Source organism: Sphingobacterium sp. SG20118, from assembly GCF_044740685.1.
GTDB lineage: Bacteria > Bacteroidota > Bacteroidia > Sphingobacteriales > Sphingobacteriaceae > Sphingobacterium.
This window is the reverse complement of record NZ_CP172826.1, coordinates 3,575,630-3,806,315: the sequence shown is the minus strand read 5'-3', so window position 1 is coordinate 3,806,315 and position 230,686 is coordinate 3,575,630. Positions and strand designations below refer to the sequence as shown.

At 36.7% G+C, this 230,686-nt stretch carries 201 protein-coding genes, 3 tRNA genes and 9 pseudogenes (2 of these 213 cut by a window edge); 109 read left to right on the top strand and 104 right to left on the bottom strand.

Features of this window, described 5'->3' with window-relative positions; translation table 11 throughout:
* The 3 genes in view from rpsB to rplM are tightly spaced (at most 18 nt apart) and all read right to left on the bottom strand, a layout consistent with a single transcriptional unit that may run on beyond the window.
* Nucleotides 1-612, bottom strand: the 5' portion of a protein-coding gene (gene rpsB / locus ACFX5U_RS17525) for a 30S ribosomal protein S2 (protein ID WP_038700582.1). It extends 186 nt beyond the left edge of the window; only the first 612 of its 798 coding nucleotides appear in the window; its start codon is at nucleotides 610-612; its stop codon lies off the left edge, out of view.
* 18 nt (nucleotides 613-630) lie between these two features.
* Nucleotides 631-1,017, bottom strand: coding sequence for a 30S ribosomal protein S9 (rpsI, locus tag ACFX5U_RS17520; protein WP_038700580.1), 387 nt, complete (start codon nucleotides 1,015-1,017; stop codon nucleotides 631-633).
* 11 nt (nucleotides 1,018-1,028) lie between these two features.
* Nucleotides 1,029-1,472, bottom strand: coding sequence for a 50S ribosomal protein L13 (gene rplM / locus ACFX5U_RS17515; RefSeq protein ID WP_038700578.1), 444 nt, complete (start codon nucleotides 1,470-1,472; stop codon nucleotides 1,029-1,031).
* A 281-nt stretch (nucleotides 1,473-1,753) separates the two neighbouring features.
* Between rplM and ACFX5U_RS17510 the strand changes: the two genes are divergently transcribed.
* From ACFX5U_RS17510 to ACFX5U_RS17480, 7 genes are all read left to right on the top strand, one after another.
* Entirely contained in the window at nucleotides 1,754-2,677 is a 924-nt protein-coding gene (locus ACFX5U_RS17510; RefSeq protein WP_400261601.1) for a tetratricopeptide repeat protein, read from the top strand.
* Nucleotides 2,649-3,464, top strand: a complete 816-nt coding sequence (locus ACFX5U_RS17505) for a tetratricopeptide repeat protein (protein WP_400261600.1) — start codon at nucleotides 2,649-2,651, stop codon at nucleotides 3,462-3,464. The genes ACFX5U_RS17510 and ACFX5U_RS17505 overlap by 29 nt, the downstream gene beginning before the upstream one ends.
* On the top strand, nucleotides 3,454-4,245 hold the full coding sequence (locus ACFX5U_RS17500) for a DUF4292 domain-containing protein (RefSeq protein WP_400261599.1): 792 nt from the start codon (nucleotides 3,454-3,456) through the stop codon (nucleotides 4,243-4,245). The genes ACFX5U_RS17505 and ACFX5U_RS17500 overlap by 11 nt, the downstream gene beginning before the upstream one ends.
* Before the next feature lie 104 nt (nucleotides 4,246-4,349).
* Entirely contained in the window at nucleotides 4,350-5,645 is a 1,296-nt protein-coding gene (locus ACFX5U_RS17495; protein WP_038700573.1) for a murein hydrolase activator EnvC, read from the top strand.
* 94 nt (nucleotides 5,646-5,739) lie between these two features.
* Nucleotides 5,740-5,940 (top strand): twin-arginine translocase TatA/TatE family subunit, encoded by a 201-nt coding sequence (locus ACFX5U_RS17490; protein ID WP_038700571.1) that lies wholly within the window; start codon nucleotides 5,740-5,742, stop codon nucleotides 5,938-5,940.
* Nucleotides 5,941-6,093: 153 nt separating this feature from the next.
* Nucleotides 6,094-7,368, top strand: a complete 1,275-nt coding sequence (locus ACFX5U_RS17485; protein WP_400261598.1) for a transglycosylase SLT domain-containing protein — start codon at nucleotides 6,094-6,096, stop codon at nucleotides 7,366-7,368.
* A gap of 1 nt (nucleotide 7,369) precedes the next feature.
* Complete coding sequence (locus ACFX5U_RS17480) at nucleotides 7,370-7,558, top strand: LysM peptidoglycan-binding domain-containing protein (protein ID WP_400261597.1); 189 nt, start codon at nucleotides 7,370-7,372, stop codon at nucleotides 7,556-7,558.
* An 84-nt stretch (nucleotides 7,559-7,642) separates the two neighbouring features.
* Here ACFX5U_RS17480 and ACFX5U_RS17475 read toward each other — a convergent pair whose 3' ends face one another.
* Nucleotides 7,643-8,155, bottom strand: a complete 513-nt coding sequence (locus ACFX5U_RS17475) for a phosphoribosyltransferase family protein (protein ID WP_038700567.1) — start codon at nucleotides 8,153-8,155, stop codon at nucleotides 7,643-7,645.
* Nucleotides 8,156-8,259: 104 nt separating this feature from the next.
* Nucleotides 8,260-8,844, bottom strand: a complete 585-nt coding sequence (locus ACFX5U_RS17470) for a C40 family peptidase (protein ID WP_400261596.1) — start codon at nucleotides 8,842-8,844, stop codon at nucleotides 8,260-8,262.
* A 524-nt stretch (nucleotides 8,845-9,368) separates the two neighbouring features.
* Between ACFX5U_RS17470 and thrA the strand changes: the two are divergent.
* The 5 genes and pseudogenes from thrA (at nucleotide 9,369) to ACFX5U_RS17445 (ending at nucleotide 16,744) form a co-directional block, all read left to right on the top strand.
* Nucleotides 9,369-11,817: pseudogene (thrA, locus tag ACFX5U_RS17465) on the top strand (bifunctional aspartate kinase/homoserine dehydrogenase I).
* A gap of 52 nt (nucleotides 11,818-11,869) precedes the next feature.
* Nucleotides 11,870-12,850: a homoserine kinase gene (locus ACFX5U_RS17460; protein WP_051960030.1), complete on the top strand. Its 981-nt coding sequence runs from the start codon at nucleotides 11,870-11,872 to the stop codon at nucleotides 12,848-12,850.
* A gap of 7 nt (nucleotides 12,851-12,857) precedes the next feature.
* Nucleotides 12,858-14,166, top strand: a pseudogene (gene thrC / locus ACFX5U_RS17455) (threonine synthase).
* Between the two features lie 140 nt (nucleotides 14,167-14,306).
* On the top strand, nucleotides 14,307-15,494 hold the full coding sequence (locus ACFX5U_RS17450; protein ID WP_280565681.1) for a class I SAM-dependent rRNA methyltransferase: 1,188 nt from the start codon (nucleotides 14,307-14,309) through the stop codon (nucleotides 15,492-15,494).
* Between the two features lie 47 nt (nucleotides 15,495-15,541).
* Nucleotides 15,542-16,744, top strand: a complete 1,203-nt coding sequence (locus ACFX5U_RS17445; protein ID WP_316929677.1) for an MFS transporter — start codon at nucleotides 15,542-15,544, stop codon at nucleotides 16,742-16,744.
* Nucleotides 16,745-16,792: 48 nt separating this feature from the next.
* On the opposite strand, the gene ACFX5U_RS17440 is transcribed toward ACFX5U_RS17445, so the two are convergent.
* The 11 genes and pseudogenes from ACFX5U_RS17440 to ACFX5U_RS17390 all read right to left on the bottom strand — a co-directional run bounded on the left by ACFX5U_RS17440 (nucleotide 16,793) and on the right by ACFX5U_RS17390 (nucleotide 25,657).
* Nucleotides 16,793-17,554: an SGNH/GDSL hydrolase family protein gene (locus ACFX5U_RS17440; RefSeq protein ID WP_280565683.1), complete on the bottom strand. Its 762-nt coding sequence runs from the start codon at nucleotides 17,552-17,554 to the stop codon at nucleotides 16,793-16,795.
* 37 nt (nucleotides 17,555-17,591) lie between these two features.
* Nucleotides 17,592-18,779 (bottom strand): aspartate aminotransferase family protein, encoded by a 1,188-nt coding sequence (locus ACFX5U_RS17435; RefSeq protein ID WP_038700551.1) that lies wholly within the window; start codon nucleotides 18,777-18,779, stop codon nucleotides 17,592-17,594.
* A gap of 63 nt (nucleotides 18,780-18,842) precedes the next feature.
* Nucleotides 18,843-19,265, bottom strand: coding sequence for a hypothetical protein (locus tag ACFX5U_RS17430; protein ID WP_280565685.1), 423 nt, complete (start codon nucleotides 19,263-19,265; stop codon nucleotides 18,843-18,845).
* A complete protein-coding gene (locus tag ACFX5U_RS17425) occupies nucleotides 19,265-20,107 on the bottom strand; it encodes a hypothetical protein (protein ID WP_400261595.1) in 843 nt (280 codons plus the stop codon). Before ACFX5U_RS17425 ends, ACFX5U_RS17430 begins: the two co-directional genes overlap by 1 nt.
* A gap of 33 nt (nucleotides 20,108-20,140) precedes the next feature.
* On the bottom strand, nucleotides 20,141-20,686 hold the full coding sequence (locus ACFX5U_RS17420; RefSeq protein ID WP_038700546.1) for an RNA polymerase sigma factor: 546 nt from the start codon (nucleotides 20,684-20,686) through the stop codon (nucleotides 20,141-20,143).
* 23 nt (nucleotides 20,687-20,709) lie between these two features.
* Nucleotides 20,710-21,663 (bottom strand): transketolase family protein, encoded by a 954-nt coding sequence (locus tag ACFX5U_RS17415; protein ID WP_038700543.1) that lies wholly within the window; start codon nucleotides 21,661-21,663, stop codon nucleotides 20,710-20,712.
* Nucleotides 21,664-21,751: 88 nt separating this feature from the next.
* Nucleotides 21,752-22,600 (bottom strand): transketolase, encoded by an 849-nt coding sequence (locus tag ACFX5U_RS17410; protein ID WP_038700541.1) that lies wholly within the window; start codon nucleotides 22,598-22,600, stop codon nucleotides 21,752-21,754.
* 389 nt (nucleotides 22,601-22,989) lie between these two features.
* Nucleotides 22,990-23,545 (bottom strand): annotated as a pseudogene (locus ACFX5U_RS17405) (NifU N-terminal domain-containing protein).
* Between the two features lie 74 nt (nucleotides 23,546-23,619).
* Complete coding sequence (gene purB, locus ACFX5U_RS17400; protein WP_038700535.1) at nucleotides 23,620-24,969, bottom strand: adenylosuccinate lyase; 1,350 nt, start codon at nucleotides 24,967-24,969, stop codon at nucleotides 23,620-23,622.
* Between the two features lie 125 nt (nucleotides 24,970-25,094).
* The gene (locus tag ACFX5U_RS17395; protein ID WP_038700533.1) at nucleotides 25,095-25,310 is read right to left on the bottom strand and encodes a hypothetical protein; all 216 of its coding nucleotides are present in this window, start codon (nucleotides 25,308-25,310) and stop codon (nucleotides 25,095-25,097) included.
* Between the two features lie 146 nt (nucleotides 25,311-25,456).
* Nucleotides 25,457-25,657 carry a hypothetical protein gene (locus ACFX5U_RS17390; RefSeq protein WP_038700531.1) on the bottom strand — a complete coding sequence of 67 codons (201 nt, stop codon included), beginning with the start codon at nucleotides 25,655-25,657 and terminating at the stop codon, nucleotides 25,457-25,459.
* Between the two features lie 244 nt (nucleotides 25,658-25,901).
* Here ACFX5U_RS17390 and ACFX5U_RS17385 point away from each other — a divergent pair, with 244 nt between their 5' ends.
* The 7 genes from ACFX5U_RS17385 (at nucleotide 25,902) to ACFX5U_RS17355 (ending at nucleotide 31,843) form a co-directional block, all read left to right on the top strand.
* Nucleotides 25,902-27,251: an acyl-CoA dehydrogenase family protein gene (locus ACFX5U_RS17385; protein WP_280565693.1), complete on the top strand. Its 1,350-nt coding sequence runs from the start codon at nucleotides 25,902-25,904 to the stop codon at nucleotides 27,249-27,251.
* 148 nt (nucleotides 27,252-27,399) lie between these two features.
* Nucleotides 27,400-28,017, top strand: coding sequence for a Gfo/Idh/MocA family protein (locus tag ACFX5U_RS17380; protein ID WP_400261594.1), 618 nt, complete (start codon nucleotides 27,400-27,402; stop codon nucleotides 28,015-28,017).
* Nucleotides 27,983-28,384: a hypothetical protein gene (locus ACFX5U_RS17375; RefSeq protein WP_400261593.1), complete on the top strand. Its 402-nt coding sequence runs from the start codon at nucleotides 27,983-27,985 to the stop codon at nucleotides 28,382-28,384. Before ACFX5U_RS17380 ends, ACFX5U_RS17375 begins: the two co-directional genes overlap by 35 nt.
* A gap of 537 nt (nucleotides 28,385-28,921) precedes the next feature.
* Nucleotides 28,922-30,163, top strand: a complete 1,242-nt coding sequence (locus tag ACFX5U_RS17370) for a glycine betaine/L-proline ABC transporter ATP-binding protein (protein ID WP_280565696.1) — start codon at nucleotides 28,922-28,924, stop codon at nucleotides 30,161-30,163.
* 1 nt (nucleotide 30,164) lies between these two features.
* The gene (locus tag ACFX5U_RS17365) at nucleotides 30,165-30,515 is read left to right on the top strand and encodes a hypothetical protein (RefSeq protein ID WP_400261592.1); all 351 of its coding nucleotides are present in this window, start codon (nucleotides 30,165-30,167) and stop codon (nucleotides 30,513-30,515) included.
* 25 nt (nucleotides 30,516-30,540) lie between these two features.
* Complete coding sequence (locus tag ACFX5U_RS17360) at nucleotides 30,541-30,993, top strand: ABC transporter permease (protein WP_400261591.1); 453 nt, start codon at nucleotides 30,541-30,543, stop codon at nucleotides 30,991-30,993.
* A 94-nt stretch (nucleotides 30,994-31,087) separates the two neighbouring features.
* Nucleotides 31,088-31,843: a glycine betaine ABC transporter substrate-binding protein gene (locus ACFX5U_RS17355; RefSeq protein ID WP_280565698.1), complete on the top strand. Its 756-nt coding sequence runs from the start codon at nucleotides 31,088-31,090 to the stop codon at nucleotides 31,841-31,843.
* A gap of 224 nt (nucleotides 31,844-32,067) precedes the next feature.
* Here ACFX5U_RS17355 and ACFX5U_RS17350 read toward each other — a convergent pair whose 3' ends face one another.
* Nucleotides 32,068-32,343 carry a DUF4298 domain-containing protein gene (locus ACFX5U_RS17350; RefSeq protein WP_280565700.1) on the bottom strand — a complete coding sequence of 92 codons (276 nt, stop codon included), beginning with the start codon at nucleotides 32,341-32,343 and terminating at the stop codon, nucleotides 32,068-32,070.
* Between the two features lie 341 nt (nucleotides 32,344-32,684).
* On the opposite strand from ACFX5U_RS17350, the gene ACFX5U_RS17345 reads away from it, so the two are divergent.
* The 6 genes from ACFX5U_RS17345 to ACFX5U_RS17320 all read left to right on the top strand — a co-directional run bounded on the left by ACFX5U_RS17345 (nucleotide 32,685) and on the right by ACFX5U_RS17320 (nucleotide 39,756).
* Nucleotides 32,685-33,035 carry an ArsC/Spx/MgsR family protein gene (locus ACFX5U_RS17345; protein WP_400261590.1) on the top strand — a complete coding sequence of 117 codons (351 nt, stop codon included), beginning with the start codon at nucleotides 32,685-32,687 and terminating at the stop codon, nucleotides 33,033-33,035.
* 383 nt (nucleotides 33,036-33,418) lie between these two features.
* Nucleotides 33,419-34,084 carry a DUF4964 domain-containing protein gene (locus ACFX5U_RS17340; RefSeq protein ID WP_400261589.1) on the top strand — a complete coding sequence of 222 codons (666 nt, stop codon included), beginning with the start codon at nucleotides 33,419-33,421 and terminating at the stop codon, nucleotides 34,082-34,084.
* A 52-nt stretch (nucleotides 34,085-34,136) separates the two neighbouring features.
* A complete protein-coding gene (locus ACFX5U_RS17335) occupies nucleotides 34,137-35,891 on the top strand; it encodes a glutaminase domain-containing protein (protein ID WP_400261588.1) in 1,755 nt (584 codons plus the stop codon).
* A 350-nt stretch (nucleotides 35,892-36,241) separates the two neighbouring features.
* The gene (locus ACFX5U_RS17330) at nucleotides 36,242-37,288 is read left to right on the top strand and encodes a fatty acid desaturase (RefSeq protein WP_400261587.1); all 1,047 of its coding nucleotides are present in this window, start codon (nucleotides 36,242-36,244) and stop codon (nucleotides 37,286-37,288) included.
* A gap of 442 nt (nucleotides 37,289-37,730) precedes the next feature.
* Nucleotides 37,731-39,074, top strand: coding sequence for an amidohydrolase (locus ACFX5U_RS17325; protein WP_400261586.1), 1,344 nt, complete (start codon nucleotides 37,731-37,733; stop codon nucleotides 39,072-39,074).
* A 10-nt stretch (nucleotides 39,075-39,084) separates the two neighbouring features.
* A complete protein-coding gene (locus tag ACFX5U_RS17320) occupies nucleotides 39,085-39,756 on the top strand; it encodes an ankyrin repeat domain-containing protein (RefSeq protein WP_400261585.1) in 672 nt (223 codons plus the stop codon).
* A gap of 77 nt (nucleotides 39,757-39,833) precedes the next feature.
* Here the strand turns inward: ACFX5U_RS17320 and ACFX5U_RS17315 are convergent, their stop codons facing one another.
* The 6 genes from ACFX5U_RS17315 to ACFX5U_RS17290 all read right to left on the bottom strand — a co-directional run bounded on the left by ACFX5U_RS17315 (nucleotide 39,834) and on the right by ACFX5U_RS17290 (nucleotide 44,286).
* On the bottom strand, nucleotides 39,834-40,661 hold the full coding sequence (locus ACFX5U_RS17315; protein WP_400261584.1) for an aminotransferase class IV: 828 nt from the start codon (nucleotides 40,659-40,661) through the stop codon (nucleotides 39,834-39,836).
* A 167-nt stretch (nucleotides 40,662-40,828) separates the two neighbouring features.
* Nucleotides 40,829-41,422: an HD domain-containing protein gene (locus ACFX5U_RS17310; protein WP_280565710.1), complete on the bottom strand. Its 594-nt coding sequence runs from the start codon at nucleotides 41,420-41,422 to the stop codon at nucleotides 40,829-40,831.
* Between the two features lie 171 nt (nucleotides 41,423-41,593).
* Nucleotides 41,594-41,869 (bottom strand): hypothetical protein, encoded by a 276-nt coding sequence (locus ACFX5U_RS17305; protein ID WP_038700505.1) that lies wholly within the window; start codon nucleotides 41,867-41,869, stop codon nucleotides 41,594-41,596.
* Entirely contained in the window at nucleotides 41,863-42,636 is a 774-nt protein-coding gene (locus tag ACFX5U_RS17300) for a hypothetical protein (RefSeq protein ID WP_400261583.1), read from the bottom strand. The genes ACFX5U_RS17305 and ACFX5U_RS17300 overlap by 7 nt, the downstream gene beginning before the upstream one ends.
* Before the next feature lie 635 nt (nucleotides 42,637-43,271).
* Entirely contained in the window at nucleotides 43,272-43,907 is a 636-nt protein-coding gene (locus ACFX5U_RS17295; RefSeq protein ID WP_400261582.1) for an SMP-30/gluconolactonase/LRE family protein, read from the bottom strand.
* Complete coding sequence (locus ACFX5U_RS17290) at nucleotides 43,897-44,286, bottom strand: hypothetical protein (RefSeq protein ID WP_400261581.1); 390 nt, start codon at nucleotides 44,284-44,286, stop codon at nucleotides 43,897-43,899. The genes ACFX5U_RS17295 and ACFX5U_RS17290 overlap by 11 nt, the downstream gene beginning before the upstream one ends.
* Before the next feature lie 479 nt (nucleotides 44,287-44,765).
* On the opposite strand from ACFX5U_RS17290, the gene ACFX5U_RS17285 reads away from it, so the two are divergent.
* The 10 genes from ACFX5U_RS17285 (at nucleotide 44,766) to ACFX5U_RS17240 (ending at nucleotide 56,882) form a co-directional block, all read left to right on the top strand.
* Entirely contained in the window at nucleotides 44,766-45,611 is an 846-nt protein-coding gene (locus ACFX5U_RS17285) for a helix-turn-helix domain-containing protein (RefSeq protein WP_400261580.1), read from the top strand.
* A 62-nt stretch (nucleotides 45,612-45,673) separates the two neighbouring features.
* Nucleotides 45,674-46,867 (top strand): multidrug effflux MFS transporter, encoded by a 1,194-nt coding sequence (locus tag ACFX5U_RS17280; protein ID WP_400261579.1) that lies wholly within the window; start codon nucleotides 45,674-45,676, stop codon nucleotides 46,865-46,867.
* Nucleotides 46,868-47,635: 768 nt separating this feature from the next.
* The gene (locus ACFX5U_RS17275) at nucleotides 47,636-48,217 is read left to right on the top strand and encodes an RNA polymerase sigma factor (RefSeq protein ID WP_400261578.1); all 582 of its coding nucleotides are present in this window, start codon (nucleotides 47,636-47,638) and stop codon (nucleotides 48,215-48,217) included.
* Between the two features lie 69 nt (nucleotides 48,218-48,286).
* Entirely contained in the window at nucleotides 48,287-49,183 is an 897-nt protein-coding gene (locus tag ACFX5U_RS17270) for a FecR family protein (protein WP_400261577.1), read from the top strand.
* Nucleotides 49,167-49,508 carry a FecR domain-containing protein gene (locus tag ACFX5U_RS17265; protein ID WP_400261576.1) on the top strand — a complete coding sequence of 114 codons (342 nt, stop codon included), beginning with the start codon at nucleotides 49,167-49,169 and terminating at the stop codon, nucleotides 49,506-49,508. Before ACFX5U_RS17270 ends, ACFX5U_RS17265 begins: the two co-directional genes overlap by 17 nt.
* Nucleotides 49,509-49,690: 182 nt before the next feature.
* Nucleotides 49,691-52,282: a SusC/RagA family TonB-linked outer membrane protein gene (locus ACFX5U_RS17260; protein ID WP_400261575.1), complete on the top strand. Its 2,592-nt coding sequence runs from the start codon at nucleotides 49,691-49,693 to the stop codon at nucleotides 52,280-52,282.
* A 7-nt stretch (nucleotides 52,283-52,289) separates the two neighbouring features.
* Nucleotides 52,290-53,183, top strand: coding sequence for a hypothetical protein (locus ACFX5U_RS17255; RefSeq protein ID WP_400261574.1), 894 nt, complete (start codon nucleotides 52,290-52,292; stop codon nucleotides 53,181-53,183).
* A 12-nt stretch (nucleotides 53,184-53,195) separates the two neighbouring features.
* Nucleotides 53,196-54,584 carry a RagB/SusD family nutrient uptake outer membrane protein gene (locus tag ACFX5U_RS17250; RefSeq protein ID WP_400261573.1) on the top strand — a complete coding sequence of 463 codons (1,389 nt, stop codon included), beginning with the start codon at nucleotides 53,196-53,198 and terminating at the stop codon, nucleotides 54,582-54,584.
* A complete protein-coding gene (locus ACFX5U_RS17245) occupies nucleotides 54,490-55,185 on the top strand; it encodes a RagB/SusD family nutrient uptake outer membrane protein (RefSeq protein WP_400263611.1) in 696 nt (231 codons plus the stop codon). Before ACFX5U_RS17250 ends, ACFX5U_RS17245 begins: the two co-directional genes overlap by 95 nt.
* A 245-nt stretch (nucleotides 55,186-55,430) precedes the next feature.
* Nucleotides 55,431-56,882 (top strand): FAD-dependent oxidoreductase, encoded by a 1,452-nt coding sequence (locus ACFX5U_RS17240; protein ID WP_400261572.1) that lies wholly within the window; start codon nucleotides 55,431-55,433, stop codon nucleotides 56,880-56,882.
* Between the two features lie 30 nt (nucleotides 56,883-56,912).
* On the opposite strand, the gene ACFX5U_RS17235 is transcribed toward ACFX5U_RS17240, so the two are convergent.
* Nucleotides 56,913-57,569 carry an HAD family hydrolase gene (locus ACFX5U_RS17235; RefSeq protein WP_280565722.1) on the bottom strand — a complete coding sequence of 219 codons (657 nt, stop codon included), beginning with the start codon at nucleotides 57,567-57,569 and terminating at the stop codon, nucleotides 56,913-56,915.
* 122 nt (nucleotides 57,570-57,691) lie between these two features.
* Nucleotides 57,692-57,764: transfer RNA gene (locus tag ACFX5U_RS17230), tRNA-Lys, on the bottom strand.
* A 612-nt stretch (nucleotides 57,765-58,376) separates the two neighbouring features.
* On the opposite strand from ACFX5U_RS17230, the gene ACFX5U_RS17225 reads away from it, so the two are divergent.
* The 5 genes from ACFX5U_RS17225 to ACFX5U_RS17205 all read left to right on the top strand — a co-directional run bounded on the left by ACFX5U_RS17225 (nucleotide 58,377) and on the right by ACFX5U_RS17205 (nucleotide 65,101).
* Nucleotides 58,377-59,585 (top strand): TonB-dependent receptor plug domain-containing protein, encoded by a 1,209-nt coding sequence (locus tag ACFX5U_RS17225; RefSeq protein WP_400261571.1) that lies wholly within the window; start codon nucleotides 58,377-58,379, stop codon nucleotides 59,583-59,585.
* A complete protein-coding gene (locus tag ACFX5U_RS17220) occupies nucleotides 59,500-61,464 on the top strand; it encodes a SusC/RagA family TonB-linked outer membrane protein (protein ID WP_400261570.1) in 1,965 nt (654 codons plus the stop codon). The genes ACFX5U_RS17225 and ACFX5U_RS17220 overlap by 86 nt, the downstream gene beginning before the upstream one ends.
* 193 nt (nucleotides 61,465-61,657) lie before the next feature.
* Complete coding sequence (locus ACFX5U_RS17215) at nucleotides 61,658-63,214, top strand: RagB/SusD family nutrient uptake outer membrane protein (protein WP_400261569.1); 1,557 nt, start codon at nucleotides 61,658-61,660, stop codon at nucleotides 63,212-63,214.
* Complete coding sequence (locus ACFX5U_RS17210; protein ID WP_400261568.1) at nucleotides 63,208-64,335, top strand: hypothetical protein; 1,128 nt, start codon at nucleotides 63,208-63,210, stop codon at nucleotides 64,333-64,335. Before ACFX5U_RS17215 ends, ACFX5U_RS17210 begins: the two co-directional genes overlap by 7 nt.
* Complete coding sequence (locus ACFX5U_RS17205) at nucleotides 64,274-65,101, top strand: alkaline phosphatase (RefSeq protein ID WP_400261567.1); 828 nt, start codon at nucleotides 64,274-64,276, stop codon at nucleotides 65,099-65,101. The genes ACFX5U_RS17210 and ACFX5U_RS17205 overlap by 62 nt, the downstream gene beginning before the upstream one ends.
* A 102-nt stretch (nucleotides 65,102-65,203) precedes the next feature.
* On the opposite strand, the gene ACFX5U_RS17200 is transcribed toward ACFX5U_RS17205, so the two are convergent.
* Together ACFX5U_RS17200 and ACFX5U_RS17195 are read right to left on the bottom strand one after the other, a co-directional pair.
* Complete coding sequence (locus tag ACFX5U_RS17200; protein ID WP_038700480.1) at nucleotides 65,204-65,500, bottom strand: helix-turn-helix domain-containing protein; 297 nt, start codon at nucleotides 65,498-65,500, stop codon at nucleotides 65,204-65,206.
* Between the two features lie 426 nt (nucleotides 65,501-65,926).
* Nucleotides 65,927-66,583 (bottom strand): rhomboid family intramembrane serine protease, encoded by a 657-nt coding sequence (locus ACFX5U_RS17195; protein ID WP_400261566.1) that lies wholly within the window; start codon nucleotides 66,581-66,583, stop codon nucleotides 65,927-65,929.
* 111 nt (nucleotides 66,584-66,694) lie between these two features.
* On the opposite strand from ACFX5U_RS17195, the gene ACFX5U_RS17190 reads away from it, so the two are divergent.
* The 5 genes from ACFX5U_RS17190 to ACFX5U_RS17170 all read left to right on the top strand — a co-directional run bounded on the left by ACFX5U_RS17190 (nucleotide 66,695) and on the right by ACFX5U_RS17170 (nucleotide 71,978).
* The gene (locus ACFX5U_RS17190; protein ID WP_400261565.1) at nucleotides 66,695-67,792 is read left to right on the top strand and encodes an HlyD family secretion protein; all 1,098 of its coding nucleotides are present in this window, start codon (nucleotides 66,695-66,697) and stop codon (nucleotides 67,790-67,792) included.
* A gap of 39 nt (nucleotides 67,793-67,831) precedes the next feature.
* A complete protein-coding gene (locus ACFX5U_RS17185) occupies nucleotides 67,832-69,994 on the top strand; it encodes a peptidase domain-containing ABC transporter (protein WP_400261564.1) in 2,163 nt (720 codons plus the stop codon).
* Nucleotides 69,994-71,328: a TolC family protein gene (locus ACFX5U_RS17180; RefSeq protein WP_400261563.1), complete on the top strand. Its 1,335-nt coding sequence runs from the start codon at nucleotides 69,994-69,996 to the stop codon at nucleotides 71,326-71,328. Before ACFX5U_RS17185 ends, ACFX5U_RS17180 begins: the two co-directional genes overlap by 1 nt.
* 20 nt (nucleotides 71,329-71,348) lie before the next feature.
* Nucleotides 71,349-71,666, top strand: a complete 318-nt coding sequence (locus ACFX5U_RS17175; RefSeq protein ID WP_400261562.1) for a hypothetical protein — start codon at nucleotides 71,349-71,351, stop codon at nucleotides 71,664-71,666.
* A gap of 90 nt (nucleotides 71,667-71,756) precedes the next feature.
* The gene (locus ACFX5U_RS17170; RefSeq protein ID WP_038700469.1) at nucleotides 71,757-71,978 is read left to right on the top strand and encodes a hypothetical protein; all 222 of its coding nucleotides are present in this window, start codon (nucleotides 71,757-71,759) and stop codon (nucleotides 71,976-71,978) included.
* 384 nt (nucleotides 71,979-72,362) lie between these two features.
* On the opposite strand, the gene ACFX5U_RS17165 is transcribed toward ACFX5U_RS17170, so the two are convergent.
* Complete coding sequence (locus ACFX5U_RS17165) at nucleotides 72,363-72,638, bottom strand: hypothetical protein (protein WP_400261561.1); 276 nt, start codon at nucleotides 72,636-72,638, stop codon at nucleotides 72,363-72,365.
* Nucleotides 72,607-72,927: a hypothetical protein gene (locus ACFX5U_RS17160; protein ID WP_400261560.1), complete on the bottom strand. Its 321-nt coding sequence runs from the start codon at nucleotides 72,925-72,927 to the stop codon at nucleotides 72,607-72,609. The genes ACFX5U_RS17165 and ACFX5U_RS17160 overlap by 32 nt, the downstream gene beginning before the upstream one ends.
* A 495-nt stretch (nucleotides 72,928-73,422) precedes the next feature.
* Between ACFX5U_RS17160 and ACFX5U_RS17155 the strand changes: the two genes are divergently transcribed.
* Nucleotides 73,423-74,238: a GLPGLI family protein gene (locus ACFX5U_RS17155; protein WP_400261559.1), complete on the top strand. Its 816-nt coding sequence runs from the start codon at nucleotides 73,423-73,425 to the stop codon at nucleotides 74,236-74,238.
* Nucleotides 74,239-74,259: 21 nt separating this feature from the next.
* A complete protein-coding gene (locus ACFX5U_RS17150; protein ID WP_400261558.1) occupies nucleotides 74,260-76,908 on the top strand; it encodes a hypothetical protein in 2,649 nt (882 codons plus the stop codon).
* Between the two features lie 189 nt (nucleotides 76,909-77,097).
* Here ACFX5U_RS17150 and ACFX5U_RS17145 read toward each other — a convergent pair whose 3' ends face one another.
* Nucleotides 77,098-77,901, bottom strand: a complete 804-nt coding sequence (locus tag ACFX5U_RS17145; RefSeq protein WP_400261557.1) for a tetratricopeptide repeat protein — start codon at nucleotides 77,899-77,901, stop codon at nucleotides 77,098-77,100.
* A gap of 2,025 nt (nucleotides 77,902-79,926) precedes the next feature.
* Here ACFX5U_RS17145 and ACFX5U_RS17140 point away from each other — a divergent pair.
* A complete protein-coding gene (locus ACFX5U_RS17140) occupies nucleotides 79,927-80,205 on the top strand; it encodes a hypothetical protein (protein WP_400261556.1) in 279 nt (92 codons plus the stop codon).
* Nucleotides 80,206-80,312: 107 nt separating this feature from the next.
* Here ACFX5U_RS17140 and ACFX5U_RS17135 read toward each other — a convergent pair whose 3' ends face one another.
* Complete coding sequence (locus ACFX5U_RS17135; protein ID WP_280565739.1) at nucleotides 80,313-81,170, bottom strand: universal stress protein; 858 nt, start codon at nucleotides 81,168-81,170, stop codon at nucleotides 80,313-80,315.
* 13 nt (nucleotides 81,171-81,183) lie between these two features.
* Complete coding sequence (locus ACFX5U_RS17130) at nucleotides 81,184-82,878, bottom strand: BCCT family transporter (protein ID WP_081918421.1); 1,695 nt, start codon at nucleotides 82,876-82,878, stop codon at nucleotides 81,184-81,186.
* Nucleotides 82,879-83,202: 324 nt separating this feature from the next.
* On the opposite strand from ACFX5U_RS17130, the gene ACFX5U_RS17125 reads away from it, so the two are divergent.
* A complete protein-coding gene (locus tag ACFX5U_RS17125; protein WP_038700458.1) occupies nucleotides 83,203-83,676 on the top strand; it encodes a hypothetical protein in 474 nt (157 codons plus the stop codon).
* Nucleotides 83,677-83,788: 112 nt separating this feature from the next.
* Here ACFX5U_RS17125 and ACFX5U_RS17120 read toward each other — a convergent pair whose 3' ends face one another.
* Nucleotides 83,789-84,607, bottom strand: coding sequence for a ZIP family metal transporter (locus ACFX5U_RS17120; RefSeq protein WP_038700456.1), 819 nt, complete (start codon nucleotides 84,605-84,607; stop codon nucleotides 83,789-83,791).
* A 185-nt stretch (nucleotides 84,608-84,792) separates the two neighbouring features.
* On the opposite strand from ACFX5U_RS17120, the gene ACFX5U_RS17115 reads away from it, so the two are divergent.
* A complete protein-coding gene (locus tag ACFX5U_RS17115; RefSeq protein WP_038700454.1) occupies nucleotides 84,793-85,452 on the top strand; it encodes a metal-dependent transcriptional regulator in 660 nt (219 codons plus the stop codon).
* A gap of 159 nt (nucleotides 85,453-85,611) precedes the next feature.
* On the opposite strand, the gene ACFX5U_RS17110 is transcribed toward ACFX5U_RS17115, so the two are convergent.
* A complete protein-coding gene (locus tag ACFX5U_RS17110; protein ID WP_038700453.1) occupies nucleotides 85,612-86,805 on the bottom strand; it encodes a dicarboxylate/amino acid:cation symporter in 1,194 nt (397 codons plus the stop codon).
* A 683-nt stretch (nucleotides 86,806-87,488) separates the two neighbouring features.
* Here ACFX5U_RS17110 and ACFX5U_RS17105 point away from each other — a divergent pair.
* Complete coding sequence (locus tag ACFX5U_RS17105; RefSeq protein ID WP_280565744.1) at nucleotides 87,489-88,493, top strand: hypothetical protein; 1,005 nt, start codon at nucleotides 87,489-87,491, stop codon at nucleotides 88,491-88,493.
* A gap of 93 nt (nucleotides 88,494-88,586) precedes the next feature.
* Here ACFX5U_RS17105 and ybaK read toward each other — a convergent pair whose 3' ends face one another.
* A complete protein-coding gene (gene ybaK / locus ACFX5U_RS17100; protein WP_400261555.1) occupies nucleotides 88,587-89,060 on the bottom strand; it encodes a Cys-tRNA(Pro) deacylase in 474 nt (157 codons plus the stop codon).
* A 176-nt stretch (nucleotides 89,061-89,236) separates the two neighbouring features.
* Entirely contained in the window at nucleotides 89,237-90,277 is a 1,041-nt protein-coding gene (locus tag ACFX5U_RS17095) for an outer membrane beta-barrel protein (RefSeq protein WP_280565748.1), read from the bottom strand.
* Nucleotides 90,278-90,603: 326 nt separating this feature from the next.
* Here ACFX5U_RS17095 and ACFX5U_RS17090 point away from each other — a divergent pair.
* The 23 genes and pseudogenes from ACFX5U_RS17090 (at nucleotide 90,604) to ACFX5U_RS16980 (ending at nucleotide 109,201) form a co-directional block, all read left to right on the top strand.
* Nucleotides 90,604-91,909 (top strand): annotated as a pseudogene (locus tag ACFX5U_RS17090) (ammonium transporter).
* A gap of 344 nt (nucleotides 91,910-92,253) precedes the next feature.
* Nucleotides 92,254-93,348 (top strand): hypothetical protein, encoded by a 1,095-nt coding sequence (locus tag ACFX5U_RS17085; protein ID WP_400261554.1) that lies wholly within the window; start codon nucleotides 92,254-92,256, stop codon nucleotides 93,346-93,348.
* 135 nt (nucleotides 93,349-93,483) lie between these two features.
* On the top strand, nucleotides 93,484-93,873 hold the full coding sequence (locus ACFX5U_RS17080) for a hypothetical protein (RefSeq protein WP_400261553.1): 390 nt from the start codon (nucleotides 93,484-93,486) through the stop codon (nucleotides 93,871-93,873).
* Nucleotides 93,874-93,972: 99 nt separating this feature from the next.
* Complete coding sequence (locus tag ACFX5U_RS17075; RefSeq protein WP_280565756.1) at nucleotides 93,973-94,320, top strand: hydrogenase maturation nickel metallochaperone HypA; 348 nt, start codon at nucleotides 93,973-93,975, stop codon at nucleotides 94,318-94,320.
* A 1-nt stretch (nucleotide 94,321) separates the two neighbouring features.
* Entirely contained in the window at nucleotides 94,322-94,582 is a 261-nt protein-coding gene (locus tag ACFX5U_RS17070; protein ID WP_400261552.1) for a hypothetical protein, read from the top strand.
* Nucleotides 94,583-94,592: 10 nt separating this feature from the next.
* Nucleotides 94,593-95,051 (top strand): hydrogenase nickel incorporation protein HypB, encoded by a 459-nt coding sequence (hypB, locus tag ACFX5U_RS17065; RefSeq protein WP_400261551.1) that lies wholly within the window; start codon nucleotides 94,593-94,595, stop codon nucleotides 95,049-95,051.
* Between the two features lie 5 nt (nucleotides 95,052-95,056).
* Nucleotides 95,057-95,539 carry a hypothetical protein gene (locus ACFX5U_RS17060; protein ID WP_400261550.1) on the top strand — a complete coding sequence of 161 codons (483 nt, stop codon included), beginning with the start codon at nucleotides 95,057-95,059 and terminating at the stop codon, nucleotides 95,537-95,539.
* Complete coding sequence (locus ACFX5U_RS17055; RefSeq protein ID WP_280565760.1) at nucleotides 95,523-96,524, top strand: ABC transporter substrate-binding protein; 1,002 nt, start codon at nucleotides 95,523-95,525, stop codon at nucleotides 96,522-96,524. Before ACFX5U_RS17060 ends, ACFX5U_RS17055 begins: the two co-directional genes overlap by 17 nt.
* Nucleotides 96,525-96,526: 2 nt before the next feature.
* The gene (locus tag ACFX5U_RS17050; protein ID WP_400261549.1) at nucleotides 96,527-97,534 is read left to right on the top strand and encodes a FecCD family ABC transporter permease; all 1,008 of its coding nucleotides are present in this window, start codon (nucleotides 96,527-96,529) and stop codon (nucleotides 97,532-97,534) included.
* A gap of 99 nt (nucleotides 97,535-97,633) precedes the next feature.
* Nucleotides 97,634-98,413, top strand: coding sequence for an ABC transporter ATP-binding protein (locus tag ACFX5U_RS17045; protein WP_038700432.1), 780 nt, complete (start codon nucleotides 97,634-97,636; stop codon nucleotides 98,411-98,413).
* Nucleotides 98,413-98,979, top strand: coding sequence for a GNAT family N-acetyltransferase (locus tag ACFX5U_RS17040; RefSeq protein WP_400261548.1), 567 nt, complete (start codon nucleotides 98,413-98,415; stop codon nucleotides 98,977-98,979). Before ACFX5U_RS17045 ends, ACFX5U_RS17040 begins: the two co-directional genes overlap by 1 nt.
* A gap of 128 nt (nucleotides 98,980-99,107) precedes the next feature.
* Nucleotides 99,108-99,872, top strand: a complete 765-nt coding sequence (locus tag ACFX5U_RS17035) for a TonB-dependent receptor plug domain-containing protein (protein ID WP_400261547.1) — start codon at nucleotides 99,108-99,110, stop codon at nucleotides 99,870-99,872.
* Nucleotides 99,841-101,547: a TonB-dependent siderophore receptor gene (locus tag ACFX5U_RS17030; protein ID WP_400261546.1), complete on the top strand. Its 1,707-nt coding sequence runs from the start codon at nucleotides 99,841-99,843 to the stop codon at nucleotides 101,545-101,547. Before ACFX5U_RS17035 ends, ACFX5U_RS17030 begins: the two co-directional genes overlap by 32 nt.
* A 115-nt stretch (nucleotides 101,548-101,662) precedes the next feature.
* The gene (locus ACFX5U_RS17025; protein WP_400261545.1) at nucleotides 101,663-102,058 is read left to right on the top strand and encodes a hypothetical protein; all 396 of its coding nucleotides are present in this window, start codon (nucleotides 101,663-101,665) and stop codon (nucleotides 102,056-102,058) included.
* A gap of 177 nt (nucleotides 102,059-102,235) precedes the next feature.
* Nucleotides 102,236-102,539 (top strand): annotated as a pseudogene (ureA, locus tag ACFX5U_RS17020) (urease subunit gamma).
* A gap of 18 nt (nucleotides 102,540-102,557) precedes the next feature.
* Nucleotides 102,558-102,863, top strand: a pseudogene (locus tag ACFX5U_RS17015) (urease subunit beta); the annotation flags it as partial.
* A gap of 65 nt (nucleotides 102,864-102,928) precedes the next feature.
* Complete coding sequence (gene ureC, locus ACFX5U_RS17010) at nucleotides 102,929-104,650, top strand: urease subunit alpha (RefSeq protein ID WP_400261544.1); 1,722 nt, start codon at nucleotides 102,929-102,931, stop codon at nucleotides 104,648-104,650.
* Between the two features lie 185 nt (nucleotides 104,651-104,835).
* Nucleotides 104,836-105,288, top strand: coding sequence for a hypothetical protein (locus ACFX5U_RS17005; protein WP_400261543.1), 453 nt, complete (start codon nucleotides 104,836-104,838; stop codon nucleotides 105,286-105,288).
* A 5-nt stretch (nucleotides 105,289-105,293) separates the two neighbouring features.
* Nucleotides 105,294-105,983, top strand: a complete 690-nt coding sequence (locus ACFX5U_RS17000; RefSeq protein WP_400261542.1) for an urease accessory protein UreF — start codon at nucleotides 105,294-105,296, stop codon at nucleotides 105,981-105,983.
* Between the two features lie 12 nt (nucleotides 105,984-105,995).
* Nucleotides 105,996-106,634, top strand: a complete 639-nt coding sequence (gene ureG / locus ACFX5U_RS16995) for an urease accessory protein UreG (RefSeq protein WP_038700418.1) — start codon at nucleotides 105,996-105,998, stop codon at nucleotides 106,632-106,634.
* A 1-nt stretch (nucleotide 106,635) separates the two neighbouring features.
* A complete protein-coding gene (locus ACFX5U_RS16990) occupies nucleotides 106,636-107,427 on the top strand; it encodes an urease accessory protein UreD (RefSeq protein ID WP_038700416.1) in 792 nt (263 codons plus the stop codon).
* Nucleotides 107,428-107,478: 51 nt separating this feature from the next.
* Nucleotides 107,479-108,375 carry an urea transporter gene (locus ACFX5U_RS16985; RefSeq protein ID WP_038700414.1) on the top strand — a complete coding sequence of 299 codons (897 nt, stop codon included), beginning with the start codon at nucleotides 107,479-107,481 and terminating at the stop codon, nucleotides 108,373-108,375.
* 13 nt (nucleotides 108,376-108,388) lie between these two features.
* On the top strand, nucleotides 108,389-109,201 hold the full coding sequence (locus ACFX5U_RS16980; protein WP_400261541.1) for a DUF2490 domain-containing protein: 813 nt from the start codon (nucleotides 108,389-108,391) through the stop codon (nucleotides 109,199-109,201).
* Here ACFX5U_RS16980 and ACFX5U_RS16975 read toward each other — a convergent pair.
* From ACFX5U_RS16975 to rplS, 7 genes are all read right to left on the bottom strand, one after another.
* Nucleotides 109,198-110,085, bottom strand: a complete 888-nt coding sequence (locus ACFX5U_RS16975; protein WP_038700412.1) for an AraC family transcriptional regulator — start codon at nucleotides 110,083-110,085, stop codon at nucleotides 109,198-109,200. The genes ACFX5U_RS16980 and ACFX5U_RS16975 overlap by 4 nt on opposite strands.
* Nucleotides 110,086-110,367: 282 nt before the next feature.
* Nucleotides 110,368-111,159 (bottom strand): META domain-containing protein, encoded by a 792-nt coding sequence (locus ACFX5U_RS16970; protein WP_400261540.1) that lies wholly within the window; start codon nucleotides 111,157-111,159, stop codon nucleotides 110,368-110,370.
* 127 nt (nucleotides 111,160-111,286) lie between these two features.
* Nucleotides 111,287-113,089, bottom strand: coding sequence for a membrane protein insertase YidC (yidC, locus tag ACFX5U_RS16965; protein ID WP_038700408.1), 1,803 nt, complete (start codon nucleotides 113,087-113,089; stop codon nucleotides 111,287-111,289).
* A gap of 15 nt (nucleotides 113,090-113,104) precedes the next feature.
* Nucleotides 113,105-114,739 (bottom strand): CTP synthase, encoded by a 1,635-nt coding sequence (locus ACFX5U_RS16960; RefSeq protein ID WP_038700405.1) that lies wholly within the window; start codon nucleotides 114,737-114,739, stop codon nucleotides 113,105-113,107.
* Nucleotides 114,740-114,899: 160 nt separating this feature from the next.
* On the bottom strand, nucleotides 114,900-116,027 hold the full coding sequence (locus ACFX5U_RS16955; protein WP_400261539.1) for an acyltransferase family protein: 1,128 nt from the start codon (nucleotides 116,025-116,027) through the stop codon (nucleotides 114,900-114,902).
* Nucleotides 116,028-116,717: 690 nt separating this feature from the next.
* Entirely contained in the window at nucleotides 116,718-117,557 is an 840-nt protein-coding gene (locus ACFX5U_RS16950) for a carbohydrate-binding family 9-like protein (RefSeq protein WP_400261538.1), read from the bottom strand.
* A 158-nt stretch (nucleotides 117,558-117,715) separates the two neighbouring features.
* Entirely contained in the window at nucleotides 117,716-118,063 is a 348-nt protein-coding gene (gene rplS / locus ACFX5U_RS16945; RefSeq protein ID WP_038700401.1) for a 50S ribosomal protein L19, read from the bottom strand.
* A 341-nt stretch (nucleotides 118,064-118,404) separates the two neighbouring features.
* Between rplS and ACFX5U_RS16940 the strand changes: the two genes are divergently transcribed.
* The 9 genes from ACFX5U_RS16940 to ACFX5U_RS16900 all read left to right on the top strand — a co-directional run bounded on the left by ACFX5U_RS16940 (nucleotide 118,405) and on the right by ACFX5U_RS16900 (nucleotide 132,204).
* Nucleotides 118,405-118,478, top strand: a tRNA-Pro gene (locus tag ACFX5U_RS16940).
* Nucleotides 118,479-119,332: 854 nt separating this feature from the next.
* Nucleotides 119,333-122,617, top strand: coding sequence for a SusC/RagA family TonB-linked outer membrane protein (locus tag ACFX5U_RS16935; protein ID WP_400261537.1), 3,285 nt, complete (start codon nucleotides 119,333-119,335; stop codon nucleotides 122,615-122,617).
* A gap of 16 nt (nucleotides 122,618-122,633) precedes the next feature.
* The gene (locus ACFX5U_RS16930; protein ID WP_400261536.1) at nucleotides 122,634-124,109 is read left to right on the top strand and encodes a RagB/SusD family nutrient uptake outer membrane protein; all 1,476 of its coding nucleotides are present in this window, start codon (nucleotides 122,634-122,636) and stop codon (nucleotides 124,107-124,109) included.
* 45 nt (nucleotides 124,110-124,154) lie between these two features.
* The gene (locus ACFX5U_RS16925) at nucleotides 124,155-126,836 is read left to right on the top strand and encodes a c-type cytochrome (protein ID WP_400261535.1); all 2,682 of its coding nucleotides are present in this window, start codon (nucleotides 124,155-124,157) and stop codon (nucleotides 126,834-126,836) included.
* A 6-nt stretch (nucleotides 126,837-126,842) separates the two neighbouring features.
* Nucleotides 126,843-127,916, top strand: a complete 1,074-nt coding sequence (locus tag ACFX5U_RS16920; protein WP_400261534.1) for an aldose 1-epimerase family protein — start codon at nucleotides 126,843-126,845, stop codon at nucleotides 127,914-127,916.
* A 16-nt stretch (nucleotides 127,917-127,932) separates the two neighbouring features.
* Nucleotides 127,933-129,144, top strand: coding sequence for a hypothetical protein (locus ACFX5U_RS16915; RefSeq protein ID WP_280565802.1), 1,212 nt, complete (start codon nucleotides 127,933-127,935; stop codon nucleotides 129,142-129,144).
* A gap of 24 nt (nucleotides 129,145-129,168) precedes the next feature.
* On the top strand, nucleotides 129,169-130,206 hold the full coding sequence (locus ACFX5U_RS16910; RefSeq protein ID WP_038700262.1) for a sugar phosphate isomerase/epimerase: 1,038 nt from the start codon (nucleotides 129,169-129,171) through the stop codon (nucleotides 130,204-130,206).
* A 19-nt stretch (nucleotides 130,207-130,225) separates the two neighbouring features.
* A complete protein-coding gene (locus tag ACFX5U_RS16905; protein WP_038700259.1) occupies nucleotides 130,226-131,383 on the top strand; it encodes a Gfo/Idh/MocA family protein in 1,158 nt (385 codons plus the stop codon).
* 26 nt (nucleotides 131,384-131,409) lie between these two features.
* Nucleotides 131,410-132,204, top strand: coding sequence for a DUF1080 domain-containing protein (locus tag ACFX5U_RS16900; RefSeq protein ID WP_081918414.1), 795 nt, complete (start codon nucleotides 131,410-131,412; stop codon nucleotides 132,202-132,204).
* A 173-nt stretch (nucleotides 132,205-132,377) separates the two neighbouring features.
* Here ACFX5U_RS16900 and ACFX5U_RS16895 read toward each other — a convergent pair whose 3' ends face one another.
* From ACFX5U_RS16895 to ACFX5U_RS16835, 13 genes are all read right to left on the bottom strand, one after another.
* Complete coding sequence (locus ACFX5U_RS16895; protein ID WP_400261533.1) at nucleotides 132,378-132,929, bottom strand: hypothetical protein; 552 nt, start codon at nucleotides 132,927-132,929, stop codon at nucleotides 132,378-132,380.
* Nucleotides 132,926-134,173, bottom strand: coding sequence for a condensation domain-containing protein (locus ACFX5U_RS16890; protein WP_400261532.1), 1,248 nt, complete (start codon nucleotides 134,171-134,173; stop codon nucleotides 132,926-132,928). Before ACFX5U_RS16890 ends, ACFX5U_RS16895 begins: the two co-directional genes overlap by 4 nt.
* Nucleotides 134,167-135,054 (bottom strand): hypothetical protein, encoded by an 888-nt coding sequence (locus ACFX5U_RS16885; RefSeq protein ID WP_400261531.1) that lies wholly within the window; start codon nucleotides 135,052-135,054, stop codon nucleotides 134,167-134,169. The genes ACFX5U_RS16890 and ACFX5U_RS16885 overlap by 7 nt, the downstream gene beginning before the upstream one ends.
* Entirely contained in the window at nucleotides 135,002-135,442 is a 441-nt protein-coding gene (locus ACFX5U_RS16880; protein ID WP_400261530.1) for a condensation domain-containing protein, read from the bottom strand. Before ACFX5U_RS16880 ends, ACFX5U_RS16885 begins: the two co-directional genes overlap by 53 nt.
* Before the next feature lie 3 nt (nucleotides 135,443-135,445).
* Nucleotides 135,446-137,851, bottom strand: coding sequence for a glycosyltransferase (locus ACFX5U_RS16875; RefSeq protein WP_400261529.1), 2,406 nt, complete (start codon nucleotides 137,849-137,851; stop codon nucleotides 135,446-135,448).
* Nucleotides 137,818-138,627, bottom strand: coding sequence for an alpha/beta fold hydrolase (locus tag ACFX5U_RS16870; protein WP_400261528.1), 810 nt, complete (start codon nucleotides 138,625-138,627; stop codon nucleotides 137,818-137,820). The genes ACFX5U_RS16875 and ACFX5U_RS16870 overlap by 34 nt, the downstream gene beginning before the upstream one ends.
* On the bottom strand, nucleotides 138,618-138,917 hold the full coding sequence (locus ACFX5U_RS16865) for an acyl carrier protein (RefSeq protein ID WP_038700250.1): 300 nt from the start codon (nucleotides 138,915-138,917) through the stop codon (nucleotides 138,618-138,620). The genes ACFX5U_RS16870 and ACFX5U_RS16865 overlap by 10 nt, the downstream gene beginning before the upstream one ends.
* The gene (locus ACFX5U_RS16860; protein WP_400261527.1) at nucleotides 138,905-143,185 is read right to left on the bottom strand and encodes a beta-ketoacyl synthase N-terminal-like domain-containing protein; all 4,281 of its coding nucleotides are present in this window, start codon (nucleotides 143,183-143,185) and stop codon (nucleotides 138,905-138,907) included. Before ACFX5U_RS16860 ends, ACFX5U_RS16865 begins: the two co-directional genes overlap by 13 nt.
* Before the next feature lie 19 nt (nucleotides 143,186-143,204).
* Nucleotides 143,205-149,567, bottom strand: coding sequence for an SDR family NAD(P)-dependent oxidoreductase (locus ACFX5U_RS16855; protein ID WP_400261526.1), 6,363 nt, complete (start codon nucleotides 149,565-149,567; stop codon nucleotides 143,205-143,207).
* Between the two features lie 22 nt (nucleotides 149,568-149,589).
* Nucleotides 149,590-150,186: a nitronate monooxygenase gene (locus tag ACFX5U_RS16850; RefSeq protein ID WP_400261525.1), complete on the bottom strand. Its 597-nt coding sequence runs from the start codon at nucleotides 150,184-150,186 to the stop codon at nucleotides 149,590-149,592.
* Between the two features lie 648 nt (nucleotides 150,187-150,834).
* Nucleotides 150,835-151,371 (bottom strand): STM3941 family protein, encoded by a 537-nt coding sequence (locus ACFX5U_RS16845; protein ID WP_400261524.1) that lies wholly within the window; start codon nucleotides 151,369-151,371, stop codon nucleotides 150,835-150,837.
* Between the two features lie 706 nt (nucleotides 151,372-152,077).
* The gene (locus ACFX5U_RS16840) at nucleotides 152,078-152,452 is read right to left on the bottom strand and encodes a DoxX family protein (protein WP_400261523.1); all 375 of its coding nucleotides are present in this window, start codon (nucleotides 152,450-152,452) and stop codon (nucleotides 152,078-152,080) included.
* A gap of 168 nt (nucleotides 152,453-152,620) precedes the next feature.
* Nucleotides 152,621-153,922 (bottom strand): DUF389 domain-containing protein, encoded by a 1,302-nt coding sequence (locus tag ACFX5U_RS16835; protein ID WP_400261522.1) that lies wholly within the window; start codon nucleotides 153,920-153,922, stop codon nucleotides 152,621-152,623.
* 163 nt (nucleotides 153,923-154,085) lie between these two features.
* Here ACFX5U_RS16835 and ACFX5U_RS16830 point away from each other — a divergent pair, with 163 nt between their 5' ends.
* A complete protein-coding gene (locus ACFX5U_RS16830; protein WP_400261521.1) occupies nucleotides 154,086-154,541 on the top strand; it encodes a VOC family protein in 456 nt (151 codons plus the stop codon).
* On the opposite strand, the gene ACFX5U_RS16825 is transcribed toward ACFX5U_RS16830, so the two are convergent.
* A complete protein-coding gene (locus ACFX5U_RS16825; RefSeq protein WP_038700237.1) occupies nucleotides 154,538-154,864 on the bottom strand; it encodes a helix-turn-helix domain-containing protein in 327 nt (108 codons plus the stop codon). The genes ACFX5U_RS16830 and ACFX5U_RS16825 overlap by 4 nt on opposite strands.
* 140 nt (nucleotides 154,865-155,004) lie before the next feature.
* Between ACFX5U_RS16825 and ACFX5U_RS16820 the strand changes: the two genes are divergently transcribed.
* Together ACFX5U_RS16820 and ACFX5U_RS16815 are read left to right on the top strand one after the other, a co-directional pair.
* Nucleotides 155,005-155,427, top strand: a complete 423-nt coding sequence (locus tag ACFX5U_RS16820) for an NUDIX domain-containing protein (protein WP_280565819.1) — start codon at nucleotides 155,005-155,007, stop codon at nucleotides 155,425-155,427.
* Nucleotides 155,428-155,597: 170 nt separating this feature from the next.
* Nucleotides 155,598-155,735, top strand: coding sequence for a hypothetical protein (locus tag ACFX5U_RS16815; protein WP_158500309.1), 138 nt, complete (start codon nucleotides 155,598-155,600; stop codon nucleotides 155,733-155,735).
* Nucleotides 155,736-155,788: 53 nt separating this feature from the next.
* On the opposite strand, the gene ACFX5U_RS16810 is transcribed toward ACFX5U_RS16815, so the two are convergent.
* On the bottom strand, nucleotides 155,789-156,226 hold the full coding sequence (locus ACFX5U_RS16810; protein ID WP_038700233.1) for an Rrf2 family transcriptional regulator: 438 nt from the start codon (nucleotides 156,224-156,226) through the stop codon (nucleotides 155,789-155,791).
* Between the two features lie 517 nt (nucleotides 156,227-156,743).
* On the opposite strand from ACFX5U_RS16810, the gene ACFX5U_RS16805 reads away from it, so the two are divergent.
* From ACFX5U_RS16805 to ACFX5U_RS16785, 5 genes and pseudogenes are all read left to right on the top strand, one after another.
* Entirely contained in the window at nucleotides 156,744-157,136 is a 393-nt protein-coding gene (locus tag ACFX5U_RS16805) for a group III truncated hemoglobin (protein WP_038702902.1), read from the top strand.
* Between the two features lie 581 nt (nucleotides 157,137-157,717).
* Nucleotides 157,718-158,143, top strand: a complete 426-nt coding sequence (locus tag ACFX5U_RS16800) for a Fur family transcriptional regulator (RefSeq protein ID WP_038700231.1) — start codon at nucleotides 157,718-157,720, stop codon at nucleotides 158,141-158,143.
* A gap of 72 nt (nucleotides 158,144-158,215) precedes the next feature.
* Nucleotides 158,216-160,259: pseudogene (locus ACFX5U_RS16795) on the top strand (heavy metal translocating P-type ATPase).
* 965 nt (nucleotides 160,260-161,224) lie between these two features.
* Nucleotides 161,225-162,175: a metallophosphoesterase family protein gene (locus ACFX5U_RS16790; RefSeq protein ID WP_400261520.1), complete on the top strand. Its 951-nt coding sequence runs from the start codon at nucleotides 161,225-161,227 to the stop codon at nucleotides 162,173-162,175.
* Entirely contained in the window at nucleotides 162,156-162,761 is a 606-nt protein-coding gene (locus ACFX5U_RS16785) for a hypothetical protein (protein WP_400261519.1), read from the top strand. Before ACFX5U_RS16790 ends, ACFX5U_RS16785 begins: the two co-directional genes overlap by 20 nt.
* A gap of 167 nt (nucleotides 162,762-162,928) precedes the next feature.
* Here ACFX5U_RS16785 and ACFX5U_RS16780 read toward each other — a convergent pair whose 3' ends face one another.
* The 4 genes from ACFX5U_RS16780 to ACFX5U_RS16765 form a co-directional block, all read right to left on the bottom strand.
* A complete protein-coding gene (locus ACFX5U_RS16780; RefSeq protein WP_400261518.1) occupies nucleotides 162,929-163,852 on the bottom strand; it encodes a glycerophosphodiester phosphodiesterase family protein in 924 nt (307 codons plus the stop codon).
* Nucleotides 163,853-164,003: 151 nt separating this feature from the next.
* Nucleotides 164,004-164,177, bottom strand: a complete 174-nt coding sequence (locus ACFX5U_RS16775) for a RagB/SusD family nutrient uptake outer membrane protein (protein WP_400261517.1) — start codon at nucleotides 164,175-164,177, stop codon at nucleotides 164,004-164,006.
* Nucleotides 164,178-164,196: 19 nt separating this feature from the next.
* Entirely contained in the window at nucleotides 164,197-165,525 is a 1,329-nt protein-coding gene (locus ACFX5U_RS16770; protein WP_400261516.1) for a RagB/SusD family nutrient uptake outer membrane protein, read from the bottom strand.
* 10 nt (nucleotides 165,526-165,535) lie between these two features.
* Nucleotides 165,536-168,781 carry a SusC/RagA family TonB-linked outer membrane protein gene (locus tag ACFX5U_RS16765; protein ID WP_400261515.1) on the bottom strand — a complete coding sequence of 1,082 codons (3,246 nt, stop codon included), beginning with the start codon at nucleotides 168,779-168,781 and terminating at the stop codon, nucleotides 165,536-165,538.
* Nucleotides 168,782-169,300: 519 nt separating this feature from the next.
* Here ACFX5U_RS16765 and ACFX5U_RS16760 point away from each other — a divergent pair.
* From ACFX5U_RS16760 to ACFX5U_RS16750, 3 genes are all read left to right on the top strand, one after another.
* The gene (locus ACFX5U_RS16760) at nucleotides 169,301-169,852 is read left to right on the top strand and encodes a chromate transporter (protein WP_038700224.1); all 552 of its coding nucleotides are present in this window, start codon (nucleotides 169,301-169,303) and stop codon (nucleotides 169,850-169,852) included.
* The gene (locus tag ACFX5U_RS16755) at nucleotides 169,849-170,397 is read left to right on the top strand and encodes a chromate transporter (RefSeq protein WP_038700222.1); all 549 of its coding nucleotides are present in this window, start codon (nucleotides 169,849-169,851) and stop codon (nucleotides 170,395-170,397) included. Before ACFX5U_RS16760 ends, ACFX5U_RS16755 begins: the two co-directional genes overlap by 4 nt.
* A gap of 191 nt (nucleotides 170,398-170,588) precedes the next feature.
* Nucleotides 170,589-170,852, top strand: coding sequence for a hypothetical protein (locus tag ACFX5U_RS16750; protein ID WP_038700220.1), 264 nt, complete (start codon nucleotides 170,589-170,591; stop codon nucleotides 170,850-170,852).
* Nucleotides 170,853-171,654: 802 nt separating this feature from the next.
* On the opposite strand, the gene ACFX5U_RS16745 is transcribed toward ACFX5U_RS16750, so the two are convergent.
* The 4 genes from ACFX5U_RS16745 to ACFX5U_RS16730 all read right to left on the bottom strand — a co-directional run bounded on the left by ACFX5U_RS16745 (nucleotide 171,655) and on the right by ACFX5U_RS16730 (nucleotide 176,912).
* Entirely contained in the window at nucleotides 171,655-173,061 is a 1,407-nt protein-coding gene (locus ACFX5U_RS16745) for an alanine racemase (RefSeq protein ID WP_400261514.1), read from the bottom strand.
* Nucleotides 173,048-174,796 (bottom strand): FAD/NAD(P)-binding protein, encoded by a 1,749-nt coding sequence (locus tag ACFX5U_RS16740; protein WP_400263610.1) that lies wholly within the window; start codon nucleotides 174,794-174,796, stop codon nucleotides 173,048-173,050. The genes ACFX5U_RS16745 and ACFX5U_RS16740 overlap by 14 nt, the downstream gene beginning before the upstream one ends.
* On the bottom strand, nucleotides 174,765-175,757 hold the full coding sequence (gene sbnA, locus ACFX5U_RS16735) for a 2,3-diaminopropionate biosynthesis protein SbnA (protein WP_400261513.1): 993 nt from the start codon (nucleotides 175,755-175,757) through the stop codon (nucleotides 174,765-174,767). The genes ACFX5U_RS16740 and sbnA overlap by 32 nt, the downstream gene beginning before the upstream one ends.
* Nucleotides 175,758-175,934: 177 nt before the next feature.
* On the bottom strand, nucleotides 175,935-176,912 hold the full coding sequence (locus ACFX5U_RS16730; RefSeq protein ID WP_400263609.1) for a GlxA family transcriptional regulator: 978 nt from the start codon (nucleotides 176,910-176,912) through the stop codon (nucleotides 175,935-175,937).
* Between the two features lie 137 nt (nucleotides 176,913-177,049).
* Here ACFX5U_RS16730 and ACFX5U_RS16725 point away from each other — a divergent pair, with 137 nt between their 5' ends.
* On the top strand, nucleotides 177,050-177,202 hold the full coding sequence (locus tag ACFX5U_RS16725; protein WP_400261512.1) for a hypothetical protein: 153 nt from the start codon (nucleotides 177,050-177,052) through the stop codon (nucleotides 177,200-177,202).
* Nucleotides 177,203-177,481: 279 nt separating this feature from the next.
* Nucleotides 177,482-177,889, top strand: a complete 408-nt coding sequence (locus tag ACFX5U_RS16720) for an SRPBCC domain-containing protein (protein ID WP_400261511.1) — start codon at nucleotides 177,482-177,484, stop codon at nucleotides 177,887-177,889.
* A 435-nt stretch (nucleotides 177,890-178,324) separates the two neighbouring features.
* On the opposite strand, the gene ACFX5U_RS16715 is transcribed toward ACFX5U_RS16720, so the two are convergent.
* On the bottom strand, nucleotides 178,325-178,927 hold the full coding sequence (locus ACFX5U_RS16715) for a hypothetical protein (RefSeq protein ID WP_400261510.1): 603 nt from the start codon (nucleotides 178,925-178,927) through the stop codon (nucleotides 178,325-178,327).
* 280 nt (nucleotides 178,928-179,207) lie between these two features.
* On the opposite strand from ACFX5U_RS16715, the gene ACFX5U_RS16710 reads away from it, so the two are divergent.
* The 4 genes from ACFX5U_RS16710 to ACFX5U_RS16695 all read left to right on the top strand — a co-directional run bounded on the left by ACFX5U_RS16710 (nucleotide 179,208) and on the right by ACFX5U_RS16695 (nucleotide 183,168).
* Nucleotides 179,208-180,116, top strand: a complete 909-nt coding sequence (locus ACFX5U_RS16710; RefSeq protein WP_400261509.1) for an NAD(P)/FAD-dependent oxidoreductase — start codon at nucleotides 179,208-179,210, stop codon at nucleotides 180,114-180,116.
* 169 nt (nucleotides 180,117-180,285) lie between these two features.
* On the top strand, nucleotides 180,286-180,606 hold the full coding sequence (locus ACFX5U_RS16705) for a hypothetical protein (protein WP_400261508.1): 321 nt from the start codon (nucleotides 180,286-180,288) through the stop codon (nucleotides 180,604-180,606).
* Between the two features lie 410 nt (nucleotides 180,607-181,016).
* Nucleotides 181,017-181,601, top strand: coding sequence for a DUF3267 domain-containing protein (locus tag ACFX5U_RS16700; RefSeq protein ID WP_038700203.1), 585 nt, complete (start codon nucleotides 181,017-181,019; stop codon nucleotides 181,599-181,601).
* Between the two features lie 634 nt (nucleotides 181,602-182,235).
* Nucleotides 182,236-183,168 (top strand): hypothetical protein, encoded by a 933-nt coding sequence (locus ACFX5U_RS16695; protein WP_400261507.1) that lies wholly within the window; start codon nucleotides 182,236-182,238, stop codon nucleotides 183,166-183,168.
* 213 nt (nucleotides 183,169-183,381) lie between these two features.
* Here the strand turns inward: ACFX5U_RS16695 and ACFX5U_RS16690 are convergent, their stop codons facing one another.
* On the bottom strand, nucleotides 183,382-184,485 hold the full coding sequence (locus tag ACFX5U_RS16690; RefSeq protein ID WP_400261506.1) for a fatty acid desaturase: 1,104 nt from the start codon (nucleotides 184,483-184,485) through the stop codon (nucleotides 183,382-183,384).
* A gap of 328 nt (nucleotides 184,486-184,813) precedes the next feature.
* Nucleotides 184,814-185,008 carry a cold-shock protein gene (locus ACFX5U_RS16685; RefSeq protein WP_038700199.1) on the bottom strand — a complete coding sequence of 65 codons (195 nt, stop codon included), beginning with the start codon at nucleotides 185,006-185,008 and terminating at the stop codon, nucleotides 184,814-184,816.
* A 589-nt stretch (nucleotides 185,009-185,597) separates the two neighbouring features.
* Between ACFX5U_RS16685 and ACFX5U_RS16680 the strand changes: the two genes are divergently transcribed.
* The 3 genes from ACFX5U_RS16680 to ACFX5U_RS16670 all read left to right on the top strand — a co-directional run bounded on the left by ACFX5U_RS16680 (nucleotide 185,598) and on the right by ACFX5U_RS16670 (nucleotide 189,675).
* Complete coding sequence (locus tag ACFX5U_RS16680; protein ID WP_400261505.1) at nucleotides 185,598-187,580, top strand: sialate O-acetylesterase; 1,983 nt, start codon at nucleotides 185,598-185,600, stop codon at nucleotides 187,578-187,580.
* Between the two features lie 349 nt (nucleotides 187,581-187,929).
* Complete coding sequence (locus ACFX5U_RS16675; protein ID WP_400261504.1) at nucleotides 187,930-188,769, top strand: universal stress protein; 840 nt, start codon at nucleotides 187,930-187,932, stop codon at nucleotides 188,767-188,769.
* Nucleotides 188,770-189,081: 312 nt separating this feature from the next.
* A complete protein-coding gene (locus tag ACFX5U_RS16670; RefSeq protein ID WP_280565853.1) occupies nucleotides 189,082-189,675 on the top strand; it encodes a TIGR00730 family Rossman fold protein in 594 nt (197 codons plus the stop codon).
* A gap of 278 nt (nucleotides 189,676-189,953) precedes the next feature.
* Here ACFX5U_RS16670 and ACFX5U_RS16665 read toward each other — a convergent pair whose 3' ends face one another.
* Nucleotides 189,954-190,343 carry a hypothetical protein gene (locus ACFX5U_RS16665; RefSeq protein WP_400261503.1) on the bottom strand — a complete coding sequence of 130 codons (390 nt, stop codon included), beginning with the start codon at nucleotides 190,341-190,343 and terminating at the stop codon, nucleotides 189,954-189,956.
* A 933-nt stretch (nucleotides 190,344-191,276) separates the two neighbouring features.
* Here ACFX5U_RS16665 and ACFX5U_RS16660 point away from each other — a divergent pair.
* Nucleotides 191,277-191,999 (top strand): ferritin-like domain-containing protein, encoded by a 723-nt coding sequence (locus ACFX5U_RS16660; RefSeq protein ID WP_038700106.1) that lies wholly within the window; start codon nucleotides 191,277-191,279, stop codon nucleotides 191,997-191,999.
* Between the two features lie 18 nt (nucleotides 192,000-192,017).
* Nucleotides 192,018-192,851, top strand: a complete 834-nt coding sequence (locus ACFX5U_RS16655) for a ferritin-like domain-containing protein (protein WP_400261502.1) — start codon at nucleotides 192,018-192,020, stop codon at nucleotides 192,849-192,851.
* A gap of 66 nt (nucleotides 192,852-192,917) precedes the next feature.
* Here ACFX5U_RS16655 and ACFX5U_RS16650 read toward each other — a convergent pair whose 3' ends face one another.
* The 22 genes and pseudogenes from ACFX5U_RS16650 to ACFX5U_RS16545 all read right to left on the bottom strand — a co-directional run bounded on the left by ACFX5U_RS16650 (nucleotide 192,918) and on the right by ACFX5U_RS16545 (nucleotide 218,432).
* On the bottom strand, nucleotides 192,918-193,727 hold the full coding sequence (locus ACFX5U_RS16650; RefSeq protein ID WP_400261501.1) for an anti-sigma factor domain-containing protein: 810 nt from the start codon (nucleotides 193,725-193,727) through the stop codon (nucleotides 192,918-192,920).
* A 2-nt stretch (nucleotides 193,728-193,729) separates the two neighbouring features.
* Nucleotides 193,730-194,296, bottom strand: a complete 567-nt coding sequence (locus ACFX5U_RS16645; protein WP_400261500.1) for an RNA polymerase sigma factor — start codon at nucleotides 194,294-194,296, stop codon at nucleotides 193,730-193,732.
* 71 nt (nucleotides 194,297-194,367) lie between these two features.
* Entirely contained in the window at nucleotides 194,368-194,895 is a 528-nt protein-coding gene (gene idi / locus ACFX5U_RS16640) for an isopentenyl-diphosphate Delta-isomerase (protein WP_400261499.1), read from the bottom strand.
* A 29-nt stretch (nucleotides 194,896-194,924) separates the two neighbouring features.
* On the bottom strand, nucleotides 194,925-196,220 hold the full coding sequence (locus ACFX5U_RS16635; RefSeq protein WP_400261498.1) for a cryptochrome/photolyase family protein: 1,296 nt from the start codon (nucleotides 196,218-196,220) through the stop codon (nucleotides 194,925-194,927).
* The gene (locus ACFX5U_RS16630) at nucleotides 196,210-196,776 is read right to left on the bottom strand and encodes a lipocalin family protein (RefSeq protein WP_400261497.1); all 567 of its coding nucleotides are present in this window, start codon (nucleotides 196,774-196,776) and stop codon (nucleotides 196,210-196,212) included. The genes ACFX5U_RS16635 and ACFX5U_RS16630 overlap by 11 nt, the downstream gene beginning before the upstream one ends.
* Nucleotides 196,760-197,461 carry a lycopene cyclase domain-containing protein gene (locus ACFX5U_RS16625; protein WP_400261496.1) on the bottom strand — a complete coding sequence of 234 codons (702 nt, stop codon included), beginning with the start codon at nucleotides 197,459-197,461 and terminating at the stop codon, nucleotides 196,760-196,762. The genes ACFX5U_RS16630 and ACFX5U_RS16625 overlap by 17 nt, the downstream gene beginning before the upstream one ends.
* Nucleotides 197,461-197,916 (bottom strand): sterol desaturase family protein, encoded by a 456-nt coding sequence (locus ACFX5U_RS16620; RefSeq protein ID WP_038700092.1) that lies wholly within the window; start codon nucleotides 197,914-197,916, stop codon nucleotides 197,461-197,463. The genes ACFX5U_RS16625 and ACFX5U_RS16620 overlap by 1 nt, the downstream gene beginning before the upstream one ends.
* 467 nt (nucleotides 197,917-198,383) lie before the next feature.
* The gene (locus ACFX5U_RS16615; protein WP_400261495.1) at nucleotides 198,384-198,851 is read right to left on the bottom strand and encodes a hypothetical protein; all 468 of its coding nucleotides are present in this window, start codon (nucleotides 198,849-198,851) and stop codon (nucleotides 198,384-198,386) included.
* Complete coding sequence (locus ACFX5U_RS16610) at nucleotides 198,848-199,684, bottom strand: phytoene/squalene synthase family protein (RefSeq protein WP_280565877.1); 837 nt, start codon at nucleotides 199,682-199,684, stop codon at nucleotides 198,848-198,850. The genes ACFX5U_RS16615 and ACFX5U_RS16610 overlap by 4 nt, the downstream gene beginning before the upstream one ends.
* Nucleotides 199,668-201,167 carry an NAD(P)/FAD-dependent oxidoreductase gene (locus ACFX5U_RS16605; RefSeq protein WP_038700084.1) on the bottom strand — a complete coding sequence of 500 codons (1,500 nt, stop codon included), beginning with the start codon at nucleotides 201,165-201,167 and terminating at the stop codon, nucleotides 199,668-199,670. Before ACFX5U_RS16605 ends, ACFX5U_RS16610 begins: the two co-directional genes overlap by 17 nt.
* Before the next feature lie 77 nt (nucleotides 201,168-201,244).
* Nucleotides 201,245-201,907, bottom strand: coding sequence for a helix-turn-helix domain-containing protein (locus ACFX5U_RS16600; protein ID WP_280565880.1), 663 nt, complete (start codon nucleotides 201,905-201,907; stop codon nucleotides 201,245-201,247).
* 294 nt (nucleotides 201,908-202,201) lie between these two features.
* Nucleotides 202,202-202,981 (bottom strand): alpha/beta fold hydrolase, encoded by a 780-nt coding sequence (locus ACFX5U_RS16595; RefSeq protein ID WP_400261494.1) that lies wholly within the window; start codon nucleotides 202,979-202,981, stop codon nucleotides 202,202-202,204.
* 329 nt (nucleotides 202,982-203,310) lie between these two features.
* Nucleotides 203,311-204,735: a TolC family protein gene (locus ACFX5U_RS16590; protein WP_400261493.1), complete on the bottom strand. Its 1,425-nt coding sequence runs from the start codon at nucleotides 204,733-204,735 to the stop codon at nucleotides 203,311-203,313.
* A 25-nt stretch (nucleotides 204,736-204,760) separates the two neighbouring features.
* Nucleotides 204,761-207,950: pseudogene (locus ACFX5U_RS16585) on the bottom strand (efflux RND transporter permease subunit).
* An 18-nt stretch (nucleotides 207,951-207,968) separates the two neighbouring features.
* A complete protein-coding gene (locus ACFX5U_RS16580; RefSeq protein ID WP_400261492.1) occupies nucleotides 207,969-209,165 on the bottom strand; it encodes an efflux RND transporter periplasmic adaptor subunit in 1,197 nt (398 codons plus the stop codon).
* Between the two features lie 78 nt (nucleotides 209,166-209,243).
* Complete coding sequence (locus ACFX5U_RS16575; protein ID WP_038700074.1) at nucleotides 209,244-209,843, bottom strand: TetR/AcrR family transcriptional regulator; 600 nt, start codon at nucleotides 209,841-209,843, stop codon at nucleotides 209,244-209,246.
* A 498-nt stretch (nucleotides 209,844-210,341) separates the two neighbouring features.
* On the bottom strand, nucleotides 210,342-211,550 hold the full coding sequence (locus ACFX5U_RS16570) for a SusD/RagB family nutrient-binding outer membrane lipoprotein (protein ID WP_400261491.1): 1,209 nt from the start codon (nucleotides 211,548-211,550) through the stop codon (nucleotides 210,342-210,344).
* Complete coding sequence (locus ACFX5U_RS16565; RefSeq protein ID WP_400261490.1) at nucleotides 211,444-211,890, bottom strand: SusD/RagB family nutrient-binding outer membrane lipoprotein; 447 nt, start codon at nucleotides 211,888-211,890, stop codon at nucleotides 211,444-211,446. Before ACFX5U_RS16565 ends, ACFX5U_RS16570 begins: the two co-directional genes overlap by 107 nt.
* Nucleotides 211,891-211,894: 4 nt before the next feature.
* Nucleotides 211,895-214,600 (bottom strand): SusC/RagA family TonB-linked outer membrane protein, encoded by a 2,706-nt coding sequence (locus ACFX5U_RS16560; RefSeq protein ID WP_400261489.1) that lies wholly within the window; start codon nucleotides 214,598-214,600, stop codon nucleotides 211,895-211,897.
* On the bottom strand, nucleotides 214,548-215,078 hold the full coding sequence (locus tag ACFX5U_RS16555) for a carboxypeptidase-like regulatory domain-containing protein (protein ID WP_400261488.1): 531 nt from the start codon (nucleotides 215,076-215,078) through the stop codon (nucleotides 214,548-214,550). The genes ACFX5U_RS16560 and ACFX5U_RS16555 overlap by 53 nt, the downstream gene beginning before the upstream one ends.
* 600 nt (nucleotides 215,079-215,678) lie before the next feature.
* Nucleotides 215,679-217,073 carry an aminopeptidase P family protein gene (locus tag ACFX5U_RS16550; RefSeq protein WP_400261487.1) on the bottom strand — a complete coding sequence of 465 codons (1,395 nt, stop codon included), beginning with the start codon at nucleotides 217,071-217,073 and terminating at the stop codon, nucleotides 215,679-215,681.
* A 210-nt stretch (nucleotides 217,074-217,283) separates the two neighbouring features.
* The gene (locus ACFX5U_RS16545; protein ID WP_400261486.1) at nucleotides 217,284-218,432 is read right to left on the bottom strand and encodes a calcium:proton antiporter; all 1,149 of its coding nucleotides are present in this window, start codon (nucleotides 218,430-218,432) and stop codon (nucleotides 217,284-217,286) included.
* Between the two features lie 296 nt (nucleotides 218,433-218,728).
* Here ACFX5U_RS16545 and ACFX5U_RS16540 point away from each other — a divergent pair, with 296 nt between their 5' ends.
* Nucleotides 218,729-219,730, top strand: a complete 1,002-nt coding sequence (locus ACFX5U_RS16540; RefSeq protein ID WP_400261485.1) for a DUF1080 domain-containing protein — start codon at nucleotides 218,729-218,731, stop codon at nucleotides 219,728-219,730.
* Nucleotides 219,731-219,783: 53 nt separating this feature from the next.
* Here ACFX5U_RS16540 and ACFX5U_RS16535 read toward each other — a convergent pair whose 3' ends face one another.
* The 6 genes from ACFX5U_RS16535 to ACFX5U_RS16510 all read right to left on the bottom strand — a co-directional run bounded on the left by ACFX5U_RS16535 (nucleotide 219,784) and on the right by ACFX5U_RS16510 (nucleotide 223,530).
* Nucleotides 219,784-220,242: a PepSY-like domain-containing protein gene (locus ACFX5U_RS16535; RefSeq protein ID WP_158500308.1), complete on the bottom strand. Its 459-nt coding sequence runs from the start codon at nucleotides 220,240-220,242 to the stop codon at nucleotides 219,784-219,786.
* Nucleotides 220,243-220,258: 16 nt separating this feature from the next.
* Nucleotides 220,259-220,699 carry a PepSY-like domain-containing protein gene (locus ACFX5U_RS16530; protein WP_038700065.1) on the bottom strand — a complete coding sequence of 147 codons (441 nt, stop codon included), beginning with the start codon at nucleotides 220,697-220,699 and terminating at the stop codon, nucleotides 220,259-220,261.
* Between the two features lie 62 nt (nucleotides 220,700-220,761).
* Complete coding sequence (locus ACFX5U_RS16525) at nucleotides 220,762-222,045, bottom strand: sensor histidine kinase (protein ID WP_400261484.1); 1,284 nt, start codon at nucleotides 222,043-222,045, stop codon at nucleotides 220,762-220,764.
* Entirely contained in the window at nucleotides 222,045-222,716 is a 672-nt protein-coding gene (locus tag ACFX5U_RS16520; RefSeq protein WP_400261483.1) for a response regulator transcription factor, read from the bottom strand. Before ACFX5U_RS16520 ends, ACFX5U_RS16525 begins: the two co-directional genes overlap by 1 nt.
* Nucleotides 222,717-222,767: 51 nt before the next feature.
* Complete coding sequence (locus ACFX5U_RS16515; RefSeq protein ID WP_038700059.1) at nucleotides 222,768-223,061, bottom strand: Smr/MutS family protein; 294 nt, start codon at nucleotides 223,059-223,061, stop codon at nucleotides 222,768-222,770.
* 64 nt (nucleotides 223,062-223,125) lie between these two features.
* Nucleotides 223,126-223,530: a hypothetical protein gene (locus tag ACFX5U_RS16510; protein ID WP_038700057.1), complete on the bottom strand. Its 405-nt coding sequence runs from the start codon at nucleotides 223,528-223,530 to the stop codon at nucleotides 223,126-223,128.
* A 339-nt stretch (nucleotides 223,531-223,869) separates the two neighbouring features.
* Between ACFX5U_RS16510 and ACFX5U_RS16505 the strand changes: the two genes are divergently transcribed.
* Complete coding sequence (locus ACFX5U_RS16505; RefSeq protein ID WP_400261482.1) at nucleotides 223,870-224,619, top strand: copper homeostasis protein CutC; 750 nt, start codon at nucleotides 223,870-223,872, stop codon at nucleotides 224,617-224,619.
* Nucleotides 224,620-224,661: 42 nt separating this feature from the next.
* Here ACFX5U_RS16505 and ACFX5U_RS16500 read toward each other — a convergent pair whose 3' ends face one another.
* Entirely contained in the window at nucleotides 224,662-224,841 is a 180-nt protein-coding gene (locus ACFX5U_RS16500) for a hypothetical protein (RefSeq protein ID WP_038700053.1), read from the bottom strand.
* Between the two features lie 32 nt (nucleotides 224,842-224,873).
* Nucleotides 224,874-224,944, bottom strand: a tRNA-Cys gene (locus ACFX5U_RS16495).
* A gap of 288 nt (nucleotides 224,945-225,232) precedes the next feature.
* Between ACFX5U_RS16495 and ACFX5U_RS16490 the strand changes: the two genes are divergently transcribed.
* Together ACFX5U_RS16490 and ACFX5U_RS16485 are read left to right on the top strand one after the other, a co-directional pair.
* The gene (locus ACFX5U_RS16490; protein ID WP_400261481.1) at nucleotides 225,233-225,883 is read left to right on the top strand and encodes a porin family protein; all 651 of its coding nucleotides are present in this window, start codon (nucleotides 225,233-225,235) and stop codon (nucleotides 225,881-225,883) included.
* A 124-nt stretch (nucleotides 225,884-226,007) separates the two neighbouring features.
* Entirely contained in the window at nucleotides 226,008-227,117 is a 1,110-nt protein-coding gene (locus ACFX5U_RS16485; protein WP_038700049.1) for an AI-2E family transporter, read from the top strand.
* 250 nt (nucleotides 227,118-227,367) lie between these two features.
* On the opposite strand, the gene rpsJ is transcribed toward ACFX5U_RS16485, so the two are convergent.
* From rpsJ to rpsL, 4 genes and pseudogenes are all read right to left on the bottom strand, one after another.
* A complete protein-coding gene (gene rpsJ / locus ACFX5U_RS16480) occupies nucleotides 227,368-227,673 on the bottom strand; it encodes a 30S ribosomal protein S10 (RefSeq protein WP_013667229.1) in 306 nt (101 codons plus the stop codon).
* A gap of 77 nt (nucleotides 227,674-227,750) precedes the next feature.
* Nucleotides 227,751-229,869: pseudogene (fusA, locus tag ACFX5U_RS16475) on the bottom strand (elongation factor G).
* A gap of 129 nt (nucleotides 229,870-229,998) precedes the next feature.
* Nucleotides 229,999-230,466, bottom strand: a complete 468-nt coding sequence (gene rpsG, locus ACFX5U_RS16470) for a 30S ribosomal protein S7 (protein ID WP_021188484.1) — start codon at nucleotides 230,464-230,466, stop codon at nucleotides 229,999-230,001.
* A 19-nt stretch (nucleotides 230,467-230,485) separates the two neighbouring features.
* On the bottom strand, nucleotides 230,486-230,686 hold the end of the coding sequence (gene rpsL / locus ACFX5U_RS16465; RefSeq protein ID WP_002993550.1) for a 30S ribosomal protein S12. It continues 213 nt past the right edge of the window; 201 of the gene's 414 nt are visible here — the last part of the coding sequence; its start codon lies off the right edge, out of view; it ends in the stop codon at nucleotides 230,486-230,488.

Sequence of the window (230,686 nt, the reverse complement as noted above, 5' to 3'; positions counted from 1 at the left end):
ATCATTTGCAGGGATTGGGAAATCAATGTTTGAAGGGTCAGAGTTTGTATCAACCATTGCAAAAGTAGGGATGCTCAATTTGATTGCTTCAGTAACAGCGATGTGTTCTTTTTTCACATCGATGATGAATAAAGCAGCCGGTAAACGGTTCAAATCAGCGATACCACCCAAAAGTGATTCTAATTTGATACGCTCACGTTGAATCATCAACTTCTCTTTTTTAGATAATACATCGTATGTACCATCTTTTTGCATTTTGTCAATTGTAGACATTTTTTTGATGGACTTACGCACTGTTGTGAAGTTTGTAAGCATACCACCTAACCATCTCTCAGTAACGAAAGGCATGTTAACTGCTTTCGCTTGTTGAGCTATGATTTCTTTTGCTTGTTTTTTCGTTGCTACGAATAAAACTTTACGACCTGATTTTACGATTTGTTTGATAGCTGATGAAGCTTCTTCTAATTTCGTAAGAGTTTTGTTCAAATCGATAATATGGATCCCGTTGCGCTCCATGAAAATGTATTTAGACATTTTCGGATCCCATTTACGAGTAAGGTGACCAAAGTGCACACCTGCATCCAATAAATCTTGATAAGTTGTTCTTGCCATTTTTTGATCCTCCTTTGATTAACGTTTACTGAATTGGAATCTCTTACGAGCTTTCTTGCGTCCTGGTTTTTTACGCTCAACCATACGGTCATCACGTGTTACTAAACCTTTAGCACGTAAAGCTGGCTTAACTTCTGGGTCTAATTCAACCAATGCTTTCGCAATAGCTAAACGGACAGCTTGCGCTTGACCAGTAACTCCACCTCCATTAACGTTTATTTTCGCATCAAAATTCCCTGCTTGACCTGCTACTTCTAAAGATTGAGTAACAATGTATTGCAAAGGCAATGTTGGGAAATATTCTTTGTAGTCTTTACCATTAATAGTAAGGACTCCGCTACCAGCAGTTAAGTAAATGCGGGCAACAGCAGTTTTTCTTCTTCCTGAAGTATTAGTTGTTGTCATGTCGATTCTCCTTAAAATTTAACTGGTTTTGGATTTTGCGCCTCTTGTTTGTGCTCAGTTCCAGCATAAACGTAAAGGTTTTTAAACAATTGACGACCTAAACGGTTTTTAGGAAGCATACCACGAACAGCTTTCTCAATGATGCGTTCAGGGTGTTTAGCCAATAATTCTTTAGGAGTGATGAAACGTTGACCACCCGGGTATCCCGTGTAGCGAACGTAAGTCTTGTCGCCCAATTTATTACCTGTCAATCTAATTTTTTCTGCATTGATAACAATAACGTTATCTCCGCAATCTACGTGAGGGGTAAACGATGGCTTGTGCTTTCCACGAATCACTTTCGCGATTTCGCTTGCCAAGCGCCCCAAAATCTCGCCTTCAGCATCAACAACAATCCATTCTTTGTTGACGGTGTTCTTGTTGGCAGAGACAGTTTTGTAACTTAACGTATTCACTTGCTTTTAATTAAATAATTAATAAAATGTTATTACTTCTTTCCCTATGTCTCAAGGGACTGCAAAGGTACTTTTAATTTTTTAATTCCGAAAATCTATTTTCCTTTATTTTAGGGACTTTCATTCTGAATACGGCTATTATTACCTTAATTAAACTTTCTATGAAAAATATAATTATCAAAAAGAACCAATTGAAATGCAATAGCGCTATTTACAGTTGTCCTTTATTAGTATATTGCAACATAATTAACACATGAATTGCAGAACGAGAAGGACTACATATGTTTAAGAAATATTTAAAATACGCTTTATTAGTTACAATGTTAACTGCTGCTGGACAGTCAGTCTCTGCGCAAAGCAGCATACAAGAAAAGCCTTATTCCTCACAATTGAAAAATATTGAAGTTTTTCTAAGGAGTGGCGATTTTAAGCAAGCTTTAGATTCTTTAGACGCGATTACATTAGCTTACCCTAAGGCCGATGATGTCTATTTCGCAAAAGCTGTTTTGTTTGGGCAAATGCGGAACGTTGATCGCGCTTTGGAAGAAGTAAATAAGGCTATAGCAATCGATTCTAAAAATGAATATCTAAGTTTCAATATTGATATCAATAAAGGGAAAGGTGATCTTACTAGTGCGATTCAGTCGTTGGATATTTTAATGCAAAAGGATCAAGTGAATAAAGCAGCTCTGACACGGGAAAAGATTATGCTATTGTTCAATAGCGAGAAGAAGGATGAAGCGCTGGCATTATATCAGGATACTCGAAAAGCATCGACACCTACTGATACTTTAGATATTATTGGTGCGACCCTGCTACTAGCTAAGGATGACTTTTCATCTGTCATTACGCTGCTCGAGCCTTGGGTGGTCCAAAAGTCTCCATTAGCACAGGTATATAGCCAATTGGCGCAAGCATACCGCGGTAATAAAGAACCTAAAAAATCGATAGGTATATTGAATACAGGGATTCTAAATACTAAGGATGATTATCTTTTTTTAGATCTAGCCGATGAGTATCGTTTATCGGGGAAAAGTAAGCTCTCTTTTGAATATCTTAAACAAGCGTTTTTATCAAAGAATATTGATTTTGGAGAAAAGAATAGAATTATTCTAACCTTATTGACACCCAATAGTGGCTTTTCATTGATTCAGACCCAGGAAACTAGCGAATGCATTGGTAGATGTTCATCCTCGCGTTGCTGAAAGTCATGTTGCTAAAGGACAGGTGAATTGGATGCGCAATGATTTGGTTGGTGCGCAGTCTTCATTTTCTATTGCAGTAGGTATTAATCCTTATCAAATTGATGCTTGGCGTATGTTAATTAGTGTTGATCTAGCTTTGGAACAATATGATCAAGCAATACAACATGGTGGCGAAGCCTTGCACAATATACCTAATAATCCTGTTCTGTTATATTTCAGCTCAATTGCATATACTTTAAAGGGAAATTACGAACTAGCACGTAACTTGATGGAAGCAGCATTAAATAATGGGCAGAATGAGAATGAAATTTTTCAATCTAATATTTATAGTGGTTTAGGGGATATTTATCATAAACTTGATATGCAGTCTGCTTCGGATGTGGCGTATAGGGAGGCGATTAATCTCGATAGTACAAATGTAGGTGCTATGAACAATTTAGCTTATTATTTGTCGTTAAGAAATCAGGATTTAGAAGATGCAGCCAAGTTCGCCTTGACAGCGAATGAATTAAGACCTAATGATGCAACGTTAGAGGATACATATGCTTGGGTTTTATTTAAACAAGAAAAATATGCTGATGCATTGTTATGGATTGAAAAGGCTATGAAAAATTCGGATTCTGTGTCTGCAGTGTTGTTGGAGCATTATGGTGATATTTTGATTAAAAATAAAAAGACAGCAGAAGCAATGAAGCAATGGAAACTTGCGTTAGATAGAGGAGGCGATTCTGAAACCAACATAGAGAAGTTGAAGGAAAAGATAAATAAGAAAGCTTATGTGGAATAGATCTGTCGCTATTATTTTATTGCTCGTGATATGTGCATCCTGTAGTACGAGGAAAAAAACAATAAAAAAAGAAAATAATATAGGACAGGCTGAGATGCTGGAGAAAACTGATTCAAAGCATGCAGTTGTTGAAAAATTTTTGTTGTCAAATCTTAAGTTTACAACTTTCTCTGGAAAAGCTAAGAGCAAAGTAACTTTAGGTAAGTCTTCGTATGATGTGACGGCTAATATTAGAATTGAGAAAGATAAGCGAATTTGGATATCTATTACAGCTTTATTGGGGATTGAAATCGGTCGAGTTTTGATTACACCAGATAGTATTCAGATCCTGAATAAATTTCAGGGTGAGTACATTGCTAAACCATTCAGTTATTTGTACCAATATGCTAGTAACGATTTGACTTTTGCTAATGTTCAAGATTTGTTTTTGGCCAATTTTTCAAGCAATTTATTAAGTACGACCAACTTTGTACTTGATCAAGTAAGTTTGCCAATTAAGTTAAGTGGTAAAAAGAATGAGCTATCTTATCTATACTTGGTCAATCAACAAAATAGGTTGGATTCATTTCGTTTGGAACAAACGAGTAAAGGACAAAAATTGGAAGCTAGTTATGCTGATTATGCTAATCATGCAGGTATGTTGTTTCCAATGGGGCTTGAGTTATTAATTTTGGGAGGTGATATGCGTATTATGGCGAATTTTAATTACAGTAGGGTTTCGTTTAATGAAGCGGTTGATATGCCATTTGCCATATCTAACAAATACAAAGTAATTAAGTAATATTTGTACGATAATCCTTAAGATTTATTACTTTCGCATTTGAGACTATTTTTAATCGAATCATATTAAATTCAGAATCAACTGCTAGTAAAAGATTACTATAGATGAATTTTAAAAGAACAACACTAAGTATAATTGCGTTTTTTTTGATGCTGGGGGTCGGTTTTTCGCAAACTAGAGCTGAGCTTGAGAAAAAACGGGAGAAAATAAATCGTGAAATCGCGGAGTTGCAAAAAACGCTAAAAGAAACGACAACTGAGAAATTATTGACTCAAAAGCAGGTAAGTGCGTTGAGTAGTCAAATTAATTTGAGGCAAGAGAAAATATCAACGATTAGCACGGAACTAAGTTTAATTAATCGCCAGATTAATGCCAACACAAATGCTGTTGATAAATTAAAAGCTGAATTGGAGAAAATGCGTAACGATTATGAAAAGATGGTCATGTTTGCCTTCCGTAATCGTAATGCTTATAATAAGCTCATGTTTATTTTTGCTTCAAAAGATTTTAATCAAGGATTCCGTCGAGTGAAATATTTACAACAATTCAATGATTCTCGGAAATTAAAGGCAAGTGAAATAGAGGGGACTAAAAAACAAATAGAACAAAAAATAGCACAATTACAAGCTGACCGTAATAAACATAAGCAATTATTAAATGAACAAGAACAAGAGAAAAAAACGATTGCAGAGCAACGTGCAGTTTTCTCTAAAGAACTCAGTTCTTTAATAACGACCGAAAAAGGTGTGAAAAGTGATATTACGCAAAAACAAAAAGAAGAACGTAAGTTGAGGTCGGCTATTCAAGCGATTATTAAGCGAGAGATTGAGGCTGAACGAAGAAGGCAAGAAGCGGCACGTAGAGCAGCGGAAGCTGCTGCAGCACGAAGTGCTAAGAAAAATGATACGAAAGAGGCGCCTAAGGAAGCAACTAAGTCTACTGCAAGAAAATCAGATTCTGAAGTATTGCGTGCTACACCAGAAGCTGCACGTCTTTCTGCAGACTTTAGATCAAATCGTGGACGATTACCATGGCCAGTATCGAATGCGAAAATATTACAAAGTTTTGGTACCGATAAAACGGGGCGGAATGTTTCTGTGAGTCACGAATCATTAAAATTGCAGACAAGTAGTGGAGCTGGTGTGAAAGCCGTGTTTTCAGGAACTGTTACCAGTACATTGACGCTTAACGGTCTTAAAGTAATTATTATTTCTCACGGTGAATTCTTCTCGGTTTATAGTAATTTAGCTAGTTTTAATGTATCTAAAGGACAGAAAGTTTCGGCAGGACAAGCAATCGGAACCGTTGCAAATGATCCAGATTTGGATGCACCGGTGTTGGATTTTCAGATTTGGCAAGGACAAATTCCGATGAATCCGCAATCATGGTTAGCGAATTAAAAAAATATAGAAATAAAAATTATTATGTACATTTGTTATTAAGGTATAAGTGTATATACTTAAATGAATATTGAAAAACAGTAAATTATAAGTTATGTTGACATCAGGGTTATTAATAATGGGTATTGGAGGTCAGGAATTAATTATAATCGTTGTAATATTATTATTATTATTTGGCGGTAAAAAAATTCCTGAATTGATGCGTGGATTAGGTAAAGGTGTAAAAGAATTCAAAGACGGGCAGAAAGAGGATTCTACAGAGGATACTAAAGAAAAAACAACGGAGAATAAATAGTCTCAATTGTTATTTTAGAAATAAGATTTTACGAGCAGTAAAATCTTATTTCATTTTCTACAATTCCCAATATTGTAAAAAGTTATGTTCTTGTAACATACATAATCTAGACCTATATTTTTTAGGTCTATTTGTCAACCATAATTAAAAAAGATGATTGAAAGAAAGAAGACTCTATTAGCAATAAGTTTTGCACTCAGTACTTTTTGTTTGTTTGCACAAGAAAGCTCTATTGATGAGATGAGGAATTCTACACAAGCGATTATTTTAGCGAGTCTTGATCGTGAGAAGGCGGCTATTTTACAACAGCTTGATAGTATTAAATTCGTGAACGCTGGTGAACAGGATGTCGAGGGAGTAGTCTTTGATATCGATGATGTCCATGTTGTTAGAAAATTGAATGCTTTAGCACGCGAAGTACCGTTAGACTATAACCAGTATGTTCGTAAATATATAGACCTTTACAGTTCTAAAAATTATGCGGGGCACATGTCTCGTATGTTAGGTTTGGCGCAGTATTATTTTCCGCTTTATGAACGTATTCTATCCGAGGTAGGTGTACCTAAAGAGATAAAATATCTTTCAATCATTGAATCGGCTTTAAATCCGCATGATGTGTCAAGGGTAGGGGCTACAGGACCATGGCAGTTCATGTATGGAACAGCAAAGATGTATGACTTAACGATGGATAATTACGTTGATGAGCGTAAAGATCCTATAGCTTCTAGTTATGCTGCTGCTAAATATATGAAGGAAGCTTACGCTGAATTTGGAGATTGGTTATTAGCGATTGCCTCCTATAATTGTGGAAAAGGTGGGGTTAAGCGTGCCATTTTAAGATCTGGGAAAATTCAACCTTCATTTTGGGAAGTTGCACCTTTTTTACCTAAAGAAACTAGAAATTATATTCCAGCTTATATCGCAATGACTTATACATTAGGATATGCACAAGATAATGGAATAGAAGCAAAAGAGAGTGATCTGGCATTAAATACGCAAGTTTTAGAAATTGATAAGTTTGTTTCAATATCAGAAGTGGCTAAAGCAATTGATGTTTCAGAAGAAAGTTTGAAATTATTAAATCCTGCCTATAAAAAAGGTATCGTCAATGGTTCAGATGAATCTCACCGGCGCTTAATTATTCCAGAATTAATCGAAGATATCAACAGGGAGCAGCTTTATCTCGCTTTAAATACAGCCGTAGAAAAACCTATTCAAATCGTTGAAACAGCTAATGATGATATTCGCGTTAGTGGCCAACTTAGCGCCGCTAAAAAACATCAAGTGAGAAAGGGTGAGAATCTAGCTTTTATTGCAAAAAAATATAATGTTAGTGTTCAAAACCTTAAAGCTTGGAATAATCTAAAAAATTCAAATGTTAGAGTAGGTTTCTTCATTGCTCGTCAAAAGCGGTGGTGTAAACAATAGGTTGGCTCAAAAAACAAATGCTTCTTCAGCAAAGAAATCAAATTTTTCGGTATATACAGTGAAAAAGGGGGATACGCTTTCTGGTATTGCAAGTAATAAGGGAATTTCATTATTAAAATTGAAAGCTGATAATAATTTGTCGCATTCGAGATTGAAACCTGGTATGAAATTGAAGATTAATAAAGGTTAACTATAAAAGACTCTATAAAAGGCAAGCGTCCAGCTATTATTTATATAGCTGGACGCTTGCCTTTTATATATGATAGCATAGTCACTAAACTAACCAGGCAGCATCATCCTCTGCTTCGAATCCTTCAAGGTTAACCTCTACATGCTCTTTTAGTATAGTAGATAGCTTTAACCCATAATAATCGCTTACGATTGGAAATTTCGGGTGGCTTCTATCAATAAGTACAGCTGTTCTCATTTTTTTAATAGGGACGTTTAAAAATACTCCTAGACCATAGGCTAGTGTTCTTCCGCTATTTAATACGTCGTCCACTAATATTAACGTTTTATTTTTTACAGTTTCAATAGGATAGTCTGTCTCCGCCTTTAAGGAGCGACTGGTTTTGTTCATCGTTACTTTTAAAAGCTCAATATTTTTATCTGATATTTCTGCCAATATCTTCTGTAAGCGTTGTGCAAAAACATATCCTCTATCAGCTATGCCAACCAATACTAATGTATCTTCTTCAAAATTATCTTCTAAAATCTGATAGGCTATGCGTATTGATTTTTGCTTTATTTGTTCTTTATCTAATATGAGCGTTTTCTTTGACGACATAATGGTAATAAATTTATTTACGGTAAAAGTACTAAAATCTTTGCAAAAAAAATGTCCGAATGCATGAACATTCGGACATTATCTTATCTTGATAAAATTCAATTTTAATTGAATTTCCCTGAATTTTCAGCATTTAATATATCGGCTGTAAGTGATTTGTTATCATCAGGAAGTCTACCTCCGTCATAATAATAACGTCTCCAATAGGCTTCTCCTAAATTGCTGATCATAACGCCTTTACTTGAAGAAGCATGAGCGAATTTGTTATCTCCGATATAAACTCCAACATGTGTAATACTTTTACTTCTAATCTTGAAAAACACCAAATCACCTGCTTTTAATTCATCTTTTTTAACAGTCTTAATTTGTGAATATTGATTACGACTATTATAACCCAACGTCGTATTAAATACTTTGTCGTATAATTCTAAAGAGAATTTCGAACAATCAATACCTCTTTTTGAGTCACCACCTAAGCGATAAGGAGTTCCTAACCATTCGTAAACAAATTGATATAATTTTGTATTTGTAGTTGCTGATACTGCAACTCCCATGATTTGTGAGAAGTATTCTTTGGCGAGATTGTCCGGGTCAGATTCCGGTTTAGATTGGGTTTTCGTTGATTGTGCCTGCGACACTAGACATAAGCCTATAAATAGCATTGAAGCTAATATTTTCTTTGTTTTCATTAAATCGCTTTTATGTACAACTTTAACTTATTCTTTACTTTTATTGATGGGATGTCAACTATTTTGGACATCACTGTTGCGAATATAATACAACTCATCTTACTTTGCAAAAAAGGTAACAAGTATTTAACGAACTTTTAACGTTTTTAACACTTTATTTATTGAAATGCAATTTATTGATTAAAAATATGCTGTCAATTTTAAGTTACAAAAATATTTTAAGTTTAGGAACTTGAAAATGTGTAATTGATACCCAAAAGGCACTTTTATTAATAAATGTCAAATAAAACATTATTTTGTTTTGATACTTGTTAAATATTGTATTATATTTACGGAAGTAAAGCAAAGAATAATGAAAAATACTACAATTATTACATCGATTATTATTACCACCGGGATAAAACTTAGGAGGAGGTAGTTTCGTTGTATAGAAATGTAGACAAGATATTTCGAAAACGCCTTCCTCTCTGAGTGAAGGCGTTTTTTTTATGCATAAAAACAAAAACTAAACAGTAATTATAATTATGAAAATTTTAAAATTTGGAGGAACGTCGGTAGGGTCTGCGGAAAGTATCAAAGCAGTACTTGATATCGTTAAGAAATCGTACGATTCAGGAGAGCAGCCATTGGTTGTTCTATCTGCTATGTCTGGTGTGACCAACTTACTTACAAAAATGGCTGTGGATGCCTCCGAAGGAAAGTCATTTCATGAAGAACTCTCATTAATTGAGGTCAAGCATTTCGACGTGATTAAAGCATTAATCACGGTTAAATATCAGAATCCGGTGTTCACAAAGTTGAAGCTATTCTTTAATGAAATAGAAGAATTGTTACAAGGAATCTTTGCATTGAGAGAATTGAGTGAACAAAGCAAGGATTTAATCGTGAGTTATGGTGAACGTTGCTCTGCTTTTATGATTTCAAAAATTTCGGAGCAACATATACAGACCTCTATGTTCGTAGATGCTTCACATTATATTAAAACAGATTCACAGTTTGGACATGCTCATGTCAATGATGTTCTGACAGAGCAACTTATTAATTCTTTGTATTTAACAAATAGTGATCAGCTGTTATTCGTTACTGGATTTATTGCGTCAAATGAAAAAGGTCGTATTACCACCTTAGGTAGAGGAGGCTCGGATTATACAGCAGCTATTTTTGGGTCTGTCCTGAATGCCTCTGCTATCGAAATATGGACTGATGTAAACGGTATGTTGACAGCGGATCCTCGTATTGTTAAAAAAGCGTTCTCATTGCCGGTTTCTTTCCTATACGGAGGCTATGGAATTGTCCTACTTCGGTGCAAAGGTAATTTATCCGCCAACGATGATACCTGCATTTTTGAAAAAAATACCAATTGTTATTCGTAATACTTTTGAACCCGACTTTGCCGGAACTTTTATTCAATTTGAGAGTGGTAAGACATCGTTGCCGATTAAGGGTATTTCTTCGATAGCGGAAATAGCAATTATTAATTTGAGTGGCTCAGGTATGATCGGCAAATCGGGGTTTAGTGGTCGTTTATTTACGCTGTTGGCAAGAGAGCAGATTAACGTTGTTTTAATTACTCAATCTTCTTCTGAGCATAGTATTACTTTTGCTGTAAACCCGGAAGATGCTTTACGTGCTAAAACTTTGATTGAAAATGAATTTGAATTGGAGCTACAGGCGAATAAATTAATCCAACCTGAAATAGAGAATAACTTATCTGTCCTTGCTATTGTTGGCGAGAATATGAAAAAGACACCGGGGATGTCAGGAAGATTATTTTCTTCGTTAGGGCGTAATGGTATCAATGTGCGAGCAATAGCACAAGGGTCTTCAGAATATAATATTTCTGTTATTATTAATAAAAATGATTTGTCAAAGGCGCTGAATGCAGTACATGATGCATTTTTTGCAGAGCTTAAGAAAACATTACATGTTTTTAATTTGGGTACTGGTAATATCGGCTCTACGTTATTTAAACAATTGGATAATCAATATGATTTCTTATTGAAGAATAATGATCTCGATATTAAAGTTGTTGGTATTTCAAACAGTAAAAAAATGTTATTCAAATTGGATGGCGTTGATTTGGCAAATTGGGATACAGAACTATTAGAGCAAGGTGAAGATGCTGATCTGTCTGTATTCATAGAGCGTATGAAAGGATTTAATCTTCCTAATTGTGTCTTTATTGACAATACAGCTAGTCGACTTCCAGCTACTTATTATGAAGGAATTTTTAAAGCTAATATCTCTATCGTCACCTGCAATAAAATTGCCAATTCAGGGCGATACGAACAATATAAGGTCTTACGTGAAACGGCTCACAAGCATGGTGTAGATTTTTTTTATGAAACAAATGTGGGTGCTGGACTTCCAATTGTCCGTGTTTTAAAAGATCTGATGTTAAGCGGAGATCGAATAGTGAAAATTGAGGCTATTCTTTCTGGTACAATTTCTTACATCTTTAATAATTTTAAAGATGAGGCTTCTTTTTATGATGTAGTCAAGGAGGCTCAGGGTTTGGGGTATACAGAACCTGATCCAAGGGATGATTTAGGGGGTGTTGATTTTATGCGTAAGATGCTGATTTTAGCACGAGATGCAGGGTATGCTATCGAATCTGAAGATGTAAATTTAGGAGCTATTTTACCTGAATCTTGTTTGAATGCAAATTCTGTTGAGAATTTTTATGAGGAATTGAGAAATGAGAATGATTATTTTGAATCGCTAAAAGAAAGAGCTCGTGTTGAGAATAAAGTCATTCGTTATATCGGAAAATTGGAGGATGGTGTGGTATCTATTTCGGTTCAATTGGTCGATAGTCAACATCCTTTCTATGCCCTGTCTGGAAGTGATAATATTATTTCGTTCACGACACAACGTTATAAAGAAAGACCATTGGTTGTCAAAGGTCCTGGCGCAGGAGCAGAAGTAACGGCTGCGGGGGTTTTTGCTGATTTAGTAAATGTTGGCGCGTAATTAAAGTTTCACCACAGCTGTTGTTATAAACAACAGTTTCAAAATATTGATTATGAATACTTCATACTTGAAGAAAAAAATAAACGTTGATACTATGCTGGCTGAAGTTCGAGTCTTTGCTCCTGCGACAGTCGCGAATATGATTTGTGGCTTTGATATCTTAGGGTTTGCTCTAGAAGAACCAGGTGATGAGGTCGTCATGCGTAAAACAAATAAGCCAGGTGTTGTTATTACTAAAATAACTGGCGACGATGGACGACTTCCCCTAGATACCAATCAAAATACAGTATCCGCTTGTGTTCAATTTTTATTACAACATTTGGACCTGCAAGATCAGGTGGGAGTCGAGATTGAATTGCATAAACATATGCCGATTGGATCGGGGTTAGGTTCCAGTGCAGCCAGTACGGTTGCAGGATTATATGCCATCAATAAAATGTTGGGAGATCCGTTATCCAAAGATGAATTACTTCCCTTTTGTGTAGAAGGGGAACGTCTTGCTTGTGGACATGGTCATGCAGACAATGTAGCTCCTTCGTTATTTGGAGGCATCACCTTAATAAGAGGGAACGATCCTTTGGATTTGATTCCGCTGCCCGTTCCTCAGGAACTAATTGCAGCTGTTGTATTTCCACAGGTAGATGTACCTACGCGAGATGCAAGGCAATTAATCAAAGAGAAAATATTGTTAAAAGATGCAGTTATACAATGGGGAAATATTGCAGGATTAGTGGCCGGTTTATTTAAAGAAGATTATGACTTGATTGCTAGAAGTATGAAAGACGTGCTCATAGAACCTACTCGTGCGATTTTAATACCTCAGTTTTATGAGATGAAACAAATCGCTTTGGAAAATGGGGCATTAAGTTTTGGTATTTCTGGATCTGGACCTTCGGTGGTGGCTTTTACGAGAGATCGCGATAAGGCTAAACAAATTGTGGACAAGATTCAAGCTCATCTTGGTTTGGCTGACATAGAGAGTTTTGGTTACGTATCTGGTGTAAATATTCAAGGACCTAAAGTATTAAATTAGAATTATTATGAAATTTTATAGTACCAATAATAAAGCACTACGTGTATCATTTAAAGAAGCGGTTTTCAACTCCTTACCTGCAGATAAAGGTCTTTATATGCCAGAAGTGATACCTCAATTGGATCCTTATTTTATAAAAAATATTCAACAATATTCAATTCAGGAAATAGCATTTAGAATTGCTCAAACTTTTATTGAGGATGATATACCTTCTGATGCATTAAAAAATATAATTGAAGATGCGATTAGCTTTAATGCTCCGGTTAAATTCTTAAGTGCAGATACAGGCGTTTTAGAATTATTTCATGGGCCTTCTTATGCCTTCAAGGATTTTGGAGCACGATTTATGAGTCGGGTAATGGCTTATTTTTCTACTTCTGATGATGCTTTACTAGATGTTTTAGTCGCAACTTCGGGCGATACGGGGGGGGCGGTAGCTTCTGGATTTTTAGGTGTTGAGGGTACTCGCGTAACGATCTTATATCCTAAGGGTAAAGTTTCTGAGATTCAGGAATTACAATTAACAACAAATGGTCGAAATATAAGAGCAATTGAGGTTGACGGTACTTTCGATGATTGTCAGGCTTTAGTTAAGCGTGCTTTTAATGACCAGGAGCTCAATGGATGTCTTAGACTTACATCTGCTAATTCTATTAATATTGCCCGATTGATTCCACAGACATTCTATTATTTCTACGCATACGCACAACTAAAAGCACAGGGAATCGATCGTGTTGTTTTTACCGTTCCCAGTGGTAATTTTGGTAATATTGGAGCAGGATTACTGGCATATAAAATGGGACTTCCTGTAGAACAATTTGTTGCAGCTACTAATGCAAATGATACTGTTCCTCGTTTTCTTAGGAATGGATTATATGAACCCAAACCATCTATACAAACACTAGCAAATGCAATGGATGTTGGAGACCCAAGTAATTGGGTTCGAATTCGGGATCTATTTGAGAATAATTTAGAAAACCTGAATAGGATGATTACCTCTTACAGCTATACTGATAAGCAAACAAAGGCTGCTATGGAGCAGTTACATCATACTTATCACTATATTGCTTGCCCACATACGGCAATTGCATGGTTGGGTTTCTCAGGCGTATAGAGGTGAACATCCTGGGTCTTATGGTTCGATTTTCTTATCCACTGCCCATCCTTGTAAATTCCCGGATGCAATTTTAGAAGAGGTTTTCAAAAAAATCAAGTTGCCTGAAGGTGTAGAACAACTTCAACATAAAACGAAGGATGTTGTGGTATTACCTGCTGAATTTGATGCATTCAAAAACTATTTGATTGCTAATAAATAATACAATCGGTTCATTAAAATGAACCGATTGTATTATTTGATCTCAATTAATACCTACAAAAGTTAACCTCGAAAGTACACGGATAAATTAAGCATACAAGAAGTTATTCAAATCATCGAAAAACCTGTACTTTTGTGTCGATGAAAAAAATTATTCTGAATAAAGGAAAAGATAAAGCAGCTTGGCAGCTTCATCCTTGGATTTTTTCTGGTGCAATAAAGCGTATAGACGGTGCACCTGAAAATGGGGATGTCGTTACTGTTTTTAATGCAGAAAATGAGTTTATAGCCTTTGGCCTTTTTCACGATTCATCTCGTGTTGCTGTTCGTTTATTAGAGTGGCATCCGGATCAGCAAATTGATGACCAATGGTGGAGGACAAGGATTCAAAAAGCTGTTGAAGCTCGCCGTCATTTGTTGGTTGCAGGAGAGAATGATACAGCTAGATTGATTTTTGCTGAGGCTGATTTTGTACCGGGCTTAATCGTTGATAAATATGCCGATTATATCTCTATACAAGTGCACGCAGCAGGGGTGGAGAAGATTAAGAATGTTGTAATAGACGAACTTAATAAATTATTAAGCCCTAAAGGCATCTATGAGAGGTCTGACCTTAAGTCTCGTGAATATGAAGGCTTACCGGATACTAACGGTGTTATTTTTGGTGAAACTCCTCCCGAATTTGTTGAGATTGTTGAAAATGGTATTCGATATCAAGTAAATATTGTAGATGGTCAAAAATCAGGGTTCTATTGTGATCAACGTGAAAACAGGGCTTTAACGGCTCATTATGTAAAAGGTAAAAAGGTTTTGGATTGCTTTTGTTATTCAGGTGGTTTCACTTTAAACGCGTTCCGAGGAGGTGCTGCAAGTGTAACATCTGTGGATAGTTCGGCATTGGCCATCGAAACACTCAATCGTAACATGATTTTGAATGGCTATGATACAACAAACTATACCGCAATCCAGTCAGATGTCAATAAGCAACTGAAAATTTTTGCTGAAGGCAATGAAAAATTCGATGTAATAATTTTAGATCCACCGAAATATGCACCTTCCAGATCATCTTTAGAACGTGCTTCTCGTGCCTATAAGGATTTAAATAGGAGAGGTCTTATGCTCTTGGAATCAGGGGGTCTGTTAGCAACATTTTCCTGTTCTGGAGCAATGGATATCGATACCTTTAAGCAGGTTCTGGCATGGGCTGCGCTGGATGCTGGTAAAGAAATACAGTTTATCAAACAGTTTCATCAACCCGATGATCACCCAGTAAGGGCATCTTTTCCGGAAGGAGAGTACTTAAAAGGATTATTAGTAAGAGTTATTTAAAATAAATAGAAGAGGTTGCTGCGTACAGTAACCTCTTCTTTATGCTTATGGAAGAACAAAAAAATAAAATCAGGCCAGAATTTTCAATTTTACTTGCAGTTAGTTTTGCACATTTATTAAACGATTTAATCCAAGGGGTTATTCCATCAGTTTATCCCCTATTGAAAGAAGAACATCAGCTGAGCTTTTCTCAAATTGGTATTATTACACTTGTTTATCAAATAGCTGCATCAATCTTTCAACCTGTGGTGGGCGCATACACTGATCGGAAACCAGTTCCATACTCGCAGATTATTGGTATGAGCTTCTCTATAGCTGGCATGGCTTTATTTTCCTATGCACCAAGTTATGCGATGATTTTGTGCGCTGTATTTCTAGTTGGTATCGGTTCGTCTATATTTCATCCAGAATCCTCTAGAGTAGCTTATTTGGCTTCAGGTGGTAAACGTAGTATGGCTCAGTCAATCTTTCAAATCGGCGGTAATGCAGGAACTGCTTTAGCACCTATTCTTGTTGCTTATTTGGTGTTGCCAAGGGGGCAGTCTTCTATTGTTTGGTTTTGTGCAATTGGTATAGTTGGACAAATTGTTTCGTATTATATAGGGAATTGGTACAGTGAAAAACTTAAAAATAGAAGCCAAAATTCAAAGTCCACAGTTAGAATACCTGATTTATCTGACACCCGCGTGTATATGACCGTTTTTATATTGATGTTGTTAATTATATCGAAGTATTTTTATATCGCAAGTATTACGAATTACTTTCAATTTTATACAATGGAAAAATTCGGTATAACAGAAATTCAAGCACAAGTATATTTATTTTACTTTTTGATTGCGGTAGCTGCAGGAACATTATTGGGAGGTATTTTTGGCGACCGCTTTGGAAGAAAGTATGTCATTTGGTTTTCAGTATTGGGTGTAGCACCCTTTGCTTTATTTTTACCTTATGCCGATTATACGATGACTGGAGTTTTGGTGGTTATTATCGGTTTAATTTTATCATCAGCATTCCCCGCAATTATCGTTTATGCGCAAGAATTATTACCTAAAAAATTAGGAATGGTTTCTGGATTATTCTATGGTTTTGCATTTGGAATGGGAGGCTTAGGTTCAGCATTGTTAGGTTGGCAGGCTGACCATACCTCAATTGAATTTATCTATCATATTTGTTCATATCTACCATTAATAGGTGTAGTTGCCTATTTTTTACCCAATTTGCAAAGGATACCTTATAAAGAGGTAATATAAAAATAGTATGGTATCATAAAATAGAAAAGGCGCTTAAAGGCGCCTTTTCTATTTTATGATATCTAACCAACCCTTTGCCATTAGGCTCGCTCCAGCCAAGGTCGTATGTACCCCATCTGTTGTCCAGTAGGATCCAGGAGCATCACGCTCAGCTTGATCAAAAATAGATTGGTATGGAATTAAAGCTGTGTCAAATTCTTTTGATATATCTACACAGGCTGCTTGATATCCTGCGAATTCAGGAAACCAATCGTCCTTTACATGGTTAACATTTTTCACCCCAAATGGTTCACCAATAATCAGTTTCACATTTGGTAATTTCTCTAATGTTTGTTGTATTAATGTCTGATATTGTTTTTTGAATTGTTCAGGTGTATTAATTGCATTACTATCTTTAGTACGCCAAAAATCATTTACGCCAATCAGAATGCTCAAAATTGTAGGTTTGAGGTCAATAGTATCTTCCTGCCATCTGTTTTGGAGATCAGGTATTCGATTTCCACTGATGCCTCGATTGTATATCTTGATATTTTTACTGGCAAACTTCTCTAATAAACTGGCGGCAGCTAGATTGGCATAACCATAGCCAAGGGCGCCGTTATCATTGACATTTTTATTATTTCTATCTCGACCATTGTCGGTGATGGAATCACCTTGAAATAAGATGACGTCATTTGGTGTTATGTTTATTTTCTTCGATTTTTTTAAACCGGCTAGCGTTTCTGCCTGAGCAGTAAGCAAATTGGCGTTAGTTAGTAAACTAGCGCCAATAATAGTTTTTGTAATAAATGATCTGCGATTTGTTTTCATATTTAGCTCTTCGTTAGGAAACTAAATATAAAAAAAACTAAGCATATTTTTCTATACCTGCTAGGATAATTTTGCAAGCCTTCTCAATTTCTTCATTTGATATGGTCAAAGGAGGTGCTACTCGCAATGCTGTTTCGCAGTGGAGATACCAATCAATCATGATCCCTTGTTGTGCACAATAATTACTTACATTATATACTTGATCAAAATTTTCAAGTTGGAGACACATCATGAGTCCTTTTCCTCTAATTTCTTTGATTTTAGAGTGTTTTAATAGACTTTTAAATAGTTGTTCTTTTTCAGCTACTTGTTCTACTAATTTATTTTCTAATATGACCTCCAGTGATGCTTTTGCAGCAGCACAACTGACGGGATGCCCTCCAAATGTAGTGATATGGCCTAGCATGGGATTGTCTTTAATTACATCCATAACTTCTTTAGAAGCTACAAATGCACCCAAAGGCATACCACCTCCAATACCTTTGGCAAGCATCAAGATGTCTGGTACCATACCATAATGTTCGAAAGCGAATAACTTTCCTGTTCTTCCAAAACCGGTTTGAATCTCATCGAAGATTAATAATGTTCCTGTTTCATCGCAGCGTTTTCGTAATGCTTGCATATAGTCAACATCAGGTACACGTACACCAGCTTCACCTTGAATAGCCTCAATAATTACTGCCGCAGTTTTTTCTGTTATTAGCTTTAGATCTGAAACATCATTAAATGTTATAAATTCTATTTCTGGTAGTAGTGGGGCATATGCACTATGATATTGTTCATTACCAATAAGACTTAGCGCTCCCTGTGTACTGCCGTGATAAGCTTTTTTAGCAGCTATAATTTGTCTTCTACCTGTAAAGCGCTTAGCAACTTTCATACTTCCCTCCACAGCTTCGGCTCCAGAGTTCGTAAAATAGACAGATTGAAAGTGTTTGGGAAGTATCGCTAATAAATCAGTAGCAAACTCTACCTGCGGTGCTTGTACAAACTCTCCGTATACAGTAACATGTAAATATTTTTCAAGTTGTTTTTGGATTGCTTGAATAACTTTTGGATTTCTATGCCCTATATTACTTACATTGAATCCAGATACTAAATCCATATATTCTTCGCCATTTGGCCCATATAAATAAACTCCCTCCGCTTTTGCAATTTCAATCATTCTAGGAGAATTGGAAGTTTGAGCCGTATTTAGCAAAAAAAGTTCGCGGTTACTTAACATCTTATCGTTGTTTTAAAAAAAAGAAGAAGTCTTTTGGACTTCTTTCTATGTACGTATTAATAATTATTTTTTCCGTTTATTTAGCGATTTGATCAAATATTCTCGGAATTCTTGTTCTACTTGAAAGAATTGAGAAGATCGTGCGGCTCCTATTACTTTTGAGAATTTTCCCCGATAATTTTTCTTTATATCTAATTCTTTAGCATCATAAGCAATGACATCACGAGAGCTACCTCGTAAGCTGTTCTTTTTAGGGGTATTACCTGTTTTGGCTTTTTTTACAGTCCACATTTCCCTAGAATATTCATTGTAAATGGGGAAAAAGTCTTGTGCTTCTTTTCGAGTTAGATTCAATTCGCGCGTAATAAAAGCTACTTTTTCATTTTCAATCATTTGAAATCGAGCATTGTCTTGTGCATAAGTTGATGAAAAACCTATAATACAAAAGCACAATACAATAAGTATATTCTTAATTTTTGACATCATTATAACGTATATTTAAGGTAATCCTCTATATCTTCGTTCTTTATTACACCATTCGTGCCTAGCATGTCGATATCTGCATCATCTATGTATTTAGCAACATAAAGTAAATCATCGCTATTCCCAGTTTGTGCTAGATAATTAATGATTTCCTGATCGGAGACATGAGTTAGATTGTTTTGATCTTGTAATGAATTCTTATTTTGGATTCCAAAATAACTTCCAATTCCTAATGTAGCAACTAAAGATGCTGCTACGGCATATTTATTCCAAGAAGTTTTATTTTTTATAGAACGAATAGTCGCTTCTTTAGGAAGATTTAAAGTAGAATCAACATGAATTGACTTCGTGATTTTAGCTGTTAAATTATCAAAATAAGTCTTAGGAACCTCAAAACCATCTCGTTCAACTATCTGTTTTAAATTGTCCTCTATTATGTTAGCGGCGATTTGTGTATTAAAATCGTTGAAGTACGAAGGTGGAATATCAAATCCATCATGTGTCACTTTAGATTTTAAATTATCTTCTGATATTTTAGATGAAATATCATTTTGCAAATGAAAAAAATAATTATGTGGGTGGCTGAAGCCATCACTTTGAACTTTTTCCTTTAAATTTTCGGAAGATATTTTAGAGGTGATATTTTCTTGAAGTTTATCAAAATAACCAGCAGGAATATCAAAAGCTTCTTTTTCCTTACATGGTAGCTCCAATTTGACTTGAGACATTAAAGACGTATTTAAATCCTTAAAATAGTTCTCAGGCGTGTCAAAGGGATTTACACGTAATGAATTGGGAAGATTAGGTGCATCCATTCCTTCATGATATGTGTTATTTTCCTTCATAGTAATCTTTAGAGTACCTAAATCCCAAAAGGTTTAATCGTTGTTATGAAAAAAAGCTTCTATTTTTTTTACGGCTAAATGATACGATGCTTTTAAAGCCCCAACACTAGTTCCCAATACTTCAGATATTTCATCATATTTCATATCATCGAAGTACTTCATGTTGAAGACAAGTTTTTGTTTTTCTGGTAAGGTTAATAAAGCTTGTTGTAATTTCATTTGTGCTTTATCACCACTGAAATAGCTACCGCTAGATAAAGAGTCTGCTAAATAAGCAGAACTATCGTCATCTAACGATATGTTCTGCTTAAGTTTTTTCTTATTTAAGAATGTAATACACTCATTGGTCGCGATGCGATAAAGCCACGTATACAATTGAGAGTCTTCACGGAAATTTGCCAAATTGCGCCAGACTTTGATAAAAATGTCTTGAACAACGTCATCCGCGTCATCATGATCAATGACCATTCTTCTCACATGCCAATAGATTTTTTGCTGGTATTTCGTAAGCAGATGATTAAATGCTTCTTCGCGAGTAGCTTCGTTCGCAAATTTTGAAATAATTAAAGCATCTTCCATATATTGACTCTGTGATTTTTGATTTATTTTCTGTTAATAACGCGTTGAACAGCAGCAACAATTGCAGCAGCATTCAAGCCATATTTTTCCATTAATTGAGCAGGAGTACCTGATTCACCAAAGCTATCATCTACAGCTACAAATTCTTGCGGGCTTGGTAAGTTTTTAGCTAATACTTGCGCAACACTATCACCCAATCCACCTAAACGATTGTGCTCCTCAGCAGTAACAACACATTTCGTTTTAGCTACTGACTTTAGGATTGCTTCTTCATCCAATGGTTTAATCGTATGGATATTGATGATTTCAGCATCAATTCCTAATGCTGCTAATTGCTCACCAGCTTGGATAGCTTCCCATACTAAATGTCCTGTTGCAATAATTGTTACATCAGTACCTTCATTCAATGTAATTGCTTTTCCAATTACAAATTCTTGATCAGCAGGCGTGAAATTTGGAACTACCGGACGACCAAAACGTAAATATACAGGTCCCTCATGTTTTGCAACAGCAATAGTTGCAGCTTTAGTTTGATTGTAATCGCATGGATTAATCACTGTCATTCCAGGTAACATTTTCATCAAACCAATATCTTCTAGGATTTGGTGAGTAGCGCCATCTTCTCCTAAAGTTAAACCAGCGTGTGAAGCTGCTATTTTAACATTTTTATTAGAGTAGGCGATTGATTGACGAATTTGATCGTATACACGACCTGTTGAAAAGTTAGCGAAAGTACCAGTAAATGGAACTTTACCACCAATTGTCAAACCAGCAGCAATTCCCATCATGTTAGCCTCAGCAATGCCAATTTGGAAAAAACGATCTGGAAATTCGTTTATAAAATCGTTCATTTTTAATGACCCGATTAAGTCAGCACATAAAGCAACAACATTTTCGTTTTGTTTACCTGCTTCTAATAATCCAGCTCCAAATCCTGAACGGGTATCTTTTGATTCTGTGAAAGTATATTTTTTCATTGTTTACTAGTATTTAGATATTAGGAGATAGTATTTAGATCTTATCAAAATTTCTAAAATCTAATGGCTAATATCTATTATCTAAAAATTAATAATCGCCTAAAGTTTCTGTTAATTGACCTAAAGCAGAAGCTAATTGGTCATTGTTAGGAGCTACTCCATGCCATTTGTGAGATCCCATCATGAAGTCAACACCGTTCCCCATTTCAGTATGCAATAATATAATTACGGGTTTTCCCTTTCCTGTATGAGCTTTAGCTTCTTCAAGACCAGCAACTACAGAAGCCATATCATTACCTTTTTCTACTTCTAATACATCCCAACCGAAAGCTTCCCATTTAGCACGAAGATCTCCTAAAGAAAGTACTTGATCTGTAGAACCATCTATTTGAGCACGGTTGTAATCAACTGTTGCAATTAGATTGTCAATTTTATTATGAGGAGCATACATTGCTGCTTCCCAAACCTGACCTTCTTGCAATTCGCCATCTCCCATTAAAACATAAACAAGGTTTGAATCTTTGTTTAATTTTTTTGCTTGAGCAGCACCAATTCCAGCAGAAAGTCCCTGACCTAATGAACCAGATGCAATACGAATACCAGGAAGGTTATCGTGAGTTGTCGGGTGCCCTTGAAGACGAGTGTTGATTTTTCTAAAAGTTGCCAACTCACTTACTTCAAAGTATCCTGCACGAGCAAGGGTACTGTAAAAAACTGGTGAAATGTGACCATTTGATAAGAAAAATAAATCTTCTCCGATGCCATCCATATTGAAAGATGGATTATGTTTCATCGTATTGAAATAAAGGGCTACAAAGTAATCCGTACAACCTAATGAACCACCTGGGTGGCCAGATTGACAAGCATGTACCATACGTACGATGTCACGTCTTACTTGTGATGCAATTTGTTCTAGTTTATTGATATCTGCACTCATTTTATTATATTGATTTCACAATTAGCCGTAAAGTTAGTCATTTTTAACAGAGTGGGGGTATAAAATGTAAATTTTAAAGTCAAAATAACTATTCAAAATAGACTTTGATAGGGTCTCATTTAGAATACAATTGTTTTCTCTTATATTATTTTTGTAAAATAATATAAGAGTACTTATTATCTACGGTTTGTATGGGATAAAACAGGATATCAGCTTATGATATATTATCAGTTTAAGATCATTATTATCTATAGAATTTGCAATTGAGCAATTGAAACTAAAGGCAAGTCTACTCTTATAGAAAGTTATTTGGTGTCTGTTAAATTTGTTTATAAAAAATAAAGGCCATCCAACATGGACGGCCTTTATTTTTTATAAAATATCTTGACTTACATCGCTTCCGCTACAACTTCTACAACTTCTGGAACCATGCGTTTCATTAAACCTTCAATACCAGATTTTAAAGTAATACTGGAAGAAGGACAGCCACTGCATGAAACCACGTAGTTCTACAGTCACGGTACCATCATTAAAAGATTTGTAAGCAATTGCTCCACCATCTTGCTCTACAGCAGGGCGTACATAGTCATGTAAAACTTGTTGAATTTTAATTTCAACCTCTGTACCTTCAAAAGCCACTTCTTCCGTATGTTCAATAGGTTTTACAGCAAGCTCAGATTCGATAGCACCCTTAATAAAGTCTTTTAAAAGCGCTTCGATATCGCTCCATTCAGCATCCTCACTTTTTGTGATTGTCACAAAGTTACTTGCGAAAAATACACCATTTACAAAATTGAATTTAAATAATTCTTTTGCAAAGGCAGATTCTTGTGCTTTATCCTTATCTGCATAATCCAAACTACCGTTGATCAATAACTTATTGACCAAAAATTTCATCGTAGATGGATTTGGAGTGGATTCTGTATATACGTTAATTGTTGCCATATTAATCTGTGTCTATTTCAAATAACAAATATAAGCTAAATATCAGTTGATATTAGTCATTAAAGCGTAAAAGCTTAAAGTGTTACACCCGTATAGTTAGACGGAGTGATTGATTTTAATTCCGCTTTTATTTTATCAGTAACATTTAAATTGTTGACAAATTCAGCAATCGTTTCTTCCGTTACATGCGTATTTGTACGTGTTAAATCTTTCAGAGCCTCATAAGGTTTAGGATACCCCTCTCTTCTCAGCACTGTTTGAATCGCTTCCGCAACAACAGCCCAATTGTTATTTAAATCTGCTTTTAGGGCATTTTCATTCAAAATCAATTTATTTAGACCTCTTAACGTTGATTTGATGGCAATAAGTGTATGTGCAAAGGGAACGCCTATATTTCGGAGTACAGTTGAATCTGTTAAATCACGTTGTAAACGTGAGATAGGTAGTTTTGCAGCTAAATGTTCAAATAGTGCATTTGCGATTCCTAAATTTCCTTCCGCATTTTCAAAATCAATTGGATTGACCTTATGTGGCATTGCAGAAGAACCAATTTGTCCAGCAGTTATTTTTTGCTTAAAGTACTCCATTGAAACGTATGTCCAGATGTCGCGACATAAATCGATTAAAATCGTATTAATGCGTTTGAATGCATCGCAACTAGCAGCAAAATTATCGTAATGCTCAATTTGAGTAGTTGTTTGTGAACGGTTTAATCCTAGAGATTCATTAACAAATTTATTTCCAAAATCGACCCAATCCGTCTGAGGATATGCTACATGATGTGCATTGAAGTTACCTGTGGCACCGCCAAATTTTGCAGAATATGGTATCGCATTCAATTGTTCAAATTGGCGTTGTAAACGTTCTACAAAAACCTTGATTTCTTTACCTAATCGAGTTGGAGAGGCGGGTTGCCCATGCGTACGTGCCAACATCGATACATGAGACCACTCTGAAGATAATGTCGTTAATCTGTTTATCAACTCTTCAATCGCAGGGGTATAGACATCTGCAACAGCAGCTTTCCAAGAATATGGTATTGCTGTATTGTTGATATCTTGAGAGGTTAAACCAAAATGAATAAATTCTAAGGAATCATGTAGGCCAAGTTTTTCGAATTGATCTTTCAAAAAATATTCAACTGCTTTTACATCATGGTTGGTAACCTTTTCAGTATTTTTAATCCAAATAGCATCCTCTTCTGTAAAATTTCTATAAATATCGCGTAGTTTTTCATTAAGAGATCCATCAAAATGACCTAACTGTTCAATTCCTGATTGTGAAAGGGCAATGAAATATTCAACTTCTACTAAAACTCTGTGTTTGATTAACGCAAATTCTGAAAAATAAGCCGCTAATTCTTGAGTTGCGTTATAATAACGACCGTCTACTGGAGATACGGCGGTGAGCGATGATAAGGCCATAATACGTTTTTGTTTATGCAAAGGTAGAAAATTGCACGCAGCTTATCAATTTAATCAGACGTATATAACAAAAAAAAGCCCCAAAACTTGGGGCTTTTATATTTTTTAAAATCAGTTTCCTGAAATTAGTTAGCTTTTGCTGAATCAATAGCAACGTTAGCTGAATCAACTACAGTTTTAGCTGAATCGATAGCTACATTAGCTGAATCGATAACTGCGTTAGCTGAATCGATAGCTGTTGAATCAGAAGAAGTTTCTGATTTGTTTGCAGTACCATTACAAGAAGCGAAAGCTACAGTTAAAGCTAATCCTAAGAAAGCGAATTTGAATGAATTTTTCATTTTGATTTTATTAAATTTTATTAAATTTCTTTATTCATAGGTTTATACCTTAAATATGAAAAGGTAACCCATTTATTTTATTTTTTTTTTGAATTAAATAACACATTGTGAAAATGTAAGTATTTAGTTCATTATCAGTACTAAAATTATTTAGTAACAGTTGTGTCAACATTTATTGCAGCCGAATCAACTGTAGTTAAAGTTGAATCAATTGCTGTTTCTGTAGAGTCAACTAGATTAGCAGTCGAATCATCAGTAGTATTCGTTTTAGTTTCAGCACCACCACATGAAGCGAAAGCTACTGTTAAAGCTAATCCTAAGAAAGCGAATTTGAATGTGTTTTTCATTTTGATTTTTCTAAATTAATGGAAACAAAATTGTTATTATACTTATTAATACTTGAAATGTTAAAAGGTAACCTTAAGAAATAAAATATTATCAAGTTTTATTTTTTCAATTTGGTAGCCAGTGATTTATGGTTTGTTTTTCTTTTATTGTTCTAATTGATAGTTGCTGATTTTAGCACTTTACCCAATAAAAAATGTATCTTGAAGAGGAAAATTGTAAATAATTAAACTAAAGAATGAAACTATGTTTGATAAAATTAGAAGCATATTGAAATTACTGAAAACAGTTGATTTAGAAAAATTGCAACAGGTTTCTCAAAAAGTTGATTTAGGTCAGGTCCTACATGCGGTATCCAAAATGGATGATAACCAACTGAAGGGAGCTATGAAATTACTCACTGCAACGGGTAAGCAAAAAGAATTACCTCCTATAAACGGGGATTTTTATCATGTGGAATCGAAATTATCACCAGAAGACCGGTTGACACAATTGAAAGTTCGCGAATTTATGGAGAAAGAAATCAGCCCAATTGTTAATAATTATTGGCTGAGAGATGAATTTCCTTTTGAAATTATTGAAAAATTTGCAGCATTAAATATCTGTGGATATACATATGAAGGATATGGGTGTGCAGGAGGAAGTTCTTTGATGGAGGGTGTAATTGCTGCGGAAATCGCGCGTGTGGATGCCTCAATTGCTACTTTTTTCGGTGTCCAAAGTGGCTTAGCTATGGGGTCAATATATTTATGTGGATCCGCTGAACAAAAAGAAGAATGGTTGCCTCGTATGCAGCAGATGAAAGTAATTGGTGCTTTCGGGTTGACGGAACCTGAGGTAGGATCTGGAGCTGCGGGAGGGTTGACCTGTACGTGTAAAAAGACAGCGAGAGGTTGGGTGTTAAATGGACAGAAAAAGTGGATCGGCAATGCTACATTTTCAGATATAACTATTATATGGGCACGAGATCTTGATGATGGACAAGTTAAAGGATTCATCGTACGAAAAGAAAATACTGGTTTTGCTGTTGAAAAGATTAAGGGCAAAATGGCATTACGTATCGTTCAAAATGGATTAATCACCCTCACTGATTGTTTAGTTACAGAATCTGATCGATTACAAAATGCAAATAGCTTTAAAGATACTGCAAAAGTCTTGCAGATGACTCGGGCAGGAGTAGCATGGATGGCGGTCGGTTGTGCCAGAGGGGCATATGAGAATGCTTTAGATTATACAAGAAAAAGGAAACAGTTTGGCAAACCAATTGCTTCGTTTCAATTGATTCAAAATCACTTGGTTGAGATGTTGTCAAATTTGACAGCAATGCAAACTTTGGTTTATCGCTTATCCGAATTACAAGATAATGGCGAGTTGAAAGATGAGCATGCTTCATTAGCTAAAGTTTTTTGCTCCTTACGAACTAGAGATATTGTATCAAAGGCTAGAGAAGTGATGGGTGGAAATGGAATTTTATTGGAATATAACGTTGCACGTTTTTTAGCTGATGCCGAAGCCATTTATTCTTACGAAGGTACTAAAGAGATTAACTCGTTAATAGTGGGCAGAAGTATTACTGGTTTTAGCGCATTTGTTTAATATTCAAGTAAATTAAAAGTACGGAGATGCTATTAATATTTCATTTAATAGTTTGAACAAAAATGAATGGACGTTAAGAAGAACTGTTATGAAATTAAATAATAGCAGATCTTGGGTAATCTTACGCTTTAAATTCTGATAATTATATATGAACGATAAAAAAATATTTTGGGGAATTATTGGTTGTGGAGACGTTACTGAACAGAAGAGTGGTCCAGCATTTAATAAAATAAAGGATAGTAAGCTTTTGGCCGTAATGCGTAGAAATGCTGACAAGGCAGCTGATTATGCCCACCGCCATCAAGTGGAATTTTGGTATTCAGATGCGGATAGTTTGTTAAGTAACCCATTAGTCAATGCGATTTATATTGCGACTCCACCTTCTTCACATCTTGAATATGCAATACGTGCTCTAAAACTAGGTAAAGCTGTTTATGTCGAAAAACCTGTTACTATCAATGCCAGAGAAGCTACGTTATTAGGAAAAGCTGTTCATCAATATAATGGTAAACTTGTAGTGGCACATTACAGAAGGAAACTTCCTATGTTTTTGAAAATCAAAAAAATGATTGATGAAGGCGTGATAGGTACCATCCGTATAGTTACGTTGCGACTATGGCAGAATAGGACCCATACCTTGACTACAAAGGAAGAAGTCGGTTGGAGGACTAATGCTGAAATATCGGGTGGGGGATATTTCTTAGACCTTTCCCCCCCATCAATTGGATTTGATGCTTTATTTCTTTGGCCCTCCTTTATCTTATAGTGGTTTTAGTCAGATACAGGTTTCTAACCAGCAGGTTGCAGACCAAACTACGGGTACTATTTTATTCGACAACAAAATCTTATTTAATGGTAGTTGGTGTTTTAATGTTGCTAAACAAGACGAAATCGACTGCTGTGAAATTATAGGAGATTCGGGGAGCTTGAGGTTTTCCATATTTGGAAATAAGCTGATTATAAAAAATGAGAACGGAGAACAGGAATTTTCCTTTACTCATCCTGAAAATATTGAATACCCTATGATAAGGAGTGCAGTGAATTATTTTTTGGATAGCGAGTCAAATCCTTCTTCAATAGAGGAAGCTATCATTTTAATGAAAATCATAGATAATTTTGCTAAGGTTATTTGATGTTCACTTTTAATGCTTTTATTGACCAAGGTAATCGTTGATTTTCGATTATGAAAGGCAGTCCTATTGTATGTAATTCAATGTGATGAAGTGTTACTTTTTGTATTAACTCGTTGGTTATTAGTGTTTTTTTAGCGACTCTGTCTCACAGTGTCTTAGCTCATCTTTAAGGGCTTAAATTTATTTTTACTACCTTTGTCCTGTCGTTAGACACGGAGGCATGAGTTTGTTCCGTTATTGTTAAGCTCTTTTTTGGAGCATTATCTAAGTTCTTCGCTATATACTTGTCAAAGTATACTGGAGATGTTTTTTAATATCTCATCTTATAAAAGATTTTTTCTTTTTCATGATTTTTCTTCCTCGTACTGGGAATAAATTGAGTTAAATTATTAAGTGGATTGAACAAAAGTTAGATTTTCGGTCGAACTATTTCAACATTATGGGATATTTTATGTTATGCAATAACATGGGTGTCTTATCTGTTGATTATGCCATATGTGAAATGACGATTCATTTAAGTTTAAATAAATTTTAAAGATGGATAATAGTAGAAAAGTTAAGATAAAAGTCGAAGACTTAACCATTGTTTTCGGTAAGCAGAAAAAGCAAGCACTTAAATTACTGGATGAAGGTTATTCAAAGAAAACTATTCTAGAAAAAACGGGATGTACAATAGGTATCAATAAAGCTAATTTTGAAATCTATGAGGGCGAATTTTTTGTTATCATGGGACTGTCCGGTAGTGGTAAGTCTACTTTGTTACGCTGTTTGAACCGCTTGAACGAACCGACCATGGGTAAAGTTTTTATCAATGACGATGATATTACGAGTAAGAATAATAAGGAGCTTTTGCAAGTAAGAAGAACTGAAATGAGCATGGTTTTTCAAAAGTTTGGTTTGCTTCCCCATCATACAGTCTTGAATAATGCAGCTTTTGGTTTAGAAATCAGGGGGGAGGATAAAGAAACAAGAGAAGCTAAGGCTCAAAGTGCTCTTGAAATTGTAGGATTAAGCGGGTTTGAACAACAATTTCCATCCCAGCTTTCAGGCGGTATGCAGCAACGCGTAGGATTGGCCCGAGCTTTAGCAAATGACCCCGAGGTCTTACTCATGGATGAAGCTTTTTCGGCATTAGATCCTTTGATTAAATCCGAAATGCAAGATCAGTTACTTGACCTACAAGATACTTTGCAGAAAACAATTGTTTTCATAACCCACGATTTGGATGAAGCAATCAAGTTAGGTGATCGTATCGTAATTATGAAAGACGGTGTTATTGAGCAAATAGGTAGAGCAGAGGATATCTTGACAAACCCGGCAAGTGATTATGTGAAAGCTTTTGTAGATAAAGTAGATCGTAAATCTATCATCACAGCGGGTTCACTGATGTTTGAAAAATTAACAGTCGTACGTTTTAAAAAGGATGGACCTGAAGGTGCACTTCGTAAAATGCGATCCACAGGGATGGATATTCTACCCGTTGTAGATGTACATGATACATTTTTGGGCTTTGTAAATATTAATGAGGTTATTCAATCGGCGAAACGCAAAGAGCCAACAGTAGCCTCTATTATTCATTCGAATGTACCCTCAGTTTTTAAAGATGTAACAGTTGAGGAAATGTTGCCTTTGATTTCAGAAACTAAATCTCCGATTGCAGTCGTCAATGATCAGAACAGACTGTTGGGAATAGTGACGCAAACATCGCTCATTATCGAAGCAACTAGATTTAATGAAGAGGAAATTAACGAATTAAAAGAAAAAGCAAATAATCAATAAAATGAGTAAAGTAATAGATATAGGTCAGTATATAGAGGTACTTGTCAATTGGTTGACAGATAACTTGAAACCGTTGTTCGATGTTATTAAGAACACGGGGAATTCTTCCATTCTGGGGATTGAATGGGTACTCTTAGCCATTCCATTTTTCATAGTAATAGCTCTTTTTACCAGCCTAGCGTGGTGGAAATCAGGTAAAGGTGTGGCAGTAACCACATTGGTGGGGTTGACATTGATTTACTTGATGGGATTTTGGCGGGAAACTATGGAGACTCTAGCCCTTGTCTTGGTAGCAACCTTGACAGCTTTGGTTGCTTCAGTTTCCACTAGGGATATGGGCTGCGAAGAATAAACTTGCTGCTAAAATTATCCGCCCAATGCTAGATTTAATGCAAACAATGCCCGCTTTTGTATATTTGATACCAGCGGTATTATTTTTTAGTATCGGAAAAGTACCTGGGGCATTTGCAACGATTATTTTCGCGATGCCACCAGCAGTTCGCTTGACTACTTTGGGAATAGAAGCTGTGCCGAAAGACATAGTAGAGGCCGCCCGTGCTTTTGGTGCCACCAATAGGCAAATTTTATTTAAAGTTGAATTACCATTGGCGACCAAAACTATTTTAGCAGGAATAAACCAGACCATATTATTATCGCTATCGATGGTCGTTATAGCTGGAATGATTGCTGCAGGAGGTTTAGGTGAGAAGGTTCTTGAAGGAATTAACAACTTAGATATAGGTCTTGGTTTTGAAAGTGGTTTATCTGTTGTGATTTTAGCAATTATTCTGGATCGGATAACTCAGGGTTTTGTTAAGAATAAAAAATAACATGAGAAAATTAAAAATAGTATTGATATGGAGCGTAATTTTTCTGCTAAGTGCATGTAGTCCTGTCAAGGATAGAAAATACATTAACGTTGGAATGGTTGACGGGTGGGCAGAAGGTGTCGCTATGACTTATGTGGCCAAAGCGGTTCTCGAAGAGTTGGACTACCATGTCGTGATTCAGAGGGCGACTCCAGATATGATATTAGCTTCCATGAATAATGGGGATACAGATCTTTATATGGATGTCTGGCTTCCATTAACTCATGGTGATAAAATTGCTAAATTCCCAAATCTTGTAGAATTGGGAACTAGTTATGATCACGCGAAGAATGGACTTGTAGTACCAGATTATGTTACGATTGATGCAATTGAAGAATTAAAAGAACATGAGGTCCAATTTAAAAAGCAGATTATTGGAATCGAAAAGGGTGCGGGTATTACTGCAGCAGTGGATCGGACGATAGAAGAGTATGGTTTGAATTACAGGCAGGTGAATTCATCTACTGTGGCTATGATTACTGAATTGCAAAATGCAATTAAGGAGCGTCGTTGGATTGTAGTTGCTGGTTGGCAGCCACATTGGATGTTTGGTAAGATGAAATTGAAGTTTTTGGAAGATTCAAAAAAATCTTTAGGAACGACAGAGCAAATTAAAATTTACTCAAGGAAAGAGTTTCCTCTTGATCAGCCTGAACTCACACATTTCTTTTCGCATGTTCATTTTGAACTTGAAACAATGTCCGATTTGTTAACGAAAATGGAAGCCAGCAAGGATAAAGAGGCGACGGCTAAAATTTGGGTTGATGAAAATAGATCTTTAGTCAACGAATGGCTGAAGGGCGAATCTTAAAGTAGAAGTAAAATATATAAAGTTCAAATCATAAAAATAGTTTGGACTTTATATATTTTATGACCTTCAAGCGCGCCTGGCATTCAGTAAGTTTTCCTTCCTCAATCCAATGGAAAGTTCCTTTTTCAATTTAAATATTGTGCAGCTAATGAAATGCTTTAGTAATTCTATTAGTTTTTGTCAGTGAGTTTATTGCGAATCTATAATTTGACAAGGCAGAATTATCAATTATCTAAAATATTTGCTGCAGTTTTTATGAGCTGTATAGCTAAACTATGTTGTTCTACCATCAGATTATAAATAGCATCTTCGCTTAATACACCACAGCGCACATCAGAAGGTATGGTGCCTTGGTCATATGCTTCGACATCATCTCTCCATACGCTACTATTGTAATAAGAGATCAATTCTTGGAAATCAATTTGTGCACCTGCCCATTTTTCACGCATTTTTTCGACTTCTGTAACAAGTTCTTGTAGTTTATTTAAATGGTCTTCCATTTTTATAATATTATCTATTCTTTCTTTCATGATAAGGATGGGTTGCGATAATGTCAATTGAATAATTTTATGAATGCTAAGTTGATGTGGTGAATATAAGGAAGACTTTTATCAAAAGCCCCACGCGTGATAGCTTGTAATTTCAAAGTTTCATTTCTCATTTTTTATGTTTTGTTCATTTTTATATTATTGTTGTTAATAGAATAGAACATATAAAAGAATTGTTTAGAAAAAGTAGTCGATTAGTTTTTAAATTAGCATATCACAGCTTCATAACTGTTAATATGTAGCATTGCTTGTAATTGCTACGATTTAATTTTTAAGATTATTAAATAGGAATCATGATAAAGATCTATCATAACAAAATGTGCAGTAAAAGTTGTGCTGTACTGGATTTACTGCAAGAACATCAGTTGGACCTGCAGATACAGGAATACATCCATGATGTTCCTACAAAAGATGAATTGCTTGAATTGTTGACTTTACTCAAGCTAAAACCACTGGAGTTGATCCGTCATCATGAGCCTCTATTTCAGGAAAAGTACACGGATATGCCATTAACTGATGAAGAGTGGGTGGATATTATGTTAGAAAACCCTATACTTATTGAGCGTCCTATTGTCGTAAAGGGAGGGAAAGCAGTTATTGGGCGACCAATAGAAAAAGTAATTAATTTATTAAAGGGAGAGTAATGGATATTAAGAACCCTCCTTATACGTTTTTATAGTGATTTCTTTCTTCAGAAATTATAGGGTTCGCTTAATTTTAATCGCATCCAAAGTTCAATAAATTTGTGTGATTAAGCAATTCTTATTTGATGAGTCATTACCTATAACTTCAGGCTGATTGTCGTCAACCTCTAAATGAAAGTAATTGTTTCGCATTTATAACTTGATAAGAATTGAGCATAAAATGATACGGAGTGTCTGTTGATTCTAAAATATTAGAACTTAATTTGGTGTTTAGAAACAAACTTAAATTGTATAAACTTAAAAATTAATGCAGATGCTCGTATTGGTAAGATTATCGTCCATCTTGATATTATGTTGAAACCTTTCAAAACCCGATTAATGCTATGAACAAACGTAAAAAAATGAACGCATGGGGTTTACTATGCTGTTTAATGACGACTGTCTTTCAACTCCAGGCGCAGGATAGAAAAGCACCCGCATACCCGCTAATTACTCATAATCCCAATTTTAGTATCTGGTCGACTACCGATCAATTGAATGCATCCACCACCCAACATTGGACAGGTGCGGATCATTCCTTATTGGGATTGATTAATATCGATGGAAACATTTACCGCTTCCTAGGCAAAGAAGAACCTAATTATAAAACGATTCTCAGCACATCTGAAGACAAACCTTATTCTGTTCAATATACTGAAACTAAGCCGAACAGTGAGTGGTCCTCTCTTGGTTATAAAGCAAATGATTGGAAATCTGGCACATCACCTATAGGTGATGATGAAAAAAATGTAAAAACTCTATGGAAGTCAGATGATATCTGGGTAAGGCGTACATTCAATATTGCCAATCCAGCCAATATCAATGAACTTTTTTTAAAAATGAACCATGACGACAATATCGTGGTGTTTCTGAATGGAAAAAAGGTATATGAGAAAACTGGTTGGACGAATAGTTTTCAATATTTACCGATTAATAAAGCTGATTTGAAAGTAGGAGAAAATGTGATTGCTATAAAATTAGCGAATACTGCTGGAGGGCGGTTTCCTTGATTTTGGCTTAGTTGATAGGTTGAAAGAAACTGGCCCCAAAATACAAGCGGCTGTGCAGAAAAATGTAGAAGTTACTGCCACTCAAACGATATATAACTTTGAAGCTGGTAAAGTCAATTTGAAACTTACCTTCACTTCACCATTGCTTATGGATGATTTAAATTTATTGTCGAGACCAGTTTCTTACATTACTTATAGTGTAAAGGCTAATGACGGAAAAAAACATGCCGTAAAAGTATTGCTAGGTGCATCATCAAATATTGCAGTATATAATCCTGCTCAAGAAGTAACGGCGGAGAAATATACAACCGATAAATTATCCATATTAAAAACAGGTACCACTGAACAGCCAGTTTTACAAAAAGGTGCGGATGATATGCGTATCGACTGGGGATACTTTTATGTAGCTGCACCAAAAGTATTTGGCGCCGAACAATTTATAACTCCGCTAGCATCTGCTATTGATCATTTTAGAAAAGGATCTAGCCTTTCTACAGCATCTAAAGGTTATTCATTATCATTGAATACGGTTATTCCTTTTGGTACAGTTGGCAATCTCGAAGTGGAGCGTTTCATTGAGTTAGGATATGATGAAATATACGCTGTTCAATATTTTAAAAGTAATCTAAGACCTTGGTGGAATAACTCAGGAAAAGAGACCATGGAAAATCAACTCGCTATAGCAGCTCGCGAATATCAATCTGTTATGAACAAATGCAGTGCATTTGATAAAGAGGTCTATAGCGATGCAGTTAAATCGGGGGGGCATGAATATGCGCACCTGACGGCATTGGCTTATCGTCAGAGTATTGCTGCTCATACATTAGTACAGAGTTCAAAACACGAATTATTATGGTTATCAAAGGAGAATAATAGTGGTGGTTTTATTAACACGGTAGACGTCACATATCCCTCAGCTCCATTATATCTTATCTACAACCCTGAATTATTAAAGGGAATGTTGAATGGTATATTCTACTTCAGCGAAAGTGGTCAATACCCGCACCCGTGGGCAGCACATGATTTGGGTACCTATCCTTTGGCAAATGGTCAAACATATGGCGAACCTATGCCAGTTGAGGAATCGGGTAATATGATTATTTTGACAGCAGCCATTACGAAAGTGCAACATGATGCCAGCTATGCTAAGAAACACTGGAAAACACTTACCACTTGGGTTAACTATCTTGTCCAGGAGGGATTTGACCCCAAAACCCAATTGTGTACTGATGACTTTGCAGGTCATTTGGCACGTAATGCCAACCTTTCAGTAAAAGCGATTGTAGCCATTGCCAGTTATGCGCAAATGGCTGAGGAGCTAGGTGAAACTGAAACAGCTAAGGAATACCGAGCAATTGCCGAAGGAATGGTTCCGAAATGGATTGAATTGACCGATGCAGGTGATCACTATGCGCTTACATTCGATGATAAAAATACGTGGAGTCAAAAATATAACTTAATTTGGGATAAGGTATTAGGATTGAATTTATTTCCACAGAAAGTCTATGATACCGAAATCAAATATTATCTAACAAAGCAAAATAAATTTGGTATACCGTTGGATAGTAGAAAGGCATATACAAAAAATGATTGGATTTTGTGGACAGCAACCCTTGCCCCAACAAGTCAAGAGTTTGAAGCCTTGGTGAAACCCGTTTACAGACATGCAGTTGAGACCGAATCACGAGTGCCACTTAATGATTTTTACGATTCAAATACAGGAATTCGTGAAAACTTTAAGGCTCGTAGTGTGGTAGGTGGTTTCTATATGAAACTCTTATCTGATAAGCTTCAGATGAATAATTAAATGGCAACATCATTATCAAAAAGTAATTAAATCGTTCGATTAAAAAATAGCGCTTAACAAGAAACGGGACCTTTGGTCCCGTTTCTTGTTAATTCAAAAAAACTAACTTATCCAAATGGGTTGATAGATCGTCTATGCAAGGTATAAGATATTAATACCTATTCCTTTACTGCTAACTTCACAATAATTCATCTAGAACAAGATATATGATCAATATAGTTACTCTTGAGCAGTTAAAATCACGTGGAGTAGAGAATCGACTTATGTCAGTTCTTTGTTTGCTTTTGAGTTAGAATCATATTATTTATCTAATAATGGGTACATTGCAGTGAATTTCAATTTAGACAAGCGTGACGCATCAAGAAAGAACAAGTAAAATCAGAAAAGAGATTGTAGAATCTTATAAAGTATTAAAATCGAAGTATCCGATGTTAAAATATCAGAACGCAATTGGGCTTACGATTTTCCTGTTCTCCATAAGCATTAGCTTATTAATGGGGTACTTGTGGTATATCGATATGGTGCCAACCTGGAGTCTAATTGTTGTGAATGCATTTTTATTTGGAGTGTTGCACGAATTAGAACATGATCTAATACATTATATCTATTTTAAAAGTAATAAGTTTGTTCATAATTTGATGTTATTTTTTATTTGGATATTGAGACCATTGACATTAAACCCATGGTTTAGAAGAACACTACATTTGCATCATCATCGTTTTTCAGGAACCCTGCATGACGTTGAAGAAAGAGGGGTTACTAATGGTGAAAAGTGGAGCCTAAAACGACTTTTATTTACACCAGATTTGGTAATAGGAAATTTACTGCGGGTCAGGGGATTGTTCTCTGATATAAAGCGTGAAGTGGATAATGGAAATTTGAAGTTCGAAACTGCTCATAAAATAAAATTGTGTGGCGTCTTTGGCTTGATCCCACTAACAATCGCTTCTCATATTATATTGTATTTTTTTGGAGCTGATTTGCTACTGGACTTTTTGAATAGAAAATTTGATATTGGTTTTGTTATTCCAGAAATGATTAAATCAATATTAAATTGGTGTAACCCTATTATTTTTATTATCCTACTTCCAAATCTATTACGACAGTTTTGTCTCCATTTTATCACTTCAAATTTACATTATTTTGGAGATGTTGAGCATGGAAATGTGATTGAACAAACACAAATTTTAACAGTTTGGTGGACTTATCCATTTCAGATATTCTGTTTCTTTTTTGGTTGGACGCATGGCATTCATCATTTTGTCGTCAATGAATCTTTCTATGTTAGACACATCGCTAGAAAACAGGCGCACAAGATTATGAAGAAATATGGCGTACGCTTCAATGACCTCGGGACATTTAGAAGGGCAAATCGTTTTAATGAAATAAGCGAGTAGATTCTCTTTTGGGTACTTTTGTACTCATCCTTTATCAACCATGTTCCTTTATTAATGGAGCATATGTGACATTGATTGTTAAAGCCTAAAATCAATATTATCTATGGATTCGACTATTACTAGATTCTCATATAACAATTATTATTAAAATTTTGTGGTTAATACTCCTTATGGGGACCGCTATGTTATAGGAGTAGAAGTTAATAGCATTGAATTGTTTCAGTTTTCTTTAATTTGCTTTTACGCGATAGCCTCATAACTGCTGTTTATTCCGCACATCATTTTTGTCGAACTAAGGAGGTAGGGTAAAGCATTTGGACAAAAAGATGATTTTTCAAGTAATATTAGAGATTTTGAAAGTGCTTCATTAGATTGAATATGTAACTTTGTGAACGACATCTACTTTTAAAACAGAAATGTCATCATATCGAGTATAATAATTATGGAAAAATTAGGTATATCACGCAAAAACTTTCTTAAAAATTCAGCATTAAGTCTAGCAGGACTGACCATAGTACCTGGAATATTGCATGCAGAGACAAGTCAGAACGAAATGAAATATCATAGCGAAGTTCTAAAGTCGACCAAGGTTTATACGTTAAAAAACGTTCTTCTGGAAACTGGTTTTGAGTATGCTGACGACGAAGTTATCGCTACCAAAACCGCGCTTTTTTCTGTCGAAATAGCAGATGGAAAAATAAGCAAGATCAGCAGTAACCAACCAGGGGTTGCAGCAATAGATGCGAAAGGAATGTTAATGCTACCTTCATTTAAGGATATGCACATCCATTTGGATAAAACTTTTTATGGCGATAAATGGCAAGCCATTAAACGAGGTTCAGGTGGTGTAAAGGGGATGATTGCGTTAGAGCAGCAGATATTGCCTGATATGTTGAAAAATGCTACCCATAAGGCAGAAAAGATGATTGAACTGCTACAGTCAAAGGGAACTTCATTTGCTAGGAGTCATGTCAATATCGAACCGACATCTAAGCTAGATTCATTAAAAAATCTTCAAGTAGCGTTAGAAAATAAAAAGAAAGTTTTTGGAGCTGAGCTAGTTGCATTTCCACAACACGGTGTGTTTTATACGGATTCGGCATCTTACTTAAAAGAGGCTGCAAAAATGGATATTGATTTTATAGGTGGTGTAGATCCTTTCACTATTGACGGTGCGATTGAAAGAACAATAGATTTTACCGTGCAATTGGCATTAGATAATGGTAAAGGTATTGATATACATCTACATGAGTCAGGAGATTCAGGATTAGATACGATGGAATATCTAATCAATAAAGTAAACGAAAATCCAAGTCTAAAAGGGAAAACGTATCTCAGCCATTGTTTTGTACTAGCAAGGCTGGATAAAGCAAAGCAGGAAGAAATATCTGAAAAATTAGCAAATGCTCAAATAGGTATTGTTTCAACTATACCGTTTGGTGGGCTCATCATGCCAATTCCTACACTGATGAAATATGGCGTTGAAGTAATGACCGGAAATGATAGTATTGTTGACCATTGGAACACATTCGGTACGGGGAGCGTGTTACAGAAAGCTAATCTTGCGGCACAATTGTATGGTTATTCTTCAGAATTTGGTTTATCTAGAATGTTAAAACTAGCTACGGCAGGTATCTTACCTTTGGATGATAAAGGGGTGCAACAATGGCCAAAGGTAGGAGATGATGCAGATTTGGTTTTTATAGAGGCAAGTTGTTCTGCCGAGGCTGTTTCTCGGATATCTCAGGTTAAGTCTTTGGTATATAAGGGTAATGTTGTGTTTTAAATACTATTGTATGAAAATTATCTTTTTTTTATTGACGTTTATGGTGTCTATTACCTCCTGTCGTGCTGCACCATCAAACTCCCTTAAATCTGGAGAAATGACTGATATGGATATTCTAAAATTAGTACAAGAAGATGCTATTCAAAGCGTTGCAGCAGCTTTAGAAGATAAGGCTAATGTGAATGCCGTTGACGATACGAATCGTTCTTTATTATTGATTTCGACTGTTAATAAACAAACTGAAATGGCCAAGTTGTTGGTGAAATTTGGAGCTGATGTAAATCAGCAATCTGACAATTATGATAGTCCTTTTTTGTATGCTGGAGCAAGTGGACAAACTGAATTGGTACAATTATATTTGGATAATGGTGCACGCTTCGATATTTTCAATCGTTATAATGGGTCGGCATTGATTCCAGCCTGCGAACGAGGGCATGTAGAAACGGTCAGGCTATTGGTAAATACCAAAGGCTATCCAATCGATCATGTTAACCGTTTAGGGTGGACCGGCTTGATGGAAGCAATAGTATTAGGAGATGGCAGTGAAAAATACCAACAAATTGTTCAGATCTTAAAAGATGCAGGTGCCAAAATGGATATCCCAGATCATGACGGGGTAACGCCCTTACAGCATGCGCAATCAAGGGGCTATGGAAAAATTATCAGCATCATAAAATCATAGAATTCTGTTACAAAAATATGCAATTTGTGTACAATATATTCAGTAAGTGCTATCATATTTTCCTAATCATTTACGTGCTATTTATTGTAAATTAAATTTTGCAAGAGATGTTGCAATTGTTTTGTAATCGGACCCGCCTGTAATCCAAAATCCTTAAAACCAACTAATGATATGACTGGAGTAATATTTTTAGTAGTAGAGCTTATGAAAGCTTCGGCGGCATCCGCTACATCCCTTAGGCTGATGTCCCGGACTTCGATATCCAATATTTTGTTCGCCGTTTCAAGAATTTTCTTACGTGTAATACCAGGTAATACATCGTCCGCTGCGGTTAGTAACTTCCCCTCCGAGCTTATCAAAAAGAAGTTGGCACGTGGACATTCTGAAATTAAACCATTCTGTACATACAATATATCGTCAGCACCGTGTCTCTTGGCCTCTTTCAATGCTTGAATTCCCATGACATAATCAATGGATTTAACTTGGCTGAATGGACGATGGTACTCGAAAGGGAGCAGCTTTAAGCCCCGTTCTTCCAAAGTGATATTGCGTTTCAGCGGTTGTTGGCTAATGATTAAATTAGGTTCAGCAATGCTATAGCCATCAGTACTGTAACCACCTGTTAACAATAATTTAATGCCAGAGTCTGGTATTCTGTTAGCTTGCATCAAATTGTTGATGAATTGTTTAATTTCCTCTCTTGAATAGTTGACGGGGAGATCCATTAAATATGCCGATTGATAAAAGCGATCTAGGTTATCTTCTAAAAAGATCGGAAGACCTTGGACAGTTTTGAAAAAATCAAATATACCATATCCACGAACGATAGCGAGATCATTGATGGACAGTCGGGCTTCGTGTTCAGGAATCAGTTTTCCGTTGAAAATTACATAGAAAATTTGCATCGTCTTTTTGTGTTGATGGTATAGAGGGGACAAATCTATACAATGCGCTATAAAAAAACAACTTTATGCAGTTGACTCGTTTCGATACGTATTCTAATAGGGTCGCTATCGAAACTTACTTTGATAAAAATATGAAATAGTTCATGCAGTAAACCTAATTTTGCGATTCAATCTTTCTTCAAAATACCCTGATCTACACTCTCATTGATTAGTTTTTCAGCATACTTCCATATTGATCTAGATCCCGCATCAATGACTTTCTTTTTTTCGTATACTTTGCTATAGCTGACACCAAATTCATTCCATGTCCCACCGCTATTTGACGTGTTTTGTAAGAGCGGTTCTAGGCGATCCATTGCTTTTGCAAACTTAGCTTCTGGCGTTAATCCAGCCTCAAATTCTTCCCAGATGTCAATGAATTCCTGCGATTGTTTCTTCGGTAATAAACCAAAAATACGATTAGCGGCTAATCTCTCTTCGTCAGTATTAGCGTGGTTTTTTTTGGTGTCGTAAATAAATGTATCTCCGGCATCGATCTCGACAATATCATGTATGAGAACCATTTTTATCACTTTTAAAATATCTATAGATTCATTTGAGTGCTCCGCTAAAACCATCGCCATGAGTGCCAAATGCCAACTGTGTTCAGCATCGTTTTCTTTTCGATCGCTATTGAACAACTTGGTTTTCCTTTGGATATACTTGACTTTGTCAATTTCTTTTATGAAATCAATTTGTTTGAGTAAATTTTTGAAATCCATTTGTAATCAATTATAAAATGTTTTACAAAGATAAACTTCGACATACCAATTTCCTCATTGTTCTCGTATTTCCCTTAATTTAGGGTGGTGGAGCAGTTTTAATGCTATAAATGAAAACCTCTCCATCAGCAATGGAGAGGTTTTCTAATTGTGTATTGACAGCTCTTATTACTAGTGATTTAATGTTTCATAAAGATTATTGATCAATGACCGAATCTGAGAAATATTCTGATCGGAGAAGGAAAACTCGTCAGAGAACCTATTTGCTCCTTTTAAAAATTCCTTTAATTCCTCTTTATGTTGTAGATTACTTTGGTCTATGAACTTGTTTTTGTATTTGTTCAAATAGTTCAGGTATCTCGAAATAGATGTATCTATTAAAGATTCTTTTTCAATCAACCGCAACAGTTGTAAGTAATCATTTTTAATTTTCTCAGAATTTACCATAGTAATGCTGTTTGTATCACTAATTTTTTAAACGCTTCGTCCCTAACAACTGGTGGGAGAAACAGTTGCACATCTCCCCCAGGTAAGTGAGGGTTGATTACCCCCATCGCGATAGGTTGTCTTGCTGTTATACCTTGCCACACTTTCAACGTTAGTTCTTTTGGAACCTCATATTCGTAGCACTTGCTAAAATCATTCCAAGCCGGCTGAACAGCAGTTCCGCCGATTACAGCTCCAATAGAGCTAGGTTTTTCTCTTGTCCAATATCCGCCCGCTGGATTACCACCAGTGACACGATAAATCTTTGTTCCGGCAGGTAATACCGTTGCAGCAGCATCAACAAAGTTTGCCGCTTCTATAGCAGGTAAATCTAAATCTGGATTATTCCAATCAGGATTTGTTATGCCCGATGATAAACCATTTGATTTGTAATCAAATTTAGCAATTCCAGGAATATTATCCCAATCTTCAATGAATACCCGTTGGTGATAAATGCTGATAGCAGATTCTAGATTAGTCATTAAGCCCGACTTATCGTTTGATTTGGAAAAAGCATCTTTGAGTTTGGTTGAATTTAAACCCTTGTCTATCCAATTATTCAATTTGGCTTTTGTACCTGTACCAAGTGATGACTCTAAATCATCCATCCAAATGGTCGAATTTTCAATTACTTCATTAATTGAATCATCATCTGAGGAACAGTTAACGACAAGTTGACTGGAAAAAATCAACAGGATTAACATCATCTTTTGTGTAAATCTAGTCATGGGAGGTTATTGTTTTTAGGTATATGATAAAATATAATTGATAAAATGTTCTCGATTATAATATAAATCGTTTATTTTGAAAACAAGTTTTATTCTATTAATGAACTTGATTTGTATAAATGGTTTAAAATAGTCTTACTATTATCTAAAACAAATCTATATAATTATTAATTATATTTCAAATTAAATATTGTCTTTGCCTGCTCAAGTCGTCCATTCAATGATTTTTTTTCTTTCCTCAACCAAAGAGGTACTTTTAGCTACAATATTTTTGATGAATAGGAGTAGGGTTTTTAGGCGTGTGTTGTTAATTGTATTGTCACTTGAGCGGATTTAAAGATGGTTATGCTGTATATAATTCATTTTATAAGGGCATATAATCCATATTTATGATTCGGTAAAGACGAGCTGCAGCTATTGTGGATTTGAAAAATATAGCTGTTCTCGAATCGGTAAGAATGACTATTCTTACCAAGAGCAATTGCTGTGTAGATTCAGGTAGGTATATGGTAGTTAGATGATATTCTTATATTACATGCAGATAAGCTCCCTCTTAAATGGTAGGCAACTATTAAGAGGGAGCTTGTCGATGACTGGTATGATGTAAATATAGGAAAAGGCCTATTTTTTTCGGCTTATATTTTTTGAAGTGGAACACGTAATAGTTTATCTGAAGCAGTTATATATAAATATCCATCTCCTCCAAAGCTGCAGTTTGCAGTAGCAATACCAAGTTTAATTCTACCCAGTAATTCCCCATCACTATTTAAGATGATAATTCCGTTTCCAGCGGCAGCAAATATATATCCATCTGAATGCACTTTAATACCATCCGCAGCCATCGGTTCAGAAGGAAATTTTAATCTAAAATCTACAAAAACCCGACCCTTTCCAATATCCAGTTTATTATTTAAAGGATACTCCATAATAAAAGGGTATTTATGATCACTAATGGCGACATACAACCTATCTTGTTTTGTCGACAGTGCAATACCATTTGGTCTCGTTAAGTCTGTAATGATTTGTGTGGTTTTTCCTGAACGATCCAGTCTGTAAACGCCATTAGCAGTAATTTCTCTATTCAAAGTATCACGTTCTCTATTTGGGAGTCCATATGGAGGATCAGTGAAAAAATAATCCCCACGTTGATGTTGACAAATATCATTAGGTGAACTAAACCGCAATTGATTCCAGTGAGTACTTAAGGGGGTGAATTTTTTAGTATTGAGATCAATTTCGACAATTTGTCTGTTACCATGATCACATGCCACTATATTTCCTTTTTGATTGATCAATAATCCATTTGTGCCTGGTTTCTTCACTGTAGATATCAGCACCTTGATATCCTGCGGGTTCTAAAAACTTCTCTAGACCATTCTTTGAAGACCATTTATATATGGTATTGAGTCTCGTGTCGCTAAACAATAAATAGTCTCCTTGATGGTTCCAAACCGGCCCTTCTGTCCATTCGAGACCAGCGGCCAGCAATTCGATTTTTGTGGATGGGTCTATTATTTTCTTGAGGTCGGGGTGAAATATTTCGATTTTAGCTCCATCAAAGGGTTTCGAACTGGCTTGCCCTAGCACAATTGATGGGAATAGGATAATCAACAGGAGTATCACAACTTGTATATTTTTATATATTTTCATTATTTTAAGTTTTGAAATTTAATTTTTAGATATGCTTTTGAATAATTAATGATTATGATGAAATTTTTAATTTCATTATCAAGATACATCACAATGAATATTCGCGTAATTGACAGATTTTTAGGTATATGTAAAGATATGAATATTTATGATTTACCATAATTTTTTACACGTCTTTGTGATTTTTATAAAGGTAATTATAGCGTATGGTAAATCGGAAAGGAATCAATTAGAGCAAGATGATATTCCAAAAATTGTATGAATATCATTGAAGTTTATTTTAAATAGAACAGGATATAGGTAATCTGGATTGTCAAGAATAAAACAAGTTATAATGATATATGGACAAACATTTGGGTCAATACTGTAAAAGTACATGAGCTGGTGAGCAGTAAAATTATAGGATACTATTGTTGATATTTAGTATTTTTGCAATTAAAATTTACTTGTTTTAAATAGCTTACTAAGGTCCAGTATTTATGAAATCGAGAAAGCAAGTCATCCAGATACAACAACAGGATAAAGATATTCCAATCGAATTTTTTAGAATTGAAAATAGTTTAGAATTGTTTGATTTTAAACAGCACTATCAATACAATTTTTATCAAATCTATTGGTTTACCGGTGCTTCTGGAGAAGAACATCAAATTGATTTCGCGACCTATCAAATAGAGCCCAATCAGATTTGGATTATTTATCCAGGACAAGTACATTATTTTGATCCCATTGCTGTTTCTGGGTATTATTTAGCGATAGACATGGATTACTTTCATCGCGTTTTGTTTAATGAAGCCAAGCAAAAAGCGTTTACAGGACATAATCACCTGAAATTTGATGTAACTCTTCCAATGCAGAAGCTCTTCGAACATTTACATCTCTTGATTGAAATGGAGTTTCACTCACTAAAACGGGCAGCCGTATTAGAAAAATATTTACAATTGTATATTCTTCATCTACAAGATTTACCTGTAGTGCAGCAAAGTCATGTTACTATTGACGCGCGTATTCATAAACTTTTAGAGTTGATTGAACGACACTACATCACGCAGCGGAAAAATGAGTTTTACGCGGATAAAGTGGCACTCTCTACTAAGCGGATGAACGAAATACTCCTCCTTTCTATCGGAAAAAGTTTAAAGCAACAACTGCAAGATCGATTACTGCTTGAAGCTAAAAGGCTCGTAGGCCATAGCACCGAAAATATTCAGGATATAGCGCATAAACTGTGTTTCTCTGAGGTCTCCTATTTCAATCGTTTTTTTAAGAAATTAACCCTACAGACCCCACTAAATTTTAGAGAACAGGTGAAGAAAGTCCAAGGATAAGTCGCATTAGCATAAGTTTTGAACTAAATTCACAATTACCTTTGTAATCACAAAAAAGAAACATGGGTAACTTAAAAAAAAATCAACTCGTAGTCGTGCTCATTTTAGCACTTTTGTCTGCTTTAGAGCCCTTTAGTATCGACTTGTATTTGCCAGGATTTTTAAAAATTGCACAGTATTATCAAACAGATTTGAAAGCCGTTCAATTTTCTATATCTACGTTTTTAGCTGGTTTTGCTGCTGGTCAACTATTTTGGGGAATTATGTCAGATCGTTATGGAAGGAAATGGCCGACGATTATATCCTTACTTCTATTTATTGTAGCAACTATTGCGTGTATATACTCCGTTACTATCGAACAGTTCTGGATTGCTAGGTTTTTCCAGGCGTTTGCCGGCTGTGCAGGAGTTGTGATCGCAAGAGCCATTGTAAACGAATATTTTGACAAGGCAGAGACTATGCATATCTTTTCCCTATTAGCTATTATAGCAGGTGTAGCCCCTATTATTGGACCGGTTGCCGGAAATTTTTTGGTCTCACATTTCGATTGGCAATCAACTTTTATTACGCTATTGGTTTTAGGCGTATTTAGCTTGTTTTCTGTTATCCTATTCCTACCTGAAACTAGAGTTAAAACGATTGGAAAACAAGGAAACTTATTGCAGGAGTTTAAGAGCGTACTTAAAGTCAGAACGTTTGTGAAATACACCTTAATTGGTAGCTTGACTTATAGTATATTGATGATTTATTTAGCGAATGCACCATATTTGATTATGGAATATGGAAACCTCACTTCACAATATTTCAGTTATATATTTGCTTTTAATGCCATAGGGTTAGTAATCGGAGCCTGGTTATCTAATTCGGTATTATCACGCTGGTTATCTGTACGCCAAATCATTAAAAGTACAATACTAATAGGATTGATACTTAGCGTGGTTTTTCTGGGACTATGTATTGCTAAACAACCAATTATAGTGCTATTGATTCCATTATTCTTTTTGATTCTGACTTTGGGGATTTTATTCCCAACAACGACTAAATTAGCCTTAGAACCGTTTCATGAGAACAGTGGTTCTGCATCCGCTTTATTAGGCTCTTTACAGTTGGTCGTTACCTTTTGTATCTCCGCTATCACCAACATCATCCCTACCGATTTATTACTATTGACGGGGCTAGCACTGTTTGTTTGCCATGTGCTTTATGTATGTTGTTATTTGATTTTAGAATCCAAAATTATTAAGCATGACCAATAGACTATTTTAAACGACTATCCGTATTGAGAAGCATCCCTTTAAAATAAAACATTATTTTAAAGGGATGCTTCTCAATACGTTTTAAGCTAGAAACGTATATTTTTTGTTACAAATATGATTTAATTACATTCGATATAATCGTTTTTTTTATCAGATTTTCACTAAAATTCTTTGCGTTACGGGTAATTTATTTAGTGAAATCATCAGCGAAATTTACATCGAAAATACTGCGAAACCAAAAATTTTTTTATTGATTGTGTCTTTTATAATTTGATTGTAATAGAAAATATGAAAAAATAGAAATGAAATATTGTGTTTGTTGACAGTAGAACACCTGTTCAATTTATAGTTCAGATATTCACCAATATTAGATGGTTAAACACCCATTTAGACTGTTTGGAAATAAGGAAATATCCATTTAGCAAAACCTTCAAATCTATAGCAAAATTTGAAACGAAATATTATTTTAAACTATTCTTCTCCAAATGCTTAGTTGCATATGGAACAAGTGTGTAGCTAGAAAATCATGTCTAGTGTGACTTATTAAGACCTTCCATGAATTTACCTTCTATTTAAAAGTGGTAATGTTTATCAGATTTGGAAACTGATTGATTTTCTAATAGTTTAAAACAGCGATCCTTAAGTATGACATAATGATATGTTTTTGTATTATCTTAGAAAACAATACCAATTTAATCCACCTACATAAACAGGGTTAACTGGAGTCAGGATGTTGGTTTGAAAAATGTTTTTAAAGATTGAGTCAGAATGGAAATTGATGCATTATGGTACATTGAACTTAAAAATGGAAATGAGAACGGTTTAAATAGATTCATGAAGTTGTACCTAAAGCCATTATCATTTTTCGCTTATAATATTGTACAATCAAAAGAATTAACAGAAGAACTGGTGGTTGATGCTTTTTTGAAGGTTTGGAATTATCGGGAAAAATTTCAATCTGATCAACATGCCGTTCGCTTTCTATACCAGGTGACAAAAAATGCTTGTTTAAATGCAGTGGAGAAAAATAAACACGTTCCACCGTTTGATTATGAATTGGATAATCTGTTGATTTACGATGATACGGATATACAACAGCAAATCATATACGACGAGTTTTTACAACAGGTAGAGAAAGAGCTTGCTAAGTTGTCAGAGCAACAAAGGAATATTTTTAGAATGAGTTGTATGCAGGGATATTCTACTCAAGAAATCTGTCTCTTACTGGAGACCACTCCTCAGGTTGTATTTAATGCCAAATCTAAGTCTATTAAGCATCTACGTAATGTATTAGATAAACCAAATAATTGGTTTGGAGTTATTTTATTCTCCTGTTATTTAGGTAATTAGGTTTAAAGGTGAAATTTTTGATTAGGTTTTACCTCCCTAACTGTATATACTGTTAATAGCCGTGTAATTATGAACAACCTAAATTATATTTCAAAATTAATTAAGAAATATTTTCAAGAAAGATTGAACGAGGATGAAGCGCTCGATTTAAATGTTTGGTTAGACGAAGATGTTAGAAATCAACATTTTTTAAATGCTTTAGGGCAGTCGAAAATATTGATGGATGATTTAGACCGTTTCCAAAATTTAGAAAAAGATTGGATGAATGGGGAAAAGGAGCAAGAGCTGATGACACGAGTAGCGGATGGCATTCAATCTAGAAGTAGTCGAAGAACATATAAAAAAACGATTTTATATTGGGCGGCGAGCATCATACTTACAATATCTGTGACTGCTATGATTTTTTATTTACAATACAACCATGTTCAATATAGTACTGTTACGTTTAGCGAGATGACGGATGTTGCAGCTGGAACAACCAAGGCACAAATCATTTTGCCTGATGGTCGTATTATTGTTTTAAATGATAATTCTGAGGGTATACATTTAGGAGACAGTGCGCTATACGGAATGGCCCTCGAGCTCGGAGAGGACTATCTTGATGAATCGACAAAAATGGTACTCGAAGTGCCTTTAAAAAGCAGTTATCAAGTTGTGCTTTCTGATGGTACAAAAGTCTTTTTAAATTCAGGGTCCAGATTAACCTATCCCATCGGTTTTGATTCAGATAGACGTATCGTTGAACTTGAAGGGGAGGCATTTTTTGAAGTTGTGGGAGCTGAAATTTCGAATAGTAAACATAAAAATGGCATGCAAAGACTACCATTCATCGTCAAGTCTGCAAATCAAACCATCGAAGTTTTGGGCACTAAGTTTAATGTTTCCGCTTATGCTGATCAAAAGTATACTAAAACAGCTCTGTTAGAAGGAAAAGTTGCTGTCAGTATGAATGGTTTCCAGACTTGAAAAGCAATTTTTATTACCAGGGCAGCAAAGTACCAGTGATGGTGTTCAGATGAAGATACAAACTGTGGATTTAGAACAGATCTCAGCATGGAAAAGAGGTCAGTTTTATTTTGATGGCACCGATTCCAAAGATGTATTAGAACAATTGAGACGTTGGTATGGCATTGAAATCGAATATCCCGATCATTATTCACCAATACCATTTTATGGCATCATAGATCGAACTAAAAGTTTAAAATCTGTCTTGTACATGCTGGAGAAAAGTGGGCTGAAATTTAGCATTCTCAGCAATGGAAATCATATAAAATTGCTAATTGAAGAATAGTGAAGATAATAGGTTCTGATCAAGAAAGGAGGTTCTATAAAAGCAAGATATACTTATTGATATTAATAAAAACTGATTGGTGGTGGGACATCAATCATCCTAAATGATGAATATAAATTACCGATAAGGAGGTGGAAATCCTTCATGAAACAAATTAAATAACCAATTTAACATTTTAAAATATGTTTTTTAAACCAATTGTAAGGTGGCTAGATAGTCGCTTTGCTTTCCGATTATTCATTACGATGAAGCTAATAGCACTTTTACTGATTACTTCTATTTTTCAGGTTATTGCAAGCGTGAAAGCCCAAACCATTCAACTTAACGTGAAAGGGGAATCTCTGAAAAACGTGATGAGAACAATACAAAAACAAAAAGGAGTATCTTTCTTGTTTAAAGGAGATGCTATAGCCAATATGCCCATTACGGCGACCATACATGATTCTTCTCTACCTGAAACGATGAATACAATTCTTCAGGGTAAAAATTTAGTTTGGGAATTGATGGACAATACAGTTGTCATTCATGTTGCCCCCACTAAAGAACAAACAATATTACGGGAGAATTTAAGCAATCAGAAAACAACGACGGGTCAGGTAAAAGATGAAGATGGAAAACCTTTACCAGGAGCTACGATTATTATAAAAGGAACCACCAATTCTACTTCTACCGATGGATCAGGTAATTTTCAATTATCAAATGTATCCACCGATGCGACCTTAATTATTTCATCGGTAGGTTATGTAACCAAAGAAATTCAAGTTTCTGGCAAAACCAACCTCTTGGTTCAATTAGCATCTTCCAATTATGGTATGGATGAAGTTATTGTCGTAGGATATGGTAAACAAAAGAAAGCAAATTTAACAGGCGCTGTTTCTACAGTATCATCAAAAGAATTAGAATCTAGACCGGTGCAAAATGTAGGACAGGCGCTCCAAGGTTTGGTACCGGGTCTGAATTTGCAGACATCTGGATTAGGCGGAGAATTGAATCAAAACTTAAGTGTCAATATTCGCGGTGGTGGAACAATCGGCGTAGGCTCTTCCGCTTCTACTTTAGTGCTCATTGACGGGATGGAAGGAGATCTCAATGCCATTAATCCCAATGATATCGAGAGTATTTCTGTTTTAAAAGACGCAGCTTCCTCAGCCATCTATGGATCGCGCGCACCTTTCGGTGTGATTTTGATCACAACCAAATCTGGTAAATCGGGCAAGGCGGTCGTTAATTATAACAATAATATACGACTAAGCAAACCTATGGGACTCCCGACCATGTTGGATTCAAAAACATTTGCTTACTATTATAATGAGGCTGCAGCCAATGATGGTGAAGGAGCTAAGTTTTCGCAAGACGTACTTGATCGCATCGATGCCTATCAAAAAGGAACCATTAATACGGTCAGTGTACCTAATGCAAGTGGTGATTGGGGATATTATACAGGATCCAACGCCAATACCAATTGGTTTGATGAGTTTTATCGTAAGTTCTCTACTTCACATGAGCATAGCCTTAGTATCAATGGAGGGAGTGAAAAGATAAAATATTTCACCTCTGGTAACTATATGGATCAAAGTGGTTTGAATCGTTATTCAGATGATAAATTCAAACGTTATACTTTTGCAAATAAATTGAACTTTATAGTCAATGACCATGTCGAGTTAACGACCAATACCCGATTTGTTAGAGAAGATTATGGTAAAGCGGCACATATGAACGATCTCTACTACCATAATATTGCAAGACGATGGCCTACTGTACCGGTAAAAGATGACAATGGCTATTATTCGGAACCTTCAGAGATCAGTCAATTATTAAATGGTGGACGGTCTAATGAGGTGAAAGATCTCCTTTATCAACAAGTGCAATTGCTCATAAAACCAACAAAAGATTGGAATATTAATGCGAATGTAAATTACCGCATTCGTAACACAAACTCCCATAGTGAATTATTGAAGGCCTATGCCTATAAAGCGGATGGTGAGCCATTTCCGCTAGCAGTAGGTTATAATTCCGCAGGTAATACTGCAGTCACTGAGGTAGGTGTAAAAGAAGAATACTTTAGCACGAATATCTTTACAGATTATAGTTTAACGATAGCAGATGACCATCAATTTAAATTCTTGGTAGGTTTCAACTCCGAGCTGGAAAAAAACCGTTCATTAAGAGGTAGTATGACCGATTTAATATCTGATGATATCCCAACGCTCAATACCGCTACTAAAAACCCACTGACATCAGGAGCATACCAACATTGGGCCACTGCTGGTTTTTTTGGTCGTATCAATTATAGTTATCGTGATCGATATTTAGTTGAGGTCAATGGACGTTATGACGGATCTTCACGTTTTCCTACCGAATTGAGGTGGAATCTGTTTCCTTCCGTATCGATGGGATGGAACGTCGCAAATGAAAGTTTTTGGAAATGGAAAGATCAAATATCAGCCTTTAAATTAAGGGGGTCTTACGGCGAACTTGGGAATCAATATACCAATAATTGGTATCCATTTTATGAGCTTATGCCGGTATCAACCAATAATGGAAGCTGGTTATTAAATGGACAAAAAACCAATACTGCTAATTCTCCTGGTTTGATTTCCTCAAACCTTACTTGGGAACGCGTCTCCAGTTGGAATGTGGGACTAGATGTGCAGGCATTAAGGAATAGATTGGGTATCACTTTAGAGGTTTTCAAAAGGAACACTTTTAACATGATAGGCCCTGCACCCACTTTACCGGCTATTTTAGGTACGGCAGTTTCCAAGAGTAAATAACTCTGAAATGTATTCAAAGGGTTTTGAAATCGAGCTATCTTGGAAAGACCGTATCGGAGAATTTGACTATAGCGTACGTGGGGTTTTATCAGATGATCATCAAGTGGTCACTAAATATCCAAATGAATACGGTGATTTGGCGCAATGGTACAGCGGAAGGGCAAGTAATCAAATCTGGGGTTATACAACTTTAGGTATAGCACAAAGTCAGGGAGAAATGGATGCGCATTTAGCCCATACCAAACAAACATTTGCCTCACAGTGGCAAGCAGGTGATATTATGTATGCCGATCTGAACGGTGATGGTAAAGTGGATAATGGAGCAAATACACTTCAAGATCATGGGGATTTAAGCATAATAGGTAATAGTTCTCCACGTTACCGCTTTAGCTTAGACTTAAGCATGGCATATAAAGGTTTTGACGCTCGTGTTTTCTTACAAGGTATAGGAAAAAGAGATTATATGCCCAATGGTGCATATTTTTGGGGTGCTACCGGTGGTATGTGGCAGTCAGCAGGTTTTGAGGAGAATATGGATTTCTACAGAGATGAAAACTCTACGATGGTTCAAAATGGTATCTTGGATTTAAATAAAGGGGCCTATTTACCTAGACCTTATTTCAATACCACTAAAAACCAAAATATACAAACACGCTATATTCAAAATGCGGCATATATGCGTTTAAAAAATGCACAGATCGGTTATACTTTTAGTCAGGAAGCATTGAAGAAAATAGGTGTATCCAAACTCAGGGTTTACTTGTCAGGAGAAAATTTATTGACTTTTTCAAAGATGTCAAAAGTGTTTGATCCAGAAACTGTAGGCTTAGGGGGTTGGAACGATGGAAAGACATACCCATTCTCCACGGTTTATTCTTTCGGCTTAAATGTCAATTTCTAAGAACATCAATTTATGAAACATATAAAATATACAATAGGATTAGTAGGGTTATCCATAGGAAGTATCTTTTTGGGAGCTTGTAATAAATATTTAGATCGCGCTCCATTAGCCGATGTCACACCCAAGGAGTACCTAAATACTGAAGCAGATCTGGCCACCTATACCGTGACACGGTATAATTTCCCTTCACATGCAGGTTGGGGTATGGGAACATTCGTGCTAGATAATCACACTGACAATCAGGTAGCAAGTGGTTACAGCACCATATGGGTACCAGGAGAGTTTAAAGTTTCTGCAACAGGCGGAGATTACGATTTTACACGTATCCGCCATATTAATTACTTTTTAGAAATGGTACTTCCAAAATGGAAATCCAATAAGTTAACCGGTAACCTTCCTAATATTGAACACTATATTGGTGAAGCCTATTTTTTGAGAGCATTTGAATATTTCAGTAAGCTACAGAATCTAGGTGATTTCCCGATTGTCAAAAATACATTGATTGACAATATGGGCCAATTGACAGCGGCATCGGTGAGAAATCCTCGAAATGAAGTAGCCCGATTTATTTTAGCGGATTTGGATTCTGCCATTAATTTGCTCAATGTCTCTCCACCCAATGGTAAAAATCGTATCTCTAAAGATGTAGCGCTTTTGTTTAAATCGAGAGTTGGACTATATGAGGGAAGCTGGTTGAAGTACCATGGCAATACTGCACGAGTACCCGGAGGCCCAGGATGGCCAGGAGCACAATCGCACCCCAATTTCAGTATCAATCTGGCCGAAGAAATCAACTTTTTCTTATCCGAATCTATGGCTGCGGCAGAACAAGTTGCAGATAAAGTTGAATTAGTTGCCAATATCAAGGATGATGGCCAAAATTCGTCTAACAATCCATATTACAACATGTTTTCGGATGTCGATATGTCTAACTATTCAGAGGTATTGATGTGGAGATCCTACTCGTTTTCATTGGGCGTTACACATAATGTGAATCATTATATGAACCAAAACGGTGGAAACTCGGGTTATACCAAAGGCTTAGTGGAATCCTTTACCATGGCCAATGGACTTCCTATATATGCTAATGGATCAGGTTATCTAGGTGATGACGATTTTAAAAACATCAAAGCAGGCCGAGATAATAGATTGCAGATTTTTATGAAAGCACCTGGAGAATTACGCGTAAAAGATAAAATGAATACCGATGGCACACCAATTTTGGAGTCAAATCCAGCTATTTTGGATATTGCAGAAACCAGATATGTTACAGGTTATGCACTTAAAAAAGGTATGAGTTACTTAGCTGCACAACTTCCGGGATCAGCGGGCTCTACAGGTTTCCATTACATTTCGAGCTACAGAAGCTTATTTAAATTATTTAGAAGCAAGTTATCTTAAAAATAATTTTATCGATGCTAAAGCTTCAGCATATTGGCAAAAAATCCGCAATCGAGCAGGTGTCAATCAAGACTTTATGCATACGGTTAATAATACTGATATGAATGAAGAAGCCAAAGATGATTTTGGAGCTTATAGTTCAGGTACTTTACTTTCCGATAAGATTCTGTTCAATATTCGTCGAGAACGCAGATTAGAATTGGTTGCCGAAGGTTTCCGCTACCAAGATCTAAAGAGATGGCGCGCACTTGATCAGTTAAAATCGTCGCCTTACATCGTCGAAGGTTTCAAACTATGGAGCGATATGGAACATTGGTATGTCAATACTTCAGGTGTTTCCACGCTAGTCGAACCCAATACGCCAGGGAAAACGGCCAATGTATCAGCTAAATCAGAAAGCTTATACCTACGCCCCTATCGTATCAATAACTCGGCGAATAACTTAGTATTGAATGGTTACAAGTGGGCCAATGCACACTACTTAAATCCCATTGCAGTCCAACATTTTACGATTACATCGACAGATGGTTCAGCTTCAAGCTCAACCCTTTACCAAAATCCAGGTTGGCCTATAACGGCCAACGAAGGAGCAATAGATTAATAACAATTACAAGGGCAATGTTAACATTGCCCTTGTTTTTTTACAGACAATTTTTAGTGGTAAACCAAGAGTCCTCCCCATTATTTATCTTATTTTTGCTTCAATATCACAAGCTACAGTATGCTGAAAAGTATAAACTTATATGCATTAAATAGTAATCGTTAACTTCGTGGTCAGTATTATCTTATTGCGGATCATATGGTTAAGTATTTCTTAAAATAGAGACGAAAAGTTAAAAAATAGGAGTGGAAAAAAAAGAAGGAGCAAGGTGGTGTATCTGCCAGGAATGTCAAGGGCGCGGTAAGAAAAGTCGGAAAATTAGCAAGAAAGTACGGCTAAGCTATCAAGAAGCATGTAATCAATATGAAAAAACAAATGGCGAAGGAATAGCTCCAGTTCGCCCAAAGGGACACCTATATACATGCCTCAACTGCAGCGGAACTGGTTTGATACAATCTGCAAGCCACCCGATTGCAGACAACGAAAATTTTCCACACGTGGCTATTATTGGAGGCGGTATTGGAGGAGTAGCTTTAGCAGTGGCCTGTTTACATCGCGGTATCCCGTTTACCCTCTATGAGCGCGACAGCGATTTCAATGCCAGGTCGCAGGGTTACGGGCTGACTTTACAGCAAGCAAGTAAAGCGATTGCGGGATTGGGCATTTTTTCGTTAGAAGAAGGGGTGATATCAACAAAGCATGTTGTTCATACGACAGAAGGAAAAGTGATTGGTGAATGGGGAATGCGAAAGTGGATACCCTCGGATGTAGAAACGTCTGCTAAACGCTCCAATATCCATATTTCTCGACAATCTCTGCGCTTAGCGCTTCTAAAGCAGCTCGGTGATCATCATGTGGTACAATGGGGACATCAGTTAGTAGATTTTAAGGATTCTGAAGACGAGGGGGTTGGGCTAAGTTTTCAAGTGGATGGGGAGATAAAGAATGTTAGAGCAGACCTTGTGGTTGGAGCAGATGGTATTCGAAGTTCAGTGCGAAGGTTGCTGATTGGTGAGGATATTACACCCTTACGTTATCTAGGCTGTATGGTGATATTAGGTATTTGTCCTTTGGCAGCGCTTGGAGATCTTAAAAGTTCTTTGCTTGACTCAGCTACGGTATTTCAAACTGCAAACGGCAACGAACGAATCTATATCATGCCATATACATCAGATTCGGTGATGTGGCAATTAAGTTTTCCAATCCCAGAAGACGAAGCCAAACTCTTAAGTGCTAAAGGACCTCAAGCACTCAAAGAAGAAGCGTGCCTTAGGACACCGTGGCACGATCCAATTCCTCAGATTTTAGCAGCTACCTTGGAAGCTCAAGTTTCGGGATACCCGGTGTATGACCGAGAATTGCTCGACGCAGAATTGTTAAAGAAAGGTGGGAAAGTAACACTGATTGGCGATGCTGCCCATCCTATGAGTCCATTCAAAGGACAAGGAGCGAATCAGGCGTTGCTAGATGCACTCGAATTGGCTCGGGATATCTCAAGAGGATGTCGGTCATCCCACTGGAAAAAAGCGGGATTGAGGCAAAGTGTATTAATAGAATATGAATCAGAAATGATAGCTCGCAGTACCTCCAAGGTAAAAGATTCAGCAGATGCTGCAAAATTTCTACATTCTGAAATTGTACTCCTTGAGGGCGATGAACCTAGGGGAAGATGTGTAAAGAAAAATCCCTCGGAATAGTAGCTCGGGTTATAGCGATATCAATTATGATTATAAAGACGATTTCAAAATATCCAAGAGTTGTCGGGGTTCATCAATAATATAATCTGCTCCATGTCTTGTTAACTCTTCTTCATCCCGAAAGCCCCATGACACACCGATTGCACATACTCCTGCATTTTTAGCAGTATCCATATCCACAGAAGAGTCACCTACATAACAACAATCAGCAGGTTGTATGTTTAATCTATTGAGCGTGTCGAATACAATATGTGCATCTGGTTTAGCAGGATGCCCCGCTCGATGCCCTAAGATTAGATCAAATGAAATCTCAGGAAAATACTTTTCTACCAATGGAATAACAGCCTCATGATATTTATTGGAAGCAATCGAAATCAGATAACCAGATGATTTAAGTGTCTGTAATAAATGCATGATGCCAGCATATGGTTGCGTACAATTATCAGCCTTCTCTTCATATCGTTCCTTGAATGCGACAAGTAGACGTGTTATGGTATCGTCTGTTCTTGCATTTACAGGTAATGCTCGTTCGATAAGAGTTCGAACTCCATTACCAACAAATTTTTTGTAAGATTGAAGAGGGTGAATTGGATAGCCATATTCCTCAAGTATCCTATTGCAGCTATCGCCCAAATCTTGAAGTGTGTCTAACAATGTTCCGTCTAAATCAAATATGATAAGCTTCATGTGCTAAATCTAACAAAAACAATGGTGATTTGATTATTCCCTTGAGAAATTTATAATAGGTATTGGTATTTACGGTCAATAGGTATTAAAATAGGCTTCTCTATATAGAGAAGCCTATTCAGTGACCTCGGAGGGGTTCGAACCCTCGACCCATTGATTAAGAGTCAATTGCTCTACCAGCTGAGCTACAAAGTCATTCAGTATAATCAAATGTAAGTTAGATTTTTATAAAATCAAATATTATGGTCAGGTTTTTTTTAATTTTTATGATGGTGCGATCCTGTTCTTATTGATAAGGCTTTTCATACTCATTAATTCGTCATGCCATTAACTTTAATTTCCCTTTTCCTTCTTATAGTTTAAGGGTTAATGGCATGCATCAAAATACTAAATCTTATGGGTTTCAACTATATGCAGTTGATTTTAAAATGTCTGTTTTCCAATGGATGGAATTACCTTTTAAGATGTTTAGGTATCGCCCAGTATTTTTTAAATAGTCCATTGATATAACAAACGAAGATTATTTTTTTAAATACAGGGTGATCAGAATTTGTTGAACAACTGGAATCAATTCTGTTATTTCAGTTTAAATTATGAGATAAGAAAATAGCGATTAATCGTGTACTAAATCGAATTTTCTAATCGGATGAGGTTTATTGACAAGGTAAATACTGGACACGATCATCTAAATTGTAAAATAAATGTTTGATTCAAAAGGATTAAAGAGCTGTTCATACTTTCTTAACATAGGATTAATGTTCGGGTAATTGGGGTTTTCTACTTTCGCCGAAACACTTTCAGTAACATATGAACAAATTACTAATACTACCACTCATGCTTGGCATTACTTCCCAAGGGCAAGCATTCTCCGTAAAAAGGCCTTTCCCGTCTACAATCGGAAGCATGGTTTTTCAGAATCAGATTAATGGAACCGTTTTATCGCCAAATGGGCAGGCTATTTCTGGTGTAACAATCAAAAACATTCAATCTGGTAAAACTGTGGTGACGGATTCTAACGGTAAATTCCAGCTCTCATCGAATCAAGGGGAGACATTGCGTTTTAGTTTTATAGGCTATAAGACCTTAGAGCAACTGGTTGTTGGTAATAGTATACAGATTACACTAGAAGAGGATGCAAGCCAACTCGAAGAGGTTGTTGTTGTTGGTTATGGTACACAGCGAAAAAGTACAGTTTCGGGTTCTGTTTCTTCGACCAATCTTGAGGGCGTTTCTAGTCGTTCGGTTACAGGAATAGGTGAGTTGCTCCAAGGAAAAACCCCAGGTGTAACAGTCACCAATGAAGGTGGTGATCCCACTTCGGCAGCACGAGTAAATATCAGAGGACTTGGTGGTATTAATGGTGAGCAACCATTATATGTTGTAGATGGAACAATCTTTCATGGTGTACCACAGATAAATCCAAATGATATCAAGGAAATCAGTGTTTTGAAAGATGCTGCTGCCGCTATTTATGGCGCTCGTGCGTCAGGTGGTGTGATTTTGATCACGACAAAAGGAGGACGGTCAGGCGAATTGAAAATTGAAGCCGAAGCTAAATTTGGGATACAGAAGGCGCACAATATGTTGCAATCGCTTAATGCTGTAGATCGCGCCATGGTTTCTAATTTGGCGGCAGATAATGCAGGTGTTAAACGCGATCCCGCTTTTGATGCAAGTCTTTATCCCGATGGGCAGATTACCAGAACTAATTGGATGAATGAAATATTTCGTACCGCAAAAACTCAGGATTACAATGTGTCAGCGAGTGCAGGAAATGAGAAGTCTTCATTCTATACTGCTTTTAATTATCGTGATGCAGAGGGAGTGTTAATCAATACCTATGGGAAACGGTATAATTTTCGTCTGAATTCGCAAACCCAGATTACCCCTTGGATGAAGTTAGGTGAAAATATAGCTTATAGTTTCACAAATGGACAGGGAGCAAATACCAGTTTCTGGATATACAGGTGCTATTCTATCGGCGCTGCACTATCCGCAAAATGTTCCAGTTTATGATACTAATGGTAAATTTTCGGGTCTTCCCGAAAAATATGGTCCTGGTAGTTATGGTGATGTCATCAACCCTGTTGCATACTTAAGTAGATTGGATGTGGACAATCCTGTACATAATCTACTGATTAATCCCTATGTAGAAATGAAATTATTGCCGGGATTAAAATTCAAATCCAATTTTGCCTATACTAAGCAGTTTACCGATTACAAGGAATTTACTTCAAAAGTGCCAGAGATTGGAAAACCAGTGATGTCAAACTCTTTGACGCAACAGACGATAAGATTTACAGATATCTTGGCAGAGCAGACATTGACCTATGAAAAGGATATTAATAAACATCATTTCGATGGCTTATTAGGTTATATGTATCAAGAAAAACAGACAAAATATACGTATGTCACTGGAGAAAATTTTGATGATGAATCTGCGGGATATCGTTTTATGGTAAATGCAGGTAATATTAGACCCATTTTAGATGGATTAAATAAGCAAGCATTGATTTCATATCTATTTCGGGCTAATTATAATTATGATGGCCGCTATATGCTTTCATTGATTGGTAGACGAGACGGTTCATCGCTGGTTGCTTCTCAGAATCATTTTCAGAATTATGGCGCCATATCTGGGGCATGGGCACTCCATCGCGAATCTTTTCTTTCAGATTCCCAAGTAATCAGCACGTTAAAATTGAGAGGTAGTTATGGAATACTTGGCAATTTGGGCTCGTTAGAACCAACAGATGTATATCCATTATTGTCACGTGTAGAAGGTTGGTTTGGCAATCAACCATCCCTTTTGCCAGGATATGCCGAGGAAGTGATGGCCAACCCTGATCTAACCTGGGCAGAATCAAAACAAACCAATATTGGTATTGATCTGGGAATGTTGAACAATCGTTTAACAGTGAATGCAGACTACTTTGTCAAGAATACAGATAATATGATTATGAATATCACGCTACCGAGTACCACTGGTGTGAAGACAAAAACGGTCAATGGAGGTTTGGTGAAAGACAGCGGTATCGAACTTGCGCTTAGCTATAGTAGTAAATCCAATGCAGCTTTTCAATACGATGTAAGCGCTTCGATTAATAAGATCAATAATAAGGTTGAGCATTTGGCTGCAGGACTTCCAAATCAATTTTTGTCAAATAACTACAGAGGTATTCTTCGTCCGATTATGGTGCAACCCGGACAACCACTTTATTCATATTATGGCTTAGAGACAGCAGGACTTTTTAGATCTCAGGAAGATGCCGAGCTGTACAAAAATACCAATGGACAAAAAATACAGCCAGATGCACAAGCTGGAGATATGAAATTTGTAGATCAAAATGGTGATGGAGCTATCAATGATCAAGATCGCGTGTTTTTGGGTAGTGCCTATCCTGATTTCAATTATGGGCTTACCTTTAATGCCAGCTATAAGAACTTTGATTTCAATATCTTTTTCCAAGGTGTGCAAGGCAATAAGCTATTCAATGCATTAAAATATACAGGATTGAATGCAGCATCAGGTCAACCCTATAATATGTTTGAAGATATCAAGAATGCCTATTCGCCAACAAATACCAATTCAGATATTCCACGCGTATCCGTAACTGATCCAAATGGTAATTTCTCTAAGGTATCTGATTTCTATGTGGAAGACGGTTCTTACCTACGTTTGAAAAATCTAATTGTTGGGTATACGCTGCCCATGGAGTGGACAAAGAAATATCAAGTTCAAAAATTAAGAGTATATGCCTCGGCAAGTAACCTTTTTACGTGGACAAAATATACGGGTATGGATCCTGAGATTGGTATGGATAGCTATGGTATGGACTCAGGTCGCTATCCACAGGCACGTACATTCATGATCGGAGCATCTGTATCCTTCTAGTCCCGATCAATATAAAGAACACGGTCATGAAAAGTAATATTCAAATGAAATCACCGTGAGCTTAAAGCATCTATAAGCAGGAACTCATCCGATTAGGTCGTATTGGGTGAGTTCTTGAACATCATTAAAAATAAACAATTGATGAAAATAATTGGCTCTTGCAAGTTTCATCAGCGATTTAAAAAATATTAAAATGAAAAACATAACAAGGTATATCACATTATCAATGCTGGCTTGTGGTATCGGGACCTTCACGCAGTCTTGTAACAATAAATTGGACATTACTCCAGAGGGAGCACCATCTAAGGGTAATTATTGGAAAACACCTGAAGATGCCGTAAAAGGTGCCAATGCTTTATACGCCAATTATGACGAAGAAGAATTTTACGGACGTGGATTCTTTTGGTTTATCAATGCGAGTGATGACATGGTAACAGGCAGAAATAATGCGCAAGCAGAAAATGTACGTAATTTTAGTAGCACTTATATTGGCGGCGGATATACTGAACCGCAGTGGCAATATCGCTATGCAATCATTAAACGTGCTAATGATATTTTGAGATATGTTCCAACTATAAGTATGGATGGTGCTTTAAAAAAGCGCATATTGGGTGAAGCTAACTTCAACGCAGGTTATATGTACTTTCAATTGGCAGCTAATTATGCTGACGAAAGAGCGGGTGTACCCATAGTAACTGTCGAGAATATGGATAATGAATTGGCTACACCTCGGGCAGCTAATATTGAAGAAAATTATCTTCATGTTGAAAAACTGTTAAAAAGTGCGGCTGATCAATTGCCTTTTTTCGATGAGCTGGCCAAAGTGGACTATGGTCGTGCACACAAAGTTGCTGCATGGGCGCTGCTTTCGAAAATGTACTTGTATAAGAAAGATTATAAAATCGCAAATCTGTATGCAGATTCGGTTATCAATCAGGGGAAACGTGGCTTAGAACCTGTATTTACAGACGTATTTAAGGCTTCCAATAACTGGGGAACAGAATACATCTGGTCGGCAACCAGTTCTCCATCAGGAAGGTCTGGTTGGGGTTCTATTCTACCAGGTGTCATGTTGACCAATGGTGCATGGGGTCTTTATAATGGCTGGGGTTATTATTTACCGACTAAGGAGCTTTATGATTCTTACGAGAAGGGTGATGCGCGAAGAGAAGCGACTATTTTAAAACCTGGCGATAAATTCATGTTTTTTGGTGAAGAACGTAGTTTTACACCTGCTGGATCGGCGACCTGTGATATGCAGTTCAATAAGTATATGGAACCTTTTTCTCACCCATCTCCGATCGGTTCACATGTGAGTCCAAATGGAGATCATATGGCAACAGATTTAAATGTACCCCTAATTCGTTTTGCAGAGATTCTTTTAATCAAGGCAGAATCGCTGATCATGTTAAACGGTACAGGTGCAGGGGATAAGGAACTTAATCTGCTGCGTAAACGTGCTGATCTAGATGAAATGCAAGGTATGACATTAACAGATTTAAAACGCGAACGTCGTAACGAGTTGGCCGGCGAGTTTACAGATCGTCACAGGGACTTGGTGCGCTGGGGGGATGCTGCAGCTACTTATGCTAAACCTCTGCATACCTATGCTATGGTAGATCCTGCTACAGGCAAACCAATCGTGTTTCCAGGTCGTAAATTTGATCCTAAGATTCACCATGTATGGGCAGTTCCGCAACAAGAGATTGATAATAGCAACGGTATCATTAAACAAAATCAGGGATGGTAAGCTTGAAAGGTGCCATTTATAATAAATGGAGTGTATTATTGATAGCGGCTTGTCTATGCGGCGGACCTTTGTTCTCAAAGGCACAGACCCTCAATGAAAAGTTTGAACAATTGATGTTCAGCCGGGACAAAGGACAGCTTAACAAAAGTGTTTATGCCGGGCATAGTCATAATGATTATTGGCAAGCTCAGCCTTTATATACGGCCTATTATGCCAGTATGGAGTCTATCGAAGCTGATGTTTTTCTTCGGAATGGCAAATTGATGGTGGCTCATGATGCAAAGGAAATCAAAAATGAACGCACCCTTAATGCGCTTTATTTGGAACCTCTTGTTGCGCTGTACCGTAAAAATGGCCATACTGCATTTGCGGATAGCACCAAGCATTTGCAGCTATTGATTGATATAAAAGAAGATTATAAGAGGTTATTACCCATCCTTGTAAAAGAAGTGGGGCAATATGGTGACATTTTTAATCCGATTAAAAATCCAAATGCAATTAAAGTAATCGTTACGGGAGGAAGACCTTCGCCTGAAGGTTTCAAAAACTATCCCAAATGGTTATTTTTTGATGGTGAGGTCAATTGGACCTATGATGCGGTGAGTTTAGCGCAGACAGGGTTGATCAGCGCTGACCTAAAAGATTATACGGATTGGAATGGGAAGGGATTGCCTGAAAATATACCAGAAATTAAGAAAGCGGTCGATAAAGCAGATTCTCTAGGACTTCGTTTTCGTTTCTATGGAACACACGATAGTCCGAATGCTTGGCAGCAGCTGATTAATTTAGGGGTCTACTGGATCAATACAGATCAACCTAAGTCTTTGGAATTATTTCTTGATCAGCGTGCACGTTCGTCATTTCAATTGGACAAACCACAGGAGGTTTATAAGCCCAGTTTTCAGCATGATGCGAAGGATCGTCAAGTGAAGCGTATTCTACTTTTAGTTGGAGATGGTATGGGGCTTGCAGCAGTAAAGGCAGCGACTTTAGCAAATGGTGGATCCCTGAATATGACACAGATTAAGACTGTTGGACTTTCACAGACCGAGGCTTTAAATGCTGATAACACCGATTCTGCCGCTGGAGGTTTCTGCCATTGCTACGGGGCAGAAGGTTAATAATCGGGCTATTTCCGTGGATGCTCATGGCCAGGGACTTCCAAGCGTTGCTGCGGTTTTAGCCGACAAAGGGTGGAAGACTGGTGTTATAAGCGTTGGTGATGTGACGGATGCTACCCCGGCAGTTTTCTATGCCCATCAGCAGGAACGGAATGAAAGTGAATCCATCTTAGGACAGTTTGCACAATCAAAAATGGATTTCATTCTTGGAGGAAAGCCAGATTGGTTAAAAAAGGAAAATAACTGGAAGGGATATGCCGGTATTTCGGTCTTAGACAATACCATAGATCAAGAAGGAGGTAAGCAAATTGTTTTTCTTTCGGACGAGTTCCTTAAACCGGTTAAAGATGGTCGGCCAGCAATTTTGACAAAAACGATGTTGGATGGTGTCAAGTTCCTTTCTCGTGAAAATAAACCATACTTCCTGATGGCAGAGTCTGCGCAGATTGATTATGCTGGGCATGCCAATGATCTTAAATATTCAATCATGGAAACATTGGATTTTGACAATACGATTGCTGAAGCCCTGCGTTTGGCGGATCAAGATCCAGAGATGCTGGTTATTGTAACTGCAGATCATGAAACGGGGGGACTTACCTTATTGGATTCAGATCGTAAATCTGGACGTGTAGTTGTTAATTTTAGTAGCAACGATCATACAAATGCCTTCGTTCCGGTATTTGCTTATGGTGCACGATCATTTTTATTTCAAGGAGTGTATGATAATACTGCGATATTCCACAAATTGTTGGAAGCTGTGAAATAGCGGTTTCAATTTCTTTCGTATTCATTATCATGTTTAGTAACAGCCACATCATCAGATGTGGCTGTTTTATTTAAGATCTTGACGATTTTAATAATACTGGAACTATTTACAGAATGATGTTATTTTTTTAAATCCCAGAATAAGATAATGGTATCCTAAACCAAGTATATTTTCACCTGTAACATCGCTTGCTAATGAAGGAGGTAAAAGCTCGTAAATGCTTACACCAAAATACTCCGCAATTTTATAAACCTGATCAACTTTTACTTTGGTTTCATTCCGTTCAATTTTAGAATATGCAGCCTGTGATATTTCTAAGAAAAAGGCAACAGCCTCTTGCGATAATTTTAGATTTTCTCTTTTCTGTCTTATGAAAGTTCCAATCTCAGCTTTTGACATAATTTATACTGTAATTTTCTACAGGCTAATTTAAGTATATAACCTGAAGTTATAAAATTAATAAGTATTAAAAATTTGAGTAAGCATTAATCCTATGTTTTTATGGATTCAAAGGGTACATTTTCTTGAAATTTCTAGACTAAAAACTGAATCATTTGAATAGTGGAAGGGATTATATTTTGGAAAATAGGTTTGAATTTTTTTGACGAGACTGTGTAATTTAAATACCGTTTAAAACCCAAGGTTGTGGTATACTTTTTTATATGTCCGTATTTTTGAGAACATTAAAATAATAAAACGTGGACAAAAAAAATAAAAAAATCAAGGTTATCGCATTAAGTATTAAAGAACAAAAGGAAATCAATGCAGGTGGCGAAAGGTCAAATCAGAAAAGGTCAAATTTATGGGAGATATTCTTTGAATACTTTAGAATTTAAGAAATAAGGCTTTCGTAAATTCATAAATAGACTCATTTCTAGTTATTAATGCAATAATTGAACCTAATAAGTAAGCAACAATGTGTAACGACCTATTTATTTTGGAAATTTTCACGCATGACAAAAGGGTCAAAACAATCAATATATAGAGCCAATATTGAGCAGCATTATGAATCCAAGGAATGAATAAATGATTAATCTTTTGTAAAGGAAAGAACAATGCTGAGAAACCATAAAGGCCAAATGTAAGTCCAGAAGCTCCTATAGAGGTAAAGTAAAAATCATTTCTTTTATTTAATACCAGAAATGCATTAGGGATAATAATGAGTAGAGAAAATAAGAGTGGTGTTAGTAAATAGGCAGATACCGAGCCATATACTTGCATGATGTTTCCAAACATGTCATATCCTAATCCATATATAATCAACATGTTGAATAACAAGTGTATCCAATTTCTATGTATAAATGCAGAGGTAAGCAACGTATGTAAGCGCTTACCTCTTGCGAGTTCATAAGGATGTAAAAGTACAGCATGAAAATAGGGTTTAGTGTAAAAACCTAGGATGCCACTGATCATCAGGATAGGGACTATAATATATGAATAAGGAGCTTCTTGAAAAGTTGGAAATACGTCAAAAAATTGCATTTATATTACTAATTAATCTTGTTTGAAGATAAGGTAAATATAATAAAATACAACTTGTAGTTGTGGTATGTCATATTCTTATTTGAGAGATTTGGATAATTAAATACCACTATGCACAAAACCAATATTATTTATATTTTGTTGTTAATTGCTGTTGCTGTCACACTTGCTGTTTTACCTTTTGTACGCATTCCGATATCTATTTCTGCACCTGGAATTATTAGGCCGCAAACAGAGAATACGAAGATCATTTCCCTTGTAAGTGGTCGTATTGTGGATAGCCAGATCAGTGGAAACAATCAGCGGGTGACGAAAGGGGATACTTTATTTGTGGTTGTCTCAAAAGAACTACAAAATAAATTATCTTTCAATCAACATATGGCAGCCGATTATCAACAACAAATCTCTGATTTGATGTTGTTATTATCTAGGAAACATGTTGGTTTACAAAGTAGCTTATATCAGATGGAGCTTGTTTCTATGAAACAACGCATGTCCGAAGTGCAATCACAATTGACATTAGCGAAACGCGAATTTGAACGTAACGATTACTTATTCAGTCAAGGTATTATAGCTCAAGCGGAGTTTGATAAAAGTAGGTATACATATGAACAATTGAAAAATCAGGTTTTGTCAATTGAAAAACAACAGATGGCACAATGGAGTGCAAAGTTGAGAGAACTGCAACAAAAATATCAATCTAATTCAACAGAAAGAGACGCTATTGAAATAGATGGAGAAAACTATATCGTCAGAGCACCCTTAAGCGGGACAGTGGTCAACCTGAAAGGTTTTCAAAAAGGAAGTCAAATCATACAAGGACAAGATATATTAGAAATATCTCCAGAAGATAATTTAATAGCCGAATGTATGGTTCCAGCAAATGCCATTGGTTATATTAAAGATAAGCAAGCGGTCAAATTTCAGATAGATACCTATAATTATAATCAGTGGGGGTTTCTCACAGGTTCAGTTCAAGACATCGATTACAATCTGGTAGCCAATCAGAATAATGCGCCATTTTTTAAAGTTCGTTGCCATATAGATGGCAATCACTTGAGTTTGCCCAATGGTAGTAAAGTTACAGTTGGTAAAGGTAACACCTTTAATGCCCGTTTTTTTCTGGTCGATCGGACACTTTGGCAATTATTGTTTGATCGGGCGGACGATCTCTTTAATCCCAATCTAGGTAATAAAATAACTTCATAACTGTTTTTTTCGTTCGCCATTTTAAAACATTTTATTCTGATGAAAAAATCTCCAGTCCGTATTAAGCAACATGATATCCGTGATTGCGGGGCAGCCTGTTTAGCCTCTGTTGCAAGTTATTATGGGTCAGATATTCCAATAGCAAAAATACGACAGCATTGCCACACCGATACCCGAGGTACCAACGTACTTGGCATGATCCAAGGATTACAGGAATTAGGGTTTACAGCTAAAGGAGTGAAAGGAGCTATAGATGCCATACCACAAATCCCTTTACCAGCGATTGCACACGTCGTTTTAAATGGTCAATTGCAGCACTATATTGTCATTTATCAAGTCCATAAGGGTCAGGTCACGGTAATGGATCCCGGTCTGGGGAAAGTCCAACAATACAGTATAGAAGAATTTCAGAAAATCTGGACTGGCGTGTTGATCTTATTAGAACCCAATGAATATTTTAAGCAGCGGAATGAGAAAACTAATGTTTACAATCGTTTTTGGAATCTGATAAAACCACATAAATCGATTGTTTTACAAGCATTAGTCGGTGCAGTTGTTTATACCTTACTCGGTTTGTCCTCTTCACTTTATATCCAAAAGATTACCGATTTTGTACTTGTAGATGGCAATGTTCGTTTACTCAATTTACTCTCGGTCGCCATGTTGGTTATTTTGTTCTTTCAAGTAATCATCGGTACGCTCAAAAGCGTCATGGTGTTACAAACTGGACAACGGATTGATCGCTACCTGATCTTGGGCTATTACAAACATTTACTAAGTCTTCCACAGCGTTTTTTTGACACGATGAAAGTCGGAGAGATTATATCGAGAGTAAATGATGCAGTCAAAATTCGGGCATTTATCAATGATGTTGCCATTCAGGCCGTCGTTAATGTTTTAATTGTTGTGTTCTCATTTGCTTTAATGTTCTCTTATTTCTGGAAACTGGCATTGATTATTTTATTGGTCATTCCTTTTTATTTCTTTGTCTATTGGTTAACCAATAAGTTGAATAAAAAAGTGGAACGTCGGCTTATGGAAGAAGGAGCTGAACTGGAATCGCATCTAGTCGAATCACTCACTTCAGTCAAGACCATCAAACAGTTTGGTATGGAGACCTATTTCAATAGCGGTACTGATCACAAATTCACCTATCTCTTGAAGACCATTTACTCGTCCGTATTGAATGGACTTTTCTCTGGGACATCGAGTGAATTTCTCTCCCGCCTGTTTACAATTATTTTACTCTGGGCTGGATCCTATTATGTGATTGATCGTACGATTACACCGGGCGAGTTGTTATCATTTTATGCTTTGATCGGATACTTAACAGGACCCGTTAGTCAATTGATCGGAATGAATAAAACATTGCAAAATGCATTGATTGCTGCCGACCGCTTGTTTGAAATCATGGATCTTGAGCGAGAAGAAAATGAAGGCAAACTGGATTTGGTGAGCAATGAAGTAGGTGATATTGTATTTGAAAATATACGGTTCTCCTATGGATCTCGAGTCGAAGTGTTCAAAGACTTCAGTTGTCGAATAGAAAAAGGCAAAATGACTGCTATCATAGGTGAGAGTGGAAGTGGCAAAACTACTTTAGGAGCACTGATCCAGCAATTGTATCCTGTCCAATCGGGGAAGATTCATATTGGACAATATGATCTTAATTATATTTCTAAGCAATCTCTTCGAGAGCGCATCGCAATCGTTCCGCAGCAGATTGATCTTTTCTCTGGTAATGTTATCGAAAATATTGCTGTAGGGGAAGAAGTTCCAAATTTCCAACGTTTGATGACTGTCGTTAAAGAATTGGATATGATGTCGTTCATTGAAAAACTACCCTCAGGTTTCGAAACCTATTTAGGAGAAAATGGCTCTATGTTATCCGGAGGACAAAGACAGCGTATTGCCATTGCTAGGGCACTTTATCGCGATCCGGATATCTTGATTCTTGATGAAGCAACATCAGCGTTAGATACCGGGACCGAGTTGGTTATTCAACGTGCTTTTGACCGATTTAGAGCAGCCGGTAAAACCATGCTCGTTATTGCTCACCGATTGAGTACCATAGCAGGGGCAGATACCATCATGGTTATGCAAGATGGTCAGATTGTCGAACAAGGTAGTCATGAACAACTGTTATTGACAGCGTCAGCTTATAGAGATATGTGGAAAAAGCAATCCGTTATTCTAGATTGATGAAAAAAATACTAATCATCGCGTTGTTACTCACTTTGGGAGTAAGAATGGCAGTTGCACAAAAGCAATGGTCCTTGGAAGATTGTGTGTCTTATGCAATCGAACATAATCTTCCACTAAAACGTCAAGATGTTTTAGTGGCTATTAAAAATTTAGATCAAGAAATGGCCCATAGAGAGCGACTTCCTGCAGTTGGAAGTTATTTCAATGGGTACAGTACATTTGGCCATTCTCAGGATGTGTTTGGTACCATCCGTCGCAATGATAATTTTAATAGTAATATGGGGATTAATGCCGAGATGACCCTGTATCAATTTAATTATCTGCGCAATCAAGCAAAAAAAGCGACCGTAGAGGCAGAACAAGAACAGCTTGAAAAAGAAGTTCTAAAAAGGGATTTGACACTTAAGATAGTACAGGGTTATCTACAAGTTCTGCTGACACAAGCTTTGGTTGATGCACAAGATTCAGCGATCAACTTTTCAGTGCAATTATTGGATAAAGCTGAAAAGAGTACTGCGATAGGGGCAACTGCTCCAGCTGTAGTGTTTGAGGCAAAAGCGAATTTGGCAAGAGAAAAACAACAATATCAACAATATCATAAAGAAACTCAGCAAGCCAAATTAACCTTGGCCCAGCATATGAACTATGCGGATTATAGTGCATTAAGGGTGTATGATCCTCTTTTAGAATCCGAGATTTTTAAAACAGGTATAAGAGGAACAAAGTCAGATCTCATCCAAGAAGCAATAAGACATAATCCCATACTTAGCAAGTATGAAAATCAATTACTTGGACTAGATATCGAATCTAAACTATTTAAAGCAGCAGACTATCCGATGGTCAAAGGATCCGCAAGTTTAGGCACTACCTATTTTAACGCATTCAAAACTGCGAATGAACGGCCATTCTTTGGCCAGTCCAAAGATAATTTTGCACAGCAGATAGCTATAGCGGTAACGATTCCCGTATTTAACAAAGGCAGGACTAAAAGACAGTTACAGCAAGTCAATTTACGTAAGCAGGAAATCGGATTATTGAGCGAAAATGAAAAAATACAACAGATACAAATTTTAGAAAAGCTTCAGCTCGATTGGAAGGAAAGTAAACAGCAATATGAAATTTCGACAGAGGCATTTTCTGCGACAAAGGAATCGTTGGTGTATTCTAGACGTAGTTTTATGGCAGGTAAAGTTTCCATCTATGATATCAATAACAGTAAAAATAACCTGATAAAATCGGAAGCCGAAATGATTCGAGCCCGATACAATACATTATTTAGCCTCTTGATGCTACACTTTCATGTGTCTGGAGACATCAAGTTTTCATATTAACGACATTAAAACAAAAGATTATGCAACTATTCAAATATATCGATCGCATTAACTTAATGGATAGTTTGATTCGTCAAGGTAGAACTGGGACACAGGCTGAATTTGCAAATCGACTTGGACTCTCTGTATCTAGACTTGCTCGTATTATTGAGTATATGAAAGAGATTGGCGCCCCTTTAGAATACGATCGAAAAAGGAATACCTATTATTATGAAAAAGATTATTCAATCCAGATTAGAGTTGATATTCAACAGCTTGATAATAATCAGATTAGAAGCGTTTCTGCAGGCTCCTTTTATTTTTCAAATAATACTTTCAATGCTTTTTTTAAGCATTGAACAACACTAATTTAGTGCATTAATACAACAAGGCAGTTCTCCGAAAAGGCTTAAATAATAGAGTAGGAATAATTTTTTATAGACAAAAAAATGAATAATTTAGAGTTAAACACAATCGGTGTTCAAGAATTGAACATGAACGAAATGACTAATGTTGAAGGTGGATTAATTGGTGGTCTTGGTTTACTTTTAGGCTTACAATTAGATGGACAATTGGGCTTACAATTAGGCTTGCAATTAGGTTCTATTAACATTGGTTTAGGTCTTAGCCTTGGTCAAGGTATCGGTATTAACTTAGGTGTAAAAGCTTAATTTTTTACATATTTACTTTTAATAACTAGAAAATACAGTGTAAGATTTAAACTTGAGAAATCCTGATTAAATAATTTCTAGTTACTTATTGTGATGATTAATCGAGCCATACTTGTTATGGCTCGATTATTTTTTATCTACTCCTTTTATTCATTCAACTATTTTTGTTTTAAAATCCCCATCCGTCAGTTTATACCGATGACCAAGTTTGATTCATGTGCTTAGTGGAGGACATACCGTGAGGTATCGCTTTACATATATGGGAATATAATTCAGCTCATTTATAATCACTGCATAATGAATGCGATTTAGTTATATAACACTGATTTATACCATAGCTGTCTAATCAAATTGGAATAAGGATTCCATTTGTAAAAATATAAATTAGAGAATACCCCAAGGTTTAAAATCTGATGTAACAGGATTTTTTAGATCAAATTCAACTGAAAACACGCGGTCAGATCCTATTTTGCTTAGGTTGTAAGTAAACTTGGTATCGTCGATGGTTACCCACCAGACATTATATGCTGCATAATCAATAAGCTCTTCTGTTTCCGCATCTGCTGGAAACATTTGCATATGTGGTTGACCTTCGTTGGTGGCTGTACCTCCATAAAAAGTTACCTGATCAGGAGAAACCGTCCGACAATCTATGATCATGCTTTAACTCTACACGATTATTGCTCCAAGAAAATATCCAGGTACGTGATTTATCTTCACCAACAAAGAACGGAACTTTCACCTCTCTATCATCATAGCTCATAACCTGCATCAATAATCGTTCACCAGTGAACCCATCACCTTGTTTACCTCCTTTGACAATAGTCCCCTCATAGTAATTACCCAGATGGGGTTTAAAAGCTTCCATAAAAGCTTTGGAATTTGACACTTGAGCATTCGCCCAATTGATCATGATACTTGATATTAATAAGAGTACGTACTTTTTCATATAAAAAATAGAGATTTGTTAACTTTAATAAGAAATAAATTAATACGAACAATTATAAGGATATATTTCTGATTTATTATAGTTTCTAGACCTATACTATTTTATTCAAAATAGGGTTTTAAATGTTGTTAAAAATTAAGCAATCGATTGTTTTCGTTTATTTTTTTAATATATCAGGGTAGTTGTTTATCTTAGAGTATAAACTTAAATAATTACAACCACAAAGAAGTAAAGTCAATCGTCTGTAATTCAGTGAAATGTTTCATTTATGGATGGCCTTGCTTTATTTAAAAGTAAAAATACAATGACCATTTATAATACCTGAGCCTTTGTAATTGATTGTGTTCGATAAAAACTCAGGCATTAGGATAGGTCGTTTCTGTTAATAGAATTTAGTGTAGAGATTCAGACCTCTATTAGACGTAACTTAAATTAAAGAATTTATAAGAAGAACGAGTCAAGGATTAAACTTAACCCATTATAAAGTACCAGCAGATGAAAAACCTTTTTTACCTTTTATTTCTTTCACTATTCCATTTCAATGTTCAGGCTCAGATAAAACCTGTGAAATTCGACACGAAGATTATGTATAGGTTTACCTATCAGAATGATAGTATCTCCAGTGCTTCCCGAAAAAGTGTTTTTACACAATTGATGATCGGTGATGACGAAAGCCATTTTCAGACCCTATCAAAATTTAGAGCTGATTCAGCATTGGCGCAGAAGGGGGGTAGTATTTGGTCTGTCTACAGTTATGGTCGTATTGAGCCCAATAACTTTTTGATTGTCAAACGTGCAGATATTATTTCTACCTATGAGCCCGTAAACGGGATGGGATTTAGTGGAAATAATGAGCTGTCCTACTACGAGGAAAAGAAAGAAGATCTACAGTGGGAAATACATCCGGATACTGCCCATATTCATGATTTTGTTTGTCAAAAAGCGACGACGGATTGGGGAGGAAGAACATGGATCGCGTGGTTCACCATGGATATTCCAATTTCAGATGGACCATACAAGTTTTGTGGACTTCCTGGCTTAGTGTTATCAATTTCAGATCGAGATAAGTATTTTACATTCGATATGGTCTCCATCAGTAAAGTAAATGGGGTATCAGTCACTTTCGATCAACTACGCCCAGACCTTGTTCTCCAAAAGACAACAAAAGATAATTTTTTTAAGGAAAGGGAAAAATTAAGAAACACGATGACCGAATATGCGCTATTAACTGGAACTAAGTTATCTGAAGAAAGTAAAGTAAATATTCGAGCAGAAATGAAAACAGATAATAACCATATCGAGCGGTATTAATTTGATGTGCAAAAGATTCCTATGAAAGTTAAACTCTTTTTCACAGTCATTTTTATACTGATTGTTGTCCATTCGTTTGCCCAGATTCTTATTACAGGGAAATTACTCACTGAAGATCAAAAACCGATCGCTAATGTTACGGTATCCTACAAAAAGATCGGTTCGGCAGCGCTGTTAGGTTTTTCAAAAAGTGATGGAGGTGGCACCTTCAAACTGACGGTCAAAGTCACCGATGTAGACTCGGTACAATTGGATTTCAATCATCTTAGCTATGCCAAACGAAGTGTACATGTTGTCAATGCTAGCGCTAACTATGCTTATATTTTAAAAGGGGAGGTGAGAAAAATCCAAGAAGTGAAGGTGGCTGATGTACCCGTTTACAATCGAAAAGATACGATCAATTATGATGTTGCCTCCTTTACAGGTAAGCAAGATCGTGTTATTGCCGATATCATCAAAAAGCTTCCGGGCATCGAGATGCGTGGAGGTCAGATTTTGTATCAAGGCGAACCTATCCAACAATATCGTGTCAATGGACTGGATATGATGGGAGGTCGTTACGGTCTTATCAATCAAAATCTTCCAGCAGAAGCGGTTTTGAAAGTACAGATACTTGAAAATCATCAGCCGATTAAAATGTTGGATAAGTTGGTTTTTTCCAATCGCGCCACACTTAATCTTCAGCTCAAGAAATTTACTACAACAGGTACAGGAAAAATTGGTTTGGGAGCAACTCCCGCACTTTGGGATGCCAATATAACGCCGATGTCCTTTGCAAAGACCTTTCAAACTCTCAATTCTTTTCAGACGAACAATGTTGGGGATGATGTGTCACAGCAGTTAAAACCATTCTATTCAGGTACTGGTTATTTTGCAGCCCGATCAAGATTTTCTGATGGCCCGAGCTATCTCTCCATTCGAGAGGTAGCCACTCCTGGTTTCGATCAGAAAAAATGGCTGGATAATCAGATCTTTTTAGTGAGTAGTAATATGATTCAAAAGTTGAAGAACGGTCTTGAAGTTAAAGGTAATTTTTCTTATTTTCATGATAATCGAAAGCGTCAGGGGACGACCATGACACAGTATTTTACAAGCGATGAAGTGATTAGCAACCAAGAAGTGGTTGATAATAGTTATGGTGTCGACGAACTGAATATTGGGGTATTTGTCGAAAAGAATGAATCCAATGTTTATTTCAACAATAGTACCAATTATCGTAAACGTTGGAACAACAGTGTCGGGAATATCCTTTTTAATGAAAATACGCCTATTCATCAGGATAAGAACTTTTCCGATGAGGCCTTTCTTAATTCTTTTTCACTTGGCCGTTTTATAGGTAAACAATTGGTCAATGTCACTTCCAAGATAGAGTGGCACAATACACCCCAACGTCTTTCAGTCAATCCAGGTCAATTTGAATCGTTGATCAATGTCGGGAAGCCATATGATCGGATGGGGCAAATTGTCCGATTTAAGAGTTTCAATTTTGAAAACGGATTGAGTCTATCACGCAAGATCAAAAGATGGACCTTTTCTCCCAGCGTTAACCTGAATTATAACAACAGTAAGCTGAACAGTCATATCGAGGTACAGGATCAAGATGATATTCGAGTTTTGGATACCGGCTATTTCAATGATATGAACAACGAACAGTTACAGCTGCGCTTGGCGCTCCAAATTGGAAAAGAAGTACGTAAGTTTAGATACAGTTTCAATCTGCCATTTAGTCAATATTACTATAATGTGAAACAGCAAGGCATACAGCGTATGAAAAATGAATTCCGGAGCAGTTGGAATCCATCTGCTTCGGTGTCCTATGTGCTTAACGGTAAAAATAGTATCGGTACAAACCTGAGTGGAGGTAGGAACTTTGGTGGACTCGACAATTTCTATAATGGTTATATCATCAGTCAGTATCGTAGTATCCAAAAGTATGATGTGCGCTTGCTCAAGAATGAAGACCTCAGTACAGGAATACATTATGAGTATAAAAACACTTTGAAGGCGAATTTTGCCAATCTGGGTTATCATTACACAAAGAGCTGGCGCGATTATATGTTTAGTACAGTATTGGATAGCTTGGGGCGGAGTACGACCAGTATTAATAATCAAGATGCGCAGAGCCTCCATCAAGGGATAAGAGGAGGACTTTCTAAGTTTTTTATAGGTGTCAAAACCATAGCCAAGTTGAACGGAAGCCTAAATTGGCGTGTTTCAGACTATTTGCTCAATGAGGCTTTGGTCAAACAACATGTTAACAGTCAGTCATTCACGTTTGAGTTGATCAATTCGTCCTCATCTATGATTTCTGGAGATTATAGAGTTTCTATGGGGCGCACCCATAATCAATTGGCAGGTGGACTGAGCAATGAGCTGTTGTATAACAATCATTTTTTCAACCTGGTATTTGCTCCCCATGATCGACATTTGATTACGATGTCCAATTCTTTGTATGGGAATAATGTCAAGGCACAAAAGAGTCAATATTTTATGGATGCGACTTATCGGTTCAGGCTAACGCATTGGCGTACAGATTTAGAGCTGACGGGAACCAATCTCTTGAATAATAAAAATTACCTGCAGCAGTTTTCTTCAGATTATGAACTTGTGCAAAGTTATTTCGAACTCAGACCAAGGCAGTTTTTGATATCCATGAGATTTAAAATTTAGTGTTGGTACCCAATTGACTGTAGTTGGTGATCTGACAGGATATTTTTAATATGAATTGTAATTATAAGTCATTTATGATGTTAAGATATTTGCTGTTATTATTGCTGTTGCCATTTTCCATTGAAAAGTAAGGTGTCAACATGCTTTATGCCATTAGGAAGACAAACTTTTTAAGATACGGTATTTTTGTTACTGAAATAGGCTATCCTTATCAAATCTGATTTGATAAGGATAACGTTCATAAATGACATTATCTTCATTGATCGTATATCCTTTTTCTCTGTTTACCCTCGCTTCTTCAAGTAAAGCAGTGGCATCTTCGAGTTTACCAAGATGCGCCATCGAAATCGCTTTATAGTATTTTACATCAGAAAACTGTTCGTATCTTTTTAGCGCACGATCAAAGGTGATCACTGCCGCTTCATATTTCCCTTGTTCATATTGCGAGATGCCATAATAGAACAACTCTAGGTGATGCACCCATTCTTCACCACGTTCTTGCAACATTTTATCTACCACTTCTTTTAAAATAGCCTCTGCCTTTTCAAATTCATTTAGCTGCAATAGACTCAATGCAATGTAAAACCGATAGGAGTGATCCATTACATGACTGTCCCCATGACGGCTAATGGCTTCTTCAAAGTCGACTATTGCTTCTCGATAGGTTTTAGCAAAGATGCACTTGATAAATCCCCTATAGTTGAGGTAATTGTCTTTGTCGTAAAGAACAGCTTTATCAAGGTATTTCATACCCAATTCATATTTCCCTTGTTTAAATAGAGGCATTGCTTTTTGTTGCCATAGATAAGCTATGGTAGAGTCTTCTTTTAAACCCATATCTATATATTTTTGCCATTCCTTTGAATAGTAGCTATATTGCTGTGCACTGTCTATGAGGTATTTGTTTACAATAGCTTGTTGCTTAGCTTTATCAATTTCAAGTGTAACTTGTTGTGTGCTCGTATTGCGGCAACTGATTATAGATAGTGCCAAAAAGAAAAGCCCTATAAAATGCTTTAATAAATAGGTATGATGATATGTGCTTAAACAGTGCATTCTTTTATAAATTAGGTATTTAATATAATAGTTGATATAAATTAAACAATTGCATTGTGGATGTTTACTTCCAATATTTTGTGAACATTGAATGATATGAGATTGATATAGTTGATTAACAAGACCGTAATCCGACCAGAAGGGAAGGTAAATACATTCTTAATCAAAAACAAATCACGCCCTAAAAAAACGAATGTAATAACGTAAATGTGATTTTTTATAATACAGAATATGAGTAGTTTGTGTTTTTTGATAATGTGTGGTCAAGAATCGAATGCTAAAGAAATGATTGAAAATGTGGGTGGAACATTTCTCATACTTACGGATTCATGGAATGGTAAAAACTTCGATTCATAATAGTTCGCATGCTTAGTTGTTGCAATAATTGCCCCTTTATCTTAAGGTATGGACGCTTTAGTAGGAACACCTTATTGCTTTTGCTAGACACAGTTTGCGTGAGGTCACCATTATATGTTAATAAGGTTGCTTTTTATCTGGGATAAGTAATTAGTTTGTGAAAATAGAAACCTATATGGACCTTAATACCTAAAGCTAATTCTAATTGCAGTAATCGTTTTTCTTACATAATAGCTCCTCTCTTAGAGACAAGTATCTGCAATGCTATCTATAATAAACACCTTTTCATAAAAGCATTTTACATCTTAACCTATCACCAAATTTGGTATAAAGTTGGTGATGACGAGATATTCTTGACCACGTAATTTTACACAAAGCTCTCTTACGACATACTCAATAAAAATAGAGCCTAGTTACCTTTTGAATAAAAATTTAGGGACATAAAAAAGGAATTACTTCAGAAGAATAAGTCATTGATGATAGTCCGAAGAACATTAGGGACAGCTTTGTGCCTCAATCGAGATTGGGACGTCATTCCTTTGGTAGTTCTTCGACTGCTGTTCGGCAATTTCCCGAAGCCCAGTCGAAGCGGAGTCGAACAACACCCGAACAAGTGTCGAAGCGGTCTCGAACAAGTGTCGAACAGCAGTCGAACAAGTGTCGAAGAATACTCGAGCAGAGTTTGAACAAATAGCAGAGGAAGAAAGATATTCTGCTTTTCTTCTGGAGTTAGTGAATAAGTTGTTGCCACATTCGGGTCAGCTTCGTACTGTATTCGTACCAGCTTCGGAACTTATACTAGCTCCAATTTACCGTTTAATTACCTTCCAATTACCTTTTACTGGGTAGCCGTTGGTCAGGAGATGTGCCAGCGGTGTGCAAAGGATGGGCGAGGTCCGAAGCAGGTTAGAAGCAAGTACGAATCCTTTATTAACAATGTATTGTTAATTCACGAGGAGTGTACTAAAAAGCTACTGGAGAGGTACAGAGATTAGTACATTCGGGTTGCTGCTTTATAGGATGGTAAATAATTCAGTATTGGATGCCACTGGGGTTACCTTACACAATCTCTTACGGGCGCTTGTTTTTTCACATCAAGTATTTACCCACATTGAGCATGATGATTGCTCAGCCTTCTTAAAAAGTAGCTTAAACTTGATGTGAGGAATAGGTGTGCTTATTAGGAATAATCGTATTGTGCGTTTTGTTTGTTGCGGCAAGATTAGCGATTTTAATTGCTGCTTACATCGGAACAGTATCTGGCCAAGTTGAATGCAAGCAAAACTATGTACTGCAGGGCACGGTAGTATCCGGAGCTTTACCCTTCGGCTTTAATTTGTGCTGTTATTAGTAAGAGCTTCTGATGGACATAGAGGCAAATTATTTTATAGATTTTTCGACTCGCTTTTCGTTCAAAAAGATGGTAACGGTGGGTCTACTTTTTTACTCCATCTGTTTTGTTTTATAACTCCGCCATTGCCCTATACTTATCCCATATTCGCCCTTTATTCGGGAAGGCTTCGGAAAATGTATACTGTTTACCTACAGTTGCTCTACCGTTTCCCTACAGATACAGTAGGAGGCAGGTAGGTGTAGAGTAGGGAAATGGTAGAACCACTCCGAAGAAGGGGCGAAGCAGGCTCGAACAATGGTTTAATAATATCTGAATATAGCCAAGCAGATAAAGCATTAGAATCAATCGAAATCCTACCTTTTGAAGGTGCAACGGAAGGGCACCGCTATTACGTACAGACTAAGTTGATGCTCGCTTATCAGCACATACTTAAAAAGGAATATAAAATAGCCGGTACTAAAATAGCAGAGTCTCGTACTTGGCCATCGAATCTTGGAGTAAGAGAAACCTTATGTGGAGCAAAAGAATGAGTTGTTGGCGGATTGGTTGATGGCATAATTGATGATGGGTCTTTTTAGAGCTTAATGTGATATAAAAAAACACCCCAGCATTGCTGGGGTGTTTTTTTATAATTTTACTATTTGACAATATATAACAACTGGAAGGGATCTCTATTAATGATCTCATTGGTCGTGCTTCCAAGAAATATAGTAGCGATCGTACTGGCTCCTTTGGCAGCCATGACAAGCATATCTGCTCCACAGTTTTTGTTTTCGCGTAGGATGATGTCCGAAATACTTTTTCCATTTTGATATACGGCTTTGAAACTCCAAGTATCGGATATCTTTAATTTTTTCTTTAAAGCTTCATATTGGACCATGATCAGTTTTTCGGCTTTTACTTTGGTTTCCTGATCGTCGATAAATGGAAAGAATACGCTCGGTATATTAAAAGATTTGATTATTGATACTTGGAAAGGGCTGCCTGTAGGCAACAAATCTTCTACTTTGTTCTTTACTTTTGAAAAATTGCTGCTTAAATCTGTTGGAATCAGGATGGACTGCATTTTGAACGATGTATCTCGTGGTATCAATAGGACATCGCCCTGAAATATGCGGATAAGCTTTTGCGCCATGGCACCTGTGCCGTTTTCCACTGTTTTCCAACCCAACAATGCGGTGGTCGGTTTGTTCATCTTTTTTACCCATTCGCTGATGCCAAACTCGGTATTGTCTCCTTCCAGTAAGGTCAAATCGTAACTGTCAGACTCTTTGAAAATACTCTTGATTTTGTTTTCAAGATTTTTTGAGATCATGGGACCTATCTGTCTATCCTCCATCATATCGCTCAGGATTTCGTCCAACTCCGATATTTTGATGTTGTGTACAAAATGTACTTTAGCAATCTGATAAGTAGATTGGACCTGTTGTGCAAACTTGATAAGCGTGAGATCATGATCCGTAAGATCTAGCGCTACTATGATTGATTTGTTCATGTTGTCTTATTTTTTATTGACTAGATTTATTCTCGTCTGTTTTTACCTCTATAGGCCCGGTCGGCTTAGCATTTGTTGATTCCACATCCTCATGACCCAGCTGTAAGGCTTGTCTTTCTTCATCCAATATTTTTGCAATAGAGGACTTATAGGATTCGGTTTCTTTCATTTTCGTACGTCGCAGATCCATATTGAAATCCTCACGTATACCGATGAATAACGATACGCACATGATAACTAATAAGATGGCAAAGGGTAAGCCTGAGATCGTAACGGCTGCTTGTAAAGTGTCTAAGCCTCCTCCGGTTAGTAGTGCTGCAGCAATGATACCTGATAACGAAGCCCATAGGATCCGCTGCATAGCAGGTGTACGGCGCTGCCCTCCAGAAGTAATGCTATCGACAACTAACGCACCAGAGTCGGCAGAGGTAATGATAAAGCTACAGATCAGTAACATGCCGAGTATCTTGAAGATGATGGAAAAAGGGAATTTCTCAAAAAATACGAATAGCGCCGTCGATATATTGTCTTTCACGGCATCTACCAACGCAAAATCCCCTTCGAGTAGACCTAACATGGTGGTGCCTCCAAATGCCGAGAACCAAAGAAAGGTAACTAATGCAGGTAGTAACAATACGCCTAGTATAAATTGTTTAATGGTACGTCCACGTGATACTCGCGCGATAAATGTCCCGACAAAAGGCGACCATGAAGCCCACCAGCCCCAGTACATCAAGGTGACGTTATTGTGCCAACCGCTATCGCCATAGTTGCCTGACCAAGTTGCCAAATCTACAAAATTGTGTAGATAGCTACCAATGTTTTGAACATATCCTTTTAATATAAAAGCGGTAGGACCCAAAATCAATACCAGTAGAAATAGGATGACGGCAATACCTATATTGAGCTCACTCAAAAATTTGACTCCTTTATTTACTCCAGATATTACGGATAGGGTGGCGATGAGTGTAATACCGAGTATGACACCGTATTGGATAAAGATGCTGGATGGTATACCAAAAACATGGGTGAGGCCTGCATTTATCTGTCCCACACCAAATCCTAGGGTGGTGGCAAGACCGAATAAGGTAGCAACGACTGCAACAACGTCAATGGTGTCACCTATCCAACCATAGATGCGATCACCAAGGATTGGGTAGAAAGCTGAGCGTATGGTTAGAGGCATCTTACGGTTGTAGGTAAAATAAGCAAGTGCGAGTCCAATGACGGAATAGATGGCCCAGCCGTGAATACCGTGATGTAAGAATGAAAAATTGATAGCTTCTTGTGCGATGACTGATGGGTCGGTGCCGGCGGGGAGCCGGGGAGGTGTTACAAAATCTCTGACGGGGTCGGCAATACTGAAAAGTACAAGGCCATTACCAATCCCTGCACTGAATAGCATGGCAAACCAGGCGGAGACTTTAAACTCAGGTTTGGCATCAGGTCCTCCTATGCGCACGCTGCCGTATTTTCCAAAGGCCAAATAAAGACAAAATACAATAAATGCATTGACGGAAAGGGTGTATATCCAACCGCCTTTTTCGGATACGACATCTTGAACCTGTTGAAAGATTAACTGCGATTCTTTGTGGAATAATAAGGCAAGCACAACACTGACCACCACGATAATCAATGTGGGTATAAATACGGGTTTATGGATCACTAATCCAAATCTGTTACTACTCGGTAGTTTGTTTTCTGACATAATCTCCTTCTTTTTCTTAAAGCCCCGGCATACAGACGAACCGAGCTAATTAAGAAAAATTGATCTCAAAAAAGATGCTGCCCGCCAGTGTATACTGACAGTGAAAAAGTGTGTCGACAAAACAGCAATTAGTCTCGGATTACAGGATGTTTAGATCAACCAAGAACTAAACATAATATGATATGCCTGAGGCACAATATGATAATTGAATCACGAAGGTACAGTTTTTATATGTAAGGGACAACCATGATACTGGGAAAATGAAATTACAAGTAAACAAATCATCGCACTCAACTGTTATTTCCATATTCAAAATGCATTGGTATGGAAAATGAAATCATTAATAAAGATACGCGAATCAATCTCTATAATGCTCATTATGGATTCTTGGAGAACCCTAAAGCATTCGATTTTGATAATAATCCGCAGCGGCTTATCGTAAGAAATTATGCCCTTAGAAATAAGGACAAAGCCACCTATGTGAGATATTTGGATGATTTTTTTCCGGAACAGGTTATAAAGGAGTCGGAGCGGTTTGATATCGACCGTCAATCGATTAAGCAATATAGCAATGAGGAAGCACGTATATGGATGAAGGAAAATAATGTCCGCATCTTAAGGTCGGATATCAACTATACCGATCAAGATGCAATATTTAGTGTCGTGACAATTGCTGATGATGAAGATGTCGCGATGTATTTGTTCGATGATGATGGTTTTATCTTAAATACGATAGAGCCTGCTGATGTACTGAAGACACATAGTAAAATATGGATCGACAACAGGTTGTCGAAATAAAGGACAAGACTTTTATACTTGAAGTGAAAGCTGTACGCTAGATTTTATGCTTGGGGTGATATTCGATATCGAAATGACAATGAGTTATTTCGATATCGTTGATTATTGTTGCTTAACCTAGTGCTACATCTAGCGTCATCATTAAGATAAATCCACCAATGAAGCCAATGGTGGCAATGTCTGAATTCTTGTTCTGCTGTGCTTCGGGAATCACTTCTTCGACAACCACGAATATCATCGCTCCAGCAGCAAATGCTAGTGCATAGGGTAGTATCGGTGTAAATGTAACAACTGCCATGGCTCCTAATACACCTGCAATTGGTTCCACAATAGCGGATGCTTGGCCATAGAAAAAACTTTTGCGTCTGCTCATGCCCATTCTTCTTAAAGGCATGGCTACTGCGATACCCTCAGGGAAATTTTGCAAACCTATACCTATCGCTAAAATTACAGCGCCCGCAATTGTGGCTTCCGGAACCCCTGCAGCAACACTTCCAAAAAGTACTCCTACGGCAAGTCCTTCGGGAATATTGTGGAGAGTAATGGCTAAAATCATCAAAGTTGTCTTTTGCCAAGGAGTCTTGACACCTTCGACTTTTTTGAAATTGATGTGCAGATGCGGTAATACCTTATCGATGCTAAAAAGGAATGCTGCGCCGATCAAAAAACCCACCACTGCAGGCACGACCTGCACAAAGCCGGTACCTTCACTCATGTTTATTGCTGGGATAAGTAGACTCCAGACACTTGCTGCGACCATGACACCACCTGTAAAACCCAACATGCCATCCATGATGTTTTTATTCATCTTCTTGAATAGAAATACAAAGGAGGCTCCCAAAGCGGTTACAGCCCAGGTGAATAAAGTCGCATACAATGCGGCCAATATGGGGTCAATGCTTTCTAGGTAGGTGATAATAGAATCAATCATATAAATGTTATTAGGTTAATCTCTTAAGATGCACAGTTTTATTAGCCGAATTGATAAACTCCCACACAGGTCTTTTATGAGGCTAATTGTAAACTTATGTGTGCAAAAGTAATAAGTTAGATTGGACTAACAAATTTTTTCTAACATTATTGTTAGACTGTGCTAATAATTCATAGTTTTGTAGGATGATTTCACAGACAGAAGAGAATTATCTAAAAGCCCTGTTTGCATTGACCAGCGTGAAAGGTGAGGCAAGTATGAATGAACTGAGCAAGCAATTGGAAATCAGGATGCCTACTGTAAATAGCATGATGAAGCGCCTTTCTGAAAAAGGTTTTGTCGTTTATGAAAGTTATAAACCTTTGAAACTGACGGAAAAAGGGAAAAAGGAGGCTGCTTTGATCATACGGAAACATCGTTTAACTGAAATGTACCTCGTCAATATGATGGGTTTTGGATGGGAAGAAGTACATGATATCGCAGAACAGATTGAACATATACAATCGCCTAAGTTTTTCGACAAGATGGACAAGTTATTGGGGTATCCGACAGTGGATCCACATGGCTCTCCTATACCGGACACAGAGGGCAAGATGGTGGCGGAGAAATACAGTAAATTGAGTGACTGTAAACTTGGCGACGTGGTCGTCTTTAAGGCTGTTAGTCATTCTTCGGAAGAGTTGCTTAAGTTTTTAACAAGTCGGATGTTGGCTTTGGGGGCTGTAATTACGATAGATGCTATCGAGGCTTTTGATAACAGCATTACAATCAGTTACGCGAATGGAAGGCATGAGGTGCTGAGCAATAAGGCATGTGAAAGTCTATTGGTAAGGATTAAGAAATAAACATTTTTAATATGTCTTGGATGACAATAAGTTGCAAATACAAGAAGGGCTGATTAAATTGTTAATCAGCCCTTCTTGTATCTCTATATTTCGAACGAGTAGTGGTATATTGTGTCCCTTTTCGACCCCTTGATGTTTTATGAGTCGTTCTATTTACTTTTATGCAGTAACTTCTACTGGTTCCTCTTGTTTTCTTTTCTTGAAAATAGCATTTAATACGATGGCAATAGCGCCGTCTCCTGTTACATTACAAGCAGTGCCAAAACTGTCCATCGCGATATATAATGCAATCATAAGCGCTTGATTTTCGGCATTGAAACCGAGCATACTGCCTATGATACCAATGGCTGCCATTATAGCTCCCCCGGGTACACCTGGCGCTGCAATCATGGTAACCCCAAGCATACAGATGAAACCCATCATCTGGAAAAAGTCTATTGCGATACCCTGCATCATCATAAGTGCCAATACGCAAGCGACGATCTTGAGTGTACTGCCTGCTAGATGGATGGTGGCACATAAGGGGATACTGAAGTTGGCAATATCCTCATCCACGCCTAATTTCTTTGCCTGATTGAGCGTAACGGGAATAGTGGCTGCCGAAGATTGCGTACCCAATGCTGTGAAATATGCGGGTAACATGCCTATCAATAGTTTGAACGGATTTTGTTTGGATATAACTCCTGCAATAATAAATTGAATGACCAATAATAGGATATGGATGATAAAGATAATGCCGATAATCTTGATGAATACATGTAGTATAGTGAACACTTTGCCTGTGTACGTCATATCATAGAAAATGCCGAGAATGAAAAAGGGTAGCAAAGGAATGATCATTTTTTCGATTAAAAAGCTAATCACTTTTTCAAAATCTATAAATACCTTTTCTAAGGCTGAGTTTTCCAATTTTGAGAGACCGATACCAATACAGAAAGCGAGCACCAGTGCTGACATGACATCAAAAAGTGGTGGAAATTCAATCGTGAAATAAGGAGTCAGGGTTTTAGTGGTAGCAGTAACCAAATCTGTATTGATTTGATTTTGGAGTAGCGTTGGAAAGATACTCATGCTGACCGTGTATGAAAAAAGTCCAGCAAATAAAGTGGATCCATAAGCTATCAGTACTGTTGTCAATAATAATTTCCCGGCGGTTTTGCCCAGTTGTGCAATAGATGGAATAATCAATCCCACGATAATCAAGGGTATCAAAAATTTTAAAAACTGATCAAAAAGGAAGTTGTAGGTGGTCAATATGCGTCCCAATGATTCAGGCAGATAAAGCCCCAGCACAATGCCGGAAATGATGGCAATTATTACTTTAAAAAGAAGATTTTCAGTAATTTTTTTCATTCGTATAAATTGTTTTAATAATGAGTGTTAGCTTTAATTAGGTGCTCGTTTCACTCGGTTTATTGATTTATTATCTGTTTTACAATCAATTAAATTGTTCCGCTAAGTCCAATAGTAATAAAACGATCACGAGCGTTTATTTTTGATGTTGGTATACTGATTTAAGCTCATGATGTTTCATTCGTATTGAGTTTTTATTCATGGCGATGCATCAATCATGAGCAGAGCCTGCTTTTATATATCCGGTAATTTAATCGGGTTGAACTTATAAAACTGTTCATTAAATTGATCAACTCACGATTGATTATCCTGCGAAAATAGGAATTAATAATTGATTTTATGATCGCTGTTCTTGATGTTTCTTTCATTTGTTGTGTTTCAATCGATCTGAAAAAAATCAGATGCAATTTATTTTTATCCAATAGATTAAATTTTGATGGGACATTATGATTTCGTATATAATTCGAGTATTTAAGTTTGTAAAAACTACTACTATAATTTAATTCTACTGATGATTATAAATTAATTTTGAATAGGTGATTTATTTGATTCACCTATTTTTTTGTTCTATTTAATCAGTTTTTCTAAAACAAAAGGGTTAATGGACTGTTGATAAGTTAACTGTAGTTTAAAAGTCTAGGTGAAGTTTAGTGAATTATTTTAAAAAATTTAAATTTATTCTTATGGAAACGAGTTACACGAATGACAATAAAAATTTTCCGCGTTATTTTAAACGAATCTCTTGGGGAGCGGTAATCGCGGGAGTAATAGTGACGATAATCGTGCAATTATTATTGACCTTATTGGGGGTAGGTATTGGTTTTGTCAGTTTTACGCCTACTTCAGATAGTACCCCATTCAGTGGGATGGGGACAGGATTAATGGTCTGGTGGATCTTAACAACTTTAATCTCTCTTTTTGCCGGAGGATGGGTGAGTGGATGGCTGTCTTCTACAACATGTAAGGTGGATCGTATATTACATGGGGTGCTTACGTGGAGTGTATTTGCATTGTTTAGTTTGTACTTATTTACAACTTCACTGGGAAGTCTGGTCGGTGGTATAGGCAATGTCTTAGGAAAGGGACTGTCTTCTGCTGGTGGTGCGCTTAAAGATAATCTGCCAGATGTATCTGCTATGGTTGGTGATAACTTGGGCTTGGGACATAGCGATTTGAAAAAACTGAAAGATGAGGCTACTACTTTGTTGAAGCAAACGGGGAAGAAGGAACTACAGCCTGGTAATTTAGAGAAAAAAGCAGAAAATGCTGTTGGGGAAGCAAAAAAAGCAGGTCGTCAAATTGGGGAGAATCCCGATAATGCCGATGATGTTTCTAAATCGTTACTCAGTAAATTGTATAATCTAAAAGATAGCGTCATGTCGGATGTTGATAAAGATGCTTTAGTAAATGTTGTAGCAGAGCGTACGGGTAAATCAAAAGTAGAATCAGAACAGATTGTTGATAACTGGATCAATACAGCTGAAGAAGCAAAACAGAAAATAAAAGAATTGTCTGCTGAAGCTGCTGAAAAATCTAAAAAAGTAGGCGAAGAGGTTAGTGATGCCCTTGGTAAAGCTGCTATTTTTGGATTCTTTGCACTTTTAGTTGGTGCCGCCAGTGCTATAGGTGGTAGTTTGGTGGGGCGTAATAAAACGCATACGCATTATCGTCAAAGCGATATCGTATAGCGCGTTTGCAAATGATAACATATTAAATAACCGATAAGACTTTATGAGCCACTTCCTAGGAAGTGGCTTTTTTATGTGTGCTTTGTTTTCATGCTATAGGCTGTCGGATATATCTGCAAATATACCCTTTGTGGCTTTGCTCAGGTCATCAGGTTGAAGCATGATCTGATAACCTTTTTTTCCTGCACTGATGATGATCTTGTCTTCTAAAGTAGCAATTTCTTCGATATAGGTTGGGAATGCTTTCTTCATGCCGATAGGGGAGCAGCCACCTCGGATATAGCCAGTCACCTGTTGTAGGTCCTTCATAGCTAGCATTTCACATTTTTTATTGCCAGAAATAAAGGCTAATTTTTTCAGATTAACTTGCGCATTCCCTGGTATAATTGCAACGAGGTACTGATCTTTTTGTCCAGTTAGCACAAGTGTTTTGTATATGCTTTCTGGTCGTATTTTTAAAATTTCAGCAACATCTGTTGCACTTTGATGCCTATCATTGATTTCATATTCCTTTATTGTATAAGTAATCTGTAGATGATCTAAAATCCGAGCTGCATTGGTTTTCATTGTTATTATTCGTTGTTTCCGACTATTCTTATGACCCAGTTAAAAATAGAATAAATACGTGAAAATGCTAAATACTTTTTTATTTTTCTGATTATAAAATATCATTGTACTTATTGTATGTGACAAGGCTGAAGAGGGAACATGTCATAAAAAGTAATGGATTCAGGTGTGTTTGATTAAAAATCGTAAACTAATGCCAACGAAAACTGTCCTGCATTCTTGGTGGGCGTAAGATTCTGTTTGACAAATATTTGCTCGCTACTATTGTCTAATCTGATTTCGGGGATAAAATGAAAGCCATTGTGTTTGAAGTTGGCCGTCAATGTTGTAGAGAAAATTTCATTACCTACTGCTTCTAAGATAGGGGCATCTTTTAGTTTGAAATATTCACCACGCAAGCCTATACCTATATTTTTATTAATATTGACCATTGGGTAAAGGGCAATTCCGGAGTACCCACCTCCTCCTTTCTGGTCGTAGTCGGTAGCATTGGCACCCAATGAGAATAAAGGTGTGAAAGCATAATTACCGACGAAATCAATCAATGTGCCCGAACTGTAATTGCTAGCTCCACCTTGTGATGAACCTGTTAAGAAATTTAGATTGAAATTGGATTTTTCATTTGGCGTTATGGATAATTGTGATCCGAAATGGGAAACTCCATTGAGATCTTGGTATACATTCCAGTCATTAAAGAGTCCGACCATGAGACTTACCTGATCAGAGAAGACATACTGTGCTTTGATACCACCATCTTGAAAAGGTCCGGCTCCAAATAGATAAGAAGTAGAATAATGAAAATTGTAAGAAGGACAAATGACTTCATAACCAATAAACGTGCTCATGAATCCAGCTGTCATGGTCAGTCTCTCCGTTAAGGCATAAGAAATGAATAAGTTTTGAATGTGAAAACTATTTTGGTCACTAGCATTTAAGATGGAGCGGTATTGTCCCCTTGGTCCAAATGATAATTCACCAACAAAAGATGCTCTTCCGGATTTTTTTTTCAATGCAAGGTCGATCATTCCAATTGATACCGAATTATTTTCTTCTGTAAATGAGGTCTGAATATTTGATTGTTTCTGGAAATCATATTTCCAATAGGTGTCCACTGATCCTGAAATTTCCAAGCCTAAGAGGTTACTTTCTTGAGATTGTGCGTAGGATGCTGTAGTCATAAGTGCTAAAAGCAGTTGGGTTAGGGTTAATTTTCTCATTTTTACTTGTTTTTAAATGTGTTTATGTCATTTTTTCATTTAAAAACACTAAAAACTTCTAGTTTTTTACTGTTTTTCCATTAAATATTAGAGTTTTATCTTATTTATACTTGTTTTTAGCATTTAACACTAGTAATTTTTGTGTTTTTTGTTTGTTTTGGTGAAATTATTATGTAAATATATAATTTTATTTTATTTTTTATTGATTTTTCAAATATTTGCCATTATATTTGGCATATAATTAGTTATTATGGTTAATGTTTATTGTTTTTATATGAAATAATGGATTTTAATATTGAAATGTTAAATAAAAAATGTAGAATCTTATGAAAAAATTCGTCCCGCTTTTTGTTTTGGTCTTTTTGGCTTTTATTGGCTTATTGACCCCATCTTTAGATGTTGTTGATACTGGGGGAGTACAGATGGACACTGGAGATACGGCTTGGCTACTGGCATCATCTGCTTTGGTATTGATTATGACCCCAGGTTTGGCTTTCTTTTATGGTGGGATGGTCAGCAAAAAGAATGTCATTTCTACCATGATGCAAAGTTTTATCTGTATGTGCCTAATTTCGGTACTTTGGGTTATTTTTGGATTTAGTTTGGCCTTTGGAGATGATATAGGTGGTATCATTGGAGATCCAAGAACTTTTTATATGATGAAAGGGATGTTGGGCAATGCGACCTGGCCAGCTTTGCCAACAATTCCACTAGTACTTTTCGCTATGTTTCAATTGAAATTTGCCATTATCACACCTGCACTGATCACAGGGGCTTTTGCGGAAAGGGTGCGCTTCAACTCCTTTATGGTATTCATCTTGTTATTCAGTGTGTTCATCTATATGCCTTTAGCTCATGCTACTTGGCATTCGGAAGGGATTTTAGCAAAGTACGGGGTCTTGGACTTTGCAGGGGGGACTGTCGTTCATATGTCCGCTGGATGGGCAGCCTTAGCATCTGCCATCTATTTGAAAGGACGTATAACGCCGACACACTCACCTGCTCGTATTAGTTATGTGATTTTGGGTACGGCACTGCTTTGGTTTGGTTGGTTTGGTTTCAATGCTGGATCTGCTGGGGGTGCAAATAGTTTGGCTGCATACGCCTTTGCCACGACGACCACAGCTTCAGCTGTTGCTGCTATCGCTTGGATTTTTGTCGATATCATTAGGGGGAAAAAGCCTTCAGCTATGGGTGCTTGTATTGGTGCGGTTGTTGGTTTGGTAGCCATTACACCTGCAGCTGGGTTTGTCAGTATCCCACATTCGCTTGTCATCGGTTTAGTGGCTGCCTTGGTCAGTAATCTTGTTGTTTTTTTACGGAGTAAGACCCGTATCGATGATACTTTGGATGTATTTCCTTGTCATGGCGTAGGCGGTATGGTGGGGATGGTTTCTGACGGGGGTGTTTGCCAATAGCAACGTGAATAGTGCAGTGACTACAAATGGCTTGTATTTTGGTGAGACAGGTTTATTTGTAGCACATATTGTCGCACTGATAGCCGTTTCGGTTTTTGCATTTTTCGGATCCTTACTGTTGATTAAGGTGACAGATATGATTACTCCATTGCGTGTCTTTGAAAACGAAGAAGAACTTGGTCTTGATCGTACGCAGCATGATGAAGAATTGTAATGAATGGCATATTAGCGTTATCCTCTTTTTAACTTACAGGTTAATCTAAATTAAACGTTGGGATATGGTTAGACTGAAGGAGTTCTCTCTTTTGGTCTGACCAATTTTTTTTGCATGAGTATTGCAAATTAAAGACGAATGATTGGAAGTGAAAAGGTTATTATCTGATTGCAAGTTAATGAGAGTTATTCTTTTTACCGATAAAGAATATTTTGAGTATGATAATAGGTTTATTTTTTTTCGATTATTATCATTGTTTTAATATAGATGTGAAGTTAAATATTTATTTTTTTATTATTTTATGATGATATTTTTTTATATTAGTTCTATAATATTAACTAATTATGAAAAGCATAGATCTCTATTTGAAGTCTTGGTATTCCAATATAGTGGCAAATATTTTGCTCGCCGGGATTATCACGCTAATCGTTGTATTTTTATTTACAAATGTAAATATCATTGATGCTATTGGAAAAGATGTTTATTTGATCAATTATACCTACAGTTTTATCTTTTTTGTTACCCTAGTCTACATCTTATCCTTTCTACTCTATTATTATGATCATGATCCTTATTTAAAAAAGAAGAAACTGGTTCGCTGGATATTTAAGGGCATGACCCTGTTTATTGCAGCTTTTGGTTTTAAAGTTTATTTTTATAGTTTGTTCCGTTACCAATTTATACACGATGTGAGCAAGTATAATTTTATCGAACGGGATCTCCTTTTGGTCTTGTTGACTATGTCTGCGCTCTTGGTTTATTTCAAGGTGCGTGCCGATGAAGTAGCTAAACGAGAATATAAAAGAAACAATCATGTTCAAGAAACGGCTCATCAATATGCTATTGCGGAGCATAAATGGGCGTATGAGGAGATGAAAAAGGACCTTATTGCCAATAATGAAGAAACATTACGAATACAAAGAATGGAAGCTCAATTGCAGCGTGATCGTTTGGTTTTAGATTTTTCAGATCAGTTGGCATTCCAGATGCTTGATTATCAACAAACAATCGAACGAATGGAAAGTCGTTATCAAGCACTTTGCACTCGGCAACAGCATTTTGAGGATATAGTGGCGGAGTTGGTCAAGAAAATCAGAGTAATCGATGACTACGGATGGAGAGAGGTATCAATCGCGCAGGTGCAACGAATCTATATTTGCCAAAAAGTACTAAAGGTGAGGTTGATGAATGGAAATACCCATGTTTTGGAAGAACGTGATTTACCTGTGATAAAGGGTCTGTTTCCACATCTGTTACTTGAAGTTGATGAGGGGCGGCAGCTCATTAATTGGTTATCTTTTATGAATTATAAGAAGAGTAATGATATGGGCTATGTTAAATTATTTGGTGTACAGGAGTTTGACGTTCAAATTTCATTAACCAAATATGATGAACTCCTACAGAAATTGGATTATTATAATGGTATGTTGGAGCAATAATTAAGTACGATTATCATTTATACGAGCAGTTTATCCTATTTAGTGAAACGAAATTCCTGATTTGTGCTAGTCTAATTGCTACTATTCGTATTAACTTTGTTAGGTTAAAAACAGCAAGTTAATAATTTGTTATAAATGATGTTCAGGTTAGTTATTTTTGTGCTTTCAGTTTGGTTGTTTCCCTTTCAATCGTTAGGGTCAACAACTCATGTTAGTGTTCAAGATACTGCTTGTTCATCCACTTTCCAAAGAATATTTGATCTTGGAGGTCAAGACGTGGACTATTGCACTTCGCATTTATCGGTCAATAAAAGCACTCCTTTTCAACAAACATATTTTTGGGATTTAGACTTTGACCTAGACAAAGATCTTAACTTGGATAAAGTGCTCGTGGTATATGATTTGGCCATGAATTTGCTCTATTCCAATGAAAACCTTTTTGAGGACGATTACAGATTTCTCCATTATCTGCCTGTCGAAACGGACAAATTTCTGCTTTTTGAACAGATAAAGATTCCTTTTTAGCCTGCCGGCCAAACATATTCTATACGTAAAGTAGGGTCGATGTTCGATTGATTGCTACTGTCACAAAACTTTTTCATATTTCTTAGATTATATATTATTATGCATGAGCTTAGTATTGTCAAGGATATCTTCGATACATTGGAGGGCCATTATGGGTCTAAAGTGGAAGATGTCCAAAAGATTCAAGTCACTGCAGGGCTACTTTCAAATGTACAACCTGTTTTGATCCAGAACGCTTTTGATGCGTTCATAGCCGATAACAATTCCTATGCGGAAATGGAGCTGGAGGTTCTCGTCAATGAGATAATAGCTCATTGTGAGGCTTGTGATAAAGATTTTCCGGTTTTATACCATCGGTTTGTATGCCCTTGTGGGCAGCCTTCGTCAACAATCGTTCAAGGGAACGAATTGTATATTTCAAAAGTAATTTTTAAACAAAAACAATAATATGTCTACTAACACATCTAATCCAAAAAGTGCTGGAAACCGCGTGGGTTCGGTACAGTGCGATAATACAACCTTACATTTATTAAAAGCCAATGATTATGTGGCCAATGCAATCCGCGAGCGACTGAAGGATGTTTGCATTATCAACGTTTGCTCCTCACCAGGGTCTGGGAAGACAACTTTAATGCAAGAAACAGGTAAGCGACTTGCGGGTGATATTCATATTTCGGTTTTAGTGGGCGACCCCGAAACAGAAACGTGATGCAATCAGAATGCGTGAAGTGGGTATCAATGCCTTGCAAATCGTGACCGGTGGTGTATGTCACATCGAAGCACAGATGATTTTGCAAGCCTTAGATCACATTGATTTAACCGGTACCGATCTGTTGTTTATTGAAAATGTAGGTAATCTGCTCTGCCCTTCAGCTTTTGATCTCGGTGAAGATTACCGTGTGACTTTATTGGCAACGACAGAAGGGGACGATAAGCCTAAAAAATATCCACGTATGTTTTTGACGAGTGAATTGATGTTGGTATCAAAATCTGACTTGCTTCCTTATGTACCGTTTACTGTAGAGGCAGTAACCAAAGATGCACGTGAGGTAAATCCAAATATCGAAATTATGACAATAAGTACGACTAATGGCGAAGGTATCGATGAGTGGTGCAACTGGTTAAAAGATAAAGTGAAACAAAAAAAAGAAGCGAGACTTCAAGCTGAGGTTAAATAAGTGATATGGAAGTACAGCCTGTAGAAATTGATGCAGTGGTGCCAAGGGAGGATTTTACTGATGTAGTGATGGCACAACTTCAACTGGAATGGTTTGAAGTGCATAAAAGAAAATTGACCAGAGTGACGACTGCTGGACAAACCATACTTCTGCAATTGGAGCGTGGTAAAGAGTGGCGTTCGGGGGATGGGTTATTCCATGCTGGCCAATTGATGGCTACGATCACAATCAAGCCAACTTTGACCATCTGCTTTGAACCGATTGATTTAGTACAGGCTGCAGACTTCTGTTATTATATCGGTAATAGGCATTTGCCTTTATTTTTTGGTATCAATAAAGATACCTATCGGGTGCCATATGATGGACGATTGTATGAACAGTTGTTCGCAAAATTCCAATCACAGGTCCAACTGGAGGAGGAAATACTGCTGTCGGAAAATCTTGTGCGTCAGCTTATTAAAAATTTAAGGAATGAAAGTAAATCATAAATTATTTTGGGTAGCAGCTTTGTTTTTTATAGGTGTTTTGCAAGCTTGTAACCATGCTAGTAACAAGGAGCTTTTACAATCTTTCAGCGCTATTGATAGTCGTGGAAAGGTCATTAGTCTCCCGCAGGAAGCTAAAAGGGTGGTGGTGCTATTTCCTTCGCTGTTGGACGAATTGTACATGTTGCAGGCCGGTGATTGTATCGTGGGGATTCCTCAACAGGTATATCAAATGGAAGATACTTATGCTTTTTTGTCAAAACTTGATAAAAGGATAGCTGAAAAGACCATAGCGACGCCCACTTATGGTGGTCAGTCTAATAATGTAGAGAGCATAGTAGCATTGCAACCTGATTTGGTAATTACTTTCAATACAGATCAAGATAATATACAGCAGTTGGAAGATTTGGGTATTCCGGTTTACAGCTGCTCCTCTGCGGATGATGAGCGTATTTTGGCAGAATTGCTCGGAATGGGGATATTAGTAGGAAAAAAAGAACGTGCACAGGAAATCGTGACCTACGTGGAAGCTGAAGTAGAACGCATGCGCGTGCCTGAGATAGACGATGCTAAGTCTGTTTACTACGCTTGGTCTAAAGGTCGTGTGATGTCTACTTCTGGCAAAGGAAGTCTGATTGATATGGCCATTCGTTTATCAGGAGCTGAAAATGCATGCCCTTTGTCTATGGAAGCGCCAAACATCAGTGCGGAAACGATGTACAAATGGAATCCGGATCTCATTATATTGTGGAACTCCAAATTGTCTGATGTATATGACTTGAAAGAATTGGCTGATCTTCCTGCTGTGAAAAATAAACAGGTATATGTGATGTCGCCTTCATTTCCATTTGATCCGCATACCGTTAAATTTCTATTGTTTGCAAAACAGGTGAGACATTGGTGTTTTCCAGTTTATACTGAGGAGCAGTTAAATCAAGAGACAGAAGAGGCTTTTGAAATCATGTACGGTAAAGAAGGATTGCTATAATTATGGGAAGGTTGAAAATCATTGTCCTGTTGGTCATTGTGCCTGTTCTTCTTTTTGTGCTATCGCTTACTATCGGCTCTACCCAAAATATAAGCGTAATCGAATTGTTTCAAAGAATGGCGATACAGCTGGGGTTTTTACAGGATCCGACCCTTCAAGATGGTAGTTTGAATACTATTTTATGGCAAGTAAGACTGCCTCGGGTGTTGTTGACATTTCTGGTTGGTGCTGCTTTGGCATCTTCAGGTGGGGTGCTTCAATCTATCTTTAGAAATCCTATTGTCGATCCCTTTACACTCGGGATTTCTTCAGGGTCTGCTTTTGGTGCAGCCTTAGCTATGTTGTTTCCAATCATGTCGGTTAATCTTTCTGCTTTTATTTTTGGTGTGTGTGCAGTGGGGCTGACCTATTTGGTCTCGTATTCGGGGGTTAGAACTTCTATTGTAGGGATGGTGTTGGCCGGTATGGTGATATCGGGGGTATTTACGGCCTTATTGACTTTGCTGCAATATATGAGTGATCCTTATAAATTGCAGGCTATTATACAGTGGACCATGGGTAATTTACATACGGCTTCTTGGTCTAAGGTATATACTGCCATAGGGCCTATTGCAATAGGCCTATTTGTGATTGTGTTGTACCGTTGGAAATTGAATCTATTGTCTCTGGGTGATCAGGAAGCACTTGCTGTTGGAGTCAATCCAAAAATTATTAAACTGGTGCTAATTGCTGTTGCTACCATGATTACAGCAGCTTCGGTGGCAGCTGTAGGGGTAATCAGTCTATTTGGATTAATTGTACCACATATCAGTCGTATGATCTTTGGTCCTAATAACAATATTTCAGTATGGGCTAACATCAGCATCGGAGGAACCTTTCTACTCTTAATTGATGATTTTTCACGAGCGGTCATGCCATTTGAAATTCCAATTGGGGTATTTACTATGATTATCGGAGCGCCTTTATTTATTTACTTGATGCGTCGCAACGCGATGAATTGGAATTCATGATTTAATTGCAGAATGCTCAATTAGATCGAAAGGTTGCCAAAAAGACCTTGATAAAATTTAAAACAAACGGAGCTGGAATGCTCATAATTAACTGATTAGATGAATACTTCGATTGCTATACAACAATTATCTTTTTCCTATGGTGATGAACCTGTACTGCGTGATGTGAATGTGCGTTTTCCGAAAGGAAAGTTGTCCATCATTTTGGGACGTAACGGTAGTGGAAAATCAACCCTATTCAATGTGATTGCTGGCTTGGAGAAACGTTATGAGGGTCAGGTTTTGATCGGTAATGTGGATCGGAAAAAAATTAAAGTTGGCAACAGAGTTCAATTGCGTTTGGGTTTTTTAAATCAGTTTCATCAAACGACATTTCCTTTTAAAGTGTCGGATGTCGTATTGACTGGTCGCGCTTCTTTTTCACGTTTTTCACCGAGTATTGAGGATTATGAAGCGGTTGATGCCATATTGAAGAAGTTTAGTCTGGAGCATTTGAAAAACAAACCTTATACCGAATTGTCTGGTGGTGAAAGACAGTTGATTCTATTATGTCGGGTCTTGGTACAAGAACCGGATATATTGATGCTCGATGAGCCGACAAATCACCTGGATCTCAATTATCAAATGGCAGTATTGCGGACGGCTAAAGAATTGGTCAATGAAGGAACAACAGTTTTATGCGTGATGCATGACCCTAATCTGGCTTTTATGTTTGGAGATCAATTCTATTTGATGCGTGATAATAGCTTGTTCGATATCAATGGAATGGAACAGGAAGAAGTGAAGAATCTGTTGGAAGAAACTTATGAATTGTCCTTGTTGAGTTTGGAAAATCAGGGCAAATGGATGTTTGTTCCAAAGCTTAATGAAAATCATTAATGGAAAATATTTCAATTTATAACGTTAGCGAGTTGGATGTAGCAGAAGTGTTGCCCTATGTGTTAGCCTTTAGGCGGCTATTGTTTCCGATGTTGGACCCAAATAAGATACCTCAAGATTTACAAGATTTTGAGGCTGTTTTCTTACAAAATCATACAGGTACTTTTTTACAGGCTAGAAATGAAGAAGGCGCTTTGGTTGGAGTAATTGGTATGATGGAATATGATTACCGATTTCCTCATTTGAATATAGACGTGCAGCAGACAGTGGAAGTAGCACGTCTGTTTGTTGATCCTGACTACCGAAGAACGGGATTGGGGAGCTTATTGTTTGAGCAACTCATGCAGATTGCCAAGCAAAAGCAGATAGAGCGGCTTTATCTACATACCCACCCATTCTTAACCGGTGCTTATGAGTTCTGGTTAAAGCAGGGATTCCGCTTACTGGATTATTGTGACGAATCGGGTTTTCCAACGATGCATATGGAGTTGATGGTGAGTGAACTTCCGGTAATCAATCAATTACAAGATAACATCTTGTCTAAAGAACTGTTTTTGATGCCTTAAGGTCATATTGTATTCGCAGATTAATATAATAATATACCGAGCTCGTGAGCTCAAGAACGAAACTAATAGTCGTGTATGTCTGAAGGCTATAAGCGTATGATAGTTTCAAAAACATAGAAAATATTACAATGAAGTATAAGTTTAAGTCGTTGGTTTTTATAGTGGCAATAAGTGTTTGTTTTTCAATGGCTGTTCATGCACAAAATAGCACAGCAGTTTATGGTATGATTTTTAATGAATCAGGACGCCCCTTATCTGGAGTAACCCTATCATTGGGCAATTCGTTGCAAGCGACAACTTCAGATGTGGATGGCAAGTTTGTTTTCCCTCAGGCTGTTTTGCTTCCGATGGACTTGCATGTTACGGCTATTGGTTACGGAAGTGAAAAGATAAATCTGACGACGACGAATTGGAATACGCAAACTGGGCTGAAAATCAGATTGACTCCAAATGACCGTATGTTGGAGGAAGTGTTGATAACTGGAAGACGTAATAATTCGTACTTGACTAATAATTTGGAATTAGGAGGCAAGTTTTCTGGAAAACTTAAGGATCTACCACAATCTGTAGCGGTGTTAAGTCATGAGTTTATAGAAGATAAGCAAGCATTTACGACAGGTGCTCTATTTCAAGATTTGGCTGGTGTGACCGAAGCTTCTTCTTATGATGATGTTATCATTCGTGGTTTTAAAAGTGGGTATGAGACCGGCGTACGTTTAGTAAATGGTTTGCGTTCGGGATATGGTTATGGTAATAGTTATTACAATACGCCGTTGACCCTTAATCTGGAAAGCATAGAAGTGTTGAAAGGGCCGGGGGCTTCTTTGTTTGGTGATGTCGTACCCGGTGGAAACGATCAACATGACTACCAAGAAACCTTTGGAGTCATTTAAAGGAAATATTGGATTTACCTCAGGTAGTTTTCAGACGATGCGTACAACACTTGATTTTGGTGGTCCTTTGGATAGTGCAAAACGTATTTTATATCGATTCAATGCTGGATATGAAGACACCAAAACATTTCGTGATGTCAATCGGCAAAAACGTATCATGATAGCACCTTCTTTTACATTTAAACCAGCGACAGGTACGCAAGTGGATGTAGATGTAGTTTATAGTCAGTTTGATGGTTATCTTGATCGTGGAATGGGTATCAAAGCAAATGACTTCTATGCCTTACCGCGTTCGTTTACCTTGAGTCAGCCTTCTGATTTTTATAATTCTAAAACATTTTCCCTAAGCGGAAGGTTATCTCAGAAACTTGCAGACAATTTGAGTCTGCACCTAAGTTATATGAAATCGGTATATGAAGAGGATGTCAACGAACATCGGACTTTAAATACTTTTGCAGATGCACCTAAAAATACGATTATGAATATGCGGTTCTTTGATCGTCATGGAAAAGATTATACGGACAATGTGGTCGGTTATCTCAAATGGGACCGTGAGGGGGATATCATAGATCATCATATTGTAGCTGGTGTTGATATTGCGGAATATAGGGGAGATAAGGAAAATCAATTGCGCGAGGCAAGACAACAGACTGTTAACGGGCAGGTTGTACCTTTGATATTTGATTTAAATAATCCGATGTATACAACACATGACCTAACGTCTTACGTGTGGCGTGAAAATGTAGCATATCCTTTTTTAAGTCCTTATAAGACCACGGGAATATATATACAGGATCAGCTGGCGGTTGCAGATAAGTTAAAAGTAATATTGGGTTTACGTCACGAGCATTATGTGTCGGAGACGATAGATGGACAAAAGCGCACTCAAGCTGCTCAAAAAGCTTGGTTGCCGCGAGCGGGATTGACCTATGAACTGAATAAACAGATAAATTATTTCGCTAGTTACTCACAGGGTTTTGTTCCTGTTGGCGCTAGTTTTATTCACCAATATCAAAACTATGGTGCTGATAAACCTTTTGAACCTGAGCGTAGTTTTCAGCTTGAAACAGGTTTCAAAACGGGTTTTTTAAAAAATCAACTACAGGTGGATCTTTCCTTATTCCATATTGAACGTAGTAATATGTTGATTGCAACTGGTGCAATTCTGAATTCGGGTTTTTCTGAGTATAGACAGTCTGGAAAAGTGTTATCAGAAGGTATTGAGTTGGATTTAAGAGGGCAGTTGACCAAGGAATTTCAAATTATGGCAAATTATACCTACAACCATACGGATGTAAAAGCTTCGTCAATCGCTTCGGAATTGGGAGAATCACTACCGGGTGCTCCTAAAAATATGGCTAGTGCTTGGTTGAAATATGTCTTTTCACAAAATATGTTGAAAGGTTTAGGTTTCGGCACTGGTGTTTATTATGTGGATAGTCGCCGGATGGATAATACGATAGGTCAAGATAGTGAAGGTAATGCGCTATGGGGTTATTGGCCATCTTATACGACAATGAATGCAGCAGTTTATTACCATATCGGCGCATTGAAGATGGCCGTGAATATGAATAATGTATTCGATAAATACTATTTTTTGGGTGGCTTTGATTACACCCGAGCATTTCCGGGAGCCCCTCGAAATATAATGGTTTCTCTGGGATATGCATTTTAATGAAAAAAAACAGTTAAATCTTAGTTTGAGACATAATATGGACTATTTAATTCAAGATTTGTGCTATTAATGGTTTGTTTTAGTTGGTACTTTTGTATTGGAAATTAATATGGAGATGAAGTCGATTTTTCGTTGTGTTTTAACACTTTTTGTCATGCTGTTTGCTTTGGTTGCGACCAAAGGAAGTACGCATTTGCATGAAGATGTGAAAGCTGTGCATCAGATTAGACTTTTATCGACAAATTATGCATTTGGACATTTGCCGGAATTGAGTTCTAATGAACATCATGCGTTACTCTTTTCGGATATGCTGGATGTATGGGAATGTAAGGACTTTCAAGACGTCAATGAAGTTAGTCTTTTGTTGTACTATACCATTATCCCTGTTTGGTTATCTGCGATGAACATATCTGTAGATGAGAGACAGAATTTTAAATTTCCAACTGAACCAACGGGAGTAATCCGTAATCCACGATACATATTATTCAGATGTATCAAAATACCCATCTAGTCTAAACTAAAATTTTTCTCCTGCTATAAGTCATGAATCGTGCTAAGGCCTTTTCATGTAGCTTGTAGCGCTCGCACGTAAGTTTTTTTTTTGTTTTTAACAAACATCAAATGAGCACTTTGCTGTGCAATAAAAAGTAAATATACCTTATATAAGTTAATATAAAAAAGTAATTATATGCATTTATTACCTAGAGAAACAGAGAAGCTATTGCTTCATTTTGCTGGTGAACTCGCTAAGAAGCGTATGGCCAGAGGCGTTAAATTAAATTACCCAGAGTCCATTGCATACATCAGTAGTGAATTGATGGAAGGTGCGCGCGATGGTAGAAACTGTTGCTGAACTGATGCAGTATGGCGCCACTTTATTGAAACGTGAAGATGTTATGCCAGGGGTTCCTGAGATGATTCATGATGTACAGATCGAAGCTACTTTTCCTGATGGAACCAAGTTAGTGACCGTACATAATCCTATTCGTTAATTTAAAAAATATTTAATTATGATACCTGGAGAATATTTCATTCAAGATGGCGATATCATCTGCAATGAGGGTAGAGAAGTAACAACATTGACAGTCGTCAATACGGGAGACCGACCAATTCAAGTGGGTTCTCATTATCATTTTTTTGAAGTCAATAAAATGATGGAATTTGATCGTGGTTTAGCCTTTGGAAAACGATTGAATATTATAGCAAGTACAGCGGTTCGTTTTGAACCAGGGGAAACTAAAGTAGTACAATTAGTTCCGTATGCTGGGGCAAGAAGAGTGTATGGCCATAATGATTTAGTCAATGGCGATACTGAAACAGAGGTGGCAAAAATGAACGCTTTGAAAAAAGCGGATGCAAAAGGCTTTAAAAACAAAAAATCATGAGCTTAAAAGTTAGTAGATTAAATTATGCAGCAATATTTGGCCCAACAGGAGGCGATAAAGTGCGCTTGGGTGATACCGAAATCATAATAGAAGTAGAGAAAGATTATTCTTACTATGGGGATGAGGCTAAATTCGGCGGAGGTAAAACAATCCGTGATGGTATGTGCCAATCATCTGTGCATACCCGTGATGAAGGTACTTTGGATTTGGTTATTACAGATGCAATTATCATTGATCATTGGGGTATTGTAAAAGGAGACATTGGAATCAAGGATGGTAAAATCGTCGGTATCGGGCGTGCTGGTAATCCGGATACGATGGATAACATCACGCCAAATATGATTATCGGTGCTTCAACAGAGGTACATGGTGGTTCTGGATTCATAGTTACGCCTGGAGGTATTGATACGCATATTCACTACATCAGCCCGACACAAACGGAGACTGCTTTGTATAGTGGTATAACCACCATGATAGGTGGTGGAACAGGTCCTGCGGATGGTAGTAATGCCACAACGGTAACGCCAGGAAAATGGAATCTACGTAAGATGATGCAGGCAGTAGAAGCATTACCTATGAATTTTGGGTTTTTCGGTAAAGGAAACGTAGGTACGGAACAACCGATTATTGAGCAGATCGAAGCTGGTGCATTGGGAGTGAAAATTCACGAAGATTGGGGAGCTACTCCTGCAACGATCGATCGTGCCCTTTCTGTTGCCGATAAATATGATGTGCAGGTTGCTATTCATACCGATACCTTGAATGAATCTGGTTTCTTGGAAGATACAATGAATGCGATCAATGGTCGTGTCATCCACACTTTCCATACAGAAGGTGCTGGAGGTGGTCATGCTCCTGATATAATTAAATCGGCTATGTATCCAAATGTATTGCCGGCATCGACTAATCCGACTCGTCCTTTCACTAAAAATACAATTGACGAACACTTGGACATGTTGATGGTATGTCATCATTTAAGTAAGGATATTCCTGAAGATGTGGCTTTTGCCGATTCACGCATTCGTCCGGAAACGATTGCTGCAGAGGATGTTTTACAAGATCGCGGTGTTTTTAGTATTATGAGCTCAGACTCGCAGGCTATGGGCCGTGTAGGAGAGGTGATCATGAGAACTTGGCAAACGGCTGATAAAATGAAAAAACAGACCGGCCCGCTTCCTGAAGACATCGAAAATAATAATGATAATTTCAGAGCGAGACGATATATCGCTAAGTATACAATAAACCCGGCTATAGCACACGGTATCTCTAAATATGTAGGTTCAATCGAACCTGGTAAAATAGCGGATATGGTCATCTGGCGCCCAGCTTTATTTGGTGCTAAACCAGAAATGATTATTAAAGGAGGAATGATTATCGCTTCAAAAATGGGCGATGCAAATGCATCTATACCTACTCCGCAACCGATTATTTTGCGAACAATGTATGGCGGTTATGGTAAAGCGTTGACCTCAACATGTTTCAACTTTGTATCTCAAATTTCAATTGAAAAAGGAATCAAAGAGGAGTATGGCTTGGAGAAAACGTTGTTGCCTGTTGAAAATTGTAGAAATATCTCCAAAAAAGATATGATACATAATGACGCAACACCTGATATTAAGGTTAATCCAGAAAATTACGAAGTAAGTGTGGATGGTGAAATTATAAAATGTGAACCTATCGACACGGTGGCATTGGGCCAACTATACTTCTTGTTTTAGGCAAAATGCTATTATGGCACGGGGATATACGTGCCATATTTGATAAAAAGGATACCATTTGCACATACAGGTAAGTTGGACTAATTAATGCAGCAGTACGAATTGGAATCTATATAAAATTATTTTTAAAAGCATACATGATCATCATCACAGAAATCACGAGGAACTTAAGTAGGGAATCTACGATGAAAAGACAGGATCTGCTCTGGATAGAGTGGTATCAGGCGGATAAGCGTATCCAGCGTCTCCTGACCCACGAGGGGATGGAAATAGCGGTCAAATTGATTGGCAATACGAGTCAGTTACATGATGGGGATATCTTGTATGAGGATGCTGAAAAAGTAGTGATCGTAGCCATTCGCCCTTGTGAGACTATCTGTATAGGAACGGTTGATTATTTGAAAATAGCTTTTGTCAGTTGCGAAATTGGAAACAAGCACTTGCCCTTATTTACAGCAGGTAACGAATTGTTGATCCCTTATGAACGGACGATGCAGGCTTGGCTGGATAAACAAAATCTGACTTATACGCTGATGCAGCGCAAGCTCCTCTATCGGTTCAACGCCAATGTGGATGCTAATCATCATCGGCAACTAAAATTTTCAACAAAGCATATCCCTTTGTTTATTAAAGTATAAAATATATGGAAAATACATTTCTTGGTAAGCTTCTTCATTTATCTGACCCTACTTTACCTATTGGTGGATTTACCCACTCAAATGGTTTGGAAACTTACGTTCAAAAGGAGATTGTTCACAATAAAGTAACAGCAGAGTCTTACGTCAGACACAATCTGTGGTACAATTTGAAGTACAACGATGCTGCTTTAATGCGATTGGCTTATGATGCGACCTGTAATGGCGACATGGACCTGCTCTGTTCTTTGGATGAAGAGTGCTCGGCTCTGAAAAGTCCGAAGGAAATTCGAGAGGCCAGTAAAAAATTGGGGGTGAGACTTTATAAAATTTTTTCTAGATATCAAAATCAACCGATTTTCAAAAGATGGGGAGAACTGATTAAGGAGAAGAAAGTAGATAGTCATTATTGCTTGGTATACGGTATGTTGGCAGCACTTTTGGAAATCCCAATACGAGAGGCATTGCATGGCTATTATTATAATGCTGCCATTACGATGGTAACCAATGCAGTGAAATTGGTACCCTTAGGACAATTGGATGGTCAAGATATCTTGTTTTATCTACACGATGACCTGATAACTTTGTGCAATGAAACCCTGGAAGTGGATCGTGATCTTATAGGTCTTTGTAATATTGGATTTGATATTCGCTGTATGCAACATGAGCGATTATATTCGAGAGTTTATATTTCTTAATAATTGGAACAAATGGAAAATAGAAAATATGTTAAAATAGGCGTAGGTGGTCCGGTTGGATCAGGAAAAACTGCCCTATTGGAGTGCCTGAGCAGACGCTTGATCCATGAATTGGATTTGGCTGTTATCACCAATGATATTTATACGAAAGAGGATGCTGAGTATATGGCTAAAAATAGCTTATTGCCTCCTGAACGTATCATTGGTGTAGAAACAGGTGGCTGTCCGCATACGGCTATTCGAGAAGATGCTAGTATGAATTTGGAAGCTGTTGAAGAGTTGGCAGAGCGCTTTCCTAATCTTGAACTGATTTTGATTGAAAGTGGTGGTGATAATTTAACGTCAACATATAGCCCAGATTTAGCTGATATCACCATTTTTGTGATTGATGTGGCGGAGGGAGAGAAAATGCCTCGTAAAGGTGGACCGGCAATCACAAGATCGGATCTCTTATTAATCAATAAAATGGATTTGGCACCTTATGTTGGTGCTAGTTTGGAAGTGATGGAGCATGATAGCCGGAAAATGAGAAAAGGTTTACCTTTCTTATTCTCCAATTTGAAAACAGGTGAAGGAGTGGATGAAATCATTGGATGGATCAAAAAATATGCACTGTTGCAAGATGTAGAAGAACCTAATTTATTGCGCTAATATGATTTGTTCATTAGATATTAATGTGGCGCATCGTGAAGGTAAATCTTATCTTAAAGATGCGTATGTGACCCAGCCTTTTAGAATTGTACCTGTAGGTCAATATCGTAGGGATAAGGCAGCATACTTAATGATCATGAGTTCATCGCCAGGATTGTTGGATGGTGATGACCATCGCATCCAGATAGCAGTTGATCCTGGCGCAAAGTTGCAATTAAAAACGCAGGCTTATCAGCGTCTTTTTCATATGAAAGGAAAATCGGTGCAAAAAATGGAAGTGAATCTGGGTGAAGGCGCTGTCTTCTCTTTTGTTCCTCATCCAATTGTTCCTCAAAATTCCTCTCATTTTTTAAGCCATAACATTATTCATATGCAAAAGAATTGTCATGTTATTTTGAGTGATATCGTGACATGTGGGCGTAAGTTGTCTGGAGAAGTTTTTGAATATCACCATTTCCAAAACTTGACCCAATGCTATATTGATGGCCGTTTGGTATTGAAAGATAATGTGTTGTTGCAGCCAGACAAGATGCCGATACAAGATATTGGTTTATTGGAAGGTTTTACGCATCAAGGAACATTTTTCTATATCAATAGTGCGGGGAAACCTGTGCAGGAGTGGATTGAGAAATTTCATGAGCAATATGAATCGATTGCAGATATACAGTTTGGTATCAGTGCATTACAACAAACGGGTTTTATGATTCGGGTTTTGGGTAATGGCGCTGAACAGTTATTCGATATTTTTCAGGAAGTTCAGCAAGAATTATGGGATGCTGAACTCCTTATTTAATCATTTTTTTGAGACTATATTTGATAGTCTTAAAAAGTAAATCATCTCAAAATGAGATACAAAATTTTAGCTTTTATAAGAGCTTTTTTAAGAGGATTCGGACAGATCATGTTGCAAGGTAATGCTTGGACAGGAATATTATTTATAGGCGCCATTTTATATGACTCGATCGAAATGGGAGTCGCTGGCATAATCGCAAATCTTGTGGGATTTGTGACAGCGAAAATCATGAAGTATGAGGAAGAGGATATTGAAAATGGTTTATTCGGTTTCAACGCAACCTTGTTTGGAATCGCTTTGGTCTTCTATTTTGAAACAAATATTTGGATCTGGACCACACTGGTCCTCGGCTCAGTCTTGAGTACTTTAATGATGGGTTTTGCCCTCAAGAAAAATTTACCAGCCTTTACTTTCCCTTTTGTCATGGTGACCTGGATCGCCTTGTACCTACTGAGTATTCCTCAATTATCCATGAATACTGTTCCGCATCACTTTGTGGATATTAAAGAAATAGATGATTTCCTCATTGAGGGACACGCATTTGGTCAAGTTATTTTCCAAGGGAGTGTCATTGCAGGACTGATCTTTTTTCTGGGGGTGTTTATGAGTAACCCCATGGCAGCTCTATATAGTGTTGCTGCTGTGGTAATCAGTGTCTACTTATCAAATCATGGGCATGAATCGAGGGCTATGGTCAATAATGGGACATTTAGTTTCAATGCACTGCTTTGCGGAATCGCATTAAGCGGACCTCGTGTTCGAGATGGGTTGTATGTACTTGTAGCAGTTTTTATAGCAACTTATTTTGATCATTTCTTAGTACATGCTGGCTGGACGACACTGACCTTTCCATTTGTAGTAGCCATGTGGGCAATGGAACCCATCAAGCGTTTTGATAAAAGGATGGTCGATAAGTTTAATGAGACTTTCAGTTTTAAACGCTATTAATTGAAAAAATGCAATGAGAATTTTGAAAAACAAATTTAAAAAAATAATACCCTTGCTATTTTTAATGGCATGTCAGATTACTTTTTCGCAAGCTCAGGTAAGTCCTCCAGGATTGGGAAAGGCTAAGACAGCTTCTTGGTCGGTACTGGGTCTAAAACGTCAATTGGATAGCACTGGGACAAAAGAAGCCCTTACTTATATTGGCTTGGGTACAAAAAGTACTCCGGATGATTCTAATCCATTTCACAAACAGGCTATATGGGTGTTAAATCATGAGGTAACGCATAAATTTGCGAAGAACCAACAATATAGCTATGCATTGAGCTATCGTCGCCAAGATGTGTATGATGCAGATGTACCTTACCACCATGAAGGCGTAGAGCAAGAATTTAGGCTATATGGTCGCTATGCTTATACGTTTAAATTTGCGGATCGCTGGAAATGGAAAAATACGGTTAGACAGGAGTTTCGAAAATTCTTTACTGATGATTTTCAGAAGGCCGAAGAGAATTTTCAATTCAGAACGCGTCTTAAATCGCAGTTGAATCTGAAGTTGTCCGATAAGAACAACCAAGAGCTGGCATTGAGTGCAGAAGGATTATTTGCGATTAGTAAGCTGAATAAGCCAACTGCTTCTTGGTCAAAATTTGCCTATAAGGAAGCGCGCTTAGGGCTTTATTATATGACGGATATTCCTAATAGTCCTTTGCATCTCGATGTTGGGTATATGAACGATTTGATTAAAGGTTATGATCAAGTGGATTTTGGAGTGCATTACATGGCAGTGGACCTTATCTGGAATCTGCCCTATAAACAGAAGCATTAATCGGATAAAAATTTATGCTTGCGATAATCACTGGGTGAATACCCAGTGGTTTTTCTGAATAAGCGCGTGAAATAGGAGGGTGATTGAAATTTCAACTCAAATGCAATTCCTGCGATATCTCTTGTTGCATCTTGTAATAAAATCTGGCTATGTAAAATACTGATTTCATTGATCCATTGTTTCGGAGGCTTATTGGTGGCTTCTTTCACACATTTATTGAGATAGTTTTCCGATATATGCAGGAGATTGGCATAAAATAATACATTTTTATGGTCGATATGGAATTTCTGTACAAATTCTCTAAACCGAAAGGCAATATCCAGTTGTCTGCTCATAGGAGCTTTGACTTCGTAATCTGTTTTAATGATTTTTAATAGGATACATTGTAGCATGGAAATGCATATTTCCATTACTTTACCTTCAGTAAAAAGCTCTTCTTCCAATAAGGTGAGCATTTTTTGAATCCAGGTGGATACATGTTCTGAAAGTGGGGTAAAGGGATGAGAATTGAAAAAACGAATGTCATTTATTCCAAGTTCAATATCGGTTACGATTTCGTTTTCATAAACAATAAAAAAACCTTCGGCATCATCTGAAATTGATAAAGTAGCGGTGATATTTCCTTGTTTAACATTGATAACTTCATTTTCAGCTAAGGTGTAGGATCCAGATTCTAAATGCTGTGAGAGTGTTCCTTTGGTAACAAAAATAAGAAAGTTGAAAGTGGTACGATAAGGAATCACAGGCATGAGAATGCTTCTGAGATAATTTTCAATGCGATAAACTTGTATTTTGCTTTCATTGAATAGATTATGGTCAGTTACATCTGGCAAAAAGAGTTTTTTGTACTCGTAATTGTTGATAATCTTAATCGATGATTTCATAGTCCTATATATTAAATAATCTGCTCATGAACCGATTTATGAACGTGCTTATATATAAGCAAACATAGATAAATTGTCATGCATATACAACATAAAGTGTTACATATAAAAGAGCTATCGCGTAGTAAGACTGTATTTCAGTATGAATTTTTTGTAACATAAAGATATTGATGTTACATTGACCCTGTATTGTTTTTATATGAGGTATATTGGATAGGCCGTTGGTTTGATGAAATAGAAAAAGCTCCAAATATTTTAGCGCTTTTTCTATTTATCGTGTTACTATTTTTTATGGAATCTCATCATGGCGATGTCTCCAACAATAAGAGTCAATGTATTTCCTGAAACACTGTATGTATTGATTTTACCTAATGTATTAAAATATACGTCTTCACCTGAACCTTCACAAGCCATTTTTGTCGATGCTACTGGACCGAAGCTGATGTGATTGTTCTCGGTCTTGAAAGTGCCATTGTATGCGTTACAGCTTCCGTTTCCTGAAACTTTCTTAGTATCGATATCAAACGTGATCGTAGGTTTTGTGTTTGGGTATAAACCTGCAAATGCAATACGGGGTCCTGAGATATAATCCAATTCCCAAGTGCCTGATAAAGATTGCTCTGTAGTTTCTGCAGGTATCAATCTGAACTTGGCGACTGTCTTATTTCCCTGATTTAGCATGAATAATGTTCCATCTAATTTGTAGTTATCCGCATTGATAATCACTTTTGATAAAGCTTGTTCGATTTCAAACTCAGGACAAGCCATCATGGTTGAAATTCCTTGAGAGAATTTAATCTTATTATTATCCAAAAGTGTTACCCCACCATTTAACATATTACAACCAGCATTTGCACTGTAGGTGCTATCCATAAATGCAATGTATGGTGTACGACCATTTACTTTTTCAGCGACAGCCTTACCATCGACTTCTATCAATTGCCATTTGTTTCCCGTTAATTGCATAGTTTCTGTAGTGGAGACATTTTTGTGATCTGTATTTTTCTTGAAAACTGAACAACTGCTTAATCCTACAATAAGCGTAGCCATCACTAAAATCTGATTTAATTTCATTTTGTATCTGATTTGTTATACTTGTTAAACAATAATAATAACGTTTGGTTTAACAGAACGCTACATTTTTAAATAAAAAAGAGGAAGGCCATATGGCCTTCCTCTTTAAAGACAGTAATAAAAATTACTACTTTTTATTTTGTTGTGCTTGACGCATCGCTTCTTCCATTCTAGATTGAAACGACGATTTCTTTTGCACTTTAGGATTCTTTTTATTGTCTTCTAACTTCGCTAAAATCTTGTCATCATTAACCATTGAACGAATGATTAACTGTGTTAAGAACGTTAGGATAGCACTTAGGAAGTAATAATAGTTCAAACCTGCAGGGAAACTGTTTAAGACAAAGAAGAAAATCAATGGCATAAAGTAACCAATGTATTTCATTTGTCCTGTAGCACCCGAAGTTGCATTGTTGTACCATGTGGTCAATAAAGTTGTTAATGTCATCAACACACACATTAATGATACGTGATTCACACCAAAAATTGGAGAGAAAGTGAATAGGGTATCATATGTAGACATGTCTTTCATAAACAAGAAGCTTTCACCTCTCAACTCGAATAAATTCGGGAAGAAGTAGAAAAAGGCAATTGTAAAAGGCATCTGTAATACCAAAGGAAGACAACCTCCTAATGGATTCACACCTGCTGTTTTGTACAATTTCATTTGTTCTTGTTGTAACAAAGCGGCATTGTCATCACCTACTTTAGCTTTAATCTCATCTAATTGAGGTTTCAACACACGCATTTTAGCCATGGATAGGTAAGATTTGTATGTCAATGGTGATAATACTAATTTTAATAATAAGGTTAAAATTAGGATAACGATACCATAGCTAAGGTGAAAATTATCTAAGAAATCAAATACAGGTACAGTGATGAATTGATTGATCCAACGCATCGGTCCCCAACCCATATTGATGATCTTGTGAAAATCATGACCTTCTGCTTTTAATGTTTTATACTGATTTGGTCCAAAGAAAAAGCTTAACGAATAACTGTTATCTTTTTGAGTCGCATAATCCAGCTGTGCTGTAGCGCTATAAAGCTTAACAACTTCATCTTCAATCGTAGATTTTACATTTACATTTGCAGTAGAAAATCCAGTTTTGCTAGAAAGAATATTGGAGAAGTAGTGTTGCTTGAATGCAATCCATTCTACTTTTTCTTTCAGTTCTTTTTCATCATCTTTCGATTCTGATAAATGATCTACGTTATCTACTTCTTTGTAGTAAACAGTTGATTTTTGACGTTCTGAATCAATATTTTGCTCTTTTTGAAGTAAAATGGTTTCCCAGTCTAAAGCAATTGATTTCTGATCAATCTTGTTTTGGATACCTTTGGTGTTGATATCAAGACCGATATTGTAACCATCACCTTTTAAGGTGTATACGTATTCAATATACTGATCAACTCCATACGTCAATTGAAGTTTGATTGACTTAGCATCTTCACCACTGATTTTTACATCTGTATCTGCTGTTGCAAAGTATAGATCATTGGTATTGATGTTTTCTCCAGATGCATTGAATTTTAATCCAAATCTGTTGTGGTCTCCCTCAAATAAAATTAATGGTTTACCATTAAAATTTGTTTCGCCTTTTAATTCTACAGATTTTACACGACCACCCTTCGAACTGATTTTAGCAATGATTTTATCATTTTCTAAAGTGATGATTTGCTCAGTTCCAAATTTTGCTGCACCAAAAGGAAGTTTTAAAGCAGCAGAATCAACAGGTTGTACTGTTGCGATCTCTGTAGCAGCTATCGTAGAGTCTGCTAATGGTGCTAAACCTTGTTTAACGCGAGCTAGCGAATCTTGTAGAGCTTGTTCTTTTTTTATTTCTACGTCGGACGGTTTCATTAAGTAAAATGAACCGGCTATGATTCCGAACATCAGAAGTAAACCAATAAGGGTATTTCTATCCATTTTTTTAAATTAAACTTACTTAATTGTTTCCTGCTTTTGTATCTTATTTTTCTTATTCGACAAAGCAGCGGTTACAAAGCTAACAAAAAGTGGGTGAGGATTTGCAACAGTTGACTTTAATTCTGGATGAAATTGTCCTGCAACGAAAAAAGGATGGTTTTTCAACTCAACAATTTCCACCAAACCTGACGTTGGATTCATTCCTGATGCAATCATTCCAGCAGCTTCGTATTGCTCTAAATAAGCATTGTTGAATTCATAACGGTGACGGTGACGCTCTGATATTCTTGTTTTACCGTAGATACTGTATGCTTTTGTACCTTTTTTGACATCACAGTCATAGGCACCTAAACGCATAGTACCACCCATATTGATGATTTCTTTTTGATCTTCCATCAAATTGATGACTGGGTTAGGTGTATCAGGGTCCATCTCCGCACTATTGGCATCTTTAAGCCCCAATACGTTGCGACCGAATTCGATAACCGCACATTGCATGCCTAGACAAATACCAAAGAAAGGAATGTTATTTTCACGAACATATTTAATAGAAGCTAATTTTCCTTCTAATCCGCGTTCACCAAATCCTGGTGCAACAAGAACACCATCCATATCATTTAATTTGTCTTGGACGTTTTGGTCATTGACACTTTCTGCAGCAATATATTGTAATTTTACTTTACACTCATTGGCAGCACCTGCGTGGATAAAGCTTTCAACGATAGATTTATAAGCATCAGGTAGTTCGACGTATTTACCCACTAAGCCAATATTAACTTCATTGGTCGGGTTTTTTAATTTACCTAAGAAGGCTTTCCAGCTTTCTAAATCTGGCTCATTTTTGTTAGAAAGTTTCAATTTAGCAAGAACAGTCTTGTCCAATTGCTCCTTCATCATATTTAATGGTACATCATAAATCGTAGGGGCATCGATAGATTCAACTACAGCATTGATATTCACATTGCAAAACAAAGCTAGTTTTTTGCGAATTTCTTGTGTTAATTTATGCTCAGTACGACACACCAAAATATCTGGTTGGATACCATATTCCAATAAGGTCTTAACCGAATGTTGTGTTGGTTTTGTTTTTAATTCACCTGCAGCAGCTAAATATGGTACCAATGTTAAGTGAATAACGACAGAGTCATGCGTGCCTAATTCCCATCTTAATTGACGCACTGCCTCGATGAATGGTAAAGATTCGATATCTCCGACAGTACCCCCTAATTCAGTAATCACAATGTCATATTGACCTGTCTCACCTAATAAGCGCATACGGTTTTTTATTTCATCTGTGATATGTGGAATAACTTGAACTGTTTTTCCTAAGTATTCGCCTGCACGTTCTTTTTGGATTACAGATTGATAGATACGACCTGTCGTGACATTGTTCGCTTGTGAAGTGGGAACATTAAGGAAGCGTTCGTAATAACCTAAATCAAGGTCTGTTTCAGCTCCGTCTTCCGTTACGTAACATTCACCATGCTCATATGGATTTAGTGTTCCTGGATCAATGTTAATGTAAGGGTCGAATTTTTGGATCGTAACCTTGTAGCCACGTGCTTGGAGAAGTTTAGCAAGAGAAGATGCAACAATGCCCTTCCCTAACGACGAAGTAACGCCGCCCGTAACAAAAATATATTTAGTCATATCAATAATGGATTTCAAAATATAAGGCCTAAAATGGCCTAAATATCTGCTTTATGTACGGGATACAAAGATAAGAATATTTGTGGAAGACGACGTTTTTTTTTATCTTTAATTTAAAATAACTGTTTTTTTTACATCCTGATTGCACGAAATTTAATCTTTACGAATTCAGTTTTGACCTATATTTCATAAAAAAATCTTCAAAATATTTCTTAGATAAATGTGCTGTAAGAAATGTGCCAGCTAGTACCAAACTATAAAAAATGATAAAACTTAGTATGGGATCTAGATTTAGTAAATGGTTCTTTCCAAGATGGATGACAACGAAAATAACAATCATATGGTACATGTAAATACCGTAAGATATCTTACCGCCATAGTCTAAGAAGCTATTGTTGAAAACCGACCTAGTATCTAAAACAACACCTACATAAACGATGAGGTTAAGAAATAAGATGTTAAGTATGATGTATGAGAATACCCAATGGCTAAATATATCAAATCCCAGTAAAGCAATGCAGGTGCTTCGGAAAAAGAAATATCCAATTAGTGTAGCTAATAAAAGGTAATTAACGAATACATATTTTTTGTACCAGGCTTTTACATTGATATTTGTATGATAGAGCAAATAGGCTCCCAATGCACCTATGGCCATTGACTCGAAAGCAAAGGTTTTAATGAGATGTACCGCAAGTGTATTGGTGATGATGTAGTTGAAGCAGAAAATAAGTAATATTACTTTAATCAAAAATACCGCTAAGATTAGGGCTAATTTATTGTTTATCCATTTAAATAGGGGCGCCCAAATAATGTAGAACCATTCTTCGACTCCAATGGACCACAGGGGTTCCAATAGATGGGAGCCAAATTTGAATGTAACTAAACTGGGTAGGAATAATACAAATAAAAGCCATACTTGTTCTATATGATAAGGAAAGGTATAGTTTATATGTAGGATATTAAACAGAAACGGAAAGATTATAATTCCAATGGCAACTAATAAAAAATACAAAGGCCATATGCGGATAACTCTTTTCAAATAGAAGTTTTTAATGGATATTGTATTTTTCGCAGCTTTTTCTTTTATGAGCAAATAGCTGATGAGGAAGCCGCTCAAAACAAAGAAAAATTTTACGGCGGTGCTTCCATTTTGAAAAAAACTGATGTGTTCAAAGCTAGTGAAACTGTTTTTTGCACGGATGACTTCGCCATGATGGAATATGACAAGCAATGCAGCAAAAAAACGGAACGCGTTGAGATTTGGGAAAAAGGATATATTCTTATACATTGTTGTTTGTAAAAATAACAATATTAGTTTATTTTTTGTATTCTTTTTGTTGATGCCAATTGTTTGGATAACATCCCCGCTGTTTTATTATTCGATGGTATTGCCGTAGCAGCGTTCAGTATGTATGCACGATAACGATTCTGTATATACATATGTTGTTCGGTTCTGGTTTTCCATTGCGGTTAGCGATAGCTTCTGATGCAATTCGTTGCGGTAGCAGAAAGCATGGGTTGTGTAGGTTGCATTTTTTCTTTTAGAATTTGTTTTTGTTTAGGGAGGTATAAGCTACTGGCGAGATTATACGTCTGGACTCAGGAGTGGGGCTCTAGCGGAAATGTGTAAGATTATTGCTCGGATTGATTTGCTGTTTTGGCTGAATAACAGGGCTATTATAATCAAATTATAATAGCCAGCATGTTAATGTATCGATATTAAGGATGGAGGTCGAAATGGCCTCTGTTATCTAAGGACACTCGAATTTTTTTTGAAAGTTTGTCGATAATTTTTATTGTATAACTCTGCTTGTCCTTATTTAAATCCATGTTGATTTGAAAATCTTTCGTAGAGGGAAGGATATACTCCTTATATAATGAGAGTTTTGTTAACTGCTCGCTGTAATGACGGTTTTCTTTTTTGAACAATTGTTGTAGATAATGGACATTCCACGCTAACTTAGTTACGTTATAGCTGTCAGGCAAAGCAGGGGTCTTGCTCTGTAGCTTGTTGAACAAATTGTAGATATCCCCACCTTTCGGGATAGTGCATATTGATTAGTCCGATGGGTGACCAGACCCAATTGTCTTCTGCTAATATTTTATTGTTTTCTTTTTTTCTGCTATAATGGTTATCACTGAGTTCATGTTGCCATTGTACGCGTGAAAAATTGCATAACCAATAGTCGTCATTTTTTGGAAAAGGTGCTTTACCAAAGGCGTAAAGTGATTGGTGAGGGATAGCAAATTCAACCGACCAAAATGAATCTGTGTCTTTAGGATTGTTGAGAGTCCCTTTTATGTGTACCGCGGATTTTAAATTTTTAACATCCCAGTGTGTGATAGCTTGTCCACCAAAACGATACGGCTTGGTAAGCATGAGGTCGAATATAGTATGAAGGGGGTTGACTTCTATTTCGTAATATTCTGCTTGATGTAGGTTGGGTTTTAAAAATATTTCAAAATCATTGTTCAAGTACACGATTTCATCATGTTTGTAAATGTCTGCCCAAATGTGGGGTTCATAAAGTTTAGCATAAATGTACAAATTAGTCGAATCCCAAAGCATTTTCACTTCGGTTTTATAAGCAGGTTTCTTGAATTCACCTCCTTGGATATCTTCAAAATTAATTATGGTCTTTGCTTTAGACCAGCTGTTTTCAAGGTCTTTACCATCAATTTGCATGGGTTCAGTGATTTTGTGAACGGCATATGTTTTTGGAATGGATTGTAGCGCTAGAAATTCTTGAATGGAATTTTGGGCATAACTGTTGATACAACAGCATAGCAATGCGAGAATAGATATAAGTTTGTTCATGATAGTCTTTTCGGGCCTTAAGATAGACTAAAAAGATTTAGCATAAAAGCAGTAATCTACCTTGTAAAGAAAATGTTGCTAAAAGGGGAAGGGAGGGGTAATAAAAAAAGGCATTTGAACTCAATCCAATGCCTTTTTTTATACTTGCGTAGTCGTAATTAGATTCTTTTAGACTTAATACGAGCAGCTTTACCAGTAAGACCGCGTAAATAAAATAATTTAGCGCGACGTACTTTACCGTAGCTGTTTACTACAATTTTTTCAATGTTTGGCGAATTTACAGGGAAAATACGTTCCACACCAATGCCATTTGAAATTTTGCGTACAGTAAAAGTTGAATTAACACCTTCACTGTTCAATTGGATAACCACACCTTGGTAAATTTGGATACGCTCTTTATTTCCTTCGCGAATTTTATAATGAACGCTTATGGTGTCTCCTGCTTTAAATGCGGGAACTTCATTTATGATTACCGCTTGTTCTTCTACAAATTTTACTAAATCCATGATTTTGAGTAATTAAATACGATTATTAGCCTGTAAAAATCGGAATGCAATATTACAGCTTTTTTTTTACTTTAAGAAATACTTTTTTCAAAAAGCTTTAAGCTGCCTTAGTTTGATGCAAAGATAGAAAAACCCTTTTAATAATTAGACCTTGTGCTCAGATATATTTTAAAAAGTTTTACACATCCCTGTTTTGTTGTTTAAGAGTTGCTGTTGGATGAGTTGATAATATTTTATTTCTCAATAAATCAGGTATTTATTGAATAAAGCTAAAAAATCATTTGGCATATTGAAAAAACGCTGTATATTTGCAACACAGTAAAACAAAAGGGATACCTTTTCGGGGTGTAGCGTAGCCCGGTATCGCGCCTGCTTTGGGAGCAGGAGGTCGTAGGTTCGAATCCTGCCACCCCGACAAAAAAGCTCTAACGAAAGTTAGGGCTTTTTTTTTTGGAATAAAAATGAGAACTATTTATTTTTAAGACTCGGATTTCTGAGTTGGATTAATTTTTTCCCTTGACGTTGTTATATTTAAGCTCTCTGTTCAGCAGATAGCTTTTTTTGTTTTTAGTATCCCCATGACTATTTAAATAAAAAAGCATACAAAGTCACGACTTCAATTTAGCGAAAGATCCATTAGCTATTAGAATGATTAAACTGAAGAAGGTAATTTCCGAGTATATTCTCCAAAAATGCTAATGCGATTCCTTGTATATATAAATTAATAGAACCTAGTCCTAGACTATGATTAGTTTTTTCTAAGTTTTAGCGAACGTAATCAGTATATGGGACATTGTCGTAAAGTCTCGGATTCTAATTTTTACGAATTGTTATTCGCGCTAGCTATTCTCCAACTGTGAGATGAAAAATGAGTGACTTTATATATAAAACATGATTGTACTTTAATTCATTACCATTTTTCAAGTAATTGCTTTTACTTTTTTATTGGCAGTCAGGATAGTGCAGGATGCTTAAGCTATAATGGATTTTTATATTTGAACTAGCTTTAAAAAAGCAAGCCTTAGTCTTTTGATTATAAACAACTTATAGGTGTCTTTTGTTCTGGACCCTAATATCTTTATAGAATATAGAATGGAAAACTTTAATAAAAAAGGAGGTTTAGGTATGGGGGAAGAAATTGTACTAAAACTAGCTTGAATAAAAAACCGATAGTGTTGTAGCACCATCGGTATTCATCTAAGGCCTTATATAAAATTAATAGTAGAGTGTCGAACTCTTAATCTTAAAACCATCAAACCTTGCAAAGTTATGCAATATGATCAATTTAACAAAAAAATAACTAAGAATTTTACAGTCAATAATTTACGCATTGCGCAGACTGAAAAATATCCAAATTTCCTTCGGGGGCGATCTAGTCTTTTGAAGGTATCACTATTGTTTCCAGGTATCTTTTTCATACAGCTGTCTTCTGCTCATATTTCAGTAGCAGGGACTGTGGGTATTAAAGCTGATTTGGTATCAAATCATGGGAGACTATTTGAAAATAATTCGGGGGTAACGAGTGTTAGTATTCAGGAACAGTTTACCGTTAGCGGCATCGTCCGTGATGCGGAAGGACGTCCTATTCCTGGCGTTACGATACGGGTGAAAGGTACCGATACAGCCACTTCTACCGATGAGAATGGTCATTATGAGATAACCCTAAATAAGGGACAAACTTTATCATTCCGAAATATAGGTTATACCAATCAAGAAATCGAGGTTAAAAAGTCAGGAGAACAGCATATGACTTTAATAAACTCATCTCAAGAAATCGATGAAGTGGTCGTGGTGGGCTACGGTAGTCAACAGAAAAAGGATGTTACTGGATCTATTGCTTCAGTTTCCATGAATAACGTACGTGGACAAGCGATTGCCAGTCCTGATCAAGCCTTGACTGGCCAGATTTCTGGCGTTCAGGTCAGTACCTCTAATGGTACGCCCGGAGGTGGACCCAGGATCCGTATCCGGGGTATTGGTGCCATTGGAGCGGGGGCATCACCTTTATATGTCATTGATGGATTTCCAGTTCCTTCTACTTCAAGTGAACGATCTAATCCATTGACTGCGATCAATCCCAGCGATATTGAATCTATGACGGTATTAAAAGATGCTTCGGCAACAGCAATTTACGGATCGAGGGGGTCTAATGGTGTTATCTTAATCAACACAAAAAAAGGTGCTGTTGGAAAACTGCAAATCAGTGTTGCGGCAAGTACTGGTTTGCAACAAGTGCCACAAAAAGGAAGACCCAGTATGATGAATGCATCGGAGTTCGCTCAGTTTCGCAAAGAGTCTATTGAAGATAAAATTCGATTTGAAGAAGGCCGGGAGCCTACACTCAATGATATTCCCGAGGAATATCGGAATCCTGCAGCTTTGGGGGCTGGTGTCGACTGGTATGATGCGGTCACCCGAATCGCACCGATGTCGGATTTCAATGTGAGCCTTAGTGGTGGTAATGAACAGGTACGTTCTTTTATCTCTGCAGGCTATTTGAATCAGTCCGGAGTCATGCTCAATACAGGTTTTGAAAGGTTCTCTGTTCGGGCCAATGTCGATGGCAATATTGCTAATAAGTTAAAATTGGGAATGAACATCGCACCAACTATTTCTTACCTTAAAGGTGGTGTTAGTGGACAAGGGAGGGATGAGTTTTTTGAAATTGCGACGCCAGTTTCCAGCATCTATAACGCAGACGGTACGTACAATCCCTATATCGTTTCACCAGGGGCTTTTGGTAACCCCAATCCGGTTATGTTTTTGAATCAGCGTGTAGATAAGAGTAATAAACTGAAAATGTTGATGAGCACCTATGCTGAATACAGCATACTTGCCAATCTCAAGTTTAAGACGACTTTTAACGTCGATTATCAAGATGAAAGTGGAGAATACTTCCGTCCATCTACGATACCAAACCAAAATGCACCTGGCCTGTCTATTCCGAGTGGTAACTACACCCGTGGTCAATATATCAACTGGGCTAATGAAAATACCTTGACTTATGATTATAGATCGGAAAATGGTCATAGCATTAATGCCTTGGCAGGTTATTCCGTGCAGTCTCAAAAAGATAAATCTGCAGGATTTAACGGTTCACAGTTCCCGGATGATGATATCCAGACCTTAAATGGAGCCGCCCGCATTACAGGTGGTACCGGTATTGAAGACTGGGCATTGATCTCTTATTTGGCAAGGGTAAATTATACTTATAAAGAGCGGTATATCTTGACGGCATCTTTTCGTTCGGATGGTTCATCTAGATTTGGTAGGGATAATCAATGGGGGTCTTTCCCGTCCGTTGCATTGGGTTGGCGAGCATCCGAAGAAAATTTCTTGAAAGATGTGACTTGGGTGGATGAGTTAAAATTAAGAGCCTCTTATGGACGAAGTGGTAACTTTAATATCTCTAACTATGCACCATTAAGCAGTATCGGGACAGGCAATTATGTATTTGGTGGAAGTTTAGCACCAGGTCGTATTATGAACAGTTTAGGAAACAGTTATTTAGGGTGGGAAAAGATGAAAGAACTAAACATCGGTTTGGATTTTGCAACTTTAAATAACCGCTTGACATTTACTGCGAACTATTATAAGCGTAATACGCTAGATTTATTGCTTAATACGCCGATTCCGCAGTCTTCTGGATTTGCATCTGTAACGGAAAATCGTGGTGATGTGGAGAATACCGGATTTGAATTTTCGTTAAGTTCGGCTAACATCGTGCATGATAATTTTAAATGGAACACCGATTTTAATATTTCATTCAATAGAAACAAAGTAATTGCATTAGGAAGAAGCACTGATCCTATTTATTCAGGAGCGAGCTCTGAAGGTAACTTTACCAACGTCACTCGTATCGGTCAACCTGTAGGGATGATCATCGGTTATGTGGTTGAAGGAATTTATCAAAATCAAGCAGATTTAGATAAATACGCAGCCTTTCCGGGAGCTATCCCAGGTAACTTGCGTATGCGGGATGTCAATGGCGATGGCGAGATAACACCGAATGATGATTTTGACGTAATCGGTAATCCTTATCCCGATTTTACTTGGGGCATGACCAATACACTTTCTTATAAAAACTTAGACCTGCGGTTTATGATGGTAGGTGCTATGGGACAAGAGATGTTGCATGCTACTCGTTTTTATACGGATAATATTGATGGGGTATTCAATGTACGGAAAGAGGTGGCAGACCGCTGGCGCTCTGAAGATAATCCAGGTAGTGGGTTAGTTCCAACTACAAATGGTACCGGTAGAGGTCGTGTTATGTATCGCGATACGCACTCGCTATTTGTTGAAAAAACAGATTATGTATGGGTCCGTAACATCACTTTAGGGTATACATTTTCTAAAAGTATCAAAGGGGTAATCAAGGATATCAGGGTCTATGGAAATATTCAGAATCCTTTCTTGATCACAGGATATGATGGTAACCCAGAAGGGACCAATATCAATAGAGGTGATATTAGTCCATTAGTACAGGGCCTTGACTATTCGGCCTATCCGGTTCCAAGAATCTATACTCTCGGATTGAATTTCAATTTTTAAGTCTACAGTTATGAACATGAAATATATTTTATTGGCTTTTGGATTACTGAGTCTATCCTCATGTAATCACCTACTAGATGTTAAACCTTACAGCTTTTCTAGCGGTGATAATTACTATGAAAATGAAGGACAGGTCCTTCGTGCTGTAAATGGCGTATATGGTCGCTTGCAGGGTTTGTATACGAGTGATTTCTGGGCGATGACCGAAATGGTTTCGGATAATACCAACTATCAGTATGATGAGACGGATAGAGGAGCACAGCAACGGGAAGAGATCGACGAATTCTTGATAACTTCTTCGAATACTTATATTAATACAATCTGGGCAACATTATATAGCGTGGTGCAAGAGTCTAATGTGATCTTAAGTCGCATTGATAAAGTCCCTTTTACCGATGAGGGGTTGAAAAAGCGATATATTGGTGAGGTGAAATTTATACAGGCATTGACATATTTCCATTTGGTACGCTTGTTTGGGGAAATCCCATTACATACTACGGAAGTGGCAAATCCTACTGATGCTTTTAAAGATGGAAAAGCATCGGTGGATGAGGTGTACGCGGTAATCGTGCAGCATGCTAAAGATGCGGTAGCGAGTCTCCCGGATAGTTATGATAAGAATAATGCAGGACGAATTACGAAGGGTGCTGCATTGACATTATTGGGAGATGTGTATTTGACAAGAAAGCAATATGCTGAAGCAGCTTCAACTTTTCAGGAGGTTACCAAATTGGGCTATGCTTTATTGCCTGATTATGCAAACTGTTTCAATCCGAATAATAAAAATAATGAAGAGTCCATATTTGAAGTGCAGTATGATCAATCCGTGGAGGGGGAAAACAGTAATTTCATCTATATGTTTGGACCACGAAATGGGAAGCTGAAATTAGTGGGATATTCTGGTAATCTGGGGGGATCCAATATTCCGACACCTAGTATCTACAATTTGTATGAGACTGGTGATGTTCGAAAAGATAAATCAATTGCCTTGTTTGACGACCCTTCAAATACACAATATCAAGAGGCTGTCGCATTTGGTGGGAAAATACCTTTTATCAAAAAGTTTTACCATGCACCGTATATTGAAGATGGACGATCCAATGAAAATTGGCCAATATATCGCTATGGTCATGTACTGTTGCTATTGGCAGAGGCACAAAACGAAGCGGGTGTAGGTGATCCTTATACCAATCTGAACTTGGTGCGCAAACGTGCTGGTCTAAAACCGCTAATGGGGTTGACTAAAGAAGGATTGCGGGATGCAATTGCAAAAGAACAACGTATTGAGGTTGCTTTTGAGGATCACAGATGGTATCAGTTATTGCGTACAGGAAAAGCTGAAGAAGTCCTAAACGCTCACGGAGTGGAGGAGAAAAAGAGGTTATCCCGTTTAAGTTCAGCTTCATACAGTGTGCAACCTTTTAAGTTATTGTTTCCTATTCCACAACGTGAAGTGCTGACCAATGGAATTCCACAAAATACGGGATATTAATCAATGATGAATAAACAAAACAGTATATCAGCTTAAAGAATAACAATGAGAAAAATTAATAACATACAGCTAATGTTGTTTGCCATTTTTCTGCTCATTTTAGCAGGAGCATGTAGTGAACAGATTAAAGATGAGGGTGTCAAAGATGAGAATCCAAAGACCAAGAAAATTGTTTTACCTGAGGGTTTTGCTGTAGATCATATCTATAGCCCATCGGATAATAAACAAGGATCATGGGTAGCGATGACCTTTGATGATAAAGGTAGAATGATTACCTCCGATCAATATGGTGCATTGTTCCGCATAGAATTGCCGCCAATTGGTTCGGATAGTACTATTAAACCAAAGATTGAAAAATTGGATTTTCCAACAGATAATCCTGCAGATACCAGTTCAACGAAAGTAGGGATTGGTTTTGCTCAAGGGTTGTTGTGGGCGCACAATAGTCTGTATGTTGTGGTGAACCATAATCCTAATGAACAGTTTTCGAAAGGTAGTGGTTTATACCGTTTACAGGACACAAATCAGGATGATAAACTGGATAAGATAACACAATTATTAGCCTTAAATGGTGAGGGTGAACATGGACCACATAGTGTTGTGCTTGGACCAGATTCGGCTATATATTTAATTGCAGGTAATCACACGGATCTGCCGAAGATGGATGCATACCGTTTGCCATCAAATTGGCATCACGATAATCTATTCCCTCATATTGTAGATCCACAGGGTCATGCGACCGATCGGAAAGAACCTGGGGGATGGATAGCTAAGACCGATGCAGAGGGTAAACACTGGGAGATGATTAGTGGTGGATATAGAAATCCTTTTGATATTACTTTTAATGATGATGGTGAAATGTTTACCTACGATTCGGATATGGAATGGGATTTTGGGATGCCTTGGTACCGTCCAACGAGAATTTGCCATGTCATCAGCGGAGGTGAATTTGGTTGGCGGACTGGTAACGGTAAGTGGGATCCGAGTTATCCGGATAATCTTCCAGGTATTTTGAATATAGGACAGGGTTCTCCAACGAATCTTTTGTATGCTAGCAAAGCGAAATTTCCAGATAAGTATAGAAATAGTCTCTTGGCGTTTGACTGGAGTTTCGGTATTATCTATTCTGTTCAGTTAAATCCAAAAGGAGCAAGTTACTCTGCAAAAGCGGAAGAATTTGTCTCAGGATCTCCACTTGCATTGACAGATGGCGAGATTGGCCCCGATGGCGCATTATACTTCTTGACTGGAGGTAGAAAATTGGAGTCGGATTTATATCGGGTTTATTACACAGGACATGCTGATATCAAAGAAAATAAAACAAAGAAGGAACTTCCTAAAGATATTGCTTTACGTAGAGAAATCGAGCAATACCACAAGCTTTCGGCGCCAGGTACGGTTGAAAAAGTATGGAAATACCTTGGTAATCAAGATCGCTTCATCCGTTACGCGGCACGTATAGCAGTGGAACATCAACCAGTGGAAACATGGAAACACCTTGTATTTGAGGAGAGAAATGTAGTCCGCTTGACTGAAGCGATGTTAGCTTTAGCAAGAAATGGAGATAAGTCGCTTCAAGCTGAAATGTTCAATAAGTTGGCAACTATTGATATTTCGAAGCTTCCGCAACAGATGTTATTAAATTTGTTACGTGTCTATGAGGTTAGTATCGCAAGAATGGGTAATCCAGTTGATGCACAACGTGTCCTTCTTTCGCAACGATTAGGGGATTTATATCCTTCGAAAATAAACCTTGTCAATCGTGAACTCGGAAAAGTATTGGTCGCTATTGGCGATGAGGGTGTCGTGCGTAAGACTGTGCCGCTGTTATACTCGGCAAAGGATGATTCGACCAACACCAATTTTATGAGTTCTTCTAACTTAATTTTACGTAATCCACAATATGGCTTGGATATAGCCGACATGTTGGCCAATATTCCTCCTGCGCAACAGATTTTTTTAGCAACGATGTTGAGTACAGCTCATACAGGCTGGACTCCAGAGTTACATGATGAATATTTCAAATGGTTCTATAAAGGGTTTGGTTATAAAGGTGGAAATAGCTACATCGGCTTTATCGATAAAGCGCGGAAAATTGCTCTGGGCAATGTAAGTAAAGATCAACTGGCTCATTATAATAAGATTTCGGGAGATTCCTTGGTTAGCCAATCGGGTAATAGACTGGCAGAAAAAGTAGAAAGTGCCAAAGGACCGGGTAGAGACTGGAAGATTGATACAGCCCTCAAATATATTAATGACAACACTGGTATACGAAATTTCAAACGAGGAAGTGAACTTTTTATCGCCTTGCGCTGTGCTTCTTGCCATACCATTAAAGGTGAAGGTGGATCTGTTGGCCCTGACTTGACCCAGCTGGGTACTCGTTTCTCGACCAAAGATATGTTGGAAGCAATGATTGAGCCTAGCAAGGTGATTTCCGATCAATATGAGTCTAAGGTCTTCCATTTGAAAGATGGGACCAAGCAAATGGGACGACTGATGGGTGAAAATGAGAAGAATTATATCATATCGCAAAACCCATATGCACCTCATCTAACGAAGGAAATCGCTAAAAAAGAGGTGCAGGATATCAAAGTTTCGGAAGTATCCATCATGCCACCAGGAACATTGAATGTCCTAAATCCAGAGGAATTAAGTGATATAATGGCCTATTTGATGGCAGGGGGAAACGAGAACAGTGACGTTTACAAAAAGAAAAACAAATAAATTAAAGTGGATTTTTCAAAGAAAGATTGGTTGGATAAAGTGTCTCATGTGGCACAGGTCGGAGGTATCGAAACTTCGATACTGGATAATGGACGCGGACGTGGTACTCGTATTGCCTGGGTCAATACAGGTACAGGATTACGTTTTAAAGTCGTTATCGATAGGGCTATGGACATTTCGGATGCTTATTTCAACCAATTTAACTTGAGTTGGATCAGTAAGTTGGGGGTAACTGGACCACAACCTTTTTCAGATAGAGGTACTGATTGGTTACGCACTTTTGGAGGAGGATTGTTGGTCACTTGTGGACTTACTCACGTGGGTGGTCCTGAAACGGATGCGTTTGGAAGCCGAGGTCTCCATGATCAGATTAGTAATATCCCCGCTGAAATTATCCATATAAAACAACCCGACCTGTTAAATGGAGATCGTGAAATGTCCATTACTGGGAAGATGCTGCAGGGACATGCGCTGGGTCATAATATTGAACTGATTCGTACAATTCGTTGTTATTTAGGAGATCCTACCTTATATATCGAGGATGAGGTACAAAATGTTGGAAACAGCGATGCCCCACATATGTTACTCTACCATTTTAATTTTGGTTGGCCTTTAGTGGATGCCGGTACTCAAATACTGTGGAATGGAAAATGGCAACCGCGGGAATCTGGTGAGTCTAATAAGATATTTAAAGAGGGCAATGATTTTAAGATTTGTCCAGAACCGCGTGAAGATCATCGAGGATCTGGAGAAGAAGCAGCATTTATATCACCAATAAGTGACGATGAGGGAAACTGTCAATGCGGTCTGTTTAATGAGAAATTGAATTTTGCGGTTATGCTAACTTTTAAGAAAGAACAACTTCCCTGGTTGACCAATTGGCAGCACTGGGGACAAGGTGAATATGTTACTGGTTTGGAACCTGGTACACATCCACCACTGGGACAAAAGCAGATGCGAGAATGCAAAGAGCTCGTCTTTCTTAAACCAAAGGAGAAAAAAGTATATCAGCTCGCTTTAACTATATTGGATAAACAGGAAGCAATTCAGGCATTTAAAAATAACATGCAAAATATATAAAAATAAATACGTTGGAATGGAAAACATAGAAAAAGCTTTTGAACAAGGAAAAGGAATCTTCAGGTTGGCGCCCAATTGGGTACCGAGGTCATTTTGTGTGCCTGGAAGAAGGATAAAACTTCACCCGGATGATTATTATATATTAGGTGGTGAGCGCGGGGGAATTGATGAGCGATGGTTTTCTTCTACAACTCCTGCTAAAAACGGACCGTTGACGGGAGAATTTGAAGGACTTAGTTTCGTGGTCTATGAGGAAGATGGCGAAACGAAGCAACTGTTACTATCGGATTGTGTTGCGCATCTGAAAGGGAGATTAATTGGTGATCGGCTTTGGTCTGAATACCAAAGTTGGCCTATGTATTCCAAATTCTTTGATAACATGGGGCCTCTGCCACATCATATCCATCATAATGATGAGAAAGCCGCTTTGATTGAACAAAAGGGGAAGCCGGAAGCTTACTATTTTCCACCACAGCTCAATAATCATGGAGGAGATTTTCCTTATACCTTCATGGGAATTGCTCCCGGTACGTCTAAAGCACAGATAAAAGAATGCTTGGAAAACTTCAGTAAAGGAGACAATAAAATAACCAATTATTCCCAAGCCTATCGTTTAGAACCAGGGACGGGATGGGATGTTCCTCCAGGGTTATTGCATGCGCCAGGAAGTATGTGTACTTATGAACCGCAAAAAGCTTCCGATGTATTTGCTATGTATCAATCATTGGTTAATGAGGCCATCATTCCAGAGGAATTGTTATGGAAGGGTGTTCCCGAAAATAAACAAGGCGATTACGATGCATTAATGGATATCATCGATTGGGAACTTAATGTGGATCCCAACATGATGCAGAATCGATTTATGAATCCGAAACCAGTTATACCAGAAGCGGAAATGGAAATCGAGGGTTACAGTGAGAAATGGGTCTGTTACAAATCCACAGCTTTTAGTGCAAAAGAATTGACAGTTTTTCCTGGAGAGACTGTTACGATTAAGGATAATGCTGCATATGGATTGATTATGATGCAAGGGCATGGAAAGTTGAATGATTGGGCGTTGGAAACACCGGCACTAATACGTTACGGACAGTTGACTTATGATGAGTTTTTTGTTTCGGAAATGGCAGCAATGCAGGGCGTTGTAATTAGAAATGATTCGAAAACAGATCCGATTGTCATGTTGAAGCATTTTGGACCAGATAACCCGGATTTGGTAGTGGAGGATTAATTACTGGATATAAAAATAGAACATATGAGCAAGAACAATTTTCCGAAATTGCACAATGCGACCTGGCCGGGTATTGTGGGGAAGGGGGATCATGAACCTATCATCTCTTTAGATGAGCTACTGCAAAAAACAGCGAATGCAAATGTCAACGGTATTAAATTTGATGGTATTGACCTTGGTTTATTCACTCCGCACGTAAAACTGGACTCTTCAGATGATAATGTAAGTCTTGTTGTGGATAAAGTTGGGGGCTATGGTCTAGAAATAGGTACTCTGGTTGCGCCGATATGGCCACCTGATGGTGGTTCGGCGATGGGTACTCAAGTAGATAGAGACCGCTTTGTTGCAGTTGTACAAAAGGCAAGTGAGTTTGGTTACAAATTGAGAAAACAAGGTATTCGAACCAATAATGTCATTCGTATAGATTCTGCTACTAGTGTAGCAGAATGGGCTAAGAGTCCGGTTGAAAACACAAAGATAATTGCTGAAACATTTAGACGTGCTTGTGATGTAGCTGCTGAGTATGGAGAGCGGCTTGCGGCGGAAGGAGAAATCTGCTGGGGTGGAATGCAAAGTTGGAAAATTATGTTGGAAACTTTAGAGATGGTGGATAGGGACAATATGGGATTTCAAGCTGATATGTCTCATACTTTTTTATACCTATTGGGATACAATGAGCCTCAGGATCGGATTCTTAAAACGGATTTCCAATGGGAAGATCGAGCCGAGCTGGAACGAGGTCTTCAATTCTTGACAGACAAGCTTCGTCCTTGGACGATTGATTTTCATGTTGCACAGAATGATGGAACAGTATTTGGTTCTGGTACGCATGATAAAACTGGAAGACATTGCTTGCCGACTGACCCGAATGGTAAACTGGATATTGTGAAGGATGCAGGATACTGGCTTCGTGATGCAAACGGTAATCCGACCAAGGCTTTTGACCATATCTGTTGGGACGGATGTATGTTTCCCAATGAAGTTATGCATAAGCAAGAAACCTGGAATTCAATTCTAGAAACACTGATTAAAGTGCGGGATGCACACGGCTGGTCAGTATAAAATTTAGATGTTATTTGTTATGAAGAAAAAAGAATTAAGAATAGGATTGATTGGCTGTGGATTTATGGGAAGAACCCACTCTAATGGTTATCAACGTGTCAGTAATTTTTTTCCTGATCTGGAATATTTACCTATACTAAAGGCTGTCTGTTCCCGTAGTGAGGATAAGGTCAAAGCTTTTGCGGAACAATGGGGGTACGAATCTTTTGAAACGGATTGGAGAAAATTGATCAATCGTGATGATATCGATGCTATTGATATTTGTACACCTAACAATATGCATATGGAAATAGCTACGGCAGCAGCAGCAGCAGGAAAAATGGTTTTATGCGAAAAACCCTTGTCCAGAACTCTGGAAGAGGGAGGGAAGATGGTTGATGCGGTAGAAAAAAACAATGTTAAGAATATGGTATGGTACAATTATCGTAGATTACCAGCTGTCACCCTCGCTAAACAGATCATAAATAGTGGAAAACTGGGGAAAGTTTTCCACTATCGGACCAATTTTCTACAGGACTGGACCATAAATGAAAACCTACCGCAAGGTGGTCGAGCTTTCTGGCGTATGGATGCTGAAGCTGCAGGATCTGGCGTGACAGGAGATCTTCTTGCGCATTGTATTGACTTGGCTATGTGGCTGAATGGTGGTATTAAAGATGTTTCTGCCATGACTGAGATTTTTGTGAAGCAACGATTGCATGAGGATACAGGTAAAATGGAAGATGTCAAAATTGATGATGCTTGTATTTTTCACTGTCATTTTGATAATGGTTCTTTAGGGTTATTTGAGTCTACCCGCTATGCTAGAGGGCATAAAGCACTTTTTACATTTGAAATCAATGGTGAAAGAGGCTCTCTACGTTGGGATCTTCATGACCTCAATAAATTGGAATATTTCAACAATGAGGATGAATCAATAGTGAAAGGTTGGCGATCCATCCATGTTACTGATGGCGATCAACCCTACATGGACAAATGGTGGGTACCAGGATTATCGATTGGTTATGAACATTCTTTTGTTCATCAGGTAGCTGATTTTCTAAAGAGTATAGAAACTGGTGAAGAATGTCACCCAACTTTCCAAGATGCCTATGAAACACAAAAGGTCTGTGAGGCTGTTTTACTATCAGCTAAGAATAAATGTTGGGCGGATACAGACGTAGATTGGAACAATTAATTTGAAATTAGATTTAGCTCATTAAGATGAACAAAATGATAAAATATGGTTGTTTGACAGTTGCAGCCTCTTTTTTGCTGGTGTCCTGTAATGCTGGGAATACTAAAGAAAGCCAAAGTCAAATTGCTGCTGCGGATAGTGCAATGAATGGTGAAGGCTTTATTGCCATGCTTGATCCTAATACATTGACGGGATGGGAAGGTGATAGCAGCTATTGGCATATGGATAGTGGTGTATTGGTTGGCGAAATTAAGGAAGGTGCAGAACCTTTAAAGAGTAATACTTTTTTGATCTGGAAAGGTGGAGAACCGGGTGATTTTGTGTTGAAATCTCAATTCCGGATTTCCGAAAATGGCAATAGTGGCATTAATTACCGAAGTGAACGTTTTACGGAATTGCCTTATGCATTGAAAGGGTACCAGGCTGATATTGATGGTAAGCATCAGTATACTGGTCAAAATTATGAGGAACGAAACAGAACGACTTTGGCCTATCGTGGACAACAAACTGAAATTCCTAATCCAACAGCGAGCATGCCTGGTGAGTCGAAAGGTAATGCTTGGAGTAGTTTGATTGTCTTGGATACTTTAGCGACGGCAGCGGAATTAGCTGATGTGGTAAAAGCAGGCGATTGGAATGAAATTGAGATTGTTGCAAAAGATAATAAGCTATCGCATTATATCAATGGGAAGTTAATTTCGGAGGTATTGGATAATGATCAAGTGAATCGCAAGGAAAAAGGATTAATCGGAGTACAAGTTCACGTTGGTCCTCCAATGAAGATTGAATACAAAGATATGCAAATCAAGATGCTGAAGTAAATTAATAAAAAGCCAGCGTTATTTGGATGATAGTCGGGAAGATTGTATAACGATACGTTAGATTTAATAAAAAGCTCAGCATTAGTTGAGCTTTTTATTTTAAAACAGATTTGCTTTAAGTTGTTTTAACAATATGACATGTGATTGCTTCGCAAATTTAATGTAAATGTATTTTATTCATTTTCATTCACCGTGACAATTGATACCGGTTTATAAAAATGTTTTTTCAATTTCCGAATGGGCAGATAGGTAAATAATACAGAAAGTATACCAGCGAGAAAACCATCAAGAATAGCCATGGGAGCTGGATCTAACTTGTAATATTCGGATAAACTGAGTTGTGCAAGTACTAAGAAGCTTAAAATCAAGAGGCCAGTTGACAGCGCATGCATAATAGCCAGTTTAGCCATGAATCTGTTTTTATTGAGCTCGTCGACTATACGATATTCAATCGCCCCTTGATCGGCAGCCTCTGAAACTCTTTTAATGATGTCCACTGTTAGGATTAAGGGTAGAAATATCGCCATGGGAAGCGTGAGTCGAGCTAAACTTTGAGAACCCGCGAAGAAATGTGTATAACCCACTTCCTGAAAACTAGCGTACGCAACGAGGGTATTGAACACTATATTTGGAACAACATAATACATCATACGCTTTCTTAAAAAGAGTCTGAGTGTCGTTTTTGCTATTTTTTTTGGACGAGGGGAGGGGAATTTAAATTTCATATGGACGAGGTTAATAATTGAGTCGCCTTATCTTTAATTGCAATAGCTTGATCTTTAGTCAGAAAATCGGTATTAGACATAAATATGAAATCCATTTGGTTTTTGAAGGTGCTTACAACCAGCGTATTGGGGTTAAGCCAAGGGAAAGCAACCGTTGGACTGTATAGTGTTTCAAGTTCAAAGTTTTTAAAGTCATTTGGTATATTGAGTTTACCCATGTTCGATAAGGTAATATCATGACCTCCCGGACTTGATCGAAGTATGGCTATCATTTTCTGTACGATAGGATGCATTTGTTCTCCTAGCCAAAGAAGCTCTCTTACGTTCATTTTGTTTATCTTATGTACGAGGTCTTGTTTGATTCGTTTTGCATTTTCTAACAGACTTCCTGATTTTAGCGTGAGTTCGACTGTCGGTGCAAAAGCAAATATATAGTCTTCTTTTATTTCCGGAATAAAGTGTCGGATATCCACAGGACTTATCACTTTGCCCTTGGCAGCCTTTCCTTGTATCTGTTGAAAAGCCTGCATAAAAACAGCGCAAATAAAAGCATGCACAGAGATAGCATTAGTTTTACACTTTTCTGTGATGTGCTTTGTTGTTTGTGGATCTAATTTCCAATGCAGGGCATAATTGTCTCCTGAAGCCCTTTTTTTCGAGCATCGTTTTATTAGAAAAAATAATCGCGCTAACCCCAAATAGAACTCCGCTTTGAATTTCTTGTTTTTTTTACTGTATTCCACTGGAAGAAACTCTTGGATAGATTCGTAGGGTTCATAAGTCGCTAGGGCTAAGGATGGTTCATCCAATAAACAAAGAAATTCTCTCATTAAGTTGGCGATTGTTGTGCCATCACAGATACAGTGAGGCATGACCCAAAGAATCTCGGATACTCCATCACCTTTAATCCAGATAAGTTGTGCTAATGGTTTGTTTTTTTCTACAAATAAACGAGACCATTCTTTTTCCGATTCAGTAAACCAATCCTTATCCGTTTTTCGTTGAATGATACGGAGAGGGATAGAATCAATATTTTTTTGCTCAACAAAGAGCGGCTGCTTTTCGTTGCTATTGTCTATTGTTGCTCTAAGTAATGCATGCTTTTGTTGAATTTTAGCTAAGGCATTTTGAAAATTTTCTTCAGATAGTGCTCCTTTGATTTTCGCTGTGAATACAGCATTTAAAGGTGTGGTAGAATCCACATACATGATCCTTTCTACCATCAATAATTTTCGTCTTAGCATGATATCTTCAAAGAGTCTAGTTGTAGTTTTATTGTTCGGTTTATTTCATCGCGAATAGCCAATGCTTCAAAATGAGGTAGATAACCCTCACTTCCAACAAAAGAAAAGTCCATTTCGTTTCTAAAGGTAGATGTAACGAGTGTAGTCGTGTTCCCTAAAGGACCAATGACAGTAGGACTGAAAATAGTATCCAATGTAAAGGATTCATATTGATGTGGAATTTGAATGCGACCTAAATTGGAAAACATACAATCATTGGATGATTTTCCATTTTTCAATAACTTGGTAAAATTACCTAAGGCATCATGGGCTGATTCCATAACCATCATGGTGATGTATGGATTGAGCTTGGCTGTTTTACGATCCACGCTTGCTTGCATCAAAGGGAGATTTTCTTCGAAACTCATTTTTTTATTTGAGGATAATACAATCATTAGTCCAAATGCAAAGAGATGATCATCTTTTATCTGTGGAGCAAATCGTCTAATATCTACAGGACAGGAGACTTTGTTGAAGGCCGCATTACCTCTTATTTTTAAAAATGCTTGAAGTAAGATTGCGCATAAGAATGTGTTGACCGTAAAACCATTTGATTTGCAATGGGTGATGATTTGTTGGCTTAAATCCTGATCAAATTTCCAGTGAATCAGATAATCTTCCTTACGTTCGATAGCTCTTTTGCCTGTCGGTATAAATTTAATAGCAGTAGCGGCTAGACGGCCGATAAACTTGGCTTTGAATTGTTGTTTACGACTAGCTAGTAAGTTTTGGGGCACCACGTCTTGAATGCCGAGTATGGGTTTTTCTACGCCAATATCCACCGTTGGGTTATCCAGTACTGCAAGAAATTCGCGCAATAACGACATCGCAGAAACCGCCATCACATATACAGTGATGAAAAACCAATAACATATCGGAAACTTCTTCCCCTTTTATCCAGATGAATCGTATCATTGGCAGCTTACTACCATCAAATGAGGTATTCCATTCTTTTTTTGATTCTTGCAGCCAATCTTCTTCAGTTTTTCTAGTCATCACACGTATAGGTATTGAAATGCCCTTTTCGGGCACTTCAAACCAAGGTGTTTGTTTCTGATCAAGACTAATGAGTGCTTTTAACCAAGGATGTTTCTCTTGAATTTTAAATAAAGCATGTTGTATATCTGCCTCTTTAAAGGAACCCTTTAGTCTAAATGGAATAACAGCATTGAACGGTTCTGCTCCATCGCCCAAAAGCATACGCTCTCCAAATAACAATTTTCTCTTCATACTTTATACAGTAGCTAATGTTGCTTGTTCTTTTTCTGCAAAATTTTCTAACAATTCTACCGCCTTGTCATTTCCGCCTGCAGCGGTAAAGGTGTCTAGCACTTCTTTGGCAGCATTCCTGTATTTAGGATTTTCCAATAATTCAAAAACGGTTTCACGTAACGCTTCCACACGTAATCGTTTGTATCGGATACTGATACCACAACCTGCTTGTTCAATTAATTTTGCAATATGAAAATGATCATAAGCAATTGGAGTAATTAACATTGGCAATCCATTGCGGAAGGTATCATTAACGGTATTGAAACCACCATGACAGATGACCATATCCATATGAGGCATTAATGCTGATTGGGGGACAAAGCTACTTACGATGAAATTGGAAGGCCATTCTTCAAAAATTTCGGGCGGAGTAGCTGCTACAATCGTGACAGGCTGATCAGCAAAGGCTGCAATGATTTTTTCAAAGAAGGCTTTTCGGATATCGACCAAGAGTGTACCTAACGATACAAATATTTTTGGTGTGGTAGACGCATTTAACTTTTCCCAATCAAATGGAGCATCGTTTGGACGTCCTTTTACTGGACCGACAAATTTCATGTGTGATGGAACGGTATCAAAACCGGCAAAAGCTTGTGATGTAAACACCATATTTAATTTATGAGAATGAATGAAAATTCCATCTTCATAAATCCCTATTTCTTTTTGGAGACCTTTAATCAGGTTTTGCTGCCATTCGAATATTTTTGGAGCGCTTTTCTCGGTGTCTCCCATGACGTCTGGAGGGACTGGAGTTGTCGTTACGCACGGAATATTGTGTTTATGAGCAAAGAGTGCTCCCCCAAATGCAATACAATCATTGACAATCACATCGGGCTTCCAGTTTTCTATCAAACGCGCTAATCCTGGCATCATCATCTTGGCAAATGGTACATAGGTTTCCTCCAATGCCAGTTTCATCACCTCAGGACCAGAACAAGCAGGTCCGTCATCCTGTCTTTTTAGAATACGTTTGATTTCATCCTGATACGGAATAAGATCTTCTTCAGGATAAAAGTAGCTTCCACCTTCTGGAATATGTTTGTTGTCCAAAGGGGTAATACCAAACCATTTTACCTCATGCCCACGAGCAATAAGACTTGCTCCCACACTTAATGTTGGGCTTATATGTCCAAAAAATGGTGGAACTACAAATAGGAATTTTGATTTTACCATGGAATGAGTTGAAATGGAGTGAAGTGTTCTTTCTAAAATATCGGCGGCAGTAGAAGTGCCTCCTGCATTAATGAATGATTGGCTAACGAGTTGGGCAGCTTCACGATAACTTGGATTATCCAAAATCGTATTTACAGCTTCTTTTAAATGATGTGATTTGAATCTATTGAAATTTAGTCGTTCTCCAGCACCTGTACGTACCACGCGTCCGGCTACATGAGATTGGTCATAAGCAATAGGGATAACAACGAGGGGTAATCCGTGAAGTAATGTTTCAGATACGGTATTGTGTCCGCCATGACAAACGACCCCCGTCAAATGAGCCAGTAATTCCAATTGAGGAACTTGTTCATAGACCATAAAATTTTCTGGCCAATAATCAAAAAGCTGCGGGTCTGATACAACGATAACAGTAATTTGCTCTCCTTGGAATGCATCGATTACTTTTTGAAAAAAGGCTTTTTTATGTTCATGGTCGAATGTTGTACCAATACTGACCAAGATTTTTCTCTTGGTGTCTTGATGAAATCTGTCCCAATCAAATGAACACGAAGTACGGCGTTCGGTTAAGACAGGGCCAGTAAATTGATAATTTGGTGGTAAGTCCATTTCGCCAAAGAAATGCTTGGAAGTCAATACTAATGTGAGTAAATCCGAGCAAGCGAGCGAATGATGTCCCATGATGCCTAATTCCTGTTGCAAGGATACGATTTGATTGATTTCCCATTCGTGAACCTTTGGTAGCTCATTCATGATTTTAATCGCCGCAGGAGCCGTAACAGAGGTGCAATAAGGTATTCCAAGCATCTTTGCCGCTATCGGACCCGCAAATAACTGCTGGTCTGTAATCATCAAATCGGGCTGGAAGGTCTTTAATAAAGCAATGATACCCTTATAGCAATGTCTATTTAATGGGATAAGAACCTCTTCGTATAAGAATTTGATACTATCAATACCATAAACAACCTTTTGAGAGATGATATCTAAGTATTGCTCGCTTTCTTGTTTTTCTTTGTCGGTTTGATCGTATTGAATAAGCAGGAGCTGTCCACCTTCTGGTAGCTTGTAAATCAGATTTTTATCGAGGCTGATCCATGCAACTTCATGGCCTCTTTTCAATAATTCGGCGCCGATGCTTAAAGTTGGATTGACATGGCCTGTCAAAGGTGGAACAACGAATACATATTTAGCCATAGTTTTTGATAAAGATTTTGGTAAAAAAATGAACGATGGTTTCTGCTATACGAGTCGGTTTCTTGTATAGGAATGTTATGATCGCCTGGTATCAATTCAAGTGTTGACTCATCAATCTGTTCTTTCAGCCATTCGCCAGTAGGTCTACAATTGGAATCTGCTCCGTACAATAACAAGGTAGGTATAGGCAATTGGGCCGTACTGATGTTTTCTAGAAAATGCTTCTCCGTGACCATATCTGTTTTGATGCTGGTCTGTTGAAATAAGAATTCATATTGACGGTGATTTTTTTCCATTTGTCTTTTACCCATTTTTACCTTTGTTGTGTCGGTGAAATTGGCTACATAATGTTCCAGAAACTCCTTACTATACTCCTCGATGATATCACGCGCTTTTTCATCTTGTGGATCAGGCGCCTCCATGATGACCAGTTTTTGTATACGATCAGGCTCTAGTAGGGCTGTTTTCAGGGCAATTAGTCCACCAAAGCTATAACCAACTAGAAAAACTTGCTCGAGCTGAAGATAGTCCATCAGGTCTAATAAGTCGGTAGACATATTATTCAGATCATATCCAGTCAAAATACGTTCACTCATACCATGACTTTTCAAGTCATACATCACCACGTGAAAGTGTTGCGCCAAAATGGGCGCGATATTAAAATAATAAACAGAAAGATTGCTAAACATACCATGGATCAATACCACGGTTTGTTTAGCTCCTTTGTTTAGTTCTTGTATATGAACTTTTTTATTGTTTACGTCAATTATTGGCATTCGTAGATATAGTTGATAATCATGCGGAGGTCAAGGTTGATTAATTGATCCAAATCCATGGAAGATAACCAGCCCGTAAAATCAATTTGCTCTCCAAAATGTGTTTTGATTTTCTCTGAAAAAGAGACAATCTCGATACTGTCCATTTCCAAATCTTTCGTAAAAGAACTTTCTGGCGTAATATCCATTTCTTCTACAAATTCTTCTCCTATCACTTCCGTAATAAAACCTTTTAAAAGGGTGAATAACTCTTCGTGGTTCATTTTTAATGTTGAATTTACAGTGTCCATCCGATAATATAATTATTGTGTTTTATAGTTTTAATTTCAATATTGTTGATCCATAGGTGATCGTTCTGAATAACCGTCACCTCGTATGCTTTAGGGTTTCCTTGGAGTCCTTTTCCAATATATTTCCCATAAGCTTCTTTAGCTACCCAAAAGCGGGTGGTCCATTCAGCTTGATCCCTGTCTTTTAATAACGCGCGTTCAGCATCAGTAAATACCAATGGGTAAAAGCCCGAGCTACGCTCTTCGATAATTTCCATATCAATGCCAACTGGTCTATCATATCGTGCGATAGCTACTGCGTCTTTTCCTTTGTGGGCTAATGAAACATGTATTTGATCTGTAGCATCGCCAATTAGATATGGTTTACCAGCCTCATCAGCACTTATTTCAAAAGTAATCGGGTAGTGTGCATACCCTTTTTGTTCGAGTAAAAGATGACGTACAGCATCTTTTACCGCAACACGACTGACCATCCAGGTTTTTCGTTTATTAGGCATCAACTGTTGGTAGTATTGTTTTTCTTTTTGATTGAAATAACGCTTGAGCACAAAATCCCAGGAAGCAACGCGAGAATAAGCCTGATGAAAGAAAAATACTTCTGGTGTAATTTGTTCAGAAAGGCGGTTATGTGAAGGAGACATGGAAACGTTCCATAAAGCGTCGTCTATTTCCAGTCTTCGGTTTTGCCATCCGCTGATGGCGCACCATACTTTTCCATCTCTTTTCAGTACAATTTTTCCGATAGCAAATTCTGCGTTCAACTCTGTTAGCATACAGGTACATTCAAATATACCCTCCTGATCAAGCATCTCTTCAAAGAACTCAATTTCCTTGATTTTAACAGGAAAAGCGATCCTATCTTGCGTTAGCGTAAGTTGTAGCCACAGACCAAATAATTGGCCTGCATTATCCAATAATGACCCTTTACCACCATTACCTTTGATCATTCCTATAATGCCTTTAGTTCCCACAGCTACGATTTCTGTAATACCTTGGTAGGCATGACCATGAAACATGTGATTCTCATAGATCTCTTCTGGCGTTCTATGGATTGGTAACAGATCTCCAATAGACAGGTTGAATACAGGAGTTTGAATTGGAGATGTTTTTAAAAATACTTCAGCATTCGCAAAATTCTCAATATCTAGATAAGCATGGTGCAGTGCACGCCATTCACCTTTTATGGTTTTCTCAAATGTTTTCGCCACATTCATCCATTGGAATACATTCACATGCATAATTTTATGCACTTGTGTTCCCTGTATTTCAGCTTGTGCAGTTTCTGCCAATAGTTCAAAGATCATAGTCATCGGAATAACGGGTTCCATATCCGCTACAGGAGTCCATCCCGCAGGTTGTCTAAGCAAACTATGATCGATTAAATAAGGGTCACTTGCCAAACTGACTTGTAAAAGTTTATCGAAACTTGTACTTGTGGGTCTATTAAGGACGGATGTATTTGCAGGTAAGCTTACAATATTAGTCTGTGCTGGAACCGGAAAAGTTATCTGATTCGATAGCCTGTTTTCAGAACGCTGTTGGAACAGCGCCAGTACTTCTTCTTGCATACTGATCATATCCGTTATATTATCTTGAAAAGCTTGTACAAGTGGGTTATTCGCTTTGTTTGATGTAGTACCTACTTTTTTCGAAGTCTCAAAAGACTTGGCTAAAACCTTCATCTCATTAAAGTCTCGAATAATAGGTAAACCTAATTGCAACTTAATACTATTTGTTGACGACTTTATTGGATTAGTATTTACATCTAGAAAGTCTAATGCCACTTCTTTTCCTTCCACAAAAAGTGCGCTGATTACACGCTGCAATTGGGTTAGTGCAGATCGGGTAGGTCCACTTGAAGTTATTGTACTGAAAGCTTTCCCCTTTAAGGTATCATCGATAAAACCAATTAATCCTCCGGCACCGACCTGGATGAAGAATCTTGCGCCTTCTTCATAAAGTTTTTCAGTCAGTTCTCTAAAACGAACCGGTTGAACGAGATGTTCTGCACTTAATTGCCTGATGGCATCTTGCTCTTTGGGGTAGGGGGCTAAAGTTGTTGCAGACCATAATGGGATTTTTGTTTGTTGAAAACGAACCTGATCCATCCCCGCTAAAATCACATCGAGTTTGTCCGCTACAAAGGGTGTATGAAATCCCGATTGAAACGGTAATATTTGATGAAATATTTGTTTCGACTTTAATACTGGGACTAATTCATCTAGTGCCGCATTGCTGCCGCAAAGTATGACTTGGTGTGGGCAGTTATCGTTCGAGATATAAAGATTGGGTATTTGCGCTATGATTGGCGTTATTTGTTCAATACCCGTACCTATGGCAATAAATTTAGAATCCTTTAACTCAAACGTTGATGGATGGAGTACATTGATTAATGCTGTTACAGAGCTGGCTTCTGCCAATTCGGATGAGTAGCCAGCGAGCCATTCACCTAAACTATGTCCGGCATTCATATCGGGGAAAACACCCAGTTTTTTCAAGGCACTATCTAGTATGCTACATTTGTTGAAAATGGCTAAAGCATCTGTCAATAAACCTTCTCCCTCTGTTTCGATAGGTTCTGTTAATCCAAAATAGCGACTTACACTTTCTACCTCACCTTTGGCTAAACCATCTAAGCCTGGAAACACAAAGGCAATTTTGCCACCATCTTTCAGTAAAGGGGCAGCGGTATACCAAATATCCTGTTTGTTACGCCAAGGATTGCCTTTGGAGACAATCTTTATCGCTTTTTGTATTCTTTCTGGTGTAGGGTCAAAAATAGCAAGCCGATGGTCGCCATGGCCTACTGTGCTCTCGTTGTTTCCTAATGCAGCTAGAAGTTCCTCTTGGCTAGTTCTAGCGAGTAGTAAAACTGTATCTTTTTTAGGCATATCATAGCCTTCGAGTACGACGTGTGTATTGATCCCTCCAAATCCAAATGCATTGACAGCAGCAATTTTTGGTAAGCCTGACTGGGACCAGCTTTTAGCATCCTGTACGGGTGCAAATCTGGTAAATTGCATGTCTGCTGTCGGATTTTCGCAGTATAGTGTTGGGGGTAAAATATCATGATGAAGCGCTAAACAGGTCTTTATCAATCCCGCTATGCCAGCTGCCGGCATGGCGTGACCGATGTTTGATTTAACAGATCCGATTCCAGCGATAGGAAGCGAATCGTCTTTACCAAAAAATTGTGCTAGAGTCTGGAGCTCAGTCTTGTCTCCAAGTGGGGTTCCAGTACCATGGGCTTCTAAGTATCCTATTTGTTGTTTATCTAAACTCGAATTGGACCAAGCCTGCTGTAAGGCTTTTAATTGACCTTTGACTGAGGGACTCATCACGCTAGTACCGCTACCATCACTACTTACTCCTACACCTTTAATGACTGCATAGATTTTATCTTGATCACGTATCGCATCTTCCATTCGTTTTAAGACTACAAAGCCACAACCTTCTCCAATCAATAATCCATCTGCATCATGACTGAATGGTTTGATTTGTTCTTGACGTGATAAAGCACCTAATTGTGTGAAGATACTCCAAAAGGCAGCATTTTGACCAGTATGTACGCCACCTGCGACTACCATATTACAACGTCCGCGATGGAGTTCTTGTACCGCATGGTCGACTGCAATTAAGGCGCTCGCACATGCTGCATCAACAGTAAAAGCAACTCCTCCTAAATTAAATCGATTGGCAACTAAAGAAGCAACTAGATTGGGGATTAACCCCATTGCTGTATCGGCACTAAATCGCCCTTTTCTTTCCTGAAAGGCATGTTTAACTTTCTCTAAATCTGCAGCAGATACTTGCGGTAACAGTTCTTGTAATAAAGAAGAAATCTGCTCACCAGTACGTACGATTTCGATAGCGCGTGTCGCACCCGGGCCCGCATAGTTTCCTTTGCCAATAATGATACCTGTTTTCTCAAGAGAGGTTTGCTTGCGGAATACACCAGCATCTTCCAACGCTTTTTGTACTAGATCGAGCGTAAGTAGATGATCAGGTTCTGTCCCTTCAACTGCCAATGGTAATATACCGAAGGCAGTTGGGTCAAAAGTATAGTCAGGTATAAAACCTCCACGCTTACAATAAAAACGATCAATCGCATTGCTGTTTTTGTCAAAGTGAACGGGATCGATCCGGTCTTCTGGAGCTTCTTGCGTAGCATCTACTTTATTGACAATATTTTGCCAAAAAGTATGTGCATCTTTTGCTCCAGGGAAGACACAAGATAGTCCAACTATCGCAACATCTGTATTTTTCATAACTATTCTGTACCGATGTTTACCAATTGTTTCCCGACATAATCAATACTTGATTCTCAGTTCCGTAATTTATTTCATTCAGAAAAACTTCTTTTCCTTCTTCTAAAGGAATTAATGAAATACCGCGACGTTCATATTCTGTTTCTAAAGTCTGCGACACCATTCCCGCACCCTTCCAAGGCCCCCAGTTGATTGAAATGACTTTACCAGCTATGCGTTGGTTCAATGCTTGCGCATAGTCATCCATCACACTATTAGCGGCAGCATAATCGGTCTGACCTTTATTGCCATAAACGGAAGCAATACTTGAAAATAGAACAACAAATTGACAATCCGTGTGTAACTGTTCTGCTAATACACGCAATGGTTTTACTTTTGTATCAAAGACACGACTGAAAGAACTCGTCGTTTTCTGTCTAAAAAGTTTATCTTCCAATAAGCCTGCGCCATGGATGACACCATCAATTTTTCCGTATTTTCCATAGATGTCACGCAACAAGGTCCTTAGTCCTTGTTCGTCGCAAAGATCTAACGATTCGTAAACAACAGTACTGCCAAGTTGCTCCATATGACGGATAGTCCGTAGGATTTGGTTGTTCTTGAAAATTCTTACGGTCTCCTTTTCGATTTGTGCAGGAGCATTAAATTTCCCAGATTGAATGAGATGACTTCTAATCTCCTCTTTGGTTTTCAGACCTTCTATTTCTTTCATATCAGAAGCTCCAGTTCTTGGGTCTGCTGATCGACCGACAAGAATATAGGTACAGGGATGCGCTTCTGCCATGTGTTTGACGAGTTCGGAGGTAATCCCTTGTCCACCACCAAGTACCAATACGACAGATTTAGAATCCAATTGAATATGTGCCTTTTCTAAATTATTTGGAAATGGTGTAGGTGTCAAATCCATACGGTGTCGTTGCTCATTCTTATAGATAACTTCAGCTTGTTTTTCTGTCGTCAGTATTTCCTTAAGCGCTATTTCGGCAATCTGTTCAGTTTCTTGAATTGTACTTAAATTAATTAATCTACAATTTGTCTGTTCAAATTCTCTAGCTAAGCTTTTGAATAAACCTGAGAAACCTTGATAATGCCTTAGTACATTGATGTCTTTTAACTCATTGAGATGTGATGAAGTATCTGAGATTAAATAAATCCATTTCGCTTTATCAAAATCAAGTTTCTGAATCAATGAAATATAATCAATGATACTATGTTTAACTGTTGAAGTGAAAAGATGAAGCATAATCAGTCCATCAAAATCAGAAAGATTAGCATCGATGTCGATTAATTCTACAAAAGCTCCATACTTCTGCAGACTGTTTTTTATCGCTATCGCTTGCTCACTATTATCTTTTGTAATGGCAAAACGTTTTCCCTTGATGAGTTCCATGTTTTGAGTGAGTGGCAATGCTGCAGGAGCTAATCCGAGGCTCAAACGTGATAGGGTGCTTTGAACAGGTTCATCATCTTGACTCATGTCTTTAATCCAGGTAGCCAATCCATTCAATGTTTTGATTGCAGCCAGTTTTTCCATTAAATCATCTGCTTGGTCCATATCATTACCAAAACCAATTTTGGTCTTAAGGTCACTGATGATTTCCATCCGTTTAATCGAGTCAATACTTAAGTCAGCTTCCATATCTAAGTCAAGTCCAAGCATCTCTTTGGGATAGCCTGTTTTTTCACTTACAATATCCAAAATTTCCGATTGTAGTTCTTGAAGTGTAAGTGGCGAATTTGCTATATTTGAACCTGTAGATTCAGTTGCTATCGGTATTTCCGTTATGACTGTTTCACCCGTTAATTCTGTTAACCAAGAGACCAAACCACTTAAGGTTTTAATCGCTGCTAACTGTTCCATGATCGTATCTTCGTTGCTATTACCACCCGAGAAAAGGTTCAGTTCAGTACGGAGAGTTCCAATGATTTCCACTCTTTTGATGGAGTCAATGCTTAGATCCGCTTCAAGATCCATTTCCATACCCAACATTTCTTGCGGATAGCCCGTTTTTTCACTTACAACCTGTAGTAATATCGTTTTAATATCTTTTACCGGAGCTGTTCTTACTTGGCTTACGCTTGGTAATTGTTGTACAATTGGAGCTGCAGGTAATGCTGCTTGACGTTCAATAACGACATTAGGTAAGATTGGAGTAGGAACAGGCATTGGATTTACACCTGGATTTTGACCTAAAAAGGTCAGCATGACATCACGTTGCGCTTGTATCAGTAGTTTCATACTATTCAAATACTCTTGCAACATGCGTTCGGTAGCAAGTTGACTTTCAGATGCAGATGTCGGTTGATTGGCAAAGTTGTTCATTTGCAAAGGAGTTAATATGGGTAAAGCGCCATTGGCAGGCAATGTACCCGTAGTAGGTAGGGCAGATTGTCCATTAACACGCCAAATAGCAGAATTTTTCTTATAAAGTTCGGGTTGGTCAATATGGATAAAAGCAACATCACGACCATCAAAAAGTTGACTAATGTTAAAGCTACGCCCTGTACCTAAGTATTGTGCCAGGATTCCCAGCAGATGGGGCAGCTTATCATGGCTGTTATCTTCGACATGGAGCGTTACCTCGTCTTTATCTAAACAAGATTTAGTCAAGCCTGTCAATACTTTTCCAGGACCCACTTCGATAAATATACGGGCTCCATCAGCATACATGGCCTCAATCTCTTCAACAAAACGAACAGGTTCAACTAAATGATCTGTTAATCTTGTTTTGATTTCCGTGCTATCTGTTGGATATAATGCGGCAGAGGTATTGGACCAAACCGGAATTTCCATATTCTGGAAAGAAATATCATTTAGGACCGTTTGGTACAGTTCTTTAGATTGATTGACCAGGGGACTATGAAAAGCACAAGCAACCTCCAGTTTTTTAGCAGAAATGCGTTCCTGCTTTAACAGGTCCATTAATTTATGGATGCCGATTGTGCTTCCGGCTGCTACACATTGTGATGGCGCATTAAAATTGACCAAATAGCAATCTTCTACTTGTTCAACAATAGATTTTAAACGACCTGCTGTTGCGTTTATGGCCACCATCGTGCCTGCATCACCATCTTCTACTGCGTCTAGAATAGCTTGAGCTCTTTTGGTACTTAATTCTACCAATTTATCTTCGGCAAATACACCAGCAAAACATAGAGCAGGTAATTCACCATAACTATGACCTGCAAGCATATCTGGAATGATACCTAAAGATTGCAGAAATTTAGCAATAGCAAGATCGATAATACCCAATAATGGTTGCGCTAAACGGGTATCTTTAATGGTTTCCTTTTGTTGTTTCAGTGTTTGGTCATCAAAAGTAGCAGAAGGGAAAACGACTTGTTCCAGTTCAGGATGTCCTACTAGTAGTTTGCGCATTTCAGGGAATAATACAAATAGGTTGCGAGCCATATTGATACGTTGACTACCTTGTCCAGGGAATAGAAAGGCAACTTTTCCAGCTTTTTGTTTGACGATGTATGTGTCTTTACTTTCAATACCAGAGAGTACCAATTCGATTTTCATCATCAAATCCTCTGCAGTATCGGCAACGATGCTTAATTGAACTGGATCTATAGATCCAGTGGCTAGGCTATAGGCTATATTTTTTAAAGGGATATCATCGTTGGTGTCTAATATGGATTTAATCTGTATCAATTGATGTTTAGCTGCATCGTAGGTATTCCCACGGAAGACAAAAAGTTCTGATGGCCAAGCTTGAAGAGTAGCGGTACTGTTCTCTATAGGATGATTTGCAATTACGGTGTGGAAATTTGTTCCACCGAAACCAAAGGCACTAACTCCAGCATAACGATTCTTTTCTGTCCATAATCCACTTTCAGCATAAAATGCAAAGGGGCTAGTTTCTGCATTATAATAAGCATTTGGTTGCTGAAGGTGAAGAGTAGGGGGTTTTATCCCGTGATATACGGACAATGAAGCCTTAATTAGTCCAGCTAATCCGGCAGCACATTTGGTATGCCCAATTTGTGTTTTTACAGATCCCAAATGAGTTTGGCCAGGCAAAGCACCCGAGCGGCTGAATAGATTTGTCAGTGCACTCAGCTCCGTTTTATCTCCAACGACTGTTCCTGTTCCATGAGCTTCTACTAATCCAACACGTGCTGGGCTGATGCCCGCTTGCGCATATGCCCGTTCTAGCGCACGTACTTGGCCAATTTTTCTTGGAGCAGTAAGGCCAAGTGCTTTGCCGTCGCTTGATCCGCCCACACCTTTTATCACAGAATAGATGCGGTCACCATCCCGTATAGCGTCTTCGTATCGTTTTAATACCATGATGGCAACACCTTCACCTAATGCAATACCATCGGCATCACTATCAAATGTCGCGCACCGACCTTTTCGAGAAAGAGCGTGAGTACTTGAAAACATCAGGTAATCGTTGATACCATTATGTAAATCGGCGCCACCCGCTAATACCATATCCGATTTACCTAAAATCAATTCTTGACAGGCTAAATCAACAGCTGCTAGAGATGATGCACAAGCTGCGTCTACAGTGAAATTTCGCCCACCAAGATCGAGACGATTCGTAATACGACCAGCGATAACGTTGGCTAAAATACCAGGGAAGGAATCCTCAGTAGTATGCGGTAATGCAGTCTTTACTTCTTCATGGAGCTCTCCAAAAACCTGCTTGTAATATCCTCTAAAGCTATAGCTATTGGCTAAGTCGTTACCTCCTTCAGCACCGATAATAACCGATATATTTTCTCTATTAACACTTTTATCTCCATATCCAGCATTGTCCATGGCACGTTTAGCGACCAATAATGTTAATAACTGTGTCGGCTCGATAGCAGCAAGAGATTGAGGTGGGATTCCAAATGCCAAAGGATCAAAATCTATTTTAGGAATGAATCCACCCCATTTTGAATGGGATACATCTGGACCATCTACATCTGGGTGATAATATAAATCTTTATTCCAGCGTTCATCAGGTACTTCCGTTACGCTGTCTTTTCCTAAAATAATATTGCGCCAGTATTCTTCCAAGTTTTTAGCACCTGGGAAAATACATTCCATACCAATTACAGCCACATCCAATGGTTTTTCCAATGATGTGGGTTCTTCAGGTAAGGAGGCCTCTTGAATATGTATAAAATTGTCTGTACTCACGTTTTCATGGAGCTCGGCAAGTGACATTGCTTGATTTTGCATCGTAGCGACTTGACCGATCATATACATACCTAAGTCTAATTGTTTGTTTTTAGGTATATCGATAAGCTTATCGCCTTGACGTTCCACACCTTTAGCCGCTATGCGTAAGCGACCTACATTTAGTTTTTCGAGTTGTTCCCAGACCTGCTTTTTATCTACACCAGCGGTTAGTAGCTTCGTTTTTTCGGTATTAAAATGAGCCGCAAAAGCAGTATTCAAACAACGTGTTTCATGTCCCGGAGCTGTCTCTAATAAGACCGTATCTTTTGCATCGAGGGCTTGATTCTGAAACTCTTGTTGGATGGCCCCAGTACTTACCGCTTCTTGCGTATAGAGGTAAGCTGTCCCCATTAATACCCCAATTTTGACACCTCTAGCTGCTAATGGAGCTGCCATGATGGAAACAAAAGCAGTTGAAAAAGAGTCATGGATCCCACCTGCAAAAAATACACTGATGTTTTCAGGATGCTCTTCTTTTAAAATGCGCTCAATTTGTTTTTCCCATAAGACCATACTTGAGAGTGGTCCCACGTGACCACCACATTCACGACCTTCAAAGATGAAGTTTTTAGCACCTTCTTTTAAGAAAATATCTAATAGCGCAGGTGAAGGAACGTGCAGGAAGGTTTGGATTCCAGCTTTTTCGAATATTTTCGCTTGTGCAGGTCTTCCTCCGGCAATTAGTACCACAGGAGGTTTTGCCTCTAAGATATAGGAAGCTTGTTCATCTCTTAATTCTTGAGGAGCAAATCCTAAAATGCCAACACCCCATGTTTTTCCCCCAGCAAGGGCTTTAGTTTCTGTAATTAAAGCTTTTGCTGCTTCTCCTTTAAGTAAAGATAGGGCAACGAAAGATAGTGCACCCGCTTCAGAAACGGCCTTGGCAAATGAAGGAACATCACTAACTCGTGTCATTGGTCCTTGAGCAATCGGATAACGTAAGCCAAGTTGCTTCGCCATAATATTGTCCTGACGGATGATGTTTAACGTCTTCGCCTGTTTTAAATGCCCATACATAGCTTCCTTGAATCCAAAAATCATTTTCTTTAGATTTTTGAAATCTTCATATAAATCTATGGCAAGTGAAATATCCTGTCCCATGGGGATATAGCTTTGGGTAGGGTCTAAATCACGGAAATATTGTACGAGATCTTGAGCATTGATATTTTCGGGTAATTTAGGAGAATTTGGTCTGACCAATACCCGATGGTTCGCAATAACCTTAGTTTCTGTGCCATTCAGCTTTGAACATAGTTCTTTGAATGTCTTGGGAAACTACACTTTCAGGGAATAATGCCAACTGGCTGTCCAATACAATTCCAGTAGCTCCCAAGGCTTTGGCCGCCGCAGCTGTGTGGAGCCCTATCCCTCCTTGTACCCATATTGGGATGGTCTGAATTTCTTTTATTACGCGTTGAAATAACACAAAAGTTGATTCGTAACCGACTAAACCGCCGGCCTCGTTTCCTTTTATAATAATACCTTTTGCACCTGATTTCTCGGCTTGTCTAGCTTCCTCAATACTATTTACTTGATACAAAATCGGTATATCCGAAGTCAATTGTATCGAACTACCAGCAGGAAGTATGATATACTTTACTTTTTCTGGAATCTGGAGTGATTTAAATTCAGCGTTAGGAATGTAAATTCCACATGCAGGTATAGCTAACTGTTCAAGTTCATCTAGAGATTCTTGAGCACTTGTTAACTGATTGCCTAAGCTTAAAAATGGATATGCACCTGCCTGATACAATTTTGGCATAAGGTTGACGTCAGGCTTTTCAAATGGCGTTAATCCAATTATTGTTAAATTTTTCATTGATGTTTTTGAGATGATAGCAGGAGCTTCCATAACAAAGCAGTAACACCTTTCGGTATTAATAGCGGTAGATGGTTATGGCGCCATAAAAATAGCTAATTTTTATCGTGTTTTTAATAATAAGGGAAATTTGATAATAGTTTTTTAACAAAAAAGTATTAATAGCTTGTGTATGATTAACTAAGATGTTATAGTTTGATTTATTTTGGAGAATATTAATTTATTGGTATGTTTTGGGCTTAAATGGGCTCTCAGTACATTATTTTGTCAGCTAGGACTAATGCTGGAAATTAAAATAACTTTTAGAAGTGCACCATTTAGCCCAGATTATTGGCGTAATTTATTTTTTAAAATTTTGTTATTTCATAAATGAGAATAGGGTTAGAAATTAATATTCCGAAATTGTAAGAAATAGTATGTTCCTGTATTTTGTAAATTGCTGATTAGTCATTTGTGCGATGGCTGCTTAAAGATTTGTTATTTTATATAAGGTCATTAGCAGTTGTATGATTTTTTTTGAGTTAGAACAATTTTATCATGCTATGGTTTGGACATAGAGGGGACACAGGTTCGATTCAAATGCAGGGAATTATGGGTGTTTTTTAATAAGGCTTTTGTTTTACAATTGTAAAACTTGAAAGAAATGATTTAAGCTTTTGAATCCGTACTTTTCTTCCAAAAGTTACTAAATAGGTCGAATAGTGCATTGTGGTCAATGTCAATCTCAGAAGATGAATACATTAACATTAACTGATTAGTCGTGTTATTATAGGCCATGTTCCAAAGCATTTTTGAAAGTCTGCCCTCGTATTTCTCAGGATTGTTTAACGTGACAACGACTAACGTGTCGCCCCCTGATTTTTGTAATTGGATATCAGCGACATCTTCCCAATTCACAATTCCAAAAGATTTTGACAAGGGCGTGGTCTTCCCATAAAAGTTTTGATTATTTAATTCAATTAAGGGACTTTTATCTTTTAAACTTAGGAGGGTCTTCAGCAGAAGAATGAGCATGATTAAAAATGCGGCAGACGAAAATACAAGTGGTTTAGTTTTCAACTCGCCATCAAATATTCCTGCGCTATATATAATAACAATTAACAAAATGATGCATACTCCTATAGAAGTCAATAATAGTTTTTTTGTCTTTTTTGAGTTCCGATATATTTTTGTTTCTTTTTCCATTACGATTATTTTTCCCTGTTTAAATTATAATTGACTTTTTTCAGAATATTTTTTTCAAAGGTATAAAATTCATTAAATAAAGAATCTACTTTAGGTATGTAGTTACTTTGAATTCGTTGTAAGATTATACTTGTTTACCTTCAAGAAACCTTGTCTGTCGTTCAAGTTCGCATATCCATTTTATAAACAGGAGTACTTTTCGAATATCTCAATCAACTTTTCTGTAAAGGATGGCTTTTTCATCGGTTATACGTATCCTCTCTATATTTACAGTTGCTTTTTCAATAGAAAGAATTTTCACTTCAAAATTTGATTAGCTTCATTCCTTTGTTTTAATTGATGCGATATCTGGATATTCAACTCTTACTTGGCACAATCATTTACCGGAACTTCAGAAAAAAATCATTGTATAATTGGTGTTTAATATAGCAAGCTCAAAAAATGATGTTGGGAACCTACAGATTGACAGGTAACAAAAAAAGATGCAAAGAATAATATAAAAAAAGTAATTTTTCAGATTATATCGTCGTAAACCCGAAGAAACTGAGCTGAAAAATAGGATTGTTAGCGCAAGTTTTTATATAAAAGCTTTCATTAATAATGGTTTTATCAAAAAATCATTATTAATGAAAGCTCGTAAAGAGAATATTATTTTACGTGTTGGTTTTAAAGATGATCAAACTTTTGTAGCTATTATTTCTTTGTTTTAGTCTATGGGTTTTATTTTTTGGTTATAGATATAAGACACTGCTAGTATAGCACCCACTACAACCGGAGCTAGTATATAGCTAATGTTATGATCTAAAACAGCATGACTGATAACAGCAAATACCAAATTAAAGGTTAGGCCGGCATATGCCCATTCTTTTATTTTTGGATGGATTTTGGGGATAATTAGAGTAGTCGCTCCAAGTAATTTGCAAATAATGAGGGCATAAGTGAAGTAATCGGGATATCCCAAAGGTTTCGTTCCGACATTAAAGTTTTCGGGAGAGAAGATGAGGGTGCATAGCGGCATGATTGCTTCAAATAAAAATATAACAATCGTAGCGGACCAAAAAATTATTTTATTCTTTTTCATTTATTTATATTTAGTAACATTTACTCCAGTATTTTAGTGAGGCAAAAGTGAGGTTTTACCCATAGTTGTCCGTTGTAATTTACATCATATTTTTATGCTTACACTTGGCATATGGCAAGAAAATAAATTTTATAAATACTTTTATTTCAGGTTTTTATGGTCGATGTCCTAGTTGTTTTCAATGATTGTAACTTCTCTTTCTGGAAATTGAATTTTCATCCAATTTTCTAGTTTTAAGGATTCTTCTGGGCTTAGTTTTTTATCCGCTTGATAGATTAATGAAATTGTGTTGTTGACGCTATCTTGACTAATTATTTTGTTTTGGATCCCTATGCTGTAACTCATTATTTGAGGGAATAATACCTGGATATTTTGTTGCAAATTTGGTGTGTTGATTTGATATTTGTTCAGTTCGGCATTTAATTGTTTTATTCTTAAGTCTTTATCAGAAAGATTCTGCTCTTTTTTATTAATCTCATTGAGTATATCTGCTTTTAGATCATTATTATCTTGGCGGATGATTAATTCTGTATTGGTTATGCCGTAATCCTTTAATTGCTCTTTTAAGCCCTCAACTTCCTCTTTGCTGAATTTTTTGATTAGAAATGCTAATTCTAACTTTTTGGGATTGGTGTTATAGTTAGTTCTTTCAAAGACGACAGTATATCCTTTATCTATAAAGGAATTTTGGATGAAATTGCTGACTTTTTGAGCAAATTGTTTTTGTTGTAATAATGTGTAGGCAAAATATACACTGGGAACGATAAGTACGAGAATAATAAGCGTAATAACTCGTGTTATTTTCTTTTCCCGATTTGAATCCACAAAATTTACTTTTGGGTAATTGAGGTATTTTACGATGATAAAGGTAGAGAGACAAATAAAGAAACAGTTAATAGTATATAAATATAATGCACCTGCAAAATAGGAGAAATTTCCTATTGCGAGACCATAGCCAGCTGTACATAAAGGAGGCATTAATGCTGTCGCAATTGCAACTCCAGGTATGGGGTTGCCTTTTTCGACACGTGTTATCGCGATAACGCCAACAAGTCCACCAAAAAAGGCAATTAATACATCATATATATTGGGCGACGTTCTAGCCAATAATTCAGATTGTGCATCTTTAAAAGGACTTAATGTAAAATATAAAAAGGATACCAATAAACTTACAAAGGTGGCGATTAATAAATTTTTTAATGACTTTTTTAATAATGGGAAATCATATACTCCTAAAGCAAATCCGGCGCCTACTATCGGACTCATTAAAGGAGAAATGAGCATCGCACCAATGATGACTGCGGTCGAGTTTACATTTAATCCTACGGATGCAATTACAATGGCACAAGCCAAAATCCAAAGATTTGCACCGCGGAAAGAAATGTTATTTACAACATTTTCGAGTACATTTTCCTTCTTATCTTCGCCACTATGTAGATTAAAGAATCGTAAAAATTTAGATTTTGCCATTATTTGCATGTTTTACACATTAACAATATTTTGTGAGAATCGTTTTTTTTTAAATTGTTTTTTAGGAAGTTAGTTCTTGTTAATGCAGTAATGATATGCTAACAATTTTGTAAGTTCTTTACCGAATGAAAAGTGATTCATAAGTTTGTTTAAAATATTCAGTATGAAATTATCAGAAAACATTATTGGGTTTCATCATTATTCATTAAAGGCTCCGAAATTTGATGAGACAGTAAATTTTTACGAACATTTAGGTTTTAAAACACTGCATGAGTGGTCTTTACCGGAATTTAAACTTGAGAGATGCGTGATGTTATTTCATGAAAGAATAAACGCTTATATCGAAATCTGTGACGGGAATGCGGATATACCTGCACAAGGAAGAAAAAGAAAAATCGATGAGGAGATGGTAGAAAATTCAATTCTTCATATTTGTTTCGTAGTTAAGGATGTGGTTACGGCGAGGGATGAAGCTCTGAAAATAGGTGCGAGAGATTTGAGTCATGGCGTTTTTGACATTGATTTAGTGAATAAACAAAAGACGGTTAATGTCCATAATAGTTTGGTTTATAGTCCGAATGGAGAAGTGATTGAGTTTTTAGAGCAAGTTAAATTCTAATTTTTATCAATATTCCCTAAAGTAATGAGCACTGTCACAATTTTCTTTCCTTTTTCTGTTAATATATAAAGCGATTGGGTTTTATCTTTTTCATTATAAATGATGCTAGCATCTTCCAATTCCTTTAATTGTTTTGCGAGAATTCTGTCAGATACATCAGGAAGTATTGATTTAAAACTCGAATACTTCAAGTTTTCATATTGTAAGGCAAGAATGAGCGAGACTTTCCATCTTCCACTGATTTGAGAAAGTACCCTATGAACGTTACAAAATGTCTGCAACGATTTTTCATTTAGAGAATTTGTTGAGTTTTCTTTGCGCATAGATATCATTGTGTAGCGTTATAGTAAGTGTAATAAAGTTATATTAATTTTCTAAATTAGTGGACAAAAGCAAATGAATTTCATACTTTAAATAGTTTATTTGTATTTTATTTGATGAATTGTTATCAGACTTTTTTTATATGCACAAATTAAATTCCACTCTTCTCACCGCAGGTCTTGTTACATTAAAGGACAGGAAATTACTCTTAGCTTATAGTAATAATAAAAAAGCATGGTATCTTCCTGGAGGTAAGGTAGATCACGGGGAAGATTCCGTACAATCTCTGAGGCGAGAGGTACTCGAAGAATTGTTGGTTGATCTGGATAACGAAAGGTTACGTTATTATTGTCATATCACAGCTCCAGCTTATGGTGAAAATCCAAGTGTCATCATGGAACAGGATTGTTTTATCTATGATCTTCGAGAAGAGATCCAGCCAAGTAACGAAATTGGTGCTGTGCGTTATTTTTCCCGGACTGAATATGAGCTAGAGCAAATTCGAGTTATTGGTGTATTAATGGTATTTGACCAGCTCGAGACTGACGGTCTCATTATTAGATAATGTTTCACCCTAATATTTCTTTCATTTACGGAATTTTATCTGTTAGTGGTATAAATGTAATAAAAGGGTGTTCTCTTATTTTTAATTTCGAATCAGAAAGTAGAATCTAGTGTATCAGTGAGTTAAATACGAATAAGCTTAGTCTATAAAATAAAGGAGTTCGTAGAAGTATGTACAGATCAATATTGTTAGCAGTCGTTACTTTTGTCTTGGAAGTTGAAGGTTCTGAAAAAGGAATTAATATAGCTAAAGCAGATTTTGAAATCAATTATTATGTCAATGCTTATCGGTGCTGCGGTAGCACATAAACACAAAAAAGAGCTGCTTCAAGTTGTTGTAGTAGATAAAAACTAAGCTAGCATTACTTATACAGGGTTACGCTTCCTTTGATTAATTCGAGGTTAAATTGACCAATACTGGTGTTTCTAAGCATGATACTAAGTTGATTTCTTACTTTTTTGAAATCATTATGCAGTGGGCATGGATTTTTTTCAGAACAATAATCCAACCCCATGCCACATCCTATGAAAATTTGTTCTCCATCTACGGCAAGGACGATGTCAGCAATGGGTTTTTTTAATCCTTCAGGATCAATGAAAAATCCCCCATTTGGTCCTTTCGATGACTGTATTACCCCCACCTTACTCAGATTTTGAAGAATTTTTCCTAAAAAAGGTTCGGGAGACTTCACTTTTTCAGCAATCTCTTTTATTCCCACTTTTCTACCTTCATGGGAGCTTTGCGCGATATAAAATACAGCGCGCATGGCATATTCACAAGTTTTGGAAAAAACACCCATTTTTGACTTTATTTTTAATTGTAACCAAGATTGCAAAGATACTGATCTAATTGGTATTTATTACATATCATGCACGTTCAAAGTGTCATTCATATGGATTGTTGGACAATTCACTTTTTAGTGCGCTTGGGTATTGAACTTTCTAGCTATCTATTATGATAATTTCTGCTTTAGTTATTTTAAAGATGCTTTTTTCTATACCTAATTAGATAAAACCTTATTGGTTGTGTTCGATAATTGGGAAAAGAAATTTATGTTAGGTCATGAGCAAACAGCTTTTGGACATGCCTTTGTTTATCTCCTTTTTTAATGCTTTTTTAGCGCAATGGGGAGTGTTACGGCAAATAATACGGTATTGTACAGCGAAATCGGAACATTATTTTGTTTTCATATCAGTTTTGTTTAAGCCTAACAAATACTATTATAAAAGACGTTATACTCTTTTAATTATTGGTATATTTGTAAGTACATGCTCGTTTGATATCAGGTAATCAACAGCAATTAAAGGATGCGCAATATGGAAAAGAAAGACATAGATTCATTGGAAGATATTCGACTACTTGTTGATACATTTTATGGTAGAGTTCGATTGGATAATCTCATTGGTCCTATTTTTACAAATTCTTTAGAGGGGCGCTGGGAAGAGCATTTAGGGAAAATGTATAAATTCTGGCAAACTATCCTTCTTGAACAGCACACTTATTTTGGGAGTCCTTTTCCACCACATGCAACTATGGCGTTAAGCCAAGCACATTTTGATGCCTGGTTGGACCTTTGGCGTAGCACTGTACGTGAATTTTTTGATGGACAAAAAGCAGAAGAAGCAATATTGAGAGGTGAAAAAATGGCAACGATGTTTCTTTCAAAAATCACTTATTTTAATAAATTAGACACAAAGCCATTAACTTAAATTCATGATAGTCCTTCTTTTTTGATTAAAATAAGTTAATAAGACGCATTTTATACTTAAAAAGGAGTATAATAATCACGAGTGGGAAAGGTCCTTGAGACGTTCTTTAATTGGCGATTGAAAGGGTTAGTATTTACTCTATTCGTTATATCTATCTTATTATCAGAATTTAAATTTAGGCACGATTATTCCTTAAATCTTTTGCCAATTTTTTATTCAATTAATCCCTCCATTTAATTCGTGTATTTATTTTTTTGACACCTCAATAGTGTTCAAAAGTATTTATGCAGGAAGTCATGTATTGTAGTCTAGTTAAATACCCGGTTTATATTTAAAATTACAGCACATGATGGTCATGCAAAAATAATGGTATCTAAATTGTATAGGGTTAGCTAACGGGTTATGTTATTGCAAAAACAATATATGTATTTATGTCTATATTTATATGTTGGTGATTAGCACAGGTCATATATTTATGATGGAATTTTCTTTATGGCATAATAGGGTAAGTGATATTGATACCATGTATGAATAGTTGTTTCTGGACTCAAGGCAAGATGTAATTAAAAAAGTAAGTGTGTATGTTAAATAATGAAATAGAGAATAAGCTACGGGATAAAAACACAAAACCGACAAGTATGCGGATTTTGATGTATGACTTTTTAGCGACACAGGTTATTGCATTATCGCTCTCCGAAATTGAGGCACATTTTTATCCAGCAGATAGGATAACATTATATCGCACCCTTAAGACTTTTGAAGAAAAAGGAATTGTTCATAGTATTCAAGAAAATAATACGAGCAAGTATATGCTTTGTAACGATGACTGTAATGAAGTAACGCATAAAGATAGACATCTACATTTCTATTGTAAATTATGTAAACAAACTACATGTCGGGCGGATATTGTCTTTTCCTTACCGAATAATAATTCCATTCGTATTGATGAGGTAAGATTGTTTGCCAAAGGTATATGTCAAGACTGCATGGATCAAACTATGCAATAGCATTGCATTGATGTGTCTCTTATATTTGTTTCAATAATTAATTCGTTAAATGGACTTAGACAATAATAAAAGATGAGTACACAACATAAGCATACTTATGATGCAGCAGGTAATCAACTTTGCTGCACGCAAACGACGAAAATATACAGAGAAGCTGGCGCTCAGGAATTGATTGAAGGCTCTAGTGCACGCTCAGAGGATAGCCACAGCTCTCATGACGATCATGACGGACATGATCACGATACTATAGCTGGTAGTACCTTTGGATTGTTTGCTCCTGCATTGATATCTTTCGTTCTGCTGATGTCCGCTGTCGCTATGGATAATTGGATAATGAAAGATTGGTTTAGCGGTTGGGTTCGTATCTTATGGTATCTTGTAGCTTATATACCGGTTGGAATGCCGGTAATTAAGGATGCCTTCGTGAGTATACGTAAAGGAGATGTCTTTTCTGAATTTTTTTTAATGGCTATTGCCACTATTGGTGCATTTGCTATTGGTGAATATCCGGAAGGAGTAGCGGTTATGTTATTTTATGCTATAGGCGAGGTGTTTCAGACTTTAGCAGTCTCTAAAGCTAAAGGGAATATCAAATCGCTATTGGATCAAAGGCCTGATGAAGTGACGGTTTTGATGGATAATCTACCCGTAACGATTAAAGCTAAAGAGGTCCAGGTAGGTGCTATAATTCAACTTAAACCTGGAGAAAAGCTAGGTTTGGATGGAGAATTATTATCAGATACAGCTTCTTTCAACACTGCGGCTTTGACAGGGGAGAGCAAACCCGATCGCAAATCCAAAGGGGAGCCCGTGTTTGCTGGAATGATTAATTTAAATACCGTTAGTGTTGTGAAGGTGACAGCCGAATATACAGATAGCAAGCTGAGTAGAATATTGGAATTGGTGCAAAATGCTACGGCCCAAAAAGCTCCTACTGAATTGTTCATTCGTAAATTCGCAAAAGTATATACTCCAATTGTCGTTTTACTAGCGATTGCGATCTGCTTGTTACCGGCACTAATCGTACCGGATTATCAGTTTAATGATTGGTTGTATAGGGCATTGGTTTTTTTGGTTATCTCTTGTCCTTGCGCGTTGGTGATTTCCATACCCCTTGGATATTTTGGAGGTATAGGCGCAGCAAGTCGCAATGGTATTTTGTTTAAAGGGAGCAATTTCCTTGATACACTTGCCAATATTGATCATGTGATTATGGATAAAACTGGAACGATGACAGAAGGTGTCTTTCAGGTTCAGGAAGTTAATTTTAATCCGGCTTATGACCAAGCTGAAATACTAAAGATGGTGAATGCGCTTGAAAGTAACAGCACCCATCCAGTAGCAACCGCTATTCATCAGTACGCAGGAGAGGTTGATCATAGCATAAGCTTGAATAATGTGGAAGAAATCGGAGGTCTTGGATTGCGAGGGGTCGGTGCAAGGAAAGCAACTGCTTGTAGGTAATTTTAAGTTGATGGATAAATTTTCCATAACTTATGATTTCGATTCGGCTGGCATTGTGTATACCCTGATTGCCATTGCCTATGATGGTAATTTTGTCGGTTATATAACGATTGCTGATAGTATTAAAGAGGATGCCTTGCAAACGATAAAATCATTACATGAGCTCAATGTTAAGACGACCATGCTGAGTGGCGATAAAAGTAGCGTTGTTCGTCATGTAGCTGAAAAATTAGGTGTGGACTATGCGTTTGGAGATTTGCTACCTGAAGATAAAGTTAACAAGCTTAAAGAAATAAAAAATCAAAAACAACGCGTTGCATTTGTTGGAGATGGTGTCAATGATGCGCCAGTCGTAGCGTTGAGCGACGTTGGTATTGCTATGGGGGGCTTGGGTAGTGATGCTACTATTGAGACTGCCGATGTGGTCATACAAGATGATAAACCATCCAAAATTCCGTTAGCTATAAAAATTGGCAAGCAAACTAAACGTGTGGTATGGCAAAATATTACCCTTGCTTTTATTGTGAAAGGAATTGTGCTGATATTGGGTGCAGGAGGTATCGCTACAATGTGGGAGGCTGTTTTTGCTGATGTTGGTGTTTCCTTGATTGCCATACTAAATGCAATTAGAATACAAAAAATGAAATTTTAATAGCTCACGAAAATAAGAGCAATCATGGTATTACAAATGATACCATGATTGCTCTATAGACACGAACCAATAAGTAATAATTTTTATGTGTCAAAATGTGGTAGATTCTATATGAGAAATAAGTTCAGTTATGCTATCGCTGAACTTATTTCTTTTTGGCTTATATCCAATTATTGGCAAGCAGATTTTAATTGGTGTATTTTATCTGAAATAACCCTCGAAATATCCAAATGAATTATTCCTGTTAAATTACTTATCATTTTTTAATGGTATTAAGACGTTAATAAATGTGCCTGTATTTACGATTCTTTCTCTCTTCACTTTGAGATATTTATCTGAAAGTGAAGAAATCGCTGTTTGGTTTGAACAGCTTATTTTTAACATCGATTATCTAAATTACTCTAATTTATCTTTTAAGTTTTATAGCTCGTGAGATGTCGTTTCTTGTGCGTTCTACCTATACTAATATCAATTTTATTTGGTTAGAATGAAGTAATCTGTCTTATAAGGTCAGTAAATTTAATGGATATATTTGATTGAATGTGCTTTGTTTAAATATGCCATAATCTAAATTTATAATAGGTTGTTTCTGTAACTTAGTGCTCATGTTTTTCATGAAGTAAAGCTAGTTGTCTTTGAATCTATTATTCAATTAAGTATGTTGTGATAGTGATGTTTTAAACGTTTTTTTCATTTTTATTTCTGTTTTATTATATATTTATATACATTTCAAATATGTTATGGTTTTAATTCCATCTGTTTTGCTGATATGTATATGTTGGGTTACTTAGGTTGTTTAAGCAATTAAAATGTTGTTTTGCTGTTTATGTAAATTTATTTTATAGCATGTTTTTTTTATCAATTTTTTTGATGTTGCATGTATGTTTTTATGTCATTTAAAAGTCTGAATAAATCCTATTCTGAATTTTAAAGTCAAAAGGTCAATAAAAATTTTAATCTTTGTAATGCTATCGATATTTAACAAATGGTTAGGGAATATAGGTCCTACTCAGTACCATGGTAGTAGAACAAATGCCTCACAGAACAATTGGTTCGGCATTATCTTATTTTATCTGATTTATCTATTTTTTTTAATGTTTAGAGAAGAAGTAATTAAGCGGTTAATCGCTGCGACTTTATTATTATTACCCATCGTTTTTGTTGGATGCAGTGAGTTTGAATATAGTCCCAATCAAATTTTCAACAAGAGTTCATATCAAGATATTAATGAAATTAACCTTAGAAAACTAGGAGATGGTCAACATGACGATACAGTTCGTTTTGTCTTAACAGGTGATACCCAGCGGTCTCATAGTGCGGTGAGCAATTTCTATAAAAAGATAAATACAATGTCAGGTATTGATTTTGTAGTCGTGGCAGGAGATATTACGGAGTTTGGGAATCTTAAAGAGATGGAGTGGGTGGCAGAAAGACTCAATAAATTAAATATTCCTTATGTTGCGGTTATTGGAAATCATGATCTTACCTCGCGAGGGAGAGAAGCTTTCCAAAGGATGTATGGTAAAGCGAATTACTCCTTTGTATATGGAGGTGTCAAATTTATTTGTCACGATACTAATAGTCGAGAATATCAGTTTGATGGACAGGTGCCGAATATACCTTGGCTTAAAAATCAATTAAGATCTCAGGCTGATGTCAGTAGTTATGTGGCGATATCTCATGTTCCGCCTACATCTTCAGATTTTGATGAAAATCTCGTCGATGATTATTCCGCGACTTTCGGGAATGCAACTGGATTTCTGACATCGTTTCATGCACACAATCATGTTTTTGAAGAGTTTCGGTTCGAAAATTTTACGACTCCATATGTGACCACTAATGCTATTGGAAGTAATGAATTCTTATTGGTGGAAATAGTAAATAAAAAATTGAGCTTTGAACAGATATCTTTCTAAACTAGTTGCGTTATGTATTCTTACTTTTGGATTAGTCGGTAAAGGAGTTGCACAAAGAATGAATTTTTTAATTCCGGATGCAATAATCGTGCAATATGCGGGCAGCATCGGTTACGGAAGCCTAGGATTCGGATATGAGATTTTTAAGAATAAAAGAGGTTATATTGATTTGAATTATGGGTATGTGCCAGCTTCTAAGGGGGGAGAACTGCATACATTGACGGCTAAATTTGCGTATAAACCTATTGAGATAAAAATGAAAGAGTGGGGGAAGCTGTATCCTTTTAATCCAGGGGTCTTTCTGAGCTATTCTTTTCACGAAGATCTACCTTTTAAATTTCATTCATCGCAATACCCATCTGGTTACTACTATTGGTCTCCAGCGCTTAGGCCTCATTTATCTTTTTCAAATGAAATCGAGCTAAATATGGAGAGAATATGGAGTGGTACAGGAATTAAAAAGGTTGGTATTTATTCAGAATTTAATACCAATGATTATTATATCATTAATTATTTTCAAAATATAAAAGCGCTATCACTCGCGGATGTCTTTCAACTTGGAGTTGGGATAAGATTCAAATTTTAAATTATCGTTACTAAATTTAAGTATTAGTATTCCGTATATGGGACGTTAGGTTCTATAAAAATAAAGTCCAGTTTTCCGATTGTACAAAACTGGACTTTAAATGTTCGTTAGACTAAATAGTTCAATACGCTAGCGAATATATTACATTGGTTAAATTATTTTTAATTCTAGTGATTAAGCGCTTGCTGCTTCAAATACTTTAAAAGCTCTTGTGGTCTATCGGTTTGTAAGACCGAAGCTCCCTGCTTTATTAGCCAACCCCAGGATTGATCGGGTTGCTGTAGGTCTACAGCAGTATCATCATCATGTCCAGCATTTAAAGAAGCCCAAAGTGAATTTAACCAGATGTGATAACCTTGACTTTGTAAATCTTTTATGTACGTCAAAGCATCTTTATTTTCTTCTTTAAAAACACATTGAAAGATGGTGTTTTTTCTATTCTTATATGAAATTATGGTTTGTTGATAATTTTCTTGATTTAAATTGATGACAGGCATCAATTTAATTTCATTCGGAACTTGACCAAACTTTTTTTCTACTTCAAAAAAGGGTAAATCGGCATCGATATTCACCATAACCTGGTTTTCCATCTCGTACTTCTTTATCAAATTTATTACGTCTGGAAAATATTCGTACCCTTTGTCTACATCAATTAATATCTGTCCTTTTGCAGCGATCAAGAACTCTTCGAAAGTAGGTATCTGATGAGGCGTTGTTCTTCCTAAACCATTTTTTAGACGAAAGGACTTTAATTCTTTCAAGGTGTAATCACTTGGTTTTCCGTTTGCATTTACCGTGCGGTCTAATGTACGATCATGCATCAAAACCAATACACCATCTTTGGATTTTTTTAAATCTAATTCATAGATATCTACCCCCATATCAATAGCATATTTTAAAGATAATAGGGAGTTTTCAGGAGCATTTCTCCAATCACCGCGATGAGCAGCAACAAATATTTGCTCCGAACTAGGAGTCTTTTCAAAAGCGATGAGCAGTTTTTCAAAATCCTTCTGCTGTGCAAGTGCAAGCGATATTAAGCTCCAGAAGAAGGAGCAGCTCATTAGTGCTAGCTTTAATTTATTCTTCATTATAGGTAGGTTTGTCTCAGTCAATTAAAAATTATAGGGAGAGTGTTCAATTTTTTGGTTGCAAGCTCCGTTCTTAGGGGGTGCATAAAGATAAAATCTTGACCCTGAAATTATGGTTTATAATAGCAGGGGCAAGATCAATAGAATAGTTTTAATATCCTGGATTTTGATACATTTTTTCAGGATTCAGTTTATATTCATCATATGGAATTGGGAAAAAGCGATCTTTGGTAGAAATGTTACGTATTTTGGCATTACCATAATCTTCTTGTTTCTTCGAATGAAAGTACTTTACTAATTCTTCTGCGCTATAATTTCTGACCAAGTCAAACCAGCGCTGATTTTCAAATGCTAGTTTCTACACGGCGTTCGTGTAATATAGCATCCTTTAACGTCGGATAATTAGCGGAGTAAGTTGCATCCTTTCGTGAGTCGGCATAAGATGGTAATCCTGCACGTTCGCGCACCTCATTTAGTAATATAATCGCTTCAACATCTTTTCCTAGATTCATTTTTGCTTCAGCCAATAATAACATTACATCAGCATGGCGCATCAAAATCCAATCATTACCTCCCCATCCATTTACTCCAGCCGTAGCTGAAGTATCTCTAAATTTGGTGATGTAATAATCATTTACCTGTGGGTCGGATGCAAATTTGATTGAGAAATCTTTTCTGAGATCTTTTGTTTCATAATCCTTCACTAGATCTCCTTTTACATTTCCACCAACACCTGTTGACTCTTTTTTGGAAATGAATTTTTCACCTTTAGCTTGATTATTAGCAGCGATGGAAGATTTATAATTTTGATCACCTTGTATATATTGAATTTGCAATATCAATTCTTTATTGGTCATTTTTTTGCTAACATCAAATACATCCGCATAAGGGATTTCAGATAATTTTCCGAAAGTACGCATTTGATATGCTGTCGCTAGAAATGTTTCAGCTTGTTTGAAGTTTTCACCTTTATTTAAAGATAAGCCAGCGCCCATAGTTAGATAAACCTGACCTAAAAGTGCATTGATTGCTGTTTTGGACACACGACCTACTTGATATTCCCATTGGGTATTGGGTAGGTTGCTAGTTAAAGCTTCCTTTAGGTCTTGTACAATCTGTGTATAAATTACTTCTTCCTTTTGCCTAAAAGCGAGTTTATCAACATCATCTTTTGATACTAACATCGTTGTTGATAAGGGGATGTCGCCCCATTTACGAACGAGATGGAAATATATAAGTGCACGAATAAATTTAACTTCTGATTTGTAACGCTCTTTATTTTCTACTACACTGAAATTAACATCATCGATATTCGATAAGATAATATTACAGCGGTTGATACCCTCATACATTGCAACCCAATGTGTTTTTAGATACGTATTACTTGGTAAAAGTGAAAAATCATTAAATTGGAAAGGTTCTCCTGCTGCAGATTGATTATCATCTCGACCGGTATTATCAGAACGTTCCTCATTATACAACGCTGCAGTTTCACCAAGGGTGTTTCCTGAACGTAATGCTTGATAGGCTCCGTTAATAGCCAATAGGACATCGTTTTCAGATTTGAAATAATTCTTTATCGAAACGGCATTAGGATTTTCTTGATTTAAAAAATCTTTCTTACAGTTTGTAAAAGCTAAGAGGGCAAAGGGTAGTAAATATATTTTTTTCATGAAATTGCGTTTAGAAAGTTATTTTTAGACCTAAGTTGAATGAACGAACCAATGGATACTGTCCATAATCTACTCCTGGGGTTAAGTTTGCGCCATCGTTATAATCCGACTCAGGGTTATATCCTTTATACTTGGAAATTGTAAAAGGATTGTCCACTGATCCATATATACGTACTCCAGAAACTTTCAATCGATCTAATATTGCTTGTTTTAGAGAGTAACCGATGAGGATATTTGTCATGCGTAAATAGGAACCATCTTGTAAATAGAATGTAGATAGTCGAGTGCTATTTGATTGTGTACCACCACGGGATGCACGATAGACCTCGCCTTTTCCAGGGTTTGATGCCGATTTCCAGCGGTCAGCAACTGATGCATAGTTATTTCCTGACCCCTCCATATTATAGAGATAATAATCATAACCATCCAAGATATCATTACCTTGAGAACCATTAAAAGAAGCACGGATATCTAGATTTTTATAACGAGCAGTTAATGCGAAGCCATAGGTAAAATCAGGGTAAGGATTTCCAATAATACGTTTGTCATCATCATTGACGATACCATCTTGATTCACATCTTCAAAATAAAGATCCCCAGGTTGTAAAGGGTTGGTCGAAGCTGCCGAAGGAGCAACAGTTTTATAGTTTTCTTCGGTAGCTATACCCATTACCTTAAAACCATAAAACATGCCAATAGGACTTCCTTCTTGAGTGATATGTGTTTTATAAGATCGTTCGGCCCCATTTGTAATGATGGTTGATGCTCCACCTAAATCAACGACCTTATTTCTATTCACGCTGATATTTCCAGAGATTCCTAAATCGAAGTCACTTTTACGCACCAGAGCGGCGTCTAGTTGTAAATCAAAGCCTTTGTTTTGTACCTTCGAGTTCTTCAGATTGGTCAATATTGATGCCGTACCTGCGATAGCAGAAATGGGTTGATTAAATAAAAGATTAAATGAACGTGATAGATAGAAGTTGGTCATCACATTTAAGCGTCCATTTAAGAGGCCTAAGTCAAGTCCTGCATTATACTGTGATGTAGATTCCCAACCCAGATTTACGTCTTTGATGGTGCCAGGGTAGTAGGAGGTGGCAACATTACCACCGAAGATTGTGCCACCAGGAGAATTGAATGTCGTGATTGCATTATAATCTCCAATATTATTATTACCAGAGAGGCCCCAAGATCCTCTTAATTTCACAGTCGAACCCTCGCCTAACCAGGCATTGTAAAATTCTTCTTTTGATAAAGTCCATCCCGCAGAAACAGAAGGGAAAGTACCCCATTTGTTTTGGGGCCCAAAGCGAGATGATCCGTCAGAACGAAATGATGCGGATAGGAAATACTTTCCGTCAAAACTATAGTTGACCCGTGAAAAATATGATATTAAAGTCGTAGTGCGTTTATATGCCGAGCGTAGAGAAAAATTTGATGCATCTGCTCCTTTATCTGTAATTTCGCCAATAGCATTATTTTGAAAGCCATTTGCACGGACAGCCATATAGTCGATGTCAGTACGTTGTGCCGAATATCCGGCTAAAGCAGAAATGTTATGCAAACCAAAAGTCTTGGTATAGTTCAATGTTATCTCGCCAAGTTTATCAATTTCGGAACGGGTATTAGCATCTGCATAAGCATCCGTAACTGCCGCAGGTGAATAAGGAGCATTATTTCCGTTACTTAAACTTGTTGGTCTAAAGTAATCGTATTTCTCATCATAAGATTGAAGTCCTCCATTCACTTTCAGCTGCAGACCATCTAGAATCTTGAAATCAGCAAAGGCATTGTACAACCCCTTTTTCCCTTTTCTTCTATTTTTTATTTGCGAAACATATGCTAAAGGGTTTTCAGGATTCTGAATACCAAAGTTATTTGCAGAAAGAGAGCCCATGCCAAATTGAGCGATACTCCCATCCTCGTTATAAGCTGGTAATGTAGGTAGATAGATTAAGGCTGCCATTGACGGACTACTATCATATCTTCCAGTTCCAACCTCCTGATTATCATTATATGTAAAAGAGGCATTGGCACCTATAGTTAATCGTTCAGAAACTTTAGAGTCTACATTAAGACGAAAGTTAAATGTTTCCTGTCCCGTACCGAGCATAATACCATCCTGATTCTGATAATTAGCAGATAGGAAGTACCTGTTTTTGTCGGTTCCACCATAGAATGAAAGGTTATGTCTTTGAAATTGCGCATTTCTGTATAATTCATCTTGCCAATCGGTATCATATTTTGATTTTTTGGCGATGCCTGTAGCAAAGTCATAGTACTCTTCTGGGATGGTAACTGATCCGGCGTTACCCACGCGTTCCACACGCGATTTATTATTGTCCAAAAGCATATTATCACTCCATTTGATTCCTTTTGATACTGTTAAATCTTTATATGTGTTATTCCTTCCATCGATGAGTAGATCTATAAATTCATCCGCATTTAATAGATCTACTTTTTTAGATAGTTGTCCAAACCCTGCCTGTGCTTCGTAGTCGACATTATTTTTTCCAGCCTTCCCTCGTTTCGTTGTAATCAATACGACCCCCCCAGCAGCGCGAGAACCGTAAATCGCTGCAGAGGCAGCATCTTTGAGAATATCGATGGTCTCGATATCATTAGGATTGATATTTAAGTTATTTCCAGCAGGATACCCATCGATTACATATAAGGGGTCAGAACTAGCATTGATTGAACCGACACCTCGAACTCTAATTTTAGTTCCCTCATATGGAGCACCTGAGGTTTGCGAAACCTGTACACCAGCAACTTTACCAACAAGCGCCTGACCTAATTTAGGAGAACTTAAATTTAATTCTTCAGCTTTTACAGATGAAATGGCACCTGTTACATCAGATTTTCTAACTTTTTGATAACCAATAGAGACTGTTACTTCTTCTAAGATATTATCGGCGCTTAGCATTACTATGTGATCATCCGCATTGGTTTTTATTGTATATTTTTTTAATTCATAACCGATAAAATTCAATGATAACTGCTCTCCTGTATTTGCACGAATAGTGAAGTTTCCTTTTGAATCGGTTTGTGTTGAGGCTTTAGTAGTTAAGTTTATTATCGTGGCACCCACAATTGGATTTCCTGTATGGTCCAAAATTCGACCGTTAAAATTTTGTTGAACTAAAGTTTCGATCTTCAATAATTCAATGCGAAGGTTTACTGCTTCTGCATGTAAAGGGGTAGATATCGGCAATAGTAGCCATAATAATTTTTTTGAAGAAAAGTTGAACATCGTTATAGTCTGTTGATTATTTGATCACAAAACTACTCGCAATAGATTACGCTAAAATAAAAGTAAGGTTATCATATTATTACTATTTATTCATTTTTATATATTTATTGTATCTTTTCGAAATTAAGGAGCGTTATTTTTTAATGATCTGATAACATAATGGAAGTATCTAATTACAGGCTCGATCAGCTGTCTTTAATAATCTTAGCCGAAGTATTGAAAAGATAAAAAACGCATAAACAGGAATAGGGAACTTTTTTATTTTTAATGTTATTGTAATGTTTGTTTCTGAATAAGGGAAATGCACCTTTATCAATTAAAAATAATTGATGACAAAGACCATCATTTTAAAGTTTGAAGACAACTTTATTAAAGTAATATATTGCAGTACGGTGTTGTAAAATACTTGATCTAAATAGGCAACGACATTTTAAAAACCCGATGATTTACATTACATTTGATATCCTGAGTTTATGCAAAATAGCATAGATACATTTTAGATAAACTGTCTATTTATTCATGTTCAAACTTTTTTATCTCTTTACTAAGATAGGTCTTTTTACGATTGGTGGTGGCTACGCTGTCATCCCGCTCATAGAGAAAGAAATTCTGTCGAGAGGTTGGTTAACTTCAGACGAATTTTACGAATTGCTAGCTATAACCGAATCTTTGCCTGGTGTTTTTGCGACTAATATTGCAGCATTAGTTGGTTATAAGATTGCTGGAGTTAAAGGCGGATTTGTAGCTGCTCTAGGTACAATAATAGCACCCTTTATCATCATTATTTCAATCGCTATTTTCTTTCAAAAATTTCAAGAAAACATATATGTTTCCAAAGCTTTTAAAGCACTTCGCCCTGTAGTGGTTGCTCTCATTGCTGCGCCATGTTTTACAGCGATTAAAGCTAATAAGATGACTTTAAGTACATTGATTATTCCGACGCTAGCTTTGATTCTGATGTGGTTTTTTAATGTTTCTCCAATATGGATAGTTATTGCTGGTTGTATTGGTGGTATCCTTTACCAAGACATTCGGCAGAAATTGAATTCCGGTAAAAATTTTCAAAAATGATTTTTTTAGAACTAATTTGGGTATTTATTAAGATTGGTATTTTTGGGTTTGGTGGGGGTTACGCTATGTTGTCGATGATACAAGAGGAAGTGGTCGAGAATAATGCTTGGTTGACAAAGCAAGAGTTCACAGATCTTGTCGCTATTTCACAGATGACCCCAGGACCGATAGGTATCAATAGTGCTACATATGTGGGTTATAGTGCAATCCAGCATGCGGGTTACTCGTCCACAATAGCAACATTGGGAGCAGGAATGACAACTATTGCCTTATGTTTCCCCTCATTTATCATGATTTCTATTATTTCCTATTTCTTTATCAAATTTAGGACGAATAAATATTTCGGCTATGCAATGGTTGGAATAAGACCCCTAAGCATCTCGTTAATGGCTTTCGCGGCAGTATCACTGAGCAGCAAAGATAACTTTACAGATTATCTAAGTCCAATTTTATTCAGTATAGCATTATTTTGCTCTATCAAATTTAAGACCCATCCTATTATCATTCTCTTCGTTACAGCCATCGTAGGGATTTTGATTTATTGATACGCTAAAATAAATCAATTCGAAATTTACTTTTAAGCTGTAATATCCAAACATTTTTATAAGATTGATTGTTTCATATGGTATATTATCGGAATCTGAAGAAGAACTTTATTGTTGAATTAAACATGATTTAATCAAAATAGAGTTAGGCAAAGGATATTTATATTGACAATATTTAATTTAATAGGATTATGCGATTTTTACCTGTTAACTATGAACTACTAAGGGATTTGCATCTACGAGGCTATAATATACTCGCATCTGCGCAAGGTATTGACCATGAAAGCCCGAGTTATTATCCCATTCAAGTTCAAGATGTATGGGATTATCTCGTCGGCTTAGATAGCACACTTGTTAGAGGAGAGCCTGCTATAATTGTTATTGAAGATGCGCTTAAGAATGTTCAGGAACAACAATTTGAAGGGGCGGTATTTGTCGATTTTGAGGTAGATTAAACTATACCCTTGTAGTATTCAAAATTTTGCATCTCCCGCCTTTATAAATAACTAACATGATTTAGTGAGTTCTTAAAGTTTTCTTAAATCCACTTTTGAGTGGATTAGAAGAGATAATATTGGGTTTGAAAAAGTGTTTTGTGATTAATCTACAAAAGGGCTAGACTATTTTGCCAAATTATTTTGATTGATTTTTTTCAGGTAAACATGAAACTAAGATTGAAACTTAAAAAAAAGATTAGCAGCTAACTTTGTAAGTTCAACCTTTAATTATATAATTAATGCTCACTAAATGAGCATTAAATATATATGAGTTTAAATCTATATGAAAAGAATAGGCGATTGATAATATTGTCTATGTTTTCTATATATGCAATTTACAAGATTGGATATCGTTGTGGCGACTTATATTATCAGATTTTCAGTTAAAATTTCTTTACTAGTAGCGCAATTTTCATGAACTATTGATATGAATGGTGCACGCAATAAAGTTATCAAAACCATTTATATATACCGATGGTGATACCAGTCAAGAAACCTAGGATTATTGAGGTTACAAATAAGTTTAATATTTTTCTTTTCATAATGAATGTCGATGTATTTTTGAAATCAGAACCTCAACCTTGATGTCGGTTTTTCCGATTTCAAAATACAAATTTACCACTATATTTTCTAATTTAAAATCACATATATAATCTGAAGAGTTACTATTAACTGTATGTTTTCCTTCCTATTATAACCATGTGTTGAGATTTTAACTCCATCTATTTCTAAAAAAATAAGCTTTAAAAATCTTCGTAACCTAAGATAACGTATTCGATACCGAATCGTAGACCAGGTTTTTAGCAAGGTCAAATTGATGTGCTTCCGATTCATAGAAGTGCATCATATAACCAGCTGTATTGACGAAAACAAATAAATCGCCTACCTGGGGTATATAGCTGAATAGTAATTTTCGTTTTAATATCAACTCTTGCTCGAGACAGTAAGCACCTACAAGGTAACCAAATACTTCTTCCGCCTTTTCTAATGCGTGTTCTTCGCGAATGTGTATTGGGTCAAGTAAAAAGTCGGCACTGGAACTTCTTAGTTGTGTTCTATTCATTTCCAAACCAATCAATAGGTTACCTTGTGTATCGTATTTTCTAAAGGCTACTTTAGCTACTGTTATACCACACTGATCGAGTAGAGATCTTCCGGGTTCCATTCTTATTTCGGTGTTCAAGGGTGACAATAACGCTCCTAGACTTTGATCTCGGAATTGGAAATTTAGGATTTCATTTAACAGTAGGTCTTTATTGATAGTATTAAAGTAAGGATAAACATTCATATTGCCAATAACTTCATCTTTGTGAACAAGCATACCCAAACCATCATTTCCGTAGGTAATTGGAGGGATTTCATTTCGTATAGCACGTTTCAGATTCATCTTAAAAGCTTGCCATTCATTTTCATCAGCTAGATAATTCATCAATATGCCGCCACCCATATCCAAAGATTGTGTCTGTATACCTACGTTTTTAAGTCTTTCGATTAATAAATAGCTTTGGAATAATGCATAGGCTCTTTCTTCTATATCATAGCCATTCAGGTGAAAATGCAATCCCTTAAATTTAAATTTTTTCAGAGATTTGTTTTTACCCATACGTAGCGAAATAAGTTGATAAGCCTCCTCCAGTTGGAATCCAAATCTACTGGGAAGGTTCTTGCCATTTTTTTTAAATCCACAAAGTCTAACAATTACATCAATTTCCCTATCCATCTCGTTACCTATTTTTTCCAAAAGGTCTATTTCATCTTCATTATCCAATACTACTTCGATTTTATTTTCTACCAATAGCTCTAATAATTTTCTATTCTTAACTGCAGCAGTACATACAATTGCTGAGCTTGGTATTCCAGCCTCCAAACATTGGTTGACTTCGTTGTAGCTGGCCGTATCTACGCCATTTCCTGTTTTGTGACTTGTTATGGGAAACAATATGCTTTTATTTGCTTTTCTCGCAAAATAGATTTTAGATTTTATGCCATGATGTTCAAATACGGTATTATATAAATTTATATTATTTTCAAAGCTATCCTTACAGAGTATATTGATGGGAGACGCGTGTTTCTCAATAGCCGCAGATAGGCTACCTTTTTTTTTGATAATATTTGTTACCCACTCGTGAATGATAGGGGTAAGCGGATAGTGTTTAGCGCTGAACATAATGAAGTGAATTAGGAATTGTAGATTTTAGTAAGGTTATGTTATGGGATACCCAATTTAAGGAGAAATCATGAGCTTCTCTAGATAAGGTGTCATTGTCAAGTACGCACCCCTCTGTTGGAGTTCCATAGGCATACAATGCTATCGATTTTTTTAATTTATTTAATAGAAGCCCTTCCTTGTTTATGGCGATTCCACCGGTAGCATAGGTTTCGTTTTTAAAGGGAATGGCGAGACCTTGGCGGATTAAATTGGTGAAAAGTGGATTGTTGTTCTTAGAGATAGCTGCTCGTGGAATTCGGGCATAGATTAGGGCATCGCAGGTTATGCGTTTTCCATTCACTTTCAGCACCACAGTTTTATTGCTGAGATTCACCTCAGGACATTCCGTAAATTCAAATTTTAATTTCCCTTTTGATATCAGTTTGATTAATTTTTCGACATTAGCAATGGGAGGACCAAAACATATTCTTGAAATCGCAGGATACCAATGTACGTCAAATCGGTGATGACTTTCTGAAGTTAGTTTTCCCTGCTCATAGCATTTTTCTAAAATAGGCCTAAATTTAGAGAGCATTTGTATTGCATTATTCAGGGGATTTTCGTCGAAACTAAGACGACATCGCTCAAGATGAGATTTTAGATAATCGGAGACCCATGCGGTATAATTCTCTTTTTGGAAATCAGAAAGTGATTTATTCGGAAAGAGAAGATTGGTTAAACTGAATCTTTCTTCTACACTGATAAGATCTATATGATGGAGGATAGTTTGAATATCAGTAGATTTAATTACAACAGAATAATAAGCCATTTGGATTTCTTTGTCCATCAGGGGTAAAAAATCTTTATCAAAATCAATATCTGACTTTGAAATTAAGCCTTGCCAATATTCAGGAAAGAAGAAGGTATTGTGATTCTTATTAAGCTCAGCCCTCCTCGGGATCATGGGCAGATTGGTACGCGAAAATGGATAGAATTGTGGGTATTGGTCATCAATAGTACCCTCAGAAATATAAATAACTGTGTCAATAAAGGACAGACCCATTCCCTGAATAGCGATCTTTTGGACGCTTTTAACCCGATCTAGATTTTCAATTGGATAGGCAGAGAAAATATTGTTTTTATATTTATCTGCAATATCATCACTCAGAAAAGAATGGCCAGTGCATAATATAATGGATTCGAATTGGTTGTTAAGCAGCCATAGTCTTTTATTTTTATACGCTATACTCTTTATTTCCTCAGCAATGAGGTGCAATCTGATATTGGAAGGACAATCATCTATTATCTTTCTACAACAGTCCATTAAATAACAGCCAACAAGGGCTCTCGAAGCATAATGATAAGGAGATATTTGTGTACTATCAATATGCAGTCTAAGCCAGTCAGTCAAGCAGAGTCGTTCTTCCGTATTCACTTTCCATGCATTTAAGTTCCCTATGCAATAATTTATAAGCAGATTTTCTGATTGTTTTGGATTATAATTAGGGCCTGCAGCAAATAGGGAATCTTTATTGAACCAATATAGATTCATTTTCTTGTTGATGCATTGTTCGTTTATTTCGGAAATAAAATTATCAATAGCATACATGCCTTTCGGTCCACCACCTATTACAGCAAAATTTAGATTATCGTCAGATTTTTGATCAAGTAAGGTATGTTTGAGTACTTGTATACCTAAATTATTTATGAGGCTCGTCGTTTCATCCAACAAGTGAGAGGTCGTCCATATCATTTTCAAGTCCTAATTTTTGTTGTACCCAATCTTCATTATAAATTGTGTCAAGATATCTTTCCCCATCATCTGCAACAATAATACAGACCGATGCGTTGCTTTCTATTTTTTCGATTAGATTGTATAAAGCCGATACCTGTGCTCCAGTTGACCCACCAGCTAATATGCATTCTTTTTCCAATAGCAGTTTACAACCAGCGACAGAGTCTAATTCTGGAATTAAGATATGGGCGTGTAAATTGTTATAGATATCAAATTCAGTGTGTTTACTTGCTCCCATGCCTGGGAGATATCTCGTTGAAGCATTACCTCCAAATATAATACTTCCAACAGCATCGACAGCTATGACTTTCGTATGAGCATTGGTGTGGTTTACTTCATCCAGTATCCCTTTCAACGTTCCGCAGGTACTGACAGATACAAATAAGTAGTCAGGATAGGTTCCAAGACTGGTCACAATTTCACTGAAAATCTCTTTTTGCGCTTCCGGATTATTAGGATTACTATATTGATTGGAAGTATAGCTATTGGGTATACTTTTTAATAGCATTTTCACAGTTTCAAGTCTGGCTTTCAGATAACTTCCTGAATGATCTTTTTTATCAACTATTTCGACTTTTGCACCATATACTCTAATCAAATTAAGGGTATGATGGTTGATATTGGGGTCAACGACCATAATTAGCTTTAACCCCAACAGTTTACATATTCTAGATAATCCGATTGCCATGTTTCCAGAAGAAGATTCAATAATAGTGGTGTCTTTATCGATATCTCCTTCATCAATTGCTTTAAGAATTATATTCTTTGAGCTTCTGTCTTTTAGACTTTTACCAGGGTTTTGGGATTCCATTTTTGCATATAGCCTGATTGACAGTTCTTCAGATAGATTTTTGAGATATATAATCGGAGTCTTACCTATCGAATCTAGCACACCATCAATTCTTTTTTTTTCGATCATATACTTTTACTTTAATTACATGCACTTTACAATGTAAACAGTTCTATATGGGTTTTGTTTTCGTGTTCTTAGGTAAATTCTGATTATAGGGGAATTTCATAATTTTAGAGAAATGTTTTTGCTGGTTATCGGGCAAGTATAAAGTAGTCTTAAGCTTTGAGAGAATAGTCGCTATACTCATATATCATGCAAAACTTTAGCAAATTTATTTCTATATTCAATTGGAGTAAGACCTGTAATCTTCTTAAATACATCTCTAAATGCTTTGTTGTCAGTGTACCCTACACCGTACATTACCTCCGATACATTTTTTCTTGATGCTTCAAAGAACTGTTTTGCAGCTTCTATCCTAACCCGTTGAATGTATTCAATTGGGGTGTTATTTGTTGCTTCTTTAAATCTTCTTTCAAAGGTTCGACGCCCTGTATTGATTAGATTTGCTAGAATATCAGTCGTGATTTTGTTATCATAATTTTCTTCTATATAATCCTGTATTTTTTGAATATCTACATTACCATGGTTTCTTTGTCCCCTGAAGATAGCAAATTGAGTCTGACTATCCCTGTCTATATCTAAGGCGAAATATTTTGATATAATTACAGCTATTTTTCTATCAGCATATTTTTCTACTAAATATAAGATTAAGTTCCAAAGACTGCTTGCGCCTCCACTACTATAAATGTTATCGTACGCTGTTATGACAGCACCGTCTTCGACTTCTACTTGAGGATATTTTTCTTTAAATTCGTTTATGTATGCCCAATGAGTAGAACATTTTTTTCCGTTCAACAACCCTGTTTCTGCTAATAGAAAAGCACCTACACATAAACTGGCAAGACTAGCTCCTGTTAGATAGAACTTCTTAAAATAGGGGATAGCTTCAGCATTGGCTTTTAATCCCTCATCCATATTTCCGAAAGTAGGTGGTATAATGAGTAGGTCTGTTTTAGTAATATCACAAAGCAGTCGATTGGTTTTTATGGTGTATTCACCATTATTAGCGGGTACAAATTTATTTAAGCCCACATATTCGACATCAAAGATGGGCTTCTTGCCAAAATATATCAAGAACTCATTCGCTGTATTAAAAGTTCGAAATGCAGGTGTTATAGCTTCTATAGTACCATATTGCGGAACGAAAATAGAAATTTTCATCATTCTTTAGTTTATTCAATAAAGTTACAAATTGATTTTGACGTAATCTACCCCTAAAGTTGACGTTTTTGCAATACACCAATTGTCGATACCTTAGGCATCTTTGTTATATCAATATAAATAAAAAGGAAAAAGCATTGACAATACAAATCAGTGTAGGGCTTAAAGTGGATGCTGAAGTAGCGCGAGTATGGCAAATCTGGATTTCACCAAGTGATATTAAGCTTTGGAGTAGTGTGGGTCCAAGTTGGCATTGTCCAGTTAGTGAAAACGATGTTAGCGTAAATTAAGAAATAGAATGGAAGCTAAAGATGGTAGTTTTGGCTTCGATTTTGAAGGTATCTGTGACAAGGTCGGGTTTTGTAAAGAATTGTTATACAGTATGTCTGATGGGATAAGAGTTACCATTTTATTTGCAGAAATCAAAAGTAAAAACAACACTCACTCTCATATTTGATGCAGAAAAAGCAAATGATGTCAAATCTCAAAAAAAGGATGACAAGCTATTTTGAACAATTTTGTGAAATATGTAGAATCAAAAAATCATTAATCCTTAAATTTTTAATATCATGAAAAAGAATACCGTTTCCCTACATCGTATTATTCAGGCAAGTCCTGAAAAAGTATTCCGTGCTTTTGCAGATCCAATAGCACATGCAACCTGGTTGCCTCCATATGGTTTTATATGCACTGTTCAACAAATGGATTTTAAGATAGGGGGTAAGTTTAAGATGACATTTATTAACTTTAGTACAGGTAACGGACACTCATTTGGCGGCGAGTTTCTAGAAATTGTACCTAATTCTTTCATTAAATATAGTGACAGATTTGACGATCCTAATCTTCCCGGAGAAATGATAACCGCTATTTCTCTAAATAAAGTTTCCTGTGGTACGGAAACTAAGAGTGGAACAAGAAAATATTCCAGATATGATTCCTGTAGAAATGTGTTACCTAGGTTGGCAGGAATCACTTGATAAAATGAAAAAATTAGTAGAACCTGAAATACCCGATGCATAATTGAAATACGATGTTACAGTATTGTGATATGCCTTCAAGTGGGATTTTTGTGACATTTTCTGGCAATTGTAAGCGAGCTCTTACCTTTTATCACGCTTGTTTTGGAGGTAATCTATATTTCCAAATTTTTGACCAATACAGGGACACTTTGAAATCCCTGTATTGGTTCACTAGTTATATATCGTATCCCTATATGTGGTTCGGTCCTCGCTTATAATTGGGAATCATCTCTATATATGTATGAGAAAATGTAGCTGATCCAATGCGGCTTATCAATAGATTGGCTGTAGATAATAATAGCATTCAAGAAAGTAGTCGTGAGAAGTACACTTTAATTGAAGTGATAGATTATTTTAGCATGGGATAGGTGTTGGCTATTTTGCTAGCGTATATTAAAATCCGACATCTAGCCAACACACAAATTCTCCTTGTACTTTAATATCTTCTTGTTTATTATTGCGTAGGGACGGGAATGATAACTCTATTTTGCCCTTTACTCTTTGCTCTTTTACATTATATTCAGAGAGTGTCACTGTACCATCACCATAAGATGACATATTGATATTATAATTGCTCGAAGAAATACTTGCAAATTGTTTATTCCCTTCTAAATAGATAATATTATCATAGCCCTCTAGAGTTTCCATCCCCTGAATAGGTTTAAATTGATAGGGTTTATTCAAGATAATTTCACTGTTAAGGGGAATTTTAAATCGGATATAGTAATTGTTTCCTTTTACAATGTCATTTTGGATCTGGACGGAGGTAGAAAATATTAGATACTCCTGATTGTTATATCGTTCATGACTGATGTAAGGCGATCTTTGAGCATCCGGAGGAAGAAGGGATGTCATTTGGTCTATATATATAACATCGTTAATAGTAGCTATAAATTTATAATCTGATAGTTCGGATCTCTCAGCCTTTCCGCAAGAATGAAAAATCAATACAGATAGGATAAATACGAATATATTGAAATGTTTTGATGCAGTCATGGACAGTTTTAGTATTGATTAAGTTTTTTATATCTATTAGCTTAGTTAGTTCGAACTCTTTGTATAGAAGCATGTCAAATATCGTGATTCTAACACATGAATCCCATATGTTAACACTGTAATATATCAAGAATAAAGATAGTATTTCTGAAGTAAGATTTCATGAATATATTACGTAAACGCAGCTTGTGTCATCAGATAGTAATTAATTAGGACTGGCTGTGGTAGTTGTTGCAACATTATTGCAATAATAATTACCTTTATACAAATTAGATTTGATATGAAAGAGACGAAAATTTACGATGTAATTATCATTGGAGGTAGCTACGCAGGACTTTCAGCAGCGATGGCTTTGGGACGGTCTTTAAAAAATGTTTTGGTTATCGATAGTGGAATGCCTTGCAATCGTCAGACTCCACGGTCCCATAATTTTTTGACCCAAGATGGAAACACACCATCAGAGATTGCCAATCTAGCGAAATATCAAGTATCTGAATATAAAACTGTTGAATTTTATAGTGGTTTGGCAATAGCAGGAAAGATTTTGAAAACAGGATTTGAAGTCAGTACCGAATGTGGAGCAGTTTTTACAGCTAGCAAATTGATATTTGCAACTGGAATTAAGGATATTCTGCCTGATATAAAGGGTTTTTCAGCATGCTGGGGTATTTCTGTTATTCACTGCCCATATTGTCATGGATATGAATTTCGCCATCAGAAAACTGGAATTATTGCTAATGGTGACAGGGCTATTCACCTCGCATCATTAATTCATAATTTGACGGATAAATTGTCCATTTTAACAGGACAAAAGGGTCAATTCCAATCAGAGCAAATGCTGAAACTAAATACAAATCAGATTGATGTGATCGAAACGGAAATAGTTGAAATCGTACATGAATCAGGATATATTAAAGAGTTGATCTTTGTTGATGGTAAGAAAGAAAAGTTCGACGCAGTATATGCTGCGCTCCCATTTGTGCAACATTCGGAAATCCCCGTTGCTTTGGGATGTGAACTTACCGAGCAGGGGTATATCAAAATTGATAACCTTCAAAAAACTACCATTTATGGCGTCTATGCTTGTGGAGATAGCACGGAGAAGATGCGTTCTGTCGCTGCTGCTGTGAATAGTGGAAATTTTGCAGGAGCAATGGTAAATATGGAACTGACACAAGAGTTATTTTAATAAGGATAATAGACAATATTGATCAATCTGTTATGAGAAGACATGGTGATCAATGTGTCTATTATTTAGAATCTAGATAACTATAAGCAGTTTTCTTGTCTCATATATATAGTAAACCATTAGACAGCAAACTATTTCATGTTTTTGATTGTTATATTGAATAAAAATTATGATTAGACTATTATTAATTATGGTTTCTTTCATGTCCATCATTCATATTGCATGTCAGTCGTCCACGGATAAGCAACATCCGACAATAAAGCATAATTCAAATGACAGTCTGCTAGTGGAGCAATCACGAATATCATTTGTCGAAGGAGGACTGTTAAAAAAAATGAATAAAATTTCTGGAAATACAGATACTATTTTTATTTCCGTACATAGACCTGATTCAGCAGATATCATACTAGAGAGTCCTACCGATACAGCAAATATTCGGATAAGCCAACTATTTTCACCAGATGGAAACTGCCGATGGTCCATTTGGTAAAGAACTAAAATATCGATTCCAAGACACGGGACAATATTATATAACTGTTAATGAAAATCTCATGGTTGGCAACCGCTACAATGGAGCCTATCAAGTGAAAATAATAAGTGCATCTAGCCATTAAAATGGTGCTTTTAACAATCGACTATTTTAATTGTCGCTATTATTATCGGTTAACATATTATTGTTATTTCCACATCAGTGCTATATTGAGAAATGTCAGCTTGCGTCATTTTTATGAGGCCAGCCTATCGAATAGTATCTTTGAATAAGCATTTATTGAAATATATTATGTTCATAAACATGAGTTTTATATCTTTATAATTAAGTAAACCTAATACACCTTAATAGCCGGCTATTTTGTAATTAAAGGCACTTCAATTACAAAATGGAATAAGTTAATCATAGCAATGGAACAATATTTATCTGAAAACTACACAAAAGAGATGCGTACCATAAATCTTTATTGGGCAAATATTGTTGCCCTCTTTCTTATGATATTCATCATTTTAATATATGGTATTCCTTTTTATTTACTGTGGAATAAGCAAGATTATATTGCGATATTCAAAGATGCATTTGGGGGAAGCTACATCTATACATCGGCACTAATATTCTTTGTAATGACTCTAGGAATCATCCTTCATGAATTAATCCATGGTATCACATTCTCATTTTATACTAAATATGGATTTAAATCAATCAAGTTTGGTATTATTGCCAAAATGCTAACACCATATTGTCACTGCAAAGAACCGTTGAAAGTGAAACAATATATGATTGGAGCATTTATGCCAGCTATTATTTTAGGTTTTTTACCTGCTATTATCGCATTGATAACGGGTAATTTATTTTTATTGATATTTGCAATCTTTTTTACAGGATCAGCAGCAGGAGATTTTTTGATTATTCAGTTATTATGGAAAGAAGATAAAGACAGCATGGTATTGGATCATCCTTCTGAAGCAGGCTGTTATATTTACAAGAAGATTTAAAATTACTTTACACTTTTCATGAACTCGTTCGTTAATTAATTTTTAATAAAATTGGCTGGTAACCTGCGGAGGTTGATTGTAGCCATCTATAAGAAAGCCAGTATTGACTTTAAGGTTTGAATTATGCGAACGATAGAGTTAAATGACTGATTATTTGCAATATATTATGAGAGCTATTTGTTTTTAATCAAAGAAAAATTTTATAAGCTATTGAAAGCTGGTTCAAATGTGTAAAATCTTGTCGCCTAATTTAAAAAGGGTTTAATCGTCATTAGACCCTTTATCTTGACGTTTAACCGTACTGTATTTTTTTGTTTCTTACCGTTTCCTCTTTTTGTTATCTATAGTTTATGAAAACATCAGGATTTTTTCCGATTGCGACAATAATATGTGGTATTCCTTCTTGAGAAATAAATATCGTAACGTTCTTGTATATATTAAATACCTCTGGAATAGAGTTGTTTTTTTATTTTAAAGGATTTAAATACTTTAAGGTCACTTCGACCTACTTGGCAGAATATCTTATGAAAAATATTACAGAATAAGCTCATTTATACCCATTTATTCATAAAATAATGTTAAATTGGACTACTAAAATTTATGAAGTTCTACCTAACCTATAATTTATATTACAATGATCTTAAACTATTCTAAATTATTGATTATCAGTTTTGCATCATTCTTGATTTTTTTCATGAGTTCTTGTGATAAGGAGGATCTAGGAGATGGTACAGAACTATTTAATCCTGATTTTAAGGATATCCAATTGAAGTCCGGTTTTAGCAATAATGCCATTTCAATTAATTCCACACAATGGACCGTTAACTATATCAAGGATGCTGTTTCGGGAGAAGTACTACAGGATAAAGATGGAAAACCACTTGTTTTAGATGCTTTTGGGGATATAGAATTGCCAGGAGGTTGGTTAAAATTAGAAAAAATAGAAGAAGATAATTTACTCAATGTCTCATTGAAGGAAAATTTTGACACTCAGGCTAGAAAATTCTTGATAGGTATACTTGCTGATGGAACACAAGATGAAATTTCTTTCACCCAAAATAGAGGGATAGGTTATAAACTCGTGAAAAAGGAAATAATAGAAATACCAGGGAGCAGAAAGGAATATACCAGTGATGAGGGGTGTCATACGATAAAGTTGACTAATCATACTGCAGTAGCAAAGAATATGGAGACTGCGGGTATATTTAAGGATGTGAACTATCTTTCTGAATTTAGCAGCGATGAGTATGGCGCTTTTGATTGGGTAAATTCGTCAGACTCTCTAATCTTCATGGGCGAAATTTTGAAAGATGATATCGCTTATTGGTCGAGACAGGTACCTTATAGGTCGGGTCAATATTTAGAGCCTTTTGTAAAAACGGTTAATATGGAACAACTTCTTGTTGCACCATATTCAAGTGTGCATGTCAGGGGCGAGATTACCTATTTAACACGTGAGTGCCACTATACATTTACTATTGAAAACCTGTCATCAGGTTATAGGTTTGATATCTCTGGGACCTGGAAACAGAAAGTACCATTGACATCTATTACTAGAGTCTTTTAAGTACATTATTCATAGATTACATTTCTTCAGTACTTGTTCTCTCCTCCAATTCAGAAAAACGCGATAATACCCTTTCCTACATTTGTCACTAGCAACAATCTTGATGCTAGTGTGTAATTAGTTATGGTGATATTGCAAAGAACAAAAGCTATTTGATGGATAGGCTTGTTCCATTGCTCAATCTTTTAGCAAATTGGTAATCTGCATATGATCTTACTCTGCAGTTGTTTTTATGGATTTTTTTAAGTTGATGCCTTTTTCCAATACCTCCAAAACTTCGTTTGAGCTCTGGTTCGCTTGAATATATGGATTATGATAGCGCTCGTAAAACAATTTCTTGTCATCTCTATAGCTCGATACAGCACCCAACCTATTCATTAATTTGATGTAATACCAAGCGAGGTCTATTTGGTGCGGTTTGAAACCACTGCGTGCACTTTTGGGAAATAGATGATGATTGTTATGCCATTCCCCGGCTACAATTCCCGGCCAAATCTGGTTAATTGACTTATCTTTAATACTATAGTCCGAACCCTCTCGTTGCTTATCTTTTCCTTTAGCATGGCCTTCATAGTTAAATGTACGTACACCTACCGCCCAAAAACCTGCAGCACCAAATAGACTGCACGCAAGTGCATGTCCACCCATTAGGTAGAAAGCCAGATACCAGAATGACCAATTCAACAGCCAGGAAGCTACAGCATATACAGGGGTTACGTATGATCCCCATTTTTTGTATTGATTATATGAATTGGCTGACACACCTGTATGTAACATAAGGGAATGGACTCTATTATAATCTTGTTCGCTAAGGCTTTTTGATATTGGCTGGTGATTGACATCGGCAAGGAAACAATAGAGAAATCCCGCCTGGGCATTGTAGGGGTCGCCTGGTTGATCAGATTTTGCGTGATGTACATGATGCGATATCACATATATCTCTTCCGGAATTACATTGATGGTTAGATTTTGAGTTAAGAATCTCCAAAATGCATTTTTAAACTTGTAGGCACCATGTGTACAGTAGCGATGATGCCAGATGGTACCATGCGTACCCATAATGACCATACTGTATATGAAGGTTGCCAAGAGTGTCCACCAGCTGAGATAATTAGTTAAGAAAATAAAGAAAAAGGGTATGAGAAAAATGACCTTTAACCAGCTGAAAAAGGGTAGCCAATTACGACGGTCTTTAAATATATTAAGTCTATTAAAGAACTCAATGATGATTTCTTTGTTGGTAGGTTTGATAAGTTTGCCTGTAGTGTCTTGCCATCCGTAAGAAGGAGGTTGAAGTACATGGTCTAAAAATGACATGTGTATAATATTTTTTAGGTTAGTGTGTCGTCATTTACAATAAAACCAGTAAATAACCGCGGAAATAAATATTTCTTTATCACTTTAGGTGATTGTTAGCGCCTTTCAGTCTAATGGCCAATTTAATTACCGATAATACTCGATTAGAATGGTAGTTTTGAGCAATTATATGTTTGTGGGTATATCTATTGTACAGGAGCAAATATGAGATGTAAGCTACTATGCTTGTCAGAGAGGGAGGTTATATATCAAAAAAATGTAGTAAACAACCACAGGTGCCATTTACTACATTGAAAATTGGAGAATCTAAGATAATTCTCCAATTCATTTATCTTGCTACGCGTACATTGAATGCGTTAACACCTTTTTGACCGTTTTCTACTTCAAATGTTACGCTTTCATTTTCGCGTATATCATCGATTAGACCAGATGAATGTACAAATACATCTTGACCACCATTTGCAGGTGTTATAAAACCGAAACCTTTGGTAACGTTAAAGAATTTTACTGTTCCTTCTTGCATTATATTATTGTTTTTATTAAAAATTATTTAATTCTAAACTAATGTCATGTATGACTTCCATTAGTTAATCGATCTGCTAGCAAGAAAAGGATGTTTGTATTTTTGAAGATTGAAAAAGAGTCAAGCTCAAGAGTACTGCGGACTTTTTATGTATAACAAAAATTGGCAGCTGAAGAGAGCACGTATGACTAATTTGGATAAACTTAAATAAGTCAGATGAGCGCAGACAGAGCCTGATTCTAAAACAAATGTAAGTATAATATATTGAAAATCAAATTATTTATTTTTTTTAAGACATAATTGAATTGCTATTGTCTTATCAAAACGTCTTGATAATTATTATAAACATATATTCTTTGTACTTCCCGCCTAAACGATTTCTGTATCGTTTTTTTAGCGATTTACATTAAATAAATTTTTTAATATTTATTTGGAACACTTAATTTTAGGGGGTGATTTTTGCATAAAACAGAATTGGCAAAACAAGATGAATACGTATTTATGTTTAAATTTATGATTCATTACTCTAGTACCCTCAAAGGGTTCTTTAATACCCATATTTTTTAATGATTTAATAAAAAACAAACCAATGAAAATCAATAATTATAAAAAAATGATATTATCGTTGATACTCGGGTTTGCTGTAGCATCGACGGTGCAAGCCAAAGTAGAGTTACCAGCATTCATGGGTGATAATATGGTTTTGCAGCAGAAGGAAAAAGTTAAATTTTGGGGTAGTAGTACTTTCCCTAATGGCAGAGTAAAAGTTAGGACCAGTTGGAATAATAAAAGCTACGAAACTCAGGTCTCGGCAGCGGGGCAGTGGGAAGTGTATCTTGAAACCCCAACATACGGTGGACCATTTCAAATTACGATTGATGACGGTGATCGTTTGACGTTAAATAATATCCTTATTGGTGAAGTTTGGTTCTGTTCTGGACAATCTAATATGGAGATGCCGCTAGCTGGTTGGGGGCAAATAAAAAATTACCAACAAGAAATAAATACAGCTAATTTTCCCAATATTCGAATTCTACAGATACCCAAGTCCACATCCACTCGTCCTACTTCAAATACCAAAGTCGAAGCAGGAGGCTGGAATGCTGTCACTCCAGAGCATATTCCAGAATTCTCGGCTACGGCCTATTTCTTTGCACGTGAGATTTTTGAAAAAACAGGAGTACCCGTAGGGTTAATACATTCTTCTTGGGGCGGTACCATTATCGAAGCATGGATGAGTGCAGAAGCTTTATCCCCTTTTGAACAGTACAGCTCTGCTATCAATAAACTTCAGCATTCAGATGTTGAAGCAGTCTATAAACAAGAAATGGAAGAATGGAATGCTCTTGTAGAGCAGGCAGACAAAGGTAAGTCAGATGTGCATAGTGGGTGGTTAGCAAAACAAATCGATGTAAGTTCTTGGCACAATATTGTTATCCCTAGCTATTACGATAAAGAGTTGTTCCCTGGTATGGATGGCGTCATTTATTTTCGAAAAGAAATCAAGTTACCAGATCATTGGATTGGCAAAAACATCAAATTGATTTTGGGAACAGTCGATGACAATGACATAAGTTATGTCAATGGGCAGTTTGTAGGCCAGACCAATGGTTATAATCAGATTCGGAAATATTCAATTTCAAAAAATATCAATAATCAGTCAACACTCAGCGTTGCTGTTCGTGTATTTGATGGAGCTGGTGATGGAGGTATTTATGCAGGTTCAGAAAACCCTCGGTTGGAGGGACCGAACGGCGAGACTCTTTCTTTAGTTGGGGAATGGAAATGTAATGTAGCTCTCGATTTGAAACAATTACCTCCTATGCCTATACAACTGGATGGCCCCAATAGACCTACAGTGTTATTTAATGCGATGGTACAACCATTTGTAGACTTCAAGATTAAAGGGGCTATCTGGTATCAAGGTGAAAGCAATACAGATTATAGAGAAGCATCTTACAAGGAGCTATTGCCAGCGCTGATCAAAGACTGGAGACAGCAGTGGCAAACTGAAAATATGCCCTTTTATTTTGTACAATTGGCCAATTACAAGGAAAAACTTGCCCAGCCGCAAGCTTCCACATGGGCAAGTTTGAGAGAAGCGCAACTGGCTACGCTACAGATGCCAAACACCGGAATGGCGGTTATTGCAGATATTGGAGAAGCAGGGGATATTCACCCAAAGAATAAGCAAGAAGTAGGTCGTAGACTGGCTTTGATTGCTTTGCATAAACTTTATGGAAAAAAGATTCCCTATAGCGGTCCATTTTTAAAGAAATGGTATATAAAGGGAAATGAAGCTCAGCTTCACTTTGACCCTATGGGCAATAAATTAGTCCTCCAAGAATTTAATAAGAAAAGTGGAGGCTTTACGGTTGCTGGAAAAGACCAAGTCTTCTACCCTGCAGAGATTAAACAGCAAGGAAATAAACTGATAGTAAGTGCGCGGGAAGTAGCGGCTCCAGTAGCTATACGGTATGGGTGGGCCGACAATCCCGATTTAGTTTTATACAATGAGGCCGGTTTACCAGCCTCTCCATTTCGGACCGATAATTGGAATTTGGAAAAATAAAAGATGCTGTTGTAATCATATTTATAGTGTATACTATTCCTGTCAGGGGCTAAAAAAAGTAGTATATTTTTCAATTAAACATACTTTTTGAAAAAACAATAATAGCGACAAAAGTCAATTCGTTGAGATGGGAGGTTTTCTTGGTTCAAGTATTTCAGCGAATTGAAATAGATAACCCATATTTCTCCCTAAGCAATAAAAATCGATTCATGTCAATTTTAAAACCTATTTATTACAGGATAAAAAGTGATGCGATTATTTTTTCGAATTGGCAAACTAATGCTATTGTATAATTGTTTTGAATGTAGTATGTATATTATTGTCACAATGAATATAAGACATCAATATTATGGAAACAATTGTTTATTTAACAGATTTTTCTGTTCCTGCTCGGCACGCCTTTGATCAATTATTGACCATTGCAAAACAGACGGGAATCAAAAGAGTGATTATGTATCATTCTTTTGCGTATGTAAATGGCGGATTTTACAATGTCGGGGACTTCATGCCCCCTCCTCCATTAATTGATGACACAGATATTGAAGATGTGGAAGCCAAATTTCATCTGTTAAAACAGGAGTTATTGAATGTCTCTCCATTTACAAAAGTGGAAACCCGACACGATAGTTTGGCGGTTATTGAAGGTGTTCGGCGAATTGCTCAACATGAGCATATAGAACTTGTTGTTGTGGGGATGAGGGGTAGTGATGATAAAGGGAAAAACAGTATTGGTACCACAACTAACGAGCTTATACAAGCACATGCTTATAATCTGTTATTGGTTCCGGAAATGGATGCAATAGCTATATTTAAAAATGCACTTCTTGCAGTAGATCTATCTCATTTGAAGGAAAGGTTGCCCGTTAAGGCAATTCTCCGATTGCAAGAGTTTTTAAAGTTAAAGTGGCATGTTGTTAATGTGAGTATCGAAGGTAAACATACAGCAGCTGAATTGGTAGAAGAGCAGTCTTTTTTACATTCGAGTTTAGATAGTCTTGAACCCAGCTATTCCTATTTAGATGGAGAAGATTTCGTTGAAAGGCTAAGTTCTTATGTTTACGATCATGATATCGATGTATTGATAACCGTACCTCGGAAATTGGGATTCTTTGCCAATTTCTTTCAAAAACGCGCTTCAAAAAAATTGGCAGTCTATACGAAGGTTCCAATTTTAATGTTAATATCCTAAGTGTTGCTTACTATATAGTCAATATTTCTTTCACATATTACATTTGGATAAACTGTTCTTTATGGTGATAAGGTTATATTGACTTCAGCGCTCATCTCAGTTTATGGGCCAATTTAAACGTATAATGCTTTTCATATATTCGCTACTATGAATACTTCTTTTCATATAATACTTGGCTTACAGCTTATTTGACTAGTTTTAAGAATAGGAAAAGATAATCTTAGCTCGTTACTAAATAAGCTATTTTATCTAAACATAAAGAAGTAAATCTATATTTGTATTTAATAAAAAAGTTCAGAATTATTTCTAGTTATGATGGATAAGGTTAAAAGTATCGTTGTTTTTTGTGCTTCAAGTTTGGGTATTAATAATTGTTATGAAGAACAAGCTATGCATGTTGGACATGTCTTTGCACAGCGCGGCATTCGTTTGGTATATGGCGGTGGACGGGTAGGTTTAATGGGAGCAGTTGCTAACGGAGCATTGGCAAAAGGAGGTGAAGTAATCGGGATAATCCCACACTTTCTTAATTCAAAAGAGAGGGAACATACTGGTGTTACGGAATTAATTACGGTAGATACTATGCATGATCGTAAACGTATCATGAATGACTATTCGGACGGTATTATCGCCCTTCCTGGTGGATTCGGCACACTAGAAGAGCTTTTTGAAATGATAACTTGGGGACAGCTTGGTTTGCATAAGAAGCCAGTAGGAATCCTGAATACGAATGGATTTTACGATTATTTGATCCAGTTTGTTGCACATATGACCTCCGAAGGATTATTGAAGAAAGAGAACCAAGAGATGCTGTTGGTAGCGGATAATATTGAAGATTTGCTCGAGAAGATGGAATGTTATGTAGCACCTAAGTTGACTAAATGGATTGAGAAAGATGAGATTTAAATCATGATTTTCGATAAAATAATCTCTAATATTTTCTCTTTAAAAGAATCATAAGTACTGTTTTATATATAATTTAAGTATCGCTGAGCCGAAAGTGCTTTCCATGGACGATTTATTGGTATTGGCCTATGAAGATAGATGACTTCATTTGACTTAAATATTGAAAATGTTTTTAATAGAATTGTTTTGGTATTAATTTTAATATTATTTGCAGTTGTATGGGGAGTGTGACCCTAATCGGGTCTGACTCCCCATATATTTTTACAATGTGTAGGATATTAACTTTTTTGCCCTTCGAAATATTCTCTCACAAAAGCATGCTGCTGGTTATCTGTCATTTTATCGGCCGCTCTGATTTCAATCTTGATATCTGAATATTGATGGTCTCCTTTAAGTGTGTTATATAATTCATTTTTCGCTTCTGTTGGACCGAAAATAAGAACTTCATCATACTGTTTGATGATTTCCGCTATTTCCTTGTAATAATCTGACAGTTCCCCCTGTTCCTTATTATGCATGGTGCTTTCACTCCGTTTCAGAGTCTCTTCCTTATCCTGATGGGTAAAGTTACATTCGATTATTTTTGTCACAATAGGATTGCCTGTGTACTCCATTAAATTGGCTACCGAATGGTCCATCCATATTCCGATTTTAGTCTTTTTTGTCATAATCATATATTTTAAGTAGTCCCTGCATTATCAAAATTTCAGTTTAAGCAGAATGGTGTTTTTCATCATGAAATGATACCGACCTGTGGGGATATCAACAATTTTGAAGATCATTTTGTTTTAATTACCAAGGCAATAACCTATTAAAAATACATCAGTTTTTTGAGGAGTAGGTTAAATATCTACAGTTCTATCATCTGTCTTGATATCGTATTGTTCAATAACGATCTAGAATCTCGGTTTTTTTAACCATTGTAAATAATTTTCTCTTATGACTTTAGAATAAACCATAAATTAAGTAAATATTAAAATAAATTATGATATTTTTTTATGGATTTTAAGGTACTTCATGAAAAACTATCAGAAAACTTTGTTTCGCTGTCGTATTTTAGTTAACGAGCCTGTATATTCGATACCATCGAAAAGCTCCTAAGCTTATGTTCTGTAGGTACCTGCTTCGTACTTTATTCGTACCTGCTTCGGAGTTTTTACTATCCTAGAATCACCTTCTAATTACCTTTTAATACCGATTGCTTGGTGAAGGGGTGTTTGGGGGATGTGCCAGCGATGTGTGAGAGGTGGGTAAGGGCCGAAGCTGGTACCTATCTGGTACCTATACTGTCTATTGTTGTTCTAAAAAAGCCAATTAGGCATTCCTAAATTAATGCTCGAGAATGTTCTGCTTGTCGAAAGCTATTCATGTATCGTAGGGCTTAAATAGCTGTTATTGACGAGTGGACGATGCGTTAGGATAGGAAGTTACCTATGGAATTGTCTTTTGGTATGTATGGTCTGTTGGTAGAAGGCTTTTATATCCCTATAAAAAGTTTGTATTAATATTTTTTCTTAAATATCATTTTCAGCAATCCAAAACATAAAGAGTTCTCGTATATAGGTTTAAAGACTAAAATTATACACTAAAACGAATATGTTATGGAAAAATTGTCATCTCAAAAAGAGTGTTTAATCGATAAAGAAGAACATCTCGATAAAAAAGACCTTCGGAGAAGGGATTTCTTAAAATTTACCGGTGCAGGATTAGCTGGTGTCGCATTATTGGGCGTAGTTGGTTGTAAAAAAGATCGTCACGATGATGACGATATGGGTGCTGATGGTTTTTATTTTGGTAGTGGCGATATCGCAATCTTAAATTATGCTTACGCATTGGAACAGCTGGAAGCTGAATTTTATATGCAAGTGGTAAATAGTCCTTATTCAGGTATTTCAGATCTGGAGAAGACTTACTTTACGGATATTAGAGATCATGAGATTGCGCATCGTGAGTTTTTTAAAAAAGCGCTTGGTGCCAAGGCTATTTCAAGTTTGGAATTTAACCTTTCGGGGATTAATTTTTCAAGTCGTGAAAGTGTCCTAGGTACGGCGAAAACTTTTGAAGATCTAGGCGTATCGGCCTATAATGGTGCAGGTTGGTTGATTAAAGATACTGGATATCTACTTTTAGCGGGGAAAATAGTATCTGTGGAGGCTAGACATGCTGCTTTAATCCGAGATTTAATTGATAACGGTAGTTTTGCAAATCAAGAAGTCATTAATTCAAATGGTCTTGATCTTGCAAAAAGTCCTACTCAGGTACTTCAAGCTGCAGCTCCATTTATCAAATCGAAAATTGATGTAAAGGATTTACCCACTTATTAACCTTTAAATTTTATTGTTATGAATCTTTTAAATGTATTTGACGAAATAAATAATGTTGATCCGGAATTTACCGATCGCATTAATCCACGCAGAGAAGTTATTCGGAATATGGCTTCTTTTGGAAAAAAGGTCACCTTGGCTTCTTTGCCCTTTTTTATAAATAATCTATTTACGAAAGCTTATGGTGCTACGGCACCAACAGATGTCAATGGTGTGTTGAACTATGCATTAACTTTGGAGTATCTTGAAGCAGAATACTATACTATGGGTGTAGCAGCTCCTAATCTGATTCCTGCAGGTAGACCGTTAGGAGCAATAACAACCATTCGTGATCATGAAAATGCACATGTCAAATTTTTGAAACAGGTATTGGGAGATAAAGCTGTTTCTAAACCTACGTTTGATTTTACTGCGGGAGGTACGTTTGCCAATGTCTTTAGCGATTATGATACCTTCTTGGCTTTGGCACAAGCTTTTGAAGATACTGGTGTACGTGCTTATAAGGGGCAAGCGGGTATATTAGTCGGAAATAGGGTTGTACTAACGGCTGCATTACAGATCCATTCTGTCGAAGCTCGCCACGCATCGCACATTCGCCAGATGCGTAGGGCAAGGGGTGGTGCAGCGGCTAATCAAAAACCTTGGATAACTGGTGCAAATGATAGCGGAATTGGTGCTGTTGTGGATCCTGTATATATGGGGGAAGATAATAAAGTGCAAGGAGGTGTTGACATAACAACTTTGAAGGGCGCGATGGGAAATATATCCCTAGCTACTGCAACACAATCTTTTGATGAACCTTTAGCTGCTGAGGCCGTATTGAATATTGCGCAATTATTTATTAAAAATTAGTGTGTAATTTTAAAGAGAGAGTTTCTGATCCAATATGGATTGGGAGCTCTTTTTTTAACTTCAGTATTAAATAGTGCCCATCACACATAATTCTGAAAGTGTAGGGGTAGGTTTGCCGCCCTCATCCTCTAATGTAATGGCAAATGCTTGTGCTTTCGGTATATTGGTCATCTTACTCAGGTCTATTGTTTTTGAATCTAATGGGAATATGCCTGCATCTACAGGCTTACCGTCTACCATGGCCCAGAGTTGATATTGTTTTCCTTGTGGAGGTGTTGGCATCTTATCCAGACTCAAATATACTTCAGCTGTTTCTTGGTTCCAGAATACAACTGCAGCTAATGTCGGTTTATTTTCTACGCCTTTTAGTAAAATCTTCTTTACGTTGGAATCTTGAAGCAATGCTAACCTGTCATACAGCTGATTAAGAGCTTGTTTTTGTGTGTTTTTTTCTGTTATTAACTTGACAATTTCTGTTTTATGGTTTTCATTGTTCCAATATAAATATAGATTTGTACCGATACTAACGGCCAATAATACACTTGCCGCAATAGCCCATTGATATCTTGATGGCTTGTTAGCTGTTTCGATGCTATTATCAATTGTTGTTGAAGCTGATTGATGATTTTGATGCTCTTCTATTACTGATCCTTCACCTTTGATTTTAGACCATATGGAATCTTTTAATTTTGCAGGGGGGTCCATTGCTTGTGCATCGGCAAGCAATTCGAATGTAATCTGTGCATCTATAATTGCCTGTTGCACTTCGCGGTTATTTTTCGAAATACAGGTCAATATGCTTATTTCTTCTTCAGAAGCAAGCCCCAAGACGTAAGATTCAATGATCCCTGATGATATGTATTCTTTAATATCCAAAATTATTGATATTCTTTTAACAACTGCTGCAACTGTAAAAGTGCAGACCGTGTACGTGTTTTTATTGTACCTAATGCAATATCGAGGTGTTCAGCAATTTCTTGCTGTGTATATCCTTCATAGTAAGCCAGCTCGATTAAAATACGCCATTCTGGCCTAAGTTGATCTAGTACGTTCTTAAATCCAATGTAATCTAATTTTTTAACTTGATCCAACTGCGAATAATTTTGTTCCTCATTACTATTTACGATATTAGATAGCGACTGGTTTTTTTGATCATTTTTTACATTTTTAGATTTGTTATAATCTATAGCCGTATTGCGTGCAATGTTGATCATCCAGGTATAGAGTCTCCCTTTATCGGCATCAAATAAATCTAAATATTTCCAAATCTTCATAAATACATCCTGAATTACTTCATCTGCATAATTATTGTATGGTATTATGCGGAAAACAACTCCATATAATGCTTTCGAATAATTATCATAAAGATAATTAAAAGCACGTTGATCTTTTCTCTTTAATAAAGTGATCAATGTTTCTTCCGAAAGATTATGTAAAGGGCTCAAGTTTACCTAGGTGTATAAGATTGTATATATAAATATGATGATAATATTTGATGGAAACAAGTAATTACTATTTAAAGTACATTTTTTTCCATATCAATAATGACTTGTGGTAATGCGATTTTGAACCAAGAGGTATAAATTTCTGGACTATTTTTGATATCTTCCAAAATTTCACTCAAGCTCATCCATTTATAGTCCTGCACCTCATCTTTGTTTATGTTTGGCTCACCAGCTATATAGCCTGTAAAGACATGGTCATATTCATGTTCTATCAAGTTGTTTTCAACTTCGGATTTGTAAACAAAAGCATGTGAAAATTTCAACGTGCTCTGTAATCCCATTTCATGATTTAACCGCTCTTCTGCACTAGTTAAGACATCTTCTCCCGGTTGTGGATGCGAACAACAGGTATTTGTCCACAAACCGGCACCGTGATATTTTTGCTCTGCTCTTTGCTGTAGCAATAACTCCCCCTTATTATTAAAGATAAAAACCGAAAATGCTCTATGTAAATGACCTTGTTTATGGGCATCAATTTTGACCATTTCACCTAATACGCTGTCATTTTCATCGACCAGAATTACTTTATTTCTTTCCATTTTTATAATTATTAAGATGTAAGATAATTTTATTTTAATGCTTCTCCAAATACTTGCAACGCTCTGTCTCTTGCGAATTTATGTTCAACGATCGGGTGTGGATAGGCGTCTGTTCCAAACTCAGGAACCCATTTGTGGATATAAGTGAAATTTTTATCAAACTTTTCGGCTTGAATTGTGGGGTTGAACACTCTGAAATAAGGGGCTGCATCACAACCTGAACCTGCTGCCCATTGCCAATTACCATTATTGGCAGATAGGTCATAATCATTCAGATTTTGTGCAAAATAAGCTTCACCCCAACGCCAATCTAGCAGTAGATGCTTGCATAAAAAGCTCGCCACAATCATTCGGACCCGATTGTGCATAAATCCAGTTTCGTTAAGCTGCCTCATGCCCGCATCAACAATCGGGTATCCTGTTTTTCCTTGGCACCACAATTCAAATGTTTGTTCATCATCGCGCCATTGGATATAATCATATTGTTTTTTAAAGGATTGATTAACGACTCTGGGAAAATGATAAAGGATTTGCATAAAAAATTCCCTCCAAATCAATTCAGACAACCAGGTTTGATTATGTGCTAAACCAAATCTGACACATTTACGGATACTGATGGTGCCAAAACGTAAAGCAATACCTAATTGCGTTGTTTTTTGAAGGGCAGGGTAATCTCTGAATTGATCATATTCATCAATAATCAAGGAATCTAATGTTGGAAGGTTGAAAAGGTACTCTGTTTTTTCAAAACCGATGTCATGCAAAGAAAGGATTATTGAGCGTGTCTGTTTGTAAAAATTTGTGAAATTTATTTCTAATGATTGATAATTTTTAGGGCTTAAATTTTCTCTCCATTTTTTTGAATATGGTGTATAAACCGTATAAGGGCTGCCATCTTTCTTTAGAATATCATTTTTGTCAAAAATGACTTGGTCTTTATAGGCCTTAAAAGGAATGTTTTTATTAGCAAAAAAATCATAGATTTCCGTATCTCGAGCAATGGCTTGCGGTTCGTAATCACGGTTACAATAAACGGCTTGAATAGCAAACTCATCAGCAAGTATTTTGTAGATTTCTAATGGATTGCCATGAAAGGTCTTCAAAGTTGAACCCAGTGAATTCAATTCTAGATTAATGTTTGTTAAGGCTTGATGGATATAATCTACCCTTCTATCTTTTTTATTCTCCAATTTATCCAAGATAGCTTGATCGAATATAAAAATGGGCACAACGGGGAATGCTGAAGAAAGTGCGTGGTATAAACCTACATTATCTTCCAACCGTAGATCTCTGCGAAACCAGAATAGGGATACTTTATTTTTCATTCAGATAAGGGTTGTTGTTTCTATCGTGCTTGATCCATAGTAACTTCTTCGTGTCGTAACCTATCTGAGTCGCTATGTCTAAAAAATTTGACTTCACTTCTTCTGGTATAGTTTTGTTTCTAGATAAGATCCATAAATAATCTAAATTCTTTCCTGCAATCAGTCCGTATTGGTAGTCATCATCTAATGCAATCACATTATATCCCGAATAGAAAGGTCCAAAAAAGCTCACCTTTAGTGCACCAATGGTTTTATCTCCTCTGAACTTCGCTAAGCCATCCGCTTTTTTCCATTCATTCTTTTTAAAATTATAGCCGCTATTCAGGACAACTACATTTCCTTTTTCATTTAAGCTATATTGTGCCGAAGTATTATCTAAGTCTTTTTCAAATCGAAAATCAAATCGTGCAATTTCATACCATGTACCGAGATAACGGTTGACATCAAAATTTTGAATGGCCGTGGCGCTTTTTGGAATGGATGTACAGGAAAAAAAGAGTGTTGATATACTAATAAGAAAAACCGTCGGAATAATCCATTTATTTTGTAAATTCATTTTGTTGTTTTTGAAAGAGTTTAAAAAAATATAGAACTAATAAGAATTGTGTATAGCCATAGACAGCATCTTCAATAGGAATCGTTAGGATACGAAACCCTAAAAAATCTTTAGGATTATAATTTACAATAGGAGAGTCTAAGCCGAAACCTGTCAATATACCATTTACTGGAAAAAAACCTAACATCAATATGCTGAAAACCAAAGATGCCTTTCCAATCCAATCTACCCGAGCTATAAAATGTAAATATAGGAGGGTGGTTATCGTAATTACAGCGGTAGTAAGGGTATAAATTTTATCGTGATGCAAAAGAGCAATTACTGAACAAGTAATCACACTGATGAAAACGACAATATTATTCAAAGCACTTAACCAATCTAGTTTGAAAAATTTGTCAAAACAGAAATAAGTGAAAATACAGGAAAATGGAATGAGGAGAAAAAACAACCATTCTTCTAGTGGTAATCCTGCTAGGTTAAGGCCGAGTGTATAGTCTGTATTGAACCACCAAACACCCATTGATGTGAACCAGATATCCCAAGCGATAAAAGGTATGGCTACCAGTATGGAGGCTTTAAGGAAAGCGTCAAAGTGATGATTAAAAAGAATCCTTTTATCAAATGATGCGAAAAAGCAAATGATAATCGTGAAAAATAAAACCAAAGAATAGGTATATGCAGTCATTATTTTGGTGAATTAAAATACATTTTAAAATATTTGATAGGAACATATAAAAACCCAAAACATTCACCATTATGTTTATTAGTATGTTTATGATGCTGTTTATGAGCCCTACGTATTGCTAAGAAGTAAGGGTTCTTCGTTTTGGAAAAACACTTAATTCGCTGATGGATAAAGATATCGTGTACAAAAAAGTAGGCTATGCCGTAGAGCATGATTCCCAAACCAATATAAAATAGATGATTGAAATCTGCTAATGAACCATAATACATCAATATAATAGTCGGCAAGGCAAATATGACAAAGAAATAGTCGTTTTTTTCGAGTTTGCCTATGTTGCTGTGGTCGTGGTGGTCTTTGTGTAAAACCCATAATAAACCATGCATAATATATTTATGAATAAGCCAAGTAGCAGCTTCCATTAATATAAAAACAAAGAGTATAATTAAATAATTCATAATTATGATTTAACTCTGTTGAACATTTTTTCTAAAACTTCAAAACGATATTTGAAAATTTTATTTAATTTGTTTTTAACAAAAAGTTGATGTGCAATGGTACCCAATATTCCGAATGGTAGTTCATACGTTATTGTATCTTTTATTAAAACTCCTTTTTCATTCGGTAGAAACTCGTGAAAATGATTCCAATATTTATAAGGTCCTTGCTCTTGGAAATCGGTAAAACTAATATTGGGATCAACTTGTGTGATGCGGGTTTCTCCATTTCATTTGAATTTTTAGTATCGGTGAGACGGTATAATTTATCAATTGCCCTTCATAAATAGTATGATTATTGTCTTTTGATAATACGATAAATTGCATCTCTTTTGGTGTTATCTTTTCGAGATTGTGTGGCGATGAGAAAAAATCCCAAGCCGTATTTAAATCACAATTAAGTTGTTGCTCTCTTAATAATTTGTATCTCATGACTTATGATCCATTAGGTTGTCTATATTTAATAATACGATATTGGATGAAATTTGTTTTTTGTGTATTTTGATAAATATAATATCTGTTTCCATTTGATTAGAGTATCCTAAAAAAGAAGGTGCATTTTTTTGAATGGACAATCGAATAAATCTTAACTCAGCACTTTGTGGTTCTTTTGTGATGGCAAGCTCAAGATTTTTCTTTCCTTCTTTAAATGTACTGAGCTTTTTCAGTGGATTGAAAACATGCTTGGCCCGTATCGTCTGAAAACCTCCTAAATAACCCAGATAGATGGGGTTGCTTTTAACTGTATGTAATTGTTTTATCATAAGCATGCACAACTTTTTATCAGATACGGCCTTACCGTAATTCGTTCGTACGATATCCAGATCTATCCATTTGGGCTGTGCATTGATCTGGGGTGAAAAAGTGATGAGCATTATTAAGATAGATATTTTCATAAGAATGCTGTTTTATAGCGTAAATAGCTTTTTAATGCAACGTAGGCTTTATAAGAGTTTGGAATTCGAATCCTATTTTCTAAAATTTCTGCAGAGGATTTGCTTTTTATCTTTTCAAATAAAGATAAATAATATTTATAAGCTAGATATACACCAAACATGGATGATTTAGGTAGTTTTCTTATGCCTATTAGAGCCTCCTTAAATTCTAATTCTATTTCATCTTCAATCTGACTTTTTACGGAATTGTTGAACATGACCATATCAATATTAGGAAAATAAGTACGTCCCAGTGTTTGATAGTCATCTTTTAAATCCCTTAAAAAATTGACTTTTTGGAAAGCCGACCCGAGTTTCATAGCATAAGGTTTTAATTCTTCATAATATTCCCTATCACCATTTGTGAATATTTGTAAACACATCAGTCCTACGACTTCAGCAGATCCATAGATATATTCATTGTATAGTGTCGAATTGTAGTCGATTTTTTGCAGATCCATTTCCATGCTGTGAAGAAATTGGTCTAATAGATCTTTGTCAATACGATATCGATTAAATGTTTCCTGAAAAGATTGTAAAATAGGGTTGAGTGAAATACCTTCTTTTAAGGCATAATATGTCTCTATCTTCAATCTATTTAATAGTTTCTCTTTATCGTAATCGTGAAAGCTGTCAACAATTTCATCGACTAATCTCACATAGCCATAGATAGCGTAAATAGCAGGTTGAATAGTTGGTTTTAATGCAAGTATACCTAAAGAGAAACTTGTACTATACTTTTCGGTGGTTTTTTTGCTTACTTCGTAAGATAGTTCATCAAATAGTTTTTTCATAGTAATTCGTTATTAGAATATTCATTTCATTAGCTACTAATTTGCCTGATATTATAGACGGTGGAACTCCTGGGCCGGGCACGGTCAATTGACCAGTATAAAAAAGATTACTTATTTTTTTATTTCTAATTTTTGGTTTTAATACTGCCGTTTGTCCTAATGTGTTGGCGAGGCCATATGCATTTCCACCGTATGCATTATAATCTGAAATAAAATCGCTCACGCAATAGCTTTTCTTATATTCAATTTTTGAGTATAAATCGCTTATTCCTGTGTGCTTTTCAATTCTTGAAAGCATCTCTAGTAAATATTTTTCTCTTGTATTCTCATCATCATTTAACCCAATTGCTAAAGGCATTAATAGGAATAAATTATCTCTATTTTGTGGTGCAACATTCGGGTCTGTTTTAGAAGGACAGCAACAATAAAATAAAGGTTTTTCGGGCCATTTTTTATTCCCATAGATACAATCAATATGTCCATCTATTTCATTTTCAAAAAAAAGTGTATGATGTCTGAGATTAGGAATTATGTCCTTAATGCCTAAATAAAAAATTAGACTGGAGGGAGCGAAAGTTCTTTGTCTCCAATATCTATCGCTGTAATTTCTAAGATTTTCTGGTAATAGTGTTTCTGTATGATGATAATCGGACGATGCAATGACGGCGTCAAATTTATAACTTTCACCATTTATAATCAGAGAAGTTATTTTTCCATTCTCGGAGTTTATTTTTTCTAAAGTATGATTGAAATGAAAAGATACGCCTTGCTTTTCGGCGATATTTTGTATCGCTAATACCAATTGATAGAATCCTCCAAGTGGATAGTGAGTTCCTAAAGCATAACCTCCATAATTCATTAAACTGTACATAGCTGGAATATTTTTGGGCGAAGCACCTAGAAATATTACAGGAAATTCCATTAATGTTCTTAATTTTTGGTTTTTAAAGTATTTAGCTATGTAGGTTCTGAAATTGGTCAATAGATCAAGTTTTAAAGCGCTTTTTAAGATTTCAGGTGAAATGAATTCACTCCAATTATGACAAGGTTTATTAACGAATTTTTGCATTCCAATTTCATATTTGAATTTAGCAGATTGCATAAATTTGTCTAATTGTTTTCCTGAATCAATTTCAATACTTTCAAATAGGATTTTTAAGTCTTCATATTTTTTAGGTATTGAAATCTTTTCATCATCAAAAATCATTTCGAATTGTGGATTTAGAGAAATCAACTCAAAAAAATCTGATGTTTTATAACCAAAATCTGAGAAGAAATTTTCCATAATATCAGGCATCCAATACCAGCTTGGACCCATATCGAAAACATACCCTTGTTCTGTAGAAAACTGCCTAGCTCTACCTCCTGGCTGATTGTGTTTTTCGAATACATGAACTTCATATCCCGATTGTGCAGCATATGCAGCTGCAGACATCCCAGAGAACCCAGAACCTATAATAGCTATTTTCTTTTTTGCTTTCATATTGACTTTACTCTATCTGTAATTCTTTTCACCTCATTTGTTTCTTCCAATAATGATTGGGTATATGGTGAAATGTTTTAATAGGATCTTTTACTTTTTAAAGTTTCAGCAATCAGATGCTCGGCTTCGATGTTTTTATCGTAGATTATTTGATGGAAACGATCGAGCTTGTTTAAGATTCTAATCAATTCCATCTTTTCGTTATGGTTCAAATCTCCGGTCACAAGGGTACTAGCTTGTCTTATTCGATTCATTTGTTGCTCTAATGCCATTAATCCTTTTTCCGTAATATCAAGAAGCTTGCTTCTCTTATCTGTTTCTGAATCAGTTTGATTCACCCATCCTTGTTTTATTAGTCGATTAATAATTTGCATACCAACAGGTTTTTCATGTACATTTTTCTTTATCAACTCCATTTTTTTCATCTTTCCAAATGCCTTTAAGTTGATGAGATAGATAAAATCCTCTTGCGTGGCAAATGCTGAACCATGTATAGCTGATTTGGAATAAGATTTGGCATACCTATTCATATGTACAATCAAAGTATTGATAACACTTTCAGGACTTCGACCATTTTCTTTTCCTTCCCAATTAGGCTCCTGATCTATTTCATTACTGGAATTGTCTATAATCCATTTTTTAAATCCATCGACTTGTTGACTATATGCATCAGCATGTAAATTTTCTATTTCAAATTTCTCAATTAAATCAAGAACATCTTTAACAAGAGTATAATTCATATTAATAATATAATATACAAATATACTTATTTTTAAATAATTAGTATATTAATATACATTATTTAATTTATGATTTTCTGGATATAGCTTAAAGATGAGTACAGTATATCTCTCTAATCTCAATGAATTTATGTGTTGGAGGCTTAATAAAATCTATTTGGGATAGAATTGATATACATATATACAATAAGGGCTGAAGAACATCAGCAATTATATATATGTTATAATGGGATGATTGGAATTGATAAAAAAATCCTTCTCTATCTAGGGAAGGATTTTTGAAATATAATTTTCCTATTGATCTAAAAACTCTTCTACGAAAGCGTCAAATGCCTGTGGATTCTCTGCCTGGACCCAGTGTCCTGCATTGGGAATAGTTTTTATCACGGCTTGTGGAAATTGAGCTTCTATATGAGCTTTGTCTTCCGGAAGGATATATCTTGATTTTTCTCCGGCAAGGAATAAGGTGGGTCCCTTAAAGATACCGGACTTGACACCAACGGTGATGAAATCTTCGTATTTACCTTGTAACACTTCTAAATTGAAACGCCATCCCAAACTTCTATCTTCTTTGATATAGACGTTTTTTAATAGAAATTGAATTACGCCAGGTTCTTTAATGTATTGTTCCAATGCTGTTTGTACATCCTTTCGATTTTCTTTTGATCCGATATCGACTGCACATAAAGCATTGAATATATCTTCGTGATGTGGTGGATACGCTTTAGGTGCAATGTCTGCAATAATCAACTTAGCCACTATTTCAGGATGGTCAATGGCAAATTGCATGCCTACCTTACCCCCTAATGAATGGCCCAATAGATATACTTGGTCAGCTCCGATTGACGCGATATAAGCGGAAAGATCATCTACCATCACTTCGATAGACATTTCATCACTATGAAAACTGCGACCATGGTTACGCAGGTCCAAGAGATGCACTTGTCTGTTTTCTCCGAAACTGCGACCAAAGGTTCCCCAATTGTCCGACATACCAAATAGACCATGTATGACCACTAATGGGATCCCGTTATTTTCAGCACCATATATCTTGCTATACTGTAATTCTTCCAATGTTAATCCGTTTTTAATGAATGATTGTGTTGCTTATCCAAAATTACGAAAATTAATTTATAGGAGTGATTGACTCCGTCTGTTTAAGGGCTATCGTATATATCAATCAAGAAAGCCATCCTCTTTTTGGATGGCTTTCTTGATTATAGGAATGTAAATTTACTTATTCTACCAGATCTAGTTGCCAATCAACATTTTCGCCTTGATGAGCGAGGGGTGCTTGGTAGTTACTTTTGTTGGTGAACATGTACTAAGACTGGTTTTTTGTAATGGATTTTTTGTTGATTTTTTTACCGTCATTTATCTTAGTTTATACTGTAAGCTATTAATTATTGAGCCCAGCCACCACCTAACGATCGGTAAAGCGATACAACGGCAGAAAGTTCGGCTTTCTTGACTTGTGCAAGTTCCAATTCACTTTGCAGCATATTGCTTTGTGCTGTGATGACTTCTAAATATGTGGCCATACCGGTTTCGAAAAGTAAATCGGCATGCTGAATGGCTTTCTTCAACCGGTTGGTTCTTTCCTGTGTGATCTGTTGTTTTTCTTTCAATTTTTGAATTGAAATCAAAGCATCGGAAACTTCTCCAACCGCTGTGATAACCGTTTGTTTGAATCGGATGACGTTTTTTTCTTGATCAATTTGTGCGATTTCGTATTGTGTTTTTAGTTCACGACGTTGAAATATAGGCTGTGTAATACTACCTGCAACAGCGCCAAATAAGGAAGCCGGTATATTGAACCAATTGCTGCTTTTGAATGCGTTGATTCCTGCTTCGGCACTGATGACCAATGAAGGATACATCTTTGCTTTGGCATAATGCTGATAGGCTTTGGCGCTTGTCACGGCTAGCTCTGCTTGTTTAACATCAGGTCTACGACTTAATAGATCGGCGGGTACTCCAGCAGACCAATTTTCTGGAAGTTGAATATTTGTCAGTTTTTCTTCGATTTTAATCGCCTGTGGTAGTCTACCGCTGAGGATTTGAAGTGCATTTTCCTGTATATGGATCTGCTGTTCGAAATCTGGAATGAGGCTGGCAGCTGCTAGACGTTGTGCATCGACCTGTTCTACAGCCAACATACTAATGTCGCCAACTTCATATTGTTGTTGGACAATACGCAATGTACTGTCACTGAGACGTAGATTTTGTTGCGCAATCTCATGAAACTGATATAGCATAAGTAATTGATAGTATCTTTGCGCTACTTGTGAAATCAATTGCGTCTGCACTGCTTTTTTTGCTTCCTCGGTTTGTAAATAAGAAGCCAATGCTACTGTATTTTGACTCTTGATCTTTCCCCATAGATCAGCTTCCCAAGATAGTCCTAACGATGCTGTATAATCTTCAACATGGTTTTGACCTAAAAACTGACCGAGACTCAATCCATTCATACTGTTGTTGGAAGGATTGGTACTATTGGCTTTTATCTGCAATTGCAGATTGGGAAGATAGTTGGCTTTTGCCTGTTTAAACATCAGCTGTGATGACTCAATGTTTTTAATGGCAAGCTGCATGTCTACATTATGTTGGATGGCACTGTCAATCAGATCTTGTAAGATGCGGTCTTGAAAAAAGTCTCGCCATGGAATGGAGCTGATACTTATTTCTTTTGCTCCTTCTTCCTGGTCACGAAAGTGAGTCGGAAGGCTAGGGGCAAGATCTTTGTTGTTGATCAGTTTTTCGGTTTTACAAGACCACATAACAAGGGGTAAGATGAAAACCATCAGTATGTTTGCTCTTATATTCATGTATTTCGATTTTGTCATTGTTTCACTAAAAAGTTGTATGTGCTGGTTCGCTAACAGTTTCTGGTCTGTCCAATTCTTGCTCTCGAGTAGGCTTCTGACTTACTTTCTCTTGTAGATATTGGAAGAAAATGAAGAGTACTGGGATGATGAATAGTCCAAGTACGACTCCACTGATCATACCACCGGCTGCGGCAATACTGATGGAGTGATTTCCTTGCGCGGATGGTCCTATAGCAGTCATCATTGGGATCATTCCGACGATAAATGCGAGTGAGGTCATAATAATAGGCCTTAGGCGTAATTTTGCGGCTTTTAAGGCAGCACTTGTAATGGAAAGTCCGCGTTTACGACCCTGAATGGCAAACTCAACGATCAGAATGGCATTTTTGGCTAATAAGCCAATTAGCATAACCAAGGCGACCTGTACATAGATATTGTTGGATATATCGGTTAGACTAATGGCCGCAAATACCCCAAAGATTCCTGTTGGAATGGATAGGATGACCGCTAATGGAATGATATAACTTTCATATTGTGCAGCAAGCAGGAAATAAACAAATATTAAACATAGGATGAAAATAAGGGTGGATTGTCCGCCTGAGACAATCTCTTCCTTTGTCATACCTGAGAATTCGTAAGTATATCCTGTAGGAAGATGCTGTTTTGCCACTTCTTCTACCGCACGAATCGCATCTCCTGAACTGTATCCAGGTTTTGGAATCGCATTGATACCAATGGAGTTGAAAAGGTTATAGCGTGATGCTGTTTCTGGACCATATACACGTGTCATGGTAACCAGCGTATTGATTGGAACCATATCTCCCTGACGATTCTTAACGAAAATACCATCCATGGAAGAAGGCTCGGTACGGTCTTTTACATCCGCCTGAACCATAACACGGTAGTATTTACCAAATCGGTTGAAGTCTGAAGCTTGTGCACTACCAAAGTATGCTTGCATAGTCTGCAGGATGCTTTTGGTACTTACACCGAGCTGCTCGGCTTTGATGTCATCAACTTGTAATTCGTACTGTGGATAGTCGGCTTTAAATGTCGTAAAGGCCATCATGATTTCCGGACGTTTCATCAGTTGCCCTATAAATTGTTGTCCTACGGTACTGAATTTACCTAGCTGACCACCGCTTCTATCTTGTAGGACCATATCGAGTCCATCCACATTGCTAAATCCTGGAACGGTAGGGAAGGTGAAGACGAAAAAGTTAGCTCCTTTAATTTTGGATAAGCGTTGGTTGACATCCGCCATGATGGCATTGATATCCTTTATGGCTCCTCGTTCTTTATGTGATTTGAGGAGGATAAAAGCTACCCCAGCAGATGGACTTGTTGACTGTGTCAAAATATTGAAACCGGCTAAAATATTCAATGTTTTTGTAAATTCGGCATGTTGCAATTGTTGTTCTGCTTCGGCCAATGCATTTGATGTGCGGTCTAATGACGCTCCAGCAGGCATAGAAAGAGATACCGCAATAAAACCCTGATCTTCCGAAGGAATAAATCCGGTTGGTGTCTTGCGAATCATGACAACGGTAAGGAGTAAAATAACACCTAAAGCACTGAATGCAATCCATTTGTAACGAATCAAGAAACGAAGACTACCGATATAATTTTTAGTTAATCGATCAAAACCAACATTGAATCCTACGAAGAAGCGTTCTTTAAAGTTAAGCTTCTTGGTATCGGACTGGTCATGATGTATGGGTTTGAGAAATAGTGCACAGAGAGCAGGACTTAATGTCAAGGCATTGATCGCTGAAATGACAATGGCAATAGCCAAAGTAAAGGCAAACTGCCGATAGAATACTCCTGTTGATCCCTCCATAAATCCAATAGGAAGGAATACAGCTGACATGACCAAAGTAATGGAAATAATGGCTCCTGTGATTTCGCTCATGGCCGATGTGGTGGCCAATTTTGGGGATAGATGTTCATGCTCCATCTTAGCATGCACGGCCTCGACGACCACAATAGCATCATCGACCACAATACCGATGGCGAGGACGAGTGCAAAGAGTGTCAGTAAGTTAATCGAGAAACCGAATAACTGCATGAAGAAAAAGGTTCCGACAATCGCTACAGGAACTGCAATAGCAGGAATAAGCGTTGATCTAAAATCTTGTAAGAATAGGAATACTACTAAAAATACCAGAATGAAAGCTTCTATCAGGGTATGCTTAACCTGATCGATGGATTGATCTAAAGCATCTTTGGTATTGTAAAGTACGAGGTATTTTACACCTTTAGGGAAACTTAAAGATGCTTTTTCCATAAATTCCTGGATTGCAATCTGAATCTCATTAGCATTGGAACCTGCCAATTGCATCACACCGATATTAAGTCCTGGTTTCCCATTGATACGTGTGTGGCTGGCATAGGTATAAGAACCTAATTCAACACGCGCAACATCTTTGAGTCTTAGAACGGACCCATCTGTATTCGAACGAATGATGATGTTTTCATAATCACTTGGTTCATTGAGCTTTCCTTTGTATTTGATAACGAATTCAAAAGCCTCTTTGCTGCTTTCACCGAATTTACCCGGAGCAGCTTCAACGTTTTTATCCTGAATGGCGGCCATAACCTCTTCTGGCGTCAGTTTGTAAATTGCCATCTGATTGGGTTTGAGCCAAACACGCATGGAATAATCCTTACTTCCACCAAAAGGCAATGCTTGTCCTACACCGGGGATACGTTTCAGTTCAGGAATTATGTTGATCTGCGCATAGTTGGTGATAAAGGTTTGATCGTACTTGCTCTCGTCTTCGGTATAAAGATCTAAAACCATGATCAAACTGTTTTGCTGCTTTGCAGTCGTAATCCCTGCTTGTACGACTTCGCTTGGAAGTTGACTGGTTGCTTGGGAAACACGGTTTTGAACATTCACTGCGGCTTGATCGGGATCGGTACCTAGTTTGAAATAAACGGTAATCATTAGTGATCCATCATTACTGGCTGTGGAAACTCATGTAACTCATATTTTCTACACCATTGATGGACTCCTCTAAAGAAGGGGCTACAGCACGGAGTACCGTCTCGGCATTTGCCCCGGGATAAAGTGCGGTTACTTGTACTGCGGGGGGAGCAATATCGGGAAACTGTTGTAAAGGAAGTTTCAGGATCCCAATAATACCCAGTATGACGAGCAGAATGGAGATCACAGTAGCAAGTACAGGTCTTTCTATAAATTTCTTAAGCATGTGTTTGTCGTATTATGTTTAGTTGATACTGTCTTTTGGTAGCGCTTGCGGTGTAATCAATTGACCATCTTGCAGCAGATCGATTCCTTTGTATACGATGCGGTCTCCTTCTTTAACGCCTTTGCTGACGAGGTAACTGGCTCCGCTTTTTCCGATAATTGTGATAGGCTGTTGTACCACTTTGTTTTCTTTGTTGACAGTATATACGAAGATTTTGTCCTGCATCTCGAGTGTCGCTACTTGTGGTACTAAGAGCGTATTGTCATATTTCTTCTGTAATCTGACACGGCCTGTATTTCCATTTCTTAAAATTCCTTCTGGATTTTTGAAAGTAGCGCGTAAGGTAATGGCTCCAGTATTTTTGTCAAATTGGCCATCCACCATATCGATCTTACCGGTCTGATCATAGATGCTTTGATCGGATAGTACCAAGTTGATAGGAGGAAGGTTGTTTAACTTTTGCTGCAGATCGCTACCTGCTGTATTGTTTTTGAATGCGATGAAATCATTCTCGGAAAGAGAAAAGTAAACGTGCAAATCTTGTACATTGGACAGTGCAGTCAATGGTTGCGCATCGACAGGACTAACTAAGCTTCCTTGTTTTTTCTGTAATCTTCCAATATAACCGTCTGTAGTCGCGCGGATCAACGTATAACCCATGTTTATTTTAGCTGATTCGACTGCTGAAAGGGCGAGTTGAACATTAGCTTGGGCTGCGTTACGCACACTGGTTGCTGTTTTGAGTTGAAAATCTGTCAATACCTTGTTGTTGACCAAGCGTGTCTTTTTCTCTACTTCTAAAGCAGCATTTTCTAAATCAGCCCGTGCAGAAAGTAGGTTCGCCTGAGCTTGGTTGAGCTGTTCTTGGTAAGGACGATCGTTGATCTTGAATAGTAGCTGACCTTTCTTGACTTTTGCTCCTTCATCGACAAAGATGCGGTCTAAAATACCTTCTACCTGTGGCCTAATTTCAATATTGGCAGATGCTTCGATGCTAGCAGGGTATTCTTGATAGACAGTCTCCTGACCACTCGAAATGCTCATTACAGGTAAACTTGCTGGGGGCGGAGGTACGGGTTTACTGGTACCTGTTGTGCAGCTATACAGGAAAATAGCCGATAGAAAATAAAGATACTTTACTGCATTAAGTTGTTTAACACTGTTAAGTAATGAGGCGTAAATTTTCTTAAAATCTAGTAATAGATGTGTTTTCATGTTATATTAAAAATTGAAGTATGGTATATTTAACATCGTTAAGTTATTTAACGGTGTATTTTTTAGGGTAAAAAAAAACTAATCTGTCAGTGAGCGTGTGATTCCGTAAATTGCATCTTTCAAAACTTCTTGATTGGTAATATCTCCGTTTCCCTGATTGACCAGGTTGATGGATACCAAACCATGAATAATCGACCAGTAGGTAAAGTACTTTCTACAGACCAATTCTTCGGCAGGATTTTTATCTTTCATAATCTCACGGATGACATCGCTGATTAGCTTACCATGAGATTCTGCACATCTATAGGTCTTTTCAAATCCACAGCAGGCTGTACCGACACCAAACATCAATTGATAAAGTTCGCTTTCGTCAAATGCAAAATCCCAATAGCTAAACCACATGGCTTCTAATTGTTTTTCAAGATCAGTTTCTGTAGATTTCGCTTCTTTTACCTTTTGGGCAAGCAGTCTATAGCCTTGGTTAGCAAGCTCTGTTAAGATGGCATCCTTGTTAGCAAAGTATTCATAAATCATGGGTGCCGAATATTCGATGATATCGGCGATCTTACGCATGCTCAATGCCTGCCATCCCTCTTCTTTTACAATTTGAAGAGAGGCGTCAAGAATGTTGCTTCTATTTTCGTCTTTAAGACGTTGTATGCGATCTTTACTAGCCATGCTTTATTTAGCATAAATGATTTAACAGTGTTAAGCAAAATTCTAACTTTTCTTTTATATTTATGACATATCAAAGTCATTAAATATAAAAGGTATTTATATGCATTCTCATAGGATTTTATTATTTATACTTTCATCGTTTGAATTTTAAATGTATAAAATTTTAATAACTGCTGTTGTGTATTGAATGCCAGTTATTTAGCGAAAAATTATATCTTTTATAATATGACAGATTTACTATACAACAGCGGTATGCCGATGAATACGGAAAACCCGAATAGAAGGCTAAAGAACCGATTTATCCGATAACTGATTCCTTGATGAAGAAATTGAACCTTACCAAATAGGGATGGTTGAAATTGAATCATGTTTACATGCAATCACAGCTGCGAGATATAAGATGAACTATCCAGAGCAATTGCCAAGAAGGGTATTCAAATACCAATCAAGAACGCCATCCTTTTTTGGGATGGCGTTCTTGATTATAGGAATGTAAATTTATTTATTCCACCAGATTTTAGTGCTGATTACGTCGTCACCTTGCTGTGCGAGTGTTGCTTGATAGTTGGCTTTGTTGGTGCTTTGTTCTTTAGTTGGATAAACCAAACGGCTAGGGATGGCCTCTCCGACTTCGGGATTGAAGGTGTAACTTACCAGTTTATTTTCGACCGTACCACTCCATACCACATCTCCTTTTTTGACTAGGAATAGGGGATATCCAGTACGTCTGATTTCAGACCATGACTCGATACTTTGATTAAAAAGTGCTAAGTATTTTTGTGAAAGTACGCGCTCTTTGTTGGCGGCAGGGAGTAGATCCAAATAAGCTGTAATGTCTGATGCTGCTACACCCCATTTCTCTAGTGATGCTCTTGTACCATTTATATAGTGAGTCTGATCCCAATTGTTATTTTCGGATAAAAGATAGGCAACTTCAGCATACTCCAGTAATACCTCTGCATAATCGGCCGCATTGATGATATCTCCTGGTAAAGAGATCTTGTCTAATGGGAATAAGTTTCCGGCAGCTAATGGAAGTCCATAGGGTTGTCCAAAATAACTTCCATTTTCCGTCGTTGGCTTTGCATATTTAGGAAGTCTAGGGTCTATAGCTGTAAATGGACCTCTTTTTCCTTGTAAAGCTTCTACGATGACATTAGAAACAGCAAAATCTTTTCGATTTGCAGTTACTGTTGCACGGTATAATGGCGCTTCATTGGGTGAAGTTTTTGAATATTTAAATATTGCATTGTCACTGTTGGACGTAAATACGCCTTTTTTGATGGCATCATCAATATGGTTTTTTGCTAAGCTGGCATCTTTTGTTTTGATGCGTGTCGCTAAACGTAAACGAAGTGAATTTGCAAATTTTACCCATTTTGCATTTTCTCCTTTATAAATAACATCAGAGGTGCCAAATGTTTTTTCTCCTTGGTATTTAATTAGCGTATCAGCCGCTTGCTGCAATTCATTGAGAATATCCTTGTAAATCTTTTCTTGACTAGCATATTTTGGAGTCAAGTTATCAGGATTTTGTTGTAAGGCCTGAAAATCAGGATCAGGGTTGCCATAGGATTGATAAGGGATATTTCCAAACACATCAGTCAAGGAATGAAAGGCATAGGATTTTAAGATGCGTGCAATAGCAATTTGATTGACGTTGCTCCCTGCGGTTTCCTGCCGAAGCAATTGCTTTGGTCTTTTCATCTGAATTGAGTTTAATAATTTCATTCAGATTACTAAGCGATTTGTAAGTCGCTGTCCAATAAGTATCAGAATAGCTTGTTGGTATTTGATAGCGTGACTGATCGGTGTAAATGTTTTGTGCAAAGTATTGCGAAAATAGTTGTGCACCTCTTAAGCTGATATCTTCACTGCGCAGGGCATTGACTAATTGCTTTTCAGCCGTTACCAATAATGTCGGTGTTGTTACGATAGCTGGACGATTGGGGTCGGTATTAATTTCTGCAAATTTTGACTTTGAACATGAAGATGCAACAAGTGAAACGCCGATTACTGAAGTATATAGTATGTTAAGTATTTTCATTTTTTTAGAATTTAAGATTCAAATTGAAACCATACGTAATAGGCAACGGAATATTTCCGCCCTCGATGCCTTGTACATTACCACCACTAGAAGTGAACTCAGGATCAATGTATTTACTTTTGGTATAAATATTCCAAAGGTTACGTCCATAGATGTTCACGCCAATATTTTTAATGACTTTGGTATTGGCCAATTTGAAGTTATAACCTAATGTCACTTCTCTTAGTTTAACAAAAGTAGCATCAAAGATGGAAAATGTAGTCGGGCCATTATATTCATTTCGAGCCCATTGTTGAGCGGTAATGTTGGTGGTGTTTTGTTGGATATTAGTCACGTTGTAAGTACCATCGCTATTGAATGCAACATCTCCTTTGACTCCATCAAGTACAATGCCTGTCTCGCGAATATTATTGTCAGCTGTTTTGTCCAAAATACCGGAATACATACCGACCTTATACGTTTGTGAGAAAAATTTACCACCGACACGTCCAGATACTAAAAATCCCAGATTGAAGTTTTTATAACGAAAACTATTTTGAATGCCAAAGGTGAAGTCTGGAAGAATCGATCCAAGTGGGACTAATTGTGAGGTTTTCATGTAGGTACCATCTTCTTGTATGATACGTTGTCCATCTGGCGCATAAACGAAATCATTTCCTAAAAATTGACCGTAAGATTCTCCTTCTCTTGCGACCAATTGAACTAAGGAGTTACTTAAGTTTAATGTATTAACTTGGTCGTCTAGCTTAACAACTTTGTTTTTGTTTTTTGCCCAGTTGACCGATGCATCCCAACTGAAGTTTTCCGATTTAATCGGTGTGCCATTGAGGACAATTTCGATTCCTTTATTATTCATCTTACCTGCATTAAGCATTTTATATTCGTAACCGAAAGAGGAAGATACAGGAACTGGAAGAATCTGATTTCTTGTGGTGTTATTATAGTAGGTTATATCAAAACCTAGACGGTTTTTGAATAACTGAAAATTTGCACCTGTTTCCCATGAACTTGTCCGTTCAGGAAGCAGTTCATCGTTAGGTTTGATAGGTGTTAATGTATAGGATGGAGAGCCTTCATAAGATTGCTCTGCTTCGTACGCTTTTGCAAGTTGGTACGGATCCGTATCATTACCAACATCGGACCAACCCAATCGTAGTTTACCAAAACTTAACCATGAAAGGCTTTTAAATGGCTCTAGGTTGCTGAATACAAAGCTTCCTGCCAACGATGGATAGATATAAGACCAATTTGAAGAAGGAAGCGTTGAGGACCAGTCGTTTCGAATTGTAGCATCTAAATAGAGTAGGTCATTGTATCCGAACGAAGCACTTCCAAATACAGAAGCTACGCGTTTATGATATTTGAAATTATCTATTTTAACAGAATTTGCATTTTTTAGATTATAGTAATTCGGTAGAGTTAATCCTCCCTGAGTAATAGCATAGTTGTTTTGCCAGTTTTTATCTCGGATATTACCGCCAGCAAATGCAACGAGTGAAAATTTATCCCAGTTTTTTTTGGCTGTTGCTATAAATTCATAATTATATTCATTGAGTTTGTTGTTAGTTTCTTCATACTGTGATGTGCTTCGCGAATATACGGCAATACGGTCCTGCGCTTGCAATGAATAGATATCACCATGTACCTTTGCGCCCACGGTCAACCAGCTATTAACACTGTATTCTGCCCCGATATTTCCATAGAAACGATCTCTACTATCTTCCATGTAAGATTCATATGCTGACCAATAGGGATTATCGATAAAACGAGTCGCTTCACCTGTAGGTGTGTTTTGCCAACCTGTACGGTTCCATGCTAATGGTGTGCCATCTGCACGTTTGTAATTTTCAAGTATTTTATAGTCTACTTGGACGCCACCCCATTGGAAAGCTTCAAGAATAATATTTCTGTTGGAAGCACCAGTCCATGGGCGACCTAGAGACGAGTTCCGGATATAATTAAAATTGGAAGTTATTTTAAGCTTGCCCAATTGTGTGCCACCAGAAAAATTAAATGCATTTCGTGTCAAACTTGAATTTGGGACTGTACCGGTTACATTTTTATTGGTGTATGAAAAACGGTAATTGGTGCTGCCACTATTACCTGCTATGGCAAAATTATTGGTATTTGCTATCCCTGTTTTGAAAAAGTAACTCACATCGTTTTTTGGATATAACCAAGGTGATGGATTAAGGTAATTTGCTTCATCTTCTGGGTTGAGGTTGTACCATTGTAGTACCGGGGTACCATCCAATTTCGGTCCCCAACTTTCATCGGAAGCATAATCTACAATTTTATAATCTTTTCCATTAATATTCTGTGTTTGAAAATTGGTAGAATAACCCTGGCCATAAAGATGCTGTCTTTTGGGCAATCGGATAACATTTTCAAAGTCAACACCGGTATTTAGTGATATTTCAACCTTATCACCCTTGGATGCACGTTTAGTCGTAATCATAATAACACCGTTTGCTGCTCTAGACCCATATAGCGCTGCAGCTGTCGCACCTTTTAATACAGAAATATTTTCAATATCATCTGGATTAAGATCCTGTATCATATTGCCAATATCTTTTCCGGCACTACCATTAATTGTAGAACTTGAATTAAAGTCCGTATTGTCAATAGGTGTGCCATCAACTACGTAGAGAGGCTGGTTATTGTTTGAAATCGAATTGATGCCGCGGAGCGATACGGAGGATGAAACCACCCATGTTGCCTCCGGAAGTCGTGACTTGAAGTCCTGCTACTTTTCCAGATAGGGCGCTCAAAGCATTCGTCGGACGAGTTTGCAGTTCAGTGCCCTTTACTTCTTGCACAGCATATCCGAGTGATTTTTTCTCTCTTGAAATACCTAAGGCTGTAATGACAACTTCATTAAGCTGTGAACTGCTAGGGGATAAGGAAATATGGGTAAAATCCGTAGAATTGGCTTGTACAGTTTTTATTTCATATCCAATGAACTGCACTTGCAGCGTAATCGAACTCTCATTAGTGATGAGTTCAAATACACCGTTGGCATCTGTTTGAACTTGTTTTTTGCTAGTGATATCTGTTATGGTCGCTCCTTGAATCGATTGATTTTGTTCGTCGGTTACTTTTCCTTTTATAGTGGATTGTGCGTATAGTGCGCTCGAACTTAGGCAAAGCGCTGCTGCTACGACAAAATTTGTTGTATGTTTTGTCATGTTAAAATCAGGATATAAGATGTTTATTGTGGCTTTTGTTATAGGAGGCGGTTAGTGAATTATTAACGTAAACTACCTCCTAGAAGCATTCGTCTTGCGCACATATTGATGGTGTTAAGTGTCATTATTTAATGTTATTAAGGCAAATATATAAAATCCACCTAATAAGTAGTCTTTAATTTGTAATTTTTGTTAAAAAAATGTTAAAAAATATAATTAAGTCGTTTAAAGACAGGTTTATAAATTCAAGTTTTACACATTTGTATCGGTTGAAATTTCTTTTGCCCAGATTCAGTGGTTCTTTTAGCTTTTGTCTTGGATTTTCAATTTAAAAAAACAAATCTTTTATATCGAGAGTTAAGCATAAAGTAATACAAGTGTGTATGAGATTTTTGTCTGGATTATGGAATGTTTTGCAATTTGTATGGCGAATAGAAAACAAGAATATGAAAGTATAAATACAATCAAGGGGTAGATTGTATATAGTGGGAATGGAGGAGATGGATATAAGACAAAAATGGAAAAGAGGGGATACACGCTCATGCATTTGTCCCCTCTTTTTTGTAATTTTTCCAATTAGATTAAAACACAGGGTTTGATTTAATCTGTTCCTTGGTCTTTCAATTCATAAATTTCATGGATTTCCCTTTCTAGGTATTTTCCTAAACGATGGTAGCCTGAATCTTTGATGACATAATCATCTTCGATACGTATACCGCCAATATCGAGATGTTTGCTTAGAAAATCATAATTGATGTAATCGCTATGCAAATTTTGTTGCCCCCATAATTGTATCAGTTCTGGAATAATATAAATACCGGGTTCTACGGTAACAACATTACCTACTTCTAGTTTTTTCCCCAATCGTAATGATTTTATACCAAAGGTTTCGGTGTCCTTGGGTTCGTCTGCGGTGTATCCTACATACTGCTCACCTAAATCTTCCATATCGTGTACATCCAGTCCAAGCATGTGACCTAACCCACACTGAAAAAACAATGAATGGGCATGATTGGCTACTGCATCTTGTGCATTTCCCTTCATAAACCCAATCTGAATCAATCCTTCGGCTAGAGCTTCACAGGCTCTCAAGTGGATATTTTTGAATGCAACATCTGGGGCCAATTCTGCTTCTGCCGTTTTGAATGCATGTAATACTATAGTATATAGTTCTTCTTGTAAGGGATTAAAGCGTTTGCCAACAGGAAATGTACGTGTTAAGTCCGAAGCATATCCTAAGGCTGTTTCAACTCCTGAGTCATTAAGGAGCATATCTCCTGCCTTGATCTTATGGTATTGGATATGATTGTGCAATATTTCTCCATGTTTGGTCACTATTGGTGGATAGGAAAAGGACATTTGTTTATTTTGAGCAAAATGTTGCATGGCATTGCTGATTTCAAATTCATGCATACCTGGTCTGGTCATTTTGATAGCTAAACGATGCATATCCACTGCTACATCTACAGCTTTTTCCAATTCAACAATCTCTTCTGCTGCTTTGATATTCCTTTGAGAGACTACAGCTTGAATTAGAGCAACTGATGGTTTGATTTCATCAATAGCTAGGTTGAGCAGTTGTTGTAATAGTAATTTATTATGTGACTGGTAAGGAGGTAGATAATGTACCGGCTTATTATTTTTTTTTGCCTTTTCCAAATACTGATGTAAATCACGGAATGGACGTAGGCTTGTTATGCCTACCCATTCCGCTTTTTCGTTTAGAGTCTGCTGCTGTCCCATCCATACGATATCATCGATACTCATCTCATCGCCGAACAATACGGTTTCACCGGCCTCGATATCCACTACAGCAGCCAGTTTTGGACTCTTTATCCCCATGTAGTATAAAAAGCTACTATCTTGACGGAAAGGGTAGGTGTTGTGCTCAAAATTGATTGGGTTTTCAATATTTCCTAAAAATAGGAGTAGTCCAGATGAAAATTTGGAACTGAGCTCGCTTCTTCTTTTGATGTATATTTCTTTTTCAAACATGATGCTCGTCTTTTTTGAATAATTTATAGGTTAAATTTAGCAAAATAGCTTTTAACAAACTATAAAGAAAACTCTTTTTTATTCGTGTTGTTTTTAATTCCCCAAATCATATATATATGCTCATGCATTTTATTAAGTTATGAGTCTTTTTTTGGTTAAAGGCGCTGGGTTATAAACTGAGGTCAGTTACCGTTGCTTTATCTATACCAATCAAGGATTAAATACCAATAGCATATAAATTGCGAATAGTGCTAAATGAATGACCCCTAAAATAGGCGTTGTCCTCTTGCCTAAGAATGAGATTAGACTTAAGAGGAGTGTCATCACAAATAAAACAGTTTCTGTGTCTGATAATCCAAATAGGACTAATTTTCCCTTTAGAAGCCCCACAAGTAGGACAGCTGGCACAGTGAGACCTACAGTTGAAACAAATGCACCATGACACAAATTGATGCTGCGCTGGAATTCATTGTTTATAGCAGCTTTGACGGCTGTTATTGATTCTGGTGTAAAGACAATAATTGCTATCAATATACCTCCCAATGCTAATGGAAGTTGGATCGTTTCGATGCCATAGTCCACGACTATAGCCATTTGATGCGATAATAACACAATCGGTAAAATCATGAGCAACAATAAAATAGAACGTATCCAGATCTGTTTTTTATTATCTAAATTTGTATGGTCTTGGTCCAACTGGGAATTTAATTTTTGTTTTGGATACTTTATTTCTAGGGTTCCTGCCATAGGTTGTATATAAAGATGGTGATATCCTTTAAGTTGATAACGTAGAAAAGCTACGTATACAAGAATGATGATAGTAGATATGAATAAAGCCTGTACAGTAGTAAATGATCCATCGCCGCTTCCTTTGATAAAATTTGGCAATAAAAGCGAAGTACCTCCTAATATCACAATCATAGAGAAATAGGTCAACGTACCTTGCGCATTGTACTCTTGCTCTTGATGTTTACTACTTCCCAATAAGATGCAGAGTCCGACAACTAGATTCATGATAATCATCATCACAGAAAATATAGAGTCTTTACCTATCGTCGGTGATTCCGCCGGTCCAAGCATAACGGCAGCTATGAGTACGACTTCTATCGCAACGATAGAAAGGGTGAGGATTAAAGTACCAAAAGGTTCCCCTAGTTTATGTGCTAGTTCATCGGCTTCTTTTACAACTCCAAAAGATGCCGTTAGAATGGTAGTAAGGAGCACCATAAATAGAACGACCGCTGTTGTTGATGACAGTGTAGCTTTGAATAGTTGGTTTTCAAATATCATTAATCCAATCACAACGATCCATATGATCAGTAATCGAACGATTGTTTTTGTTGTTACTATTGTTTTCATGATGTATCTAATTTGTTGATACAAATATCTTTACTAAAAGTGGAATTAATTTTTACATTTGATAAAATTTAAGATGTAAAGCATGTTCTTTATTTTGGTCATATCGGAACTCTCGGATTCAATATTTCATCGGAATAAATAATTTCATATTCAGCGGATAGATTGGAAATTTCCATTAATAATTAACGCGATTATAATTAGACTATAAAAGCAAATTTATCTAAGTTTGATATTTTTAGTATATTCGTTTTAGTAATTATAATGAAAATCTAAATCTGTATAACAATTCTTAAAAAATGTTAAAAAATCGTTTAAAATATAGTGTTCTCTTTTGTTTACTGGGAGCAGGTGTAAGTTCATGTCAAAATCAAGAACAAAAAAAAGAGCAGGAAGTTCAACATAATCCAGCGCAGCAAGTTGTGCCTGAATTAGCGAAGGCTTTAATTGGCCGTTGGGATTTAAATGTGGATAAAGATGGAAAAGTAGCTCCTTCTTGGATTGAGGTCAAGCTGTCTGGGTTTAATACTTTAGTAGGTACTTATGTAGGAGATAGTGGTAGTGCTCGTCCTGTTTCTCATGTGAAGTTTGAAAATGGAAAATTCTCGTTTGCTATTCCTCCTCAATGGGAAGGCGGTGAAGGTGACTTTGTAATTGAAGGTGAAGTGACGGCAACAGGAATAAAAGGAACAGTGACATCAAATAAAGGAATCAGTCATAATTTTACGGGCGAGAAAGCACCTTATTTGAATCGTACAGGTACAGTACAGTGGGGTGAGGCTATTGAGCTTTTCAACGGTAAAGATTTGACAGGGTGGAAGCCGGTTGGTGGTGATAATAATTGGTCGGTGAAAGATGGTATCTTAACGAGTGATAAAGCAGGTGCTAATTTAATAACAGATGAAAAGTTTGAAGATTTCAAACTGGAAGCAGAGTTTAGATATGCAGAAGGGGGTAATTCGGGGATTTATTTGAGAGGTCGCTATGAATTGCAAATCGAAGATAGTCCTAAGGATAAGCACCCTGGTAGCCTTTATTTTGGTGCTATCTACGGGTTTTTAGCACCAAATGAAATGGTGGCTTTGGGGCCAAATGAATGGCAAAAATATGAAGTAACGCTTGTAGGCCGATTGGTAACTGTGGTAGCAAATGGTAAGACCATCATCAATAATCAAGAGATTCCGGGTATCACAGGCGGCGCTTTAGATAGCAAAGAGGGTGAGCCAGGACCAATCTATTTACAAGGGGATCACGCTCCCATAGAGTTTAGAAAGATAAAAATTACACCAGCTAAAAAATAATTGGATAATAATAAAAAAAGCCACTTTCATATCTATGAAAGTGGCTTTTTTTATTATAAAACTATTTTTACAAAATCACCATTAACATCGAATAGTAAATCGATATCATTTGTGAGGTCGACTTCAAATCCGGTAGCAACTTTGTCGATAGCCGTGATTTGTGCAGTTGTATAATTTGTAGTTACATAACTGACAATGGATGGCAATATAAAACCTGTGGGTATGGCGGTATTATTATCAGACTCTACCTCTTTCCAAATTCCTTCCTGATCAAAATCCACTTCTATACCATTTACTAATTCAACGCTGTAAACAGTTCCATTTGCCTGATTTGGATTCTTTTTCTCTACATTACGAATTTTGATATCTTTAAAATTCATATCAAGAAAACCTATCGCTGGAGCAGGTAAAGAGGTGCTTGGTATTTGGTGATCATCGTCCTTGTCGTCGCAGGATACCGTAATGAATACGATAGTAAGCAGAGCTACGAATCCTATAATTAATTTTTTCATATCTTTTCCTTTTGAATTAATCATCAATTCGGATAAACTCTCCTTTTTTATTAAACTCTAAATCAATACCATTTGATATTTCGACTTCGTATTTACGTGATGATTTTTTTATTTTTACGATTTGTGTATCGGGGAAACTTTTAGTTACATAATTTTGAATCGCTGTCGGAACGATTTTTAAAGGAATTGCTGTTTTTTCACCATCAACCTCTTCCCAATTTCCAGATTTATCAAATTCGATTTTTGTACCATTGTTTAGGATTACTTTGTATTCCTTTGAAAAGAGTTTTTCTTTTTCTTCAATCGTACTACTGATTTGATTAGTAGCAAAATTGTTTTTGATGAATGTCTGTGCATTTGCGGGCAACTCGTTACTGTTGATTACTTTTTTTTGTGCAAATGTAATCGTCGATAGTCCTACTAGTGCGACGATGGCTATTGTTTTAATTTTGTTCATAATATATTCTCCTTTTATTTTATATATCAAAGTTCCCCTATGATTTGGTAAAGATTTAGGAATTATAGCTTTTTTATGTTAAAAACATGAAAACTATTTGAGTATGAGTAGTGTATTTCAATTTTGCTACTTGTATCTATAATTGTTTTAACAATCGAAAGGCCTAAACCGTTTGAATTTATGGCACTATTTTCTTTATGGAACCGATTGAAGATACTGTTTGGAGGCAATGCTGTATTTTTACCCGTATTAGCGATAGAAAAAGAATCGCTGTGGATATCAATTTTAATCAGACCATCTTTCGATTTATTGTAAGTAATGGCATTACGGATTAGGTTAGATAGCAAAATAGTAGCAAGGTCCGAATTAAATTCTAGGATAAATGTACCGTGGTCAGCTATCTCTACCGTTATTCCTTTATATTCTATCAAGTCTGCTAACTCATCACAAATTTGATGGATAAGAGAATTGAATATTACCTTATCTGTACTTTCAAATTGATTGTTTTCAATACGCGAAAGCATGAGTAAGGCTTTGTTCAACTTAATCATGCGTTCCAGGGCTTCTTTGGTCTCACTGATGGCGATTAATTGTTGTTCACTTAATCGTTCATCTTCCAGTAATAATTCGAGTTTATTGGTAGAGATCGCTAAAGGTGTCTGTAGCTCATGTGCGGCATTTTCAATAAATAATTTTTGCTGCTGGAATATCTTTTCATTACGATCCAACATTTTATCAATCTCCGAGTCCAATAAAATAAACTCTCTAACATTGCTTTTTATAGTTTGTGTCGCTTTTAATTTACCAAAATGATATTTTTCTAATTTATCCAATATTTGATAAAATGGTTTAAATGCGCGATGAAAGACTAAGGTATTTATTGAAAGGATACTTATGATAATTAAAATATAGAGAACAATTAATGCAGTAGCGAGATCATATTTTAATTCGTCTTCTTCGACAGTAGAGGTTCGAATTTCTAAATGATATAATTGTTTGTCTTTTCCATAGAAGTAAGTGTTTAAGATGCGGTAAGGTTCCATATCCTCGTCATATGGCATGTAAATCAGGTCGTTCTTAAACGTGTTTTTCTTACCTTGTTGTATTTGTTGGGAGGCTTTTGTAATCTTGAATTGATTGATACCGAATGTATCAATCTTTAAGATTGTCTCATCATTATAAGCCGCTCGGATAATTTCTATTTTTTGATTTTTTAATCCATCATCAACATTATCGTAAACCTCCTCCATGATAAAGGCATAGAATAATAACGCCCATACGGCAATCACGATCAAAATCATGATCGTGATATAGCGTATCGTATAGTTTTTGAGTGATTTCGTCATTAAATTAATTTATATCCGATTCCATAAACGGCTTGAATATCGATATCGGCTTGGCTATCTTTTAATTTTTTTCTTAGATTTTTGATTTGGGAATAGATAAAATCTAGACTATCGGCCTGATCGATATGGTCTCCCCAGATAGATTCGGCCAAACTGTTTTTTTGAATGAGTTTGGTAGGCCTGATGATAAAGTAATACAAAAGGTCAAATTCCTTTCTATTGAGGGTGACGGGTTTTCCATTGACTGTTATGCTCCTGTCTGTCGTGTTAACGGCAATATTTTTATAAACCAAAATATCGTCGCCATGCTGATTTTTTCTACGTATAATGGATTTGATCCGCGCATGTAGTTCCGCCAAATGAAAGGGTTTAGCTAAATAATCATCAGCACCCAACTCTAGTCCCTTGACTTTGTCATCAACGGAATCTTTGGCAGATAAAATGATCACAGATTCATCCTTCCCATTTTCTTTTATTTTCTCCATAAGTTGTAAACCTGATCCACCTGGCAACATGATATCCAGTAAAATGCAATCATAGGTATAGAGGGCTATTTTCTCAAGAGCACTTTCGTAGTCAAAAGCTTGCTCTACACGGTATTTTTCCGCTAGTAAGGATTCCATGATGACTTGGCTTAAAGCGATTTCATCTTCTATCAATAGTATCTTCATATACGTTCGTTATGGACAAGGTTAAGATAAGAATTGGGAAAGATTTAGGAATCAAAATCCAATAATCACGACGACAATGTCTTCATTATGGTATGTAGGATGGTAATGTGAGATGGCACCCTGATCTTTATAGAATTTTAATTCATCGTAGATCATTCTTTTTAAGATACCTTTTCCTTTCCCATGCACAAACTTTATTTCTGGCATATCCCAATAAATAGCAGCGTCCAACATATCGCGCATATAGATAAGGGATTCATTTGCTAATTCGTCAGCCGTATAATCTTCCCAGTCGGAAAGAAAGGCTTCAGCGTGTAAATCTATTTGTACAGCAGGTTTTTTCATGTCGATCTTTTTATGATGGGCAAAAGTACGATTAACAGACTAACAAATAAAGCTTAAACATGGTTTACACGATATAAATAGCCTTATGGAGGCGGTCGTGCCATTTCTTTATAGTTGCGGCATCTTCATATTGCTCTTTTTCAGCAAAAGCTAGCATAATATTTTCTACTTGAGCAATCATATCATCATATTCGTGGTAAATACCATTAGCATCTCGATAATCCATTATAATTTCAAAAAGATAATTGAGCGCTTTCTTTTTATGATATAAATTGTGGTGCTTTTCACCAATTTGGTCTGTTATTTTCTCATTCCTATCATCATATGCACCAATCCGGTTTCGAGCTTGGTTATATAATTGACCGTAATCTGCTATACGATGGCTAATGTCATGTATGTTGTTTTGGAGATCTTCAATAAGTGTAATGAGATTTTCCTGAATTTCAAGATCCTTTGATACAATAGACATAATATCCTTATTTTTTACTTGAATATAATTAAAATTTGTTTCATTTTAATCTTAAAATTAAAATACAAATAAACGTTTGAAATGTTTGTTAAATAAAAAATCAATTTTCGGAAATTGTTAGAGTTGTAGGAAGAATGTCGATTTCTTAATTGTTGGATTTATTGTACATTTGTTAGGTAATGGTATTCGATGCATCAATGTTGTCGAACCATTTTGTGATGCATTACTAAAAGTATGTACACGTATGTACTTAAATAAATAGGAGAGGGAGAAAATTCATGTGAATTTTCTCCCTTTTCATAGCGCTAAAATTAGATGAGAAAATATTATATATAATTCATGGGTAAAGAAATCAGTATTAATGGATATGAATTGGAGATTTGTTCCAATTCTCCGCAATCAGCATGTTATGCAGCAAAGGGAGGAGCGACACGAGTTGAACTATGTCAAAATTTGGAGAACGGCGGGACTACGCCTTCGTATGGTCAAATTGTTCAGACGAGAAGATTGGTAGATATCGGGATACATGTTCTGATTCGTCCAAGGGGTGGAGATTTTGTTTACTCTGATTTGGAATTTGAGGAAATATTAGCTGATATCCAATTCTGTAAAAAGGAGGGCTGTGACGGTGTTGTTATAGGAGTTATGTGTAAGGATGGGACTGTTGATGTAAAGCGAACTAAAGCATTGGTAGAGGCTGCTAGACCGATGCACGTGACGTTCCATCGTGCATTTGACAAATGCGCTGATCCATTTACTTCCTTAGATGTCCTGATTGGATTAGGAATAGGTCGTGTATTGACATCAGGATTGCAAAATAGAGCGGAAGATGCTGTTGCCTTATTGAAGCAGTTAGTTGCGCATGCTGCAGGTAGAATTGTTATCATGCCCGGTGCTGGCGTGGATAGCAGTAATATGGAAATGATTTTAAAAGCTACAGGTGTGACGGCTATTCATAGCTCGGCAAAAGAAACAATATCATCGCAAATGATATTTGATCGTGCAGAGGTCGCTGGAATGAACGAACCTATCTTTAGCACATCAAAAGAAAAAGTCCACCAGTTGGTAGACATCCTTAAAAAGGAATAGCGTTGTAATTTACAACGCTATTCCTTTTAGTATTTTTTAGACCTATTTAGCTTCTGAAACTAATTGGCTTAAGATAGCATCGTTTTTAACGATTTGATTTGACTTCTTCATTCTAGATCTTGAACCAAGTTCAATATTACTACCTAAACTTAAGAATTGAACCTCAACACGTGAAGTGGTTTTATTTCTTCTATCTTTTCTTTTTAAACGTGTAACTCCCATTTTGATAAATTTTTTTATTGTTCAATAAAACGAGGTCGGAAGCGGATTCGAACCGCTGTAGGAGGTTTTGCAGACCTCAGCCTAGCCACTCGGCCATCCGACCCTATTTGTTCCCCTGAGGGAATGCAAAAGTAAAATTAATATTTGGATTAACAAAGACTATTGTGTAATTATTTTTTAAACAAATCATTATCAAGCTGTTTTGTTTGAACTTATTTTTATAAGTTATTTAGATGTCTGCAAGCTATGTATCAATCGCGTAATACTTGTCTATTATTTTGTACAGTAGTAACTAATCATGGGAGTTTAATATCAGCTTGACTAATAGGGTTTTATTGATTTGGCGTGTATCTTGCAATGTTTATAAAAACGCTTATTAAAAAATAGAACGATGAAAAAGTTATTACTAACATTAGGTGCAGCATTTTTATTGGCTGCTGGTGCTCAAGCACAAAGTGGATTAGGATATGGGATTAAAGCTGGCGTTAATATGCCTTCTTATAGTTATGGAGGAAGTGATCTTTCTGATTCTAAATCAACTGTTAACTTTCATGTTACTGGTTATTTAGATGCGCCCTTAACCAATAATTTTTATATCCAACCCGGAGTCTCTTTACAAGGAAAAGGGGCTAAGTTTGCTGACTATAAAATAGGTGAAAGCACTTATGAAGTAAAACAAAATACCATGTGGTTGGAAGTACCTGTGAATTTTGTTTTAAAATTTCCAACTGCTGGTGAAGGTAAGTTTTTTGTTGGTGCAGGTCCCTATGTATCCTTTGGTCTGAGCGGAAAGAATAAATACGAAGTGAAGAGTGGAAGTGGCACAACATCAACTAGTGACGATTTTAAATTTGGTAAAGATGAGACCTTAAAAGGTACAGACTTTGGTGTAAACTTCTTAGCTGGATATCAATTGGGTAGTGGATTATCGATTAATGCTGGGTATGGTTTAGGTTTAACCAATATTGCAGGGTCTAAATTTTTGGGAACTGGAGATGTTAAAAACCGCGTATGGTCAATAGGTCTAGGATTTGGTATTTAATAAAATATCAAAATTTATTTTAATTATTCATACTAAGCCCTTGCTTTTATAGCAAGGGCTTTTTTATTGCCCTGTAAAACTTTACTTTAGTATTATTGTTTTACGTTTATAAATATTGGATATTATGACGAAGTTTTTGGCCTTGCCATTTTATATAAAATTAACCTGTACGTTAATTTCTATTATTACCTTAGGATATCTTGCTAAGATAGGGGCAACTATATTAGTGCCCTTTATTCTAGGGTTACTTTTAGCATTGCTTTTGGTTCCCGTCAGTAATTTTTTTGAAAAGAAATTGAAATTTCCAAGAACTGTTGCAGGTATTGTGACGGTTTTGCTTTTCTTTGGTTTTGTTGGTTTTGGTTTTTACATGCTTGCTTCACAATTGTCCATGATAAAAGACGATTGGCCAGCTTTTAAAGAACAAATTTTGGCGGGTTTTCAAAATGTTCAAATTTGGGTTACAGACCATTTTGGAGTGATGCATAATGAGCAAATGGATATTATAAATAAAACGGCTTCCAAATCACTGGATAGTGGAACACTGCTATTGGGTACAGCCTTACTCTCTTTATCATCGCTGTTTATTTTATTGGTATTTACTTTTCTTTACACCTTTTTCTTGTTGATTTATCGTAGTCACATCGTCCGTTTTCTTTTGCTGCTCAATAATGAAGAGCACCATGATATTGTATTGGATGTTGTCGGGCAAGTGCAATATGTCGTTAAAAAATACTTGATAGGTTTATTGTTGCAGATGCTCATTGTATCTACGCTAGTATTTGCAGCTTTGAGTATCATAGGAGTGAAATACAGCCTTCTGTTAGCCATTATCACGGGCGTATTCAATGTGTTGCCATACATTGGTATTTTCACATCAATCTTAGTCATAGCGCTGCTTACATTTGCGACATCAACATTTACACATGTCTTGGTCGTAATCGTTGCCTTGATTATTATCCATCTGATTGATAGTAATTTTATTGTCCCGAAAGTAGTAGGGTCTAAAGTGAAAGTTAACTCGTTATTTGCGATGATGGCGATTATTGTGGGAGAGTTGATTTGGGGGATTTCGGGTATGTTTCTAGCTATCCCAATCTTGGCCATTTGTAAAATTGTCATGGATCGTGTTAAAGAATTGAAACCTTGGGGATTCTTACTTGGTGAGGAAGATAATAAAGGGAATACGTATTCGAAGATACTTAAATCAATGAGTCCTAAAAAGAATCAATGAGACTATTATTAATACTTCAAAGGTATCGAAAGGTTCGGTTATGATTAATGGTGTTTATAGACCTATGTAACCATCTTCTTAGACAGGCTTTTTTGAGGCATGTAAGACGGTTAGCTGTTTCATTGATAGTGCTAGCTCTATTGTATATTTCATAGTTCTGATTGATCCAAATGAATTTTCATAGATAGGAAACAAAAAAGGCTTCTAATTTAAATTAGAAGCCTTTCTTGTTTCAATCAGTGCAATTCTATCACACTTTGATTTCTACTTCAACACCTGAAGGTAATTCAAGTTTCATCAATGCATCAACAGTTTTAGAGTTAGATGAATAAATATCTAACAATCTCTTGTATGAACATAATTGGAATTGCTCACGCGCTTTTTTGTTAACGTGTGGAGAACGTAAAACTGTATAGATTTTTTTCTCAGTAGGTAATGGAATAGGACCACTAACAACTGCACCTGTAGGTTTTACTGTTTTTACGATTTTCTCAGCTGATTTGTCAACTAAATTGTAATCGTATGATTTCAATTTGATTCTGATTCTTTGGCTCATTTCTGTTTTTGTTTAAAGTGATCTCCCGTTAGAGCTATTATCAACAGGAGATCGGTTTACTTTTATATTAGAAAGGATTATTCTCCTTTTAATTTACCTTTTGCTTTTGCAACGATATCTTCTGTAACGTTACGTGGAGCCTCTTCATAGTGATCAAATTCCATTGTAGAAGTTGCACGACCCGAAGTGATAGTACGTAATTGAGTTACATAACCAAACATTTCCGAAAGTGGAACTAATGCTTTAATAACTTGAGCACCATTACGTGTATCCAAACCTTGCATTAAACCACGACGACGGTTTAAGTCACCCATTACATCACCCATGTTTTCTTCTGGTGTCAAAACCTCCACTTTCATGATAGGCTCCATTAACACTGGAGAACATTTAGGTAATGCCTCACGGTATGCAGAGCGAGCTGCTAATTCAAAAGATAATGAATCTGAATCGACTGCGTGGAATGAACCATCAATCAAACGAACTTTCATTCCTGATAATTGGAAACCTGCTAATACACCGTTTTTCATTGATACTTCAAATCCTTTTTGAACTGAAGGGATAAATTCTTTTGGAATTTTACCACCAACGATTTCGTTGACGAATTGAAGAGGTGATTTACTTAAATCGTAATCTGCATCAGCTGGAGAAATCACAACTTTGATATCCGCAAATTTACCGCGACCACCCGATTGCTTTTTGAATACCTCACGGTGCTCAGAAGTACCAGTGATAGACTCTTTGTATGCTACTTGAGGAGCACCTTGGTTAACCTCAACTTTGAATTCGCGTTTCAAACGATCAATTAAGATATCTAAGTGAAGCTCACCCATACCAGAGATAACTGTTTGACCAGTTTCTTCGTCAGTTTTAACGACGAATGTAGGATCTTCTTCAGCTAATTTACCAAGACCAATACCTAATCTATCAATGTCAGCTTGAGTTTTTGGCTCAATAGCTAGACCGATTACTGGCTCAGGGAAATTCATTGACTCTAACACGATAGGGTGTTTTTCATCACATAAAGTATCACCTGTTTTGATATCTTTGAAACCAACAACAGCACCGATATCACCAGCCTCGATGAAAGGGATAGGGTTTTGTTTGTTCGCATGCATTTGGAAAATACGAGAGATACGTTCTTTGTTGCCTGAACGCGTGTTCAATACATAAGAACCAGCATCTAACTTACCTGAGTAAGCACGGATGAAACATAGACGACCTACGAATGGGTCAGTAGCAATTTTGAAACCTAATGCTGTGAATGGCTCATTAACATCTGGTTTACGTAGAATTTCTACACCAGTGTCAGGATTAGTACCAACTACACCTTCTGAATCCATTGGTGATGGTAATAACTCCATAACGAAGTCAAGCATTGTTTGAACACCTTTATTTTTGAAAGATGAACCACAAACCATAGGAACGATAGCATTATCTAATACTGCTGCACGTAAAGCTTTCAAGATTTCAGCTTCTGTTAATGAATTAGGGTCTTCGAAGAATTTCTCCATCAATGACTCATCATAACCAGCTACTGCTTCTAATAACTTTTCACGGTATTCAGCAACTTCGTCTAACATATCTGCTGGAATAGGCACTTCTCTAAAAGTCATACCTTTATCATGTTCATTCCAAACGATACCACGGTTGTTGATTAAATCAACAACACCTTCGAAGTTATCTTCAGCACCGATAGGTAATTGCAAAGCAACAGCATCAGAGCCTAACATTTCTTTTACTTGTTTCACAACTTTCAAGAAATCAGCACCTGAACGGTCCATTTTGTTTACGAAACCAATACGTGGAACTTTGTAATTATCAGCAAGTCTCCAGTTAGTCTCTGATTGAGGCTCAACACCATCAACTGCAGAAAATAAGAATACTAATCCGTCTAATACACGTAATGAACGATTTACCTCAACCGTGAAATCCACGTGTCCAGGAGTATCGATAACGTTAACGTTGTATTTCTTTCCACGGTAGTTTCCAGAATACAGTAACAGCAGCGGAAGTAATTGTGATACCACGCTCTTGCTCTTGTGCCATCCAGTCAGTTGTTGCTGAACCTTCGTGCGTCTCACCTAATTTATGGCTTACACCAGAATAAAAAAGGATACGCTCGGTTGTTGTAGTTTTACCAGCATCGATGTGTGCAGCGATACCAATATTTCTAGTTAATTTTAAATCTCTTGCCATAATATTTTTTAGCACTAAGCCCCGGAAGGACCGTATATTTTTCTGTCTAAATAAGTACACCGATCCAGGTAAAAGAATAGTCTTTTACCTAAGATCGGTGTAATCATATTTGTGTGTGTAAGTTCAAAACTAGAATCTGAAGTGTGAGAACGCTTTGTTAGCTTCCGCCATTTTATGCGTATCTTCTTTCTTCTTAACAGCAGCACCTTCACCTTTAGAAGCTGAAATGATTTCTCCTGCTAATTTTTCAAACATTGTTTTCTCACCACGTCTACGTGAATATGAAATTAACCATTTCATACCCAAAGCAATTTTACGCTCAGGACGAACTTCCATAGGAACTTGGAAGTTAGCACCACCAACACGACGAGATTTAACCTCTACAGCTGGCATAACGTTGTTTAAAGCTTTTTTCCAAGCTTCTAAACCACTTTCGCTAGTTTTTTGCTCTACTAATTCAATCGCATTGTAAAAAATTTCATATGCTGTAGATTTTTTACCATCATACATCATGTTGTTTACAAAACGAGTTACCTGAGTGTCGTTAAACTTTGGATCAGGTAAAATGATTCTCTTTTTTGGTTTTGATTTTCTCATTTTTCTTTCCTCCGTTTAATTATTTCTTTTTACCTTTTGCTGGCGCAGCCGCTGCTTGTCCTGGTTTAGGACGCTTAGTTCCGTATTTAGAACGACGTTGGTTACGACCTGCTACACCTGAAGTATCTAATGCACCACGGATAATGTGGTAACGTACACCTGGTAAATCTTTAACACGACCACCACGAATCAAAACGATTGAGTGTTCTTGTAAGTTGTG

What these genes read in the sequence shown, in the direction of transcription:
- ACFX5U_RS17085 (WP_400261554.1), top strand. Translation starts at nt 92,254, where the DNA reads ATGAAAAGCATAGATCTCTATTTGAAGTCTTGGTATTCCAATATAGTG.
- ACFX5U_RS16675 (WP_400261504.1), top strand. Translation starts at nt 187,930, where the DNA reads ATGGAAACAATTGTTTATTTAACAGATTTTTCTGTTCCTGCTCGGCAC.
- ACFX5U_RS17180 (WP_400261563.1), top strand. Translation starts at nt 69,994, where the DNA reads ATGAAAAAAATACTAATCATCGCGTTGTTACTCACTTTGGGAGTAAGA.
- idi (WP_400261499.1), bottom strand. Translation starts at nt 194,895, where the DNA reads ATGGAAAGAAATAAAGTAATTCTGGTCGATGAAAATGACAGCGTATTA.
- ACFX5U_RS17375 (WP_400261593.1), top strand. Translation starts at nt 27,983, where the DNA reads ATGCTTTATTTCTTTGGCCCTCCTTTATCTTATAGTGGTTTTAGTCAG.
- ACFX5U_RS17215 (WP_400261569.1), top strand. Translation starts at nt 61,658, where the DNA reads ATGAAAAACATAACAAGGTATATCACATTATCAATGCTGGCTTGTGGT.
- ACFX5U_RS16750 (WP_038700220.1), top strand. Translation starts at nt 170,589, where the DNA reads ATGCGATTTTTACCTGTTAACTATGAACTACTAAGGGATTTGCATCTA.
- ACFX5U_RS16880 (WP_400261530.1), bottom strand. Translation starts at nt 135,442, where the DNA reads ATGAAGAGAAAATTGTTATTTGGAGAGCGTATGCTTTTGGGCGATGGA.
- ACFX5U_RS17160 (WP_400261560.1), bottom strand. Translation starts at nt 72,927, where the DNA reads ATGAAAAAGTACGTACTCTTATTAATATCAAGTATCATGATCAATTGG.
- ACFX5U_RS17000 (WP_400261542.1), top strand. Translation starts at nt 105,294, where the DNA reads ATGGAAAATACATTTCTTGGTAAGCTTCTTCATTTATCTGACCCTACT.
- ACFX5U_RS16800 (WP_038700231.1), top strand. Translation starts at nt 157,718, where the DNA reads ATGTTAAATAATGAAATAGAGAATAAGCTACGGGATAAAAACACAAAA.
- ACFX5U_RS16670 (WP_280565853.1), top strand. Translation starts at nt 189,082, where the DNA reads ATGATGGATAAGGTTAAAAGTATCGTTGTTTTTTGTGCTTCAAGTTTG.
- ACFX5U_RS17340 (WP_400261589.1), top strand. Translation starts at nt 33,419, where the DNA reads ATGAACAAACGTAAAAAAATGAACGCATGGGGTTTACTATGCTGTTTA.
- ACFX5U_RS16525 (WP_400261484.1), bottom strand. Translation starts at nt 222,045, where the DNA reads ATGACGAAATCACTCAAAAACTATACGATACGCTATATCACGATCATG.
- ACFX5U_RS17250 (WP_400261573.1), top strand. Translation starts at nt 53,196, where the DNA reads ATGAAACATATAAAATATACAATAGGATTAGTAGGGTTATCCATAGGA.
- ACFX5U_RS16600 (WP_280565880.1), bottom strand. Translation starts at nt 201,907, where the DNA reads ATGAATTATACTCTTGTTAAAGATGTTCTTGATTTAATTGAGAAATTT.
- ACFX5U_RS17070 (WP_400261552.1), top strand. Translation starts at nt 94,322, where the DNA reads ATGTCTACTAACACATCTAATCCAAAAAGTGCTGGAAACCGCGTGGGT.
- ACFX5U_RS16860 (WP_400261527.1), bottom strand. Translation starts at nt 143,185, where the DNA reads ATGAAAAATACAGATGTTGCGATAGTTGGACTATCTTGTGTCTTCCCT.
- ACFX5U_RS16835 (WP_400261522.1), bottom strand. Translation starts at nt 153,922, where the DNA reads ATGGCAAAATCTAAATTTTTACGATTCTTTAATCTACATAGTGGCGAA.
- ACFX5U_RS17185 (WP_400261564.1), top strand. Translation starts at nt 67,832, where the DNA reads ATGAAAAAATCTCCAGTCCGTATTAAGCAACATGATATCCGTGATTGC.
- ACFX5U_RS16755 (WP_038700222.1), top strand. Translation starts at nt 169,849, where the DNA reads ATGATTTTTTTAGAACTAATTTGGGTATTTATTAAGATTGGTATTTTT.
- ACFX5U_RS17365 (WP_400261592.1), top strand. Translation starts at nt 30,165, where the DNA reads ATGAGTAAAGTAATAGATATAGGTCAGTATATAGAGGTACTTGTCAAT.
- ACFX5U_RS17370 (WP_280565696.1), top strand. Translation starts at nt 28,922, where the DNA reads ATGGATAATAGTAGAAAAGTTAAGATAAAAGTCGAAGACTTAACCATT.
- ACFX5U_RS16840 (WP_400261523.1), bottom strand. Translation starts at nt 152,452, where the DNA reads ATGAAAAAGAATAAAATAATTTTTTGGTCCGCTACGATTGTTATATTT.
- ACFX5U_RS17290 (WP_400261581.1), bottom strand. Translation starts at nt 44,286, where the DNA reads ATGAAAATATATAAAAATATACAAGTTGTGATACTCCTGTTGATTATC.
- yidC (WP_038700408.1), bottom strand. Translation starts at nt 113,089, where the DNA reads ATGGATAGAAATACCCTTATTGGTTTACTTCTGATGTTCGGAATCATA.
- ACFX5U_RS17050 (WP_400261549.1), top strand. Translation starts at nt 96,527, where the DNA reads ATGGGAAGGTTGAAAATCATTGTCCTGTTGGTCATTGTGCCTGTTCTT.
- ACFX5U_RS16780 (WP_400261518.1), bottom strand. Translation starts at nt 163,852, where the DNA reads ATGAAGAATAAATTAAAGCTAGCACTAATGAGCTGCTCCTTCTTCTGG.
- ACFX5U_RS17265 (WP_400261576.1), top strand. Translation starts at nt 49,167, where the DNA reads ATGGTTTCCAGACTTGAAAAGCAATTTTTATTACCAGGGCAGCAAAGT.
- ACFX5U_RS16950 (WP_400261538.1), bottom strand. Translation starts at nt 117,557, where the DNA reads ATGAACAAACTTATATCTATTCTCGCATTGCTATGCTGTTGTATCAAC.
- ACFX5U_RS16865 (WP_038700250.1), bottom strand. Translation starts at nt 138,917, where the DNA reads ATGGACACTGTAAATTCAACATTAAAAATGAACCACGAAGAGTTATTC.
- ACFX5U_RS16605 (WP_038700084.1), bottom strand. Translation starts at nt 201,167, where the DNA reads ATGAAAGCAAAAAAGAAAATAGCTATTATAGGTTCTGGGTTCTCTGGG.
- rpsJ (WP_013667229.1), bottom strand. Translation starts at nt 227,673, where the DNA reads ATGAGCCAAAGAATCAGAATCAAATTGAAATCATACGATTACAATTTA.
- ACFX5U_RS17415 (WP_038700543.1), bottom strand. Translation starts at nt 21,663, where the DNA reads ATGAAAAAATATACTTTCACAGAATCAAAAGATACCCGTTCAGGATTT.
- ACFX5U_RS17190 (WP_400261565.1), top strand. Translation starts at nt 66,695, where the DNA reads ATGCACAAAACCAATATTATTTATATTTTGTTGTTAATTGCTGTTGCT.
- ACFX5U_RS16710 (WP_400261509.1), top strand. Translation starts at nt 179,208, where the DNA reads ATGAAAGAGACGAAAATTTACGATGTAATTATCATTGGAGGTAGCTAC.
- rpsI (WP_038700580.1), bottom strand. Translation starts at nt 1,017, where the DNA reads ATGACAACAACTAATACTTCAGGAAGAAGAAAAACTGCTGTTGCCCGC.
- ACFX5U_RS16890 (WP_400261532.1), bottom strand. Translation starts at nt 134,173, where the DNA reads ATGCTAAGACGAAAATTATTGATGGTAGAAAGGATCATGTATGTGGAT.
- ACFX5U_RS16715 (WP_400261510.1), bottom strand. Translation starts at nt 178,927, where the DNA reads ATGACTGCATCAAAACATTTCAATATATTCGTATTTATCCTATCTGTA.
- ACFX5U_RS16850 (WP_400261525.1), bottom strand. Translation starts at nt 150,186, where the DNA reads ATGAAAAATTTAACAATAATTGGATTAACGCCATTTGAAAAGCCTGAC.
- ACFX5U_RS17355 (WP_280565698.1), top strand. Translation starts at nt 31,088, where the DNA reads ATGGTTGACGGGTGGGCAGAAGGTGTCGCTATGACTTATGTGGCCAAA.
- ACFX5U_RS16680 (WP_400261505.1), top strand. Translation starts at nt 185,598, where the DNA reads ATGAAAATCAATAATTATAAAAAAATGATATTATCGTTGATACTCGGG.
- ACFX5U_RS16740 (WP_400263610.1), bottom strand. Translation starts at nt 174,796, where the DNA reads ATGATATGGACGACCTCTCACTTGTTGGATGAAACGACGAGCCTCATA.
- ACFX5U_RS17080 (WP_400261553.1), top strand. Translation starts at nt 93,484, where the DNA reads ATGATGTTCAGGTTAGTTATTTTTGTGCTTTCAGTTTGGTTGTTTCCC.
- ACFX5U_RS16625 (WP_400261496.1), bottom strand. Translation starts at nt 197,461, where the DNA reads ATGACTGCATATACCTATTCTTTGGTTTTATTTTTCACGATTATCATT.
- ACFX5U_RS17390 (WP_038700531.1), bottom strand. Translation starts at nt 25,657, where the DNA reads ATGAAAAACACATTCAAATTCGCTTTCTTAGGATTAGCTTTAACAGTA.
- ACFX5U_RS16730 (WP_400263609.1), bottom strand. Translation starts at nt 176,912, where the DNA reads ATGAAAATTTCTATTTTCGTTCCGCAATATGGTACTATAGAAGCTATA.
- ACFX5U_RS17130 (WP_081918421.1), bottom strand. Translation starts at nt 82,878, where the DNA reads ATGTCAGAAAACAAACTACCGAGTAGTAACAGATTTGGATTAGTGATC.
- ACFX5U_RS16955 (WP_400261539.1), bottom strand. Translation starts at nt 116,027, where the DNA reads ATGTATAAGAATATATCCTTTTTCCCAAATCTCAACGCGTTCCGTTTT.
- ACFX5U_RS16905 (WP_038700259.1), top strand. Translation starts at nt 130,226, where the DNA reads ATGAAGAAAAAAGAATTAAGAATAGGATTGATTGGCTGTGGATTTATG.
- ACFX5U_RS16490 (WP_400261481.1), top strand. Translation starts at nt 225,233, where the DNA reads ATGAAAAAGTTATTACTAACATTAGGTGCAGCATTTTTATTGGCTGCT.
- ACFX5U_RS16505 (WP_400261482.1), top strand. Translation starts at nt 223,870, where the DNA reads ATGGGTAAAGAAATCAGTATTAATGGATATGAATTGGAGATTTGTTCC.
- ACFX5U_RS17315 (WP_400261584.1), bottom strand. Translation starts at nt 40,661, where the DNA reads ATGCAAATTTTCTATGTAATTTTCAACGGAAAACTGATTCCTGAACAC.
- ACFX5U_RS17385 (WP_280565693.1), top strand. Translation starts at nt 25,902, where the DNA reads ATGTTTGATAAAATTAGAAGCATATTGAAATTACTGAAAACAGTTGAT.
- ACFX5U_RS16825 (WP_038700237.1), bottom strand. Translation starts at nt 154,864, where the DNA reads ATGCGCAAAGAAAACTCAACAAATTCTCTAAATGAAAAATCGTTGCAG.
- ACFX5U_RS17210 (WP_400261568.1), top strand. Translation starts at nt 63,208, where the DNA reads ATGGTAAGCTTGAAAGGTGCCATTTATAATAAATGGAGTGTATTATTG.
- ACFX5U_RS16685 (WP_038700199.1), bottom strand. Translation starts at nt 185,008, where the DNA reads ATGCAAGAAGGAACAGTAAAATTCTTTAACGTTACCAAAGGTTTCGGT.
- ACFX5U_RS17165 (WP_400261561.1), bottom strand. Translation starts at nt 72,638, where the DNA reads ATGATCATAGATTGTCGGACGGTTTCTCCTGATCAGGTAACTTTTTAT.
- ACFX5U_RS17195 (WP_400261566.1), bottom strand. Translation starts at nt 66,583, where the DNA reads ATGCAATTTTTTGACGTATTTCCAACTTTTCAAGAAGCTCCTTATTCA.
- ACFX5U_RS16590 (WP_400261493.1), bottom strand. Translation starts at nt 204,735, where the DNA reads ATGAATATAAGAGCAAACATACTGATGGTTTTCATCTTACCCCTTGTT.
- ACFX5U_RS17060 (WP_400261550.1), top strand. Translation starts at nt 95,057, where the DNA reads ATGGAAGTACAGCCTGTAGAAATTGATGCAGTGGTGCCAAGGGAGGAT.
- ACFX5U_RS17170 (WP_038700469.1), top strand. Translation starts at nt 71,757, where the DNA reads ATGAATAATTTAGAGTTAAACACAATCGGTGTTCAAGAATTGAACATG.
- ACFX5U_RS17320 (WP_400261585.1), top strand. Translation starts at nt 39,085, where the DNA reads ATGAAAATTATCTTTTTTTTATTGACGTTTATGGTGTCTATTACCTCC.
- purB (WP_038700535.1), bottom strand. Translation starts at nt 24,969, where the DNA reads ATGGCCTTATCATCGCTCACCGCCGTATCTCCAGTAGACGGTCGTTAT.
- ACFX5U_RS17125 (WP_038700458.1), top strand. Translation starts at nt 83,203, where the DNA reads ATGGAAAATGAAATCATTAATAAAGATACGCGAATCAATCTCTATAAT.
- ACFX5U_RS17485 (WP_400261598.1), top strand. Translation starts at nt 6,094, where the DNA reads ATGATTGAAAGAAAGAAGACTCTATTAGCAATAAGTTTTGCACTCAGT.
- ACFX5U_RS16655 (WP_400261502.1), top strand. Translation starts at nt 192,018, where the DNA reads ATGAATCTTTTAAATGTATTTGACGAAATAAATAATGTTGATCCGGAA.
- ACFX5U_RS17420 (WP_038700546.1), bottom strand. Translation starts at nt 20,686, where the DNA reads ATGGAAGATGCTTTAATTATTTCAAAATTTGCGAACGAAGCTACTCGC.
- ACFX5U_RS17040 (WP_400261548.1), top strand. Translation starts at nt 98,413, where the DNA reads ATGGAAAATATTTCAATTTATAACGTTAGCGAGTTGGATGTAGCAGAA.
- ACFX5U_RS16935 (WP_400261537.1), top strand. Translation starts at nt 119,333, where the DNA reads ATGCAATATGATCAATTTAACAAAAAAATAACTAAGAATTTTACAGTC.
- ACFX5U_RS17235 (WP_280565722.1), bottom strand. Translation starts at nt 57,569, where the DNA reads ATGAAGCTTATCATATTTGATTTAGACGGAACATTGTTAGACACACTT.
- ACFX5U_RS16770 (WP_400261516.1), bottom strand. Translation starts at nt 165,525, where the DNA reads ATGAAAAAAATATATTTACTACCCTTTGCCCTCTTAGCTTTTACAAAC.
- ACFX5U_RS17095 (WP_280565748.1), bottom strand. Translation starts at nt 90,277, where the DNA reads ATGAGAAAATTAACCCTAACCCAACTGCTTTTAGCACTTATGACTACA.
- ACFX5U_RS16975 (WP_038700412.1), bottom strand. Translation starts at nt 110,085, where the DNA reads ATGAAATCATCGATTAAGATTATCAACAATTACGAGTACAAAAAACTC.
- ACFX5U_RS16665 (WP_400261503.1), bottom strand. Translation starts at nt 190,343, where the DNA reads ATGACAAAAAAGACTAAAATCGGAATATGGATGGACCATTCGGTAGCC.
- ACFX5U_RS17115 (WP_038700454.1), top strand. Translation starts at nt 84,793, where the DNA reads ATGATTTCACAGACAGAAGAGAATTATCTAAAAGCCCTGTTTGCATTG.
- ACFX5U_RS17450 (WP_280565681.1), top strand. Translation starts at nt 14,307, where the DNA reads ATGAAAAAAATTATTCTGAATAAAGGAAAAGATAAAGCAGCTTGGCAG.
- ACFX5U_RS17275 (WP_400261578.1), top strand. Translation starts at nt 47,636, where the DNA reads ATGGAAATTGATGCATTATGGTACATTGAACTTAAAAATGGAAATGAG.
- ACFX5U_RS16705 (WP_400261508.1), top strand. Translation starts at nt 180,286, where the DNA reads ATGATTAGACTATTATTAATTATGGTTTCTTTCATGTCCATCATTCAT.
- ACFX5U_RS17510 (WP_400261601.1), top strand. Translation starts at nt 1,754, where the DNA reads ATGTTTAAGAAATATTTAAAATACGCTTTATTAGTTACAATGTTAACT.
- ACFX5U_RS17270 (WP_400261577.1), top strand. Translation starts at nt 48,287, where the DNA reads ATGAACAACCTAAATTATATTTCAAAATTAATTAAGAAATATTTTCAA.
- ACFX5U_RS16540 (WP_400261485.1), top strand. Translation starts at nt 218,729, where the DNA reads ATGTTAAAAAATCGTTTAAAATATAGTGTTCTCTTTTGTTTACTGGGA.
- ACFX5U_RS17380 (WP_400261594.1), top strand. Translation starts at nt 27,400, where the DNA reads ATGAACGATAAAAAAATATTTTGGGGAATTATTGGTTGTGGAGACGTT.
- ACFX5U_RS16970 (WP_400261540.1), bottom strand. Translation starts at nt 111,159, where the DNA reads ATGAAATTAAATCAGATTTTAGTGATGGCTACGCTTATTGTAGGATTA.
- ACFX5U_RS16810 (WP_038700233.1), bottom strand. Translation starts at nt 156,226, where the DNA reads ATGGGTGTTTTTTCCAAAACTTGTGAATATGCCATGCGCGCTGTATTT.
- ACFX5U_RS16745 (WP_400261514.1), bottom strand. Translation starts at nt 173,061, where the DNA reads ATGTTCAGCGCTAAACACTATCCGCTTACCCCTATCATTCACGAGTGG.
- ureG (WP_038700418.1), top strand. Translation starts at nt 105,996, where the DNA reads ATGGAAAATAGAAAATATGTTAAAATAGGCGTAGGTGGTCCGGTTGGA.
- ACFX5U_RS16520 (WP_400261483.1), bottom strand. Translation starts at nt 222,716, where the DNA reads ATGAAGATACTATTGATAGAAGATGAAATCGCTTTAAGCCAAGTCATC.
- ACFX5U_RS16930 (WP_400261536.1), top strand. Translation starts at nt 122,634, where the DNA reads ATGAAATATATTTTATTGGCTTTTGGATTACTGAGTCTATCCTCATGT.
- ACFX5U_RS17325 (WP_400261586.1), top strand. Translation starts at nt 37,731, where the DNA reads ATGGAAAAATTAGGTATATCACGCAAAAACTTTCTTAAAAATTCAGCA.
- ACFX5U_RS16980 (WP_400261541.1), top strand. Translation starts at nt 108,389, where the DNA reads ATGAGAATTTTGAAAAACAAATTTAAAAAAATAATACCCTTGCTATTT.
- ACFX5U_RS17055 (WP_280565760.1), top strand. Translation starts at nt 95,523, where the DNA reads ATGAAAGTAAATCATAAATTATTTTGGGTAGCAGCTTTGTTTTTTATA.
- ACFX5U_RS17280 (WP_400261579.1), top strand. Translation starts at nt 45,674, where the DNA reads ATGGGTAACTTAAAAAAAAATCAACTCGTAGTCGTGCTCATTTTAGCA.
- ACFX5U_RS17285 (WP_400261580.1), top strand. Translation starts at nt 44,766, where the DNA reads ATGAAATCGAGAAAGCAAGTCATCCAGATACAACAACAGGATAAAGAT.
- ACFX5U_RS16575 (WP_038700074.1), bottom strand. Translation starts at nt 209,843, where the DNA reads ATGGCTAGTAAAGATCGCATACAACGTCTTAAAGACGAAAATAGAAGC.
- ACFX5U_RS16815 (WP_158500309.1), top strand. Translation starts at nt 155,598, where the DNA reads ATGTACAGATCAATATTGTTAGCAGTCGTTACTTTTGTCTTGGAAGTT.
- ACFX5U_RS16985 (WP_038700414.1), top strand. Translation starts at nt 107,479, where the DNA reads ATGAGATACAAAATTTTAGCTTTTATAAGAGCTTTTTTAAGAGGATTC.
- ACFX5U_RS16565 (WP_400261490.1), bottom strand. Translation starts at nt 211,890, where the DNA reads ATGAAAATACTTAACATACTATATACTTCAGTAATCGGCGTTTCACTT.
- ACFX5U_RS17475 (WP_038700567.1), bottom strand. Translation starts at nt 8,155, where the DNA reads ATGTCGTCAAAGAAAACGCTCATATTAGATAAAGAACAAATAAAGCAA.
- ACFX5U_RS16915 (WP_280565802.1), top strand. Translation starts at nt 127,933, where the DNA reads ATGGAAAACATAGAAAAAGCTTTTGAACAAGGAAAAGGAATCTTCAGG.
- ACFX5U_RS16900 (WP_081918414.1), top strand. Translation starts at nt 131,410, where the DNA reads ATGAACAAAATGATAAAATATGGTTGTTTGACAGTTGCAGCCTCTTTT.
- ACFX5U_RS17445 (WP_316929677.1), top strand. Translation starts at nt 15,542, where the DNA reads ATGGAAGAACAAAAAAATAAAATCAGGCCAGAATTTTCAATTTTACTT.
- ACFX5U_RS16530 (WP_038700065.1), bottom strand. Translation starts at nt 220,699, where the DNA reads ATGAACAAAATTAAAACAATAGCCATCGTCGCACTAGTAGGACTATCG.
- ACFX5U_RS17045 (WP_038700432.1), top strand. Translation starts at nt 97,634, where the DNA reads ATGAATACTTCGATTGCTATACAACAATTATCTTTTTCCTATGGTGAT.
- ACFX5U_RS16615 (WP_400261495.1), bottom strand. Translation starts at nt 198,851, where the DNA reads ATGAAAATATCTATCTTAATAATGCTCATCACTTTTTCACCCCAGATC.
- ACFX5U_RS17150 (WP_400261558.1), top strand. Translation starts at nt 74,260, where the DNA reads ATGAAAGTTAAACTCTTTTTCACAGTCATTTTTATACTGATTGTTGTC.
- ACFX5U_RS17205 (WP_400261567.1), top strand. Translation starts at nt 64,274, where the DNA reads ATGCTGATAACACCGATTCTGCCGCTGGAGGTTTCTGCCATTGCTACG.
- ACFX5U_RS16700 (WP_038700203.1), top strand. Translation starts at nt 181,017, where the DNA reads ATGGAACAATATTTATCTGAAAACTACACAAAAGAGATGCGTACCATA.
- ACFX5U_RS17300 (WP_400261583.1), bottom strand. Translation starts at nt 42,636, where the DNA reads ATGACTAGATTTACACAAAAGATGATGTTAATCCTGTTGATTTTTTCC.
- hypB (WP_400261551.1), top strand. Translation starts at nt 94,593, where the DNA reads ATGCGTGAAGTGGGTATCAATGCCTTGCAAATCGTGACCGGTGGTGTA.
- ACFX5U_RS16805 (WP_038702902.1), top strand. Translation starts at nt 156,744, where the DNA reads ATGGAAAAGAAAGACATAGATTCATTGGAAGATATTCGACTACTTGTT.
- ACFX5U_RS16875 (WP_400261529.1), bottom strand. Translation starts at nt 137,851, where the DNA reads ATGGCTAAATATGTATTCGTTGTTCCACCTTTGACAGGCCATGTCAAT.
- ACFX5U_RS16990 (WP_038700416.1), top strand. Translation starts at nt 106,636, where the DNA reads ATGATTTGTTCATTAGATATTAATGTGGCGCATCGTGAAGGTAAATCT.
- ACFX5U_RS16820 (WP_280565819.1), top strand. Translation starts at nt 155,005, where the DNA reads ATGCACAAATTAAATTCCACTCTTCTCACCGCAGGTCTTGTTACATTA.
- ACFX5U_RS17155 (WP_400261559.1), top strand. Translation starts at nt 73,423, where the DNA reads ATGAAAAACCTTTTTTACCTTTTATTTCTTTCACTATTCCATTTCAAT.
- ACFX5U_RS16925 (WP_400261535.1), top strand. Translation starts at nt 124,155, where the DNA reads ATGAGAAAAATTAATAACATACAGCTAATGTTGTTTGCCATTTTTCTG.
- ACFX5U_RS17105 (WP_280565744.1), top strand. Translation starts at nt 87,489, where the DNA reads ATGGAAACGAGTTACACGAATGACAATAAAAATTTTCCGCGTTATTTT.
- ureC (WP_400261544.1), top strand. Translation starts at nt 102,929, where the DNA reads ATGAGCTTAAAAGTTAGTAGATTAAATTATGCAGCAATATTTGGCCCA.
- ACFX5U_RS17220 (WP_400261570.1), top strand. Translation starts at nt 59,500, where the DNA reads ATGGACAGGGAGCAAATACCAGTTTCTGGATATACAGGTGCTATTCTA.
- ACFX5U_RS17030 (WP_400261546.1), top strand. Translation starts at nt 99,841, where the DNA reads ATGACTACCAAGAAACCTTTGGAGTCATTTAAAGGAAATATTGGATTT.
- ACFX5U_RS16550 (WP_400261487.1), bottom strand. Translation starts at nt 217,073, where the DNA reads ATGTTTGAAAAAGAAATATACATCAAAAGAAGAAGCGAGCTCAGTTCC.
- ACFX5U_RS17440 (WP_280565683.1), bottom strand. Translation starts at nt 17,554, where the DNA reads ATGAAAACAAATCGCAGATCATTTATTACAAAAACTATTATTGGCGCT.
- ACFX5U_RS16510 (WP_038700057.1), bottom strand. Translation starts at nt 223,530, where the DNA reads ATGTCTATTGTATCAAAGGATCTTGAAATTCAGGAAAATCTCATTACA.
- ACFX5U_RS17495 (WP_038700573.1), top strand. Translation starts at nt 4,350, where the DNA reads ATGAATTTTAAAAGAACAACACTAAGTATAATTGCGTTTTTTTTGATG.
- ACFX5U_RS16570 (WP_400261491.1), bottom strand. Translation starts at nt 211,550, where the DNA reads ATGAAAAGACCAAAGCAATTGCTTCGGCAGGAAACCGCAGGGAGCAAC.
- ACFX5U_RS17005 (WP_400261543.1), top strand. Translation starts at nt 104,836, where the DNA reads ATGAAAAGACAGGATCTGCTCTGGATAGAGTGGTATCAGGCGGATAAG.
- ACFX5U_RS17135 (WP_280565739.1), bottom strand. Translation starts at nt 81,170, where the DNA reads ATGAACAAATCAATCATAGTAGCGCTAGATCTTACGGATCATGATCTC.
- ACFX5U_RS17350 (WP_280565700.1), bottom strand. Translation starts at nt 32,343, where the DNA reads ATGGAAGACCATTTAAATAAACTACAAGAACTTGTTACAGAAGTCGAA.
- sbnA (WP_400261513.1), bottom strand. Translation starts at nt 175,757, where the DNA reads ATGATCGAAAAAAAAAGAATTGATGGTGTGCTAGATTCGATAGGTAAG.
- ACFX5U_RS16635 (WP_400261498.1), bottom strand. Translation starts at nt 196,220, where the DNA reads ATGAAAAATAAAGTATCCCTATTCTGGTTTCGCAGAGATCTACGGTTG.
- ACFX5U_RS16580 (WP_400261492.1), bottom strand. Translation starts at nt 209,165, where the DNA reads ATGAAAACACATCTATTACTAGATTTTAAGAAAATTTACGCCTCATTA.
- ACFX5U_RS17260 (WP_400261575.1), top strand. Translation starts at nt 49,691, where the DNA reads ATGTTTTTTAAACCAATTGTAAGGTGGCTAGATAGTCGCTTTGCTTTC.
- ACFX5U_RS17490 (WP_038700571.1), top strand. Translation starts at nt 5,740, where the DNA reads ATGTTGACATCAGGGTTATTAATAATGGGTATTGGAGGTCAGGAATTA.
- ACFX5U_RS17305 (WP_038700505.1), bottom strand. Translation starts at nt 41,869, where the DNA reads ATGGTAAATTCTGAGAAAATTAAAAATGATTACTTACAACTGTTGCGG.
- ACFX5U_RS17360 (WP_400261591.1), top strand. Translation starts at nt 30,541, where the DNA reads ATGCTAGATTTAATGCAAACAATGCCCGCTTTTGTATATTTGATACCA.
- ACFX5U_RS17025 (WP_400261545.1), top strand. Translation starts at nt 101,663, where the DNA reads ATGAAGTCGATTTTTCGTTGTGTTTTAACACTTTTTGTCATGCTGTTT.
- ACFX5U_RS17035 (WP_400261547.1), top strand. Translation starts at nt 99,108, where the DNA reads ATGAAGTATAAGTTTAAGTCGTTGGTTTTTATAGTGGCAATAAGTGTT.
- ACFX5U_RS17120 (WP_038700456.1), bottom strand. Translation starts at nt 84,607, where the DNA reads ATGATTGATTCTATTATCACCTACCTAGAAAGCATTGACCCCATATTG.
- ACFX5U_RS16910 (WP_038700262.1), top strand. Translation starts at nt 129,169, where the DNA reads ATGAGCAAGAACAATTTTCCGAAATTGCACAATGCGACCTGGCCGGGT.
- rplS (WP_038700401.1), bottom strand. Translation starts at nt 118,063, where the DNA reads ATGGATTTAGTAAAATTTGTAGAAGAACAAGCGGTAATCATAAATGAA.
- ACFX5U_RS16485 (WP_038700049.1), top strand. Translation starts at nt 226,008, where the DNA reads ATGACGAAGTTTTTGGCCTTGCCATTTTATATAAAATTAACCTGTACG.
- ybaK (WP_400261555.1), bottom strand. Translation starts at nt 89,060, where the DNA reads ATGAAAACCAATGCAGCTCGGATTTTAGATCATCTACAGATTACTTAT.
- ACFX5U_RS17075 (WP_280565756.1), top strand. Translation starts at nt 93,973, where the DNA reads ATGCATGAGCTTAGTATTGTCAAGGATATCTTCGATACATTGGAGGGC.
- ACFX5U_RS17110 (WP_038700453.1), bottom strand. Translation starts at nt 86,805, where the DNA reads ATGAAAAAAATTACTGAAAATCTTCTTTTTAAAGTAATAATTGCCATC.
- ACFX5U_RS16720 (WP_400261511.1), top strand. Translation starts at nt 177,482, where the DNA reads ATGAAAAAGAATACCGTTTCCCTACATCGTATTATTCAGGCAAGTCCT.
- ACFX5U_RS16895 (WP_400261533.1), bottom strand. Translation starts at nt 132,929, where the DNA reads ATGAAATTTAAATTCCCCTCCCCTCGTCCAAAAAAAATAGCAAAAACG.
- ACFX5U_RS16765 (WP_400261515.1), bottom strand. Translation starts at nt 168,781, where the DNA reads ATGTTCAACTTTTCTTCAAAAAAATTATTATGGCTACTATTGCCGATA.
- ACFX5U_RS17255 (WP_400261574.1), top strand. Translation starts at nt 52,290, where the DNA reads ATGTATTCAAAGGGTTTTGAAATCGAGCTATCTTGGAAAGACCGTATC.
- ACFX5U_RS17435 (WP_038700551.1), bottom strand. Translation starts at nt 18,779, where the DNA reads ATGTTAAGTAACCGCGAACTTTTTTTGCTAAATACGGCTCAAACTTCC.
- ACFX5U_RS16660 (WP_038700106.1), top strand. Translation starts at nt 191,277, where the DNA reads ATGGAAAAATTGTCATCTCAAAAAGAGTGTTTAATCGATAAAGAAGAA.
- ACFX5U_RS16885 (WP_400261531.1), bottom strand. Translation starts at nt 135,054, where the DNA reads ATGGCGGTTTCTGCGATGTCGTTATTGCGCGAATTTCTTGCAGTACTG.
- ACFX5U_RS17410 (WP_038700541.1), bottom strand. Translation starts at nt 22,600, where the DNA reads ATGAGTGCAGATATCAATAAACTAGAACAAATTGCATCACAAGTAAGA.
- ACFX5U_RS17460 (WP_051960030.1), top strand. Translation starts at nt 11,870, where the DNA reads ATGAATACTTCATACTTGAAGAAAAAAATAAACGTTGATACTATGCTG.
- ACFX5U_RS17500 (WP_400261599.1), top strand. Translation starts at nt 3,454, where the DNA reads ATGTGGAATAGATCTGTCGCTATTATTTTATTGCTCGTGATATGTGCA.
- rpsG (WP_021188484.1), bottom strand. Translation starts at nt 230,466, where the DNA reads ATGAGAAAATCAAAACCAAAAAAGAGAATCATTTTACCTGATCCAAAG.
- ACFX5U_RS17175 (WP_400261562.1), top strand. Translation starts at nt 71,349, where the DNA reads ATGCAACTATTCAAATATATCGATCGCATTAACTTAATGGATAGTTTG.
- ACFX5U_RS17140 (WP_400261556.1), top strand. Translation starts at nt 79,927, where the DNA reads ATGGTAGAACCACTCCGAAGAAGGGGCGAAGCAGGCTCGAACAATGGT.
- ACFX5U_RS16690 (WP_400261506.1), bottom strand. Translation starts at nt 184,485, where the DNA reads ATGTCATTTTTAGACCATGTACTTCAACCTCCTTCTTACGGATGGCAA.
- ACFX5U_RS17470 (WP_400261596.1), bottom strand. Translation starts at nt 8,844, where the DNA reads ATGAAAACAAAGAAAATATTAGCTTCAATGCTATTTATAGGCTTATGT.
- ACFX5U_RS17430 (WP_280565685.1), bottom strand. Translation starts at nt 19,265, where the DNA reads ATGATGTCAAAAATTAAGAATATACTTATTGTATTGTGCTTTTGTATT.
- ACFX5U_RS16630 (WP_400261497.1), bottom strand. Translation starts at nt 196,776, where the DNA reads ATGAATTTACAAAATAAATGGATTATTCCGACGGTTTTTCTTATTAGT.
- ACFX5U_RS16760 (WP_038700224.1), top strand. Translation starts at nt 169,301, where the DNA reads ATGTTCAAACTTTTTTATCTCTTTACTAAGATAGGTCTTTTTACGATT.
- ACFX5U_RS17200 (WP_038700480.1), bottom strand. Translation starts at nt 65,500, where the DNA reads ATGTCAAAAGCTGAGATTGGAACTTTCATAAGACAGAAAAGAGAAAAT.
- ACFX5U_RS16790 (WP_400261520.1), top strand. Translation starts at nt 161,225, where the DNA reads ATGCTATCGATATTTAACAAATGGTTAGGGAATATAGGTCCTACTCAG.
- ACFX5U_RS16515 (WP_038700059.1), bottom strand. Translation starts at nt 223,061, where the DNA reads ATGAAAAAACCTGCTGTACAAATAGATTTACACGCTGAAGCCTTTCTT.
- ACFX5U_RS17425 (WP_400261595.1), bottom strand. Translation starts at nt 20,107, where the DNA reads ATGAAGGAAAATAACACATATCATGAAGGAATGGATGCACCTAATCTT.
- ACFX5U_RS16620 (WP_038700092.1), bottom strand. Translation starts at nt 197,916, where the DNA reads ATGAATTATTTAATTATACTCTTTGTTTTTATATTAATGGAAGCTGCT.
- ACFX5U_RS16545 (WP_400261486.1), bottom strand. Translation starts at nt 218,432, where the DNA reads ATGAAAACAATAGTAACAACAAAAACAATCGTTCGATTACTGATCATA.
- ACFX5U_RS16555 (WP_400261488.1), bottom strand. Translation starts at nt 215,078, where the DNA reads ATGACAAAACATACAACAAATTTTGTCGTAGCAGCAGCGCTTTGCCTA.
- ACFX5U_RS16610 (WP_280565877.1), bottom strand. Translation starts at nt 199,684, where the DNA reads ATGAAAAAACTATTTGATGAACTATCTTACGAAGTAAGCAAAAAAACC.
- ACFX5U_RS17310 (WP_280565710.1), bottom strand. Translation starts at nt 41,422, where the DNA reads ATGGATTTCAAAAATTTACTCAAACAAATTGATTTCATAAAAGAAATT.
- ACFX5U_RS16695 (WP_400261507.1), top strand. Translation starts at nt 182,236, where the DNA reads ATGATCTTAAACTATTCTAAATTATTGATTATCAGTTTTGCATCATTC.
- ACFX5U_RS16500 (WP_038700053.1), bottom strand. Translation starts at nt 224,841, where the DNA reads ATGGGAGTTACACGTTTAAAAAGAAAAGATAGAAGAAATAAAACCACT.
- ACFX5U_RS17395 (WP_038700533.1), bottom strand. Translation starts at nt 25,310, where the DNA reads ATGAAAAATTCATTCAAATTCGCTTTCTTAGGATTAGCTTTAACTGTA.
- ACFX5U_RS16830 (WP_400261521.1), top strand. Translation starts at nt 154,086, where the DNA reads ATGAAATTATCAGAAAACATTATTGGGTTTCATCATTATTCATTAAAG.
- ACFX5U_RS16960 (WP_038700405.1), bottom strand. Translation starts at nt 114,739, where the DNA reads ATGACTAAATATATTTTTGTTACGGGCGGCGTTACTTCGTCGTTAGGG.
- ACFX5U_RS17345 (WP_400261590.1), top strand. Translation starts at nt 32,685, where the DNA reads ATGATAAAGATCTATCATAACAAAATGTGCAGTAAAAGTTGTGCTGTA.
- ACFX5U_RS16845 (WP_400261524.1), bottom strand. Translation starts at nt 151,371, where the DNA reads ATGGAAAAAGAAACAAAAATATATCGGAACTCAAAAAAGACAAAAAAA.
- ACFX5U_RS17225 (WP_400261571.1), top strand. Translation starts at nt 58,377, where the DNA reads ATGAACAAATTACTAATACTACCACTCATGCTTGGCATTACTTCCCAA.
- ACFX5U_RS16870 (WP_400261528.1), bottom strand. Translation starts at nt 138,627, where the DNA reads ATGCCAATAATTGACGTAAACAATAAAAAAGTTCATATACAAGAACTA.
- ACFX5U_RS16535 (WP_158500308.1), bottom strand. Translation starts at nt 220,242, where the DNA reads ATGAAAAAATTAATTATAGGATTCGTAGCTCTGCTTACTATCGTATTC.